This window comes from Wolbachia endosymbiont of Cruorifilaria tuberocauda (assembly GCF_013365475.1).
Taxonomy (GTDB): domain Bacteria; phylum Pseudomonadota; class Alphaproteobacteria; order Rickettsiales; family Anaplasmataceae; genus Wolbachia.
Genome location: NZ_CP046579.1, coordinates 230,686 through 461,371 on the forward strand (window position 1 = coordinate 230,686; position 230,686 = coordinate 461,371).

General features: G+C 32.2%; 173 protein-coding genes, 12 tRNA genes, 1 rRNA gene and 8 pseudogenes (1 of these 194 cut by a window edge). 115 read left to right on the forward strand and 79 right to left on the reverse strand.

Annotated elements, in window-relative coordinates; genetic code table 11:
* From trhO to GOY13_RS00875, 4 genes and pseudogenes are all read right to left on the reverse strand, one after another.
* Positions 1 to 43, reverse strand: the start of a protein-coding gene (trhO, locus tag GOY13_RS00860) for an oxygen-dependent tRNA uridine(34) hydroxylase TrhO (protein ID WP_175813976.1). It extends 794 nt beyond the left edge of the window; the window shows 43 of its 837 coding nt (coding positions 1–43); its start codon is at positions 41 to 43; its stop codon lies off the left edge, out of view.
* A gap of 483 nt (positions 44 to 526) precedes the next feature.
* Positions 527 to 2,873, reverse strand: a pseudogene (topA, locus tag GOY13_RS00865) (type I DNA topoisomerase).
* 907 nt (positions 2,874 to 3,780) lie between these two features.
* On the reverse strand, positions 3,781 to 5,499 hold the full coding sequence (locus GOY13_RS00870; RefSeq protein WP_175813978.1) for a monovalent cation:proton antiporter-2 (CPA2) family protein: 1,719 nt from the start codon (positions 5,497 to 5,499) through the stop codon (positions 3,781 to 3,783).
* 6 nt (positions 5,500 to 5,505) lie between these two features.
* The gene (locus GOY13_RS00875) at positions 5,506 to 6,078 is read right to left on the reverse strand and encodes a thioredoxin family protein (protein ID WP_175813979.1); all 573 of its coding nucleotides are present in this window, start codon (positions 6,076 to 6,078) and stop codon (positions 5,506 to 5,508) included.
* A 112-nt stretch (positions 6,079 to 6,190) separates the two neighbouring features.
* Between GOY13_RS00875 and tmk the strand changes: the two genes are divergently transcribed.
* Positions 6,191 to 6,814 (forward strand): dTMP kinase, encoded by a 624-nt coding sequence (tmk, locus tag GOY13_RS00880; protein ID WP_175814410.1) that lies wholly within the window; start codon positions 6,191 to 6,193, stop codon positions 6,812 to 6,814.
* Positions 6,815 to 6,840: 26 nt separating this feature from the next.
* On the opposite strand, the gene GOY13_RS00885 is transcribed toward tmk, so the two are convergent.
* A tRNA-Ser gene (locus tag GOY13_RS00885) sits at positions 6,841 to 6,930 on the reverse strand.
* Positions 6,931 to 6,977: 47 nt separating this feature from the next.
* A complete protein-coding gene (gene mnmE / locus GOY13_RS00890) occupies positions 6,978 to 8,339 on the reverse strand; it encodes a tRNA uridine-5-carboxymethylaminomethyl(34) synthesis GTPase MnmE (protein WP_175813980.1) in 1,362 nt (453 codons plus the stop codon).
* Positions 8,340 to 8,560: 221 nt separating this feature from the next.
* Between mnmE and GOY13_RS00895 the strand changes: the two genes are divergently transcribed.
* On the forward strand, positions 8,561 to 9,712 hold the full coding sequence (locus GOY13_RS00895) for a SurA N-terminal domain-containing protein (protein ID WP_175813981.1): 1,152 nt from the start codon (positions 8,561 to 8,563) through the stop codon (positions 9,710 to 9,712).
* A gap of 51 nt (positions 9,713 to 9,763) precedes the next feature.
* Here the strand turns inward: GOY13_RS00895 and petA are convergent, their stop codons facing one another.
* Together petA and gyrA are read right to left on the reverse strand one after the other, a co-directional pair.
* A complete protein-coding gene (gene petA, locus GOY13_RS00900; RefSeq protein ID WP_175814411.1) occupies positions 9,764 to 10,363 on the reverse strand; it encodes a ubiquinol-cytochrome c reductase iron-sulfur subunit in 600 nt (199 codons plus the stop codon).
* Between the two features lie 92 nt (positions 10,364 to 10,455).
* On the reverse strand, positions 10,456 to 13,158 hold the full coding sequence (gyrA, locus tag GOY13_RS00905) for a DNA gyrase subunit A (protein WP_175813982.1): 2,703 nt from the start codon (positions 13,156 to 13,158) through the stop codon (positions 10,456 to 10,458).
* A 150-nt stretch (positions 13,159 to 13,308) separates the two neighbouring features.
* Here gyrA and GOY13_RS00910 point away from each other — a divergent pair.
* Positions 13,309 to 13,381: transfer RNA gene (locus tag GOY13_RS00910), tRNA-Val, on the forward strand.
* A gap of 1,559 nt (positions 13,382 to 14,940) precedes the next feature.
* On the opposite strand, the gene thyX is transcribed toward GOY13_RS00910, so the two are convergent.
* The 11 genes and pseudogenes from thyX to GOY13_RS00965 all read right to left on the reverse strand — a co-directional run bounded on the left by thyX (position 14,941) and on the right by GOY13_RS00965 (position 27,078).
* Positions 14,941 to 15,804, reverse strand: a complete 864-nt coding sequence (gene thyX, locus GOY13_RS00915; protein WP_175813983.1) for an FAD-dependent thymidylate synthase — start codon at positions 15,802 to 15,804, stop codon at positions 14,941 to 14,943.
* A complete protein-coding gene (murA, locus tag GOY13_RS00920) occupies positions 15,801 to 17,090 on the reverse strand; it encodes a UDP-N-acetylglucosamine 1-carboxyvinyltransferase (protein ID WP_175813984.1) in 1,290 nt (429 codons plus the stop codon). Before murA ends, thyX begins: the two co-directional genes overlap by 4 nt.
* A 58-nt stretch (positions 17,091 to 17,148) precedes the next feature.
* Positions 17,149 to 17,526, reverse strand: a complete 378-nt coding sequence (locus GOY13_RS00925; protein WP_175813985.1) for a holo-[acyl-carrier-protein] synthase — start codon at positions 17,524 to 17,526, stop codon at positions 17,149 to 17,151.
* Positions 17,523 to 18,800, reverse strand: a complete 1,278-nt coding sequence (gene proS / locus GOY13_RS00930; RefSeq protein ID WP_175813986.1) for a proline--tRNA ligase — start codon at positions 18,798 to 18,800, stop codon at positions 17,523 to 17,525. The genes GOY13_RS00925 and proS overlap by 4 nt, the downstream gene beginning before the upstream one ends.
* A gap of 86 nt (positions 18,801 to 18,886) precedes the next feature.
* Positions 18,887 to 20,086: a hypothetical protein gene (locus GOY13_RS00935; protein ID WP_175813987.1), complete on the reverse strand. Its 1,200-nt coding sequence runs from the start codon at positions 20,084 to 20,086 to the stop codon at positions 18,887 to 18,889.
* An 87-nt stretch (positions 20,087 to 20,173) separates the two neighbouring features.
* Complete coding sequence (locus tag GOY13_RS00940) at positions 20,174 to 21,745, reverse strand: penicillin-binding transpeptidase domain-containing protein (RefSeq protein ID WP_175813988.1); 1,572 nt, start codon at positions 21,743 to 21,745, stop codon at positions 20,174 to 20,176.
* A 1,027-nt stretch (positions 21,746 to 22,772) separates the two neighbouring features.
* Entirely contained in the window at positions 22,773 to 23,669 is an 897-nt protein-coding gene (folD, locus tag GOY13_RS00945) for a bifunctional methylenetetrahydrofolate dehydrogenase/methenyltetrahydrofolate cyclohydrolase FolD (protein ID WP_175813989.1), read from the reverse strand.
* Positions 23,670 to 23,672: 3 nt separating this feature from the next.
* Positions 23,673 to 24,299: a UbiX family flavin prenyltransferase gene (locus GOY13_RS00950; protein WP_175813990.1), complete on the reverse strand. Its 627-nt coding sequence runs from the start codon at positions 24,297 to 24,299 to the stop codon at positions 23,673 to 23,675.
* A gap of 86 nt (positions 24,300 to 24,385) precedes the next feature.
* Positions 24,386 to 24,556, reverse strand: a complete 171-nt coding sequence (locus GOY13_RS00955; RefSeq protein ID WP_246214311.1) for a GapR family DNA-binding domain-containing protein — start codon at positions 24,554 to 24,556, stop codon at positions 24,386 to 24,388.
* 40 nt (positions 24,557 to 24,596) lie between these two features.
* A pseudogene (locus GOY13_RS00960) lies at positions 24,597 to 25,792 on the reverse strand (CNNM domain-containing protein).
* A 107-nt stretch (positions 25,793 to 25,899) separates the two neighbouring features.
* Positions 25,900 to 27,078 (reverse strand): aspartate aminotransferase family protein, encoded by a 1,179-nt coding sequence (locus tag GOY13_RS00965; protein WP_175814412.1) that lies wholly within the window; start codon positions 27,076 to 27,078, stop codon positions 25,900 to 25,902.
* 2,704 nt (positions 27,079 to 29,782) lie between these two features.
* On the opposite strand from GOY13_RS00965, the gene lepB reads away from it, so the two are divergent.
* A complete protein-coding gene (gene lepB, locus GOY13_RS00970) occupies positions 29,783 to 30,562 on the forward strand; it encodes a signal peptidase I (protein WP_175813991.1) in 780 nt (259 codons plus the stop codon).
* A 4-nt stretch (positions 30,563 to 30,566) separates the two neighbouring features.
* On the opposite strand, the pseudogene hscA reads toward lepB, so the two are convergent.
* From hscA to iscU, 4 genes and pseudogenes are all read right to left on the reverse strand, one after another.
* Positions 30,567 to 32,341: pseudogene (gene hscA, locus GOY13_RS00975) on the reverse strand (Fe-S protein assembly chaperone HscA).
* Positions 32,319 to 32,777, reverse strand: coding sequence for an iron-sulfur cluster co-chaperone HscB C-terminal domain-containing protein (locus tag GOY13_RS00980; RefSeq protein ID WP_175813992.1), 459 nt, complete (start codon positions 32,775 to 32,777; stop codon positions 32,319 to 32,321). The pseudogene hscA and the gene GOY13_RS00980 overlap by 23 nt, the downstream one beginning before the upstream one ends.
* On the reverse strand, positions 32,770 to 33,174 hold the full coding sequence (locus tag GOY13_RS00985) for a HesB/IscA family protein (protein WP_175813993.1): 405 nt from the start codon (positions 33,172 to 33,174) through the stop codon (positions 32,770 to 32,772). The genes GOY13_RS00980 and GOY13_RS00985 overlap by 8 nt, the downstream gene beginning before the upstream one ends.
* 6 nt (positions 33,175 to 33,180) lie before the next feature.
* Complete coding sequence (gene iscU / locus GOY13_RS00990; RefSeq protein WP_175813994.1) at positions 33,181 to 33,573, reverse strand: Fe-S cluster assembly scaffold IscU; 393 nt, start codon at positions 33,571 to 33,573, stop codon at positions 33,181 to 33,183.
* A gap of 181 nt (positions 33,574 to 33,754) precedes the next feature.
* Here iscU and ftsY point away from each other — a divergent pair, with 181 nt between their 5' ends.
* The 7 genes from ftsY (at position 33,755) to GOY13_RS01025 (ending at position 41,172) form a co-directional block, all read left to right on the forward strand.
* The gene (gene ftsY, locus GOY13_RS00995; RefSeq protein WP_175813995.1) at positions 33,755 to 34,666 is read left to right on the forward strand and encodes a signal recognition particle-docking protein FtsY; all 912 of its coding nucleotides are present in this window, start codon (positions 33,755 to 33,757) and stop codon (positions 34,664 to 34,666) included.
* 1,294 nt (positions 34,667 to 35,960) lie between these two features.
* Complete coding sequence (rpsP, locus tag GOY13_RS01000) at positions 35,961 to 36,275, forward strand: 30S ribosomal protein S16 (RefSeq protein ID WP_175813996.1); 315 nt, start codon at positions 35,961 to 35,963, stop codon at positions 36,273 to 36,275.
* Entirely contained in the window at positions 36,275 to 37,309 is a 1,035-nt protein-coding gene (locus tag GOY13_RS01005) for a polyprenyl synthetase family protein (RefSeq protein WP_175813997.1), read from the forward strand. Before rpsP ends, GOY13_RS01005 begins: the two co-directional genes overlap by 1 nt.
* Before the next feature lie 10 nt (positions 37,310 to 37,319).
* Positions 37,320 to 37,910, forward strand: a complete 591-nt coding sequence (locus GOY13_RS01010) for a nucleotide exchange factor GrpE (RefSeq protein ID WP_175813998.1) — start codon at positions 37,320 to 37,322, stop codon at positions 37,908 to 37,910.
* Positions 37,903 to 38,901, forward strand: a complete 999-nt coding sequence (gene trpS, locus GOY13_RS01015) for a tryptophan--tRNA ligase (RefSeq protein ID WP_175813999.1) — start codon at positions 37,903 to 37,905, stop codon at positions 38,899 to 38,901. The genes GOY13_RS01010 and trpS overlap by 8 nt, the downstream gene beginning before the upstream one ends.
* A 421-nt stretch (positions 38,902 to 39,322) precedes the next feature.
* On the forward strand, positions 39,323 to 39,916 hold the full coding sequence (gene recR / locus GOY13_RS01020; RefSeq protein ID WP_175814413.1) for a recombination mediator RecR: 594 nt from the start codon (positions 39,323 to 39,325) through the stop codon (positions 39,914 to 39,916).
* A gap of 8 nt (positions 39,917 to 39,924) precedes the next feature.
* Positions 39,925 to 41,172 carry a KAP family P-loop NTPase fold protein gene (locus tag GOY13_RS01025; protein ID WP_175814000.1) on the forward strand — a complete coding sequence of 416 codons (1,248 nt, stop codon included), beginning with the start codon at positions 39,925 to 39,927 and terminating at the stop codon, positions 41,170 to 41,172.
* Positions 41,173 to 41,740: 568 nt separating this feature from the next.
* Here the strand turns inward: GOY13_RS01025 and GOY13_RS01030 are convergent.
* The 7 genes from GOY13_RS01030 to GOY13_RS01060 all read right to left on the reverse strand — a co-directional run bounded on the left by GOY13_RS01030 (position 41,741) and on the right by GOY13_RS01060 (position 53,509).
* Positions 41,741 to 42,982, reverse strand: a complete 1,242-nt coding sequence (locus tag GOY13_RS01030; RefSeq protein ID WP_175814001.1) for a pyruvate dehydrogenase complex dihydrolipoamide acetyltransferase — start codon at positions 42,980 to 42,982, stop codon at positions 41,741 to 41,743.
* 2,520 nt (positions 42,983 to 45,502) lie between these two features.
* Positions 45,503 to 47,863 (reverse strand): VirB4 family type IV secretion/conjugal transfer ATPase, encoded by a 2,361-nt coding sequence (locus GOY13_RS01035; RefSeq protein WP_175814002.1) that lies wholly within the window; start codon positions 47,861 to 47,863, stop codon positions 45,503 to 45,505.
* Between the two features lie 41 nt (positions 47,864 to 47,904).
* Positions 47,905 to 48,279, reverse strand: a complete 375-nt coding sequence (locus GOY13_RS01040; RefSeq protein ID WP_175814003.1) for a hypothetical protein — start codon at positions 48,277 to 48,279, stop codon at positions 47,905 to 47,907.
* A 1,653-nt stretch (positions 48,280 to 49,932) separates the two neighbouring features.
* The gene (locus tag GOY13_RS01045; protein ID WP_175814004.1) at positions 49,933 to 50,949 is read right to left on the reverse strand and encodes an NAD(P)H-dependent flavin oxidoreductase; all 1,017 of its coding nucleotides are present in this window, start codon (positions 50,947 to 50,949) and stop codon (positions 49,933 to 49,935) included.
* Between the two features lie 5 nt (positions 50,950 to 50,954).
* Positions 50,955 to 51,473 (reverse strand): cytochrome b, encoded by a 519-nt coding sequence (locus GOY13_RS01050; RefSeq protein WP_175814005.1) that lies wholly within the window; start codon positions 51,471 to 51,473, stop codon positions 50,955 to 50,957.
* 166 nt (positions 51,474 to 51,639) lie between these two features.
* Positions 51,640 to 52,908 (reverse strand): M16 family metallopeptidase, encoded by a 1,269-nt coding sequence (locus tag GOY13_RS01055; RefSeq protein WP_175814006.1) that lies wholly within the window; start codon positions 52,906 to 52,908, stop codon positions 51,640 to 51,642.
* 1 nt (position 52,909) lies between these two features.
* Positions 52,910 to 53,509: a superoxide dismutase gene (locus GOY13_RS01060; protein ID WP_175814007.1), complete on the reverse strand. Its 600-nt coding sequence runs from the start codon at positions 53,507 to 53,509 to the stop codon at positions 52,910 to 52,912.
* A gap of 3,681 nt (positions 53,510 to 57,190) precedes the next feature.
* Between GOY13_RS01060 and tsaB the strand changes: the two genes are divergently transcribed.
* The 3 genes from tsaB to secA all read left to right on the forward strand — a co-directional run bounded on the left by tsaB (position 57,191) and on the right by secA (position 65,102).
* A complete protein-coding gene (gene tsaB, locus GOY13_RS01065) occupies positions 57,191 to 57,799 on the forward strand; it encodes a tRNA (adenosine(37)-N6)-threonylcarbamoyltransferase complex dimerization subunit type 1 TsaB (RefSeq protein ID WP_175814008.1) in 609 nt (202 codons plus the stop codon).
* Positions 57,800 to 59,259: 1,460 nt separating this feature from the next.
* Complete coding sequence (gene odhB, locus GOY13_RS01070) at positions 59,260 to 60,408, forward strand: 2-oxoglutarate dehydrogenase complex dihydrolipoyllysine-residue succinyltransferase (protein ID WP_175814009.1); 1,149 nt, start codon at positions 59,260 to 59,262, stop codon at positions 60,406 to 60,408.
* 2,123 nt (positions 60,409 to 62,531) lie between these two features.
* Positions 62,532 to 65,102, forward strand: a complete 2,571-nt coding sequence (gene secA / locus GOY13_RS01075; protein WP_369800345.1) for a preprotein translocase subunit SecA — start codon at positions 62,532 to 62,534, stop codon at positions 65,100 to 65,102.
* A gap of 696 nt (positions 65,103 to 65,798) precedes the next feature.
* Here secA and GOY13_RS01080 read toward each other — a convergent pair.
* Positions 65,799 to 66,803: a ribonucleotide-diphosphate reductase subunit beta gene (locus tag GOY13_RS01080; protein ID WP_175814010.1), complete on the reverse strand. Its 1,005-nt coding sequence runs from the start codon at positions 66,801 to 66,803 to the stop codon at positions 65,799 to 65,801.
* Between the two features lie 128 nt (positions 66,804 to 66,931).
* Here GOY13_RS01080 and GOY13_RS01085 point away from each other — a divergent pair, with 128 nt between their 5' ends.
* The gene (locus GOY13_RS01085) at positions 66,932 to 67,270 is read left to right on the forward strand and encodes an outer membrane protein assembly factor BamE (RefSeq protein WP_175814011.1); all 339 of its coding nucleotides are present in this window, start codon (positions 66,932 to 66,934) and stop codon (positions 67,268 to 67,270) included.
* Between the two features lie 372 nt (positions 67,271 to 67,642).
* On the opposite strand, the gene GOY13_RS01090 is transcribed toward GOY13_RS01085, so the two are convergent.
* Positions 67,643 to 67,715: transfer RNA gene (locus GOY13_RS01090), tRNA-Gly, on the reverse strand.
* A 151-nt stretch (positions 67,716 to 67,866) separates the two neighbouring features.
* Between GOY13_RS01090 and GOY13_RS01095 the strand changes: the two genes are divergently transcribed.
* The 4 genes from GOY13_RS01095 to GOY13_RS01110 all read left to right on the forward strand — a co-directional run bounded on the left by GOY13_RS01095 (position 67,867) and on the right by GOY13_RS01110 (position 71,475).
* On the forward strand, positions 67,867 to 68,487 hold the full coding sequence (locus GOY13_RS01095; protein WP_175814012.1) for a ribonuclease D: 621 nt from the start codon (positions 67,867 to 67,869) through the stop codon (positions 68,485 to 68,487).
* Between the two features lie 108 nt (positions 68,488 to 68,595).
* A complete protein-coding gene (gene trxA / locus GOY13_RS01100) occupies positions 68,596 to 68,919 on the forward strand; it encodes a thioredoxin (protein WP_175814013.1) in 324 nt (107 codons plus the stop codon).
* A gap of 36 nt (positions 68,920 to 68,955) precedes the next feature.
* Positions 68,956 to 69,032 (forward strand) — tRNA-Ile (locus GOY13_RS01105).
* 523 nt (positions 69,033 to 69,555) lie between these two features.
* Positions 69,556 to 71,475, forward strand: coding sequence for an ATP-dependent helicase (locus GOY13_RS01110; RefSeq protein ID WP_175814014.1), 1,920 nt, complete (start codon positions 69,556 to 69,558; stop codon positions 71,473 to 71,475).
* Positions 71,476 to 71,494: 19 nt separating this feature from the next.
* Here GOY13_RS01110 and GOY13_RS01115 read toward each other — a convergent pair whose 3' ends face one another.
* Positions 71,495 to 72,472, reverse strand: coding sequence for a quinone oxidoreductase family protein (locus GOY13_RS01115; protein WP_175814015.1), 978 nt, complete (start codon positions 72,470 to 72,472; stop codon positions 71,495 to 71,497).
* A 208-nt stretch (positions 72,473 to 72,680) separates the two neighbouring features.
* Positions 72,681 to 72,754: transfer RNA gene (locus GOY13_RS01120), tRNA-Pro, on the reverse strand.
* A gap of 1,836 nt (positions 72,755 to 74,590) precedes the next feature.
* On the opposite strand from GOY13_RS01120, the pseudogene icd reads away from it, so the two are divergent.
* Positions 74,591 to 75,967 (forward strand): annotated as a pseudogene (gene icd / locus GOY13_RS01125) (isocitrate dehydrogenase).
* Positions 75,968 to 76,851: 884 nt separating this feature from the next.
* Complete coding sequence (nth, locus tag GOY13_RS01130) at positions 76,852 to 77,484, forward strand: endonuclease III (protein WP_175814016.1); 633 nt, start codon at positions 76,852 to 76,854, stop codon at positions 77,482 to 77,484.
* Between the two features lie 429 nt (positions 77,485 to 77,913).
* Here nth and nuoF read toward each other — a convergent pair whose 3' ends face one another.
* Both nuoF and GOY13_RS01140 read right to left on the reverse strand, forming a co-directional pair.
* A complete protein-coding gene (gene nuoF, locus GOY13_RS01135; protein WP_175814415.1) occupies positions 77,914 to 79,233 on the reverse strand; it encodes an NADH-quinone oxidoreductase subunit NuoF in 1,320 nt (439 codons plus the stop codon).
* A 1,686-nt stretch (positions 79,234 to 80,919) separates the two neighbouring features.
* Positions 80,920 to 82,554: a ribonuclease J gene (locus GOY13_RS01140; RefSeq protein ID WP_175814017.1), complete on the reverse strand. Its 1,635-nt coding sequence runs from the start codon at positions 82,552 to 82,554 to the stop codon at positions 80,920 to 80,922.
* Between the two features lie 223 nt (positions 82,555 to 82,777).
* On the opposite strand from GOY13_RS01140, the gene GOY13_RS01145 reads away from it, so the two are divergent.
* From GOY13_RS01145 to infC, 4 genes and pseudogenes are all read left to right on the forward strand, one after another.
* Entirely contained in the window at positions 82,778 to 83,569 is a 792-nt protein-coding gene (locus GOY13_RS01145) for an enoyl-ACP reductase FabI (RefSeq protein WP_175814018.1), read from the forward strand.
* An 81-nt stretch (positions 83,570 to 83,650) separates the two neighbouring features.
* Complete coding sequence (gene nuoI, locus GOY13_RS01150) at positions 83,651 to 84,133, forward strand: NADH-quinone oxidoreductase subunit NuoI (protein WP_175814019.1); 483 nt, start codon at positions 83,651 to 83,653, stop codon at positions 84,131 to 84,133.
* 5 nt (positions 84,134 to 84,138) lie between these two features.
* On the forward strand, positions 84,139 to 86,040 hold the full coding sequence (gene thrS / locus GOY13_RS01155) for a threonine--tRNA ligase (RefSeq protein ID WP_175814020.1): 1,902 nt from the start codon (positions 84,139 to 84,141) through the stop codon (positions 86,038 to 86,040).
* Between the two features lie 12 nt (positions 86,041 to 86,052).
* A pseudogene (infC, locus tag GOY13_RS01160) lies at positions 86,053 to 86,561 on the forward strand (translation initiation factor IF-3).
* A gap of 159 nt (positions 86,562 to 86,720) precedes the next feature.
* Here infC and GOY13_RS01165 read toward each other — a convergent pair.
* Together GOY13_RS01165 and aspS are read right to left on the reverse strand one after the other, a co-directional pair.
* Positions 86,721 to 87,977, reverse strand: coding sequence for an MFS transporter (locus tag GOY13_RS01165; RefSeq protein ID WP_175814021.1), 1,257 nt, complete (start codon positions 87,975 to 87,977; stop codon positions 86,721 to 86,723).
* 32 nt (positions 87,978 to 88,009) lie between these two features.
* Positions 88,010 to 89,812: an aspartate--tRNA ligase gene (aspS, locus tag GOY13_RS01170; protein WP_175814022.1), complete on the reverse strand. Its 1,803-nt coding sequence runs from the start codon at positions 89,810 to 89,812 to the stop codon at positions 88,010 to 88,012.
* 213 nt (positions 89,813 to 90,025) lie between these two features.
* Here aspS and GOY13_RS01175 point away from each other — a divergent pair, with 213 nt between their 5' ends.
* From GOY13_RS01175 to GOY13_RS01185, 3 genes are all read left to right on the forward strand, one after another.
* On the forward strand, positions 90,026 to 90,442 hold the full coding sequence (locus GOY13_RS01175; protein WP_175814023.1) for a hypothetical protein: 417 nt from the start codon (positions 90,026 to 90,028) through the stop codon (positions 90,440 to 90,442).
* A gap of 3 nt (positions 90,443 to 90,445) precedes the next feature.
* Positions 90,446 to 91,060, forward strand: coding sequence for a heme ABC exporter ATP-binding protein CcmA (gene ccmA / locus GOY13_RS01180; RefSeq protein WP_175814024.1), 615 nt, complete (start codon positions 90,446 to 90,448; stop codon positions 91,058 to 91,060).
* 1,237 nt (positions 91,061 to 92,297) lie between these two features.
* Positions 92,298 to 93,824, forward strand: a complete 1,527-nt coding sequence (locus GOY13_RS01185; protein WP_175814025.1) for an acyl-CoA carboxylase subunit beta — start codon at positions 92,298 to 92,300, stop codon at positions 93,822 to 93,824.
* A gap of 54 nt (positions 93,825 to 93,878) precedes the next feature.
* Here the strand turns inward: GOY13_RS01185 and GOY13_RS01190 are convergent.
* A tRNA-Thr gene (locus GOY13_RS01190) sits at positions 93,879 to 93,951 on the reverse strand.
* A 13-nt stretch (positions 93,952 to 93,964) separates the two neighbouring features.
* On the opposite strand from GOY13_RS01190, the gene GOY13_RS03525 reads away from it, so the two are divergent.
* Together GOY13_RS03525 and pdxH are read left to right on the forward strand one after the other, a co-directional pair.
* On the forward strand, positions 93,965 to 94,090 hold the full coding sequence (locus GOY13_RS03525; RefSeq protein WP_256359446.1) for a hypothetical protein: 126 nt from the start codon (positions 93,965 to 93,967) through the stop codon (positions 94,088 to 94,090).
* 667 nt (positions 94,091 to 94,757) lie between these two features.
* Positions 94,758 to 95,351 carry a pyridoxamine 5'-phosphate oxidase gene (gene pdxH / locus GOY13_RS01195; RefSeq protein WP_175814026.1) on the forward strand — a complete coding sequence of 198 codons (594 nt, stop codon included), beginning with the start codon at positions 94,758 to 94,760 and terminating at the stop codon, positions 95,349 to 95,351.
* A 390-nt stretch (positions 95,352 to 95,741) separates the two neighbouring features.
* Here pdxH and GOY13_RS01200 read toward each other — a convergent pair.
* Positions 95,742 to 95,815 (reverse strand) — tRNA-Met (locus tag GOY13_RS01200).
* A 2,430-nt stretch (positions 95,816 to 98,245) separates the two neighbouring features.
* Between GOY13_RS01200 and GOY13_RS01205 the strand changes: the two genes are divergently transcribed.
* The gene (locus GOY13_RS01205) at positions 98,246 to 99,019 is read left to right on the forward strand and encodes a TrbG/VirB9 family P-type conjugative transfer protein (RefSeq protein ID WP_175814416.1); all 774 of its coding nucleotides are present in this window, start codon (positions 98,246 to 98,248) and stop codon (positions 99,017 to 99,019) included.
* Positions 99,020 to 99,170: 151 nt separating this feature from the next.
* Here GOY13_RS01205 and GOY13_RS01210 read toward each other — a convergent pair whose 3' ends face one another.
* The 5 genes from GOY13_RS01210 to GOY13_RS01230 form a co-directional block, all read right to left on the reverse strand.
* Positions 99,171 to 100,343, reverse strand: a complete 1,173-nt coding sequence (locus tag GOY13_RS01210; protein WP_175814027.1) for an NADH-quinone oxidoreductase subunit D — start codon at positions 100,341 to 100,343, stop codon at positions 99,171 to 99,173.
* 726 nt (positions 100,344 to 101,069) lie between these two features.
* Positions 101,070 to 101,855, reverse strand: a complete 786-nt coding sequence (gene lgt, locus GOY13_RS01215; protein WP_175814028.1) for a prolipoprotein diacylglyceryl transferase — start codon at positions 101,853 to 101,855, stop codon at positions 101,070 to 101,072.
* A complete protein-coding gene (gene smpB / locus GOY13_RS01220) occupies positions 101,846 to 102,310 on the reverse strand; it encodes an SsrA-binding protein SmpB (RefSeq protein ID WP_175814029.1) in 465 nt (154 codons plus the stop codon). The genes lgt and smpB overlap by 10 nt, the downstream gene beginning before the upstream one ends.
* A gap of 125 nt (positions 102,311 to 102,435) precedes the next feature.
* Positions 102,436 to 103,026 carry a CvpA family protein gene (locus GOY13_RS01225; RefSeq protein ID WP_175814030.1) on the reverse strand — a complete coding sequence of 197 codons (591 nt, stop codon included), beginning with the start codon at positions 103,024 to 103,026 and terminating at the stop codon, positions 102,436 to 102,438.
* 51 nt (positions 103,027 to 103,077) lie between these two features.
* A complete protein-coding gene (locus GOY13_RS01230) occupies positions 103,078 to 103,674 on the reverse strand; it encodes a riboflavin synthase (RefSeq protein WP_175814031.1) in 597 nt (198 codons plus the stop codon).
* Between the two features lie 1,476 nt (positions 103,675 to 105,150).
* Here GOY13_RS01230 and pheS point away from each other — a divergent pair.
* The 4 genes and pseudogenes from pheS to pth all read left to right on the forward strand — a co-directional run bounded on the left by pheS (position 105,151) and on the right by pth (position 109,390).
* The gene (pheS, locus tag GOY13_RS01235) at positions 105,151 to 106,194 is read left to right on the forward strand and encodes a phenylalanine--tRNA ligase subunit alpha (RefSeq protein ID WP_175814417.1); all 1,044 of its coding nucleotides are present in this window, start codon (positions 105,151 to 105,153) and stop codon (positions 106,192 to 106,194) included.
* Entirely contained in the window at positions 106,195 to 107,457 is a 1,263-nt protein-coding gene (locus GOY13_RS01240) for an NTP transferase domain-containing protein (RefSeq protein WP_175814032.1), read from the forward strand. It begins immediately after the preceding gene.
* Between the two features lie 774 nt (positions 107,458 to 108,231).
* A complete protein-coding gene (locus tag GOY13_RS01245) occupies positions 108,232 to 108,843 on the forward strand; it encodes a 50S ribosomal protein L25/general stress protein Ctc (RefSeq protein ID WP_175814033.1) in 612 nt (203 codons plus the stop codon).
* Positions 108,843 to 109,390: pseudogene (pth, locus tag GOY13_RS01250) on the forward strand (aminoacyl-tRNA hydrolase). Before GOY13_RS01245 ends, pth begins: the two are co-directional and overlap by 1 nt.
* A gap of 114 nt (positions 109,391 to 109,504) precedes the next feature.
* Here pth and GOY13_RS01255 read toward each other — a convergent pair.
* Positions 109,505 to 109,580: transfer RNA gene (locus GOY13_RS01255), tRNA-His, on the reverse strand.
* Positions 109,581 to 111,535: 1,955 nt separating this feature from the next.
* On the opposite strand from GOY13_RS01255, the gene GOY13_RS01260 reads away from it, so the two are divergent.
* The 5 genes from GOY13_RS01260 (at position 111,536) to fmt (ending at position 119,748) form a co-directional block, all read left to right on the forward strand.
* Positions 111,536 to 114,088: an AsmA family protein gene (locus GOY13_RS01260; RefSeq protein WP_175814035.1), complete on the forward strand. Its 2,553-nt coding sequence runs from the start codon at positions 111,536 to 111,538 to the stop codon at positions 114,086 to 114,088.
* Between the two features lie 3,026 nt (positions 114,089 to 117,114).
* Complete coding sequence (locus tag GOY13_RS01265; RefSeq protein ID WP_246214314.1) at positions 117,115 to 117,330, forward strand: HU family DNA-binding protein; 216 nt, start codon at positions 117,115 to 117,117, stop codon at positions 117,328 to 117,330.
* A gap of 896 nt (positions 117,331 to 118,226) precedes the next feature.
* The gene (gene rpmI / locus GOY13_RS01270) at positions 118,227 to 118,436 is read left to right on the forward strand and encodes a 50S ribosomal protein L35 (RefSeq protein ID WP_175814036.1); all 210 of its coding nucleotides are present in this window, start codon (positions 118,227 to 118,229) and stop codon (positions 118,434 to 118,436) included.
* An 18-nt stretch (positions 118,437 to 118,454) separates the two neighbouring features.
* A complete protein-coding gene (gene rplT, locus GOY13_RS01275) occupies positions 118,455 to 118,820 on the forward strand; it encodes a 50S ribosomal protein L20 (protein ID WP_175814037.1) in 366 nt (121 codons plus the stop codon).
* A gap of 19 nt (positions 118,821 to 118,839) precedes the next feature.
* Complete coding sequence (gene fmt, locus GOY13_RS01280) at positions 118,840 to 119,748, forward strand: methionyl-tRNA formyltransferase (protein WP_175814038.1); 909 nt, start codon at positions 118,840 to 118,842, stop codon at positions 119,746 to 119,748.
* Positions 119,749 to 119,842: 94 nt separating this feature from the next.
* Here the strand turns inward: fmt and GOY13_RS01285 are convergent, their stop codons facing one another.
* Entirely contained in the window at positions 119,843 to 120,319 is a 477-nt protein-coding gene (locus GOY13_RS01285) for a hypothetical protein (protein WP_175814039.1), read from the reverse strand.
* Positions 120,320 to 120,534: 215 nt separating this feature from the next.
* Here GOY13_RS01285 and carA point away from each other — a divergent pair, with 215 nt between their 5' ends.
* From carA to GOY13_RS01440, 31 genes are all read left to right on the forward strand, one after another.
* Positions 120,535 to 121,710, forward strand: a complete 1,176-nt coding sequence (carA, locus tag GOY13_RS01290) for a glutamine-hydrolyzing carbamoyl-phosphate synthase small subunit (protein ID WP_175814418.1) — start codon at positions 120,535 to 120,537, stop codon at positions 121,708 to 121,710.
* A 116-nt stretch (positions 121,711 to 121,826) separates the two neighbouring features.
* A tRNA-Tyr gene (locus GOY13_RS01295) sits at positions 121,827 to 121,909 on the forward strand.
* 4 nt (positions 121,910 to 121,913) lie between these two features.
* Positions 121,914 to 121,985: transfer RNA gene (locus tag GOY13_RS01300), tRNA-Gly, on the forward strand.
* A gap of 75 nt (positions 121,986 to 122,060) precedes the next feature.
* Positions 122,061 to 123,233 (forward strand): elongation factor Tu, encoded by a 1,173-nt coding sequence (gene tuf / locus GOY13_RS01305; RefSeq protein ID WP_175814040.1) that lies wholly within the window; start codon positions 122,061 to 122,063, stop codon positions 123,231 to 123,233.
* Between the two features lie 13 nt (positions 123,234 to 123,246).
* On the forward strand, positions 123,247 to 123,606 hold the full coding sequence (rpsJ, locus tag GOY13_RS01310; protein ID WP_175814041.1) for a 30S ribosomal protein S10: 360 nt from the start codon (positions 123,247 to 123,249) through the stop codon (positions 123,604 to 123,606).
* Positions 123,607 to 123,609: 3 nt separating this feature from the next.
* On the forward strand, positions 123,610 to 124,293 hold the full coding sequence (gene rplC / locus GOY13_RS01315) for a 50S ribosomal protein L3 (protein ID WP_175814042.1): 684 nt from the start codon (positions 123,610 to 123,612) through the stop codon (positions 124,291 to 124,293).
* A gap of 50 nt (positions 124,294 to 124,343) precedes the next feature.
* Positions 124,344 to 124,958 (forward strand): 50S ribosomal protein L4, encoded by a 615-nt coding sequence (rplD, locus tag GOY13_RS01320; RefSeq protein WP_175814043.1) that lies wholly within the window; start codon positions 124,344 to 124,346, stop codon positions 124,956 to 124,958.
* Positions 124,955 to 125,242: a 50S ribosomal protein L23 gene (locus tag GOY13_RS01325; RefSeq protein WP_175814044.1), complete on the forward strand. Its 288-nt coding sequence runs from the start codon at positions 124,955 to 124,957 to the stop codon at positions 125,240 to 125,242. Before rplD ends, GOY13_RS01325 begins: the two co-directional genes overlap by 4 nt.
* A 1-nt stretch (position 125,243) precedes the next feature.
* Positions 125,244 to 126,068, forward strand: a complete 825-nt coding sequence (rplB, locus tag GOY13_RS01330) for a 50S ribosomal protein L2 (protein WP_175814045.1) — start codon at positions 125,244 to 125,246, stop codon at positions 126,066 to 126,068.
* A gap of 3 nt (positions 126,069 to 126,071) precedes the next feature.
* The gene (rpsS, locus tag GOY13_RS01335) at positions 126,072 to 126,356 is read left to right on the forward strand and encodes a 30S ribosomal protein S19 (protein ID WP_175814046.1); all 285 of its coding nucleotides are present in this window, start codon (positions 126,072 to 126,074) and stop codon (positions 126,354 to 126,356) included.
* A gap of 5 nt (positions 126,357 to 126,361) precedes the next feature.
* Positions 126,362 to 126,712 carry a 50S ribosomal protein L22 gene (gene rplV, locus GOY13_RS01340; RefSeq protein WP_175814047.1) on the forward strand — a complete coding sequence of 117 codons (351 nt, stop codon included), beginning with the start codon at positions 126,362 to 126,364 and terminating at the stop codon, positions 126,710 to 126,712.
* Positions 126,713 to 126,748: 36 nt separating this feature from the next.
* Complete coding sequence (gene rpsC, locus GOY13_RS01345) at positions 126,749 to 127,366, forward strand: 30S ribosomal protein S3 (RefSeq protein ID WP_175814048.1); 618 nt, start codon at positions 126,749 to 126,751, stop codon at positions 127,364 to 127,366.
* A 15-nt stretch (positions 127,367 to 127,381) separates the two neighbouring features.
* Positions 127,382 to 127,795 (forward strand): 50S ribosomal protein L16, encoded by a 414-nt coding sequence (gene rplP, locus GOY13_RS01350; protein WP_175814049.1) that lies wholly within the window; start codon positions 127,382 to 127,384, stop codon positions 127,793 to 127,795.
* Positions 127,796 to 127,807: 12 nt separating this feature from the next.
* Positions 127,808 to 128,011: a 50S ribosomal protein L29 gene (rpmC, locus tag GOY13_RS01355; protein WP_175814050.1), complete on the forward strand. Its 204-nt coding sequence runs from the start codon at positions 127,808 to 127,810 to the stop codon at positions 128,009 to 128,011.
* Positions 128,004 to 128,237 (forward strand): 30S ribosomal protein S17, encoded by a 234-nt coding sequence (rpsQ, locus tag GOY13_RS01360; RefSeq protein WP_175814051.1) that lies wholly within the window; start codon positions 128,004 to 128,006, stop codon positions 128,235 to 128,237. Before rpmC ends, rpsQ begins: the two co-directional genes overlap by 8 nt.
* Positions 128,238 to 128,247: 10 nt before the next feature.
* Positions 128,248 to 128,607 (forward strand): 50S ribosomal protein L14, encoded by a 360-nt coding sequence (gene rplN, locus GOY13_RS01365; RefSeq protein ID WP_175814052.1) that lies wholly within the window; start codon positions 128,248 to 128,250, stop codon positions 128,605 to 128,607.
* Complete coding sequence (gene rplX / locus GOY13_RS01370; RefSeq protein ID WP_175814053.1) at positions 128,607 to 128,924, forward strand: 50S ribosomal protein L24; 318 nt, start codon at positions 128,607 to 128,609, stop codon at positions 128,922 to 128,924. The genes rplN and rplX overlap by 1 nt, the downstream gene beginning before the upstream one ends.
* Before the next feature lie 6 nt (positions 128,925 to 128,930).
* A complete protein-coding gene (gene rplE / locus GOY13_RS01375; protein ID WP_175814054.1) occupies positions 128,931 to 129,464 on the forward strand; it encodes a 50S ribosomal protein L5 in 534 nt (177 codons plus the stop codon).
* A gap of 14 nt (positions 129,465 to 129,478) precedes the next feature.
* On the forward strand, positions 129,479 to 129,787 hold the full coding sequence (rpsN, locus tag GOY13_RS01380) for a 30S ribosomal protein S14 (protein ID WP_175814055.1): 309 nt from the start codon (positions 129,479 to 129,481) through the stop codon (positions 129,785 to 129,787).
* A gap of 27 nt (positions 129,788 to 129,814) precedes the next feature.
* Positions 129,815 to 130,207, forward strand: a complete 393-nt coding sequence (rpsH, locus tag GOY13_RS01385) for a 30S ribosomal protein S8 (protein ID WP_175814056.1) — start codon at positions 129,815 to 129,817, stop codon at positions 130,205 to 130,207.
* A gap of 17 nt (positions 130,208 to 130,224) precedes the next feature.
* A complete protein-coding gene (gene rplF / locus GOY13_RS01390; protein WP_175814057.1) occupies positions 130,225 to 130,770 on the forward strand; it encodes a 50S ribosomal protein L6 in 546 nt (181 codons plus the stop codon).
* Positions 130,771 to 130,775: 5 nt separating this feature from the next.
* The gene (gene rplR / locus GOY13_RS01395; protein ID WP_175814058.1) at positions 130,776 to 131,150 is read left to right on the forward strand and encodes a 50S ribosomal protein L18; all 375 of its coding nucleotides are present in this window, start codon (positions 130,776 to 130,778) and stop codon (positions 131,148 to 131,150) included.
* A gap of 19 nt (positions 131,151 to 131,169) precedes the next feature.
* On the forward strand, positions 131,170 to 131,676 hold the full coding sequence (rpsE, locus tag GOY13_RS01400; protein WP_175814059.1) for a 30S ribosomal protein S5: 507 nt from the start codon (positions 131,170 to 131,172) through the stop codon (positions 131,674 to 131,676).
* Between the two features lie 3 nt (positions 131,677 to 131,679).
* On the forward strand, positions 131,680 to 132,150 hold the full coding sequence (gene rplO, locus GOY13_RS01405) for a 50S ribosomal protein L15 (RefSeq protein WP_175814060.1): 471 nt from the start codon (positions 131,680 to 131,682) through the stop codon (positions 132,148 to 132,150).
* 3 nt (positions 132,151 to 132,153) lie between these two features.
* Positions 132,154 to 133,482, forward strand: a complete 1,329-nt coding sequence (gene secY, locus GOY13_RS01410; protein WP_175814061.1) for a preprotein translocase subunit SecY — start codon at positions 132,154 to 132,156, stop codon at positions 133,480 to 133,482.
* The gene (locus tag GOY13_RS01415) at positions 133,479 to 134,129 is read left to right on the forward strand and encodes an adenylate kinase family protein (RefSeq protein WP_175814062.1); all 651 of its coding nucleotides are present in this window, start codon (positions 133,479 to 133,481) and stop codon (positions 134,127 to 134,129) included. Before secY ends, GOY13_RS01415 begins: the two co-directional genes overlap by 4 nt.
* 54 nt (positions 134,130 to 134,183) lie before the next feature.
* Positions 134,184 to 134,552, forward strand: coding sequence for a 30S ribosomal protein S13 (rpsM, locus tag GOY13_RS01420; protein WP_175814063.1), 369 nt, complete (start codon positions 134,184 to 134,186; stop codon positions 134,550 to 134,552).
* A gap of 18 nt (positions 134,553 to 134,570) precedes the next feature.
* Positions 134,571 to 134,957 (forward strand): 30S ribosomal protein S11, encoded by a 387-nt coding sequence (gene rpsK / locus GOY13_RS01425; protein ID WP_175814064.1) that lies wholly within the window; start codon positions 134,571 to 134,573, stop codon positions 134,955 to 134,957.
* Between the two features lie 21 nt (positions 134,958 to 134,978).
* Complete coding sequence (locus tag GOY13_RS01430; RefSeq protein WP_175814065.1) at positions 134,979 to 136,046, forward strand: DNA-directed RNA polymerase subunit alpha; 1,068 nt, start codon at positions 134,979 to 134,981, stop codon at positions 136,044 to 136,046.
* Positions 136,047 to 136,052: 6 nt separating this feature from the next.
* Positions 136,053 to 136,487 (forward strand): 50S ribosomal protein L17, encoded by a 435-nt coding sequence (gene rplQ / locus GOY13_RS01435; RefSeq protein WP_175814066.1) that lies wholly within the window; start codon positions 136,053 to 136,055, stop codon positions 136,485 to 136,487.
* Positions 136,488 to 136,584: 97 nt separating this feature from the next.
* Positions 136,585 to 137,616 (forward strand): substrate-binding domain-containing protein, encoded by a 1,032-nt coding sequence (locus GOY13_RS01440; RefSeq protein ID WP_175814067.1) that lies wholly within the window; start codon positions 136,585 to 136,587, stop codon positions 137,614 to 137,616.
* Positions 137,617 to 137,883: 267 nt separating this feature from the next.
* On the opposite strand, the gene GOY13_RS01445 is transcribed toward GOY13_RS01440, so the two are convergent.
* From GOY13_RS01445 to rlmB, 3 genes and pseudogenes are all read right to left on the reverse strand, one after another.
* Positions 137,884 to 138,417 carry a cytochrome c oxidase assembly protein gene (locus GOY13_RS01445; RefSeq protein WP_175814068.1) on the reverse strand — a complete coding sequence of 178 codons (534 nt, stop codon included), beginning with the start codon at positions 138,415 to 138,417 and terminating at the stop codon, positions 137,884 to 137,886.
* Positions 138,418 to 139,139, reverse strand: a pseudogene (locus GOY13_RS01450) (Bax inhibitor-1/YccA family protein).
* A gap of 72 nt (positions 139,140 to 139,211) precedes the next feature.
* Positions 139,212 to 139,976: a 23S rRNA (guanosine(2251)-2'-O)-methyltransferase RlmB gene (rlmB, locus tag GOY13_RS01455; RefSeq protein ID WP_175814069.1), complete on the reverse strand. Its 765-nt coding sequence runs from the start codon at positions 139,974 to 139,976 to the stop codon at positions 139,212 to 139,214.
* An 89-nt stretch (positions 139,977 to 140,065) separates the two neighbouring features.
* Between rlmB and GOY13_RS01460 the strand changes: the two genes are divergently transcribed.
* Positions 140,066 to 140,569 carry a Smr/MutS family protein gene (locus GOY13_RS01460; RefSeq protein WP_175814070.1) on the forward strand — a complete coding sequence of 168 codons (504 nt, stop codon included), beginning with the start codon at positions 140,066 to 140,068 and terminating at the stop codon, positions 140,567 to 140,569.
* A gap of 306 nt (positions 140,570 to 140,875) precedes the next feature.
* Here the strand turns inward: GOY13_RS01460 and GOY13_RS01465 are convergent, their stop codons facing one another.
* Positions 140,876 to 141,451 (reverse strand): hypothetical protein, encoded by a 576-nt coding sequence (locus GOY13_RS01465; RefSeq protein ID WP_175814071.1) that lies wholly within the window; start codon positions 141,449 to 141,451, stop codon positions 140,876 to 140,878.
* Positions 141,452 to 141,670: 219 nt separating this feature from the next.
* Between GOY13_RS01465 and GOY13_RS01470 the strand changes: the two genes are divergently transcribed.
* From GOY13_RS01470 to GOY13_RS01490, 5 genes are all read left to right on the forward strand, one after another.
* Positions 141,671 to 143,175: ribosomal RNA gene (locus GOY13_RS01470) — 16S ribosomal RNA — on the forward strand.
* A gap of 114 nt (positions 143,176 to 143,289) precedes the next feature.
* Positions 143,290 to 143,676, forward strand: a complete 387-nt coding sequence (gene sdhC, locus GOY13_RS01475; protein ID WP_175814072.1) for a succinate dehydrogenase, cytochrome b556 subunit — start codon at positions 143,290 to 143,292, stop codon at positions 143,674 to 143,676.
* Positions 143,663 to 144,028 (forward strand): succinate dehydrogenase, hydrophobic membrane anchor protein, encoded by a 366-nt coding sequence (gene sdhD, locus GOY13_RS01480; protein ID WP_175814073.1) that lies wholly within the window; start codon positions 143,663 to 143,665, stop codon positions 144,026 to 144,028. The genes sdhC and sdhD overlap by 14 nt, the downstream gene beginning before the upstream one ends.
* 89 nt (positions 144,029 to 144,117) lie before the next feature.
* Positions 144,118 to 145,365 carry a hypothetical protein gene (locus GOY13_RS01485; RefSeq protein WP_175814074.1) on the forward strand — a complete coding sequence of 416 codons (1,248 nt, stop codon included), beginning with the start codon at positions 144,118 to 144,120 and terminating at the stop codon, positions 145,363 to 145,365.
* Positions 145,366 to 146,476: 1,111 nt separating this feature from the next.
* Positions 146,477 to 147,706 carry a lipoprotein-releasing ABC transporter permease subunit gene (locus GOY13_RS01490; RefSeq protein WP_175814075.1) on the forward strand — a complete coding sequence of 410 codons (1,230 nt, stop codon included), beginning with the start codon at positions 146,477 to 146,479 and terminating at the stop codon, positions 147,704 to 147,706.
* Positions 147,707 to 149,169: 1,463 nt separating this feature from the next.
* Here GOY13_RS01490 and GOY13_RS01495 read toward each other — a convergent pair.
* Positions 149,170 to 150,537: a phosphomannomutase/phosphoglucomutase gene (locus GOY13_RS01495; protein ID WP_175814076.1), complete on the reverse strand. Its 1,368-nt coding sequence runs from the start codon at positions 150,535 to 150,537 to the stop codon at positions 149,170 to 149,172.
* A gap of 1,900 nt (positions 150,538 to 152,437) precedes the next feature.
* Here GOY13_RS01495 and GOY13_RS01500 point away from each other — a divergent pair.
* The 3 genes from GOY13_RS01500 to carB all read left to right on the forward strand — a co-directional run bounded on the left by GOY13_RS01500 (position 152,438) and on the right by carB (position 157,476).
* Positions 152,438 to 153,262, forward strand: a complete 825-nt coding sequence (locus tag GOY13_RS01500; protein ID WP_175814077.1) for a YihY/virulence factor BrkB family protein — start codon at positions 152,438 to 152,440, stop codon at positions 153,260 to 153,262.
* Positions 153,263 to 153,273: 11 nt separating this feature from the next.
* A complete protein-coding gene (locus GOY13_RS01505) occupies positions 153,274 to 154,023 on the forward strand; it encodes an SDR family oxidoreductase (protein ID WP_175814078.1) in 750 nt (249 codons plus the stop codon).
* 147 nt (positions 154,024 to 154,170) lie between these two features.
* Positions 154,171 to 157,476: a carbamoyl-phosphate synthase large subunit gene (gene carB / locus GOY13_RS01510; RefSeq protein ID WP_175814419.1), complete on the forward strand. Its 3,306-nt coding sequence runs from the start codon at positions 154,171 to 154,173 to the stop codon at positions 157,474 to 157,476.
* Between the two features lie 134 nt (positions 157,477 to 157,610).
* Here carB and GOY13_RS01515 read toward each other — a convergent pair.
* Positions 157,611 to 157,684, reverse strand: a tRNA-Asp gene (locus GOY13_RS01515).
* Positions 157,685 to 157,855: 171 nt separating this feature from the next.
* Here GOY13_RS01515 and rpsB point away from each other — a divergent pair.
* The 6 genes from rpsB to GOY13_RS01545 all read left to right on the forward strand — a co-directional run bounded on the left by rpsB (position 157,856) and on the right by GOY13_RS01545 (position 162,507).
* Positions 157,856 to 158,695 carry a 30S ribosomal protein S2 gene (gene rpsB / locus GOY13_RS01520; protein ID WP_175814079.1) on the forward strand — a complete coding sequence of 280 codons (840 nt, stop codon included), beginning with the start codon at positions 157,856 to 157,858 and terminating at the stop codon, positions 158,693 to 158,695.
* Positions 158,692 to 159,564, forward strand: coding sequence for a translation elongation factor Ts (tsf, locus tag GOY13_RS01525; protein WP_175814080.1), 873 nt, complete (start codon positions 158,692 to 158,694; stop codon positions 159,562 to 159,564). Before rpsB ends, tsf begins: the two co-directional genes overlap by 4 nt.
* Positions 159,565 to 159,586: 22 nt before the next feature.
* Positions 159,587 to 160,315: a UMP kinase gene (pyrH, locus tag GOY13_RS01530; protein ID WP_369800351.1), complete on the forward strand. Its 729-nt coding sequence runs from the start codon at positions 159,587 to 159,589 to the stop codon at positions 160,313 to 160,315.
* Positions 160,316 to 160,325: 10 nt separating this feature from the next.
* Positions 160,326 to 160,883: a ribosome recycling factor gene (gene frr, locus GOY13_RS01535; protein ID WP_175814082.1), complete on the forward strand. Its 558-nt coding sequence runs from the start codon at positions 160,326 to 160,328 to the stop codon at positions 160,881 to 160,883.
* A gap of 312 nt (positions 160,884 to 161,195) precedes the next feature.
* Complete coding sequence (uppS, locus tag GOY13_RS01540; protein WP_175814083.1) at positions 161,196 to 161,891, forward strand: polyprenyl diphosphate synthase; 696 nt, start codon at positions 161,196 to 161,198, stop codon at positions 161,889 to 161,891.
* On the forward strand, positions 161,881 to 162,507 hold the full coding sequence (locus GOY13_RS01545; RefSeq protein WP_175814420.1) for a phosphatidate cytidylyltransferase: 627 nt from the start codon (positions 161,881 to 161,883) through the stop codon (positions 162,505 to 162,507). Before uppS ends, GOY13_RS01545 begins: the two co-directional genes overlap by 11 nt.
* A 21-nt stretch (positions 162,508 to 162,528) precedes the next feature.
* On the opposite strand, the gene GOY13_RS01550 is transcribed toward GOY13_RS01545, so the two are convergent.
* Together GOY13_RS01550 and coaD are read right to left on the reverse strand one after the other, a co-directional pair.
* On the reverse strand, positions 162,529 to 162,747 hold the full coding sequence (locus GOY13_RS01550; protein ID WP_175814084.1) for a zinc-finger domain-containing protein: 219 nt from the start codon (positions 162,745 to 162,747) through the stop codon (positions 162,529 to 162,531).
* A gap of 63 nt (positions 162,748 to 162,810) precedes the next feature.
* On the reverse strand, positions 162,811 to 163,323 hold the full coding sequence (gene coaD / locus GOY13_RS01555) for a pantetheine-phosphate adenylyltransferase (protein WP_175814085.1): 513 nt from the start codon (positions 163,321 to 163,323) through the stop codon (positions 162,811 to 162,813).
* A gap of 77 nt (positions 163,324 to 163,400) precedes the next feature.
* On the opposite strand from coaD, the gene GOY13_RS01560 reads away from it, so the two are divergent.
* The 4 genes from GOY13_RS01560 to glpX all read left to right on the forward strand — a co-directional run bounded on the left by GOY13_RS01560 (position 163,401) and on the right by glpX (position 169,979).
* Positions 163,401 to 163,473: transfer RNA gene (locus GOY13_RS01560), tRNA-Phe, on the forward strand.
* A gap of 109 nt (positions 163,474 to 163,582) precedes the next feature.
* Positions 163,583 to 164,557 (forward strand): glutamine amidotransferase, encoded by a 975-nt coding sequence (locus tag GOY13_RS01565; protein WP_246214317.1) that lies wholly within the window; start codon positions 163,583 to 163,585, stop codon positions 164,555 to 164,557.
* A 918-nt stretch (positions 164,558 to 165,475) separates the two neighbouring features.
* On the forward strand, positions 165,476 to 168,157 hold the full coding sequence (gene ppdK / locus GOY13_RS01570; protein ID WP_175814422.1) for a pyruvate, phosphate dikinase: 2,682 nt from the start codon (positions 165,476 to 165,478) through the stop codon (positions 168,155 to 168,157).
* Between the two features lie 895 nt (positions 168,158 to 169,052).
* Entirely contained in the window at positions 169,053 to 169,979 is a 927-nt protein-coding gene (glpX, locus tag GOY13_RS01575) for a class II fructose-bisphosphatase (protein ID WP_175814086.1), read from the forward strand.
* 327 nt (positions 169,980 to 170,306) lie between these two features.
* Here the strand turns inward: glpX and ychF are convergent, their stop codons facing one another.
* Complete coding sequence (gene ychF / locus GOY13_RS01580) at positions 170,307 to 171,401, reverse strand: redox-regulated ATPase YchF (RefSeq protein WP_175814087.1); 1,095 nt, start codon at positions 171,399 to 171,401, stop codon at positions 170,307 to 170,309.
* Positions 171,402 to 172,100: 699 nt separating this feature from the next.
* On the opposite strand from ychF, the gene GOY13_RS01585 reads away from it, so the two are divergent.
* The 5 genes from GOY13_RS01585 (at position 172,101) to GOY13_RS01605 (ending at position 180,295) form a co-directional block, all read left to right on the forward strand.
* On the forward strand, positions 172,101 to 173,378 hold the full coding sequence (locus tag GOY13_RS01585) for a CCA tRNA nucleotidyltransferase (RefSeq protein WP_175814088.1): 1,278 nt from the start codon (positions 172,101 to 172,103) through the stop codon (positions 173,376 to 173,378).
* 729 nt (positions 173,379 to 174,107) lie between these two features.
* Entirely contained in the window at positions 174,108 to 175,106 is a 999-nt protein-coding gene (locus GOY13_RS01590) for an Mrp/NBP35 family ATP-binding protein (protein ID WP_175814089.1), read from the forward strand.
* A gap of 49 nt (positions 175,107 to 175,155) precedes the next feature.
* Positions 175,156 to 176,313 carry a 2-octaprenyl-6-methoxyphenyl hydroxylase gene (ubiH, locus tag GOY13_RS01595; protein ID WP_175814090.1) on the forward strand — a complete coding sequence of 386 codons (1,158 nt, stop codon included), beginning with the start codon at positions 175,156 to 175,158 and terminating at the stop codon, positions 176,311 to 176,313.
* Between the two features lie 166 nt (positions 176,314 to 176,479).
* Entirely contained in the window at positions 176,480 to 177,676 is a 1,197-nt protein-coding gene (locus tag GOY13_RS01600; RefSeq protein ID WP_458694611.1) for a multidrug effflux MFS transporter, read from the forward strand.
* Between the two features lie 1,314 nt (positions 177,677 to 178,990).
* Positions 178,991 to 180,295 (forward strand): adenylosuccinate synthase, encoded by a 1,305-nt coding sequence (locus GOY13_RS01605; RefSeq protein WP_175814424.1) that lies wholly within the window; start codon positions 178,991 to 178,993, stop codon positions 180,293 to 180,295.
* Positions 180,296 to 180,685: 390 nt separating this feature from the next.
* Here GOY13_RS01605 and GOY13_RS01610 read toward each other — a convergent pair whose 3' ends face one another.
* Positions 180,686 to 181,414, reverse strand: coding sequence for a type I glutamate--ammonia ligase (locus GOY13_RS01610; protein WP_175814091.1), 729 nt, complete (start codon positions 181,412 to 181,414; stop codon positions 180,686 to 180,688).
* A gap of 315 nt (positions 181,415 to 181,729) precedes the next feature.
* On the opposite strand from GOY13_RS01610, the gene dnaA reads away from it, so the two are divergent.
* Entirely contained in the window at positions 181,730 to 183,112 is a 1,383-nt protein-coding gene (dnaA, locus tag GOY13_RS01615) for a chromosomal replication initiator protein DnaA (RefSeq protein ID WP_175814092.1), read from the forward strand.
* A 284-nt stretch (positions 183,113 to 183,396) separates the two neighbouring features.
* On the opposite strand, the gene GOY13_RS01620 is transcribed toward dnaA, so the two are convergent.
* From GOY13_RS01620 to surE, 5 genes are all read right to left on the reverse strand, one after another.
* Positions 183,397 to 183,603, reverse strand: coding sequence for a hypothetical protein (locus tag GOY13_RS01620; RefSeq protein ID WP_175814093.1), 207 nt, complete (start codon positions 183,601 to 183,603; stop codon positions 183,397 to 183,399).
* Entirely contained in the window at positions 183,603 to 184,130 is a 528-nt protein-coding gene (locus GOY13_RS01625) for a phospholipase D family nuclease (RefSeq protein WP_175814094.1), read from the reverse strand. The genes GOY13_RS01620 and GOY13_RS01625 overlap by 1 nt, the downstream gene beginning before the upstream one ends.
* A gap of 27 nt (positions 184,131 to 184,157) precedes the next feature.
* Positions 184,158 to 185,657: a UbiD family decarboxylase gene (locus GOY13_RS01630; protein WP_175814095.1), complete on the reverse strand. Its 1,500-nt coding sequence runs from the start codon at positions 185,655 to 185,657 to the stop codon at positions 184,158 to 184,160.
* 1,568 nt (positions 185,658 to 187,225) lie between these two features.
* Positions 187,226 to 189,886, reverse strand: a complete 2,661-nt coding sequence (locus GOY13_RS01635) for a 2-oxoglutarate dehydrogenase E1 component (protein ID WP_175814096.1) — start codon at positions 189,884 to 189,886, stop codon at positions 187,226 to 187,228.
* 1,481 nt (positions 189,887 to 191,367) lie between these two features.
* Positions 191,368 to 192,111: a 5'/3'-nucleotidase SurE gene (gene surE / locus GOY13_RS01640; protein ID WP_175814097.1), complete on the reverse strand. Its 744-nt coding sequence runs from the start codon at positions 192,109 to 192,111 to the stop codon at positions 191,368 to 191,370.
* 162 nt (positions 192,112 to 192,273) lie between these two features.
* Between surE and ligA the strand changes: the two genes are divergently transcribed.
* The 4 genes from ligA (at position 192,274) to GOY13_RS01660 (ending at position 197,284) form a co-directional block, all read left to right on the forward strand.
* Complete coding sequence (gene ligA, locus GOY13_RS01645) at positions 192,274 to 194,313, forward strand: NAD-dependent DNA ligase LigA (RefSeq protein WP_175814098.1); 2,040 nt, start codon at positions 192,274 to 192,276, stop codon at positions 194,311 to 194,313.
* Positions 194,314 to 195,101: 788 nt separating this feature from the next.
* A complete protein-coding gene (locus GOY13_RS01650) occupies positions 195,102 to 195,506 on the forward strand; it encodes a dihydroneopterin aldolase (RefSeq protein WP_175814099.1) in 405 nt (134 codons plus the stop codon).
* Between the two features lie 3 nt (positions 195,507 to 195,509).
* Entirely contained in the window at positions 195,510 to 196,808 is a 1,299-nt protein-coding gene (folP, locus tag GOY13_RS01655) for a dihydropteroate synthase (RefSeq protein WP_175814100.1), read from the forward strand.
* Positions 196,805 to 197,284: a dihydrofolate reductase gene (locus GOY13_RS01660; protein ID WP_175814101.1), complete on the forward strand. Its 480-nt coding sequence runs from the start codon at positions 196,805 to 196,807 to the stop codon at positions 197,282 to 197,284. Before folP ends, GOY13_RS01660 begins: the two co-directional genes overlap by 4 nt.
* A 689-nt stretch (positions 197,285 to 197,973) precedes the next feature.
* On the opposite strand, the gene GOY13_RS03540 is transcribed toward GOY13_RS01660, so the two are convergent.
* The 9 genes and pseudogenes from GOY13_RS03540 to GOY13_RS01690 all read right to left on the reverse strand — a co-directional run bounded on the left by GOY13_RS03540 (position 197,974) and on the right by GOY13_RS01690 (position 203,431).
* Entirely contained in the window at positions 197,974 to 198,120 is a 147-nt protein-coding gene (locus tag GOY13_RS03540) for a helicase-related protein (protein ID WP_369800346.1), read from the reverse strand.
* A 311-nt stretch (positions 198,121 to 198,431) separates the two neighbouring features.
* Positions 198,432 to 198,800, reverse strand: a complete 369-nt coding sequence (locus GOY13_RS03545; protein WP_369800347.1) for a hypothetical protein — start codon at positions 198,798 to 198,800, stop codon at positions 198,432 to 198,434.
* A gap of 27 nt (positions 198,801 to 198,827) precedes the next feature.
* Positions 198,828 to 198,890, reverse strand: a pseudogene (locus GOY13_RS03550) (hypothetical protein); the annotation flags it as partial.
* The gene (locus GOY13_RS03555; RefSeq protein WP_369800348.1) at positions 198,869 to 199,147 is read right to left on the reverse strand and encodes a hypothetical protein; all 279 of its coding nucleotides are present in this window, start codon (positions 199,145 to 199,147) and stop codon (positions 198,869 to 198,871) included. The pseudogene GOY13_RS03550 and the gene GOY13_RS03555, both read right to left, overlap by 22 nt.
* A gap of 151 nt (positions 199,148 to 199,298) precedes the next feature.
* Positions 199,299 to 200,063, reverse strand: coding sequence for a cytochrome c1 (locus tag GOY13_RS01670; protein WP_369800349.1), 765 nt, complete (start codon positions 200,061 to 200,063; stop codon positions 199,299 to 199,301).
* Positions 200,063 to 201,295 (reverse strand): cytochrome b, encoded by a 1,233-nt coding sequence (locus GOY13_RS01675; RefSeq protein ID WP_175814102.1) that lies wholly within the window; start codon positions 201,293 to 201,295, stop codon positions 200,063 to 200,065. The genes GOY13_RS01670 and GOY13_RS01675 overlap by 1 nt, the downstream gene beginning before the upstream one ends.
* Before the next feature lie 203 nt (positions 201,296 to 201,498).
* On the reverse strand, positions 201,499 to 201,819 hold the full coding sequence (gene grxD / locus GOY13_RS01680; protein ID WP_175814103.1) for a Grx4 family monothiol glutaredoxin: 321 nt from the start codon (positions 201,817 to 201,819) through the stop codon (positions 201,499 to 201,501).
* Between the two features lie 15 nt (positions 201,820 to 201,834).
* Positions 201,835 to 202,053 carry a BolA/IbaG family iron-sulfur metabolism protein gene (locus GOY13_RS01685; protein WP_175814104.1) on the reverse strand — a complete coding sequence of 73 codons (219 nt, stop codon included), beginning with the start codon at positions 202,051 to 202,053 and terminating at the stop codon, positions 201,835 to 201,837.
* A 58-nt stretch (positions 202,054 to 202,111) separates the two neighbouring features.
* Positions 202,112 to 203,431 (reverse strand): malic enzyme-like NAD(P)-binding protein, encoded by a 1,320-nt coding sequence (locus GOY13_RS01690; RefSeq protein WP_175814426.1) that lies wholly within the window; start codon positions 203,429 to 203,431, stop codon positions 202,112 to 202,114.
* Positions 203,432 to 203,573: 142 nt separating this feature from the next.
* Between GOY13_RS01690 and pgsA the strand changes: the two genes are divergently transcribed.
* The 6 genes from pgsA (at position 203,574) to lepA (ending at position 212,139) form a co-directional block, all read left to right on the forward strand.
* Positions 203,574 to 204,116, forward strand: a complete 543-nt coding sequence (gene pgsA / locus GOY13_RS01695; protein WP_175814105.1) for a CDP-diacylglycerol--glycerol-3-phosphate 3-phosphatidyltransferase — start codon at positions 203,574 to 203,576, stop codon at positions 204,114 to 204,116.
* Between the two features lie 1,068 nt (positions 204,117 to 205,184).
* Positions 205,185 to 205,874, forward strand: coding sequence for an outer membrane protein assembly factor BamD (bamD, locus tag GOY13_RS01700; protein ID WP_175814106.1), 690 nt, complete (start codon positions 205,185 to 205,187; stop codon positions 205,872 to 205,874).
* 95 nt (positions 205,875 to 205,969) lie between these two features.
* Positions 205,970 to 206,710 (forward strand): YebC/PmpR family DNA-binding transcriptional regulator, encoded by a 741-nt coding sequence (locus GOY13_RS01705; protein ID WP_175814107.1) that lies wholly within the window; start codon positions 205,970 to 205,972, stop codon positions 206,708 to 206,710.
* Between the two features lie 3 nt (positions 206,711 to 206,713).
* Entirely contained in the window at positions 206,714 to 207,616 is a 903-nt protein-coding gene (locus GOY13_RS01710) for a M23 family metallopeptidase (RefSeq protein ID WP_175814108.1), read from the forward strand.
* 1,275 nt (positions 207,617 to 208,891) lie between these two features.
* A complete protein-coding gene (locus GOY13_RS01715; protein WP_175814109.1) occupies positions 208,892 to 210,286 on the forward strand; it encodes a malonyl-CoA decarboxylase domain-containing protein in 1,395 nt (464 codons plus the stop codon).
* 59 nt (positions 210,287 to 210,345) lie between these two features.
* On the forward strand, positions 210,346 to 212,139 hold the full coding sequence (gene lepA / locus GOY13_RS01720; protein WP_175814110.1) for a translation elongation factor 4: 1,794 nt from the start codon (positions 210,346 to 210,348) through the stop codon (positions 212,137 to 212,139).
* A 24-nt stretch (positions 212,140 to 212,163) separates the two neighbouring features.
* Here the strand turns inward: lepA and ispG are convergent, their stop codons facing one another.
* The 4 genes from ispG to hemC all read right to left on the reverse strand — a co-directional run bounded on the left by ispG (position 212,164) and on the right by hemC (position 216,193).
* On the reverse strand, positions 212,164 to 213,438 hold the full coding sequence (ispG, locus tag GOY13_RS01725) for a flavodoxin-dependent (E)-4-hydroxy-3-methylbut-2-enyl-diphosphate synthase (protein WP_175814111.1): 1,275 nt from the start codon (positions 213,436 to 213,438) through the stop codon (positions 212,164 to 212,166).
* A gap of 10 nt (positions 213,439 to 213,448) precedes the next feature.
* Complete coding sequence (locus tag GOY13_RS01730) at positions 213,449 to 214,087, reverse strand: TRP75-related protein (protein WP_175814112.1); 639 nt, start codon at positions 214,085 to 214,087, stop codon at positions 213,449 to 213,451.
* 352 nt (positions 214,088 to 214,439) lie between these two features.
* The gene (murB, locus tag GOY13_RS01735; protein WP_175814113.1) at positions 214,440 to 215,324 is read right to left on the reverse strand and encodes a UDP-N-acetylmuramate dehydrogenase; all 885 of its coding nucleotides are present in this window, start codon (positions 215,322 to 215,324) and stop codon (positions 214,440 to 214,442) included.
* On the reverse strand, positions 215,315 to 216,193 hold the full coding sequence (hemC, locus tag GOY13_RS01740; protein WP_175814114.1) for a hydroxymethylbilane synthase: 879 nt from the start codon (positions 216,191 to 216,193) through the stop codon (positions 215,315 to 215,317). Before hemC ends, murB begins: the two co-directional genes overlap by 10 nt.
* 66 nt (positions 216,194 to 216,259) lie before the next feature.
* On the opposite strand from hemC, the gene secD reads away from it, so the two are divergent.
* Both secD and pyrE read left to right on the forward strand, forming a co-directional pair.
* Positions 216,260 to 217,774 carry a protein translocase subunit SecD gene (gene secD, locus GOY13_RS01745; protein ID WP_175814115.1) on the forward strand — a complete coding sequence of 505 codons (1,515 nt, stop codon included), beginning with the start codon at positions 216,260 to 216,262 and terminating at the stop codon, positions 217,772 to 217,774.
* A gap of 737 nt (positions 217,775 to 218,511) precedes the next feature.
* A complete protein-coding gene (pyrE, locus tag GOY13_RS01750; RefSeq protein ID WP_175814116.1) occupies positions 218,512 to 219,108 on the forward strand; it encodes an orotate phosphoribosyltransferase in 597 nt (198 codons plus the stop codon).
* Positions 219,109 to 219,583: 475 nt separating this feature from the next.
* On the opposite strand, the gene ubiB is transcribed toward pyrE, so the two are convergent.
* Entirely contained in the window at positions 219,584 to 221,014 is a 1,431-nt protein-coding gene (gene ubiB / locus GOY13_RS01755; protein ID WP_175814117.1) for a 2-polyprenylphenol 6-hydroxylase, read from the reverse strand.
* Positions 221,011 to 221,751, reverse strand: coding sequence for a metal ABC transporter ATP-binding protein (locus GOY13_RS01760; RefSeq protein ID WP_175814118.1), 741 nt, complete (start codon positions 221,749 to 221,751; stop codon positions 221,011 to 221,013). Before GOY13_RS01760 ends, ubiB begins: the two co-directional genes overlap by 4 nt.
* On the opposite strand from GOY13_RS01760, the gene GOY13_RS01765 reads away from it, so the two are divergent.
* Positions 221,743 to 222,627 carry a zinc ABC transporter substrate-binding protein gene (locus tag GOY13_RS01765; RefSeq protein ID WP_175814119.1) on the forward strand — a complete coding sequence of 295 codons (885 nt, stop codon included), beginning with the start codon at positions 221,743 to 221,745 and terminating at the stop codon, positions 222,625 to 222,627. The genes GOY13_RS01760 and GOY13_RS01765 overlap by 9 nt on opposite strands.
* Before the next feature lie 242 nt (positions 222,628 to 222,869).
* On the opposite strand, the gene ndk is transcribed toward GOY13_RS01765, so the two are convergent.
* Positions 222,870 to 223,295 (reverse strand): nucleoside-diphosphate kinase, encoded by a 426-nt coding sequence (gene ndk, locus GOY13_RS01770; protein WP_175814120.1) that lies wholly within the window; start codon positions 223,293 to 223,295, stop codon positions 222,870 to 222,872.
* 120 nt (positions 223,296 to 223,415) lie between these two features.
* Between ndk and GOY13_RS01775 the strand changes: the two genes are divergently transcribed.
* The 3 genes from GOY13_RS01775 to GOY13_RS01785 all read left to right on the forward strand — a co-directional run bounded on the left by GOY13_RS01775 (position 223,416) and on the right by GOY13_RS01785 (position 226,131).
* The gene (locus GOY13_RS01775; protein WP_175814121.1) at positions 223,416 to 224,186 is read left to right on the forward strand and encodes a hypothetical protein; all 771 of its coding nucleotides are present in this window, start codon (positions 223,416 to 223,418) and stop codon (positions 224,184 to 224,186) included.
* Positions 224,187 to 225,206, forward strand: coding sequence for a ferrochelatase (gene hemH, locus GOY13_RS01780; RefSeq protein WP_175814122.1), 1,020 nt, complete (start codon positions 224,187 to 224,189; stop codon positions 225,204 to 225,206).
* Between the two features lie 76 nt (positions 225,207 to 225,282).
* A complete protein-coding gene (locus GOY13_RS01785; RefSeq protein ID WP_175814123.1) occupies positions 225,283 to 226,131 on the forward strand; it encodes a hypothetical protein in 849 nt (282 codons plus the stop codon).
* A gap of 9 nt (positions 226,132 to 226,140) precedes the next feature.
* On the opposite strand, the gene gshA is transcribed toward GOY13_RS01785, so the two are convergent.
* Positions 226,141 to 227,304, reverse strand: coding sequence for a glutamate--cysteine ligase (gene gshA / locus GOY13_RS01790; protein ID WP_175814124.1), 1,164 nt, complete (start codon positions 227,302 to 227,304; stop codon positions 226,141 to 226,143).
* 100 nt (positions 227,305 to 227,404) lie between these two features.
* Between gshA and hslV the strand changes: the two genes are divergently transcribed.
* The 3 genes from hslV to GOY13_RS03530 all read left to right on the forward strand — a co-directional run bounded on the left by hslV (position 227,405) and on the right by GOY13_RS03530 (position 229,721).
* Positions 227,405 to 227,959 (forward strand): ATP-dependent protease subunit HslV, encoded by a 555-nt coding sequence (hslV, locus tag GOY13_RS01795; RefSeq protein WP_175814125.1) that lies wholly within the window; start codon positions 227,405 to 227,407, stop codon positions 227,957 to 227,959.
* 1 nt (position 227,960) lies between these two features.
* A complete protein-coding gene (gene hslU / locus GOY13_RS01800) occupies positions 227,961 to 229,451 on the forward strand; it encodes an ATP-dependent protease ATPase subunit HslU (protein WP_246214276.1) in 1,491 nt (496 codons plus the stop codon).
* A gap of 135 nt (positions 229,452 to 229,586) precedes the next feature.
* The gene (locus GOY13_RS03530) at positions 229,587 to 229,721 is read left to right on the forward strand and encodes a hypothetical protein (RefSeq protein WP_256359445.1); all 135 of its coding nucleotides are present in this window, start codon (positions 229,587 to 229,589) and stop codon (positions 229,719 to 229,721) included.
* The last annotated feature ends 965 nt before the right edge of the window (positions 229,722 to 230,686 follow it).

The following is a 230,686-nucleotide window of genomic DNA, read 5'->3' on the forward strand; positions in this document are numbered from 1 at the left end:
AGAGTTCTACAAATTGATAAAAGGTTGCAATTACAAAACTCATAACTATTAAACTATTAACTTAAAATATAATATACAAGATTACAAAAGTATTCAATAATATGATCCAGATATCTTCACCTTTTCATATAGTATTTTAATATTAAGCGTATACTAAACTCAACATCTCTAATGATGTTTAAAATATATTCTTATTCCTAAATAAGGACATTATTTATATGTCCTATGTTGTCATTAATATCAATTCTGCTTACAGAATCAGCAAATTCTAGTGTAGTAAAACAGTCATAGTCTACTGCCAGTACTGTTATTAAGATATTCTTTTAAGAGTGTATATAGGTTATAATATAACCTCTGATATTATTTAACATAACTTGCCCTAACGTGCTAATAATTAATGATTATTTCTTAATTATAAACCTAGATATATTGATATATTTTATTTATAAAAAACTATGATCTTATATTTTCTAAATATTCATTTTTCATTCCTAATGAAGTCTAAAGCCTTCTTCAGGTCTATATCCTAAATATCTGCATTCTGAATTAGAACTTCTCTCCCTTTTTCATTAAGTCAAAGAAATTTTTGGTTCTTTTTTTGGATTATTTTCGATAATTTGAACAGCTTCATTTAACTTAATTTCTAATACTTCTTTAAGTCTCTTTTTGAGAGGTAAATATTTACTATCATGGAAAATATAGTATCCAAATCTTCCAAGACCTATCTTTACTTTCTTTCCAGTCTTTGGGTGTTCTCCAATTACTTTTGGCAAAGAAAGTAACTGTACAGCAGTAATCAGATCAATATCATTGATATTCATGTCTTTTGGTATAGACCCTGTTTTTTTCTTTTCTGATTCGCTATTAAATTCTAAATAAAACCCAAAAGGACCTTTTTTGATCACTACTTCTTGTCCTGTTACATCATCTATACCCAAGCTTTTTGGATATTCTGATTTATCACTATTGCCAGTAACTCCTTTTGTATAATTGCATGCAGGATAATTAGAACATCCAAGAAATACACTTGCTTTTCCAAAGTTCAGCTTCAATATGCCTCCAGAACAATTAGGACATTTTTTACCTATTTCATTTTTCCTTTTTCCCGAACAAAACCAATCAACTGCAAAATCGTGAATACCATTGAAAATTTCATCATGCGTCATTTGTTTGACAGAGTTTACAAGATTGAAAAACGGCACCCAAAAATAGCTTAGCTCTTTTTTCCAATCTGCATGCCCGTTTGAGATCAGATCAAGCTTCTCTTCCATCTGAGCTGTAAAATCATATTCTATATAACGACGAAAGAAAGTTTCCAAAAATATGGTAACAATCTTACCACGACTGCTTGGAATAAATCTTTTATTGTTCAGTGTGACATACTCACGATTCTGCAATACTGAAATAATTATTGCATAAGTTGATGGACGTCCTATTCCTATTTCTTCCATTTTCTTTACTATACTTGCTTCACTATAACGTAGTGGAGGTTGAGTAAAATGTTGTTTTTGGTCAACAGAAATGATCTTGCATATCTCACCCTCTTTCATGGTAGGAAGAAGGATTTCATCCTTATTACCTGTATTATCTTGATAAACTTTATAGAAACCATCAAAAAATATACTCGAGCCACTTGCTCGTAGAATTATCTTCTGATCAATAGAGCTAATCTCAACTGCTACCTGGTCAAGTATAACTGATTCCATCTGACTTGTGATGGTTCTTTTCCATATTAAATCGTACAATTTAAATTGATCTGGCGTTAGGTAGCTCTTAATGCTATCTGGAGTCCTATTTATATCAGTTGGACGGATTGCTTCATGTGCTTCCTGAGCATTTTTGACTTTTTTTACATATTGACGGGGAAGTTTTGGTAAATATTTATCACCATGCAGTGATTTAATCAGCTTTCTGATTGAATTTATAGCCTCGCTTTCAATATGGAATCCATCCGTACGCATATAAGTTATTAGTCCAACAGTCTCACCACCAATATCAATGCCTTCATATAAGTTTTGCGCTATGCGCATAACATTTTTCACATTAAAATGCAACTTATTTACTGCATCTTGCTGAAGACTTGAAGTAATAAACGGAGGAAGTGGATTTCTCTTAACTTGCTTCCGCTCTACTGTACTTATGACATATTGTCTTGACTCAACCTCCTTCGCTAAGTTTTCTGCTTTTTCTTGATTCTTAATATCAAATTTTTCTAATTTCTTATTGTTATAGTAGCTTAGCACAGCAAAGAACTTCTTATTTTTACTGTTTTGTATTTCTGCTGTTATGTCCCAGTACTCTTGTGATATAAATTTGTTGATTTCATCTTCACGTTCGCATATAAGCTTGAGCGCAACTGATTGTACTCTCCCTGCAGATTTACTTCCAGATAGTTTCTTCCACAGTAGTGGTGATAAATTAAATCCAACCAGATAATCTAAGGCTCTACGTGCCTGCTGTGCACACACTAAGTCCATATTTATTTTACGTGGATTCTTGATTGCCTCTTGTACTGCTTTTTTTGTTATCTCATTGAGGATTAATCTATGAATGTTGCTTTTATCATTAATTGCTTTCCTTTCCTTTAGTACTTCTACCACATTCCAAGCTATTGCTTCTCCTTCTCTATCTGGATCTGTTACAAGGTATATATCAGATGTCTTACTCGCTTTTTTGACTAATTCTTTTACATGTTTTTCTGCTTTTTTAATAATCTCATACTTTATAGTGAAATTGTTATCTGGGTCTACAGAACCGTTCTTCACTGGCAGATCTCTTACATGTCCAAATGATGCAGCTACTTCAAACTCTTTACTCAGGTACTTACCTATCGTTTTTGCTTTTGCAGGTGACTCGACTATTAATAATGCCATACTATTTACATTAGTATCCTTTAGTATTTAAAGATAATATGTTGAGAAATATGTGGTGAAAAGTAAAAAGTATTTAATTTTTATTCTGAATTCACATAGTAAGTTGTTAACTGTTACTAAAATCTTGAATATTTTGGCTTTCAAATATCTTTAAAAGCTCATTGCAATAATGCTTACCTTGAGGCAAGTGAAAAATTTATTTCAACTTTCTGTTATAGCTGCTAACATTTCTAGGAAGCCTTTATGCATATTTATTTAACTAAAAATTGTGTCATTATTATTAATCTAGTCATAGAGAATCTTTTCCCTGACATTTTGCAAGTAAAACCTTCGCTTATAGGAATATAAGCCATTAAGATCTAAAATATCTAAATGAAATCTAGTAACTAGATCACTTAGGTATTTAAGGTTTGCTAATCTGACATAGCTAAAACTTCTAATTTTTATTACTAGCATGCCTTCTGACAAATTGGAAAGGAGATTCGTTTTAGTGTAGTAAAGTTAATTTCTATGCTGATTAGATAATATATTTACTGACAGTCAAGTTTTTAGTACAAGTATTAGCTAATTCATGGTACTACTTTTCACTCAATTTGAAAGTTATTTCAGCAGTTCTTTTAAAGAATTTAATAAATAAAAGTGGAAAAAACACAAATAACGTTTGTTTTCAACCATGGTATCAGGGCTACCTGAAATACTACTCAAGTATATTTAGCTTATAGTTGTGTAAAAAACCTAGAATTCTACGAATGATAAGATGCTAGTTACGTAATACCTTTATCATTATCATTTGACATGCATAATTGAAGCAGACTAAATGCATTACCATTGATGCTTAAATAGCAGTACAGCTAATTCTGAGATTTATCTAATTATAAAATAAAATAATAGAAGAGTTATAGGAACTTCACTCATCCGTGTCACCACTAATATCTTTTATCATACTATAATTACCTTTCCTAAACCTACTTTTTAAAGATGCAACTCCACTTTCACTAATTCCACTTAAGCTCAATGCTGCACCACCTAATTGCAGTCCCATTTCAGATGTTTCAGGGATAATTTTACTAGCTCCTAAGTCTCTATAAACTTCTACATTACTCAAATCTGGTAAGCGTATTATAATACTTACGTGTGAGAAGTTTGTTGCAACTAAAGAGATTATTTTCTTTATGGTTACTTCGTTCTTTATTGAGATTACAAGAGCCTGAGCTCTTTCTATTCCTACTGACTTTAAAATTTCATACCTTGTGGCATCACCAAGGTATATAGGAAAGCTATCGCTTTTTCCTTCTTTAACTATTTTTGATTGAATATCTACAACAACATAGCTTAAGTGTTCTGCAGTAAGCATTTTTGTTACCATGTATCCTACTCTGCCAAATCCGACAACTATTACATGGTTATAAAGGTCTTGTGTATCCGTTTCAACTGCTTCATCATCTAGTATTAATTTTTCAGTGCTAAATAAATTTGCTATCCACTCTCCAAGCCCTGACAAAAGAGGGGTAAAGGCCATAGTTACTGTAGTTACCATCATGAGTACCTGCGCAACTTCACTTGGTAGCACACCTAGCTCATCTGCTAAGCGGAATAAAATAAATGCAAATTCACTTCCTTGTGCAAGCAATAAGCCAGCTTGTATGGCAGGTGCACTCCTGAATCTAAAGAACCGACACAGTACGTATATTATAGATGTTTTTGAAATAATGAGTGTAACTGACAGCAAAGTGATCAGTGGTAATTTGCTAAGTAAAAGATCAATGTTGATAGACATACCGACAGTCATAAAAAATAAGCCAAGAAATAGGTCTTTAAATGGTAGCACTGCATGTTCTACTGAGTGTCTATGTTCTGTTTCTGCAACTAACAACCCAGCAACAAATGCGCCAAGTGCCATTGATAAGTGAAATTGCTCAGTAATAAATGCTGCTCCTAGTATTATTAAGAGTGTTGTCGATATGAAGACTTCGTTGCTTTCCATTTTAGCAATAATTGAAAATAACGGTCTGAGCAATAACCTACCAGTGATAAATATCAGTACTAACGCAATAGCTGCTTGTATTAGTGAATCTACTAGGGAATTTATCAAGCTATTTCCAGAATTATTAGTAAGTAATGGCACTAATACTATCAGTGGCACTACTGCGAAATCTTGCATTAGTAGTACTGCTATTGATAACCTGCCGACTTGGCTTGCTTGAGAACCTTTTTCCTGTAGAACCTGTAACACTATCGCTGTTGAGGATAATGCAAGCCCACCACCAATAACTGCTGCCATGTTTGTATTTACCCCAAAAGCAAGAGCAATGCACCATATTGTTACCATAGTCACTATGACTTGCAGAGATCCAAATCCAAATACATGAATACGCATAGCAATGAGACGTTCGAATGTCAATTCCAGGCCTATGATGAATAGTAAAAAAACTACACCAAATTCTGCAAAATTATCCATTGCCTTAGCTGAATGTATTAGATTGAATCCATGTGAACCAATCAACGCACCTGCAACAAAATAACCAAGTACTGGGCTGATATTCATTTTCCAAAATGCTGTGACTATAAATACAGCAGCAGAAAGTAGAATTATAATATCAAATAAATACTGAGAATTGCCATGCATGGGATTTTAACTAATAGGATTGAACCATTTAATTGAACACCCAATACTTGATTTTTGGTTATCTGGAGATTTGCCAGTTTCTGCAATAAATTTCATAGCTTTGAATAAATCACTACTCCCTATTTTATAGTTTTGAGATTTTTCTTTTTTTACATCGTAAAAACGTCCTCGATAGCAAAGATTTAAATCAGCATTAAAACCAAAGAAATCAGGAGTACAAATAGCTTCATACTCCCTTGCTACTTTTTGTGTACTGTCAATCAAGTATGGAAATGAAAATTTGTTTTTCTTAGCAAAATTAATCATGTTTTTAAAAGAGTCCTCTGGATATTGACTTACATCATTTGGCATCACTGCAACTGTGTTAACTTGGTAATCTTTTTCCAATAAATCAATATCGCTTACTAGGTTGCTAATAATCGATTTAACGTAAGGGCAGTGGTTACATATAAACATTACAATAAGACCATTTTTCCCGCGACAATCATTTAACGTGTAGTATTTGTTATTTACTCCCAAAAGATTAAAATCCTTTGCAGTAAAGCCTAAATTTACCTTAGGGGTATTCAGTGCAATCATGGCCTAAAAAGAGGAATATATCATATATAGTTTATGATTCTGTTGCTTAAATGTCAAATGATTCATATACATGATGACTGCAATATTTTTTATTATTTCAATTTTAGAACTCATGTTTATAACATTTGAAGGAGTGGATGGTTCTGGTAAAACGACTCAGTCTAAGTTGCTTGCAAATCATCTTAAGAAAATTCACGGTGAAAATTATGTTATATTAACAAGAGAGCCAGGTGGGACTGACTGTGCAGAAAAGGTAAGAATGATCCTTTTAAAGGATAACATTGATCCTATCTCTGAACTTCTGCTATTTGTTTCAATGAGGCATGAGCATATGAAAAAAATAATATTGCCAGCTATAAGAGAAGGGAAAATAGTGATTTGTGACCGGTTTATTGACTCAACAGTTGCTTATCAAGGGTATGGACTAGGCATTGACTTAAAACTGATAGAAGATCTTCATGAATTGGCAAAAATTAAATACCCGGATATCACTTTTATTTTAGATATTGATGTAAAAGTAGGATTAGGCAGAGCAAAAGGGAAAAATAAATATGAAGAGATGGGGATCTGTTTCTATAATAAAGTTAGAAAAGGGTTTCAGGAAATAGCATTAAAAAAACTTAGTAGGTGTCATATCATCACTCAAATTGAAGACAAAGATACTTATCAAGTATATAGCGAAGTCTATAATAAAGTCATTATTTCAGGAATTAGCTTTTTTAAAAGCAGAGCCTAATTTTTATAAGTGAGCAAAGCTATATGCGGACGGAATGGGATTTGAACCCATGGTATGCTCTTATTACATACGTCAGTTTTCAAGACTGGTGCCTTAAACCACTCGGCCATCCGTCCACCTTTTTTTTACCACATTGTTCGATTTTAAGCAATCTATAAAAATTTTACTTACCTACGCAAAAGTTATTAAATATATTGCTCAATATTTCTTCAGTATTAATAGTTCCTGTTATTTCGCTAAGTTCTGATGCAGCGAGTCTTAAATCTTCAGATATCATCTCAATTGGGTTATCTATACTGAAGCGTTGCAAATGTTCCATAGCTCTCTGCATGCAATTTCTATGTCTTTGTCTTGTAATTACAGGCATATCTCTATCGTAGCCAAATTTTTTCTCTACTTTTTCTTTAATTACAGAAATAAGCCTCTCTGTACCTGTTCTTTTAAAAATGGAAATAGGTAAAAAATCTATATCGTTGATCCTTATATCAGAATCATCTACAATATTGTCAGCTTTGCTTAGTACATAAATAGTATCTTGACTTTGTTCCATAAGTGAAATTGATTCTGAAATATGTTTTTTAGTTTTAGTTTGTGTAATAGCAGAACTATATGAGAATAGCTCTATTTTTAGATCTGCTTCACAAGACCTTTTTTTTGCTCGAATTATACTTTCCAATTCTATTGGATCTGAACTTTCACGAACTCCAGCAGTATCAGAAAGGATGATCGGGTATCCACCAATGTCAATATGGGCTTCAAGTACATCTCTTGTTGTGCCTGCATATTTAGAAACAATAGCAATGTCGCGTTTGGCAAGGAAGTTAAATAACGTTGATTTTCCAACATTTGGTTTGCCAGTTATTACAATATGTAACCCTTCTCGCAATCTTTCGCCACGCCTGTTATCATTTAAATGCAATTGTATTGACTGCATAAGAGCCTGCACCTCATTATTGACTTTTTCTAGTTCATTACTTTCTATTATAATATCTTCTGGAAAGTTTATATATGCTTCGATTTTGGATTGCATAATTATTAATCTCTGCTTCCAACTATTAGAAAGCTTTTCTAATTCTCCTGAAACCTGCCTAATTGCTTGTCTAGCTTGTGTTTTTGTTTCAGCATTAATTAGATCTGCGATTCCTTCTGTTTTAGTTAAATCAAACTTGTGATTTAGAAAAGCTCTAAGTGAAAACTCTCCAGGTTTCGCCATAACAAAAATTTTTGATAACTCTTCTAAGATGATTTTTATAATTGCTTTGCTTCCATGTACTTGTAACTCTATGATATCCTCACCAGTGAAGCTGCTTGGGGCCGGAAAATGAATGATTATTCCATTGTCAATCAATTGGCCTGAATCATCATATAGATCAACTAAAGTAGCGAATCTTGGCTTGATATTTTTCTTAATATGAAAATGGCTTAAAGCTTTAAGTGCATGGTTACCTGAAATTCTGATTACTGCAATACCTGACTTACCAAACACTGTTGATAAAGCGAAAATGGTTTCGTTTCTGCTTGTCATATATAAGTTAGTTCATTTTTATGAATATTATACATGAGAAATACAAATGCTTAATTTTGGAATACTTGAAATTCTTTGCTTGTTAATTTGTACTAATGTAACTTTGTGAAATTAATAAACTGGAATATTTATGAATTATTATAAAAATTAAGAATTACCACTGGCTGGTAGTAACTCAATATTTATTGTAGAATTTGTTGTTAACTGGATAATATCTCTTAATGCATAAAATATTAATCTTATTATTGATAATATTACCAATTAGTTTGCCTGCAGTTGAGATTGAAATTATTGCAGATGTAAATGGTGAGCCGATTTCAAGCTTGGATATTGAAAAACGTGTTAACTTAATAAATTCATTGTTTGGTGTTATGGATGGGAGAGAGTTAAGGATTCAAATTCTTAGACAGTTAATGGATGAAATTATCATTGTGGATGAGGCGCAAAGGTTAAATATAAAATTGAATAGTGAAGAGTTAAATAACGCTACCATATTGTTTTTAACTCAAAGCTTAAAAATTGAAAATGATGAAGTCGAGCAATACGTAAGGAAATACAATATAGATCTTGTTCTTTTAAAGAGACAGTTAGAGTGTCAACTATTGTGGAACAAAATTATTGAAACAAGAGTCATACCGTTTATCAATATATGCAACAAAGAAGTAAGAGATGTGAAGGAGCAAATGGAAAAACCTAATTATCTTATTATATTCCAAGAATTTACAATCCCTATCCGGAAAGATGAGAATTTTTATGATACTGCTAAAGATTTAGTGGAGAAGTTACGCAACGGTGATGTCAATTTTATTCTAGAGTCTCCGATAAAAATGCGTAAAATGACAGTTAATTTAAATCAGCTAAAAAGCAATCTCAGAAGCATTCTAGAAAGATTAGAAATTAATGATATAACAGGTCCAGTCAATATAAGTGAAGGCTATTATTCTGTTATAAAAGTGATAGATAAAATAAAACTTGATTATGCACTATTGGAAAGTACTTTAGAAGTAAAACATATTATGGTTAGAGATTCAGAAAGTTTGTTGGATAATCTTAAGAAACAAAAGGTAAACTGTTTAAATTTTGATAAATTAGCAGATAGTCTTAATCTGCCAAATTCAAAGCAATTTGAAGTGAAAATGCGTAGTTTAAATCCTGATTTACAGGCTTTATTTAGTAAAACTGATATAGGTAGAATAGTGCGGTTTAGAGAAAACGGTACTACAAGGTTAATGATGTTATGTGGTATTAGAAATAATGTTGTAGATATAGAAAAAGTCAAACAACAGGTATATCAAAAGAAAGTTATGGCACAAGGCAACTTGTTGCTAGAGACTATTCGTAAAAATGCAGCTATCAGTTACAGATATGGATAGTAGAATAGAAATTTCAAAGGTTGAAGTATAAATTTGCTGTTGGCATATGAGCTAAGCCTTCTTACCAATTACTACAACATTTTCACTTGGAAAGAAATAATTTGGTATAGCCATGTTTTTTGGTGCAGGTCCTCCAATCACTCGTCCTGATGTGTCATAGTATGAACCATGGCAAGGACAGAACCAGCCATTGCCATCTTTTGTAGGGTGATTGATTGGTACACATCCAAGATGAGTGCATATCCCTATCATGATTAACCATTCGTTTTTCCCCTTGTGTACCCTTTGCTCATCTGACTCAGGGTCTCTTAGATTTTCTATATCTACGGCTCTTGCAGCTTCAATCTCCTGCTTTGTACGTCTACGAATGAATATTGGTTTACCTTGCCATTTTACTTTCTTTTCTTGACCTTCTTGAATATCAGATAGATTAACTTCAACTGCATAGGTTGCTAAAACTTCAGCGGAAGGGCTCATAGACTTAATAAGTGGCCAAAATCCACTTATAGCTCCTATGCTTGCCATAGCGCATGTGGTTAATGTTATGAAATCTCTTCTGCTCTTATTTTTAGCAGAGTCTTTAACAGAAAGTATTTTTTTGCTTTCCTTACTTACTTGTAATTTTTTACTTTTAGTTAGTTTCTTATCCATCAATCTGTACTTAACTACATGTTTACATTTTAATCTAAATACCATAGATCAATCAATAAAAAGTTGTACTTTTGCTTTTAGCTATACTGTATCTAAGAAAAAATAGAACCTTCAATCTCGGAAATACTATTTTCAGTAGAGCTGTGATCTTCAATTTTTGCTACTGATACTACCTTTTCTTTGTTCTCTGTTTTAAATAGAGTAACTCCCTTGGTGCTACGTCCTGCAACTCTAATTTCATTCACTGAAATACGAATTAATTTCCCTTTGTCTGTGATAAGCATTATATTATCATCATGCTCAACTGGGAAGCTAGCAATAACATTACCGTTTCTGTTAGTAGTAAGAATATCAGTAATACCAAAACCTCCTCTGTTGGTTACTCTATACTCATACGCTGATGTTCTTTTGCCAAAACCATTTTCTGTAATAGTTAGTATGAACTCTTCATTAGTTGCTAACTTTAAGAATAATTCATTGCCTATTTCTAAGTCTTTCAGAGTTTTTTCTAATTTGGAACTAATAGAGTTACTGATCGCAGCTTCTAGCCTTTTTGTGAGTGGAACTTTTAAATAAAGTTCTTTTGTTTCTGTTGCTATTTCTATACCATTTAGTATGGTCATGGATATCACACTGTCATGTTTTGCAAGTTTTATGCCTCTTACACCATCTGAGTTTCTACCTTTAAATTGACGTACATCACTTATAACGAATCTAATACCTTTTCCAAACATTGTTGAAAGTAAAACATGATCAGTTTCATTACATACTTTGACCGATATTAATTTATCTCCTTCATCCAGCTTTATTGCTATTTTCCCATTACTAGGAATGTAGTGAAAATCTGCTAAAGAGTTACGCCTTATATTTCCATGAGCAGTAGCAAAAACTATATTCTGATTTTCATCACTCTCGCCTGGCAGCGGCATTATATTTGTTATTGTTTCACTATTAGTGAGAGGGAATATATTAACAAGTGCCCTTCCACGTGCAGTTGGCTCTGCAAGTGGTAATTTATAAACTTTTAGCCTATAAACCCTACCAATATTAGAAAAAAATAAAAGGCTGGTATGGGTATTTCCAACAAATAATTTTGTAGTTACATCCTCTTCTTTTAATCCTTGTCCTACTTTCCCTTTCCCACCGCGGCGCTGAGTTTTGTAGTGAGAGAGCTTTACACGCTTGATGTAACCATTCATAGTTACAGTTACTACCATGTCCTCTTGTGGAATAAGATCTTCAGCTTCAATATCTGAACCTGATTCTTCTATTGAAGTTTTTCGTGACACTGCAAATCTATTCTTTATCTCTTGTAGATTATCTTTTATCTCTTTCATCAATTTTTCTTCTGATCCAAGGAAAGCAACGTATTCCTTCATCAAATTTACCATTGAATTTAACTCAGTTTTTAATTTATTTCTCTCAAGGCCTGTCAAACGTTGCAATTTCATATCAAGGATAGCTTTTACCTGTAGCAAAGTTAGTCTATATACTCCATTTTTTAAAAATCTTATGCTATCTGAAATTATCTCAATAATTGAGCTTACTTCAGCTGAAGTTTTCCATTCCTTATTCGAAAGCTCTTCACTTGCTTCTTCAGGATTTTTTGTACTGCGAATAATTTTTATTACTTCATCTATGTTCAAGGATGCAATATAGAGTCCTATGTGTATATGAGCTTTTTCTCTAATTTTTCTTAGGCGGAATTCTGTTCTCCTAGTTAATGCTTCTTTTCTAAAATCAATAAAAGCTGCTATGATTTCTTTTAATGACATTAAAGTAGGTCTATTGTTATTGAGGACTAGTGTGTTAACACTAAAGCTGCTTCTTAGAGGAGTAAGACCAAATACTTGATTTAGTACAAAGTCTACTATAGTATTTTTCTTCAGATCAATTACTACTCTTATGCCAGTTTTATCAGACTCATCCCTGATTCCTATTATACCATCGATTTTCTTTTCTTTTACAAGCTCATCTATTTTCTCAATTAGTTTTACTTTATTTACTTGATAAGGTATTTCATCAATAACTATTGCTTGTCTATCTTGCTGTAGATCTTCTATATGTGTTTTGCCTTGTACTGCAATTGATCCACGACCTGTGGCAAATGCTGACCTTATTCCAGATTTTCCAAGAATTGTTCCTCCAGTTGGGAAATCTGGCCCTGGTATTACTTCAAGCAGATCATCTAGAGTGATTTTAGGATTATCTATATATAACATACATGCATCAATTACTTCGCCAAGATTGTGAGAAGGAATGTTAGTTGCCATGCCAACTGCAACTCCACTAGCACCGTTTACCAAAAGGTTGGGAAACTCTGCAGGCAGTACAACAGGCTCTGTTTCACTTCCATCATAATTTAGTCTAAAGTCAACTATATCCTCATCAATATCATTTAATAGGAAATGTGATATTTTATGAAGTCTTACTTCTGTATATCGCATCGAAGCTGGTGGATCCCCGTCCACCGAGCCAAAGTTACCTTGTCCATCAATAAGTGGTAAAAGTAAAGAAAAATCTTGAGCCATTCTGACTAAAGAGTCATAAATAGCCATATCACCATGTGGGTGGTATTTTCCCATTACATCTCCAACTATACGAGCGGCTTTCTTATATGGTTTACCAGAGTCGTATCCAGCTCTTGACATTGCATATAATATGCGCCTATGGACTGGTTTAAAACCATCACGCACGTCAGGTATAGCCCTGCTTATAATCACACTCATTGCATAGGAGAGATAAGAATTTTCTAGCTCTTTTGCTATTGAAACTGGTACTATATTGTTTTGCATTTTTTGTATTTTAATTAGAGTAGTCTTAAATATTAACATCTAGTTAAACAAATGGTCAACTAGATAGGCTATGTTTGATTCTACTTTTTGTTTACAATAGAAGTATTGAGATATAAAATGTTGTTTAAAAGCACTTTAATATTGTTGAAGGGGCAATTAGCTCAGCTGGTAGAGCAGCTCGTTTACACCGAGGAGGTCGGCAGTTCAAGTCTGTCATTGCCCACTAGCACTAACTTTAGTAGCTAAAGTGCCAATACCGAATAATAACTATAGCTAACTGTATACGCTTAACTTTACCAACGTTCTATACTATAATATTAAGTTACCTGTCAGATGAGAGGTATAAATTCTTAGTACTGTAGCATAGTTTATTGTGCAAATTTTGACAAAGTAGCTGTTTACACAGTTGTGTATTTCATACTGAAATGAAAATTATAGCTATAATACCTAAATATAAACTGAGTATACAAAAAACCTTAATTTTGCTATATTTTTATAGTATTCATTATACTTTATGAGTTGTGCAATTTTCAGAGAATACTGATAGTTGAAGGCATTGAAAGTATGCTCGTTTTGAACTTTGAGATAGTAAAAGGTATCATGTAGGTTGATATTGTTTTTCTGCGTATGAAAAACTTGTGAACGAAAGCTCAAATCTTTTTTAATTTGATAAGCCTCTTAGCAAGCAGGTTTAAATTTGATAACTTAGGTGTCTACCTTAATCTTAATTACGAGTTTCTGCATCTGTTATAATGGATATAGTGGATTTTATAGCAGAGTAGCTGATGTTAAATATTGATTTGTAGGTGACTAATTTCTAATCTTCTCACAATAATTACTGATACTTAATGGACTTACCTTTTGATAAAAGAGCTATAAACTATGGATTTTATCATCGATATGAAATCTGTAATCCTTATTTCTAATAAGAAGTAATAGAAAAAGTTTAATAACAGAGGTGAATCATTACTGATTACGATGAATATGTTAAATAATTTTTGAGTAACAAAAACAGATTAACAATACAAAATATATTTTTGCATAGATAAAATTGCTACAATGAGAAGTAAGTTAGTGAAAGAGATAATAGAAAAAAGAGAATTAGACTGGATGAGAAACTATTGCTATGTAATAGACATCTTTCAGCAGTTTTGCAGTTCAATAAGAGGGCAATAAATAGCTCTTTAACAAGTAAACATTATATATTAAAGGATGGAAGCAATGAATATCTATATCGTATTAGCTATAGTTATAAAATACTGCTAGTTAAGTAGATTTATTTTTCTTCTTAATAGAAGACCTTATTATGAACTTGAAAGCTGTTTTTTTAGTATGTGATTCCATCTTAATGGATATGCTAAGTATTAGGAAATGAACTATACTTAGTGATAATAGATTGTTAAGAAATTATCTGACTAGTTCGAAGGAAGGAAAATGTGGAAGAAATTATTGAACAAGTATTATATGTAATGTAAGGATGATATAGAGAAGGAATTAATTTGCTCTTTAAAGATAAAAGTAGCTCTATTAGGATAGAAAGTATGAAGCAATTCTGTAAACTTCAGGCTTGGTAACGGTGATTTTATCAAAACTTAGGTAATAAGTGTATCACTGAAAAATACAATTATGATCAAACATAAGAGTTTATTGTATATTTTAACTTGATGAAGACAATCATTCTTTCTGGAAATATATTGTGAAACAGATTTTTATAAAATCAGTGTGTTGGACGAGCATGAAGAAAAATAGGAATCAGATAATGGAGAAAATTTGTGCATAGATTCAAGAATGTCTGTAAAGTATGTACATTAGCTCATCCCATTCTCTTTTACTAATACCACTTTCTTCTCTAGTGACATTTTTCCCTTTTATTAGTCTTCGAATTACTTCTAAGCTAGCTCTTGAAATGTGGGCTGATTCTAGGCAATACTCAACAAAAGCGCTATGAGCTAGTGGAACCCATCCCTTTATTATATCCAGCATAATTTCTGCATAGACCCTAATTTCATATTGAGCATGTTTATCAATTCTAAGCTTCAAAAAATGAAAAAGGTTATGCAGGTCTGCCTTCCAATAAAACTGTGTATAGTAGTTAAGCATTAGATTAGTTCTAGCAATTTCCCTTGCAAGTCCTTTTTTAATAAATTTCTCATAATGAGAATATGTTAGATTAGAGTCATTTTTTAAAGAATTTATTATTTCTTTTGAGATATTTACATCAAAAGTATTACCTCTTCCTTGTTTGTTTTTATCTGATTGTTTTGCGATCTGTTCTAATTTAGGTATGTAAAATTCATGATCAAGTATTGAATATCTTGCAGAATATTCATTAATATTTGCAGTTCTATGTCTTATCCACTGCCTTGCAACAAAAATAGGAAGTTTTACATGGAACTTAATTTCACACATTTCGAACGGGGTTGTGTGATGTTGCCTCATCAAATACTTTATAAGTGCTTCATCTTGACTTATCTGTTTCGTTCCTTTTCCATAAGAAACACGAGCAGCTTGTAATATAGCACTGTCAGATCCCATATAATCTATTACTCGGATAAATCCGTGATCTAATACTTTATGTTTTTTGTATAGTATTTTATCTATTTCTTTTACTGTAGTTCGCTTAGTTAAGTAGTGTTTCTCACTCATAACGCATTCTCAGATAAGATAGAGATATCGGCCCCACATGAATTTAGTTTTTCGTGCATTACTTCGTATCCCCTCCATAAATGATGCGAATTGCTTATCATAGTCTCTCCACTAGCTACCAAAGAAGCAAGTACCAAAGCTGCTGTTGATCTTAGATCATTGGCATATAGATTAGCTCCGTATAAATTCTTTATGCCACTTATAATGGCTTTGTTTTTATTTATACTTATATTAGCACCTAATTTTCTCAACTCACTTGTATTTGTGAATCTATTCTCAAAGATGTTTTCTTCAATAACCGATATCCCATCAGCGATACACATTGCAGACATAAATTGTGGTTGCATATCACTTGGGAAGTTAGGATATGGATCTGTCGCAATGTTAATAGACTTAATAAAACAATTTTTTCTAGAAACGATAATACCTTGATCTAATGGTTCAACCTTTGCTCCTATGCTCTCTAACTCAGTTGCGATACATCTTATATCAGATAGGTTTATTCCTTCTAACATTAACTCGCCACCAGTTACTACAGCAGCTAGTGCATACGTACCAGCTTCTATGCGATCTGATATTACTTTATGGACACACCCATTCAATGCTTCAACTCCTGTTATTGTAACTTTTTTATTACTAACTTTAATATCTGCTCCCATTTTTTTTAGAAAATCTATTAAATCCAAAACTTCTGGTTCTATTGCAGCATTGTTTATTGTTGTCACTCCTTCTGCAAGTGCTGCTGCCATTATTACATTTTCTGTTGCACCAACACTTACTTGATCAAAAGTAATCTCCTTTCCTTTTAACTTTCCTTTCACTGCTACAATTATGTTATAGCCATCAATTTCAATTTCTGCTCCCATTTCTTCTAATGCTTTGATATGCATATCAACTAGGCGTTTACCAATATTACATCCACCAGGGAAGATAGTTGTAATCTTGCCAAATCTACTGAGAGTAGGACCTAACATTAAAAAAGATGCTCGTAGCTTACTCGCAATTTCACGTGAAACTGCATAATTGTTTATGCTTCTGCAATCAATTTCAAAAATATGATTTGCTTTGTAGGCCTTATTATATATAAAGTTCACTTTCGCTCCAAGATTTTTAAGTAGCCTAGACATCATGTGCACGTCAATTAGGTCTGGTACATTATGTAGAATTACTGAAGAACTGCTCAATAGACTTGCAGCCATTACTGGCAAAATAGCATTCTTTGAACCATTGATCTTGATTTTCCCAACTAATGGCTTGCCGTTACTCTTTACTAGTATTTTATACATTTAGATATGCTAAATCTTGCTGAAATAAGTATAGTAAATTTATAGTAAAAGACAAACCTTAGCTATAGCTACAGATTATAACAAATGCAGTAGCATAGTCTTCATCATCACTTAGAGAAAGATGCAACATGTAGTCTTTGAAAATGAAATCCTTGCTAATAGCAAGGTATGGCTTTCCTCTTATATCACTGTATGTTTCTATATCTTTCATTGTAATGTCATAAATGGACCTATTACCTAGTGCTTTAATAAAAGCCTCCTTTGCTGCAAAGCGCTTAGCAAGATATCTTGCCAGTATTTCTTGATTATTATACTTTCTGCTTACTTCTATCTCCTGTTTAGTGTAAATCTTGTTAAGAAATTTTTCCCCATACTTTTTTAGTGTCTTGAATATTCTTGGTATATATACTATATCAATACCAATACCACGTATCATTTTTTCCTGAAGCGATTTATAGTTTCTTCAACTTGTGTTTCCTCTACATTTCCAGTTACTCTATTTTTTATTTCAATTATGTTTGCATTTGCTGCTTTCTTCCCAATAATTATCTGCCATGGCAAGCCTATCAAATTCATTCTAGCAAGTTTTACCCCTACACTTTCTTCTGTATCATCATAAAGTACTTCGCCGCTTTTCAAAGCTTTATATATTTTATTTGAAACCTCTACACATTTATTATTTTTCATTTGTAAGTTGATTAAACCAATTTTAAAGGGAGCTACTGCTTCTGGCCAGATGATGCCTTTATCATCATGAAAAGCTTCTATTATCGCACCAACAAGCCTTGAAACTCCAATGCCATATGAGCCCATATGTATATGGAAGTTTTCTCCGTTTTGTACAGTAACTTTTGCATTCATTGGCTTCGAGTATTTATCCCCAAAGTAGAAAATATGCCCTATTTCAATGCCATTGCTAATGCTTAGCTGTTCTTGTGGTATAGGACAAGTTTTAGGATGATACATATCATCTGCAACTGCATATATGCTTTTTAGACTCTCAACATCCTTCCCTTCTGATAATTCAGGTGTATTGTTGTTATAATATAAGGTGCTCTCACCTATACTTGCCAATATGTGAAATTCGTGGCTTAAGTTTCCTCCGATTACCCCGGTATCTGCCCGAACTACGGTTGGAGTTAATCCAATGCGCTTAAAGATTTTTATATAGGTTTTATACATTGAATTATATGAATTCAGTGCATTTTTGTGATCTATGTCGAAACTATACGCATCCTTCATCAAAAATTCTCTACCTCTCATAACACCATAACGTGGTCTTATTTCATCGCGAAACTTCCACTGAATTTGGTATAAACAGAGCGGTAAACTCTTGTAACTTTTTACCATGCCCCTAATTAAATCAGTTGCCACTTCCTCATGAGTTGGAGCAAAAAGCATATCACTCTCATACCTATCCTTAATACGTAACATCTCTTTGCCGTAATTGTCATAACGCTTTGACTCTTGCCAAAGATTTGCTGGCTGTACACAAGGCATTAATACTTCAATAGCACCAGACTTGTTCATTTCGTCCCTAATGATGCTTTCAATATTTTTAAGCACTAGAAGACCAAGCGGCAGCCAAGAATAAATGCCAGATGATGTTTGCTTTATTAAGCCTGCACGCAACGAATATTGGTGGGAAATAATTTCAGCACCAGTAGGATTTTCTTTTAAAGTTGGTAGGTAATATTTAGACAAACGCACTTAGTAAACATAATTGTATTAAGTAATCTTAACACAATTAGACATATAAGTAAAATTATTTTAAGGATCGAAAATATGTTATGCTTTTACTTCTGATTTCTAAATCGGCTCATACGTTCCTTAAAAGGAAGGGTAGATGGATCTTGTACCTCACTACTTACTTGGCCTATACTGGTCTTTTCCTTTAGAGGAGAGATTTTAGGTCTCATTTGCAAATTGAATGGCTTTGGTAACACATGAGGCTTATTTGTTTTTAGTGCAAAGTGTAGTAACGGTGCAAGTTCAGGCTTAATGTTATTATCATCAGACCTATAACCGCTTTCAGGTGTTCTATTCCCTTTTTCATTATCTGATGAGAGAATTTGAGATGTAAATTTATCTCTGTATTTTGTTAGCCTCTTTTTTTTTTGTCTTTCTTCATCTGTACTCCAACCTGAGCTATTATCAGAACTAGAGTGCTCACTTTCACTATCCGAAGATTTGATTGCTATTCTTCTCTGTGCGAGTGCAATATTGAGAATCAAAACCATATCTTGATTTTGATCAATATCAGATTCCTTTTGCTGCATATTTGTATTTTTAGTGTGTCTTAACTTAACACCATTCTTTATCTGTTCGAGTAAAATATCCTTACTATTTTTTTGATTAACATCACTACTAACTCTAGCTTCAAGCATGTTAGGACTATTAGCCCTTTTTAAGGATGGAAACCCACTTGGACTTTGGGTAAGAGAAAACGGAAGGCCAGCACTATGTGGTAATTTTTCAGTATTAATTTGCGGGAAGACTTTACCATGTGTTAATAAAGGCTGTGTAGAAGTATGTGTGCTTGGCTTATCCTTTGAATCAATATCGCTATTGATTTCCATCTGTGTTACACTGTCTTGCTTCTTGATTGTCTTATTAAATTTTGCTCTAATTATCCCACTTTCAAATAATGATTTTTTTATCATTTTCTTTGTTTGCTGTTCATTGTTGAGTACCTCTTTACTAAAACCTGTTTCTGTTTTATTACCAATCCCAATGGAAACGCTAAGCTTTAAAAGATATGTTACTAAAACTAGTGCAAAAATTGCAGAAACAGTAAAAATTGCCAAAGGAACTACTGTAGTGATACCGGAGCCAGAAATCGCTGCAGTAACATAAGAAAGGTATTGACCAGCTGTAAAACTCAATATAGCTGATGCTAAAATAGCAATTAACGGTTGAAATATAGCTAACTTAGTTTTGATAAACCTCAAGTTATTTACGCTACCTTCCGAGAGCATAGCAGTGAATATGTACATTTTTTCTTACTATTAATGCAATATCAATAATAGTAAAACTATCAGATGATTGTCAATGATTTTAGATAGTTTTCTCTTTGATGAGAGTCACTTTTCAAACATATATTTCAGTATCATGTTAGCTATTGCAACATCCTGGCGTGGAGCCTTGCCATGCTCTATAAATACAGAGATTGCATAGCGTGGATTATGATAAGGGCCATAAGCAATGAATAACTTGTGGCTTTCGCCCTTGAAGTTTGTCTCTGGTGTACCTGTTTTGCCTGCGATTTGTATACCGCTTGTATATACACCTCTTCTATAGGTTTCAGCTTTAGAATTTATCACATCAAACATAGCCTTTCGAATTGTATCAAGATGTTCATAATCTACGTTAATATTGGGAAAATCTTGTATTGTTTTGCTTGATTGAATATGTGGAATTATTTCTTTCCCTGTTGCAATTCTTGCTGCAAGAACTGTAAGCTGAATTGGTGTTGTTAGCAAATATCCTTGCCCTATGACCAAATTTATAGTATCACCTAAATACCATTTTAAATGTGTCCTCTGTGCACGCCAATCTCTGTCCGGCAATAACCCTGGAGCTTCTTCTTTGAATATTCCAATTAATGGTCCGCTACCAACACCAAATTTTCTTGCCATTTCTACTAAGGAATCCACACTTATTTTTTTTCCTATACTATAAAAATAAGTGTTACATGAAAGAGCCATCGCTTCATTTAAAGACACATGTCCATGAGCTTTGCCTTGTAAGCAACGAAATCTCCTCTCTCCTATTTTCATATAGCCTCTGCATGAAAATTTTTCTTCTGGAGTGATTATTCTGTCCTTTAAACCTGCAAGTGCGACTATTATTTTGAATATTGAACCAGGTGGAATCTGATATGATAATGCACGATTTATAAGTGGTAATGGAGGAGAATTTAAACTTTCCAGAGTTTCTTTTGATAACCTACTAGTAAAAAGATTATTGTCATAAGAAGGTGAGTTGTATAATGCTAAAATTTCTCCGTTATTTACATCTACTACGACTATAGAGCCCTTGTGATTTTTAAACACATCTGCGATTTTCTTTTGCAGATCAATATCAATTGTTAACTGCACATCTTGACCATCTTGCTGTGGTATGCTTAATAACTCTCTTGTAACTCTCTTCTTAGAATTGACTTCCTCTTTAGACTTTCCTGGCTTGCCTTTTAACGTATTATCATGTATGTATTCAATACCACTCACTCCAGTTTCTGCTATTTCTCGCTGTTTCTTTGTATATCCAATTATGTGAGAACATACTGAACCGAATGGGTAGTAACGTTTATAAAGAGCAGTTATTTCTGTTTCTGGTGACCTTGCTATCTTGGATTCAATTTTTGGTAATGTTTGTAGATCAACCTCCTTACCATTGGTCTTTTTTCCATTAAATGAAATAATGTAAGAGATTTTGTTTGCTGCAAGCTCTATGCCATTCCTGTCTAAAATCCTTCCACGCCTAGGTACAATAGTAGCAGTTCTTACCCTATTATTGTTAGATAACGCTTCGTATTTTTTTTTATTCAGTATCTGTAAATTATATAGTCTGCAACTAAAAATCACGGAAATGGTAAATTGAATACCACCTAATATAAATGCCCTGCGGTTAAAGACTTTATTTTTTGTTTGCATAGAATCTCCTTAAGCAGAGCTTCATGGTATGAATATAAAAGGTAGAAAACTTTGATACATAGCTGTATGGATTATAAAGATAGTGCATAAAATGCAATGAGTTGTGATTATTAAACGTTAAAAGTATAAAAGACGCAAATGCTTTAAGTAGATATCAGACATGATATCTTTTGCTTTTAGCTTGTTTTGATAGTCATTTTTAATGCTTGTAGCTAAAACAATTTAAAATTAATGAAGGATGTCATTTCATGAGCATGATCTGGATCTTTTATTTGATTCTTAAAAACCAAATAAAAGAAGAATATTATATTTTATATATTAAATCTGACATTATCATGATATCTCATTTAATGAACCTAAGCATATTTTTAATATACATTTTAGTTTTTACTATACTATAAATCCTTTTTTATCATTATACTTAGGATAGTAGATTTAAAATTAAATTTATCAATGTTTAATTTGAATAACCTAAAGTAAGAGGCACAGTTATTTGATTTATTATTGTGCAATATAGCAATGCTATCCTCATATTATGTAGGTTGTTTGCTGTCCAATAACTGAAATTCATGATTTATTATCCTGTTTAGAAAATTATCTACCAATAATACTAAATAAGTATCAAATTAATTAATCAGTGTTTTTAATTAAATTATTGTTTGTTCCTTATTGGTAGACATTGATATCTTATATTCTTCTTTTTATTCTCTTGCTACTTTAAATGTTTTTATTCATCCTTCCTCAAGGGAAGAAATGTTGTTTCCCTTATAGCTCTTTAATATATTGATAACATCTACTTCTGTTAGACAACCTGTTATCAGGTGTCAGTACAATAAATTTGTCACTGATGATTAGCGGTTTTTTGTTTGCTTATATTGTTATATATTGAACCTAGACTATAACTAAATTCGTAATGCGGTAAATTGAGCTCATAATTGCTATAAGAAATTTTGCTTTAGTGTATGAAAGGAGAATTAGTTGTTAACTATATTTTCAGCTTTATCTTTACTTGATCACACTACTTCAGCTATGAAATTGAGTCTCTGAGATCAGAAGCATCAATTCCCTTCTGTAGGCAAGCAGCGATAACAGTATTTACCATTAAAAATGCAACGGTCATTGGGCCAACTCCTCCTGGTACTGGAGTAATAGCTTTGACTTTTTCTTTTACTCCATCGAAATCAACGTCTCCTATGAGTTTCAGTTTACCTCCTGTGTCTATACTGTTTATACCAACATCAATTACTATTGCGTTTTTTTTTATCCAATCTTTCCGAACAAAGCTTGGCTTTCCAACTGCTGCAACTACTATGTCTGCCTTGGAACAGTACTCAGCTAAATTTCTACTCTGCGAATGTAGGATAGTAACAGTGCAGTTTTCTTGCAGCAATAGGTGAAACATTGGCTTTCCAACGATATTTGATCTCCCAATTACAACTGCATTTTTGCTAGAAAGTTTTTTTTCAATTGATTTAATCAAATATAGAGAACCCTTAGGAGTACAAGGTATAAGGCAATTTTTTTCACCTTTAACTAGCCTTCCTACATTTTCATCATGAAACCCATCTACATCTTTTTTGACACTTACTATATTAATTACCCTTCTTGCATTAAGATGTTTTGGTAAAGGTAATTGTACTAAAATACCATGAACAGACGGATCTTCATTTAATTCGTTAATTTTCATAATTAGTTTATCTTCTGAAATATTATCAGGAAAAACAATAGTTTCAGAGCATATTCCTATTGATTCCGCCTTTTTTTGTTTGTTGTAAACGTAAACTTTACTTTCTGGGTTTTCCCCAACAAGGATTACTTTAAGGCAAGGAAAAATATTGTGCTTTCTTTTTAGAAAGTCAATTTTTTGTGATAACTTCTTGTAAAGATCATTTGCAATTTTTTTTCCATCAATAATAATTGTCACTTGCTATACTCCTTGCCATTCTTTGAAGTCAGGTAATTTAATATTAAATAAATCCAGTACCTTGCTAATAGAGTGATTGATAATATTTTCTAAAGATTTTGGTCTAATGTAAAAAGCTGGCACTGGTGGAGCAATGATTGCTCCCATCTCTGTTAATCTTAGCATATTTTGTAAATGACCGAGGTGCAACGGTGATTCTCTTACCATAAGAACTAGTTTTCTTCTTTCTTTTAATGTTACATCTGCAGCTCTTGTTAACAGATTTGAAGTAACTCCTGATGCAATTTCAGACATTGTCTTTATAGAACATGGAGCGATAACCATTCCTAGAGTTTTAAATGAGCTACTTGCTATCTTTTCTCCTATTTTCTCTTCAGAATAGTAAAAATCTGCAAGTGATATAATATCTTCAAGTCTTTCTGTAATTTCATGGGCTATAGTTATTTTTCCAGAGCGACTTATTACTAAATGAGTTTCATAGCTTGTTTTGACATCATCCCGGCGTGTGGTACTGGAATCTATTGTGGTGAATTCAAAAGATTTGCTAATTTTTCTCAATGTTTCTAGAATACGTACACCATAAATAGAACCAGAAGCTCCGCTTATTCCAATTACAATCCTATTGCTCACTTAGTTTTCTTCGCAACTCATTCCCAATGTACACTTACAGGTGTTTAGCAACACTTCTTGTTCTTCCCTATCATCATTCATTTTTCTTAGCCTAATAACTTTTGTTTCATAACTTCTATATTCCAACCTTCATCTGTAGCTTTTGTATATATATCACGAATGTGATCTTGTATATCCTTCTTTTTTTGTTCAAGCTTTTCAATTCCCTCTATGTAACTTTTTAACTCATCAGCTGTTATTCTTGATTCCACTTCCATAAAACATAACTAGTTAATTGCTTTCAGTATCAGTTCTTACTCATACTTCAATAATAGTAGTATTTTTATCTTTTTTCAAAATCTTGAAGTAAAAACCATATAGAAAGCTTTCACCCTCATCAGCAAGACATTCTATTTCATTGGCAAATCCTGCCTATAAAGGTAATAGACTATCATCAGGAAAGCTTTAGAACATTATAAGGTATTTTTTTTTATGAAATTTTCTGTGATCAGATCATGCTCATCAGAGATTTCTCCAACTATTTCTTCCAGAATGTTCTCAAGAGTTATGATTCCTTGTAATGCTCCATACTTATCAACAACAAATGCAAGGTGCCTCCTATTTTTGCGGAAATTATGTAGTTGTATACTAAGTGGTGTACTGTCTAGTATAAACCAAGGCTTTGATATGACTTGGGCGATGTTAACTTCTTCTGCTCTATTGCCTTTTTCACGTAAGGCACTTATTAGGGTTTTTACATGAACTACTCCTATAATATTATCTTGGCATTTTTGCCACAAAGGTACCTTACTGTAACTGCCGGTTAAAATTTTGCTTACTAATTCCTTTTTATTTTGATCTATGTCAAGAGAAAATAAATCTCTCTTATGGGTCATAATTTCTGATACTTCTGTATCAGCTAAATCAAGTATGCTGCTCAGCATATCTAAATCTTGTTGTAGCATTGTGCCCTCACTACGGTGAAGAACAATCATATTACGCATTGCATCTGCTGCAGATATTACCTCCGTGTTCTTATAAGGGCTATACAACTTGAGAATAAGATTGACAATAAACTGGATTCCTAATGTCAGTGGAGAAAAGATCTTAACAAAAAACAGCACGAGATAAGCAGAGAATGATGTAAATTTTTCAGGATTTTGCATAGCGTAGGTTTTTGGTAATACCTCACAGAATAGTAAAATACAAAATGTCATAATGAGTGTCAGTAAAAAAACACCTTCATTTCCAAAAAAATTTATGACTATTGCTGTAAGTAGGGCAGAACAGGTGATGTTGATAATTGTATTTCCAAGCAATATTGTGCCTATTGTTAATTCCTTTTTGCTCAACAAATGGTCAATCACCTTAGCTCTTTTGTTACCATCTAGCTTTAATTTATTAACTCTAGAACGACTGATTGAAGTTAACCCTATTTCTGCACCTGAAAATAAAAACGATAAAATTAGCAAGATAAAAATTATTGATAATACTGAAACAAGTAACCAATCCATTAAAGGGTAATATTACTGTAACAAAAAGCAAAGTTAATTTTGTATACCATGAGAAGCATTTGTAAATTTAAAGTTATGTTTTGCTGAGTTGCATATACTTGGAGTATTTATATATTTTCAACCTCAAAAAATAAACTGTAGAGTATATCGCATGCTGCATCGATATGTTTATCTTCAGCAATCAGTGGAGGGGTTATTCTTATTACTCTATTATTTAAGACTGTAGTCATTATTAAACCTTTGTCAAGAGATCGACTAATAATTTTATCGGCGAAAGGTATTTTGAGCTCTACTCCTATTAATAAACCTTCTCCACGAATTTCTGAGATTACCTTTGGGAATTCTTTTGCTAAAGGCAATAACTTTTCTTTCAGGTATTTACTAACTTTCCTTACATGATCAAGGAAATTTTCTTTTAGCATTATATCAAGTACTGCATTACCAACAGTCATAGCAAGAGGATTGCCTCCATAAGTTGATCCGTGAGTTCCTGGAGTGATAGCTTCTGCTATGTAATTTTTTACTAAACATGCAGCTAAAGGGAATCCGTTGCCCATTGCCTTTGCACAAGTTAACATGTCAGGCTCAATTTCTATATTCTGGTAATGGAATAAAGAGCCGATACGGCCATATCCACATTGCACTTCATCAAAACACAAAATTATTTCTTGGTCTTTTGTTATCTCTCTCACCTTTTGAAGGTACTTCATGTCTAGTGAATACACTCCCCCCTCACTTTGTATAGGTTCTAGAAACACAGCAGCTGTTTCACTGCTAATCTTTTCTTCTAGTGCTTTGATATCATTTCTTGGTACTTTATCAAACCCAGGAAGAAGAGGAGCAAAACCTTCACGTGATTTCTCACTTCCACCAGCAGAAATTGCAGCAATACTACGTCCATGAAACCCTCCTTCAATTGTAATAATGCGGTAACGTTCTTCTTGACCTTTTAAATAAAAATAGCGACGAATAAATTTGATTGTTGCTTCTGTTGCTTCAAGCCCACTTGAACAAAAAAAAACTCTATCTGCGAAAGTGAGTGCTGTTAGGCGCTCTGCGAGCCTCTCTTGCTCAAGGATAGTGAAAATATTAGAGCAGTGCCATAATAAACCAAGTTGTTCTTTCAATTTACTTATAATGTATGGATGACAGTGCCCTAGAGAAGTTGTAGAAATACCTGCAGCAAAATCTAAATACTTTTTACCATCTTCATCAAAAAGGTATACTCCTTTCCCTCTGACTATAGGGATGTTAAATCTATTATATGCATTAATAGTGCAGCTCATTTTAAATGATGTAATATCACTCACAAACTTGGAACTATACTTGTGTATTATTATCAACTAATAATTGATATTTGTAAATTGATTACATCCAAGATATAGCCCATGAGGAGGTAAAAGTAAGTTTTAATTTAGAGTTAGGAGATATTGCTGTAGGTATGGTGCGTGTAACTAAATTCTATGTTAGTAGAACATCTTTCCACTGATTTCTGTGCTATTAATCTTTCATTATTAGATACCTAAGGTAATGATGGTTCTCTGAATTAGATTCAAGTAAAAAGTAGCACCAAAATGGGCAGTAAAGGATGCTCTATATTATATGTAAAGAGGATGACAAAACTTTCTACTATGTAGATTAAGAAAAATGACAATGTGCGCTTGGCTTGTCTATTAGCTATAGTAGCAAATAAAATAAATTAATAATTTAAAGTTGAAGAAGATATTCTCATAGAACAGGAAGCTATCTGATGTAAACAAGAAGTAATGTTATCAAGACGATTAAACCAGATGGAATAATGCAAACTTTCTCTAATAGACTATCTATGTTCTGTATCAGATACTATTCTGAAGTATTAATTGACGTGTAAGATATACAAAGTAGTAAAATCTATTACATAAAAATCATCACTATTGGTGTTGGAATGATGGAAAATAGAGGTGATTATATTCTATAATAGAAGGTAGTAATAGGTTTTTCTAAGAACACCTAACACATGTTAGGCGAATAGAAGTCCTCTTCCAACAGGATATGCTGACCATTAGCATGCGTGAAATACATGCAAGGTAAAATAATAGTGAGCATTTGGTAAGTCTAGCAATGCAAAACACAAGTTTACTTTCTTAAGACAATTGATCATACGTTATTAATAAAGAGAAGATAATTTTCCAGAGGGTTTACCAAAAATTCATTGAGTTCAATAATAGTTATTGACTAACTTTTTCTAGCCTTGATATGAAAATGTAATATACAATATTCAAATGTTTCGATAAATTGATAAATATAGATTAGTAATTCCAAGTTATAAGTTATGTGCAAATTAAAGAGCAAAATTCGGAATTTCTGTGGTTGCTTACTTGCTAATATCATCTTTATTTAAAACTAGACCTGTCGAGCGTGCTTGCTAGGTAGCTATTAGCATGTTTCGTTTAAATTGGTGAGATATAGAGAAGTAAATCAATTGTTGATTAGAAAGCTTTATTATCTTGATCAGAATGACCTGTTATATATCAGTTGCTATAAAGAGCAAAGTGCAGAGCTTATAATTTTCCAAGATTAAGGGATATATGTGTAGGTGATTAGATCATGTCACCTACAGAATAATACAATATATCTGCTTATGCTAGAATTATTTAGTAATAGTAATGGATGTCCTTTCTTGATAATCTGATATGTTTAACCGTTCGTGAGAACAAAGTATGCATATAATGTAATATGAATATGAAAAAATAAAAGTAGGAACATATGTATAAAACACTACTTTAAGTAAAGTACTGATCCACAAGTTATAAACTCACATAATAACAAGTGTGATTCCCCATACCAGTGCTAGAGTTAGCGGTGTAGGTATGTCTAAATGTATCTGAAGTAATGAACAATTTGAAATGGCTTTTGGTTACAAATTGAAATAAGATGTGATGTCATGTTTGTGCACTTAATTATTAAGGAATAGGAATGTTTTCAAAATTATGATGCTTGCTGAAAAGCTTATTTTTATGACATAGAGCTTCAGCTCATTATGTAGTAAAAACATAATTTTGCTTTTAATGATTAAAAAATCATGACTTTGTAAAGTATGGTGACAGTGCTAATTTTGGCTAGTCAATAACATAAGATTAAAGAATTTAAAGTAAATTAATCTCTGTTACTTATGCACGTGCTATATATGATAAGTTTTAATTTCTTGCTTAGTGTAGAAAACATGTCTATAAGATAAGTTTTAGTAAATCTAATATAAATTAAATTGCTTGGGAAATGACGATATTTTAGTGTTTAATAATCTGCAAAAAGTTTTGTATACATATTTTATTTGGAGCTTGCCTAGTTTTTAGCTTCAGTGGAAGGAAAGAAATAAGTAAAATATTTGTGAGTAGAATATAAATTATCTGTAGCTCAGCCATCTATAGGCATTTTTACATTGTAGTTAAGGTTCTATATGTGTTTTTCGTTTTTTTTGCTAATTTCAGTGAAATTTTTCAATATTGGAATCTACCAGTGTATATCTATTGCAACAGTAGCTAATTCCTACAAAAGGACTACTACGCCTAAACTAGGATAGTTAAGGTATCACAGGCAGTTATAATAAACAACTTGCTCCTTTTTTCTGGATGAAGATTTATATTATTTTAAGCACGCTTAGCATTCGATATGATAATATTATTAAATCTTCTGTAAAGTTGCAATGATATTGTTATTCCACAAAGCTCTGTAGCACATTTGTTTTTAATCTACTAATCCCTTTAATATCCATTTATGACTTCTGGTAATTGAAACTTAGTGTGATCTTTAGCTTACTGAATAAATCAATTGAATTTCTTTATTAAGCAGAATTTATAGACCTTAGTTTTTATTAGTCTCAAATATTTCTATTCAAAAGAGTAATAAAAATTTTACATGTGTAAGTGGCAAGCTAACTCTATAACTAGATTTAGTATATGAAGACAATATATCTACAAGTAAAGTTTTACTTTGTCACCTTTATATGTTATAATGAGCTTAACTAAGAAAACAGAGTTAAGAAAGTTGGAGGAATTAAAGAAAAGCTGGTTAGTGAGAATAGGAAGGTTTTTATCTTCATTATTTTTTTTACTTCTAGTAGCACTATCAATACGTAGTTTTCTATTTGAGCCATTTCATATCCCTTCTGGATCAATGAAAAGTACTTTGCTTGAGGGAGATTATATTTTTACTAGTAAATATTCGTATGGTTACAGCAAATATTCCTTTCCATTTTCTCCAAATGTTTTTGACGGAAGAATCTTTTATACCCCTCCAAAACGTGGTGATATAATAGTTTTTAAGCCTGTAAGGAATAATAGCATCAGGTTCATCAAGCGGGTAATAGGAGTGCCAGGTGATAAAGTTCAAATGATAGAAGGAGAATTATATCTCAATAATCAGAAAGTAGAGCGAAAGCAAATTGTAGATTTCTTTGATTATGAATCAAACCGCAGAATACCAAGGTATATAGAAACTCTCCCAGATAAGAAAGAATACGAGATCCTGTTAGATGACATCTATAACAAACTATCATATAATAGTCCAACTTATTATGTACCTAACAATCAATTTTTTGTTTTGGGAGATAATAGAAACAATTCCTTTGATAGCAGGTTTCCTGAAATTGGTTTTATACCAATGGAAAACATAATTGGACGTGTAAACATAGTTGGTTTATCATTTAAGTTAAAAAGAGTTGATTGGTTACCGTTTAATTTTAGAATACCTGTCGCACTTCGGTTGGATAGAGTATTACACAATGTCATGTAAAATTTTATCTGTTTGTTAGCTTGTATAGCTCTAGAGAGAGGTTTTCTAATTCAGTAATGGCATTATTGATTTTGTTTATGTCATTTCCCTGTAAGGCGTTTTTTGCATTTTGTAACAGATCTTTCAACTTCTTGTCATCAAAAAGGTCATTATTGCTCTCAATCAAGTATATAAACTTGCTCCCATTAATTTTTGCTTCTGCAAGAGAACGAGCTTTCATATCCTTATCGAAGTTATCTATTGATTGGTTTACCATATCTTGGATGTCTACTTCACTTAATCCAAAACTTGAGTTTATTTTAACTGTTTGTTCAATACCAGTGCTTTTTTCTCTTGCAGTAACATCTAGTACACCATCGGCATTTACTGTGAATTCTATTTCAATCTTTGCAGAACCTGCGGGTAGTGGTGGTATACCATTTAACTCAAACTGTGCTAAAGACTTATTATCTTCTATCATTTCACGTTCGCCTTGGCAGACATGAATTTTCATTGCTGTTTGTCCATGAGAATAAGTTGTGAACTCTTTTGTTTCTGAAACTGGTAATGGTGTATTTCTTGGTATGATTTTTTCGACTATTCCTCCCATAGTTTCTACACCAAGTGATAATGGCAGAACATCGAGAAGGATATTCTTTTCTTTCGAACTAGAAGTCAAAAAATGAGCCTGCAAAGCCGCTCCAATAACAACTGCTTTATCTGGATCCACATTGCTTAATATTTTACTTCCAAAGAGTGTAATTAGTGAATTTTGCACTAGTGGTACTCTAGTTGCCCCCCAACTAAAATTACTCCTTCTATATTATCAGTTTTGAGATTTATGTCTCGTATAGTACGAGTAACTATACTGATAGTCTTATTAACTAAAGGAGCAATTGCCTGTTCAAATTCTTCCTTGATAATTTTGCATTTAAATAATTCACCATTGATGTTAAAGCTAAAAATTCCTGATGTGTTTTTACTTAGGTATTCTTTTGCAATGCGTGTGTTGTGAATTCCAATGTTACATATTGGAGTGATATCGTAATGTTCTTTGCTTAAACCTGACCTTTCTCTATACTTAGATAGCACAATTGAACTTAGTGAGTGATCAAAATCATCACCACCAAGTTCAGTATCACCACCAACCGCAAGGACTTGAAATACTCCTTGATGCAATTTTAATATTGAGATATCAAATGTCCCACCCCCGAGATCATAAACTGCATATATTCCACTGTTATTATTCTTTTCAATCGAATAAGAAAGAGCAGCAGCAGTTGGTTCATTAATAAGGCGAAGAACCTCTATGCCAGCAAGTTTTGCTGCATATTTAGTTGCATTACGTGCTGAATCATCAAAGTAAGCTGGCACAGTAATTACTGCTTTCTTTACCTGCATTCCTATAGATTTTTTTGTTCTTTCACATAAAGCTTTTAGTATCTCAGCAGAAATCTCAATAGGAGTAAGGTACTTATCCTCTGCACATTTTACCCTAATAACTTTTTCACTCTCATCATCTATTTCAAAATTGATGTATTCCCTATTCAAGTCTTTAATGCTTTTACCCATTAAACGTTTTATGGAGTATATTGCACCTGAGCCAACATCATAGCCTGTCTTCAATATGTTGTTTTCATATGAAATAACAGAGGGCAGTAGTTCTCTTCCTTGCTCATCTTTAAATATTTCTACATTGCCAGCTTTATTGACTGCTGCGATTAGAGAATTAGTAGTACCAAGGTCTATACCGAAAACTACTTCGCTTAAATTTGGTTCAGAAATTTGAATTGATCTCACTTTCTTTTACCTTCTCAAGTGACTTATGTAAGTACTTCAATCTTAAAACCTGCGTTGCAGCTTCAGCAAAATTTTTTGCAGCAAAAGCATTAGTTAAATTTTTAGTGCAATCTTTTATTCTTTCATCAATCATACTGCTTACAAGTTGCAGATCATTGCAATCTAGTAAATACTCTCTTATTTCCATTGATTCATTTAATATCTCAGGACTTGTGTAATTCTCTTGGCTTTTTATGCCAAAAAGATAAAGCAAGTGCTCAGCCCGTTTTAGCGGGGACTTAAGCACTTGGTAAGCTTTGTTTATGTTTTTCATGTTTTTGGACTCTCTTTCATTTATATCAACCCTGCTTAATTCAATATATTTTTTTTCCAGCTCATCAAAGTTGATATTGAAAGCTTGATCGATTTTAAGTGTTGTAAAATAGTTGCTAAACATAAAAACTCTTTCCACAACCACATTTCCCTTTTTCATTAGGGTTTTTAAAAATAAAACCAGACGAGAATTTCCCCTCTACATAATCCATTTCAGAGCCAAGGATAAACATTACAGATTTCGGATCGATCAGTACCTTGATTTTTTGACCGTTATTGCAGACTTCTTCAATTATTGATTCCAAAGGGCGGACATCATATGCATATTCAATATCATACTTTAAACCAGAACATCCTTTTTGCTTAATTAGTACCCTTATCCCTATCGCTTCCTTTGATTTTTTAAAGTTATCATGTTGTTTTTGATCCAATAAATACCTTATCTTCTCCGTTGCATTTTTAGTGATGGTTATTGCTTTTTTATTTTTTTCTACAGTACTTACTTTTTGATACTCACCCATAACTTCTTAGCTATTATTTTTACTTTGTTTACTTTGATAATCATGGATAGCAGCTTTTATAGCATCTTCAGCAAGTACAGAACAGTGTATCTTTACTGGGGGTAAAGATAATTCTTCTACTATTTTGGTATTCTTTATCTGTGTTACACTTTCAATAGTTTTCCCTTTTATCATCTCTGTAAGTAGAGAGCTTGAAGCAATAGCAGAACCACAACCAAAAGTTTTAAATTTCGCATCTTCAATAACACCTTTGTCATTCACCTTTATTTGTAACTTCATAACATCGCCGCATGATGGTGCCCCTACTAAACCAGTACCAACATTGGGATCATTCTTATCTAGAGAACCAACATTCCTTGGATTTTCATAATGATCTAGAATTTTTTCATTATAACTCATAAGATTACGCATAAACCATTATTTTATAGTCTAACACACTTAATTTAGAAACTAAAGAAAAAACACTCATAAATAGTGCGTTTTACTAAAAAAAATACATATAAGCAAATGCATTGACTTTACAATACATGTAGTACATGTAATCCTTTACATTAAATTTAAATTTTAAGGGGATATTTGCTTGAATTTGTTCAATAATCTTTATAAGGGCTTGTTGAAAACTTCTTCTCACTTTAGCAGTAGAATGAAGAGCATTTTTCCTGGCAAGAAAAAGCTAGACCAGTTGCTTCTAGATGAGCTAGAGGAGCTGTTAATTAGCATGGATATTGGTTATAAAACTTCTAAGCTAATTATTGATAGGCTTGCAAGCATCAAATTTAATAAAGAAGTTGAACATAAAGTTGTGACTCAGCAACTAATGAATGAAATAGAAAATATATTAAATCCTGTTGTGCAACCATTAATTTTGAGCAGGAAACCACATATAATTATGGTGTGTGGAGTGAATGGTAATGGTAAAACCACAACTATAGGCAAACTTGCGCATAAGTATAAAAGAATGGGGAAATCTGTCGTGCTGGTCGCATGTGATACATTTAGAGCTGCTGCTAGTGAACAATTAGGCATTTGGGCTGAACGTTCTGGTTGCTCTATTCTCACTGGAGAATATGGCAGCGATTCTGCAAGCATAGCATATAGAGCTGTGAGTCAAGCTATAGAAAACAAAGCTGATATCGTTCTAATTGACACAGCAGGCAGGTTACAGAATAATGTAAATCTTATGGAAGAATTATCAAAAATACATAGAACAGTAAAAAAATTAGATTATACTGCCCCTCATGATATTATTTTAATTCTTGATGCGACTACTGGCCAAAATGCTTATAGTCAACTGGAGATATTTAATAAGATGATAAATGTGACAGGGATAATCATGACAAAGCTAGATGGTACTGCTAAGGGTGGAGTAGTGATTGGGCTTGCAGAAATTTATAAAGTAAAGTTGCATGCAATAGGGGTTGGCGAAAGTGTAGAAGATTTAAGGGAATTTACTAGTAAGGAATTTGTCAAGGCTTTATTTGATTATAATTGAGATTTTCTCAACTTTTTATAGCATAGCAAAGTGCGATCATTTTGGTGTGTAAAGTGTTTTTTACAGTAGATTCTTGAAAAAGAGGAGACCTCAAAAATCACCTGATGGTTCCTGTATCCTGTTCTATGGAAGGCTCAAGTGTGCTCCTTTTTATGTTTTTGCAAAAAAATATCTTTCAAATGAGTATTTAATAATGTAACGATAATAATCAATATTTATTGAATCACTGCTCTTTTAGTTTTTCTATATTATTTACTTTGACTATCTAACGCTTTGATTTCTATCAGAATCAGTATGTAATTCTCGGTTCCTGACAAATGCAACATCATTATAATGATGACCTTATTATCAAACGTTGATAGAACATTTTAGGCAACATTGAAAAACAGTAACTAGTTCTTATCCAACCCTCAAAAGGTACAGTATTCATCATGTATTCCAAATTTTGGACTTAGCTTAGTTTTTGCACTTTTAGTTGCGTCGTTAACTATTTAAAGAGAAAATATCATGCTATTTTTCAAAAACGACCAATTCATGATTGGAGTCTGCAAGCTTATATTACAACTTAATACCTAAGTAATTTTATTATTGCACATTATTTATTATATGGACTATATATACCAGTGATTAGAGTTTTTATTTTTCTAAATTTTACTACTATATCAAATAAAGATACTCTGTGGATAAAGCTTAATTTAAGTTCTCCTATCTTGGCTTTCCTTTTATGGTTCCTGTACTGACGCATGTAGTCATTAAAAGAAGGATCAACATTGTGATTTTCAGAAAGTGTAGATTATGTAAATTTAAGTTTTTGCAAATTTTAATGATTGTATCTTGAACATATCCAACAAAACTAATCTGATTCTTTCCATTTCCATCGGAAATAATCTACAATTAAAAGTTTCACCACCTAATAATAACTTCATTAGATGAAGTAGAGATTGTTCTGCTTTTCCCTATCTTTACCGATATTTTTTAGTGACTGTGTTGCAATCATTAATATGAACACATCTTTCTGATACCTGGTAGTACTATTACCGGGGAACTAACATGTACAAGTCTTATGGAAATTAGGACTGCTTTTCATTATTATAATGGAAATAGCTGTATTAGGCAAAGTGAGTTTGGATGGCACACTTAAAAACCTTATAACATTTAAGATAATCTTCGTAAATTGAGGCTATGCATTCAGATATTTTATAATGTGCATTTATGGTGTAGAAATTTCATAATCTATTTGACTTAGACTATTTGTTGTATAGAGTTATAAATAATAATATGAGTAAAGGTTAACATGGCAGTCAAGATAAGGTTAGCAAGGATTGGTAAAAAAAAACGTCCTTTTTATAGGATAATTGTAGCTGATTCTCGTGCACCAAGAAATGGACGTTTTATTGAAAGAATAGGGCAGTATGACCCAATGTTAGCAAAAGACGATAGAAATCGTGTTATGATAAAAGCTGATAGATTAGAGTATTGGCTAGATGTAGGTGCACAAGCAACTGAAAGAGTGTTATGGCTTATTAAAAATGGCTTTCTGGATTTAGAAGCAAAAAAAAAGGTAGAGCTAAAGGGAACAGAAAAAAACAAGAGGCATAAATCTCTTTAATGCTATCAGTAAATAATGATGTATTAGATAATATTTTATCTTCTGATTTGTCAGCTATGAAAGATTTTATCTTTAGTAGTGTTGACAATGAAGATATTAAGCTTGCTACCGACATTATATCTCACCTTGTTAAATCAGGTGGAAAGAAAATCAGGCCTAAGCTTGTTTTTGTCATATGCAAAATGCTAGGCTATTCCGGAAAGGATAGGATTAAAATTGCTGCGTCAGTAGAATTTATACATAATGCCACTTTGCTACATGATGATGTACTAGACAGAAGTGAAGTACGACATGGAGTTAGGGCAGCAAATAAGATTTGGGGAGACAAATCAAGCATTTTAGTAGGTGATTTATTATTAACTCTAGCGTTTAGATGGCTCATAGAATGCAGAGATCTAAATATCCTTTCTATTCTCTCTAAAGCGTCACGCTTACTTGTGAGTGGTGAAATAAAGCAGATGACAACGTGCTTTGACCCTTATTCTATTAGAGAAAGTTATTTCGATATTATTGGGAAAAAGACAGCATCTTTGTTTTCCGCGTGTTGTGAAGCCGCATCTGTAATATCTGATGCTACAAATGAGGAAACAGAAAGCCTAAAAAATTTTGGATTTAACTTTGGTATAGCATTTCAAATAATTGATGATATGCTTGATTATACTGCTAATCAAAATACTTCTGGAAAACAAATCGGAAAAGATTTTTTTGAGGGCAAAGTCACTTTGCCTGTTATCATAGCATATGAGAAAAGCAGCCTAGAAGAGCAAAAATTTTGGGAAAAATGTTTTTCTTCATCTAAGCGTGATTTCGATCAAGCATTATACTATATTAATCAACACGATGCCATTGAGCTTTCTATAGAAGAAGCAAAACATTATATCAACATAGCACTTGATAATATCAGTATTTTCCCCGATTCTCCTTGCAAAACTGCTTTAATTAATCTCTTAAATGTTAGTACTAGCATAAAGAGACGGACTAGTCTAGTTCTTGATATTTTTAGATTAGTTGCTATATATTTATTAGGTTCTTGAGAATATTGATATGTCAGATAGTAATAAGGAAAAAAGGAAGAAGTTTACTGATATGGTAAATGAGCAGAAAAGCGAAGATAAGAGAGATGACAATAACCAAGTTGTTAGTCTAGAAGAAAGCTTCCTCGTCTTAAAGGAACGAGCAGCTCAACTTGAGGATCATTTACGCCGTGCTGTTGCGGACAATGAGAACATTAAGCGCATAATGCAAAAGCAAATCAGCGATGCAAGTGATTATGCAGTTACTCAGTTTGCACGTGATATAATAGATTTGTGTGACAATTTAAAAAGAGTAATGGAAAACCTGAAAGGTGGTGATCCTGTTCATGAAGGAATTAAAGTGGCTCATCAAAAAATTATGAGTGATCTTAAAAAACACGGGATAAAGGAAATGGATCCAATTGGAGAACTCTTTGATAGTAATTTACATCAAGCTGTTGTGGAGAGAGAGGATAATGAAAAAGAGGTTGGTACTATTGTTGAGGTTTTACAAACAGGGTTTACTATTAAAACTAGATTGCTTCGTCCTGCAATGGTTGTTATTTCCAAGAAGTCGTCTGCTAGTTGTAAAAAACAATTAGCAAAACAAAACAATGTGTAGTATTGTTTTTTCAGGTGTTCAACCAAGTGGTATACTGCACTTGGGTAATTATCTTGGTGCACTTAAGCAGTGGATAGGTTTGCAGGATAAATATAAATCTCTCTTTTGTATTGTTGATATGCATGCAATCACAGCCAGTAAACTTTCTGCGAATGAATTAAAAAGTAATATTTTAAAAACGGCAGCAGTTTATATCGCGTGTGGAATAGACCCAGAGAAGTCCATTATTTTTAGTCAGTCTACAGTTAGTAGCCATACTAAGCTAGGTTGGTTGCTTGGGTGCTATACACCGGTTAATTGGCTTAATCGTATGACTCAATTCAAAGAGAAAGTTGGTATTGATAAACGAAAAGCCTCTTTGGGATTATATAGTTACCCAGTACTTATGGCTGCAGATATACTACTATATCGAACCAGATATGTTCCTGTTGGTGATGATCAGAAACAACATTTAGAGCTTGCACGTAATATTGCGTTAGCTTTTAATAATCACTATAAGTTCAATTATTTTGTTATGCCGGAAGTCCTAACTTCAAATCAAACATCGAGGATAATGAGCTTAAGAGATGGTACAAATAAGATGAGTAAATCTGACCCTTCGGAATATTCTTGCATTAACCTTGATGATACAGATGATTTAATTATTAAAAAAATAGAAAAAGCAAAAACAGATTCAATACTAGGCTTTGATTTTGCTACTTTAAAATATCGTCCAGAGGTAAACAATTTGTTAAATATTTATTCAACACTCAGCAATTTTGATATAAATGAAGTATGTGAAGAGATGAGTAAGCATGATATGAAGTATTTTAAAAAAGAGTTAGCTGATTTAATCATTAGTGTTGTATCGCCAATGCGTGAGAGAATTGATGATCTTTTAAAAGACCAATCTTATTTGTATGAAGTATTAAAGAGTGGTACAGAAAAAGCAGAAGAGATTGCGAACTATAGCATAAAAGAAATTAAAGATATTATAGGGTTCATTCAATAGGTTATAAATATAAAAAAGGCAAGTACAAACTTATGTGTATTGTTTTTCTTCTGTTTTTTTATATTCATTAATGCTTGAGGTAACTATAAATAAAGTTTAGAGTACTTAGTATGGCATTTCTTTTATCTTAAAATTGAAGTAAAGATTCAGAAGATGTGAAGCACGTATATAATAGCTGTGTATATCTGTATATAAAAATATACTAATATTTTATTAAATTTAGCTGCTTGCTAAAGAGGTATGTAAACAAAAGTAGGTTTTGAGTTCTTCAAATATATCTACTCTCAGCAGAGTGTGATTTTAGTATGATAGAGTAATTTTTCGCTGCTTACTAAAACAAGACTAAGTGGAACTTACTTCTTTCTTTACATAGGTTTTAATGTTACCATTTTATAATCTGTTCTTGATTTATAGGATGAACATTAACATAAGAAATTTAATCTATGCTTTTTCTAAATTGCCGAGTTTGGGGCCTGCATCATCACGCAGGTTAGTTACATATTTACTTCAAAATAGAGAAAATGTTATGCTTCCACTTGCCTCATCAATTAAAGATCTAGCAAATCTTATAGTAAAATGTAAAATCTGTGGAAATTTAGATAGTAAATCACCATGTTCTATTTGTACTGATCCAAAACGTGACAATAAGTTAATGTGTGTAGTGGAGGAGTTAGGTGATCTATGGGCTTTTGAGAAAGGGAATATATATTGTGGTATGTATCATGTTCTAGGTGGTAAATTATCTGCAATAAATGGTATTGGACCAAAAGAACTTAGCCTAAATACTATCCATAAAAGAGTCTTAGAATCCAAGATTGGAGAGGTTATCATTGCAATAAATCCAACATTGGATGGTCAGATTACGGTGCAATATATAATTAAATTATTGAAAAATTTAGATGTGAAAATATCACATCTTGCTTGTGGGATACCAATAGGTGGAGAAATTGACTATCTAGACGAGGGAACACTGAAAGCAGCACTCACTTCAAGAAAAGAATATGAGTTAAATTAAGGGTGAGGATGTGCTTAGGAAAGCTTATATCACTAATAACCTTAAGAAAAAAAGAATTAGTGCAGGTCCAACCACTTAAGGTGGCAGCTTGGGAAAATGACCTCTTAAACTATAGGGAATTTTCAAGCAAATTCAACACTATAATTAAAACAATTAATCAGTCTTTTACAATAATATCTCTAGAAGGGTACAGTGGATGGGGCAAGACATTTTTTTTAAAAGAATGGGTCAAAGAGTTGAAGCAGCAAGATGAAATAGCGGCTTATTATAGTGCATGGGATATCAATGCATTAGACCAACCACTATCTTCTTTTTTAAATTTCTTATTTGAGGATTTGTTTGCATCTTACGAAGTAAAAAGAAGTGTTATACAACGACTCAAGAACATAAATCAAGAGCTATTCTCTTTGAACACACTGGGAAAGTTGATTAATAAGTCTCCGCTTGCTATGCTTTCTATACTGCTTGATGCTACAAAAGAGGCCGATAAAAATGATATTGGCACTGTGCTAAGAGAGTTGAGTATTCTGCAAAAAAGCAAAGAAAATACCAAGGATTTTAAAACACAGTTAATGAAGGTGGTTAGCAGAATCAAAAAAGGTAAAAGCATTTATATAATGGTAGATGACCTTGATATATGTCGTCCTAAGTTTATTGTTGACTTTTTAGAATCTATAAAATATCTTCTTAATATAGAAGGTCTTATTTTTATTATTTCTGTTAGTAGGGATAGGAGTAATGTATATAGAGCTATCAAAGCAGTACTTGGGCAAAATTTTGACCTTAGCTCTTTTGCTGATCTATCCTTTCATTTGTCAAAACAACCGATAAAAAAATTTACACAAGAATTATTTAAAAGTATAAAGTTATCGAAGAAGCTAAAACAGCTTGTCATAAACAGTTTTGTATTTTATGCAGAAAGTTTATCCCTCTCGTTAGGGATGATAGAGCACTGTGTAAAAAAAATGGAACTATGTCTTCTGAACTATACAAAGAAAGAATTGCTTGCGCCTAACTTACTTTCATTTTTACTGATACTACAATCGGTAGATTGTAGCACATATGAGGAGCTAGATTTTTCATATCAGAAAGCATCGGAGAAAATTAGAAATGAATATAAGCCTATATTTTTGAGCCGTATGAATGGTAAAGAAGAGTGGGAAAAACTTGAAATTTTCCTTGAGGCAGCTTCTTTTGCAGAAGAAGGGTCAAAGGCAAGCAAAGCTGTAAGACAGATAAGAGATATATTGTTTTGAAAACACCTTTTGACCTTTTAGGTATCTTGCTTCTTGAGTAAGAATTGATGGGTTTTTCTTGCTTAGTGTTTAAGAAATTTTAGGTCCTAATTCATTTTTTAGAGCTGTTAACACTTCACTTTTTTGTAATTTTATGCATGAATAAGGTTCATCTACCTAATAATATACATTTTGTAATGCGAATTAGTATGTTCTATACACTGATACAGTTTCTATCAGAATCCTAGGAAAGTTTGATTTTTATTTCTCTTCCCTTTTATGATTATAACCTGTACTCAAATTAAAGAGTAAGAGGTGTTCTTTGAAATTATTTAGAATAATATAACACTAATTCGAAAGCAGTTTTTTGCAATATCATGCATAAAATAGAGGTTAGCCTTTTCCTTTATATTTGAATTTCTTGTTAAAAAAGTACTTTTTTGTAACGTAACATAAAAACTTGAGCCTTACGATAGATAGGGCTGTATTTCGCTAGGTTTTTGTATCATCATATTTACCTCTAAGTCTAACGAATATAATCAAGCTAATGAAAATTAATTTCATTACAATACTCTAACAGAGTAAATACCTATGCAGCTTCAATGAGCATTACTAATGGGTTCTCCACATAATCTTTAAAGGTATTTAAAAATTTTGCTCCCATTGCTCCATCGACTATTCTGTGATCAGCAGAAAGTGTCACTGTCATTATTTCTGCAATTTCTATTTTTTCATTTATAATAACAGGTTGCTTTTTAGATGTGCCGAAAGCCATGATGCAAGCCTGAGGTGGATTAATGATAGCACTAAAGGATTTTATATTAAACATACCTAAATTAGAAATAGTGAGTCCTTTACCTTGAAATTCATCAGGCTTTAATTTTCCAGATCTTGCTCTATTTACTAAGTTTTTCACTTCTTTTGATATGGATAGAATACCTTTTTTATCAGCATTTTTTACTATAGGAGTAATGAGCCCATCTTCAAGTGCTACAGCGATTGAGATATCTACATTTGAATATTTTACTATCTTGCTGTCTATCCACGAAGAGTTTATGTTAGGAAATTTTTTTATGCTAAAAGCTGCAGCTTTAATGATTAAATCATTGATTGTTACCTTATTGTTTTTATCTACTGAGTTAATTTCATTTTTGAGTGATATGAGATTATCAACTTGACAGTCTACAGTTAAATAAAAATGTGGAATATTCTGCTTAGATTCAATCATACGTTGTGCTATCACCTTACGTATATTACTTACTTCGATTACAATATCTTCTGGTCTTTTGTATGTTTCAACTTGTGTACTTTTACATAAGAATTCTAGTATATCAGCTTTAATAATCCTTCCATGGGGACCTGTACCTTTTAATTGTGTTATGTCAATACCTTCACTTTGAGCTATTTTTTTAGCCAATGGACTTATTTTTACTCTATCTCCTGATACTACTTTGGTATCTTCTTCTTTTTTAGAGTTAAGTGTTGAGCACTCTGAAATTGAAAGATTGATTTCAATTCCCTTCTTAGCTTTAATATTGTTAGCATAAGCTGAAATATAGTTATCAAGTGCATTCCCATCTTCTCCTTCTTCCAGCATTACAGCTATTGGTTGGTTTACAGGTACGCTACTTACTCCTTCTGACACTAAAATTTTTGCTAAGACTCCCTCATCTGCAGATTCAAGCTCCATTATGGCTTTGTCAGTCTCTATTTCAGCAATTACATCACCTACTTCTATTTTGTCTTGCTCTTTCTTATGCCATTTTACGATTTTTCCTCCAGTTTTACTCATCGTTGGTGAGAGAGCAGGCATTAATATTTCTATGGTCATTAACTTTATATTTAAAAACCTATTTAATATCTAATTTATTCTTCATTTTATGTCAATTTAATCTTGAGTTATTGTAAGTAAAAACCTATTATATGTTATAGTAATGTTGTCCAATTTACAGCGTATCTTAATTCAAAAAGATAGATCTGCTACTAGCATATGGTTTTTATTCTCTATTTCTAGCTTATTTATTAATAATTCTGTTTCAATAAAATTGAACAGAACCAATATGAAAACAAGATCAGGATTTTATTAGCATGTATGAATTTATCTTTTCGAGCACCTAATACTTAAAGTTATAAAATAGTTTAAATTGGGAAAACTCTATGTTATTCATTCAGTGATTAGTTGATCTTAGAAACTAACTCAGAAAAACCGACTGCTTTCTTCATCTTCACTTCCTGTTTTACTTTCTATGCCTCTAATATTACTTTCATTAATTTTCTCTCTTGTTATGTTTAATAAATTCACATGTTTTAGTATTTGATACTCAGTTGCTACTGTAAGTAGCACAAGACCAATTAAAATCAGGTACTTATATGATTGTAAGCCAGTAATTTTAACATTTAGCTACTACTAATTGATTAGTAGTTTTTCTTTTTGAAATATGGAATGCTCTCTTACAAACTACATCTTCTTTAATTGGAAAACAGCAGTTAAACTTAAATGTCATATTTATAAATAATTTATTTTAATTAATTATTGAAACGGTAAATGAAAGCATAAATTTTATTTATGATAATTGATGGTTAAAATTTATGGTCTTATCAGTTCTTTTCTAGCCTTTTCTACATCAATTTTTTTTAACATATTTATGTTAAGCACTCTAACGAAAAATCGTTTGTAACTCTGAAGCTATAGTTGTTTGTTGACTTTCCAAGACACTGTTTGCTTTCTCTTTATCGAATTTTTAATGATGTGGTTAATCTTTATATACTAAAACATTTGTTAAAATCCATTTGATTTTCTCATTGCATCTCGCATGCACTAGCACTGCTTCTAAAGCTAGTAATATAGTTTATCGTTTTGTACTTAATTCTATCATTTTCTATTGTTAGTGTTATTCTTTCTCATAATCTTAAACTCTTTTCATGCATTGTCATTTTCTTTAATTTGTATTTTTAGGACTCATAGGCTATATATTTTATATTTCCTTCTCTTGTGAGGGTAGTTAATTTCTCACATTCTCCGTTTACCTCAGCTACATTTTTACTATGAGAATAATCCCACCACATTTTGATGTGATTTTTGTTATTGCTTCTTCTCTTCAGTTCTGATCTGAACTAGGTGATCATGATCAGCTTTAGTCTCCTTAACGTAATTTCCTAGTACTCTTCCTCACACTTCTTTATTTAAATATTGTATTGAATAACTACAGCTACCGTCTGTAATCTTTTCATCCATACTTTTCACTTACTCATTTATAAGCCACTTTCTAGTCATTTATCAGATAAAGTACCTTTCTATTTCAATTTACACAGTAGCTACATTCTCCCACTTCTTTTTCTGATTTTTACTAAAAAATAAAACATGCAGTTTTCTTTTAAATGTTATTCTATCTAACTTTATCTTAAAGTTCTATAGAAAGTTGAATACTTTTTTTTTGATTAGAAAGTAATAGAGTTGATTTCATTCTTTTGACTTTGAAGGAATAGCATCATATTTAGTATACCTTAACTACAGCTCCATTAGCTTTAATAGTACCATCTTATTTCTTTTCTAAAGAATATACTCGCCTAGCTTTTGCTTCTAGCTGGAAGGGTAGAGGATTTACTTTTTATATTATATATTATTTCTTTATTTTTTATAGGTAGATTATCTAATTTGCAACTTCTTTCTTCTACATCACACCCTTCATGTTTTTTCTAGTATCGAAAACGTGGCCATATTTCCTAAGAACTTTGAATTTTTCAAGATTACTTTCTAATGTACCTCCTACAGTTTATAATAGTTAATACTGATTATTACTACCGATTGTTTTTGTTGCTATTTGCTAGCTTTTGATTCTGTTAAAAGTAAATGGCTCTGTTTGTAGCCAGATTATTATTAGTATCAAGAATACAGAACCATCTCCTTATTTTTATCACTTGCTTCGTGTAATTTTCTTGGCATCTTCAATACCATTCTGTTTTCTTAGTACGTTACTTTATGTGCTATCTCTACTACCTCACGCTCTGTTCTAGTGATGACGTGAACTGATTTGCAAAAATTTTTACCTGCACTAAGCCCATATATCAGTACAGAGATATTGCCTTTTCTCTATGCGTTAAAAGTAGTTTGTGGTCCATTTTTGGATAAAACAGAATACTTCTTGACTACATCTGTAGTAGAAATCTACTAAGCCTTGTAAGTGTAACAGTAACTTTTTTCATCAAAACATATACTCTAATTTCTGGATAGGTAACCATATCTAATCTTTCATTGTTATTACCTAAAATTTCTTTTACTAATTACCAACATATATTACTTCAAACCGAGTGTTCTTCTTTATGAAGGATAAAAAATGGTGTCTATAAGAAGTTAAGTCTTGCACTTTTCATAAAACGCCGGTAGCCATTTGTTGACTTCATCACCTTTTTCACTTATAGCTTCGTACATGTACCTTATAGTTTCTTTATTAGCTGAGAGCACATACGTTTCTTGCATGTTCTTCAAATCTAGATTTAATGTCACTAACCCTTTATGTTGTTTTATTAAGAATAAGCCTTCCTGTGTTGGGGTTTGCAAAATTGTGTTCAATTCTTCTTTTGATAAAGAAAATACTTTCATGTATAGTCTATTTGCATTAACATTTGGCATCAGAATTCTTGTATCGATATGTTTATCCAAATGTTGAGTAAATTTGCTAGCGAATGCTAGATTTATATTTTCAGTACTGAAAATTACTACAACATTTAACTTTGTCATTCTTTGCATCCAGTTATCAAATTCTTCTTCTGTGGAGAAAATGTTGCTTATTTCCCATGCCTCATCCAAAACAAGTATTGTGGGAGAGCCATCACATTTTGTTTCAAAGGAGTATAAAAAATAGTAAAGTATAACTGACATACATTCTTTTCGTTTTGTGAGGTTTATAGTATTAAGAGATATGATTTTTGTTTCCCAATCGATGTTAGATTCGTTACCATCTTGAAATAAGTAAGCAAACTCACCATCGCCACACCATTTGCTTATTTTCCCACCAAGAAGTAAAAGCATCTCAGAAATTTGCGAAATAGAACGTGACTCTTTTGGTATAGAAAATATAGAATATACAATTTTTTTTATCTTTTTTTCTGTATCCACCAAACTTGAGTCATCCACCATTCTCTTGATTAACTCAACCAGCATATTGTAATTGGAGGCACTATTTTCAATATTTAATGGATTAAATTTTAGACTTTTATCTTTATATCTTTTGTCAATTATGTAGTATTTACCGTTCACTGCTTTAGTAAAGATTATTGATTTTCCAGTGTTATCTAATATGACAACCCTTGGATCAAATTTTCTCGACTCTGACAGTAAGAAATTAATTAATGAAGTTCTACCAGAATTTGGTGATCCAAGTATCGTGGTATGGCCATTATTTTTCTTTCCATGGAAATTAAAAAAATAAGGGCTCCCTTTCTCCGAAAAAAAAATCGTTACTGCTTCTTTCCACCTTCCACCTTTTAATGTACCTGATGTAAAGTCATGTAACATAGCAAAGCTGCAAGCATATTTTACTAATATGCTTTTCGGTTGTGTAATAAAAGTGAAATTACTAGGAAGTTGTGCCCAGAAATGATTTTCCATGTGCAAGTCAGTTTTGAACATCATCAAACCAATTGATGACATTACGTAGGATAAGCTTCTAATATTTTCAGATAATTTAGTTCTATTGTCTGCAAAGATTGTGAAGATAATTTTCTGTTGGCAAAAATTGATAGCAGAGGTTTGTTTAAGTTCTATTATTTCTTTTATTCCTGAAATGCGAGTTAAGGTACTATCTTTGCTGATTTGAAGCATATCAATTTGATTTTTAAATTCTTTAATTGCTTTCTCATTACTAGTAAATATTATTATTTCTGTGATGATAAACTCAGAGTCGAGTTGTAAACACCTGTCTATATTCCCCAAAGGGACTTCTCTATATTCCTTGATGCAAAAAATAGAGCCAAATTTTTGTTGATTTTCAAATATTGTTTGAAACATGTTAAAACCAAAAGCGATCCTTAAATCTTTAATGTATTGTGACAGATCTATCTCACATATTGGGTAGTCTTTATGTGTCAACGTAATGATATAGTGAAGGAATTCTATCATTTCAGAATATACTTTGCCTTCGCTAAATCTAAGACCAAGCTTTTTGGCTCCGAAAGATTCTAAGTCACTGTGAATTAGGTTAGTCACCTTTTTTAATTTAAAATAACTTTCCCTCAAAAATGACTTATGTTCATTCTTTATTTTCTTGAGAGAAAATAAATTATTAATATGCTTACCAAAGTCACTGAACACTAGTACAACATATAGCTCGTTTATATATTGCAATTCATTGTCAGTGAGCTTATTAAACCAAGTTGAATGTAGATTATCAGAAAAGTCTCCAGTTTTATTCCATTTCAAGTGGAATTTATTATGTCTTCTAACAGTATGAATCCAAACAGTAAAATATAGACTATTAATATTTTTTGATATGCTTTTTCTAATTTCAGTTCTAAGGTCATTGCGGTTATCAGAAGAGAAATAATCTCCTAATTTAATGATTTTTAATAATTCCCCTTGTTTCGTTAGTATTGTCTCTTCGTCATAATGACAAGAATAGGGAATAAAACCTAAATCAATACTTTTTAGTAGCGCTAAATTCAGCTTACCTTTTTTCTCAAGCTTATGGTTAATTTTGAGTACTTTAGGTTTCATACAGCTGTAAAGATAACTAGAATGGTACGTACAGATAGTAATTAATCCTTTCCATTTTTATTGTTACCTGGTTGTAAGTTTATGCCTTTTGAAAAGTTGAATTTCTCTTTCAAGTAATCAGATGCTTTTTCTGTCCCACTAAGCATCATGGCCAACACACCAAATATTATCATAAAAAAGATTAAACCTCTAAACACTATTGCAAATATCACTGCAGTGATACATAATCCTATAACTGTTGAAGGACTTATATTCTCTACAGCATTCTTGACTGAGAATGAGAAAATAAAGTTTTTGACTGTTTCCTGTATATCCTTTAATTCATTAACTAATAGACTAGCTTTGCCAGGGCATGATACGAAGCTGAAGCTCAATAAAGCTATCAAAAGCAAAACCCTACTCAATTGAATGTGCACTAACTAAATGTCTCTTGAATAATTTCTAACTATAACAACTTCTACATCAACGAGCAAGAGCTGTATTTACTTGCTTACTGTATAGTAATATTTATTTAATATATTCCATTAAATATGAGAATCTAAGTTACTGGATGTTAACTTACTTGATAGATAATTTTGATACAATTTTACTTCTGCTATTACAAATATAGCAGATATTGTAAATAATCTTGTTCTTGCTAGTCCTAATGTTATTGTTCTCGTAATAAAATAATCTATTTTAGCAGAAGAGTATAACCTACTGCTGAGTCAGAACGGTGTTATTATTCAGTTGCTTTTTTGTAATATGCTTTTCATGTTGTTTTTCTTTTACATGAGATTTTTGCTAAGTAGGTACTTTTTTATTTTTCTATGTTGTAATCAATTGCTATAGCTACTAGTTGCTGTTGTTCCAGTGTGGAGTACTTGTGTCTTAATTTCTTCTCTTATGTAGATTGTTGTTTTCTTGAGGGGATTAGCATTGGACTTATGCTGCTTTTAACAAGTACCACCTTATGGTAACACTAGATTTACTTCGTAGAATTTAAGTAACCTACTTATCCTATCTGGACTACTGTTGTTACTTAATTTAAGGATTTCTTGAGTACTGCTTTATCAATTCTAAGTATTGATATAATAAACTTGATTGCTTTCTTTATTGGCAATTTCTAAAATTACTTGCACACTATTTTCTTTGGTTTTTATCAAGTGTTTTCTGTTTCTATATTTCTATTCTTAGCATTCGAAAAAATGTACTAATAATTATCATGTGTTCTTTATTTTTCCAAGCTTTTCTCTGTATATAGTTAATAATCTCTTATGATCAATTACCTTCTTAAGTAATCTTTTGCATTTCCATAGAGATTTTCTGTTCGTAACTTATTTGAATAATTTCAATCTCTTCTTTTTGTTTTCTCATATTATTCCAGAGAACTGGTTAGTTCTGTTTTTAACTGTCCTTGATCCCTTGTAATGATTCTTTACTCTCTGAAATTACAAAAAAGATACAGCACACTTTATATATAATATAGTATTGTAGATCTTCTTAAGTGTTAGTTTTACATAAAAATTGAAAAATACCTGCTCTAACCAAGAATTTATTTCCTAAGAACATAAATATTTTTATATGATAAACTTGTTGTTTTGATAACTTACACTAAAATTCAGTAAAACTGGTTATAAATAGGTGAAACATGTGATGTTTCAGCAAAGTTATTAAAAATTAGGTTCAGTGCATATTGCTATTTCCTTTATGACTATGTTATCTGATTACTTGATAATAAGGCTCAAAAGAGGAATGTGAATTTCACATCACGCATTAGTTGACACATTCTCATATAAGGATTACATATAAATGTTTCAGCATCTAAGAAGGTTGATAAGTAAATAAGATAAAAGGAACATATAGCAAATAATCATTATTTACTTATAAGCCTGGATTAGCGTTCTATACTGCTCTGTATGAGCATATTTTTTATAAAAAATTAAGCATAAAATGATGAAATAATGTTTTTATTGTTTAATTTGCACTGATTGAAAACAGCTAGGTACTCTTGTTTCTATAGATGGAAGAATGTTACAATTTTTCAAATATTTTTACTTTTATCTCTAAGTTAGAAAAAGTTAAATATATTAATTATTTACTTTTAACGATTTGCTTTCGATATAGCTGTCTGCTTGCTGAATTAACATGTTTACTACTTCCTTTACAGACTTTTCTCTATCAACCATGCCAACACTTTGACCTGCCATTAGTGATCCAGTTTCAACATCTCCTTCAATTACTGCTCTCTTTAGAGCTCCATTCCAGAATCTTTCTATCTCAAGCTGCCCGTCTTCTTTTGAAATCTGTCCCTTTTGGTATTTATCAATGATTTCTCTTTGATGCTTTATAAAATCATCACTTGCTTTGTTAGCTATGGCTCTTACTGGAAGTATGGGAAAGTCATCACTTATCTGGACAGAAGATACTGCGTTACGTGCAGCTGACTTTATGAAAACTTCCTTAAAATTTTTATGGGCAATCGATTCATTTGTACAGACAAATAGCGTGCCTATTTGGCATCCACTTGCTCCTGCTTCTAGGTAGTTAACTATCATTTCACCTCTTCCTATCCCACCTGCAACAAATACTGGTGTTTGCTTATTTTTAAAATGAGGCAATATCTCTTGTGCAAGTACTGAAGTGCTTACAGGACCTATATGTCCTCCTGCTTCCATTCCTTCTATTATCAGCGCATCCACTCCCATTTTTACTAACCTCTTTGCAAGGCTTAATGATGAAGCAAAGCATATTACTTTTATTCCAACATTCTTGATTTTTTCTATACTAGCTTTCATTGGTAGTCCCCCAGCAAGGACTATGTGACTTACTCTTGTTTTAATACACATGTCTATTAATTCACTTAAACTCGGATGCATAGTAATTAAGTTCACGCCAAATGGTCTATTAGTTAATTTTTGTGTTTCTATGATTTCTTTTTTTAATAGATCAGGAGACATCGCGCCACATGCAATCACACCAAAACCACCAGCGTTTGAGATTGCTGAAACTAGACTTCTTTCTGAAACCCAGCTCATAGCACCACCCATTATTGCAAAATCACTACCAAGGAAATTTGCTCCTTTTCTCCAGAGGATATTTAACATATAACCTATATCATGCGTTTAATAATGCTTTTTTTATCTAAGAATGCATGCTTTAGAGTCTCGAGTATATGTAATGTTATAAAAAATATCATAAAGTACGTAAATATTGAATGTAGCCTATTAGCTATACTAGCTAGCTCTTTGTTTTTACTGATTAACGAAGGAATATGAAAAAGATATTTGATTTTTATACTAGAAGCTGAGGTTACAATATAACCAGATGCTGGCATCAGTACCATTAGAAAATACAGAATAAAATGTACTGCTTTACTTACATTAGATTCAAATCTAGAAAGACCTGTTAGAGGTCGTAGAACATAAGTAAAGGTGCGAAGTATGCGTATTACAACTAGTCCAACGGTAGTAATTCCGAAAGCTTTATGGAGAGTGTGTGTAATAGATTTGATTTTGTTACTAACTGGTAAGGTTTTCATATAAAATCTAGAATAAAGCATGCTAATAATGAGAACAGCCATTGACCAATGGGTAACTATTGAACTTGAGCTATATTTATTATTTCCCACTTTGATTCTCAACTTAATTGCTTTAAAATAGCATTTATATAATAGAAAACTGTTTTTCAATAAAGATCATTCGGTTTCTACTTTGATCTATGCCTTACACATATGCAAATATTGCATTTTGGTAAAACACCCAATTACAAAGAAAAACAACATCCATACCTAGTACCTAAGCTCTAAGCATAGAAACTACCTCATCGTAATCTGGTAGTAAATTGATTTCTCCAGTTGCAGCTAAAGTGATTTTTCCGTGTTGTAGTAATAACCCCTCTGCTGCCCTTTTTACATCAAAAGTAGTTACTGCACTAATTTTTTCTATTAGTTCACTTTTACTAATATGTCTGTTATAAGTGCCATAATAATGGCCTAATGCCTCAGCACGGGAATTAACACTCTCACGTGACATCAGGATTTGTGATTTTATTCGCTCTTTTGCTCTATTTATTTCTTCTTCCTTCAGATTGCCTGAAGATAACTTTTTTAACTCTGTTGTTATAGATTTTAAAAGTTTACCTAAATTACTGCTATCTGTGCTAGCAAAAATGGAGAATACTCCTGTATCAATATAACTAGAATTAAAAGAATAAATTGAGTAAGCTAATCCCTGTTTTTCTCTTATTTCCTGGAATAGATATGATGACATTCCATTTCCTAGTACAGAATCAAGTACTTGAAATGTATGATACCTATCATCATGATAGGAAACACTAGGGAAACCTATTAGCAAGTACGTCTGATCTAATTTACGGTATTCTAAATATTCACCACCGGTATAGTTTGCATCTTGTTTTTTCTTTAGTCCACTTCGTATTTTTGAAAGTGAATCTTTGATCAAGTGAGTAACTTCTTGATGTTCAATATTTCCTGCAACTGTAAATATCATATTTTCGCCAAAGTAGTGCTCATTTATATAGTTATTTAGGTTTTCTTGGCTGAAAGACTTTACAGTGTTTTGTGTACCTAAGATTGACCTACCGAATGATTGATCCTTATAAGCTGCTTCAAAATACTTATCAAAAATGATGTCGCTTGGTGAATCATTGATCTGAAAAATCTCTTGTATTACAACACCCTTTTCACGTTCTAATTCATCTTCTGGAAACGTGGAATTCATTAATATATCTATTAATATGTTAACACCAACTTCTATATCTCTCTTAAGAATTTTTGCATAATAGATAGTGCTTTCTCTACTAGTACTAGCATTGAGAACTCCACCTATCTCATCAAAAGCTTTTGCAATTTCAAATGCGGTCCTGGCCTTTGTGCCTTTGAAAGCCATATGTTCTAGAAAGTGTGATATACCATTTTGACTTGCGCTTTCAGCTCTACTCCCAACACCAACTCGTATATTTAAAGCTACGGAATCAACATTGAACACATGCTCAGTTATTATACGCAGACCATTATACAGTTTTGTTACCTGTGGTGGATTCATCTTACATGCTCTTTTTCAGATTTTCTTCTGCAAAGTCCCAGTTAATCAAATAATTAAGAAAAACTTTTATGTAGTCAATTCTACGATTCTGACAATCTAAATAATATGCATGTTCCCAGACATCCATAGTAAGTAATGGGACTTGACCATAGACTAGTGGCAGGTCTGAATTTGAAGTTTTAGTAATTTTAAGTTTTCCTTTTTCAAGTACTAACCATACCCATCCACTGCCAAACTGACTTACTCCATAGCTCGAAAATTCTTCGTAGAACTTATCAAAACCACCAATATCCTCTTGAATTTTTTTTGCAAGTAGACTATTATCCTTAGGTTTACTACCACCATTTCTTTTCATTGAGTTCCAATAGAAAGTGTGGTTCCAAACTTGAGCTGCATTATTAAATATGGAAATTTTATTACTGTCACCATAAGTTTTCATTATTAATTCCTCAATCTTTATGCTGGTACTTTTAACCAGCTCGTTGAGCTTGTTTAGATATCCTCTATGGTGTTTGTCATAATGAAAATCCAAAGTCTTTGCAGATATGTAAGGCTCTAAAGCTGTTTTATCATATGGTAAGTCAGGTAAAGTAAAATTCACATCAACCTCTTGATTCTTAACTTACTATGATAGTAGTATAACATGTGCTTTTATGCAACACATAATATACATATTATTAAAATAATTACATAAATAATCTTATGTTTTTGAAAGTGAAGATGTAAGAGACTTATTAAAATTTTGAAGAAAACGCTATGTAAAATAGCTTTATTGTAAGTAAAAATTTTATCGAAGTTTTCCAAAATTTTTTGTGAGTTTATCGGATGTGTTAATAATATCTTGTGTGCATAGATTAGAAATTTGCTCTTTTTACTTTATTACGATTTTAATGATCCTCAATCTAATATTTTAGACTTTTCACACTGATCAGCAAAGAGTTAGCAAGAGTAGAAAACAGATATCATTTAACATGTTGTGCGATTTTGTTAGTACGTCATTGAATGAAGGTGTTATTGAGTAAGCAAAAATCATATCTACAAGATAGCTGAATTTATTAACACTTCTGGATTGTGTTTATGATGCTTTTATCTGTGCTAGCATATTTAGTCATTGCCTCGGTCGCTTTAGCTGTTGATAAAATATTAGTTAATCAAGTAAAGTGGAGAACATAAAAGACCTGCCCTTTTGTGAAAAGATAGTGTGGAAAGGTTATAGTTAGTGTCTGTCACATAATAGTGCTGTAGTTTAACATTTGTCCATAATTCTAATTATAGGTAGATAAGTCCTATCATAATCTCATTTTTATGAATGCTCTGTAAATAAAAATGTTGTAGTTTTTAACTGTGATAAGGGAAAGATGATACTAAGATGCTTTGTTATGGTAGGGAAATTTGTTAATTTTAGGCTCAATTGAGCTATAGAATTTTCGAATATGGGAAGTTTTATTCTTAAATAGGCATTGAATAGTGCGTTTTGGATAAAAGCAGCTTGGCTGTGATAGCTATGGTTGTACTGTAGATAGATGAGTTGCTTATGTTACTTAAAGTGATAGACTTTTGTTTGATTTTCAAAGAAGAAAATAGCCTACACTGATGTTGAAATCTTTGTGCCATTCAATTTGCTATAAGATCAGTTATGAGATTGATTATGATATAGGCTACTCCGTAGATTTGGAGCGTTTAGAATATAAATGCATATTGGTAAAATATAAATCATAACTTATTCATTGTGCAAACGTAGGTTCATCTAATTTAGAACTACGTGTTGTATTAAATTTTATCGCAGAAGTAAGAGTTAATTTTGTTATAAGGTATGTGATAGTTACTTTAATAGAATAGGTGATATGCTTTAGCTAGAGTTTTTTTATATAAAAATTGCCACGTTGATGATTTTTTGAGTTTCCTCATAAGAAGAAGTATTTTTATCTTGTTTGACATTAATATAAAAGGCACCATAAAACGGCAAAATTATATATATTCTTTATCAAGAAACAGTTACAAAAGAAAAGGGTACCTTTCTTTTCCTTGATACATCACACCTATAATTAATTTATAGAAGTTAGCTTATGAACGAATAAGCATATAATTTGCTAGAAAAGTAGCTTTCTTGGAAAGTTGTCTTTTATATATGTTGAGTTTAAATTTAGGTTTCTCATAAAGGCTTGAGTTCTTCAGGAGTCACTTCTGCTAACTGCAATACTTTTGTTATTATTTACACAAGTTATGGTGTAGTACCGAGTAATTCCGGACAAATGAGTATTTTATGTAAGACTAAACAAGAAATATGGTTCAAGTTTGACTGCGCTTTCAATGTTTTCTTAAAGATAAAATTTCAAGTTATTCATATTTACGCTCTTCTATTTACAGTAGTTCTATCCAAACACCTAAATATGCACTAGCATTAAAGTATTAGTCTCTGGCATGCCATGAACTTCAAGATATCAGATATGAAAACTAAAACTGTAGTAATATTATTTTACCATAAATAAGGTCATAGACTTTGTTAGATTGAAGATTATAAAGGAAAGTTTTATTAGCTCTGGTATGTTAATCAACACTTTAAAATTTTATACGGTGCTGGCAATATAAATAGTTACTGGATAAGCTATGCAAATTTACATGATGAAGATGAGTGAGAAAGATGATAATTTAGATATGACAAAAGATGTTCTTTAGTGTTAAATATGCAATATTTATGTATGATGATTATACTGTCTTAAGTAAAGGTTAAAATAACCTGCAACAAGCTAATCTTTACCTGAAATCTTATAACTTCAGTTCTGTTCAATTATAAGCCAGAAAAGTGGCTCAGCGTAACTGTCTAGTTGTTGGTAGCTTTTTTCTATAAAAAGCATCTCAGGTGATATATTATTTTATACTGCTACTTTTATGCAAGTTTATGAAAGAAACTTAACCGTTTATTTGGATGGAATTCACGAAAGTTGTGAATATTGACTGGGATCAAATACTACACTATAGCTTTGGATTAGATTCAAGTTATTTTATCTTACCCCTTTTCATAGGTAAAAGTAGCAAGTTTGGGAAAAGTATAACTTTAGAATAAGTAATAGATAGTTATATATATGCAAATATTATTTACTATTTGATGCTCATAAATTAAGCTTCATATTCCATATATTTTAACAGTAATTAGGCATTTGTGGTAGGAGTATTAATATCCCTTATTCCATAGACCTTGAAAGTTCTCTTTTGACTATATACACCTTGGGTTATTCAATATAATTGAAATTTAATCCTGAAGAGATCGTCAAAAAATCTAGAAACACTTAAATTATGCACTTTTAGCTGAGCTACAGCAGAATTTTCAATGAATAAATATATTGCAGTAATTTAGGTGATTTTCTTTTGCTTGACGTCTAGCTTACCGCATTATATTCTTAAAATATTTTTATATCAAGAATACTCCAGAGCTATAGCTTCGCTTAATTGCTATCCCTTTAGTTGTACTTTGTGTTATCTAGTTCTAGTAAAAGCGTAAACTTTTTGACTTATTAAACTTAAGTGTCAAAGAAATTTTGCTGCTTATGCTTTTGCATTAATTTAGCAGTATTATCTACATTAGATAACTGGTTATTGGTTATGAATTTACTTATTATGAAAATTTTTCAAGCTCATCTTTGAATTTAATGATTTATTCATATTCAGTTAAGCATTTATCTTACGAAATGCTTGTTAGGTATAAGGTATAACACATTAAAGAAACAGTCCCTTCTTCATAATCACTTGAAATACTGCAATACTTCCTGTTTTTCATTCATGTCCTTATGTTTATGGATTTATGTTCGTTATGACTGCATCTTTATTTTTAGAGGAGAGTAAAGAGCTCTTATATGAAACATGAGATTTAATTTCATTTATTTTGCAGGTATTTTTGACCCAGTTATCCTAGTTTCGTGCTTGCTTTTGACTTAAAAACAGTCTGATGTATTTGCATGTTGTATCATAACTACCTGTTTTTTAGCGCGCAATCGTTTCTTATTACAAGATTATCAATGATAATGACTTCTTGCTATACGTTATCTGTGATAGGCTGCATAACTTTTCTTCTCTATTTTTATTATTTCAGTTCTCTATCATTGCGTTCTTAACAAGACTGGTATCGCTATTATCATAAAAATATCTTATTTTCTTCAGAAATGCTCTCATTAATCGCTGAATTACATTATGTAGTATTTAGTCTAGTGATGACTTCGATAAATGCTATGAATCATTGTGCTTTTGCTGTAATGTTTGTGGAGTTTCTATAGCGTGAGTTTTGATAATGTCAATTCTAGCAATTGATACCGTAGGTCCTGGTAGCTCAATAGCGATAATCGATTGTGATGGTAAGTGTTTAGTAGAACATGATTCTAAAAATAATAATCACGCAGAATCATTTTTTCAAATTTTAGATACTCTGTTCAGTAAACATAACTATAACTATAACAAAATAGAGCGTTTGGCAGTAGTAGTTGGACCTGGAAGTTTTACTGGAATTAGAGCTGGCATATCAGCTGCAAAAGGTATAAATCTTGCTACAGGTAAGCCGCTATACGGGGTTAGTGCACTAGAGGTTCAGGCATATGCAATATCTTTGCTTGACACAAAGAGCAAGAAAAATATTAGAGCTATAATAAAAAGTTCTCAAGGGTTTTATACTCAGTTATTTAGTTTTGATTTATTACCACTATCATATCCAACTTTAGTGCGTGAAATTGCTGAGTCCAAGTGTTTAGATATTGAGGTAGTGGGCAACAACTGTACCACATATATGGATTGCAATTTACCTGAATTAAATGCTAGCCATGCAGGATTGTTAGTGCATTCTAGGCTAGAAAATAAACAAGAGTTAGGAGAAGTTAAAGCTCTCTATTTAAATAATAAGTCTTGACATATGGGCTTATTGTAAGGCTAACATTCTGAATACTGAATCAATTTAGTTAAATCTGTATACTGATATGTTATCTTTTCATCTACTTTCCTTACATTTATGTTTGAATTTTCTGCTTCTATAGAACAGAAAGCAATACTTAAGTTTTTTATAACATTACTTATATTAGTTACTTTCTTATTTTTATTTTCCTATGACTTTTCGCGTCATATAGGCTATACTTAAGTACTATATGAAAAATTTTTGTTTATTCACTTTCTTTCACTAGTTCTTTTCTTTGGTAAATATGTAATTTTAATTATTGAATCATCTTTTGTTGTCTGAAGTATAGTTTGTGAAATGTTGTAAATTCTGTTTTCTACCCTCTTAGAGATTTGGTTGTATTCGGAGATATTATACATCTACAATAAACTTGTCTTCTTAAAGAAAAGGCTATTTATAAACAGTGTATCTATCATATTAGGTTATTAGATAATTCTGTACTATAGAGAAAGCCTACACTACTAAAAATCTGGTGATGTATAAACTTCTGTTATTGTCTTTTTGCAATCGTTTAGAAAATTATCTTTAATAGCATAAAATCAAGCTATATGTTGTAGAGGAAAACTGTTTTTGATACCCGGATGCTTGTATAGTTTAGAAAATAAATTCTGTGTAATCTTTTAAACTATATTAATATCTGAGCTGATTTTTGCTGAGAGATAATAGGTCCTTTATTTGGTCTATATTGATTTTGAGCTAGAATCATTGATTTACTATTGCTTGTATTTTCTTCAATAAGCTTTTAAAAGGTCTTAGCCAAAAATTATGTTATTAACAAAAAGATAGTAATTAAATGGAATTGATCCCACACATTGTTGGTTTTTATCTTACCTAAAGTAAGTTGTCATAAGTAATACTTGTTAGTATTGGTGTGTTCTAGAATCAAAGATCTTTACAAGCCATTAGATATACGTTTAGTAGGTGAGTAAAAATTACTAGTATAAGTGTTATTTGATGAGAGTATAGTTAGAGATAAGAGGTATCAAGAAGTAGGATTTGTTGTATAATTATGTGTATCCTTCCTATTGCAGAAGTTTTCCCTAAAGGATAATGCTGCTTTGTATAAGCAAGATATCTTATTCATAGTTAGCACTTTCTAAGTAGAGAACAAAGAAATTTCGTAATATTAGGTCTGAATTGTGGATATGAAGTATGTCAGAATTGAAGGTTAACATGTTATTCTATTTATTATTCAGAAAACACTGCAAAACTTAGTGTTTAATGTTAGTTGTGATGTTTAACAATTCCAAAATAAAGAAGTTTAATTGATCTTTTGCCTTTTAAAGGTAGTTTTGACGAGAGATTGGGACTAGTAAAAAGCAGATGTGATGGGTTTTTTGATCTTAAATAAGTTTATTAGTTTATTGCGCATTTGTTTTTATGTATAAGATTATAGCAAATTGTAAAAAGGTTGTTTTATGGGTAAAATTATAGAAATCAGAGCGCCAGAGACTCTTGGTGGTGAATCGATTATGGAAGGTATAGTTAAAATAAAGAGGGGTATTGGCGAGATAGTAAAGGCAGATGACTTGATTTTTGAAGTTGAGACCGACAAAGCAGTGCTTGAATTAACTGCAGAAGCTTCAGGGGAAATAGCTGAACTTTTTGTAGAAGAAGACGATGTAATAAATCCAGGCCAATTACTAGCTAAGCTTTTAGTAATGGAGTTAAGAGAAGATAAAAGTGAAGTTACCGCTAAAAAAGATGCTCCATCAGCTCGTAAGATTATGGAAGAGAATGCAATTAGTGTAGGAAGTGTCAAAGGAACTGGAATGGGAGGAAGAATAACGAAAGCAGATGTAAAGCATATGAGTAAAATCGAGCGGCCTGCAATATATGAATTGTCAAAAAGTGCAGTGAGTGGAGAGAAAAGAGAAGAACGTGTAAAAATAAGCAAAATAAGGCAAGTGATTGCTGCTCGTTTGAAGGCTTCGCAGAATACTGCTGCAATACTAACAACCTTTAATGAAATTGATATGCAAAATGTAGTTAATCTTAGAATAAAATATAAAGAAGCTTTTGAAAAGAAGCATAGAATAAGACTGGGTTTCATGTCCTTTTTTATAAAAGCAGCAGTACAAGCCCTGAAAGAGATTCCTGAAATTAATGCTGAAATCTCGGGAGACGAAATCATATATAAACATTACTATGACATAGGTGTTGCTGTTGGTACTGACAAGGGTCTTGTTGTGCCAGTTATTCGTAGTGCTGATCAAATGTCATTTGCGGAAATCGAGCTAACTTTGGCTGATCTTAGCAAAAAAGCACATACAGGTAAGTTACAAGTGTCTGAAATGGAAGGTGCAACATTTACTATCTCAAATGGTGGAGTATATGGTTCGCTCTTTTCAACTCCGATAATAAATCCTCCGCAATCTGGAATACTTGGGATGCACTCAATACAGAACAGACCGGTTGCCATAGAGAACTCAATTGAAATTAGACCAACAATGTATATTGCTCTCTCTTATGATCACAGGATAATTGATGGCAGAGGTGCAGTAACTTTCCTTGTAAAAATAAAGAATTACATAGAAGATACAAATAGATTGATTTTAGAAATATGATATCTGAATTATTAGTTCAGCATTGTTAAAAGCCTAGATATCATCTGGTTTTACCGATAGTTCAATGACTTCCAAAGGTTCATGTATGTGTGCTACTTCTGAAAAGTTGTTATGGAGTGTATTAAAATAACACTTTTACTTTTTAGTAATTATCTAAAGTAGCAACTAATATTAAAGTTTTTTAGTGTAATAGAAATTTGGAAATGATTGGTGATATTTATCATCGTTAGGATTACTATATAACTCCTTTTTCTTTCTAGAAACTAGGGTTACTTAAATCATAAATCTATATCACATAATGAACCTTCAAGGTAGTCCTTTTCTATCTTTTTCTTTTGCACTTTTAACTAATCATATATGTGCTATAGAAGTTTTTCTAAATATATAACAATTGTTGTTTTTATCGAAATCTTATATTTTATACTCATGTAATTAAGGATTTCTTTTATCTTGAAAAGGTAGTGTTTATTTCTTCTAATTTCCTACTTACCTTGTTATTTGCTGAAGCAAATTGAGTAATTACATACTATAATCTTTTTAATATTAATTTTTCAGTTTTCTTGATTACTATTAGAGCTTCATAGGTAAGACTACACTTAAATAAGCGAAAACGCTTTATTAGATAACAAAGCTCACTTCCGTTATTAGATAATTTCAAGTAGTTTAGAATACTTACATATTTTCCTTCATTATACACTTCTCTTACTGAAGTTAAGGCAAGTAATATTATGCCTTCGCTAACGCATCAACTTAAATTAGGTCTGTTTTCATATTTAATATCTTGCAGATATGTCTGCTTGATTTCCAGTCCTAGAGTTATGACAATTATAATGTTCTGTTGTATCAGTCAAATTTATAACGAGAGGTTAATAATATTCTTTTTTATAAAAAGTAAGTTTGTTATATCTTTAATAATTGTGCTATTGTCGCATAGCAGTAACTACATCACATTTAGGTTATCTAGCCGCTTAGTATGCTCTTCTTTAAGAGTGTTTCAACTGTATCATAAAATTTGCTTCATATTCTAGTTTTATTAACCTGCTGGACAACATGTTATTATCTTTTGACAAGCCAAATTACTTTTTATATTTTTGCAATTTGCTCTAAACATCATTACCAATCTAACTATATTTAGATGTTTTGCTTAGTCTATAACAAGCAGTAGCTTTGTTATATCAAGTGGTATTCCTTATTTTATCTCTAGCAGAGCTTCTAGCTAAGAATTCTAATTCTTGATAGAGAATTAATAAGATTCATCTAAATTTTCTTTTGCCTATCAGGCTATAAAAATGTTTTACATCATATCTTCCTTAAAATAGTCTCTTTCCTTGTTAGATAAGAAACTTTACTACCTACATTCTTTTCACCACTTTTCTACTTTCAATTAGCAAAACAAAAAACTATGTCAATGCCTTTTTACTATACTCACTGTTTCTTTTTTAGAAATTTGCATTGATGTTAGCATGAATACTAAATATAATAACAATATTTTTATGTTCGTGGTTTTACTTAATTTCTGGTAAATTAAAAGTATCTCTTTATCTAAGAAGCTTCTTTTTGCAGCCTTTTATTACCATCAATAAATAAATCCTTAAATAGTGATATCTTCAGGCGTGATATGTTAAAGTGCTTAGCTTAAAAATTTTTAATTTTTCTTTGACCTTTATGTTCAAAAGAAATATCACCAAAATTCCAAAGGCCTTCTGGGCTTAACACTAACAAAAAGTCAATTTTATCTTAGATTATGAATGGAATGTACAGAGCACTAATAATTTTACTTCTTACCTACGTCTCCATTTAGGTTATATAAAGCCAAGCTTTCAGAATATTTATTTTCTATATCCATGTTGTACTAGAAATTTAGTATCAAGGAGTTGAGGATTAGAAATACCTAGTAATATAACTTTTTATATGCTAATAATCCGCAAGTGGTGAGTTTTTTTACTAATTTAGTATGTAAGTAAAGATTCTCTACGCTAATAGGCCATTGCTGTGATCTGTGTTTGTTAATATAATTTCATATAAAGTATGCGTTATTTAAATTTATGTCAGATTTTACTGTGATTTTGATAGTTATCTCTACATTTTTCATCTTTGTATTGTTGCTCCTTTTTGTAAGGAAGATGACGAATAGAAAGATAGCAAAGTCTTTTAGGAAGATTGTTCAACAAATAAATGCACTGGAACCAGAAATGCGTATCCTATCTGATAGGGAACTTGCTAGTAGAACTGAGAAGTTTAAGCAAGAATTAAAAGATGGGAAGTCATTAAATGACCTTCTCATACCTGCTTTTGCAGTTGTGCGTGAGGCATCTCGCAGATTTCTTAACATGAGACACTTTGATGTTCAGCTAATCGGTGGAATAGTTCTTCATAACGGTATGATATCAGAAATGAAAACAGGAGAAGGAAAGACACTTGTTGCAACTTTAGCTGCGTATCTTAATTCTTTGGAAGGCAAAGGAGTACATGTTGTAACCGTTAACGACTACCTTGCAAAACGTGATGCAGAGTGGATGAGTAAATTATATAATTTTCTTGGGGTCTCTGTTGCATCTATCACGAATGATTTGACAGATGAAGAGAGGAGGAAAGCTTATAGTTCGGATGTTGTGTATTCAACAAACAATGAACTTGCCTTTGATTACCTGCGTGATAACATGAAATTTTCCCAGGAAGATATGGTTCAAAGAGGTTTCAACTATGCAATAGTGGACGAGGTAGACTCCATATTAATCGATGAGGCACGGACTCCTCTTATTATTTCTGGTCCAGTTGAAGAAAATAATCAAATATATAGACGTATAAACAAAATAGTTAATAGATTAGCTAATTCTGATTATGAGGTGGATAAAAAGGGTAGAGCAGTATTTCTTACTGAAGATGGTATTTCACGTGTGGAGAAGCTACTTAGATCATATAATCTCATTCCTGAAAATTCTTCACTATATGATACTAATAATATTATAATGACACACTATGTAGATCAAGCATTACGTGCACATAAGCTATTTGCTGCTGATAGAGATTATATAATAAAGGATGGGAAGGTAGTGATTATTGATGAATTTACAGGGCGTATTATAGAAGGTAGAAGATATTCTGATGGTCTTCATCAAGCACTTGAAGCAAAGGAAAATCTTGAGATTCAGCACGAAAATCAAACTTTAGCATCAATCACGTTTCAGAATTACTTCCGTATGTACAATAAACTTTCTGGTATGACTGGAACGGCAGCAACGGAAGTGGAAGAGTTTCGTGATATATACAGGCTAAATGTAGTGAAGATCCCAACTAATTTACCTGTAAAGAGGATAGATGTTGACGATGAAATTTATGGCACAGAAAAAGAAAAATTTGATGCTGTGTTAAAATTTGTAGAGAAATGCCATAAGCGGCTTCAACCAGTTCTTGTAGGTACAGTAAGTATTGAAAACTCTGAGAAGCTTTCTGCGCTTTTGCGAAGCCACTCTCTTAAACATTCAGTATTGAACGCTCGTTATCATGAGCAAGAAGCATACATAATAGCACAAGCTGGGGCACCAGGTAGTATTACTATAGCAACCAATATGGCAGGACGTGGAACTGACATTCAGCTTGGTAGAAATGCTGAAATGATAGCGAAAATTGAACTAAAAAAGATAAGGAATGCTGATGAGAAAGAAAAAAAATATCAAGAAATAGTTCAAAGAGTAGAGAAAGATAAGGAAATTGCTATAAAGGCTGGTGGTTTATGTGTTATTGGAACCGAGAGACATGAAAGTAGAAGAATAGATGATCAATTGCGTGGACGTTCTGGCCGTCAAGGTGATCCTGGACTTTCTAAGTTCTTTTTGTCGCTTGAAGATGATTTAATGAAAATATTTGGTTCTGATAGAATGAGAAGCTTTTTACAAAGAGTAGGTCTAAAAAATAATGAAGCTATTCATCATCCATGGCTCAATAGGGCACTTGAGAAAGCACAAAAGAAAGTTGAGGCGCGAAATTATGATGTGCGAAGGTCTCTACTTAAGTTTGATGATGTAATTAATAGCCAACGCAAAGTTATTTTTGAGAAGAGGAATCATATTATAGGTAATGATGTTAATGATCTATTTGAAGTGTATAGTGAAGTAAATGAGGAAGTGGTAGAAAGTATAGTACAAAGCGGTTATTATGAAGATTATGTTGAGGATATTATCAAAGAATTCTATACAAGGTATAGGATAACACTTAGTAAAGATACCCTGGAGGAATTTTTGAATAAACAAGAAGCATTGGATTATATAAATGGTAAGATACAGGAGCTCTTTGATGAGAAAGAAAAGTACTTTAATAGTCACAACACTACAGACTTATGGAATAAGGTAGTAAAGCAGGTAATGATTATGACACTTGATCATTTATGGAGGGAACATCTTTCAATTTTAGAGAGCTTAAGGCAAAGTGTAAATTTACGCGCCATGGGGCAAAAGGACCCACTGAATGAATTTAAGCGTGAAGCTTTTTTGATGTTTGAGTCACTGCTTGAGAAGTGGAAAGAGCTTACTATTTACCGCTTAGCGCACTTTAAGTTAGCAAATGACAAAGAGATAGACAACTTACATTCCACTAAAAGAAATACTTTTCCTAAGGTTTCAAGAAATGATAAATGTCCTTGTAGCTCAGGTAAGAAGTATAAACACTGCCACGGTGCAATTACTCTGGTAAATTAACGTTCTGTAGGTTGCTTCTGATATTATCAAATTTACTTTACCTAACTCTTGCCATCCAGTAGAGGTACTCTGTGTTACTTGCCTGAGTCTTAAATTGACCTCCTTTGGTAATTTTCATTAATTCATTAGATATGTTTTCACCTATTAGGTAATATTAGTTGCAGTAAGCTTCTATAATTAGAAGTAATGTACTATAAATTATTGCAAGAAATGGTTCATTGTGATTAATATAGTGGTGAATTCAATTTATTAGTTGACTGAAGTAACATCTACACAGTGAGGTCATCCAATTGCCATACTTAGTGATAATAACTCATGTACATGATGTCTTTTAATCGTACCATGATCTATAATTTAGAGTAGATAAAGGAAGTTGTGATAAGAAATACAAAATTAATGGTATTAAAAATGCAGTAGGTAAGTATACTCTGTTCTCTTAGTAAAGAATTAATTCAAAACCCAAAAATACTTATTGAAATATTTGCTATGGCTCCTTTTATTTATGATTCAAAGAAACACCTGCTCCGATTTATAACTTTTTAGATTTACTTTGTATTCTAAGTTTGCATGAGTGTTTCATATGCTTAGATATATTGTAAATTAATTCGCTTTCATAAAGCTAGTCATTCAAAGTTTGTTTCATCAATTTCAGATATAAACTAGAACCACTTGGATAACAATAGATAATTCAAGAGGCTAATTGGCTTCTTTGTCGTTAGCATTATTTTCAGCTTCAGCAAAAACCTCCTCCCATGTGCCTTTAGTTGCTGCACGGCTATATTCTGTTACTCTGTTTTCAAAGAAGTTTGTATGTTCTACTCCGTTTAGTATTTCATCAAGCCATGGAAGGGGATTGGCATTAATATCGTATATGAGTTTTAGTCCTAATTGTGTTAGTCTCCTGTTTGCTATATAGCGTATATAATTGCTTACTTCTTTTGCAGATAATCCTTCAACATCTCCTAAGTTAAAAGCAAGCTTTATAAATTCGTCTTCAAGTTCAACAATTGTACGACATGCAAGATACAGTTCCTTTCTGAATTCCTCATTCCAAATTTCATTATTCTCTTTAATAAACGTATTAAATAGATTGATTATCGAATTGGTATGCAAAGTTTCATCACGCGCTGACCAAGCAATTATTTGTCCCATGCCTTTCATTTTCCCGAAACGTTGAAAATTGAGCAAAATTGCAAATGATGCAAATAACTGCAATCCTTCGGTAAATGCGCCAAATACTGCTAGAGTTTTAGCCACATGTTTTTTATCGTGTTTTTTGCTCTCTTCAAATTCTAGCATATATTCATATTTCTTCCTTGTGGCTTCATATTTTAGAAATGCTTGGTATTCACTTTCTGGCATACCAATTGTATCTAGGAGATATGAATAAGCTGCAATATGTATAGTCTCCATATTAGAAAAGCTTGCAAGCATCATACATATTTCTGTTGGCTTGAATATATTCGTATAATGCCTCATGTAGCAATTATTTACTTCAATATCTGCTTGAGTAAAGAATCTGAAAATCTGAGTTAACAAGTTTTTTTCTATATTAGAAAGCTTTGTTTTCCAATCCTTTATATCATCAGCAAGTGAAACTTCTTCTGGAAGCCAATGTATTCTTTGTTGCTGTAGCCACGCATCGTACGCCCATGGATAATTAAAAGGCTTATATATTGGGTCTGATTCTAGCAACGACATATGATACCTAGTTATTTCCTAAAGTTAATATTATATTGAGTAATATCAAAATTAGTCAATTTCACTTTTATAAAATTTGACTATAGCTAGTTTACTAGTGTATTATAATTTGCCTGTCTATCAAAGGGATGAGAGTATTAATATACTTGGTTCTGTTATTTTTAATAAGCTGTACACATACTATTCATAATCATGGAGCTTCAGGCGTTAGTCCTGAATTGTGGAGCAAGGTAAAAATAGGTGATAATAAAGAAAAAGTAGTTCATATTTTAGGAGCACCAACATTGACGTCTCAATTTGACGAGAATATTTGGTATTATATCTCATATAAAATTAAACAATCTAATTTTCTTGGGAACAGAAAGTATAGCAGTAAATCTCTGCAGATTTCATTTGGTCAGGATGATAAAGTGACAAATATAGAAAAAATTGACATTTCGGAAAAAGCGTTAGCTGTTATTGATTAATTGAAAGCTTATTCGTGTTATGTGTTAGACTACAGTTTATTATTTGTGCCTTTTAATAGGCAATATAAGACAGAATTTTAGCTGTATATTTTAGAAACTTACTGAAAAGAGAGGTGAGAGACTCTGATAGCTAATGTCCAAATACTTCCTGACCTACTTAACTTTTTTACTGCCTCATGAGTAGGTTTTTGCTTTATAGGTAATAAAATTAATAATCTTTTATGAGTTTAAGGTTATGTAGATAAAAGTCTAAATATAGGATGATAAATGCTATAGCTTTTTTCATTATTAACCTGCATAGATTATGTCCAAGCCTGGGGTGGGAGTGAGAGAAATAAATGAATTTTTGACTAAGAAACTTTAAAAGTGGAGAGCGGGAGAAGGGATTCGAACCCTCGACTTCAACCTTGGCAAGGTTGCGTTCTGCCAACTGAACTACTTCCGCAGGTTAACTAATTCTTAAATTATAGGTATATACAATAATTTGTAAACCATATGCATGTCCAAAATTTAAGGAACTGTATTTATATATTTGTGTACTTAAAAGTAACTTTCAATTATTATTAGTCTTTTGATATTTCGTTTCGCAAAATCTTATGGGTATATTTGTATACGAAGATGATTTACCGGATGGTTTAATACAGGATAATGTAAGATCTATAGCTATTGATACGGAGGCAATGGGTTTGCTTCATAACAGGGATAGATTATGCCTTGTGCAGCTTTCCTTTAATGATGGGAATGCTCACTTAATCCAGTTCAGAAACAGTTATGCTGCTCCAAATTTAAAAAAATTATTGAGTAATGACAATATAACTAAAATATTTCACTTTGCAAGGTTTGATATTAGTATAATACATTATTATTTGAAAACCTGGGCCCTCCCATGCTATTGCACAAAAATAGCTTCGCGTTTAGTTCGTACCTATACAGACAATCATAGTTTAAAGGAGTTATGCCTAGAACTACTTGATATAAAATTGAACAAGCAGTATCAATCTTCTGATTGGGGAAGTAAAAATTTGACAGATAAGCAAAAAAGTTACGCTGCATCTGATGTTTTATACCTTCATAAAATAAAAGAAAAGCTAGATTCGATGCTAGAACGTGAAAATAGGAAAGAATTAGCAAAAAAGTGCTTTGAATTTCTTTCTACTCGTGTCAAACTAGATTTAATGGGTTGGGGAAACGTTGATATTTTTAATCACCAGATGTGATGGAATTTTTGCCTATATGTTTTATAATAATTTTAGCTATTTGGCAGTAATTTAATTGATTATTTACTGATAATTATGCTATACTGTATGAGTTGAGTTAGGTGTTTTATGAGTGAAGATATTACATCAGTAGATGATCAAAGCTTTAATTCTGAAGTTATTAGCTGTAAAGGGTTTGTGTTAGTAGATTTTTGGGCAGAATGGTGTAGACCGTGTAAAAGTTTAATGCCATATATTGAGCAATTAGCTCGAGATAAAAAAGGTAAGGTTAAGGTTTGCAAATTCAATGTAGATGGAGAGACTGATGTGCCAAGTAAGTACGGGATTCAATCTATACCTACTTTAATTATATTTCAGGACGGTAAAGAAATTGCGCGTAAGGTTGGTATAATAAATGATTTATCAAGTTGGGTTAATAACAAGATAAGCTGACAGACAAATTTGTTTTTATGTATATGCAAATAAGTGGGGATTGTAGCTCAATTGGTTAGAGCAGTTCGCTCATAACGAATTGGTCGTAGGTTCGAGCCCTACCAATCCCACCATGCAATGGTGCTATCGTTTAATGTTTTCAGTAGTTTTTATTTTCTAGGCAAGGGCTCCCCATAATAAAATAGTGTCTTAGCTTATTAAGATAATTTAGATTATAAAAAGATATAACATATAAAACTAGCCAAATTTTGGGAACAATGTCATGAATGTGGAAAGCATATGACAGTTTAGTTTAGTAACATATTGGCTAGCTTTGGGTAAAAAAGCTTATTATGATGTTATATTAGCTCCCTTGTCTCAAAACTTTCTGTTGGAGTTAGATTAGAAAACAGAAATGCAAGTGCAAGTGCGATACGCACGAGCTATAAAGAATTCTGCTTTATCTATCAATAAGCATGATTTTGGTCAAATTAAGTTGCTATAGCTCAACAAATGCTCAATACTGCAGAATAGAATCGCTAGGATTTGGTCTTTCATTATGCTTTACTTTAAGTATATATTTTTATCATCATATTTAATATGACCTTTTCAATATTTTAGATATGTTTAACCTTACAAGTGATAATCTATAGCACAATGGATAGTTATTTTTCACTGCTAAATCAAGAGCAGCAATTAGCTGTATCTAATGTAAACGGACCAATTTTAATATTGGCTGGTGCTGGAACTGGGAAAACGAAAACCCTTACTTCAAGGATAGCACATATAGTTAGAAATGGCTATGCTAGTCCTGATGGAATATTAGCAGTTACATTTACTAATAAAGCTGCAAATGAAATGTTATCGAGAGTTTTTGAACTCACAGGTGTAAGCATACCATGGCTTGGTACCTTCCATGCAATTGCAGCGAAAATCTTACGCTGTCATGCTGAAGTCGTAGGTTTCAGTTCCAATTTTACCATCATTAGTATGGATGAACAATTACAGGTAATAAAAAATATTATTAATGAAGTAAACTCTGATTACTCATTAGGAAAGTGTAAGACTGTTATGAGTATTATCCAGAAGTGGAAAGAGAAATGTTTATTCCCACATGAGGTAGAGAGCATTCAATCATTTAGGTCTTTATATGTGACTGCACTTAAAATCTATTACCAGTACCAAGAAAGGTTAAGGTACCTTAATTCTCTTGATTTTGGTGATTTACTATTATATAATATACAGCTTTTTAAGCAAAAGGCTAAAACCTTATCATACTACCAAAACAAGTTCAAGTACATTATGGTAGATGAGTACCAAGACACAAATGCAATACAATATCTTTGGCTAAGGTATTTAGCAAGAGGACATTCAAATATTTGCTGTGTAGGGGATGATGATCAATCAATATACAGTTGGCGCGGTGCAGAAATTGAAAATATTCTGAAATTTTCTGATGATTTTAAAAATACAAAAACCGTTAAGTTGGAGTATAACTATAGATCGACATATCACATACTCGCGACTGCATTATATGTTATTAATCATAATAAAACACGCTTAGAAAAAAAGTTATGGACAACAAATTCTGATGGAGAAAAGGTAAATCTAGTAAAATTATGGGATAGCAAAGCTGAAGCAAAGTTCATAAGTAAATGGATATTAAATCTTGGTAAGTATAGATTTAATGAAGTTGCCGTACTGGTAAGAGCTACTTTTCAAACTAGAATTTTGGAAGAGTATTTTATGAAATATTCAATTCCATATAAGATTATAAGCGGTGTAAAATTCTATGAGCGGAAGGAAGTTAGAGACATAATTGCATATCTAAGGCTTGTTATAAACAACAATGATGACTTAGCTTTTGAAAAGGTTGTGAATCTTCCAAAGAGAAACATAGGGAATATGACTCTAAAAAAGATATATATGATTGCTCAAGATAATAAGACTTCTTTTTTTGAAGCGGCAAAAGCCTTGGTTAAAGACAATCAGATCACTGGGAGAATTAAGCTATCACTCAATGATTTTCTAAATAAGATTGATATTTGGAAAGAGATAGCAAATGTAAAACCATTACATAAATTTGTTGAAATTCTGATAAATCAATCAGGATACATAAAAATGCTTGAAAATGTAGAGGAGATGACAGGTATAGCTCGGATAGAAAACATTAAAGAGCTTATTTCATCTCTGAAAAATTTCGATAATGTTACAGCTTTTTTGGAACATATAAGCTTAGTGATGGATGTGGATAACATGGGTAGTGGAGATAATGTATACATTATGACTCTTCATGCAGCTAAAGGACTTGAATTTCCATGTGTATTTTTACCTGGTTGGGAAGAAGGATTATTCCCACACCAAAAATCTTTTGAAGATAAAAGTGGTAGAGCTTTAGAGGAAGAAAGAAGGCTCGCATATGTTGGAATAACCAGAGCAAAAGAGAGATTAATTATTTCATGTGTAAGCAGAAGAGAAATGAATAATCAATGGCAATCAATGTATACTTCGAGATTCATCAAAGAACTACCGAATGAGAATGTTGAGATAATTAAGAATAGCATTGACTACTGCTAAAATGTAAGCCTTAACTCCCTTAAGGGGCTTTTATGATATTTAACCCAGCTGTTTTTCTATTTTCCATATCAAGGTGAGCTTTTATTATCTCATCGAATTTATACTTTTTATTAATCCTTACATTCAAAGTCTTTTTTTTGATCATCTCAAAGATTTCTACTGCAGTAAGTACTAGTGTGAATCTGTTATGCTTATAATGATATATTGATGTTCCTGTAGCAAATAGTGAACGTGAACTAAGCAAAGAGAAGCTAATAGAAGCACTACCTGATATCTCTCCATAGGAGACATATATGCCAAATTCTCCTAGAGAATTGAAAGAAAGTTTCCTTGTAGTATAGCCTATAGGATCATATACTGCACCTACTCCTTTACTTTGTGTAATCTCCATGACCTTAGGAATAAAGTTATTGTCGTGGTAATTTATTGCGTACCTGCAGCCATTTTGTAAAGCTATCTTTATTTTTTCATCAGAACTTACGGAACCTATCACTACTCCTTTTTTGTTACTTGCCCATTGACATATTATCTGTCCTAATCCTCCACTAGCTCCATGTACAAGAACAACAGCACCAGGCTTTATTTTATAAGATTGGTTGACTAAATAGTGAGCTGCCATGCCTTTGAATAGTACTGCTGCTGCAATTTCATCCGATATTTCGTCTGGAATCTTTACCAAGTATTTCTGGTGTATGATACGCCTCTCACAATATGCCCCAGGTGGAGCTGTGCAATATCCAACCCTATCCCCAATCTTTAGATAGTTGCTTGTTTCATTACCAAGCTTTTCAACAACACCAACTGCCTCTACTCCAAGTACTGAAGGAAAATTTTTAATTTCACGAATGCCTTTTCTATGCTCAAGATCGTAACGATTTAAACCTATAGCTGTATGACGTACCAAAACCTCTTCGCTTTTTGGCTCACTTATATTTTTATTAACAAACTCTAGTACTTCTATTCCTCCGGTTTTTTTAATTTGTACAGCTCTAATCATAGTGAATATTGAGAGAACTTTGATTATATTATATAGTAGCTAGCATCTTGTAAAATTGTTTATAAGAATGTAACTAATAGTCTAGACATTAGCAGTAGGTAATTGTAAGTCATGGATACGATAGATATATTAATGAGAGGCATAAGACTTAATTGATTAAGGTAAGTTGCCAGCAAATTTTTAAAACGCATTAAAATTAATGTAAAAGTCGGGGCAGAGAGATTTGAACTCCCGACCCTTTGGTCCCAAACCAAATGCGCTACCAGGCTGCGCTATGCCCCGCTCCCTTTATTTAGAATACAAATTAGATGTATAAAATGCAAGGTTCATTCACATACTGAGAAGTATTTCATTTGTAAATGTCTTTTGTTCTGTACCACATTATATCTTTTGGATTCCATTTAAATTTCATTTTATAAGAAATTATTTGTCTTATTTTTAATACTCTTGCAAGTTATACAACTAAAATGATACATTAATAATTTCCTACTATTCTATATTTGATAGAAACTAAGTTTACTTTTAAAGTAATGATTTAGTCTCTACTCTCGATTATTCTACCTTATTGTCATGATTACATCCTATTTCGTATTTATGTTTTATCATCTCACACTAATATTTTTTAGTGTTATTCCATAGCTGTTATTACATTAATTTCTGATTTATATTTATTTATTTTTTGCCATCCAATCCTATACCAAGATTAACTTTAGCGTATATAAATTTTTACTTTAATGAATTGATTAGTATTTTTTTATTTTATACTCTACTGTATCCATATAGTAAGTTTTTGTGCTTTCTATTACCACAGTTCCAATATATGTTAGTTCTTGCTATGCTGCACATTTTCTGTATTGTAGTATTATTGTAAAATGAATTCTTTCTTTTCTAGAAAATCTATTTCTCATCAGAAATATGCTTGTCATATCACTTTTTGCCTTTTATTTTAAAGGATACTCTACTTGATCAGGGAATAGAATTTATAATATCTTGAAATCTGAAATCTTATCTAGAGTAACAGTTAGATTACATATATGAAACATTGTGCTGGCTAAGGGAAGTAAATTAGGCCTAAATTCCAGCAGAAGAGTACAGTTTTTGTATGTTATACAACTTTCATATTTCATTTAATGCTAGATCAATGTTATGTTATAATGTATATTATCGCATATCATTAGCAAGTTCTCTAGTATATAAAAGATTTCTATGGTATATTCTTCCAGAAGCTTTAGTAGGTCCTTGTATTCTAGTTGGCTTTCATATACTTATTGATGTTATCAAAAGACTTTACATCTTCATGTCTCCATCAGTAGGTAACGAAAAAGTATCAATAAATCATACATAGACTAATAGATAAATATGGCTATAGAGTTATCAAAATTTGTGCTGTCAAGTACATAACTAGTAGTGAACTTTGCTCTTTTTTGAAATACATGTACTATATACCGTAAGTCCATAAGTACTAATTTAGCTATCTCATCTAGTGAAAAGGATATTATTAGAGTTGCTATTTTTATAGCATATAAAAATATTAATGAATTCACAATCTATTGCTACCATGTTTCAAAATTTGCTATAGAACATTTGTTTGCATTGGTTAATAACGTAAACAAAAGCAAAATGAGCTAGATTATAAAGATATAGAAGTGACTAACCAATAATGGTTTTAGATAAGTCTTGGAACAAATACTTCAATATTTCCCTTATAGAACATCATATAATTGTTTTTGGTGTGTCGTATTACACAATAGTTCGATTTGCTTATCAAGTTTTGTTAATATTAACGTTATATTTTGTATTCACTATGCGAGTTGTAGATAGCATTTTGTTGCTAGTTATTTAGCTTTCTAGTGAAGATCTTTTCACAAATATGCAAGTGGATTTGCCAAGTAAGGAAGAAAAGGAACATAAAAACTAAGTAATCTTACAGTACCTTTGTATACTCTGTATAAATCACTTTGATATCTTCTTTAGTACTATTGATTTACCTTTATAAGCTAGTTATATAGTATATATGTTATTGAATAGGCATAAGTATGTTAGTTTGATGGTATTGATCTCTTGTCTTACTCTGTTATTTGGATTAATATAGACAGTCATTTTCTAATAAGAAAAGTTATGTCAACACCAATCACGGTTGCGTATGGTGATGGTATCGGACCAGAAATTATGGAGATGGTACTATCAGTATTGTGCAAGGGCAGGGGGCAAAAATTTCAGTGGATATTATTGAAATAGGAAAGCTTCTTTACTATAAGAGATGGTCTCACGGGATTTCTCCAAGTGGATGGAAGTCTATTAAAAGGACAAAGATATTGCTTAAGTCTCCGACAACAGCTCCTCAGGGTGAAGGGACATAAAAGTTTAAATGTTACGCTTAGAAAAAATCTTGGACTATATGCAAACATCAGGCCATATATTTCGTATCATCCTATTATAGAAAGTAGGTTCAACAAATTTGATATCATTATAATATGTGAGAATGAGGAAGACATTTACACAGAGATAGAGTATAGGCTTACTGGTGACTCTTACCAATGCGCTAAGATTATTACTAAGTCCAACTTAGAGAAGATATGCAGATATGCTTTTGAATATGCGAAAAAGCATAATAGAAAGAAAGTAACTTGTTTAACTAAAGATGTCATAATGAAAATGACAGATGGTACTTTCCACTCAGTATTTAACAGAATTGCAAAAGATTACAGTCTTATAAAATCAGAACATTATAAGTCGATATTGGAATAGCACGTGTTGCCACAGAGCCTGAAAATTTTGACGTTATAGTAGCCGGAAACTTGTATGGTGATATATTATCAGATATAATGGCACAAATTTCTGGTTCTGTGGGATTAGCTGGAAGTAGTAATGTTGATAGTGAATATGCAATGTTTGAAACAGTTCATGGTTCTGCTCCTGATATTGCAGGAAAGAACATGGCTAATCCTTCCGGTCTTTTAAATGCTGCAGTCCATATGCTGATTTACATAGGTCAAGTAAGTGCTGCAAAGTTAATTTACAATGCGTGGCTAAAAACTCTGGAAGATGGCATACATACTGCTGATTTTTATAAGGAAGGAAAGAGCAAACAGAAAGTTAGTACAAGGGAATTTGCAGAAGCTGTTGTGAATAATTTTGGAAAAAATCCTAAAACTTTGCGTGGATTTCTCATCAATGATTCAGCAAAGATAGTAGTAAAGTGAGTGAGGCGTGTGATGATTATAGAAAGGACTACAAGGTTAGGGAGTTGGTTGGTAGTGATATAACAATTGCCTGGAATAGATCAGAAGGTCTTGATCGTCTGGTGAGGTTATTTGCATTAGGCAATCCGAAAATTATAGCAATATACTCAAAAGGGCTTGCAATTTGGCCAGGAGGCTCAAAATCTTTAAGCGACCAAATAACTTGCTAATCAAACTTGAAGAAAACAGCTTTGATGTAGTAAGAATAGATAAATTATATTTATATGATGGGGAAGAAGGTTTTTTTGTTTAGTTAATTGTCAATCACTTTATGCCTGTATTAGGTACATATTATTTGTATGTAGTGTAGTATATTAGCATTTTCAACAACTAGACAATATTTAGATGGCAGTGTTTTTAATGTATTGAGAATAAAAGTTTGTTAGATATAAGTAAGGTTTACTATTTTTAGTTAATTCTTGAAGAAGTAATATGTGAAATTGTTTTTGTAAATTGTTTTTATGAGTGTAAGCAGGAATATGTTTGACCAAATTTATAAAGCTCACCAAGAGTTAAAGAAAAGGGGCTTTTGTCCCTTTGTTAAGATAAGCATTAATGCTGAAAATGATTGATATTTTGCATCATATTGGTTCTAGTGGGAAATTATTTAAAAATTGAGCATCCCTAAAAGGGAAATAATCAGGAGATTACAATAAATTAATGTCTGTATTTTAAAAAGTGGACTTCTTGCCTGGAAAGGCTCAGAAAAATATTTAGCTATACAGAGAAATTTTACCTGTTTCAGTGCTTTTTCTATTTACTTCTTAGTAAATCTTATTACTGAAAGGCTACTCTAGGTGTAAGTATGTTTTCTCTATTTGTATTAATAATATTAGTTGGAGTTCTAGCTTGTTGTTTCTAAAAAAGTTGAGAAATATATGTTAAAAAATATGAAAAAGTTTTGCTGAAGATTTAGGAAATAGAATCCAAAATGGAGCTAATCTATGAAATTAGTTCAATTCTTAAAGCTGTAATGCCTGTTGTTAGAAAATATTTTGTAGATGCGACTAGTAATCAACTGAAAGTGACTTCTATGAGCAAACTTGTTTATTCAACGATAACACTAAGCAATAGTACAAGCCTCAAGTGATTTGATTTACATGATAAACAGTGTAATATAAGCTTTTAGCTCTATAAATGGACTTAAAGAAAATAGAATTAGTGTTCGAAAAGTTCAGTCAATCGAATCCTACACCAAAAATAGAATTAAACTATACCAATCATTTTACATTGCTAACTGCGCTGATTTTATCAGCTAGAGCAACTGATGTGAGTGTTAATAGAATTACAAAAGAGCTATTTAGTATTGCTGATACACCGGAGAGGATGCTAATCCTCGGGCAAAATGAGCTAAGGAAGCGCATAAATAGCATCGGTTTATGTAATTCTAAAACAAAAAATATAGTTAAGCTCAGCAAAATATTAGTTGAGCAGTACAATAGTAAAGTTCCTACAAATTTTGAAGACTTGCTTTCTTTACCAGGAGTAGGAAGGAAGAGTGCTAATGTATTCTTAAATTCCGTGCTTGGCATTCCAACATTGGCAGTTGACACCCACGTTTTTAGGGTGAGCAATAGAATTGGACTTGTAAAAGAAAAAGATGCGTTCAAAACGGAGCAATCTCTTTTGGATTTAATTCCAAGGAAATATCTATTTTATGCTCATCGCTGGCTAGTTTTGCATGGTAGATATACTTGCAGAGCACAAAAACCATTGTGTAGGGCGTGCATAATTCATGACCTATGTGAGTTTGAGGGAAAAAAGGTGTAATTTTAGTACCTTTCATAGTTTCATAAATATTTGGGTTTTAAGTTTGTCAAAGAAGTATTATCCAAAGCAGTTTAACCTTATGCCTAGAAGGCTTACTTTCAGCCAAGTGAATGTGTAATAAAGGCTCACTCTGCATTAAGTATTATGAATTGATTTTTATTTATGAAACTTATAGATTGAGAAAAGGTGTTAAAATAGCTCTATAGTAGGTAGCTACATGCTCATCAGTTTGCATTTTCTTTTATATTGTCTTCAAATAACCTATAAGTACACTTTCATCATAAAGCTTCTGGACGGAATTTAGTAAAGACATAAGATGTACATAAAAGAGATTGAATATGAGACATTTTCTGTGCACACTTTTGCTATCCAAATTACTAATGGATAGTTGAATGCCTTTGGTTAGAAAAAGTAGTATAGTAAAATTTATCAAGTAATCTTTATACCTAATTTTTCCTTTGGTTTCGATTTTCTCATAAAGTTTCTGCTAGATCGAGACCTTTTTTCAATTAAGTCACGAAAGTGTCTTATTAATCCTTGAACTGGCCAAGCTGCAGCGTCACCAAGTGCACAGATTGTATGTCCTTCTATTTGAGTTGTAAGATTGAGTAACTTATCTATTTCATCGAGATTAATTTGTCCTATTACCATTCTTTTCATGATTCTCCATACCCATCCAGTACCTTCACGACATGGTGTACATTGTCCGCATGATTCATGCATATAGAAGTGTGACAACCTCTCTATTGCAGCTATTATATCAGTTGATTTATTCATTACTATTATAGCTCCAGTACCAAGTCCTGACTGTACAGCTCTTAATGAATCAAAATCCATTTCAATGGTGTCACATATAGATTTTGGAATTAATGGAACTGAAGATCCACCTGGTATTACAGCAAGCAAATTATCCCAGCCCCCTTGCACTCCACCTGCATATCTTTCAATTAATTCACGTAGTGGAATTCCTAGCTCCTCTTCAACGTTACATGGATTATTTACGTGTCCTGAAATGCTAAAAATCTTAGTACCAGTATTGTTTGGTTTCCCAAGAGATGCAAACCACCATCCTCCGCGACGCAAAATATCTGGAACCATAGCTATGGTTTCAACGTTATTTATTGTAGTTGGGCAGCCAAAAAGTCCAACATCTGCAGGAAATGGTGGCTTCATGCGAGGGAAGCCCTTTTTCCCTTCAATTGATTCAAGTTGAGCTGTTTCTTCTCCACATACGTAGGCTCCTGCTCCTCTATGAATAAATATGTCAAGGTTATGACCTGAGTTACAAGCATTTTTCCCAATTAAGCCTTCTTGGTAAGCTTCCTTAAGTGCTTTTTTTAAAATTAGGTACTCGTTGTAAAATTCACCTCTGATATAAATATATGCAGTTGATGCGTTGATTGCTTTGCTAGCTAAGAGAATCCCTTCAAGTAATTTATGTGGCTCATACCTCAATATATCTCTATCTTTGCATGTGCCTGGTTCTGATTCATCTGCGTTGACTACTAAATACACAGGTTGCCCTTTTGAGGGATTTCTAGGCATAAAGCTCCACTTAAGACCTGTTGGAAATCCTGCACCTCCTCTACCTCTTAAGCCAGACTTTTTTACCTCATTGATGATCTTCTCAGACCCTAAATCTAATAACTCTTTTGTTTTTTGCCAACTGCCAAGCTTTTTTGCACTTTCAAGAAGTGGAGTTTCTTTACCATTTAGATTTGTAAATATTTTATTTTGTTCCTTTAACATATCCATTTGGGCTTAAGAAGTTAATAATGCTAAAAACAGAAGCTCCTATGCTACTTTATTTGTTGATAATAAAGCTTAAAGATATATTTTATAGTTAATAGCTTATCTAAGAATATATACCTTATTAAAAACTTACAATGAAAATTAACAAGTGGTTGCTATACAAGAGCTAAGTGTCCCCAAAGGGAAGGGTTTCTAGAAGAGACAGAGACTTTCAGAGAATATATTAATATGAGAATTAAAGTACCAGTAGAACAAAATCAGTGCGATAAAAACATCGATGTCATTTTGTCGAACTGCTACAGAATATTTATCCATCAAGTAGTGTTGCTGAAAGATAAATGAGACTTTTAGGTTATCTTGTTGCTTTTATAGCTATTTAATTCTTATGCTACAGGTCAATACTTTTAATTCATGTGGTTGTGTATAGAAATATTAATGATCAGTATCAGTTTCTTCTGTTTTGTTCTATATATCTCTGCCATAGAATAACTAGCGCTTAGTTGTAGATATTTAAAAACTTCTCGCTAAGTGTTAACTGCAGAAGTTGAATTTATATTTTAAGAATTAAATTACTATATCTACCATGAGTTTATGTACCATTAACATGAAAGTGGTAAGGGAATATAATCATTACACCAACTTTAATTTCTGGTGTAATCACGGACTTTTTAGAAAATCTGAGTAAGCAATCGATAGTTTAAAGTAAGATTAGTTTATTAGTTAAAATATTTGTGTAGAGATGTTTCCGACTTTTTTACTGACTTTACTAAGCATAGACTTGAATTGCTTAAGCGATTCTACCTTTATAAAATAGTACTTCTACAATCTAGCAGATATGACAAAATTAAATTTTGTACTTTTAAAGTAGGTATTCTTTTTTCTACTATCTTGGAATCCATATTGAAATTTTCATATTTGGGTTTTTGTAGATGTTGACGTATCTTCTTTTGGTAACTAAGCAAGGAATGGTGTATGTTTTCTGTTTTAAAGCTAGCTTCCTTTTAGTTCCGCTTTTCTAGTGTAACTTATTATATAGAACTTTTAACTTTACTTATATCAGAATTAATGCCATGTATTTTTGATCTGGATAGTAATGAGGAAAAGTACTTACGACTATCTCATAGTAATTTTTTTGCAAACTTACTGCTAAAACCTAAAAACACTGTATTGATTTTATCATTAGATAAGTGATAGGTTATAACTGTTTTATTAACTATTAGGAAAACCTTAAAGCAAAACTACATCTGAAATGTATTAGGGCGCGTCATATTTTAATCTTGGATAAGGTGGATAGTTTTTCTTATCCTTTTCTAGAAAAACAATTGGCTAAATGAATATCTTCTTTACTGAAGAAATCAACAAATAAATGATGATCCTGATGCTCTATTAATATCCTATTTAGACTCATTATAGCCAATGAACCATTTCTAGGTTTTAAATTTGATTTCAAGAGCTATGAACTAGTGTTCATGAAATAAGCTGAAAATAAGTAAATTTACCTTAACTATTTTGCAATGTTTTTGCTTTATTTTCCAAAGCTATTTAGATATTCATAAGAAAGAGGAGTGCTAATAACATCTAGTCGCATATCTACAAATATATATATAAAATAGCTTTGGAAAATAAAGCAAAAATAATGAAGAGAAGTGAACGGTAGATGAACAGAAGTACACTTTACCAGTTTTACACCTGTTCTATTTGAACTTTAATTATGGGCTTTTTTAGTAGGTATTCATTTAGGATACTAAATATTGAACTCTCAATCTTATTTCTTATTTTCCTTGTTGACCTTGAACTAAACGCTGACTCAACTGCTTTTGTAATCCTCTGTATAATAGCTGCATCCTCTTTTGCTTCAAAAGCACCAGGTGTAAATACCTTTGGCTTAACAAGTAATTTATTTTTTTTATTGACAACTGCTGTCACTACAATAGCTCCTGCATCCCTCATCCTCTTACGCATTTTTATAACGCTACCTTCTGGGTAACGTAGCAATGTACCATCAATACAAAAATAATTAACGTCAATTGCATCAATCTTTTCTCCATTTTCTAAATTTACAATATCCCCTGGTGTAATCATTATTGCTTTTTTCACACCGCACTCCTTCGCGAATTTTACATGTGCATGAGTATGAATATACTCTCCGTGTACTGGAATAGACATTTTTGGTTTTATCAAAGAATACATCTCCCTTAGTTCTGATTTTGTTGGATGTCCAGAAGAATGAATATGCTCTGTCTTTTCAGTAATAACTTCCACTCCCATCTCAACAAAAGCGTTGAGCATATTATGTACACGAGTTTCATTTCCAGGTATGATTCTTGATGAAAGGATTATTGTATCGCCCCGTTGTATTTTAAATGCATAGTGCCTCTTATGAGCAAGTTTTGAGGTCGCTGCCATTGGTTCACCTTGACATCCAGTACAAATTAACAATAGCTTTTCTCTTGGTAGATCTGCTGCATCTTTTGCTTCAAAAAAATGAGCAGAATCGATTAAATATCCGCTATCTTGAGCAACTTTTACTATTCTCCATAAAGACCTGCCAAGTAAAACGACTTTTCTATCTAGTGCCTTTGCAGCCTGGCTTATCGTTTCAATTCGAGCAACATTTGAAGCGAAAAGTGATACAGCTACCAATTTTTTAGATTGCCTAATTATTCGGTAAATATTATCGTAAATTTCACCTTCTGACTTAGGATTACATTTACTTAGTATGTTTGTTGAATCGCAAATTACTGCAAGTAGATCGCCTTTATCACCAATCTCTCTTAGGCGATTTATGTTAGAAGTTAATCCAACAACAGGTTTGTGGTCGAATTTCCAGTCGCCAGTATGAAGCACGCTACCTATATCAGTGCTAATTAATATCGAATGGGCTTCAGGAATTGAATGAGTTACATTTATGAACTCGACAGTAAAGGGACCTAAATTTAGGCTACTGTTTGTATTCACCTCTCTTACAGGTACCATACTTTCCAATTGAAACTCCTTTAACTTCTCCTTGAGGAAATTAGCTGTAAAGTTCGTTGCATATATAGGACATTGCAATTCTTCCCATAGATAGGGAATTGCACCGCAGTGATCTTCGTGTGCGTGTGTGATTATTATTCCAAGTAAGTCCTTTTTTCTTTGAGCAATAAAGCTTACATCAGCGATGAGAAGTTCGATACCAGGCGTAGTTTCGTCAGCAAAGCCAATGCCAAGATCAATCATGATCCACTTGCTTTGACAGTGATATAAACTAACATTCATTCCAATTCTGCCTACTCCTCCAAGTGGGAGGAATAAAAACTCGTTTTTGCTTATGTTCATTAATTTAAAATTATTAAAATTTGAAGATAGCAAAACTTTAGCTCTAAATAAAGGAGTTTATTGTTTTGCAAAAGTTCCAAGCTTAAAAGCTTTAGCTCTATTGATAGACTTATGCTCAGTCAAGTTTACGATATGTTTCATGACTTCAGAAGTTGATTTTTTTAGCAGTAATACCTTGACTTTGCTTAATTAGTATTTCAAATTTTAGGAAATAAATGGTTCTATGACGGCAACTTTATTGAAAAGTAAAAAGGGATTGGTAACTGGAATAACGAATAGGAGATCGATAGCCTATGGTATAGCAAAAATTCTCTCAGAACACGGAGCTGAGCTCGCAATCACCTACCAAAATGAAACAGTAAAAGAGAGATTATTGCCAATAGCAATTGAACTGAATGTGGAATTAGTACTGAGTTGTGATGTTGCGAATGAAGTAACTATAGATGCTGTTTTTAAAGCAGTAGAAAAAAAATGGGGCACTCTCGATTTTTTGGTACATGCGATTGCATTTTCTGATAAAAGTGAATTAAGTAGTAAGTATGTTAATACTTCATTAAACAACTTTCTCAATGCAATGCATATATCTTGCTATTCTTTTACTGCTCTGGCTCAAAGAGCTGAGAAAATGATGCGAAATATTGGTAGTTTGCTTACTTTATCCTATTATGGTGCTGAAAAGGTTATACCGAACTACAATGTTATGGGTTTGTGTAAAGCTGCACTTGAAGCAAGTGTAAAATATCTAGCCTATGACTTAGGCCCTAAGAACATTAGAGTTAACGCTATCTCTGCCGGTCCAGTTAGGACTTTAGCATCTTCTGGAATAAGTGATTTCCACTTCATATCAAAATGGAACAAAAACAATGCTCCACTTAGACGTAACGTTACAATAGAGGATATTGGAAAAGCAGCATTATACTTACTGAGTGACTTAAGTAGTGGTACTACTGGAGAAATTCTGCACGTTGATTCAGGGTATAATATAGTAGGAATGAAGGTAATTGATTCAAATTAGATCCAAAGTTAAGCAAGAAAAAAGGTCTTTTGAAAACTTGTGATATAATTTATAATCATTTGTATAAGTCTTAAGTACTTTATGCTCAGGAAATTGGTTCGTTATTGGTTCTTTGTAGAGTTAATTAAAGGTTTCGCTATTACATTGAAATACATGTTCAAGTCAAAGGTTACTCTGAAGTATCCTATGGAAAAGGGTCATCTAAGCGCAAGATTTCGTGGTGAGCATGCGTTACGTAAGTATCCAAATGGTCAGGAACGATGTATAGCTTGTAAGTTATGCGAGGTTGTCTGTCCTGCTCAAGCAATAGTTATCGAAGCAGAAGAAAAAGAAGATGGAAGTCGTTGTACCACACGTTATGATATTGACATGACAAAGTGTATATACTGTGGACTTTGTCAAGAAGCATGTCCAGTTGATGCAATTGTTGAAGGTCCTAATTTTGAGTTTGCAACAGAAACAAGGAAGGAGCTAATATACAACAAGGAAAAATTATTGCACAATGGTGAAATCTGGGAGAAAGCAATTCAACTTAAGTTGAAAAAGAATAGGCCTTATTTCTAAAACAGATGATAAAAGTTACATTCTCAGCTGGGAAAGAAGTAGGAAAATATAACAGCAAAGTTACTGGTTTTGATATATTACAGCTAGATATTTTGAAGGAAGCTATTGCCTTGAGGGTAAATGGGGAATTGTATGATCTCTCGCGAGAAATCGAATCTAATGCAGAAGTAGAGGTAATACAATTTGGTGATGAAATAGCTTTAGATATAATAAGGCATGATGCTGCACATATAATGGCCCAAGCGGTGAAGGAGCTTTTCTGTAATACTCAAACTGCTGTTGGAATAACAACTAAGGATGGCTTTTACTATGATTTTGCTACAGATTGCACCTTTACTATGGATGATCTCAGTAAAATAGAGAAAAGAATGGAGGAAATCATAAAAGGTGACTGCAGATTTATCCGAGAGGTTTGGACTCACAAAGAAGCGATTGATTTTTTTAGTAGTGTAGGCGAGAGATATAAAGTTGATATTATTTCTTTCATACCAAAAAGTGAAGATATAACTGTTTATAGACAAGGCAATTTCATTGACTTATGTCGCGGTCCACACTCTCCTTCAACTGGTAGAGTTAAAGCATTTAAACTTATGAAAGTTGCAGGAGTACATTGGCGTGGAGATTCTCATGGTCCAATATTACAGAGAATATATGGTACTGCATGGAGAGATAAAGGTGAATTAAATGCTTATCTTAAGCGTCTAGAAGAAGCAGAAAAACGAGACCACCGCAGGATCGCTAAAGATATGGACTTATTCCATATTCAAGAAGAAGCTGCTGGACAGGTTTTTTGGCATGAACAGGGATGTATCTTATACAATCTGCTCGAATCTTATATGAGAAAGAAATTAGTAGATAATGGTTATTTTGAAGTAAAAACTCCAATTTTAATAAGCAAAGAACTGTGGGAAAAGTCTGGACATTGGGATAAGTTTCGCGACAATATGTTTATTGTTGATGAAGTTAAAAATAAAAAGCTAGCAATAAAGCCTATGAATTGTCCTTGTCATGTACAGATTTTTAACTCACGCATCAGAAGTTATCGTGATTTACCAATACGTATGGCAGAATTTGGAGTGTGTCATAGGAATGAAAGTTCAGGTTCATTGCATGGGCTGATGAGGGTACGTGGCTTTACACAAGATGATGCACACATTTTTTGCATGGAAGAACAAATCAATTCTGAAACTGTAATGTTTTGCAACCTTTTGAAAGAAGTATACTCAGAGCTAGGATTTAACGAAATTTCTCTAAAATTCTCAGATCGCCCAAGTATTAGGGCAGGGAATAGTGAGGTATGGAATAAAGCTGAAGAAGCGCTGCTAGAAGCTGTTAAGAAAGCAGGGCTCAGTTATAAGCTAAATCCAGGTGAAGGTGCATTTTATGGTCCAAAGTTGGAGTTTATTTTAAAAGATGCAATAGGCAGAAGCTGGCAGTGTGGGACGTTACAGGTAGATTTTATTTTACCAGAACATCTCGGAGCTTTTTATATAGGAGAGGATGGGCAAAAGCATCACCCTGTTATATTACACAGAGCGATTCTTGGAACATTTGAACGTTTTATTGGCATCCTGATAGAACATCATGCGGGACAGTTTCCATTGTATCTCGCTCCAATACAGCTTGCTATCCTAACCGTTACACATGAAGCTAATAGCTATGCTAAGGAAATTAACAGTATTTTAAAAAGGCATGGTATTAGAGTTAAAATGGATTTAACAAATGAGAAAATTAGTTATAAAATACGCTTGTATAGCTCAAGTAAGGTTCCTATATTATGGATAGTTGGTAAAGATGAAGTTGCAAATAGAACGGTATCGGTAAGGAATTTAGGGTCGGATAGGCAACAGTCCTTTTCTTATAAAGAAGCTACTGAGCTCTTATTAAGAGGTATTAATTTAAGTTAAAGGAGTTAAAACTTGCAAATCAAAAAAAATAGAGTTAATGAACTTATTACTGCTAAAGAGGTACGCTTAATTGATCAGAATGGCAACATGGTTGGTGTGATGGCAATAGGGCAAGCTTTGGAATCTGCACAAAATGTTAATTTAGATTTAGTGGAAATTGTGCCTAATTTGATTCCCCCGATATGTAAAATTTTGAATTATAGCAAGCAAAAATACGATGCAAAAAAAAAGCAAGTGAAGCAAAAAAGAAGCAAAAGATATTAACTGTAAAGGAAATTAAGTTAGGTCCTAATATTGGTGATCATGACTATGAAACAAAATTACGTCAAGTAAGGGATTTTCTTATACATGGGCATAAAATCAAAGTCACAATGAAATTTAGAGGTAGAGAGCTCATAAACACTGAAGTTGGGCTGGATAAATTCAAACGGTTGATTAGGGATACTGAAGATATTGCAAGAGTAGAATTAGCACCTAAACAGGAAGGGAATCAATATTTTCTATCTTTGGCTGCTAAATAGAAGTACTCTACCTATAGTAGAGTAGAACCGTTTTTTAATTTCACTTAGATCACAAAATATTCCAATTTTATCAATTGGACTAGAGATTTGTGTAGAAATATAACCAAATATATTGGAATTAAAATACCCAAGGTACAAAAGATGATAGAAAGGGAAGATTTACCAATCAACTTTTTTATCATTATCTTTAATTTGTAGCACAGATATCAAGCTAATTAGTGCGCAGATGGCAAGGTAGATGCCGGCTGCGAATTTTGTTTCAGCTTTTTCTATAAGCCATATGCATACAGATGGAGAAATACCACCGGAAACTCCTGCAGATATATTATGAGCTAAACTAAAGCCAGTGCACCTAACTTTTGTGGGGAATAACTCACAAACAAGAGAATTGTATATTCCAAAGGATGCACCTATTGGTATACTTATTAATAGAAAAGTGAATGTTACAATGTAATGGTTATTGTGTGACAATAGTGGAAAAACCAATAAACTAGTACAAGCCAAAGTTGTTAACGTAGGAATCATTACATTTTTTCTTCCGATTTTATCAGATAGTGTTGCAAGCAACACTGCAGACACTCCAAATGTAGCTTCAACTATGATTCTTACTGCATTTTTAATATCAATACCTAAAAAAACAAGTCCTTTTACAGATGTGTTATAAAACATAATTGCTGAATAGGCAATTGCATTTTGGGCAATGCCAAGACCAATCGCTATTGCAAGTGTTCTTTTATATTTCTTAAGTAGCTCTATGCATGGTGGATGGAACAGATTTTGACTGTGCATTTTGTATGCTAAGCTCTCCTCTATTATGTACCTTATTAAAAATCCTATTATGCCCATGATAGACGAGAAATAGAAAAGCAACCTCCAACCCCAAACTTCATAATTTTCACCTGTGAATTTTTTGCAAACAGCTATCATTATAAAGCATGTAATAGAGCCAAGCGCGCCACTGAAAGCTTTCATGCTACCTAAAAACCCTAGATTTCTTTTGTTATTTGAATGTTCTATTAAAAAAGCAGAATTGATACTTGTTTCTCCACCTGTTGCCATTCCTTGTATTATTCTGCAAAACAGTAGTAATATGGAGGAAAATATCCCTATCTCTTTTGCACTAGGTATTACTGCAATTGCAGTGGATGATATTGAGGCTAATATTACAGAAGCTAGCAAAATTTTTCTTCTGCCATATTTATCTCCAATGTACCCAAAAACAAATGCACCTAGTGGCCTAAACCAAAACCCAATTGCAAAACTGACAAGAAACTTAATTTTTTTTACATATTCGCTTTCTGATGAAAAAAAAACATTGCTTATTGTATGCATTAAAACTCCAAATAGAGTTAACTCATACCATACAATCATGTTACAGATTATACCAGATAGTATTGCTTTTTGGATATTGTTCACACTTTCTCAGACAATATAATCATAGAATGATATCAATCGATAACCTGCAGGGATAGTTCATTTAAATGTTTACTTTTTATTCTAGAAGGAGCACCCATTAGAACATCTTCACCTTGTTGATTCATAGGGAAACAGATCACTTCACGAATAGTTGGCTCATTAGCAAGCATCATAACTATTCTATCAATTCCTGGTGCTATCCCACCATGAGGTGGTACTCCAAATCTGAATGCACGCACAAGTGCGCTAAATTTTGTATCAACTTCTTCTTTGCTATAGCCTGAAATAGAGAAAGCTTTATACATAACGTCTAGCTTGTTATTGCGAATTGCTCCACTTGACAGTTCTACCCCATTGCAAACAAGATCATATTGATAAGCGAGAATATTGAGTGGATTTTTTTCCTCCAGGTCATGCAAGCCACCATGTGGCATAGAGAATGGATTGTGAAAAAAGTTGATTTTTTTATTTTTACTGTCGTATCCAAAATATGGAAAGTCAATAACCCAACAGAACTTGAAAATATTTTCATCTATGAGACCTAATTCTGATCCTAAAAGGGTACGTACTTTTCCTGCAATTGTTGCTGCCTCATTTTCTTTATCAGAGGCAAAAAATATACTATCTCCAGGCTTTATGTTTGTTACTTCTTGTATATGATCTAGCGTTTTTTTATCAAAGAATTTAGAAATTGATCCTTTTGTTGTGCCATCTTTATTAAACGTTATGTACCCAAGACCTTTAGCACCGAACTCTTTTTGTGCGTGCTTTGTTTTTTTTTCAAAAAAACTACGTGATTCCTCTGCTGTTTTAGGAGCAGGAATAGCTCTAATTACCATGCCTTGCTCGATATTGCTTTTGAAGATACTGAACCCTGAATCACGGAAAACTTCCGTAACATCGCTTATTAATAGTGGGTTACGTAAATCTGGTTTATCAGAGCCATATTTAAGCATTGCCTCTTTGTATGTAATGCGTGGAAAATTCTTATCAACTGACTTGCGAGAAAATTTAGTGAACAATTCATATAAGGTAGCTTCCATAACATAGAATATATCTTCTTGTGTCACGAAAGACATTTCAAGATCTAGTTGATAAAATTCTCCTGGAGAACGGTCAGATCTTGCGTCTTCATCACGGAAGCATGGTGCAATTTGAAAATATTTATCGAACCCTGATACCATGAGCAATTGCTTGAAAATCTGAGGAGCTTGTGGTAATGCATAGAACTTGCCAGGATTTAGTCTGCTTGGTACTAAATAGTCACGTGCTCCTTCAGGTGATGAAGCAGTAAGTATTGGGGTTTGAATCTCTAGAAAACCTTGTTCTATCATGAGTTTACGTAGCTCTGCAATAATTTGCGATCGCAAGATAATGTTATTACGAACTTTTTCTCGTCTCAAATCAAGGAACCGGTATTTATATCTCATATTTTCTGAGTATTCTTGCTTGCCAGAGATGCTTGCTAATAAGCTTTTTTCTTCTTTCGCTATTTCTTCATTATAATGGAACTCTACTTCAGATTCAACGTGCAAGTTACTAACTATAACCTCAACTTCTCCTGTGGGGATAGAGCTGTTTACTTTATCTTTAGTTCTGGCCTTGACTGTTCCTATAACAGTAATTACACTCTCCTGTTTTAAACTTGAAATTCTATCAAAAAATTTCTTGTCATTGTTAAATACTAGCTGAGTAGTTCCATAGAAGTCTCTTAAGTCAACAAAAATTAGGTTACCGTGATTGCGCTTGCGATATAGCCATCCAGAAAGGGTAACTTCCTTTTCTATATCTTCCTTCCTCAATTCATTGCATGTATGAGTTTTATAGCAGTTCATATTTATTGAGCAGTATTTCAAAAAAGTATAAAAGTAAAACTTATCGCATACAAGCTTATTTGCTTAGATGTTTATGTAATTTCATGGTAGAGAAAAAGTTTTAAAATCTGATTACTCAATATTATCTTTTATGCTACTCTGCTTATATAAAAATTGTGATGTTACTATAATTAAGGTATGATTATATGTACTGTTTCAATGAGCTAGATAATAATGTTGTTTGTAAAAATTTTTGTATATAGTATAGTGCTTTTTGCTATAGCTTTGTTGTTTCTCTTTCTTAAAAAAGAATACAGAGATGAAATTAGGAAAATTCTATTTCCTTGGATGGTTTCTAAGTGTGGGTTGATAGAAGAAAATAGGAAACATGATGAGATATATCAAAAGGATAAGCAAAAAAAACTAATAAGGCACCAAGAGATGCTGCGTGGAAGGCAGAAAGAGATTCCAAGAATAGTTGGCATAGTAAAACCAGTAGGTAAATGGACGAGAATGGTTATAATTGGTAGTGGTTTAATGCATCATTTTACACGTTTGATACATAGAAAAGATGAGCAGAAAGGGTTTTGGGGGTTATTTATAGAAGCTCAGACTTTAACTCGTGGTAAGTATAAAGGTAGAGGTAGATGATCTATGCTTGAATGTGAAAATTTATCCTGTACACGAAGTAGCAGAGTTTTATTTAAAAATCTTAGCTTCAAAGCTGAACCTAAGTTAAAAATCTTGATTACTGGTCCAAATGGTAGTGGAAAAACCAGCTTGATAAGAAGCTTATCTAGACTCTTACCACCAGTATCAGGAAGCATAAAGTACTGTGGAAAAGATATATATGACGATCCACATTATGTGTCTTCTATGGTCTACGTTGGACATAAAAATGCATGTAAGGACAACTTAACTGTTATCCAGAATATAGAATTCTGGGCAGGAATAAGAGATACTAGAGAGTTAATTATGGCAGCTGTTTGTTGTTTGCAATTACAACCTGCACTTAATATTAGATACGGTGAACTTTCTGCAGGATGGAAAAGGAGAGTTGCTCTTGCTCGTCTTTTGATTTCTAATGCGAATATTTGGCTGGTAGATGAGCCTTTTTGTAATCTTGATAGTATAACTTGTGAATTAGTACTGGGTTTGATCTTAACACGTTCTGAACAAAATGGTATAGTAATTATCACTGGACATAATCCTATAAAGCAATTATATGATTTTGCAACAATCAATATGTGTAATTTTATAGCTGATTGATCTTGTTGAGAAAGAATAAAACGTTTGAAATACAATAGTAAAATGTCTGTACTTTTCAAAAATTGCTTGACATGTTTTTATACTCTGTCATATTACTAGGTATTTTATAGTTCATTATCTATTTTCGTTTGTAAGTTTTTAACTAAATATAAAATAAGACTGATACGTCTTCTTTGGTGTATATTATATTTTTTGAGCTCTATGGGTTTTTCCATCCCCGATTATAAATTTTTCGTATATCAATATCAAATTAGGTACAGAAAAAATAGTTGGTACCTTGGTTTTTATCTTTAAGTAGCTATGCTTTCATCAGGTTTTTATGCATTTAGTTCATAGTAGTTACAGCATCCTATTCAGGATAATTAAAATTACCTATCAAAGTCACATTTAGTTTTGTCAAAGGGATTTTTGGAACAGAATGTGGCACATTTTTAACACAACCACAACTTTCAGTAAACAAGCTTCTGGGAAGTTTATCTCAAGTTAGGTTACTGTAACATACAACCAATTCAACTATTTTTCCCGTTTATCAAATTAAGGTGAGAGATAGGCTAGCACAAAAGCATAAAACCTTATATGCAACCTGTTTTTAGTAGTTGCAGTAGTGTGTCAATGCATGTAGCTTTGTGACATCATTGCTCTCTGCAGTATTGGAATATATATTTCTTGCTTTTTGTTATTTTAACCGTAAGCATAACACTTTCAAATCAGCTGCTAAGAATACTAAACTATGATACAGGATAAATTGTATTTTTCTCTATTAAAATTAGAATTATTAATGACTTTAGTTGAATTATAAAAGTATATATTTTCATTTTAGATGCAACCTAAGTTCAGCTATTGAATACTTCTAAAATGCATTTTTAATACTACTAATTAAATCATGGATCATATAGTTCTTAGTTATAGTTAACCTTGATTTTCTCTTGCGTATTGAACTATTAAGACTGAAATCACTTTGTTGCATTGTTGCATGTAACTCTTCCAGACTTTTCTATATTATTGAATAATACTTCAAAGTAGTCATTTCAAACAAAAATAAAATTTTTTAAGTTTAATGCTTGTTAAGCACTCTACTAAAAAAGCGAACGAAGCTTCCATATAAAAACTTAAACTTTTTATCATTTGTAGTACAATATAGCTAGGAGTTACATTTATTGTTTTATGTCGGGAGCAGAGTTTTTTACACTTCAAGAAAGTAACATATACTTTAGGCTGAAAGTCACTTTTTTTTGATATGCAAGATTTTAAGATGTTAAAAACCCTAAAAGCAAAAACAATAGAAGCTGAAAAAGGAGGTGGTTTCGATAGAATTAGTAAACAGCATGCAAAAGGTAAATTAACTGCTAGAGAAAGACTAAGTATATTGCTTGATGAAAATTCGTTTGAGGAATATGATAAATTTGTAAAACATCATGCTACTGATTTTGGAATGCAAAATACTAATTTTCTGGGTGATGGTGTCGTAATTGGTTATGGCACTATTTATGGCAGAAAAGTTTTTGTTTATTCTCAGGATTTTACTATTTTTGGAGGATCGCTTGGTGCATCTCACGCGAAAAAAATATGTAAAATTATGGATATGGCAATTAACACTAGAGTTCCTGTTATTGGGATAAATGACTCTGGTGGAGCTAGGATTCAAGAAGGGATTAATTCTCTTGCTGGTTATGGGGAAATTTTTCAAAGAAATGTCAATGCATCAGGAGTTATACCACAAATTTCTCTAATCATGGGTCCATGTGCCGGTGGAGCAGTTTACTCTCCAGCATTAACTGACTTCATTTTTATGGTGAAAAATAGCTCTTACATGTTTATAACTGGTCCAGACGTAGTAAAAAAAGTTACATATGAAGATGTAAGCCATGAAGATCTTGGCGGAGCAAAAATCCATACAAGTAAAACAGGAGTAGCAGATTCTGCATTCAATGATGATGTTGAAATGTTACTAAAAACGCGTGAATTTTTTACATTTTTGCCATCAAATAATCAAGAGCTCCCAAAATCTATGCCAACCTATGACGATATTGATGATATTGATGAGTCATTAAATACTCTAATTCCTTACAATTCTAGTACTCCTTATGATATGTATGAACTAATTGAAAAGATATGTGATGAAAGGAAATTTTTTGAACTAAAACCTGATTTTGCTCGTAATGTTATAATTGGCTTTGGTAGAATCATGGGAAATACAGTTGGCATTGTTGCAAATCAACCTATACATCTTGCAGGATGCTTAGATATTGATTCTTCAAGGAAAGCTGCAAGATTTGTAAGGTTCTGTGATGCATTTAATATCCCTATAATCACACTCATTGATGTTCCAGGGTTTTTACCAGGTAAAAATCAGGAATATAATAATATAATACAGCACGGAGCAAAACTACTTTATGCTTATGCTGAAGCAACTGTGCCAAAGATTAGCCTGGTTACTAGAAGAGCATACGGTGGTGCATACATTGTCATGAATTCCAAACATCTAAAGGGTGATATAAATTACGCTTGGCCAACTGCTGAAATAGCTGTAATGGGACCTGAAAGTGCAGCTAAAATTGTATTTAGACATGAAAAGAATCAGCAGTCCTTAATTAAGGAATATAAAGAAAAATTTTCTAATCCATTTTTTGCTGCATTATATGGTTACATTGATGATATAATAGTGCCTGGTAAAACACGGTATCACTTTTATAAAGCATTAGAGCTGCTGAAAAACAAAAGAGTACAGAAGATACAAAAAAAACATGATAACCTACCTTTGTAGCTTTCTCATAAGTCTTTTCTGATAAGGTATGCAGCACTACAGATATAGTAAGTGTGCCGCTACCAAGACTCGAACTTGGGGCTCCGTCATTACCAATGACGTGCTCTACCATCTGAGCTATAACGGCATAGTTTATATATATGGATAACATAAAGAAGAATAAGGATAAAGAAGAAAGGAAAAGAAGATTAGCGAGAGCTTTAAAGCAGAATATTATGAGAAGAAAAAAGCAAAGACAGGTTAGACAAAGTAGATCCCTTTCATAATTTATTTATGGTAAAAAACTCTGTAGAATTCCTAGGTATGTTTGGTAAGTTTTAACGATGAAGTTACTAATATAAACTCAAGTTTTGATGGAGATGTTATTCTAGCCTTGTAAAGGTAGAAATAGTCTATAACTTTTTGCTTAGTGAGACAAAAAGCAAGCAGATAAACCTGGTTAATAATTGAAGCAGCGTGTATAAAGTCAAAAAAGATGTTGATAATATGCTGGACAGATGCATAAGAAGTATTAAGGTTAGAGGTAAGTATATAATTTGGTATGTTGGAAGTCTCATATATACTGAAGATAGTCAAATGAAGAGCAAACATGATCATGTGGCATTTTTATTTTTCGGAAATACTTCAGTCATTTTTAATAATCTAAGAAGATTCGGGTAGTTATTATATCACAACTTAGGCTAGCAGGGTTAAGTATAAAAAGTATGTGAAAGATTTGCAATAAGTAAAAAGACACAGTAAACAATACAATTACTGCTAAAAATTTAATGTAAGGAATATGTAGCACATTGATCTATATGTTGTTTAGAGTTTCATATATATGATGAGTTTCAAAAATCTTACGAAGAGTATTAACAATATAACACTTATAAGCTAAGATAGCTATAGTTCTTATTTTTGTAAGTATTCCAGGGCTAAGTTTCATTTTTAGATATGACATTCCTACCTGAGAAAGATCCAATTAACTTGTTTACGAAGTGGTATCAAGCAGTACTTAATTCTTCATGTAAAGAGCCAACTGCAATGACTCTCGCAACTTGCAGTAAAGACTGTGTTCCATCTGCAAGAGTGGTATTGCTAAAGGAGTATGGCAAAAAAGGCTTTGTATTCTTTACTAATGTAAATAGCAGAAAGGGAGAAGAATTGACAGAGAATCCTAAGGCTGCATTAGCATTTTACTGGATGGAATTTTCTAGACAGGTCAGGATTGAAGGAGATGCTAAGCTTTTAGATAGCAAGCAATCTGATAAATATTTTTCTTCCAGAGCGCGTGATAGTCAGATTAGTGCATGGTGCTCAAAACAATCGAGTGTTTTGAAAAATTGGCAAGACTTTAAACAAGCTATTGAAGTGAAGGAGAAAGAATTTAATAATGTACAAGTTCCTTGTCCTATTTTTTGGGTAGGGTTCTATGTGACTCCAAAAATAATTGAATTTTGGCAAGAAGGTAAGTATAGGAGGCATACTAGGTTTAGGTATACTCTTATCACAGGCAACAATTGGAAAATAGAACAACTATATCCTTAAACATGGACACATTGTATGAGCGCTGTGATTTAATAATGACTCTCACTAGAAAATGTGAAAGATTAACTATAACGCGCTATTTTTGAAAATCTGTACAGCTTAATAATATAGAGTAATAGAAACATCTTATCTAAAATTGCCTTACCCCTTTTTTTGAGAAGAAGGGTAAAATTGTGAGTATAACATAATTATTTACTTTTTTAGTTATGATTTATTGATATATCTTGTTGAAAAAGATCGTAGTTAGTGCTGACTGTATTACTATATCTTAAAATCACTATGCTATTTCAAATATTATATAAAAATAACAACTGCAGATTTTAATTCTCTATTGCAGAAAAGTTAGATTAATTGAGTAGACACAATGATCTTTATAACATAAATATAAGGTTGCGGAGGTAGGATTTGAACCTACGACCTTCAGGTTATGAGCCTGACGAGCTACCGAGCTGCTCCACCCCGCGTCATTATTTAGTTATTATATGTATAATAACAGAAAGTAAAAGGATAAAATTTTCTATGATGTATGTTTTATACGCTGATTAACTTTTCCTGGCATGGATCATAGCTGTATTTTCAATAAGATACTGATAAAATACAGTTTGATACTAGAATTTTTCTGTGTCATTTCAGGAACCTTAACTTATTTATCCTTATGTTCCTACCGGATTAGCATTTTATTATATCTCTTCTCGTTCTATTCCTACTACTCTAGCTTGGCACAATATTGTACTAGATACAAGATATTGTATGTCACTTTAATTGTATTACTCGTAGGGTATTGTGATAAAGTTAATTGATGATTCAATTAAGAAGATTCACTATCTAGTTTGTAACAGTAGAGCTGTTAAATACGATAACCTAATAATCTATGACGTGTATTTAATTTAAATAATGGTAAATACATAAATAGAGGTTAATGAAGTGTACTCAAGTCTACTTTAATACAAGTCTTGAAAGCTTGGTTTGATAGTGTAAAATAAATGTATAATTAGTAAGTAATAGGTGAGGAAGTCTAACTGAGATACTTTAAAGTACATTTTCAAATTAAGCAGATCCCAATATAACTAAGTGGTAGTATTATTAGTTATCTTCCTAAGACTTAAGTATATACAGAGAAATACTCATAACACTTTTCGGTAGTTATGGTACGCTTAGCTTTAACTTCCAGCTTATATTACTATAGTAATAATAAACTTTAATAGCTTAAGTTATATTGTAGATGTTTTTAATTCAAAATTACGAAAATTTGTCGCTTTTTAAACAATTCTATTAGCCTATCTTGCTATAATAGGTCATATTAACAAGATAAAACCAGAAGTTCAGATTGTTCCAGTAAAATAGGTTTAAGATTATAAATAAGAAAAAAGTGATGGAATGAGTAAGATTGCTCCTAGGTCTGTACTGAGAAATTCTGTTTTGCATATGTTTGAAATTTTAAAAGCAAACCTGCTAGTATTAGCTCTAAAAGCGGTGATAGCATTACTAATCTTCTAGAAGAGTAAAGGAGTATGATTGAAAATGAGGATCCTTAAATAAGATGAAAAGTAAAGTACTTGCAAAAGATGCTTTGTTTTAAAAAGCTATCTGAAAAAATAAGGAGAAGAAAAAATCGATGGTTAAATAAAGTAAGGTTTTTCATTCTTGGTTAGAAGACTATTAAGCTGAAAAGAGAAGGCAACAAAAAATTTAAGAAATATGAAAGACATTGATACTAGATTAGTAACTTATTGAAGAGATACCTAGGTAACCTGTTGTGCTAGAAAATAAGGTAATTTCTCTAATACAAGAATTGATTTAATAGGTCCTAGTATCTACTAGGCTTGCTGTGGTTCATGCAAGTTAATCATCATCAATATGAACTAAATGTTTCAATGATAAGAAAGAGCAAAATTATATATGATATAATCGAAAAATGCTATGTTACGCAATAAAGTTCAGAGACTAATGCCGGGAAGAGCTAAACTCAATGTACCTTTAGTTAACGAACATTACATAGTAAAGCTAGGAGAGATATAGAGTACATCTAGTTCAATTAGCACGTTTATCTTAGTTAAAGTTAACTTAGCGTAAAGCTGAATATTGTTCTATGAGATATATCATATTATTATTCTCAGTATTCAGTAAGTACAGTGGATTAATTTTTTGTCAGTATAATAATCAAGTAAATCATTCTTTTGAATATAATCATTGCATACCTTCGTAATGGTTCTTTACTTATATAAAACAGCTAGCTGGTACACCTAAAATTTGATAGGTACTAATGAAGCTAATAATAGCTGCAAAATAATGAGAAAGTTTATAGTTTTTTTCTAAGGTTGCTTTAATAGTAGATTAAAGTTGTGAAATTTTGCAGTGATTTTATTGGTATTGTCTTCTGATCTATAACTAGAGTAACTAATATTACTTCCATACATGGTAATAATAAAGAAACGGTATTGGTTTAAGAACAACTTGAGAATGATATTACTCTACCAAGAGCAGAGAATTAGGATAAGAAAAACTAGTCAAGTTCATTCTATAGAATAGATAAAATAATATACCAAATCTGAGCACATATGTTCAAGTAAAACACTACATTGTTAGTAATTAAATTTAATGAGGAAAAAATAAAGTAAGAGTGCAAGTATACTAAAAATTCTGATTTTATTCATGCCTTTAGTAGATAAGCATGTATATAAGCTAGTATTATATAATATAATCTAAAAAGCAAAGAATATGCAGAATTTAATCCTGCACTATCAAAATATATAAGACTCTAATCTGCAAGCTTGAAAGAGAGTAGGTTATGCAATTTGATTAGAATGGCATAAAATGCCATGTAAGATAATATACCTTGACAGTGCAGTTAAGTTTACTTAATGAATAAAATAATGGTTGCATGCATAGATATTATGGTTAGTTTATTTTTAACAGTGCTACTACTTTTTTGTAGTGGTGACCTACTTGCAAAGCAGGAACCACGTTCGATAGCTGCAAACAATCACATAAAAGTAATAAATTATAACCCACAGGCTATACATAAATATACAGGTTTCTATGGTTATCAGTCCAGTATATTGTTTGAGCAAGGTGAAGTAATATATAATCTTTCAATGGGAGATCCAACTGGTTGGCAGATTGTTCCTCAGGATAACAGGTTATTCATTAAGCCTATAGATGATATAGCTGATACTAATGCGACCATTATTACTAATAAAAGAGTTTATTACTTTGAATTTCATGCCGAGGAAGCAACTGGGTTGGATGATCCAAGATTAGCGTATGAAGTGAGGTTTCTTTATCCGCTATTTAATAATGATGAAGTCTATGCGACCAATAATGGTGATATCCTTGAGCAAGCTAGTTCTGTTGCTATTCCTGATATGAATGATATTGAAGTTGTAAAAAAAGGCTTAAATTTTGATTATTTTATCTCACATATTAAGGGTAGTGAGTCAATAGTACCAAATAAAGTCTTTGATGATGGGAAATTCACATATCTCCAGTTTAATAAGATAAGTTCTAATTTCCCAGCTATCTTTATAGTTGATTCTGCAGGGTATGAATCTTTGGTGAACTTTCGTACAGTTAATGATTATCTTATAATTGAAAGAGTAGGCTCTGTATTTACTTTAAGAAACGGGTCAAGCACAGTTTGCATATTTAATGAAGGCATACCTTTTTAAGAATTAGAGTAGTTACATAAACTGCAATTCAAAGGCTATAGCACTGATAAAAATCAGTGCAGTTTTCTACCTGTTAGTAAAGTAATACAAAACAACAAAGCTATAAAGTTGATGTAAAAGATCTGCCTATCTTTAGTGACTACAACTAAAACTACCTATCGATTTCACCAAAAACTATATCTAGTGAACCAATGATTGCTGCAACATCAGAAAGCATATGCCCCTTTGCCATAAAGCTTAAGGCTTGTAAATGTGCAAAGCCAGGTGCTCTTATTCGGCACCTATATGGTTTATTGGTACCATTTGAAACTATATATACTCCAAATTCACCTTTTGGTGCTTCAACAGCTGCATAAGCCTCACCTTCTGGTACATGGTAACCCTCTGAATAAAGCTTAAAATGGTGGATGAGAGCTTCCATAGACTTTTTCATCTCTGCTCTTGGTGGTGGAGAAATTTTTCTATCTTCAGTTTTTACTGGACCATTAGGCATTCTTTCTATACACTGCTTTACCAAGCCAATAGACTGCCTAATCTCTTCCATCCTTACTAGATAACGGTCATAACAGTCACCGTTTTGCCCAACAGGTATGTCAAAATCTAATTGATCATATATCTCATATGGCTGGCTTTTTCTCAAATCCCAAGCAAGTCCAGAGGCACGTAACATTGGACCGCTAAAGCCCCAGTCAAGAACCTGTTTGGTTGACATTTCACTGATTCCTACAGTACGTTGTTTCCATATTCTATTTTCTGTTAAGAGCTCATCAACATCATCTATATACTTTGGAAATTGCTCTATGAACTTTGCAATATCCTCAATCAGGCCATCTGGAACGTCTGCTGCAACTCCACCTGGTCTGATATAAGCTGCATGAAATCTTGCACCTGAAGCTCTTTCATAAAATTCAAGTATCTTTTCTCTTTCCTCAAAAAGCCATAAAAGAGGAGTTATTGCACCAACGTCAAGTGCTTGAGAGGAAATATTGAGTAGATGGTTAAGTATTCTTGTCAATTCGCAAAACAGAACACGTAAATATTTTGCTCTGATTGGAATTTTACATTGTAGTAATTTCTCTACGCATAGAGAATATGCATGTTCTTGTGACATTGGTGATACGTAATCAAGACGATCGAAATAAGGCAAGGCTTGAAGGTATGTTTTGTGTTCTATTAATTTTTCAGTACCACGGTGTAAAAGACCAATATGTGGATCAGCTCTTTCGATCACTTCACCATCCATTTCTAAAACAAGACGTAGAACTCCGTGTGCAGCTGGGTGTTGAGGTCCAAAATTTAACATCATTGTCTTTAAATCAGGCATATACAGTAATTTGAGATATTGAAGTTATTAATAAGTGTATTAAAAGTAAATAAATCTCTCACATGATAATTTAACAGCACACTAAATATAATCAGAAATAGGTGAAATCACTTGATAAATTTTGCAAATGACCTTTATTATAACTAATAAGTATTCATTATCTTCAATCTGTGCAAGTGAAATAATAAATTTATTGCGCAATTTGTTTCTTGTGTTTAGTTTTGTGCTATGTATGCTTCATATTTTTATAAATTTTACTTAGAATTCTAGGTTTCATTTTAATAGCTTAACTTTTGTATTAGCCATGTAGCATAAACCATAACATAAATTTCTACTCTCGTACTTTTGTTTTTTACATTTGGACTAACTCTAGTCCTAACTTTTTGATTATTAGTCTACCGCCAATTCATTCTATATTAGAATTTTGTTCGTTTGGCTTCATCGAACCTTACTTTGTTTTGCACTGTCCAATGACAGACATACTAAAAGCAGGCATAGTTTATTTTATGAATATAGTTTGTATAACTGATCAAGCCAAGGCTGATTTCTATAGCTAACTAAAATATTTTCTTATTCCTTTATACATGAAAGTTTTATATGAGTCTCTCAGAAAATTTATTATCTTTATAATTATTAGAGATTATTATTGGTTTAGTAATACTTTTTTTTAAAGCAAGATACAACTTCGTATTAGTAACATTTCTTTTGGATTAAAAATTACCTTTTCTAACTATTTGAATTGAACTTCAGATTTAATGCACTCAAAAATAAAGTTGTCCCTAATAAGATCATGGGTACAGACAGTAACTGTCCCATAGTTAAACCAAACCATAAGTAGCCAATTTGACAATCTGGTTCTCGGAAAAACTCGACTACGAAGCGTGCTATTCCATACCATATAACTGCAATGCTTGTTAACGCACCATGGTATATTTTTATTTTAGTCAAGAAAAATAGTAGGTTTATAGCTGTGAAAAGCAGTAGCCCCTCAAAAAATGCCTCATAAAGTTGACTTGGATGACGAAGCAAATTATCACTATTTTCTGAAAATGCAATTCCCCACGGTATTGTTGTAACTCTGCCAAATAACTCCCCATTTATGAGATTGCCTATGCGACCTAAAAATAAACCTACAGGGACGCCGCAGGAAATTAGATCTAGTGTATAAAATATGGGCATTTTATGCCTTTTACATGAAATTGTTACTGCAATAAGCACTCCTACAGCTCCACCGTGAAATGACATGCCACCTTGCCAGGTTTTTAATATCTCGATGGGGTTGCTTATATGATAAGATAAATCATATATCAACACATAGCCAAGCCTACCTCCAAGCATGAGGCCTACAATAGTAGATGTTAGTAATGAGTCGTAAAAGTTCTTAGTAAATACCTTTTTGTTGTCTAGCTCATGCAAATACCAGTATGTGAATACTATACCTAAAACATATGCTAAAGAATACCAATATATAGAAACAGGGCCTATTTTAAAAATTACTGGACTTAAAGGCATATTTTGCTAAAATTATTTTTAGATAACCTGCTTTTTTCTCGGTTCCATTCTCTCTGTTTTATGGTTAATCTCTTATCATAGAGTTTTTTCCCTTTCACAATAGCAATCCTAGCTTTTGCTAATCCTTCATCATTAAAATAAATTGAAAGTGGCACGACAGTTGTTCCAGAAGTCTTAATCTGGCTGATTAATTTATTTATCTCTTTTTTATGTAGAAGAAGTTTACGTTCTCTTTTTGGCTTATGATTTTTCCGAGTCGCAGATTTATATTCTGCAATATGCATGTTATGCAACCATACTTCACCATTTTTTTCAATAATGTAAGCGTCAGAAACGTTTGCTTTTCTTTCCCTTAAAGATTTAACTTCACTACTTAACAAAACTATGCCTGCTTCAAATTCTTCCAAGATAAAATATTTAAACCTAGCTTTTCTATTCTCTGTAATGACTTCCATATTTGGAAATGTTCTTGCAATCTTTAATATGTTACAAGTTTTTTATCTTTGATCATAATAAAATACTAAACAATATAAGTTATTTATGCCCTAAAAGGATTGCTGCTAAATAAATTGACCAATTGTTACTTTCCTTTTTTATTTTTATTACAACAAGGTTTTTCTTGATCAATCATTTCTTCCCCAACTTCTTTAATTTTTAGTATTAACGACTCTGGTACATATATATTAACTATGTTTTCTATTGTTACAAATAAAACCTGATAAGAGTGTGAGCCTGTTATCCAATCAGGTAATATTTCTTCTATTTTAGATAGTTCCTCTTTTTTGTCATGCGCTACGTAGCAGTATAAGTATAAGATTAGGAATAACATATGAGAAAGTAGTATTCCTTTGAGTATTCCAATACAGACTCCAGTAACTCTATCAACTAACCCTAACCTTATAGGTGATAATATATACATCAGCCAGTTATTCATTAACATGAATATGAAATTAAGCACAACAAACACAGAAATTGTAGAAAATATATTTTGAGTAGCTTCAGAATCAAAATATTTACTGTAATTTATAGTGAAAAAATCGTAATGGTTAACTGTTAGAAAAACAGATGAGCACAAAAACATTAACGCAAATAGCTCTTTTATGAAGCCTCTAGTTACTGAGATTATTGCACATATAACAATAATGAAGATAATGATGCAGTCAAAAAGCATACTATACATCTGTAGTTCCTAAATATAATATTATATAATGAAGTTGTAAAATTAGTTATATTTATGCTGTGTCAGTCTATCTAAATAACGAGCAATTATATCAACTTCTAAATTTAGAAGATCATTTACTTTATTAAACTGAAAAGTTGTGTTTTCCCATGTATAGAGAATGATGTTTACTGTAAACTCTTGATTAGTGATTGAGTTTACTGTTAAGGAAACTCCATCTAGCGTCACAGATCCCTTCTTTGCAACAAATTTGATTAATTCTTTAGGGCAGAATAACTTGATTTCATGGGAACCAAAATTTTGATTAATTGCTAAAATTTGCACTGTTTCATCTACATGACCTTGGACTAAGTGACCATCGATTCTATCACTTAATCTCATTGCTTGCTCTAAGTTTATTTTTTTTCCTATTTTCCATGTGTTTAGATTGGAAATTTTCATAGTTTCTTGAGAGGCTCTAACTATGAATGTATCATTTATTATGTCAACAGCAGTTAAACACACACCAGAACAGGCTATTGAGTCTCCCTCATGTATGGGAAGTAAATTTTGCGCCTTAATATAGAAAATTTGATCAGAATTAGAACAAGTAGTAGAACCAATTATATCTCCGATATCTGTAATGACCCCTGTAAACATATAAAGAAAACAAAGCTATTTTATCATATTAAAATTCTTTAAGGCAACTTGTTTCTGTTCTCCCAAATGGGGAAGGAGGCTTATTTTGATTTCTGTTTAGAAAATTCTTCCTAGTATTTTTGGCACAAAAATAAGCTAAATTCAAGATATATAGATAGAGGACAATATCAAAAATATACGAAGTAAGCTCTTTCCCATGGAATATGACCTTAACACCAGTCTGCAATCAGTGTTGTCTGGTGAGGATTTATTCAGGTTATGGATTATTCGTGACCTTCTTTATGCAGAACTTTCATTTCTAGGTTGTAAAAAGTTATCGTATATGAATACCTAAAACTGGCTTGAGTGATTGCTTTCTTATATACGTTTACTTTTAGATATTCTTTCGTGGGAAAATTTACCGGTTAGCTATAGTATTTCTGATGTTACTTATATTTCATATAATTATTTATTTTAAGAACAAATAGTATAAAAAGCTAAATTAAAATCATTATAAAATATTCCTTAATTTGATACTCACTGCTATTTCAATAAAATAGCTCATCAAAATTTCCCTTATACTCAAATAGAGTAACTATTATAGCTAAGTTAGCATTAATTTAAACTTATTTTATTAGTAGATTATTTTCTTCTTTTGCTAATTCTTCTCTATATCTGACCAGCTTTTTTCTCTATACTTAAAAACATACCCTGTATGGCCTGATATTTGGTTATTTTTTTGCATGTTCTTAGTATTGCGTGATATCCAGTCTTTTTGTTTTTTAGGAAACTTGGTAAGTAAAAAAAGACCTAGAAGGAAGTATTTCACACATTGTTGACAATTGCTATAAAATTGCCATGTGAGTGTAATCTGCTAGGTTATAGCAAAAGGAGGCTTTGACTGATCCGACTTATTTATCTTGCATTATTTTTATTTATTATTTAGGATTCTTAGATTTTCTAATGTTTTTTCCTTAATTTGGAGAAGTTCGATCTTGTAGCTGAGGTTAATTTTTAGTATTTACTTATATGTGATTGCTAATTAATTTTCTGTGATTTGATAGTAATCATTATGTGATTTACTACTTTTTTGATACTCTTAACTAGCTATTAGCATAAAATTTTGCTTAAAATGTTATTATACTTTTGTTTGACACTTCCATCTTCTAGTCCTTAGTGTTTTTTTTTAAGCTTAAAGTAAAACTATTATATTCTTTGTAAGCCTCTGAGTAGAGGATACTGATTTCCATCATTGAAGATATTTTTTATGTCTTTATATTTTCCTTTGTTTCTTAAAGAGCTTGCCAAATCATATATTTTATATTCTTCTTTAGTTTTAATGCTGCTGCATATAGTTAATATGGTGTGTTCTCAGTATAAAATTAGATAAATGAAGTGTAATTAATCAACTAGCTAGTAATTTGGGAAGTAATTTCTTGAGTTGTTGATGCTATGTAAAGTTTTGCTATAATGAAAATTTCAATTAGCATTTCTGGAATGAATGAAGATCTACTAAATGAAATACCCTTGCTTGAGAATAAAGCTATATCTGAAATTGAACATGCTTCTTCCTTGAAAGATTTAGAAAAAGTTAGGCTATTGTATTTAGGGAAAAAAGGTGTGATTAAAGCGTATTTTAGTGATTTAAAAAAAATGCGAAACGCAGGAAAGAAGCGTAATTTGAGCATGGTCATCAATTTATTACGCAATAAGTTAGATCAGCTTATAATTAATAGGAAAAGTGTGCTAAAAGCCAGGGAAGTTGACTTTGAATTGCGAAGTGATACAGTTGATGTCACGTTACCTATTAGGCCAGAAAAAATTGGCAAAGTTCATCCACTTAGTAAAATTATAAATGAAGTAAAGTGCATCTTTGCAGATATAGGATTCAAAGCAGTAGATGGTCCAGAAATTGAGGATGAATTTTATGTATTTGATGCACTGAATACTCCAAATTATCATCCTGCACGTGAAGAACAAGATACTTTCTACTTGAAGAACAAAATAGATAACAAAAGGATGTTACTACGTACCCATACCTCATCTGTGCAGATCAGAATCATGGAGAAGGCAAAGACTTTCCCAATTAAGGTAGTAGCTGCAGGCAGGGTATACAGAAATGACTTTGATGCAACTCACACTCCTATGTTCCATCAAATGGAAGGACTTTATGTAAATGAAAATACCAATATGGGTCAGCTGAAATTTACTATTCACTACTTTCTTAGTAGATTTTTTGGCGATGAAGAACTAAAGATACGTTTTCGTAACAGTTTTTTCCCTTTTACTGAGCCCTCTGTAGAGGTAGATGTAAGTTATAAGAATAGTAGATGGATTGAAGTACTTGGGTGTGGTCTAGTGCATCCAAATGTCTTTCAAAATGTTGGAATAGATTATACTAAATACAATGGTTTCGCATTTGGCGTTGGTATAGAAAGGCTTGCAATGCTAAAATATCAAATAGGTGACTTGAGGCACTTTTATGCTAATAGAATCAGCTGGCTCAACCACTATGGGTTTCATTTTTTATCTTTAATGTAAGTGAAAAATAGAGCTTGTGTATTTATTATACTTGCTGCTGGGTATGGTAAGCGTATGAATTCATGCTTACCTAAAGTACTGCATGAAATAGGTAATTTTTCTATGCTTAGGCATGTCATTTGTAATGCGAAAAAGTTAAGTCCTACAAATATAGCTGTTGTGATTGATTTTCCCTTAGTTGAAAGATTAGGTTATCTTGAGAATATACAGTTAATTATACAAGAATCAACCCTTGGTACAGGAGATGCAGTAAAAACTGCAATGAAAAGCCTAAATGGGCTATCAGATTCAAGTATAGTTGTAATCCAATATGGAGATACTCCGCTTATAAAAAGTAGCACGATAACTAAAATGCTTAGTTTCTTAGAAGGAAAGACTCTTGTTTGTCTTGGTTTTAAAACTAGTGGCAATGGATATGGTAGGTTAGTTATTGAGAATAATCTTCTAAGGGGAATCATAGAAGCCCAAAATAGGGAGGATAGCAATGAAGAATTTCTTGCAAATGCTGGAATAATGGTTGCACAAGCAAAAGATTTGCGTAGCTTGGTGGAAAAAATAGAGTGCAATAAATTAACTCATGAGTATTACTTGACTGACATAGTTTCCATTGCAATAAAGAGCAATTTAGATGTAGGTTATGTTACTACTGAAGAGGAAGAGGCAATTGGTATAAATGATAGGAGTGATCTTATAAAAGCTGAGTTTTACTTTCAGGAGAGTCAAAGAAAAATTTTTACTAATTTAGGTGTAACACTTGTTGCTCCGGAGACTGTTTTTTTTTCTTTTGATACAGAGATTGGTATGGATTCGATTATTTATCCATATGTTTTTTTTGGCCCTGGAGTAAAAATAGGATCAGGTACTAGAATAGGTCCATTTACAAAATGTGCATACACATCAATTGGTGATAATGCAGTTGTTGGAAATTTTGTCGAAGTAAAAGTAAGTGATATAGGTAAAAATACTAAAATAAAACACTTAAGCTATATAGGGAATACTAAAATAGGAACTGGAAGTAATATAGGTGCTGGTGCTGTTATTTGTAATTTTGATGGAAAAAAGAAACATGAAACGAACATTGGAAGTAATTGTCTTATTGGTGCAAATAGTTCGTTGATTGCGCCACTCAGTGTTCATGATGAATCTATAATTGCAGCAGGTAGCATTATAGTTAAGGATGTGCCAAGAAAAAGGCTTGTGATAACGAAAAGAAAACAAATGATTAAGAAAATAAAGAGTAGCCCTATCAAAGACTCTTCTTAAGTTTCAAGGTGTTACATGGCATGTACACCTTACTTAAAAGATGTTACTTGTTTATAATATTAATTCCTGATCTTCTAGTAGTTTTTGTGCTACTGGTATCTATATTAAGCTTTATATTATGTTTGGCTTCATGTAAATTTGCGAATTAATTAATTTTTCATTTGATGAATGAGGTAAGTTCATTTGTTTTTCCTTTCACTCTTTATTACATACTTGATAAGTACATAGACCTATAAAACTAATTAAAAAAACAATAATATTTGCCGTGATGTAACATGTCAATGTTATTTTTTTGTCAGTTTTCCCACTTTTTCTTGCATGTTGTTTAAGGCGTTCTTGTATAAGTTGTAGCTGTTCAGTACCAGCCTTTTCCTAATATACTAGATGCCTTTTTAAACTGCTCAGATCTTTTGAGCTCCTTCTAGCGCTCCTTTTCCGATTCATTGGATACGAGTAATAAATCATGAAGCAGCTTTGTTGACATCTTTAACTACAGGTAATTGGCATTAAAGTTTTATATTCTCAATGGTTTTATTATTAAAGTAGCTTGTCTCGGAAATAAGGACTTTTTACTAAGGAGTATCATTACATACTCTTCTCATACTTCTATTTTTCATCCTGCTACGAAGTTTCTCTTCTTGATGAAGATATCTTAATAGCATAGTGATGTTACCTGTGCTTTGTAGGCATTTTACATGTATTGTCAGCAATGATAGTTGAAATAAATATTTTTATGTTATACTAATATCCAATCACATTAAAGGAATTGGTTAAATGATACACCAAAAAATGGTAGTAATTAATGCAGAGTTACGTAGTGTAATAAAAGCAAAGGCAATGTGTTCTTTAAGAAAGAAAGGTTATGTACCTGCAGTTATATATGGCAAAGGGCATGATAATATAAACTTGACATTGTCTATGAAAGAATTTATGAAGCAGTATAAATTGGGGTTTCTTTCTGCTCATGTGATAGAATTAAACATTTCAGGCAAAAAAGAATATGCTCTTGTTCGCGATATTCAATGGCATGTGGTAAATGATACTGTTCAACATGTTGATTTTCAATTTATTGATAAAGATGGTGAAGTTAAAATAGATATACCTTTATTATTTACTAATGAAACTAAATCTCCAGGAATCAAATTGGGTGGGATACTTAATATTTTATACCGTTCTATTACTGTTAGAAGCTCTCTAGATAAAATACCTAAAGCTATAGAAGTTGATTTATCCGATAAAATGATTGGTCAGTCTGTACACATAAGTGATATAAAATTGCCAGATGGTGTTAAGCTTGCGGCGCATGATGAGGAAAATTTTACTATTGTTACAATTTCTGCTGTTGATAGTGATATTGAAGAATCTAAAGTAGAAACAGAGGAATAGTGCGTTTGTTAATTGGACTTGGCAATCCAGGTATTAAATACAAGTTAACTTACCATAATATTGGCTTTTTTGTTGTTGATAAAATTTGTAAGTACTGGAATTTTCAGGCGTTTTCTAGGAAAGATGACTGTTTAATAACTTCTGGTATAATTAATGAAGATAAAATTATATTGCTAAAGCCATATTCATTTATGAATAACTCAGGTATTCCTGTTGCAAGGATACGAAACTTTTATAAATTTCCATTAGAAAATATTATTGTTATACATGATGATGCTGACCTAGAATTTGGAAGAGTAAAGATAAAGAAGGGTGGAGGTTCTGCTGGACATAATGGGCTTAAATCTATGGATAGCCTTATTAGTAATAATTATTGGCGCCTAAGGTTTGGAATAGGCAGACCAGACGGTCAAAAAGGTCTAGCAGATTATGTATTGTCTGAATTTCAAAGCCTTGAAAAGGCTACCGTCTTAGCAGAGAAAATAGCGAAAGATATAAACTTAATACTGCAAGAGATAAGACTGCTTTCGTTAGCCTAATTATTTAACATAATATAAATCCTCATTAACTTGGAAATTAGGTAAGCATTCAAATGACCTGAATATATATAAAACATATCTAATGCTTTTGTTTCTATTCTATGAAGTAAAAAACATTTTATTGGGGCGAGCGACCAGGATCGAACTGGCGACATTCAGTACCACAAACTGACACTCTACCAACTGAGCTACACCCGCCAAATTTCTTTACTAAGTAAAAATTTTAAAATCCATAACACATCAACAAAAAAAGTCAATCAGATATTTAAGCAAACTCTTTTACTTCAGACTGTGTTTAAATCCTTATTTATGTTGTATATAAGCTTACATTTAAGTTACTTGTTTAATACCTTTCTTAATATTTTATACTTAAATAAAGCTGAATATGTACTTCTTGATAAATGTTTGATTCCTATTAGTATTTTTTACTTCACAGTTTTAGTATTTGACTTTTGTGCTTAATTATATCATTTATTTCTAATATAAACTTTTACTAAAATCTGCAAGGGAAGGAAATATTGAAGTATTCCTTATACTTCTATGTGTTTTTATTCATTTCCTTGCTGCTTTGGAAGCGATCAGAGAATCAGCTCTATGCCTAACTAAGCTTTTTAAGTTTTACATTTAACGTGTTGATATTGATTTTAACAAAAGTGTTAAACTTATCTATCGTGGTATTATTTCTGCACTGTTCTTCTGTTTAGTTTATTGTTACTTATCTTACTAAGAGCAGTACAAAAAGCCATTTTCAAAAATAATTTAAAAGCTAATAGATAAGTTCTTCTCAAGATATTGAGTTCAGTTGCATTAATACTGGATACAATTCAAGTAATGCTAGTAGGAAAGATACCTTTATTTGGCTTTATAGCTATTTTGAGGCTTCAAGATTAGTGATGAATTATTGATTACTCAGACTACTAGTAACATTCTTAGATATGTTTTACTTTATTTCAATAATTATCCTTTATTATATATTATATTGTTGTATCGCTAAATTTAGTGAATTACTATTTTAATAAAAAGTCGGTTACATTTATTATTTTATATTTTTTAACCATATTTTTATTGTAAGTTCCAATATCTACCTTTGCTTCGACTGAAGCAAGCTTACATTATTGAAAATTTTCAGGAATCATGATTACTTGTATAATTTTCATTCCCAATCAAAGCTTCTTATTGAAGTAATATTTCAAGTAAAACAACATTTCACTTCAATGTAGCTATTGTGCTAGTAATTTAGAGTCCATCCAGATTATTTCCGCCTAAGTAAAGCTACTTATAATCCCTACTAGCTAGAGGGCTACAGCTATTATTAATATTATTTTGTGCATATAAGTTAAAATTATCTTTTTTATTGTAAAGTTAGTAATAAATTTGGCTCTCTTAAAGAGAGAGATGCTAGGAGTTGTCAACAATTATGTAGCTTAGCAAGTACGTAGTTACTAGATACACTATCTTAGTGCTAATATGCTAAGTTAGCTACTATTAGGAAATAATTGATATTATAATCGATAAAATATTTCTTCATGATTGATCTCAAAACAAGTAGTCGATACTAAAAACATAATCACAGTACAGAATGGAGCTTTTATGCAGAGTTTAAATGCTAATTGCACTAACAGCTCTGCTGCTTTTTTATCTTCACGTGATTTCACTATGCCTTTTTCCTGCGAGAAGCTTAACAATACACGATATAGCAACTGAATCTATATTGGCAATATTCTCTTTGTTTCATACATGCATTTATTATAAACAAAATAAAGTGTTTCTACTTACTTTTCATTCATGGTAAACTGAAATACCAGCTATATTTTTGCTAATCTGCTTAGAATCAATATAGTACTTAGCTTTTTATTTAATGAGTAAGTATCGACATAAAAAGATTGCTGTTATTACTTCTATTTCTACTTGAATAAAATTTATTGGTTAATCATTTTATGATGAAATATATAGAATTAGTATAGGACTATTATTGATTATAAAAATTGTTATTGCAAATTTACTCATGTTGATAGCTTTTTACATTTTAAGTCTCTTATTGATAGAGGTTGTATCTTGTAAAATATTTGTTTGCATTATTTATTCAGTAACTTTAGACGTTGTTATCTATTTTTGTATTCTGATGTCTATGGGTAATTTGAGCGTGTGAAATTATGAGATTTTTCATGTATATAATACCATCAGTTTCTCTGCTACTAACACTTCTACATTTTGCTGCAACCTTTAAAGATTGGGATAGTTATAAGGGAATTATTATACAAAAGTTCGAGGACAAGTATAATGCTAGAATACATATTAGTGGGAAAATTGAGGTTTCACTGATTACTCCAAAGATTATTATTTATAATATGTACATGCAGTGTAACAGCAATGGAAGGGGAAAATTATCAGATTTGATTAGCATAAATAGGGTTGAAGTAAGACCATCTCTTTTGTGGTTATTTTTGTTTTCATTACAACCAAAATCGATTACTTTATTTGGTCTAAAGGGTAGCAAGAGAAACTTTATTAATATTGTGAGTGAAAGAACAAGTAAGGTTGATATAGTGATAAAGGATAGCCAAGTAAATTTAAACAATGACTTTGGTAATTATAGAAGTAATGTCAATATAAAGGAAATTGCCATTAGAAAAAGCGGTAATTTCTCTGGTGAAGTGGATGTAGGTGATAAAAATTATGGTTTTTCAGGAAAAATGAATATTACAAAAAAGAGTGTACGTATTAACACTAAATCAGATTTTGTAAATTTGTTTTTTTTAGGTAATAGGAATCAAAAAGGTCTACATGGCAGATTATTAGTGTCAATCAATAACAGTTCTAATTCTGTAGATTGGTTAGCTAAGATTATTAACCTTAGTTTTCTTGCTTGTATTGTCCCTAGTGAGAATATTAAAATGTCATCTAATGTTAACCTTAATGAAGATGAGTTTACGTTAACTGGATTGAAAATTGATTCTAAAAACATGCAGGCTAGTGGAGCAGTAAGGAACGACAGAAAGAATAATCATACTAAGGTCGATATTAATTTTCGCAAAATTAACTTGGGTTCTATGCAAAACGGTTCGCAAAGAATAATGGGCATGAAAGAAATTCTAGAATGTTTCAAAAGTGTTGTGCCAAGAAACCTGAGTCTAGATTTTAATATAGGAGCTTCAAGTATTCAATACAGAAACAGAATATTAGATAGATTTCACACTGTACTGAAATTTGCTGATGGAGAAATAAAAGTTAGTATGCTTCTTCAATTTCCAGGAACTGATAATATATCTCGTTTATCAGGAAAAGTTTCAAATAATCTTATTATGTCTGAATTTGATGGTAATTTACTAGTAAAGGGAGAGAATTTTGAATCGTTCATTTCATATTTTTTCCCTTCTATCAAGATAAAAAAAGGTGAGAGAGATCAATTTACAATGAGTTCAAGATTACACTTTACACCTAGAATGTTATCTATTTCAGATATTAGATTAATGAATGATAATGATGAAGGATTTTGGCAAGGATCAATTAAAGTACACTATACTAAAAAACATAATGCAATTGATGGTAGGTTTAGTGCGCGAAATCTCAACGTAGATAAATACGACTATTCATTGCTAAGTAGTTTATTAAGAGTGGAATGGTTGAAAAGCCTGAAGTATGATGCAAATATAAAAACCAATGTTAATAATTTTACGTTGAATAATGCAAAAATTGGGTATTTAGGTTTCTTACTGAAGATAGAAAACAGCAGCCTTATTGCAGATAAGATAAGATTATCTGGAGAGGATTTTAATATTACTGGTAATATAAAAATATTAGTGGACAGAAAATATACTAAACCTTTGTTGGATATAAGCATCACTGGTGATAAATTTAATGCAAGTGTTTTGAAGCTACCAAATTTGGTGAAAGTGAGAAAAGATTCAGGAAACAAGATAAATCAAGTTCAATGGTCAAAGAAAAAGTTTGATTTTTTGAGCGATAAAGATGATTTTGATGCAAATGTGCATATTAATGTTACAAAGCTTAAGATTGGGCAGGATATCCTAAAGGACTTTAACTTGGATGCTGTGATAATAAATAACACTATAACTTTTAGAAAAATAAATTATGTACTGGAACATGGAGAAGTGTCTTTTCAGGGTTATTTGAGGTCAAATTCAATGTACATAAAATTTTTTATTGCAGATCTAGATATTAAGAGAATTGGTCAGGCTATTGAAATTGACAATTTGAATGGCAGAGTAAGCTTAAATGGTGAAGTTAAGGCTCAGGGAAAAAGTTTTTATGACTGGGCTAATACATTATCAGGAAAGATCTATTTATTGCAAGCACATGAGATAGAGTTTACTAATGTAGACTTTAACTCTTTTATCGAAAGCTTATTCAGCAGTAAAAATAAATCTGAAGTTTCTACGCTTACTCATATTGGCATATATAATGGTAGTACATTTTTTAGAAATGTTACTGGACAAGCAAGTATTAAAAGTGGTATATGTTCAATTAGTTTACAGTTTAGAATTGATCAAGCTTCAGGGTCTGTTTCTTCTAATTTAGTCTTATATAATTTTAGTTTGATTTCTTTATCAAGGTTCTTCTTTATCCCACCAGGTTATAGTAGTCCAGTCCATATTGATATGCATTTAAATGGTCCTATTTGGTCTCCTAAGATGAGTTTCGATGAAGATCTAATATTTAATACTCTGATTAGTATTAAAAGATAATAGATTTAACTAGCCAGTGAAATTAAACATGCTTAAATTCATTTAGTGCTGGATCAGCATGAATGAATTGATATTTCAGAAAAAAGAAAAGGATTTCTCCTATTAAATGGATAGAAGATGAATAAGAAATATTAATTATGCCTTATACATTGAATTGTACTTCATAAGTAGTTTTATCCTCTATTGAATACTAAAATGGATCATGGATATTCATCTAATAATCTGCAAGCCTAAAATGCTCTTATAAAGCAAGTACCTAAGTCAGTATAAGTAGATCTGTAAAATTAGATTAAATACAGTAAGCCAACATAAGGAGTTACTTTTACTCCTTTCTTCCTAGTAAGCCTTCACAAATAAGTAATTTATGAACGAATATTTGTTTTAAATACACACAGATGAATATCATTTCAGCATTACATGTCAGAATCTATATCCTAATTTTAGTTTAGGATCAGATAGTATATCACTTGCTACAAGAGCAAATTCTAAAATTTAGGTTTGCCCTATTAGCTTTTGCAGATAACAACTTAGCAGAGCTTTTCTGACCATATATGCATTTAATCTGTCCAAAGAACAGTCATAACTATATCAGCACAAATAGTTGAAGAAATAATGGATTAAAACTAGCTGCTAGTTATCAACAACATAGCAACTTTAATTTTTTATTTTCTAGAGATGCAGATATTTCTCCCTTTTTTGCGAACAAATATTAGGTTGAATAGAAGGACATTTTATTGTCAATTTCTTGCTAGTATCGTTACTGCCTTTTTTTGCTTCATGTATCATTTTAACTATCCTAATTTTCTTTATCAGGCCAAGTAATGCTTCTACTAATTATGCTACTATGATTTACTGTATTATCATGACATGGTAAGCATTTTTATATAGTAGGGTCTAAGTCTGGAAGTAACTAGATCTTTCCTTTAGAAGTAGTTCTGAAATAAGAAATAATCCTAAATATTAAAGCAATCATCAAAAAATCAATTTTGCGCATCCCACATATAAGAGACCATAAATACTATTTATCTACAACATTACTGAAAATCTTGCACATCTCCTTATAACTATGTTGTAATGAAAAGAAATTTCCTTAGCCTTACTGCTTCGTGAATAACATATTATATTAGTTTAGTTAGAACAATATAAATAAAAATTAGAAAACTTAGATATCATAAAATCAAATACATAGCATCAAAAGCTTTAACAAAAATCAGATTTAATTAAGTTCTAAAGCTTTATGAAAATTGTTGCTCTTACATATATCATATGCAAGTACCTAAAAATGCTACCAGTAAAGTTAGTGATTAGAGCACCATTAAGTAAATTACAATTATCAAATTCTGACTATTTTTAATCCTATTAATAATATATTAATTCTAACACTAAAGTATTAGCTAACACAAGCAGTTTTTTGTGACATATAATATTAAGCTTTGCTTCAGGTACCTCCCATACTAGAGCTAGCTTTATTTTCTAATAAAAGTTTAGTTAGTAGTACACATGCAGATTTTTCTCTGCAATCAATTGTGCTATGCAACTACATAATTGCAATAATGTTATTGCAATTAAATTGTAATTTGAACTTAGGCTAAATTAGCTATTCTATATAGTGCTTTTCTTAACTGGTTTTTGTTTTCTCATAACTCAAGCAAGTTAATCTTGCTAAGACAGTTATTGCTCATTCTTACAAAAGCACTCAACTTTTTGAGTCTAGACTATTTTGTTGTATTGCAAGTAGCAAATTGATAGAAATTATTGATTTTCGCTGCAATATTTGTATCTATTACAGGAAATGTACTATATCTGTACTTTCGATAAAGTGCTAGTGTCAAGTTATCGATAGGTTATTTTTAAAACAGGTTTTACGGAGGAGGGCAAACTAAAGCTTGTTTGTTCAGCCTTTCAAATGACTTAATTCCCATGTCTAGAAATATCCAGTAGTCTGTGGTTTTTATAAGCATGAATTCTAAAAAGTACTGAGTCAAACTTGTGCGGGTTGTGTTGGATAATTCAGAATATGTTTTAACTTTGACATCCTAAAATCTTTCAGTGAAGCTGTATCCTTTTTAAATTTTATCTCAAGTATTAATTATGATTAAAGTACTATTCAGTTTTGCTTGAGCCACTCATGTAAGTGGTATTTGTCTCCCAGTTGAATAATTTTGAATAACGTTTTTATTAATCATGCAATTTTATTTTTTATACTACAATCTACTCTAGCTTTCTTATTAATGAATGTGTCATGTAAAAAGACATAGTTCATGGTTATAAAGATAATAATATTGTTATGCTGATTTTGTATCTATGTTTTTATCTAAATATGCTTTTGGAAAGCTATTTTAGAAACACACATAAAAACTATATAAGAACAGTGTATTTATACTTGAGTAATTGAATAACAGTAAGTTAATGCTAATGCTATTGATTTTATAACTCTTCTAGTGCTTAGTTCTGTAATTTTAAAGTTAATGGTCAGCTCAAAATTTGGTGCAATAGAATCAGATGTAGTAACTGTAATTATTATTTAGTTTGTAAATTATAGTCTAGTTCTTCAATTGCAAATTAAGTTCCGGATCTAGTAAAAAGTAGGGATATGTAGCTTCTATTTTGCTTTGTTGCAAAGTGTCTCAATTATTATGTTGCTATGCAGATATTCCAAAGCTTATCCTGTGTACTTTTACATATTAATTTTAAGTTCTTTACAGTAGACGTGTGCTTAGCTTTACTACTGAAAGTAAAATTGCAAAACTAGATACATTTTCGTTGTTATAAAATGGTTTATGTATGCTATTAAAGTATTTTCAAAATGAATTGTTGCATTTCTTACAGATTATCGAATGGCATTTTTGTAACATTTCAATATTGGCAGCATAAGTGTTTTAAATAATGTTTTAAAAAATAAAGTAACTGGATTTTTAGTTGATTGTTTTATTATATTCACATGTTAAAGTGAATTATAAATTTTGTTATGAGAAAAGACATAACAGTAACTAAAGCAACAATAATTGAAAGCATAAATCAAAAAATTGTCAAAAGAAGATTCTGCTTCAGAAATAGACGATATACTGGATGAAATAAAGATAAGCTTAATAAAGGGAGTAGCAGTCAAAATATCTACATTTGGAACTTTTTTAGTCAAAAAAATGGAAAAGAGTAGGAAAGGTGCCGAGTATGTCAAAAAAGGTAGTGATTCAAGCAAGAAATTCGGGGTTTTTATGTCTTCAAAAGTAATAAAAAATTGATTAATAAGCAAAGTGAAATCACTTTATGTGACTAAAGAAGTTGCTGAGGAGCTATACTTAGTTGTCAGACAAAGACTGTAAAATGTGAGGAAAAAGCTATATGACTTAGACATAGAGATAAAGCATATGTTATATAAGTGGCATTCAATGTAGTTGAATTAAAGAGTTGATAATGAAAAAATTGATCAAGTTTGAAAGATTCATTAAAAAGCTTACTCCTTTTAAGATCATTTTCAGCAGAGTAAATGAAGAAAGTGGGCTTTCAGGTAGTGTGTATGTATATATTATATGCACTTGAAGATGGTCAAAAAAGTACAGGATTATGTTAGGGATGCTATAAATTAAGTGATGATATAAGAATTCACGTATCCTTGCTGTAAAGAGAATCTGTGTATTTACAATAGATTTATCTTATACCTATATTTTTACGTGTATTGGAATTTTGGATGGGTATTTAAGAAAGAAGTGCAGCAAATGTAATTACTTGCACTGTGCAAGATAGAAGAACTAGGTAAAAACTGGTCAAGAAAGTGTTGCGGTAAACACTACCAAAAAAGGTGTGGATATCTTGGAACAGCATTATTTACTATAAAAGTTAATGATCTGGTAGTTATATCTATGAAAGTGTGTATTAATAGTGAATATATAATTGATGCATTATCTTGCAACTATTTAGAGAGTTAGTGCATTTTAGAAATAAGAAATAACACACATACTCAATTTAATTATATTTAAGCTTATTCAGTATAAAATTTTATCTTGCACTATAGCCTAGGTTACATACTATAATAATATGGCTTATAAGTTACAATGTTGTTTATTCTTTAGCGAGATTATTTGTATATGCTAGCTATTTACTGCTAAAAAAGTCGGTAATTGTATATTTTTAAATTCATATGAAGAGAATAAAATTAAAGACTAAATCTTCTGTTAAAAAACGTTTTAGTCTTACAGCTAATGGGAAAGTTATTTCTACCCAATCAGGCAAAAGGCATGGTATGGTAAAGAGGAGTAAGTCTAATATTCGTAATCAGCGTGGTACGATAATTCTTGGTAGGTCTGGTTCTCGTATAGTTAAGCTTTATATGCCTTATGGTTTTCAATAGAAATGGAGGTAAAACAGAATGGCTAGAGTAAAACGTGGGGTTACTACTCACGCTCGCCATAAAAAAGTATTAAAGTTAGCAAAGGGTTATAGAGGACGTGCAAAGAATTGTTACAGAATTGCATTACAAAAGGTTGAAAAGGCACTACTATATTCCTATAGGGATAGAAAAACCCGCAAGCGTGATTTCCGCAGTCTTTGGATAATACGCATTAATGCGGCGGTAAGAAAACATGGGATTACTTATGGTAGGTTTATGCATGGGCTCATGCTTGCTCGAATTGAGCTAAATAGAAAAATTCTTGCTGAAATGGCTGTTAGTTATAAAGATGATTTCAAAAAATTAGTAGAGATCGTTAGAACCAAATTAGTAGAAAGCCTTTAATCTTATTAAGTGAAATAGTATGAGAGTTGTTTTCATGGGTTCACCTAAGTTTGCTGTTAATACTTTAAGTTTGTTATTGAAGTCAAGAAATGAGATAATAGCAGTATATACCAAGTCTCCCAAGCCATCAGGACGAGGACAAAGGTTAACAAAGTCTCCTATACATACTATTGCTGAAGAAAATGGCATAGAGGTATGTACTCCTGCCTCTCTGAGCTTTTCAGTAGAGCAAGAAAAATTGAGGAATTTTCAACCAGATGTTGTAGTTGTTGTTTCATATGGATTGATTCTTCCAAAAGAAGCTTTGAATATTCCAAAATACGGTTGTATTAATGTTCATCCTTCATTGCTACCTAGATGGCGAGGCGCGGCTCCTATACAACATACAATTTTAGCTGGAGATAGAGAAACTGGAGTTAGTGTTATTCAATTGAATGAAAAATTAGATTCTGGTCCTATTTTGAAGCAAAAAAAACTTTTAATTGGGAAAAATGATAATTATAAGACATTACATGATAGGTTATCTGTGTTAGGCAGTAACTTGCTAGTAGAGGTATTGAGTAAAATTGAAAAACAAGTCCCTTTAGAGCAGGGGAGCGATAGTGTATGCTATGCTAGTAAAGTAAAAGATCATAAAATATATGCAGGTGATACTTGTGAAGTTGCTTATAGAAAAGTCAAAGCCTTTTACCCAAAGGCATTTGTCATGGTAGAGAACAAACGTCTTAGGATACTCGACGCTGATTTTAAAATAGGTCAGTATTTAACTTCAACACAAGGAGAAATTGTTAATGACAATGTGTACATAAGTTTAAAAGGTGGCGTTTTAATTCCTAAAGTAGTTCAGGTAGAAGGAAGAAACCCTTGCAATGTTCCTGACTTTATACGTGGGTTAAAATCAAGAATAGTAAAAAAGCTGATAGAGTAAGTAAAGTAAATGTGTAATTGATTTACATCATTGGAAAGAATGCAAACGAATATTACATCCTCTTGATTGGTACACTAAGTAATATTAAAATAAGCTAAGTCTTGTGTATTTGTGGTGAAATAAGTTTTTCAGCACTACTAATAATGAAATTAGTAATAATATCAGCTACATCATCTACTTTCTTATCTATTCTTTTGCTTATTTCTTTATCTTTAAGACACTCATGTAGAGCTAAAACAGCTATAACTGCACATGTTGAAGCTAACCCAGTTTGTACGACAGTGAGTAGTGATATTCCACCTGTAAGCATGAACATTAGACCAATAGCTAGATTTGTGATTTTGCTTTGTACAGTTTCTTGTCCTACCTGATTTTGATCTACCTGTTTACCCTTTAAGATATTGGATACTGCTTTAGAGGTAGTTTTTACTGCTATTGCTATAGTTAATCCTATGATTATTTTCACTAAAAGAAAAATCGAAGACAGTGTTAGCAAAAACAGTAATGAGGTAATTATGATATACCACTTTTTATTTATTCTCTTAGGTTGACTTTCATTATTGAATGTCATAAATTCTCTGCTTTATAATGACTTATTTAGTTCACATAAAATATGGTAGTAGTCAAGACTTGTCTTTTGTGTATGTGAGAATTTGTTAAGGAATCCTTGTTCATGTTGCACTTCTCTCATTTGTGATTAAATTAAATCTTAAATTTTGATAGAATTCTTTCTGTTGAATTGTTTAAAACTTTTTATATACTATACATAACATGAGAGAAAATCAAGTGCAGGATGCGATTTTAGTTTTACAAAGTGGTAAATACTTTTTAGGAAAGTCAGTAGGTAAAAAGGGTAAATGTGTAGGTGAGATCTGTTTTACCACTAGTTCCACTGGTTACCAACATACTATAAGTGATCCTTCCTTTGCTGATCAAATTATAATGTTCACTTTTCCTCATATCGGTAACATTGGAATAAATAATAAAGATAATGAAGGAAAGAAAATTTTTGCAACTGGTGTAATTATGCGCGAACTTTCCCCTGCGTCTCATCCTTCTTCATATATTAGCTTAAATGATTGGTTAAAAGAAAATAGTGTAGTTGGGATATCTGGAGTTGACACTAGAGCCTTAACAAGACATTTAAGAAAGCTTGGATATCAGAACGGAATAGTATGTTCATTAACACGCCCATTACCTGGTAATTCTAAAACCTATAGTAATCAGATTATTCAGATAGTAAAAGATCTATCAAATGAGTTAGGTGAATATAAACCTATAAATGGAATGAAGGTAATTGATACAGTTAGCTCAAATAATGGCATTGATTTCCCTTCTACTACACAAGCAGTTGATGTTAAAGTCCAAGGTATTGAAAAGTATAGAGTTATAGTAGTTGATTTTGGTGTAAAGTCTAGTATAGTTTCACGCTTAATAGAACTTGGATGTACAGTTAAGCTAGTTAAGCCTGATAATGGCTTTTCTCAAAAAATATTAAATATGTATCCGGATGGTATAGTACTTTCAAATGGGCCAGGTGATCCGCAAAAAATAGAAAAAAGTGTGATATCGGAAATAAGTGCTATTATAAAGTCCAAAATACCAATTTTTGGAATATGCATGGGACATCAATTACTTGCAATTACATTAGGAGCAAAAACTGCTAAAATGAACGTTGGCCATCGAGGAAGTAATCATCCAGTATACAATATAAATAGCAAGAAAGTTGAAATCACTAGTCAAAATCATGGCTTTGTTGTAGATCCGTTTTCTTTGCCTAAAAACTTAGAGATTACTCATATCTCTCTATTTGATAACAGCATAGAAGGAATAATGATGAAAAATCATCCAGTTTTTTCTGTACAATATCACCCAGAAGAGGCTCCAGGTACGCATGATTCGCATTATTTGTTTAAGTGCTTTATTAATAACATCAAGTTACACAAGGTGAAGTCTGCATAATAAAAATTATCCTAGGTTTTATTGCTTGATCTTTCAGTTTAGCTATTTATTATTAATGGATGTAGCAAAAAACTTAGTTAAGTTACTGGATAATGTTTTCTTAACAAATTTTGTGTGGAGGGGTGACCGAGTGGTTAAAGGTAACAGACTGTAAATCTGTCCGTGAGAACGTACGTAGGTTCGAATCCTACCTCCTCCATTATGCGGGTATAGCTTAATTGGTAGAGTTCTAGCCTTCCAAGCTAGTAGAGTGGGTTCAAATCCCACTATCCGCTCTTTTTTGTTGTATTTTTATGAAATCAATATATTACTATTGATGTATTCGTATTTTAGGTAGAATAATTTAGATTATGACACAGATAGTAGAAGCATTTGGCAAGCCGCATGTAAATGTGGGAACAATAGGGCACGTAGATCACGGGAAAACAACGTTAACGGCAGCGATAACGAAGTATTATGGGCATTTCATAGCGTATGATCAAATAGATAAGGCACCTGAAGAGAGAAAGAGGGGAATAACGATAGCAACAGCACATGTTGAGTATGAGACAGATAAGAGGCACTATGCACATGTTGATTGTCCTGGACACGCTGACTATGTGAAGAATATGATAGTAGGTGCAGCACAGATGGATGCAGCGATATTAGTAGTATCTGGAGTTGACGGGCCAATGCCACAAACAAGAGAACATATATTACTTGCAAAGCAAGTTGGTGTTAAGTATATCGTTGTGTACATAAACAAAGCTGATGTAGCTGATCATGATATGATTGGTTTAGTAGAAATGGAAGTTAGAGAATTGCTGAGTAAGTATGAATTTCCCGGTGATGATGTTCCTGTAGTGATTGGGTCTGCATTAAAAGCATTAGAAGATGAAGGTAATGAGTATGGGAAGAAATCAATAGGAAAGTTGATGGAAAAGTTGGATGAATATGTAGCAGTTCCTCCAAGGCCTGTAGATTTGCCGTTTCTAATGCCAATTGAAGATGTATTTTCAATACCTGGGCGTGGAACGGTAGTGACAGGAAGAATAGAGAAGGGAGAAATAAAGACAGGCGAAGAGATCGAGATAGTAGGGTTGAAAGCAACGCGGAAGACAATATGTACAGGGGTAGAAATGTTCAAGAAGTGCCTAGATAAGGGGTCTGCTGGACTGAATGTTGGGATCCTCTTAAGAGGAATAAAAAGAGAAGAAGTAGAGAGGGGTCAAGTATTATCAAAGCCAAGTACAATAACACCACATCAGAAGTTTAAAGCAGAAGTATATGTATTGAAGAAAGAGGAAGGAGGAAGGCATACTCCATTTTTTGAAAATTACCAACCACAGTTTTATATAAGAACTACAGATGTAACAGGAAGTATAAAATTGTTAGGAGGCAAAGAAATGGTGATGCCAGGTGATAATGTAAGTATAGAGGTAGAATTACAAGCACCAGTAGCGCTGGATAAGGGATTACGTTTTGCAGTAAGAGAAGGCGGTAGAACTGTTGGTTCCGGTGTTGTTTCTGAAATTCTTGAGTAAAAAGTGGGGTGTGATGACTAAGACTGAGCAAGAGATACATATTAAAATAGAAGCTTTTGATTGCTCTAGGTTAGAGGAGTATATTAGGAAGTTTGTACGTGAATTTAAAGATAAGTTAAAACATTCTGGCACAAGACTATCAGGTCCGGTTGCTTTACCTAGGAAGAATCTTAAGTTTAACGTTAATAGATCTCCTCATGTTGATAAAAAATCTCGTGAACAGCTTGAGCAGAGAACTTCTAAGCGTTTAATTGTTTTATATAATCCTACTCCTACTATAGTACAAATGCTTGGAGATTCATCTTTTCCTTCTCCTCTTCCTGGAGTAGAAGTTGATTCAAAAATTAAAAAGGTTGTAAAGTCTAAAAAGTAAAGAATGAAGAGAATAGGTTTGTTAAAAAGAATTGGTTTATTAATGGAAAATGTTGGGCATACTACTATATACTCTAGTAGTAGTTCTGTAGCTGTGACTTTATTATATCTTAGGGAGACTTATATTATTGATATAAAAGAGCAAGATAAGTGTGGATACAATTCAGTTATTTTAGGTGTTGGAGATTTTAAAAATATTTCAAAGCCTCAGCTAGAGTACTTAAAAAAAAAGGGAATAAAAAGTAGATGTAAATTGTATGAAAGCAGATTAAATAACCTCTCAGGAATAGAATGTGGTAAAAGGGTAGGTATTGATCATTTTGTAATTGGTCAATATCTTGATATTACAGGTTACTCAGTAGGTAAGGGATTTTCTGGCGTAATAAAAAGACATAATTTTAGTGGTCTTAGGGCATCCCATGGTGTTTCTATTGCTCACAGGTCACAAGGTTCTACAGGTCAATGTCAGGACCCTGGTAAAGTATTTAAAGGGAAAAAAATGGCTGGTCATTTAGGTAACAGTAGAGTAACTGTACAAAATATGAAGGTATTATTTATTGATCATGAAAATAGTTTAATTGCTATAAAAGGCAATAATGTTCCAGGGTTTAGAAGTTCTTATGTCTTTGTAAGAGATGCAGTAAAAAAGCCTTTACATAAGAATGTACCTTTTCCTGTTTTTTGTTAGTTTGCTGTTGGATGAAAATGATGTTGATATGGTGATTTAAAAAATTAGTTATGGAATGTAAGTTAGTTAATTTATCTAGTGGTGATATAGGTGTTGTCCATCTTAATCCTTCAATATTTTCCGTCAAACAAAAATTAAGTGTTTTGCATGATATAGTTAAGTGGCAATTAGCAAGAAGGAGAGCCGGTACTCACAAAACAAAAGGTATCAGTGATATTTCTGGTACAACAGCTAAGCCTTATAGTCAAAAGCGTACTGGTAGAGCAAGGCAGGGTAGCTTACGATCTCCTCAATTTAGAGGTGGTGAAATCATTTTTGGTCCTGTTGTGAGAAGTCATGCTTATTCTCTTAATAAAAAAGTACGTGAACTTGGGTTAAAAATTGCTTTATCTCTAAAATATTTTAATAATCAGGTGATTATTCTTGATAATTTAGATATTAATGTGAAGAGGACATCTGAGATATGTAAGTATATTAAAAATTTTAAGTTTTCTTCTTTTTTGATAGTTGGTGATTATGGAGACAATTTATTAAGAGCTACTAGGAATTTATACTATATAAATTTAATTAAACCTACCGGATTGAATGTACTCGATATATTAAATCATGAGTGTATAATGCTAACAAATGATGCTTTGAGTAAGCTTGAAGACAGATTATTATGATAAAATATAATAATATAATAAAATGTCCTGTAATTACAGAAAAAGCTTCGCTTCTAAGGGAGAAGTTTAACAAATATTCTTTATATGTTTTTATAAATGTAAATAAGCATAAAGTAAAGTTGGCAATAGAATCGCTATTTAGAGTTAAAGTTTCTTCTATAAATGTTGTTACTGTTAAATCTAAACGTAGGAGCTTTAGAGGTATAGCTGGTTATGAAAAGCAGAGAAAGAAAGTTTATTTTTCTTTAATGCATGATCAAAAATTGGATATAATGAGTGTTTGATATGAGAATGAAGTTTCTTAACCCTGTTACTCCATCTTCCCGTGGGACTGTACTAGTGAGTAAGGTTGGTCTATCAAAAGATAAACCAGAAAAATCTCTCACATTTGGGAAGAAGTCTAGTGGTGGAAGAAATAATTACGGTAGGATCACAGTTCGTCACAAGGGAGGTGGTCACAAAAGAAAGTATAGAGTTGTAGATTTTAAACGTAATAGAGCTGACCAGGGTATAGTTGAAAAAATAGAGTATGACCCGAATAGAAGCGGGTTTTTGGCATTAATATTATATAAAAGTGATAATACTAGATCTTATATATTAGCTCCACAGAATGTGAAGCCTGGTGATCTTGTAATATCGGGTGATACTGCTGATATATTAGCAGGTAATTGTTTGCCATTGAAATATATACCTGTCGGTTCTTTTGTGCATGGTGTTGAGTTGAAGCCAGGTGGTGGTGCCATAATTGCTCGAGCTGCTGGTTGTTATGCACAGATTATCGGTCATGATAATAACTATGTTTTGTTACGGTTAAGGTCTGGTCAAGTTAGGTTGATCTTATCTTCTTGTAGAGCTACTATTGGTGTAGTATCTAACCTTGATCGTAAGAATAGAAAATTGGGCAAAGCAGGAAGAAATAGGTGGCTAGGAGTTAGACCAACTGTTCGTGGGGTTGCTATGAATCCAGTTGATCATCCTCACGGAGGTGGAGAAGGAAAAACTTCTGGTGGACGTCATCCCGTTACCCCTTGGGGCATTGCAACAAAAGGGAAGAAAACTAGAAAAAAAGGTAAGCTTAGTGATAGATATATAGAACATTTGAGAGGTTAGTCTATGAGTAGATCTGTATGGAAACCACCTTTTTGTCATCCTTCTGTATTAAAATTGGTGAATAGGGCTTTAAAGGAAGGGACTATTAATAAAGTAATAAAGATTCATTCTAGAGCTTCTGTAATTCTTCCTAATTGTTTAGGTTTAAAGTTTGCTGTTTATAATGGTAAGGATTATATTCCTGTTAATGTTAATGATCAAAATATGATAGGTCGTAAGTTTGGTGAGTTTTCACCTACACGTAAATTTAATGGGCACAGTGCTGACAAAAAAGCAGTTAGAAGGTAATTGGTATGAAGAGTAGTTTTATGGTAGTTAAAGCTAGTTCTAGGGTTTTGAAATCAACCCCTCGTAAGTTGAGCTTAGTTGCTGATTTAGTACGTAACAAAAAGGTTTCTTTCGCTACTGTACAATTAAAGTTTTGTGAGAAGAAAGCTGCTGGTCTTATAGCAAGAGTATTGAATTCTGCGGTTGCTAATGCCCAACATAATTATGGGTTAGATGTAGATAATCTATATATAAAGGAAATTTTAGTAGGGAAGTCTTTTACTTTGCGTAGGATAAATCCAAAAGCTATGGGTAGAGCAAGCAGAATTGATAGATGTTACAGTAATATAACTATAAGTTTAAGAGAAATTGAATGATTTGTGAGATGCGAAGTTAATGAACAAAGGTGAAATATGGGACAAAAGGTCAACCCTATAGGGTTAAGGTTAAAAATAAATACTAATACCTGGGATTCTGTTTGGTATGCTAATAAAGACTATAAAGAGAAATTACACCATGATTTGTCTATTCGAAGTTATATAAATGAATCTTTTAAACATGCTGGCCTTTCTAAAATAATTATAGAACGTAAAGGTGATTTGATGTCTGTAACAATACATTCTTCTAGGCCTGGGCTGATAATAGGTAAAAAGGGCTTAGATATTGAGAAGATAAAGCAAAAAATAGTTAAAAAGGTAAAAGATAATGTAGAAGTAAATGTAGTAGGAATAAAGAGACCTGAAATAGATGCAACCTTAATATCAAATAGCATAGCACAACAGTTAGAAAAACGAATCTCATTTAGGAGAGCGATGAAAAAGGCTATTCAAAGTTGTTTAAGAATGGGAGGAGGAGGTATTAAGATAAGTTGTTCTGGACGTCTTGGTGGAGCTGAGATAGCTCGCACTGAATGGTATAAGGAAGGTCGGTTACCTTTACATACTTTACGTGCTAATATAGATTATGCTTTGTGTGAAGCAAAGACTATATATGGTATTATAGGAGTTAGAGTTTGGGTATATAATTGTTAATTAAGGTATATTTAAATGTTTATTCCTAAGAAGAGCAAGTACAAAAAGGTATTCAAAGGGAGAATTAAAGGTAATACAAAAGCTGGTGATATGTTAGCTTTTGGAGATTATGGTTTAAAGGCTATAGAGGCTGGTAGAATTCAATCTAAACATATTGAAGCTGTAAGGCGTGTAATATCTAGAACGTTAAGACGTTCTGGTAAAGTGTGGATAAGAATTTTCCCTAATATCCCTGTAAGTAAGAAGCCTGCTGATGTGCGTATGGGTAAGGGAAAAGGCAGTATTGAATTTTGGGTATTTAAAGCTAAGCCTGGCAGGGTATTATTTGAAATTAGCGGTGGTGTTCCTTTACATTTAGCGAAACTAGCCTTTGGGAAAGCGATTGCTAAACTTCCTGTGAGGTGTAAATTTGTATCAAATCATAGTTGAGTTGGAGATAAGGTGGGTATAATTGAGATTAGGTCAAAATCTTCGCAAGAGTTATATGAAATACTTACAAGCTTGAGAAAAGAATTTGTCAATTTAGTTTTTCAAAAAAAAATGGGACAATGTAACAATATTGCACGTTTTAGTTTGATAAGGAAAAGTATAGCTCGTATTTTAACTGTATTAAATGAAAGAGGGATAAACGAAAAAAATGCCTAAAAAGATTTTATCTGGTGTTATAATTAGAGCTAAGTGTAATAAAACTTTAAAGGTATTGGTATTACGAATATGTAAAGATAAATTATATAAAAAAATTGTGAAAAGGTACAAAAAGTATACTGTTCATGATGAAAATAATATCTGCAGACTAGGAGATAGAGTTTTTATACAAGAGCATAGGCCTATTTCTAATACCAAAAAATGGGTTATTGTTCAAGTCAAGTAAGGTTCTAGGTATGATACAAAAAAATACATTATTAGAAGTAGCTGATAATTCTGGTGCGCGTAAAGTACTTTGTATTGGATTATTAGGTGGCAGGAAATTCGCATCCGTAGGTGATATAGTTGTTGTATCTGCTAGATCTATTAACCCGAAAGGGAAAGTTGAAAAGGGGAAAGTATATAGGGCTGTTGTTGTTAGAATAAAGAATCCTATTAGGAAATCTGATGGTTCTATAATTCGTTTTTCTAGCAATGCTGTAGTTTTAATTAATAATCAAGGTGAACCACTTGGTACTCGAGTATTTGGTCCAGTAAAGAAGTTGCTATCTGGTTCTTTTATGAAGATAATGTCATTAGCTTTTGAGGTTTTATAATGAGTGTAAAAATAAAAAGTGGAGATGATATTATAGTTTTATCTGGTAGAGACAGGGGAAAAACTGGTAAAATAATTAAGGTTGTGATGCATAATGCTAAAAAAAAGGCAATAGTTTCTGGGATAAATGTATATAAGAAACATGTCAAACCTAAAGCTGGTGATAGCGGTGGCATATTAGATAAAGAATTAGCTATTGATATATCTAACATTGCAATCTTAGATCCTAAATATAAAGCTCCAACTAGAGTGGGATTTAGGATCATAGATGGTAGGAAAGTACGTTTTGCAAAAATTTCTGGAGAAGTGATAGATTAGGTGAACATGTTCGAAGAATTATATAAAGATAGCATAATAAAGTCCTTGAGAGATAAATTCAATTACAGTAATATAATGTTAGTGCCTAAACTTGTTAAGGTATGTGTTAATATGGGTATTGGAAGTGCTTCTGCAGATAGTAAAATAATAAGTGAGCCATTTAATTGTTTGTATTTAATTACAGGGCAAAAGCCTGTTTTAACTTATGCAAAAAAATCTATTTCTGGATTCAAGATAAGAAAAGGTACTACAGTAGGTTGTAAAGTAACTTTACGTAGGAATAAAATGTATGAATTCTTGGAAAGAATAATATATGTTACTTTGCCACGTGAAAAAGATTTCAGGGGATTTAGCATAAAACAATTTGATGGTCATGGTAATTTTTCTTTTGGTATTAAGGAACATATCTCATTTTTAGAAATAGATTATGATAAAGTAAGTAAAATTAGGGGTATGGATATAAATATTATAACAACTGCAACTAGTGATGAGGAGGCAAAACAGTTATTACTAGCTTTCAGATTCCCTTTTTTTGATTAGTTGAAAGGATATATATGGCGAAAAAATCTATAATACAGAGAAACCTTCGTAGGATAAAATTATATAATCAGTATAGTGAAAAAAGAAATAAGCTAAAATCTATAATAAATAATAAGAATATACCTATTAGTGAGAGGTTTGCTGCTCAAAATAAGCTGATTAAGGAGTTGCCTAGAGATTCTTCTAAGGTCAGGATTAGAAATAGGTGCGTTTTAACTGGTAGGCCAAGGGGAGTGTACAGGAAATTTGGTTTGTGTAGGATTGTTTTGCGTAATTTATGTGCTTTTGGGAAAATTCCTGGGGTTACAAAGTCTAGTTGGTGAGTATAATAAAGTAGGAGGTGTCTTCAGATGTTATCTGACAGTATTGGCGATTTTTTAACAAGAATACGTAATGCTCAATTAGCAATGCATAGGGTAACAAGAGTTTTGTTCTCTAAAGTCAATTCTTCTATGCTAAAGATCTTGAAAGACGAAGGATATATTTTTGATTACCAGAAAGAAGTAATGGGTAATGTGCCGTTTTTCGTTATAAGGTTAAAATATCATGAAAAGTTGCCTGTAATTAATGATATAGTTAGAGTATCAAAGCCTGGTTGTCGTCGTTATCTTAAGTGCAAGGATATTACTAAAGCTTATAATGGGCTTGGTATTTTTATTGTATCTACGTCTAAAGGGATAATGACAGACTACAATGCACGTAAATTAAAGGTTGGCGGAGAAATTTTGTGCTGTGTATTTTAAAATAATGGGAAAAGGTTATGTCTCGTATAGGTGCTGCACCTATCGATATTCCTGCTGGTATCTCAGTTGAGTGTAGTAATGGCAAGATATTGATAAAAAGTGCTAAAGCAGAAAAAGAACTTATGTTAGATAGAAATATTATATGTTGTGTTGTTGATAATCGGTTGCTGCTTTCTATTGATAAGTGTAAAAGCAATTTGAGCAAAATGAAGCCTTTGTGGGGCACTTACAGAAGCAATATTAGCAATATTATCAGTGGTATGATTAACGATTTTTCTGTTGATCTTGAGGTTAATGGTGTAGGATATAAAGCAGAGTGTGATGGTGAATATTTGACTTTATATCTTGGTTATAGCCATAATATTAAATATAAGGTGCCTAAGGGCGTTAAAATTAAGTGTATCAAACCAATTCACTTAATAGTTAGTGGTATGGATAAGCAGAAAGTTTATATGACAGCATCTGATATATGCAAAATTAGAAAGTATGACCCTTATAAAGGTAAGGGTATCATGATAAGAGGAAGATTTGTGTTACGTAAAGTTATAAGTAAAAAGAATTAATTAAAATGAGGAGATTGTATAATTTTTTGAATAATCTTGAAAAGAGGAAGTTGCGTAATAGAAAGAAACTCAGTAATGGTGATAGGAAATATTTACGTATATCTGTATTTAAGTCTAATAAACATTTTTATGCTCAACTAATCAATGATGAAAAAGGAATAACTCTTATTTCTGCTTCTACTTTAGATGCTAAAATTAGGGATTCATGTAAGTGTAGGGTCAACGCTGAGGCTATAAAAAAAGTTTCTTCTTTAATGATTGAGCGTCTATCTAATATGAAGTTAGAACAAAAATTAGTATTTGACCGGGGAGCATATAAGTATACAGGATTAATTTCTCAATTTGCTGAAGCTTTGAGAAGTTCTGGGTTTAAGTTTTGAAAATTTTGGGGCGCCTGTTATGAAGAATTCACAAGATAGTAGTGATTTATCAGAACTTTTAGTTTCAGTGCGAAGGGTATCTACAGTCACAAAAGGTGGTAGGAGGTTTTCATTTTCAATTCTTGTTGTTGTTGGAGATGAGAAGGGTAGAGTAGGATGTGGCATGGGCAAACATGCAGAAGTTGCTGAAGCAAGAGTAAAAGCTGTAAATGCTGCTAAAAAATCAATGACTAGAGTATACTTACGTGAAGGTAGAACTTTACATCATGATATTAAAGCTAAGTTTTGCTCTGGTGAGATAGTTTTAAGAGCTGCTAGAGCTGGCACTGGCATTATTGCTGGTGGAGCAATTAGATCAGTTTTTGAAGTACTAGGCATAAAAGACGTAGTAGCTAAGTCTACGAGATCAAACAATCCTCATAATGTTATATGCGCAGTATTTGAGGCTTTTGATAATATGTTATCTCCTCGTCAAGTTGCTAATAAAAGAGGTAAAAAGATTAGCGAGATAATTGGAAATAGGTAAAATATGAATAGTACTATAAAGTTAAACTCTGTATTTGATAAGTTATCAAAAAAGAAAAAATCTAAGTTGCTAGGTAGAGGTATTGGTTGTGGCAAAGGGAAAACATCTGGTAGGGGACATAAAGGCCAGAAGGCTAGAAGCGGTGTTTCTATAAATGGGTTTGAAGGAGGGCAACAATCTATATATACTCGTTTACCTAAAAGAGGTTTTAATCCTATATATAAGAACATATGTTCAGTAATTAATGTTGGAGATGTGCAACGTCTAATAGAAGCTAAAAAAATAGTAAAAGGGTCCATTATAGATAAAAAAATGCTATGTAAATTAGGTTTTATAAAGTCTGTTAATGGCAAAATCAAGCTTCTTAATAAAGGTGAATTGAGTGAGAAATGTATATTTTATGTTGATTTTGTATCAAAAGCTGCAAAAAAATCTGTAGTCTTAGTTGGTGGTAGTGTAGAAGTACTATCATAAACAATGAGTAACAAACCTACATTTAATAATTTGGATCCTTCCTTATTGTATAAAGGTGATTTATTTAAGCGTATACTTTTTACTCTAATTGCTTTAATTTGTTATCGTTTAGGTACTTATGTTCCTATTCCTGGAATAAATCTTGATATAATTAGTGATATATTTCCTAAAGGAGGCTCTGGTGTTTTCGGGATCTTTAATTTGTTTTCTGGTGGTGCATTAGCTAGAATGACAATCTTAGCACTAAGTGTTATGCCATATATAGTTGCATCTATAGTCATGCAATTACTATCTTCTGCTATTAAAGGAATTAGTGAAGTTAAAAATGATGGGGAATTGGGACGTCGGAAGATGAGCTCTTACACGTATTATATGACTGTAGTATTTTGTGTGTTTCAATCAGTTACTATTTTAATAGGATTAGAAAGGATGAATAGAGGAGGAACACTGGTTGTGATTGAACCTGGTTTTATGTTTCGTATAGTAGGAGCTTTTAGCCTTTTAGGTGGGACAATATTTTTAATATGGCTTGGCGAGCAAATAAGTGCTAATGGTGTAGGTAATGGTATTTCATTGATTATTTTTACAGGTATAATATCAGAATTGCATAGTGCTTTTTCATCATTGTTAACGTTGAGTAAAGATGGGAGCATATCACCACTTGTTATCTTTTTTATTTTAATAGTCTTTTTCCTGCTATTGCTTTTGGTTATTTTTATAGAATCATCTTATAGAAAAGTTGTTGTTCAATATCCTAGAAAGCAGTTTAAAAAATTACATAATGACGATTTTACTTATATACCACTAAAGATTAACTTATCTGGTGTAATACCAACTATTTTTGCAAATGCAATTTTATTGACTCCTATTTCGATTGCGAATTTCTATAAAGGATATGTTTTTTCTGATTTCATTTTAAGCCACTTCATAGCAAATAAAGTGGTCTATATTATAGCTTACTTAATACTTATAGTATTTTTCAATTTTTTCTATACTAGTTTCATATTTAATCCAGAAGAAAATGCTGATTTCCTTAAAAGGAATGGAGGATTTATACCTGGTAGGAGGCCTGGAAAGCATACTTCTGATTATCTTCAAGAAATAGTTTTAAAGTTAACGTTTGTTGGTTCTGTATACTTGATGGTTATATGTGCTGTACCTGAGATTATAAGGTACTATTATAATGTGCCATTTATTTTTGGTGGAACAAGCTTATTGATTATAGTTAATGTTGTTACTGATACTATTATACAAATACAATCTTATATTTTTTCGAATAGGTATGATAGCTGGATAAAGAAATATGAGTCTAGGACGAGAAAATTGAGATGATTATTACAATTTTTGGTCTTCCTGGTTCTGGTAAAGGTACTCAGTCAAACCTTTTAACAGAAAAATACAGTCTAAAGTTAGTTTCAGTAGGAGATTTATTGAGGAATATTATATCTAGTAACAGCAAGTTAGCTAGAGAAGTAAAAAGTGCTATAGAGTCTGGTAATTTGATTCGCGATGAAATTGTATGTAAATTACTATATGAACAACTTAAATCAGTGGATAATAATTTTTTATTAGATGGTTTTCCAAGAAATCTAAATCAAGCTCATTTCTTAACTCAAATTTTACAAGAGAAATATAATAGAGACGTGAGTATTGCTATTGAATTGGAAATTAATCATAGAGTTGCAGTTGATAGATTAAAAAATCGTCTTGTATGTTTAGATTGTAAGAGCATATATAGTGTATCCTCTTTTAAGAAAAGAGATAATCTTGTTTGTGCAAAATGTAATAGCACAAGCTTAAAAAGAAGAATTGATGATTCTAGCTCATCTGTAATTAATAAAAGAATAAGTGAATATTATGTGCAAATGAAAAGTTTACGTGAGTATTATAAAGATAGGTTATTAATGGTTAATGCTAATCTTGATATTACTCAAGTAAAACAAGACATAGAAAACAAAATTTCTTGCAATTTAGTTTGATTAAAGATTATTATATAGTACAATTAAAAATTATTATTTGAAGTATAGAGTTGAGTGGCACGCATTGCAGGTGTAAATATTCCAGTCAGGAAATGTGTTCCTTTTGCGCTAACTTATATATATGGTATAGGTATTGCTACTGCGGATGCAATTTGCTATGCTTGTAAAATTGATAAGGGTAAACGTATTTCAGAGTTACAAGCCAGAGAAGTAGAAAGGATCAGTAATTTTATTAGACAAAATTATACTATAGAAGGTGAACTTAGGAAAGAATTAGCTATGAGTATAAAGTCTTTAATAGAAATAGGGTGCTACAAAGGTGTAAGGCACAGAAAGGGATTACCTGTAAGAGGGCAAAGAACTCATACCAATGCTAAAACCTGTAAAAGTAAGTCTCGCTTGTCTATTGCTGAGAAAAGGTAAGTTTGTTGCTATCGATTTATGAAAAAAACTGGAACAATTGCTAAAAACGCAAAGAGGGTTATTACTGGAGTCATTTATATTCGTGCAACTTTTAATAATACTTTTATAAATGTAACTGATGTTCAAGGTAATACTCTATATCAAACTTCTGTTGGTGCACATGGTTTTTCGGGTTCAAGGAAATCTACACCTTATGCTGCAGGTAAGACTTCAGAGTTTGCTGCAAAGATTGCAGTAGAAAAGTTTGGTATGAAAGTTGTTTCTGTGGTAATACGTGGTCCTGGCTTCGGAGCTGAAGCTGCAGTTAAGGCACTCCAAAGCTATGGATTAACAGTAACTTCAATTGCAGATAAAACTGCAGTTCCTCATAATGGATGTAGGTTAAGGAAAAAAAGAAGAGTCTAGAGTATTTTAAAAGGTTATTTTATGTATCACAATGATAATGTTGCTGCTTTTGGTAATTTAGGTAAATTAACCAGGCCTAATTCTATTAAAGTGTTACCAGGTGATTCAAATAAAAAAGGTGATATAATATTAGAACCATTAGAGAGTGGTTTTGCTTTAACGCTTGGTAATGCATTAAGGCGTGTAATGCTATCTTCTCTTGTAGGTAACGCTGTTTATGGGATAAAAATTGAAGGTGTAACTCATGAATTTACTTCAATTTATGGAGTAAGAGAAGATGTAACTGATATAGTATTGAATGTGAGTATGTTGAGGTGTAAATTGAATGGTACCTCCAATAAATGCTTGTATTTAAATGCTAAGGGGCCTTGTCAGGTAATGGCTGGGATGGTGGAAACTGATGATCAGTGTTCTATTATTAATGAGGATCTGCTAATATGTACACTTGGGCAGAATGTAGAGCTCAATATGACTATATATGTAGCTAGTGGCAAGGGTTACCTTCCTGTTACTAAATATAAAGAAAACGAGCTTTTGAAGTTTATTAGCGAACGTGATCTGAAGGGATTCATTCCAGTTAATGCTTTATATAGCCCTATTAGCAGGGTTTCGTATAAAGCAGAGAATAGTCGTGTTGGTCAGGTTACTGATAAGGACAAGCTAATATTATCAATTGAAACTGACGGTACAATTTCTCCAAGTCAAGCTGTCGATTATGCTGCAAGGATACTACAAGAACAACTACAGCCTTTTATTAACTCTGATGTAAGTCATAAAAAGCTGCAGGTTTCTTCATCTAGCAGTTATAAGGATTTGGGTTATGATCCTATTCTATTACGTAAAGTAGATGAAATGGAGTTGTCTGTGAGGTCACACAATTGCTTAAAAAATGAAAATGTCACTTATATAGGGGACCTTGTTCAGAGAACAGAGAGTGAAATGTTAAGAACTGCTAACTTTGGGAGGAAGTCTTTAAATGAGATTAAGGCTGTTTTAAATAATTTTGGTTTATCTTTAGGTATGGATATTCCAAACTGGCCTCCTAAAAATATAGATGAATTAGCTAAACAACATACTGATGAAGATTAGGGATATATGAAACATAGAGTAAAAAAGCGTAAACTATCTCGTAGAAGCAAGCATAGGTTATCAATGTTGAAGAACATGTCTATTTCTCTAATTAACCACGAGCAAATCATAACTACTTTATCAAAAGCTAAAGAACTTCGTTCATATGTAGAAAAGTTTATTACAATTGCTAAAAATAAAAATACTTTGCATGGCAGAAGACTCTTACTTTCACGTCTTTATAATAATAAGTTAGCAGTTAATAAGTTGTTAGCTATTTTAGCTATCCGTTATCAAAATCGTGCAGGTGGATATTCTAGGATAATAAAATTCAACATTCGGAAGGGTGATTGTTCTGCAATGGCAGTAATAGAATTAGTCGATAGGGATATTACAGTAAAAGATCACGTTAATGATGCAAGCAAAAAAGAAAATAAAGTAGCTGCAAAAGTTGATTACTGAGTTATCCTTTTTAATTCTTAATTGTTCAAGTAAGTACGATATAGTTGGTTTTTATTTAATCTTTTATTATGAATTATAATAGTTATAGATTTCGCTAATGAAAAATAATGTTTTGTGGAACTTTTTTTTGATTTTTATATTTGCAGTATTATTCATACCATCATCAAGTGTTAATGCAAGGAAATATATTAGAATTGTTGGATCTTCAACTGTTTTTCCTTTTATTTCATTCATAGCTGAAGATTTTAGTCGTGTATTCTCTTTTAAAACTCCTGTTGTCGAGTCGATAGGAAGTGGACCTGGCTTTAAAATGTTTTGTTCAGGAATAGGGGAGAATACACCAGATATTACAGCTTCATCTCGTCCTATAAAAGATGTTGAGATGGAGTTATGCAAAAGAAATAAGGTTAATGGAGTAGTAGAGATTATTATTGGGTATGATGGAGTTGTAATTGCAAATTCAAATCAAAGTTATAAGTTTGATTTCACAAAAAAAGATTTGTTTGAAACTTTATCTTCATATTCTCTGAAAGATGGTAAGCTAGTTAGGAATGATAAGAAGTCTTGGTTTGATATAAATCAGGCTTTACCAAAAATGGAAATTGAAATTTATGGTCCACATCAAAATACAGGTACATATAATACTCTAGTTAATTTTATCATGCTTGATCAATACTCATGTATGAATTCAAGAATTTTTAGAGAGAATTATAAGGATCCAGAAGAAAGGAAGAAGGCATGTAGTAGTATAAGAGAAGATGGAAGATATATAGAAGTTGGAAGTAATGAGAATATAATAATACAAAAATTAAAAAGTAATAGAAATGCTTTAGGAATATTTAGTTTTAGCTTTTTAGTGAGGAACCAGGATAAAATACAAGGGAGCACAATTGCAGGAATTGAACCAACTTATGAAAATATATCTTCTGGAAAATATATATTAGCAAGACCTCTATACATTTATATAAAAAAAGAGCACTTAAATACCACTGATGGATTAAGGGAATTCATTAAAGAAGTGATAAATTCAATTAGTACTGAAGATATGTATTTGTCTAAACTTGGTCTGATTCCTCTTTCAAATGAGGATATAGAGAAAGCTTTAGCGAAAGTTCACGATATAGTGTAAATATCTTTTATTTTAGTAGTAGATTAGAAAGTAACCAACGTGGGAGTGAGTTGTTTTACATTTAATTATGTGTGTCGTCTATTCTTAGAATATTTTTCTACCTTGTTGTTATCTTAAGAAGAGTTACACCTTCTGTTGCACTTGTAAATATCAAGCTATATGGCTCGTAAGAGAAATTTCTAGCTATTACCCTGTACAACTCTATACAATTTCCCTATTGAGTAAATTATATGGAATATTAGTAATTTTTGCGATTACAATTATACTTTATTTTAGCTTAAAAAATGTGTATGATAATGTTATTTCACTTAAGTCTTTTGTACTGTTATTATGGACTATCTCAGGATCTATATAGAAGGCTACTGGCATAGCTGTCTTTTGTCCTGGTAATAGGACTTGCTCTTCAAAGCAAAAACATGCAACTTTATTGAAGTATTTACCTGCTTTAAAAGGTGTAACATTGTATACTGCCATTCCAAACGAAGGCTGGTCGGATAAATTTTTTGCGTAATAAAAAGCTAGACTTTGTTCTCCTATATTTACATCAATATAGTTAGTTTCTGGTTTAAATTCCCATAATAAGTCTGGCATTATGTCAGCGTTAAGATGGACTCTGATTTTCTGGTTAGTTGTTTTTACTGTTGTGTTTATTGCTTTTTTTGTTGTTCCCCCGTATCCTGTAACTTTGCAGAAAGTGCTGTAAAGTGGTACTGATGCATACGTAACACAAAACATCAACACCACTAAAGATATTAGAAAGAAAACTATAGAACTTTTACTATTCTTCTTTAAGAAGAGCACCTAGTCTCTATTATTAAATAAGTTAAATAACCTAAGTAAATTAAGGAAGATATTAATAAAGTCAAAATAAAGATTAGTCGCACCAAGTATAGCTAACTTGGTAGCTGCAACTTCTGAACCGTCATTATACCTATAATATACATCTTTAATTCTCTGAGCATCATATGCAGTTATTAATGTAAAAACTATCACTGATGTGAATGATATTGCAAAATGAAGAGGACTACTTTCAAGAAGTAAATTAACTATAGAAGCAATGATTATCCCCAGATTCCCATAGTTAGGAAAGAACCAATGCTAGTTAGGTCTTTTTTTGTAGTATTGCCGTATAAAGCCATAGAACCAAACATGACAGATGTAATAAAAAACGCCCTTGCTATGTTTTTTGCAGTGTAAATTATAAAAATATGGGACAAGGAAAGCCCCATTAAAACTGAGAATAGGAAAAATATGGTAATTGTAGACTCAGCACTCAGATGCTGGAGTCTGAAAGACATATAAAACACTAATACAACTGGAGAAAGCATTACTACAAGTGACAAAATTGGGTTAGAATAAATTAGCTTAAAAAGGCTAAAAAATACAGTCAAAAATGCGGTAAGACCAGTAATACCTAAAGCTAAAGCCATATAATTATATACTTTAGTTAAGTATCCCCTAAGGCCAGCGCTATAATAAATACCCTGAGAGCAAACATCACGCTCATTTCTCATATAAGACATAAATACGACTCCTTTTTATTCCTAATTATTACTATAATGTAAAACTACATCTTTATCAAGTAAAAAATCACTTTAATTATTTGTGTACTTTGTTTTGATATAAACGGAGTACAATCCTATCGCTGCTGCATTTGAAACATTCAAGCTGCCAATTGAACTGGAAATTGGAATTTTTAAAAGATGATCACAATTTTTCTTAACTAGCCTTCGCATTCCTTTCTCTTCAGAGCCAAAAACAATTACTCTTTTGCCACAAAAGCTTTTTATTTTATCTATGTGTTCTTTAGCATTATTATCAAATCCATAACACCAGTAGCCAACCTTTTTTAAAAACTCCATAGTTTTTACTATATTTGTAACATATATTAATGGAATAATATCTAAAGCTCCACTTGCTGTTTTTGCAATAGATGCATTCTCGCTTGGTGAATGGTTATGTGGTAAAACCAATGCATCAACATTAAAACAAGCTGATGTTCTTGAAATAGATCCTATATTATGTGTACAAGTAACTTGATCCAAAATAACTATGGTAGAAATGTTATTTGAGTTTTTAGCTATTTTTTCGATGTTTGTGCTGTGGAGAGGGGCAACTTTCAAAGCAATTCCTTGGTGATTAGCACCTTTTGGGAAAATATTGCCAAATATTTTATTTTCTACTAATTGGGTTTTGATGTCCTTATCACATATATATTGTCCGATTTCTTTTTTATGTTTTTTATAGAAGTGCTCTGTCATTAACAGTTCTGTACATTGCCTACTTTTATTTTTTAGTGCTGACATACAGGTGTACTTTCCATATAGCCAAAAATCTTTATTACATTTTAATGATTTCATTGTGTCAGAAGGTCCTATTTTATAAAATAAATAACATTTTAGTATGCTTAGATATTTTTGTAAAATCAGGAGGTTCAATTAGTGGGTTTATGTCAAATGATGAGTTAAACTGGCAAAGAAATGTTAAACCAATAAAGTCTGAGAAAGTTGCTCTAAGAGCTGACTACAAAATAAATATAAAATCTTTAGTCAATAGAGCTACATTCTGCTTACAAGAAAATCTTTTTGGTGTAGGTAATGGTAACTTACCATTTTGTCTTGACTACAATACAAAGTCAAAAGTTGATAGAGGAAAATGTTTCATAAGCAATAAACTTGACTTGCATGGCTATAGTATGAACGATGCTTACTATAAATTAGTGGATTTCATTATTAAGAATTACCGAGTGGGAAATAGGTGCTTGTTAATAATTACAGGACATGGCAATACAGTAGGAAAAGCAGATATCATAAAAAATAGTTTGAGTAACTGGTTGAATGATATTAAAATTCAGCACGTAGTTCTATACTATCAACAGGCTATAAAAAAACATGGTGGTAAAGGGGCTTTTTATGTTTTATTAAGAAGAAACAAGAATATTAGGGTCTCTTAGACTTGCTTTTATAACTAAAATTCTAGTTTGACTAGTAAAAATATATTCTTGCTAGTGCAAGTTTTAATAGGTTATCAGCTTTCAATTAAGATTTAGTAATTATAGTATAATTCCTTTCCGATGTGGCTGGCTTTTAGCTATAAATATTTTTAGGATTTTTTTTAATGAGAAAATATGAAATATGTTAATACAATATAAAAAATTAAGCACTAAGAAACTTACTGCATAATTTTTTTTATTTGGTTATATAGATCTAATATAAATTAATATCCTTAGTATTCTAATAGAAAAGCTTGTAAGTTTTAGTTAAGTATCTTCTTCTTTTTTTGTATAAAAATCCTTTATTTCATATATTGATAATAATTCTTGCGCGTTAGCCCTTATTAGGGTAGGACACTTTTTATCATTTAACAGCAAGTGTAATATTTTAACTGCGCCTTCAATGTCATTATTATTTATTTTTATTAAAGCAATGGCTTCTTGGCTTGAGTAAGGGTACACTATGCTTGATGCTAGATTATTAATTTTATTTTCATTTATTTGCTCGCTACTGTGGAACAAGTTCATTATTTCTAAGTATTGCGCTAATTCACTAAGGATACTAGGGACACCTTTATTATTTACCATACTATTATAAATAAACGCTGCATCTGTTGGTGCTGAATTTGAAATATGATTGAATGCATTTTCAAAGTCTGCTAAATACTTCCAGTTTGAGTCTGTTTCTTCTAATAACTTTGTTTCTTTTTTAGAGAAAAATACTTTATAAAATTTATTGCCTGCAGCTATAGATTGCTTTGTGCTATTAATGTTATTGAATAAGTATAATATGCTACTAATTAGTACTAATATCATTGCAAGCAAAAAGATGTACTTTTTCATAGTAATATCTTGTTTAGAAATGGGTATATATTTTTAATAGTTTTGATTTATAAAAATATGTTGACACTATTATTATATCACTTGATAATATTTTTCAAGGTTGTTTGAATAGTTGAAGGTTAAAATATTTCTAAAGTAGAAATGAAGACAGCAGTATAAAGCTAAATTATTTTTATCGTATTTATCGATATATCTTTAATCTTTTACAGGTTAAAGTTTAAATTTGAGAGTTTGATCCTGGCTCAGAATGAACGCTGGCGGCAGGCTTAACACATGCAAGTCGAACGGAGTTATACTGTAGCTATTGCTATATATAACTTAGTGGCAGACGGGTGAGTAATGTATAGGAATCTACCTAGTAGTACGGAACAATTGTTGGAAACGACAGCTAATACCGTATACGCCCTATGTGGGGAAAGATTTATTGCTATTAGATGAGCCTATATTAGATTAGCTAGTTGGTGGGGTAATAGCCTACCAAGGCTATGATCTATAGCTGATCTGAGAGGATGGTCAGCCACACTGGAACTGAGATACGGTCCAGACTCCTACGGGAGGCAGCAGTGGGGAATATTGGACAATGAGCGAAAGCTTGATCCAGCCATGCCGCATGAGTGAAGAAGGCCTTTGGGTTGTAAAGCTCTTTCAGTGAGGAAGATAATGACGGTACTCACAGAAGAAGTCCTGGCTAACTCCGTGCCAGCAGCCGCGGTAATACGGAGAGGGCTAGCGTTATTCGGAATTATTGGGCGTAAAGAGCACGTAGGCTGGTTAGTAAGTTAAAAGTGAAATTCCAAAGCTCAACTTTGGAATTGCTTTTAAAACTGTTAATCTAGAGGTTGAAAGAGGATAGAGGAATTCCTAGTGTAGAGGTGAAATTCGTAAATATTAGGAAGAACACCAGTGGCGAAGGCGTCTGTCTGGTTCAAATCTGACGCTGAGGTGCGAAGGCGTGGGGAGCAAACAGGATTAGATACCCTGGTAGTCCACGCTGTAAACGATGAATGTTAAATATGGGAAGTTACTTTCTGTATTACAGCTAACGCGTTAAACATTCCGCCTGGGGACTACGGTCGCAAGATTAAAACTCAAAGGAATTGACGGGGACCTGCACAAGCGGTGGAGCATGTGGTTTAATTCGATGCAACGCGAAAAACCTTACCACTCCTTGACATGGAAATTATACCTATTCGAAGGAATAGGGTCGGTTTTACCGGATTTCACACAGGTGTTGCATGGCTGTCGTCAGCTCGTGTCGTGAGATGTTAGGTTAAGTCCCGCAACGAGCGTAACCCTTATCCTTAGTTGCCATCAGGTAATGCTGGGAACTTTAAGGAAACTGCCAGTGATAAACTGGAGGAAGGTGGGGATGACGTCAAGTCATCATGGCCCTTATGGAGTGGGCTACACACGTGCTACAATGGTGGCCACAATGGGCTGCAAAGTCGTGAGGCTAAGCTAATCTCTTAAAAGCCATCTCAGTTCGGATTGCACTCTGCAACTCGAGTGCATGAAGTTGGAATCGCTAGTAATCGTGGATCAGCATGCCACGGTGAATACGTTCTCGGGTCTTGTACACACTGCCCGTCACGCCATGGGAATTGGTTTCACTCGAAGCTAATGACCTGACCGTAAGGAGGGAGTTATTTAAAGTGGGATCAGTGACTGGGGTGAAGTCGTAACAAGGTAGCAGTAGGGGAATCTGCAGCTGGATTACCTCCTTAGGCTTTGTGTATAATTCACTTCTTTTAATGGTAGTGCTCATTATGCACACTATACTGCTGTCTTTACTTCTTCTTTTTTTGACCTTCTTATTTAGTTTTTTTGGTATGAATTTTATGGGTGATAGGCCTATCTCTCCACATTTACGAATATATAAAATACAGGTTACTAACTTTTTCTCTATTATGCATAGGCTAACTGGTATCCTGCTATTTTTTCTACTAATGACGCTTTCTTGGCATTTCATATTGTATGTTTACTTTCCTAAGCTGTTTATAGTAAAGTATATGAATATACTATTATGTACTCCTATTGCTAAGTTATTTTACATTTTATGTTTTATAGGTTTTTTGTATCACTTTTTCGATGGTATTCGCTACTTATTATGGGATACTGGACTTAACTTAGAAAGTACTGATGTTTTCAAAAGTGCTATGCTACTGACAGTAATGTTACTTCTCTCTACTGTAGTTTTCTTATTTATTATATATGATTCAATCTAGAAATGTAATACACCGTTGGTGGCTACAGCGTGTTTCTGCAGTAATTTTGCTTCTTTTATTCCCTTGGTTTATCTATTCTGGTTTTTGTACATTTTATATAAATAGTATTTTACCTTTTAGTGAGAAATTACTTCATGCCATTGATCATCCCCTAGAACTTTTATTTTTTATTATATTACTGTTTTGTGTTTTTTTGCATGCAGTTCTTGGAATACAAGTAGTGTGTGAAGATTATATATATAATGTGCCTATAAAGATTTTTGTAATGACTTTCATAAAGTACTTATCAGGTATCACTTATATAGTTCTTGCTTTTACAATTTTTTTCTTTTATAGACATATTTTTTTATGAAATTGCAGTTCTAATTCTATATTAATATATTATTAGCGTGTTATTTTCATTATTGAGCTATAGTGCTTAAGTGACCTTAGTTTGATAATATGCTAGAAGTATTGAAGAGAGTAGGAACAAATCTTGTATTGAAGATAAAGGGCATTTTCACTTCATTTGAATCTAAAATTTACGTTAGGGACTTAAGAAGAGTAGTAGTATATAGGGATGGACGGAAGTGTAAGTACCCAGAGAACTATGATCATATTGTTAAGCTTGGTAAAATCAAAAAGAATGAGTATGGCAATAACCTAGGTGGATATGAGCTTTGTTACGGTGGATATAAATATAATTTAATTTCTATCTTTTCAAATGAAAAAGGAGAATTCTTAAAAAGAAAGTATGCTAAAAGCTATTTTACTATTAAATTTTTAGCTGATAAGGGTAAAGTCAATAAAAATCAGCATGATGATGTTGACAATTATTGTGGATTCTATAGGCCATTTAAGTTTAAGAAACTTGATCTTGAAAAATATTTGCCAATTTTTGAGGTTGACACTAATTCACTTAAGTTAATTAACTCTTCTATACTAACTAAGAAGAAAAAAAATAAGGAAGGTAAGGTTCATAAAATAATCAATGAAAAAGGAAGAAATGGGGAATTATTGTACACTAGCAATTATAAAAAGCTAAGCAGTAGTTTTTTCGAAATCAGAGATCAAGGCAATAACCTTGAATTAGATAAGAGTCTTATATCTGTTTCTATTATTTTTGCTGCAGGATTAGTTAAAATTTGTGCTAAGTTGCTAACTTTCATTCCTATAGGATTAGGTGGGTACTTAATAAGTGTGGAAAATCTACTTGCAAAGTCTTGTGGTTACCTTTTATTCACTCCTGCAATAATAGTAAAGAATTTAGTAAATATTGGATCTACTATATTTAAAGCTCTAATTTTATTGCTTGTAGTGGATAAGGAAAAGTATGGTGATGCTTACCTAACTATGTGGAATTGTCAATTATGTGAGTACTGTAAAGAGTTTATAAAAGACCTTAATATTATTGGCAGGGTTGGAAAAAGTGAAGAGCTAAGTGATATAGATTATGAGGAGGAGATTATAGGTACATGGAAAGAGCTTAATATTAGGAGATTATCTATTAATAAAGGCTTGGAAATTGCAATAAATGGAAGTGGTGGAAGCATAAATGAATCTATGAAGCATAGTTTAAAGAAAGAAAAGTTGCAAAACGGAATGAATGAAAAAATATCTGAGTTTACGAATCATAGAAGCAGCAATCTTTGTATTAGGAGAGAACAAGATAGGAGTGATTTGCAGCGAGGTACTCCACCACGTACCTAGTTAGTAGTATACTTTTAAGTTAACATACACTCGTTATTGATTATTTAGCTTAATATCTTAGTCCTATAATACTTATAGTGGTAGACTTTAATCCTTTACTAAGCATACTAAGCAAAGCCTCTTCATGAAGAGGTGTTTGGGTTGATGTTTTATTGAAACTAGAAAGTCGCTATATGCTTCTTATGATTACTGTAGACATATATAATAAATTGTTAACATAATATAAGACTTATATGTACTGCTATAGTATAAAATATAATTTTTAAACAAGTAGGTAGGGAATATTGACTTCCTTTAGACTATCTCATAAGTGATTTAGGTAAATTTTTATACTCCCACTCAAAAATACCGATATGGCCTTTAAAACTGATTTTGTAATTCATTTAGAGAAAGCGTCATTGATTAGTTATATAGTACCTGTATCAACGTAGTTTTCCATTTAACTGGAGAAGTGACATAGTGAATGAAGTCTTGCTGTGTATGTGAGCTGGCCTGAATTTTTTATTAGAATTTTAACATATTTATATTTAGAACAAAGATCTGCTATAGACGAGGTCAAATTTGTTTTGTATGTTTTTATAATTTATATTATATAAGTATGAAACATTGCTTACCATGGCAGATGTTTTTTTGCTTAAGGAAGCGAGATTTTGTAAGATGTTGAGAGAACGTTTATTGATTATTTAGTTGTAGTAAGAGCGGTGGTGTTGTAATACTAAGGGTAGTTTCAGTAGATGGTAGGTCATTATTTTGGATTTATCTTTTGTTAAGTACAAGATTTAATAAAGATTTTCTCATGTAAGTTCATTAGCTGTCTTCTAATCGATTTCTATTACTTTAGAAGCAAAATACTATCTGATAATATAAGGAATTAGATCTGTTAATTTAGAAATAATCAGTGGATCTGCTGTAACAAAATTATGTATAAAAATGTCAGAGAGAGTCTCTATGTAGGTCAAAATAGAGTATAAGCTTTTCATTTGAAGTAATTACATTTTAAATGTAGAGCTTTTTAAATTTATGAAAGTAAAACCTCTAGCTTCTGATTAAAGAAAAGCTTATGATGTATGATATTCTTGAAATATAATGCTTAACTCCGGAATATTTCATAATGTCTATTGCCTTTGAGATTTCTATGGCTGTTCGCTATTTGCGAGCGAGGAATGCTAAATTTTGTTCTATAATGACTTTTTTTTCTATCATTAGTATAGCTCTTGGAGTTGCCACACTAATAGTGGTAATGTCTGTAATGAATGGATTCAGGATAAAGTTGCTTGAATCAATACTTGGCATTGATGGTCATATTAGCGTTTATTTTGATAAAGACATAAATTCAGATTACCATAAAGTATCAGAATCCATTGAGAAGATTCCAGGTGTATTAAAAGCAATTCCTATAATCAATGATCAAGTTATTATTGCAGCAAATGGCAAGATTGCAGCTGTTATAGTGCGAAGTATGTCAGATAAGGATTTGTTTTATAATACTGCTATTACAGATAATATAATTGTGGGTAATTTGAGAAAATTTGATGAAGGGATAATAATGGGGGCTCGATTGGCAGAGGCTTTAAACATTAACTATGGCGATAAAGTTGTGCTTATATCTCCTGAAGGATTCGATACACTATTTAATGTAATACCAAAAATGAAGGAATATGAGGTTACAGCAATATTTGATATTGGTATGTTTGAATATGACAGTACTTTAATATACATGCCAATAAAAGCAGCGCAGACTTTTCTTAATTATAAAGATAGTATAAAAAATATAGAAGTACTTGTAGACGACATTACTAAGGCTAACAAGCTAGCAAGTGTTATAGAAAGAGAAATAGGAATGAAAGCTGAGAGTTGGCAATCACAACACAATCATTATTTTCAAGCTTTGAAAACTGAAAGAAATGTAATGTTTTTGATTCTTACTTTGATTATAATTGTAGCAGCATTCAATATTGTTTCAAATTTAATGATGATAGTGCAAGAAAAGAAATTTGCGATTGCAATTATGCGTACATTTGGTACAACAAGTGGGAGTATTATGCGCATATTTTGTGCCTGTGGTTTATTTATTGGTTTTATAGGAACATGCCTTGGTTGTATTATTGGTATTATTTTTTCTTTTAATGTTGAGAATATTAGAGTTTTTTTAGAAAATATCACTAATACAAAGCTCTTTGATCCTGTGATATACTTTTTTTCAAATTTACCAGTGATGTTGGTTCCCCAGGATGTAGTAAGTGTTTCTGTGCTTGCATTGTTCTTATCATTTTTAGCAACAATTGTTCCTGCGTTACAGGCAGCTGCACAAGATCCTGCAGAGATACTACGCTATGAGTAAAATTTAACGATGGATTGATATTATCTAATTACATAATAAAAGTATACTGTTCAGAGCAGGAATTTTAATTCCTGTAAAAGCAAGAGCTAAAATGATTAACTAAAGTTTATAAAAATAAAGTAGTCAAAGTGATAATTCTTGCAAAGCATAACTTTATTCATCATATCTCATGGTTTATCTTATAATTCCTGCTCTCTTTTTTGTTTGCATATGATCAAGGTAAATGGTAAAATAATAAGATAGGTATAGAATCAGGTAGTCAAATCCCTAAGTATTAGTTTGTATTCCACTTTCCAAGTGGAGCAGTGCACTCTACCTAGAGATTAGGTAACACGCTTTTGAAGTTAAGAGAAGCTCCAGTATGAATGGAAATAATAATGAAGAATTATAGAGACTTTAAAGCTTTTATAAAAAGCACAAAAATTGTTTTGCAGCTTTTCAGTCTATTAATTGTTTGAGAGTAGAGTTCTATTAGACTTAGAGAAATCAAAGAATCTTCTGCAGCAATAAGGGAGGAGTATGCAATAAATCCTGCCCGACTAGGAAACTCCCATTAGTTTAAGTAATAAGATGCTAAAAAGTTACATAATCGTGAATTGTTTACTTGCTTTATCTTCAATTAAGTTTCATTAGATATGACCTTGCAACTAGTACTGACATGAAAAGGTGATTCATATTGACATATGACATCATAGCAGGACTTACAATTGCATTATAAGAATATAAACAAGTAATTTATCGCGTATTTTCAAAAGAATGGAATCAGAAGCTGTATATCACTATCATGCTGGAAAATGTATGAATTCTAATCAAAAAAACTAAAGTAATGTGTTATTTATAATGAATGTTTAAGCTGTAATAAATTTAGTTATGTACATAATGTTCAACAACATAGGTTATTTAACTGATAAGTTAAAGACCTTATTTTATATAGAAAACCTAGTAATGTGATAAATATTCCTTACATGCCTTTTCACATTGTGGTTATATTTTCAACTATAACATGCACGAGCACTCCTGACCTAACTACTTCCATAGTGATCTTTTTTACTTTTTCATGTATTTATTTGCATTGCAAGCATCTTCCGATGTAGTTTTTTAGTTTTTACTTATAGCTCACTCTCTGCTATTTCTTTTGTGAAACTATCTTATATCAAGATAGCATTTTTTAGTATCTCCTATACATTTTTTTAGACTCTCTTATTAAAAATTTTAATTTCTTATTATAATATAAACTTGCTTTTCCTAATGCTCTCCTGTACAGGAGATATTTTAATAAATTTCCTTTATCAAGCTAAACTTGTCAAAGATTTTTTCTTCGTGTTAGAAAAATTTAGCTAGCACTTTTTGACTAGAATATCGCTAAGCAATTCTTTAAGAATTTGTAGATTTTTCTTGATATATATCTTAAGGCATCCCTTGATTAAGGGAAAAAGTAGGAAAGTAAGATTAGATTAATTTTGTTAACTGCTCTTATTTAAACAATTACAATTTAGAGACCTTACTTCATCAATATAATTGAATAGAACCTTTTTAGTAAGCTCAAAGTCCTCTAGAGAGTTCCCTTCACATCTCCCTGTAATACAATTTTGTGTATTTGATACTCTAAGAAGCCACCAGCCTTTATTATCATTGTTTGTTACCTTAATCCCGTCAAGATCAGAGAATGCAATATTTTGTTGTTCTAGTGTTTTTTTTATTAGTTCAATTATCTGAAATTTTTTTTCTTCTTTAACTGTGATCTTTACTTCATGAGTGATATATAATTTTGGCAAGTCCTCGATCATCTGAGATAGACTTTGGTCTTTCTTAAGCATAATATCTATGGCTTTGAGGGCAGAATATACCCCATCATCAAAACCTAGCTCAGAGAAGAAAAAATGTCCGCTTAATTCACCAGCAAACTTTGCTCCTTCCTCTAGCATTTTTTTCCTAATTATCGAATGTCCAGCAGCACAAGTAATTATTTCCCCTCCTAACTTGTTGACAAAGTCATGCGCTTTCATGCTTATTTTTATGTTAGAGATGACCTTGCTTTGTGGGTGTTCTTCTAATACTTCACGTGCAAAAATCATAAACAGATAGTCATTAGAAATAACATTACCTTTGTTGTCAATTAAGCGTACCCTGTCACTATCACCGTCAAGTGCAATTCCAAGATCACATTTATCTTTTCTTACTATGTCAATTAATTGGGTGAGGTTTTTTTCATCTATTGGATCTGGGTCATGTAGTGGAAATGTTCCATCTATAGAGTCATTAATTACAATGTGAGTATGACCAAATAAAACTGTTTCAATATACCTTAAAATTCCACTTGCTGGGCTATTCCCGCAATCCCAGGCAATTTTTATCTTTTTCATAGTATTATTCTTTAACGCATTTTTCAATATTCTAATGTATTCACTATATATATTTATGTTAATTAGGTTTCCGATTTTTGTGCTATTTTTAATTGGTTCATTTATAACCTTCCTTATTTCTTGATCTGAGTAGGTTTTTTTGTTGCTAAAAAATTTAAAGCCATTATACCTACTTGGGTTGTGTGAAGCCGTGATCATAATACCAAGGTCTGCCTGTATAATTTGTGTTGCAGCGTAGAGCATGGGTGAAGAGCATAATCCAACACGTATAACATTCGTCCCTGATATGGTTAAACCTCTGATCAGTTCTCTTTCTATGCTTGGCGAAGTTACCCTGCTGTCATAGCCTATACAAACACTAGATACTGTCTGACCAAATTTTCTACCCACTTCATACCCATCATTAATCTGCAAATCTTTGCCTACTACTCCCCTAATATCGTATTTTCTTATAATGGTGTTATCCATACTGTGCTATCTAGAGTTACAGTTATATAACATTGCAGGTAAATACTCAAGATTCTTCCTTGCTTTATTTGTGTAGTTTTTACTTAAGTCCATTTTTTAGAAAAATAAAAATCATTTGTATAGAATGGGGACGAAAATATGTTTGTTAATGGCTAGAGTTTAGATACTAGTGTTATAGACAATGGTAATATCTTAGATTTTATTGAGTATTGTACCGATTTTAGAATTTTACAGAGGTATACAAAAATAAAAGAGACAAGCAAAGGCTAGTAATATTTTATGGAATAACACTAAAATTATGTTCAAGGTGATCTTTTAGTAAATGTGTGTAGAGGAAGTTTATGTGAAGAATTGTAGTTTTCTTGCCTCTAGTTTATATCAAAAGCAAATAGTTCTCAGAAATAAGTAAGATATTTTGATATTGCTGTCATCATAGCTGATAGTGTGAGTAATGTCAATTAGATCAGAATTTTGTGCTTTTTAGATCTATTTTTATAGTAAAAGAAGTAAAATGTTGAGATTAATTGATAGAATAAAAAAGTTCTTACTAAAGAATTCTGTATCACGTTTTGCATGATGTAGTATGAAATGAAAATATTAACAAATACAGATTCGCAATATTGACATGAAATTTACTTGTATTGTAAATTCGTCTACACTAAGGCAGTAGCTAGGTACTCTTCTATTGAATAGGATACATGCTTTTTTATAAGAAAGTTTTTTTAGCTTTAAGCTAATTAGGTGAGAAAGCAAGCTTTGAGGAAAGAGTTGGAAAGCTTAGAGAGCTCTAAGTTAAAAAGAAGGATATGGGAATTAGATAAATAGGATTAAGATATTGAAAAACCAGAACAAAGAAAGCTGAACTGAAACAAGAGTTTTAAAAGTAATGATAGGCTAAAGCAGCGTTAGAACTCTTTAATAGAATAAGTAAAATCTAATCAAGAGATTGAATAAGTATCAGATAATGCAATAGGTCAGTTGAATTAAGTATAGTTAAAAGCTTAAACAAGCTGTAAAATGGCAATGAGGATTCAGGAACGTTAAATTAATAGTCCAGTAATATAGTAGAGTAAGTAGACTTATAAAACATTTATACGGACTTAATCCTATTTCAAGATAGTAATTTTATGGCCAGAAAATGGTGTATGTGATCTTGCTTATCTAAAAAAAACAGGAATTTCGACTTAGAACACTTTATCAACAAAAACAGTTTTGTTTCTGTGATATGTAAGACTTTTTGATGAAAATCAAAGTATTCATAATATGAAATTAGAAGTCTTACCAGAAAACAAAGTTGTAAATGGAACTTACTCCCATCAATCGAGAAAATTATGACATAAAATTTTACCTACTGTATGGTTTTATCAATTTTGAAACTTTCGATGTAGAATCTTGTGATAAATGCAGCGTGATTTTAGCAAGCTTCAACTAACTTAACTATAAATAATTAAGGAGTTTATTAAGAGAAGAAAGATAAAGGTCACATATTGCTAATTCCATCTCCATAATTTCCTAAATTAGCACTGATGACACTTGGTTAATTTGAGGACTTGGCTCTACTTAATTATATAGAAAAGTTTAAAAGGTATATAACTACTACAGCCTTATGCAACCTCAATGGAAAATGCTTAAGTTCTTACCAAACTTTATCATTAAGCCTGTAGATCAGAAACACTTTAAAAGTGGAAATACTCTTAACTTTTAGTGATGAAACTATTAAAATTTTTGAGTGATTTTCGTCTCACATGTCTTAAAACCATATCAGTGTTGAGGGCAACAAGAAGAAAAATTTATTGGGGAAATAGTAACACAGTTGTTTTCAGTGTTCTTCAAAGAAGAGATTACTTAAAAATGCATTTTATTTCATTTAAAATATCTCATTTAGTTTATTTATATAATAGTGAATAAGTTACTGCACAAATTTTACAGCATTGTTTATTGCCTTTATCATGCTTTGATTGATACAATTTGTAATGATGGAATGGAGCATGCAGGATATTTATCATTTTTAATCATATTATCAATATTTCCTTTTCTCATTGTCTTAATGGCTTTATCGTCAACTTTTGCAAACTTTTTAGATCAATATAATATAGGCTGGACATATATAATTGATAATATGCCACAAGACATTTTAGCACCTTTAATGCCACGAATTGAGGAGATAATATCAGGACCACCACATAGTTTATTGACTTTAGCAATTGTAGGAGCTGTTTGGACTGCTTCGTCAACAATTGAAGGACTCAGAACAATATTGAATAAAGCATACAAAGTTCCTGTTTCGCCTCCTTATTTATTAAGAAGAGTACTGAGTATATTGCAATTTTTAGCAATTACTTTTATCATAACTTTAACTATAATATTCTCTGCGTTAGTGCCAATGCTAATAGGTTTTTCTTATTGTAGGATAAGTTATACAAAATATCTTCTTGTTGAGTTTGTGCTTTTCGTAGTGGTCTCTTGGCTGTATTTTATGTTACCAAATATAAAGCAGAACTTGTCAGATGTGTTTCCTGGATCTTGTGTAGCTGTTGCGCTTTGGATAATTTCTGCTTCAATTTTTAAGCAATACTTAAAAGCTTCCTTTGGTCAGCTAGATTTGATATATGGAAGTTTAGGTGGTGTAGTAGTTTCGTTACTGTTTTTTTATATAGTGAGCTTAATTTTTATATATGGAGCAAAGTTTAATTTTCAGCTAAAATGTTTTAATGGGTTTCACTGAGGAGGAAATAAATGGGTAAATTAGAAGGTAAAATAGCTTTAATTACTGGTGCTTCAAGTGAAATAGGATCTGCTGTTGCAAAAAGGTTTGTTAATGAAGGTGCATATGTAATTTTAGTTTCAAGGTCTGTTGATAATCTCAGACCACTTTATAGTGAAATTGAAAAACTTGAAAAGTTCAAGGAAGGCTATGTAAAGCTAATCCAGCTTGATCTTTTAGATTTTGAGAATGTAAAGGTACTAGCAAATATGATGGAAAGCTTGAAGTTATCAGAATCTGGGATACTTGATATATTAGTTGCATGTATTGGGGTTTTCGGTAAGTTAAGTTCTGTTCATGACTGTGAACTTGAAGAATTACAGAATGTAATGAATACAAATTTTACTGCCAATTGGTACTTGCTAAAAAATTTAGATCCTGTGCTAAGAAAATCTAGTTCTGGAAGAGTAATATTCATGACCTCAGAAGTGACTCTTTCTCCATCTTCTTATCCATATTTGGTACCTTATGCTGCGAGTAAAGCTGCGCTAGAAATTATGGTGAAGATATATGCATCTGAAACAAAATATACAAAACTATGTGTAAATGCTGTGTATCAGGAAGGATATGTTGACAGTGAAATGTATAAGCAAGCCCTTCCTGAGAAGGATATTCCTAAATTAGTATTACCTAATAAACTAACAGATAAGTTTGTAGAATTGGCTTCTGAGGATTGCAACATATCTGGAGCAATCTTACCACTGAGTAACCCCGTTGAATGAGTTATGTAAATATCTTCTCTATCTAAAAGACTGCACTAAATTTAAATTACTTGGTTTTTACCTGCTTATATAGTTATAGATTTAATAAAATTTCTCTTTATGGGAAAGATTAGTAACATTCTCAAGTTAAGGGTTATTATTGCAGTTATGCCAAAATATACAGATATAGAATCTATATTAATAATAGGAGCAGGTCCAATAGTTATAGGGCAGGCATGTGAATTTGACTATTCGGGGACTCAAAGTTGCAAGGTATTAAAGAGTGAAGGTTATAAAGTTATCCTGGTGAATTCTAACCCTGCAACTATAATGACAGATCCTGAATTTTCTGATGCAACGTATATTGAACCTATACTGCCTGAGATCGTAGAAAAAATCATAATTAAGGAAAAACCGGATGCGGTATTGCCAACGATGGGTGGTCAAACTGCCTTGAATTGTGCAATGAGGCTTGCAGATGATGGGGTATTGGATACATATAATGTGAAATTAATCGGTGTAAGTAGAGAGGCAATAAAAAAAGCAGAGGATAGAGACCTATTTCGCAAATCCATGGATAAGATAGGTCTGAAGTATCCTAAAAGTATGATCGTAAAAAATCAAAGGCAAATAAAGGAAGCTCTGGATTATATTGGGTTACCTGCAATCATACGTTCATCATTTACTCTTGGTGGTGCAGGTAGTGGTATAGCATACAATAAAGAGGAATTTTTTAGTATCGCCGGAAATGCCATGAAAATTTCACCAATAAATGAAGCTCAGGTGGATGAATCTATTATTGGGTGGAAAGAATATGAGATGGAAGTTATTCGAGATTATAAGGACAACTGTATAGTGGTCTGCTCGATAGAGAATGTTGATCCTATGGGAGTTCACACAGGTGATAGCATTGCAGTTGCTCCTGCTTTAACTTTACGCGATGCGGAATACCAGCAAATGAGAAATGCATCTATAGCAGTACTGAGAGAAATTGATATCAGTACAGGTGGTGCAAATGTGCAGTTTGCAGTCAATCCTAAACAAGATGGGAGTCTTATTGTGATAGAAATGAATCCAAGAGTTTCTCGTTCTTCTGCACTTGCTTCAAAAGCGACAGGATATCCCATAGCAAAAATTGCAACTAAACTTGCTATTGGCTATTCACTTGATGAAATACGTAACGACTGTACACCATCTATACCTGCTGCATTTGAGCCAGCAATTGATTATGTTGTTACTAAAGTCCCTCGTTTTGAGTTTGAAAAATTTAAGGGAACAGATTGTGAGTTATCAACTTCTATGAAATCAGTAGGAGAAGTGATGTCTATAGGACGTACTTTCAACGAATCAATACAGAAAGCTTTCCGTTCACTTGAAACTGGGCTTACAGGATTTGATGAAGTGTTCTCGAAGGATACAGACATTGATCATATAAAATCTCAGTTAGCAAAATTCCTACCAAATAGATTGCTAGCTGCTGCTGACGCGATGCGTCATGGAATAAGCATAGAAGAAATAAATTCAATTACAAAATATGATCTATGGTTTCTTCAGAATATACAACAAATTATATTGGCTGAACAGAAAATTAAAGAAACTGGTTTGCCTGAAGCTGCACATGAAATATTAGAACTAAAAAAGATGGGGTTTTCAGATGCAAGACTTGCAAATTTGAGCAATAAACTTCCTATTATTGAAGAATCTAATGCTGAAGTTCAGGTGCAAATTTCCAATTCAAATGCAACGATACTGGATCGTATTGAGCAAATTGAAGCCATGAGAAAGAAATTTAACATTAACCAAGTTTATAAACGTGTAGATACTTGTGCAGCTGAATTTGAATCTAGTACTGCTTATATGTATGGCTGCTATGAGGGAGAGATTATGAATAAGGCAGAATGCGAAGCAAACGTTTCTGACAGAGAAAAGGTTGTTATTTTAGGTAGTGGACCAAACCGTATTGGTCAAGGTATTGAATTTGATTATGCATGTGTGCATGCAGTTTCTGCTGCTAAAGAAATGGGATATGAAACAATAATGGTTAATTGTAATCCTGAAACTGTTTCAACTGATTACGATACTGCTGATCGCTTGTATTTTGCCTCATTGACTGAAGAAGACGTACTTGATGTGTTAAGTAAAGAGCAAGAGAACGGCACGTTGATGGGTGTCATAGTTCAAATAGGTGGCCAAACACCTTTAAAATTAGCTAAAACACTAAGTGAAAGGGGTTTTAATATTTTAGGCACATCTTTTGATTCTATAGATCTTGCTGAAGACCGGATGAGATTTAGAAACCTTGCTTTACAACTTAATTTAAAACAACCTGAAAATTCTATCTGTTATTCAGTAGAAGAGGCGTTAACTAATGCAAAAGAAATTGGGTTCCCATTAGTAGTTAGACCATCCTACGTTTTAGGTGGCCAATCAATGTCAATTAAGCACGATATTCATAGCTTTAAGGAATATGTTCTTAGTCAGACTAAAATTTTTAGACATGGGTCGTTGTTGCTTGATAAATTCTTAGCAAATGCAGTTGAGATCGATGTTGATGCTGTATGTGATGGAGAAAAAGTTTTCATTGCAGCAATTATGGAGCATATTGAAGAAGCTGGAATTCATTCTGGTGATTCAACTTGTTCAATACCAACGAATACATTAAATAATGAAACTATAAAAGAGATCATACTTCAAACTGAAAAAGTAGCTCTTGAATTAAAGGTGAAAGGTCTTATAAATATTCAGTTTGCTATTCAGGAAAGTGATGTGTATATACTTGAAGTGAACTTGAGAGCTAGTCGCACAGTTCCTTTTATTTCTAAGGTAATTAATGTTCCTGTTGCAAAGCTTGCTACTCAAGTTATTCTAGGTAGGAAACTAAAGCAAGAAAAAAAATCTATTAGTCATTTCGCAGTCAAGGCTGCTGTTTTCCCGTTTTCTCATTTTTCTGGAGTTGATGTTTTGCTTGGTCCTGAAATGAAATCAACAGGAGAGGTCATGGGGATTGACTCATCCTTTGAAGCTGCGCTTGCAAAAGCGTACATGGCCGCAGGATATAAGTTGCCAACAGAAGGAAAAGCTTTGATTTCAGTGAAAGATGATGATAAAGAGCAAATATTATTAGTTGCACGAATGTTGAAAGAATTAGGTTTTGAAGTATATGCTACAAGCGGTACAGCTTTGTATTTAAACAATAATGGTATATCTGCAAAAGCTGTAAATAAGGTGAGAGAAGGAAGACCTCATATAGTTGATATGCTCAAAGATGGGAAAATAAGTCTAGTAATTAATACTTCGAAAGGTGTAAAATCAATCTCGGATAGCAAGGATATTCGTAGAATTGCTATTTCGCAAAATATAGCTTACAGCACTACTGCTTCTGGAAGTAGAGCGCTAGTTCTTGCCATTCAACATTTAAAAAATAGTAAACTAGAAGTGAAGTCATTGCAACAAATACAGAATGTTAAGTATTGAGACTAAAATGGTTTTATATGTAATTTTAACATTTTTGGTGGAATAGCTTTCTTAGCTAATGAAATTAAAGTTTGCTGAGATCATGATAAAAAGCTAATATAGTGATCTTAAATTACATAAAAGTTTAACATATGCGGGAGTGATGAGACTTGAACCCACGACCTCATGCGTGACAGGCATGCGCTCTAACCAACTGAGCTACACCCCCATTTTTTTACTTTAATTTTTAAGCTAATGAGTATGCTATATTTTGTCAATATTTTATTTGCGCTTTGGTGCCTTTTATATTACCATAAAAATAGTTTAATTTTACATATGACTTATACAGATAATCTTATTAAGGTTATTTGATAAAAGATGAACTGTTTTGGGGATTAATATGGTGAATTTACCTGAAATCACTATGCGTGATTTAGCTAGTTCTGGTGTGCATTTTGGTCATAAAATTAATCGATGGAATGCGAAAATGGCTCCATACATATATGGGATACATCAAGAAAACCGTATACATATAATTGATTTGCGGAAAACATTACCTCTGCTACAGGTAGCAATGAAAGCTTTATACGATATTGCATCTCAAGGCGGTCGCATTTTATTTGTTGGTACGAAATTTCAGGCTTTAGATATTATTGCAAATGAAGCAATCCGTTGTGGTCAATACTATGTGAATTATCGTTGGTTAGGTGGTATGCTTACTAACTGGGGAACTGTTTCTTCCTCGATAAGAACTCTAGTTCAATATGAGAAAATTTTGAATGATGAAAATAGTGTTTTAACCAAGAAAGAATTAGGAAATCTTGAAAAAAAAAGGCAAAAACTTGACAAGGCATTAGGCGGTATTAGAGAGATGGGAGCAATTCCAGATATTCTATTTATTATTGATACCAATAAAGAGCATATTGCTGTTAAAGAGGCTGTAAAATTAGGAATTCCGATAGTTGCGGTGCTTGATACTAACTCTAATCCAGATGATATTACTTATCCTATACCAGGAAATGATGACTCAAGGAAATCAGTAGAACTTTATTGCAGGTTAGCTGCTGATTGTATATTAGCTGGGATAGAATCTAGTTTGACAAAATCTGGAGTTAAGGTTGGTGATATAAATATAAAGGGTGATGAGTTTACTAAAGAGGAAGAAAATAGTATTGTGCAAACTAAAAAGAGGCATAGTAAGATTTACAAGGGAGAGGAAAAGGATGGTAGTAGCAGATGAAAATCAGTACAAGTAGTATAAAGGAGCTGCGTGATAGAACAGGTATTGGTATAGGTGACTGTAAGAAAGCGTTAGAAGAGTGTAATGGTGATATTAAAAAGGCTATTGATAAATTACGTGTAATAGGACTTGCTAAAGCTGACAAGAAAGTTGATAGGGTAACTTCAGATGGGCTAGTTGCTATGCATTTAAATAGAAATCGTGGTGTATTGATTGAGCTCAATTGTGAAACTGATTTTGTTGCAAGAAATGAAAAGTTTATAAAATTGATTTTAAACTTAGTATCAATTGCTTATCGAAAGCGCTGTACTAATATTGATGATTTAAAAAATGCTGAATATGAAGATATTGGTACTGTGCAAGAAGTTATTATAAATAATACATCTATTTTCGGGGAAAAGGTGGAGTTGAGTAAGCTTTGTTACCTAGAAAACGATGAAGATGGTGTTATTGCTGGCTATGTGCATGGTGATATATGTAATCTTGGTAAAATTGGAGCTTTAGTTGCGTTGCAGTCATCAGGTGATCAATCAAAGTTACAGGAGATTGGAAAGCAAATAGCAATGCATGTAGTTGCTATGAAACCAGAAGCTCTTTCTATAGATAATTTGTGTTGTACAAAATTAAGTAATGAGCGTTCTATAGTTGAAAAACAAGTAAATAGCTTAAATAAGCCTGAAGAAATAACAAAAAAAATAGTAGATGGACAAATAGCCAAGTATTATGAGAAAGTTGTTCTATTGGAGCAGAAGTTTATAAAAGATGATAAGATAAAAGTTTCTGATTTTATAAAGTTAAATGAATCAAGTGTAAATTCTCCTATTAAGTTATCTGATTATAAGTTACTTATTTTGGGCAATAGAAGTTAAGTAATTAGAGGTGGACAATGCAATAAACAAAGGAAATAAGGTAAAATACTCTAGAGTCTTATTCAAGATTTCTGGTGAAGCTTTGATGGGCTCACGTGCTTTTGGCCACGATATGGAAGTTATAGATAAGTTATGTAAAGGTATAGCTGATATTTATAGCCTTGGAGTTCAGGTCTGTGTTGTTGTTGGTGGTGGTAATATCTTTCGTGGTGCATCTGCATCCTTAAATGGTTGTGAGAGAGCAAGCAGTGACTATATTGGAATGCTTGCAACTGTAATTAATGCTTTAATTTTACAAAACTTCCTAGAGAAAAATTCAGTAGGGTCTAGGGTATTGTCTGCAATACCTATGACTTCTATATGTGAGCCTTATATAAGGAGAAAAGCTATTCGTCATTTGGAAAAAGGTAGAGTAGTGATCTTTGCAGCAGGCACTGGTAATCCATTTTTTACTACAGATACAGCTGCAGTTCTACGTGCTATTGAAACAAATTGTGATGTTATCATAAAAGGCACACAAGTAAATGGTATATATTCTGCTGATCCTGGAGAGCATGAGGATGCTATAATGTATGATAGGCTTTCTTATATGGATTTGTTAACACGTGATTTAAGGGTTATGGATGCTTCAGCTATCTCTCTTGCACGTGAGCATTCTATTCCAATTATAGTTTTCTCTTTGAAAGGAGAAAAAATAGCTAATATTATTAAGGGGTTTGGCACTTATACTATAGTTTCAGGTTGCAAGTGATAAAAAGCTTATGTTAAGTGAAGTAAAAACTAAAATGAAAGAAAGGATGCTAAAAACTGTTCAATCTTTTTGCAATAATATTAAAGGTATACGTACTGGTAGAGCTAGCGTATCATTACTAGATGGTATAGTTGTAAATGCCTATAGTGGGCATCAAAAGCTAAGTCAGGTTGCAGATATCTCAGTTACAGATAATAAGACCTTATCAATTAAAGTTTGGGATGTTAGTATTATAGGTGAGATAAAAAATGCTATATTGAATACTAACTTAAATTTCAACTATGTTATTGAAAATAACACTATACGTATAACTCTTCCAGATCTAACACAAGAAGCTCGTAGAAGGTTAGTAAAGTTGCTACACCAGTTTGCTGAGAGTGCACGAGTTGCTATTAGAAATATACGTAGAGATGTCATGGAGGAGATAGAAAAAATGCAGGAAAGTAAAGAAATCTCAGAAGATGATTTCCATGATGCTAAAAAACAGGTACAAAATATTACTGATAATAATATTAAAAAGATTGATGGTGAATTTTCCATTAAAGAAAGGGAAATATTATATCGTTAGGTTATGATATAAATAAGAGTGAATACTTTCAGCTCTATTGTAATGTATAATGATAGTTGGTATGTAACTATATAAACATTATGACTTTAGAATAGTTTCTATCAAAAAGAATACCTTTTTAGTAACCAGCGTTTTAATAAAGCTTTTCATATGCCTTCATTAAGGATATTGTATTTTTAACATAATCATGACTTCTTTTGAACTTATCAGCTTAGTGTACTTTCTGTATCATGGAACTGGAATAACACATTTTCAGATGCCTTCTGAGATTGAAAAAATTTCACTTAAGTTGCAAAATCTGATTAAATTAAGATGTTGAATCTAGAATCTCTGCCAAAACATTTAGCCATCATAATGGATGGTAATAGTAGATGGGCAAGCAAGCAGGGTAGGATAAAGATTGATGGTTATAGGAAAGGTAGTGAAGTTGCGTATGATATTGCTAAGTATTGTATAACTTTAACCATACCATGTTTAACTTTATATGCATTTTCTATGGAGAACTGGCTTAGACCTAAAGAAGAAATCGATTGTATATTTGATTTATTTTACTTTACTCTAACTGATGAAGATAAAGTTAATTTCATTTGTAGCTATAACATTAAATTGAACTTTGTTGGAAATTTAAATTTGTTGCCCTGCAAAGTATTTGATCAAATAAAGAAAGTTGAAGAAATGACACGTAAAAATGATGGGTTGTTGCTTACTGTAGCGGTCAGCTATGGCGCAAAGCAAGAAATTATACATGCTATAAGTAGGATTATAAAAGAAAATATTAATTCTGTTTCAGAAGATAGATTTGAAAAATTTTTATACACTAAAGATTTACCAAAGTTGGATCTATTGATTCGCACTGGTGGAGAAAAAAGATTAAGTAACTTTTTGTTATGGCAAGCAGCTTATGCTGAGTTATATTTCTGTGATACTTTGTGGCCTGATTTTTCTTGTCAAGATTTGAGTAAAGCATTAGAAGATTATGCAAAAAGGGAGAAAAGATATGGAAGATAACAATTTTGTAGTTAGAATACTATCATCAATGATGATATTGCTTGTATTCTCTTTTGCTATATATTTCAACGATTTATCGTTTTATCTACTGGTTTTTTCGATAGCAGTTCTATCTTCTTTTGAATGGTATAATTTGACTCGTGGGAATAGAGTCTTGTATGTTTTCGCATTGTTGTTGATTGCACTACCAAATGCTTCATTGATATGTCTGTATAATCTCCAACAAGGAAAGCATACATTAGTATGGCTTATCTTAACTATTTGGAATATAGATATTGCTGCATATCTGTTTGGGCAAAACTTTGGTGGAGCTAGAATTTGTCCAATTATTAGTCCTGGCAAAACTTGGGCAGGGTTTTTTGGTGCAACCTTAGCTGGAATAGTATGCACAATTTTTGGATCAGTATTTTTAGGCCTATTTTCTGTTTTTTATTCTCCAATGATTGGACTTGTAATTGCTATTTTAGCGCAACTTGGTGATTTTACTGAATCACTTGTGAAAAGGGTTTATAACGTTAAAGATAGTGGAAGTATAATACCTGGACATGGAGGTATGCTTGACCGCATGGATGGCTTTATTTTTACTGCACCTCTTATTGCTATGTATACAAAGTAGCTGTTTTATAAAGATGAAATATTATCCATGAATTCTTTCTCTTTTATTAGCTGCTGCCACGATGCACTTATTGACAGATTTAGATCCTTTAGATTTGAGCTCTTCATCCATTTGCTTATTACAGTAAGGGCAAAATGTTTCACTTCCTTCTTTATACAGGTATATTAATGGATGACCAAAACTACTGTCATTCTCATCTCCACGGCAACAAACTATTATGCTATCCCTCACTTTTATCATGCTTCTCCTCTAGTTATAATATTTTATGTGCTAAATATACATATTTAGTGTGAAAAATAAATATCATTCTTTACTTCTTGCTCTTGTTTGCATTAGATTAATCAATTCTTCCTGGACACTCTCTGGAGCAAACTTACTGACACTTTCTCCTAGCCTTGCTATTTCTTTCACAAAACTTGATGAAATAAATTGTGTCTCTTTAGAGGCAAGAAGAAATATAGTCTCAATTTCAGGAAGAAGTTTATAGTTAACCCAGCTCATTTGAAACTCATAATCAAAATCAGATACTGCTCTGAGCCCTCTAATAATAACAGAGGCATTTTGTTCTTTTGCAAATTTTATTAACAGCCCATTAAAAGATACAACATTTGCACTAATTCCTAACCTTTTGATTTCATTTTTCGTCATACTTGTACGTAGTTTTGCATCAAAAGTAGTATACTTATTAGTACTTTCTGCAATACCAATTATTAGCTTATCAACTAATTTACATGCTCTTTTTATTATATCAATATGTCCAAAGGTTATAGGGTCAAATGTACCAGGGTAAATTCCTATTTTATTATCAACGGCCACTCTTTAGTCTTATGAGAAGTATAAAAACTTTTAATAGACATAATAACATTTTTGTCTAAGAATGAAAGCACGCGATTGGCCTGATAGCTCAGTTGGTAGAGCAAAGGACTGAAAATCCTTGTGTCGCTGGTTCAATTCCTGCTCAGGCCACTTTCTCCCTTTTATTAAGATTTCTCTTTTAATGGAAATATTCTTATGCATTATGTCAATAATATTGATATAAGTTAGATAACCTGTAAAGTGTAAATATTATAATGAAGTGCTTAATGTCTTATTAGGTGTAATTTTACTATTCAGCAACATCTCTCATGCAAACTCTAGCAAGAGCTTGCCACCAGTAAATAGAGGTATAGTTGTTGGTTTGTTAGAAATAGATGAAAAAACACATTTACGTGAAGTTGATTTATCAAAACATATCTATAAAGTATTTAATGATTGGGGTATTAAAACTGTACTGATAGATTACGGTAAGATAATAACCCATAAGAAAATCCAAGAAGAGCTATTTAGTCCTGCAAAGCAAGGTCAAGATGAAGTATCAGCAGGAAATCATCTTGTGTTGGATGAAGTGAAAGTTAAAGTTGAAGAGTTTATTGAGGAACAGAAAATAAATAGGATACTTATTTCAGGAAATTATTGCAATTTATGCTCAAAATTTTTTTCTCATACTTCTTGCAGTCAGGTTGTTACTGAAGCTATCATGAGAATAGTAGATAACAATCCTGCAATTCACTTACTTGGTATATGTGGTAGTTTGCGAAACATTGTAAATACAAAGGGAGTTGAAGTAGTGAATGTAGATAGCCTTGCAGTTAAGGAGGGAAAAGTCTCTCGCTCAAAGTCAGTGCCTAATCTACAGCAAAAAAATATTCCTCTCAAGCAGATAAAGATAATCCCAAATAGCCGCTTAGCAAAAGTTGTAGCTAAATTTTTACCACCTGATGAGAATGGATGGTTTTCAATATATCTTCCAGATACCGATTCAGGAGAAGTAAGCAATACATCAGAAAATAGAAGAAAGTTAGAGTTACTTGGATATAAAGTTGCAGCATTTTCTAGTAATGGAGTAATAGAGGCTATTGAAGATAAGTATAGTAATATTTTCTTTCGGAGTCACCCAGAAGCTCTTATTGTAGAGTCAGGTAAAAGCTTCTATTTACTAAATCATAAGGCATATCAGGTTTCAACACTTGTTGCAATGGCAATTATAAATGATTTTCTTTATCGTGCTTAATAGAAGATTTTTGGAAAATTGATACCATGACACTAGTAAATAATGCTAGAATCTAGCAATTTGCTTTTTTAACCTAGATTTGATCTATCATGTCTTCTCTCCTTGACAGAGGGGTAGCAATTTTGCTTCTAATATCTAGAAGTGTAGGTATTAAGTGCATTTTTAATTGCTTGTTTAACCTTTTCTTTTCCTGCCCTTTGGCATTTCAGTAGATTTTAAACAGAAACAGATATCTTATTCATTGGATGTTTTTTCTTTGTTCATGTACTACTTAGGTTTTTTCTTTTGCTGAATACTGAAAAATAATGCCACTCTTTTCGTATTTTTCAACATTCTCATTATTTTGGAAAGATAATGCACCCAGGAATAACTATAAGGGTAATTTTTGGGATTTGAAAATCATTTCCCTTTCTCCTTGATTTAGTTCGAATAAGTTTTAACAGTATAGTATTGAGTATGCTTTCAAACAGAATCGTTTGATATTAAACTACATCTCTGTAATACACCTAGTTTTGTGGAGTTCTTGCAGGAAATACCAACAATACTCTATTTCTTGCAGAAATTTTTAGAACCTAAATAGCTAGAAAATTGAAGTGCTGAGTTTCATATTAAGATATTCTAGCCTAGAAACACAATTAGAGAAATGAATGAGAAGGTTTTTATCACTTTTAGTGCATAATGTTTTTTGCATATAAGTAATTGTATATATCAATTGACTTTGAAAAAGTCAAAAAAGTCTTTAAAATGTTTTATATCATATATTTCTATTGATAGTTGTTCAATATTTTATGCTTTACTTTGCTGGTTTTATTGTAGGGAACACTGTTGCTAGATTTTGTAAAATTTATTACATATGATTTTAAGTTCAGGAAAACTTATTGGAGTCATGTATATAATGTATTTGTCAATAAAGGCAAGATGAAAGAAAAGTTGATATATTACTTTAGTAGGAATAAATGTGAAGGCAGTGCAGAAATGAGAAATCTTCTAGGAGGGAAAGGTGCAAATTTAGCTGAGATGTGTAACATTGATATTCCTGTTCCTCCTGGTTTTACAATCCCTATTTTCGCTTGTAAACATGGAATATCTGACAACCTGCGTAACGAAATCAAAAGATATGTTGTAATGCTTGAAAGTGATGTTGGTTGTGGTTTCGGAAACTCAGACAATCCTTTACTGGTTTCTATAAGATCTGGTAGTGTAAATTCCATGCCAGGTATGCTTGATACAATTCTAAATGTTGGTTTGAATGACACAACTGTTGTAGGGCTTGCAAGGAAAAATGGAGAACATTTCGCCTATGACAGCTATTGCCGTTTTATCATGATGTATTCTAGTATTGTAATGCAGCTTGATTATCACTTATTTCAAAGTGTCATTGATAATGAGGGACAAAAAAGAGGAGCAAAAAGTTTAGCCGATTTTAGTACTGACATTTTAAAGAAGTTTATTGATCTTTTTAAAAAGATAATATATGAAAAAACTGAGAAACATTTCCCACAGAATGTTGAGGAGCAATTGCTTAACTCAGTAAATGCAGTATTTTCTTCTTGGAAGAATGATAGGGCTGTCTCCTATAGGAGAATAAATAACATTTCTGAAACCATTGGAACCGCAGTCAATGTGCAAGCAATGGTTTTTGGTAATTTAAATAATAATTCTGCAACTGGTGTGATATTTACTCGTAATCCCTTGACTGGAACGAAGGAATTTTTTGGTGAATTTTTGATCAATGCACAGGGTGAAGATGTTGTTTCTGGTGTTTATACACCTATGCCTATTAATGGGGAGAAGAAAGATACTATGGAAAAGTTAATGCCAAGTGTATACCAAGAATTGTGTGATATATGTAAAAAGCTTGAAGTGCACTATAAGGATATGCAGGATATCGAGTTTACTGTTCAAGACGGTAAATTGTGGATTTTACAGACTAGGTCTGGCAAACGCACACCTGAAGCTACTGTCCGTATAATAGTAGATATGGTAAATGAGGGAGTGATTACAAAAGGAGAAGGGATATTGAAAATTAATCCAAAAATTTTTGATAGTTTATTGCACCCGGTTCTTGATGTTAAATGTGATCACAAAACAATAGGGAAAGGATTACCAGCCTCTCCAGGTGTTGCTTCAGGTTATATAGTATTTAGTGCAAGTGACGCAGAGAAGGCTGTGGAGCAAGGTAAAAAAGTAATTTTGGTAAGGTCAGAGACAAGCTCTGAAGATATTCATGGAATGAATGCTGCAAGCGGTATAATAACGGCGCGAGGAGGGATGACTTCACACGCTGCTGTTGTTACAAGGGGAATGGGCAAGCCGTGTATTTGTAGCGTAAATGGATTATATCTCGATAAAGGGGGGAATTTCTTTTCTGTAGGAAATATAAAAGTAAATAAAGGTGAACCAATTACTATTAACGGTGGAACAGGTGAAGTGATGCTTGGCATTCTCCCTACAGTTTTACCTAGATTATCCCAAGAATTAAGAACAATAATTGATTGGTTAGATGAAATCAAAACAATCAAAATAAGGGCGAATGCTGACACCCCAAAGGATGCGAGGGTTGCTAAAGAATTTGGAGCAGAAGGCATAGGTTTATGTCGTACAGAGCATATGTTTTTTGTCCGTGATAGGATCGAATCTATTCAAAAACTGATAATAGCTGATGATGAAAATGAAAGAGCTAATGCATTAAGCAGACTAGAAGAAATGCAAAAATCCGATTTCAAGGAAATATTTTCTATTATGGGTGGCAGTGAAATCACTATACGCCTGCTTGATCCACCTCTACATGAGTTTTTGCCTAATGATCAATCTGTTATAGAGAGGATTGCTGAATCACTAAGCAAGCCTGTTGAGGCAATAAGGAATAAAATAGCTCAGCTATCAGAAAAGAATCCAATGCTTGGTCACCGAGGTTGTAGACTTGCTATTTCCTATCCAGAAATATATACCATGCAAGTTAGGGCAATACTTAATGCTGCAAATGAGATAAAAGACGAGAAAAAGATAGAAGTTATACCTGAGATTATGATTCCTTTCGTCATGGATGAAAGAGAGTTTATTTTAATATGTGAGTTAGTAAAGAAAGAATCTTCTAGCATTCTAGCTAAGATTCAAACACAGACTCCTACATCATGCGATGAAAGGTCACCACTAGGTAAGACTTATTCAATTGGAACAATGATAGAACTGCCACGAGCAGCATTAATTGGTGATAAATTGGCACAACATGCAGAATTTTTTAGTTTTGGTACTAACGATTTAACACAAACAACTATGGGACTTTCAAGAGATGATTCAGTAAATTTTCTTGACTCATATAAGAAAAGTAGTATCCTTGAGGAAGATCCATTTGAAGTTCTTGATGTTGAAGGAGTAGGCAAACTAATAAAAATAGCTATCGAAAGAGGCAAAAAAATGCGTAAGGAAATTAAGCTTGGTGTGTGTGGAGAGCATGGTGCAGATCCACGGTCTATAGAATTTTTTATAAAATCAGGTATGGATTATGTTTCATGTTCACCTTATAGAGTACCAGTTGCAAAATTAGTAGCAGCACAGTTTAGTGTTAAATCTAAATGCATTTCACATTCTACAGCTTAGCAATGTAGTATTTTTATGTATAATCTAATGTTGGAGTTAAAGTAGTAACAATCTAGTTCCAGATTACTTGTATATTCTACCATTTTTGTTGCTGATTCGCATATTAAGTCTTTTTTGGTCATTATGATGTATTGAAGTTATCATGCTGTAGAATTGCTTTGGCAAGAGTAGCTTATAGTATGTCAATCCTTTATTACCTGATAGAATCTATACAATTCTCCATAGGTTTAGCTTTGATCTTCTTTATCTATGTTTATAGTAGTGTGCTTAGTATTAGTATATTAATGATACTGCCATTAGTAATAAACAAAGAATATAATATAGATTTATTCTCTTCAGCTTCTCTAGTACATTTCTTTTTGCTTTAGTTATGTTAGTAATAGTTGCTCCTCTTTTTAGGATTATGAGAAACTTTAAAGTATTAGTTTTGAATGACAATCACAAATTAATTTATGCTATATGCTACTCTAAACTCTTTCTCAAATAGGAATTTAACTCTATTCTTAAAAGATCTCACATAGAGTTATTTTTAATGTCAACTATATTTCTTTCGTTAAATCGAACTTATAATTTTAGCTTGTTTTCTTTATAGAATATCACCTAATTGCTTATTATGATAGCCCTGCTTGGGCTCCCTTTTGTAACTCACGTGTTCAGAGCATTAATTTCTAAAACATCATCTCCTTTGATTATTTTCATAAAACTCATGAATTGCTAATTCTTAGCTTCAATCTATAATTTCCTTTATTTTTTTTTTGAATAAAACTGTCAGTCATATCAAACCTTGCCACATATTGCTATGTCTATTGACTCAGATCATATAGTAAGTCAGATAATCTTGAAATTTCAGATGGTATAATATATATTTTGAATGCTTTTGATTCATAAATAAATTATGAAGGACTTAGCTTACAAATTAGTTAAGGCAACCGAAACTGCAGCACTTGCTGCATATAAATTAGCAGGGTCAGGTAATGAGAAAGAAGCTGATCAAGTTGCAGTTGATGCAATGCGGACAGTGCTGAATTCGATAGAAATAAGCGGTAAAATTATTGTTGGTGAGGGTGAGAGAGATAAAGCGCCGATGTTATATTCTGGTGAGGTGGTTGGTACAGGTAATGGTCCTGAGATTGACATTGCAGTTGATCCACTTGAGGGTACTACAATCTGTGCTCATCACAAACAAGGAGCAATGTCAGTTCTTGCTGCAACAGAAAAGGGTAATTTTTTACACACACCTGACGTTTATATGGAAAAAGTAGCAGTAGGGAAAAATCTGCCAGAAGGTGTAGTTTCATTAAGAAATAGTGTTGAAAAAAACTTAGTCAACCTAGCTAGAGCAAAAGGGTGTGAAATAAGTGATCTTGTAGTAACTGTACTTAAACGTGAAAGGCATAATGAATTAATAGCAAGAATTAGGAAATTAAAAGCAAAAGTTAAGCTAATAGATGATGGTGATATTGCTGCTGTAGTTTCATTGGTGAACGGCGGACATGACATGTATATTGGAACAGGAGGGGCGCCAGAAGGGATATTAACAGCTGCAGCACTCAATTCAGTCGGAGGACAAATAGAGGGAAGGTTAGTATTTGATACAGATGAATTAAAAGAAAGAGCAAAAAGTTTGAATATTGATGATTTAGAAAAAATCTACACCATAAGAGATATGGTAGGAGGTGAATCTGTATTTATTGCAACTGGAGTGACAAATGGAGAACTTATAGATGGAATTAAGTTTAGTTATGATACATGTTCAATTAGTTCTTTGATAGTTGTACGTAATGCCTTTATAAGGCTAGAAACAATACAAAATTTATACTAATAGTATTGCAATAGAACTTATAGTCTATAATTGATGTTCAGTGTATTACTTATTATCTGATGGTTAACAGTGATATAGCGTAGAAACCCACGAGTGACGAGGTGTTTCTCAAGAAGTAATAGTGCTAGAAAATTTTTAAATGAGTACAAATTTGATGATAGTTTTGAGGAGTAAAGTCTCGTTGAGATAATAAAATGTTTTCCCTCTAAAGTTATTGTGATGGTCAGGTAAGACGATAATACGATTAGATAAGCATATAAGTAAGGAGGAAAGTGTATATTCACACAAGAATGCTGTTATTACCTATCTTCTTATAGCATTAGCATTTTACACATTGAACCTAAAGTACATTATATCTCCGTCTTGCACGATGTAGTCTCTACCTTCAAGTCGGGTTTTACCTGCGCTTTTGCAAGCTGATTTACTTCTATATTTTATATAGTCTGCAAAGCTTATAGTTTCTGCTTTTATAAAACCTTTCTTAAAATCAGTGTGAATCACACCTGCTGCTCTATCAGCTGTTGATCCTGCCTTTATTGGCCAAGCTCGTGCTTCTTTTGGTCCAACAGTAAAAAAAGTTATCATATCTAGAACCTCGTATATAATACGAACTATTTGATCAAGCCCTGGCTCTTGTAATCCAAGTTCTGATAAAAAACTCCGTTTTTCTTTTTCGTCTTTGAGATTTGCAATATCTACTTCAAGTTTTGCTGAAATACAATAGAATTTACTCTTGTTCTCTTTTGCTATTTTTTCTATCTTTCTAGATAGTTCATTGCCAGTTATGATATTTGTATCTTCAACGTTGCAGACGTATATAACAGGTTTTGTTGTAAGCAATTGAAGCAGTTTCATTTCAGCTTCATCCATATTCCTTAGGATTCTTGCAGGTTTACCGAGTTTTAAGGTTGATAAAACTTCCTCCATCAAATCAAGTTGTTTCTTTAGTTCTTTACCACCTTGTTTAGTTTCCTTCTTTAATTGAGATAATCTCCTCTCTATGCTATTAATGTCTGCTAAGATTAACTCCATCTCCACTACTTCAGCATCTAATATTGGATCTACTCTGTTATATACGTGGTTAATATTGTCATCCATAAAACACCTAAGTAGGTGAACAATGACATCAACTTCTCTAATATAACTAAGAAATTTATTGCCAAGTCCTTCGCCTTTACTTGCTCCTCTGACTAAGCCTGCAATATCTATGACTTCTAACTGATTGTAGATTATCTTTTCTGAGCCAGCTATTGCTGCAATTTGATTTAAACGCTGATCTTTTATTGGGACTTTGCCGGCGTTAGGCCTAATGGTACAGAAAGGATAATTTGCAGCTTCCGCTACGCTCGATTGTGTGAGTGCATTAAATAAAGTAGATTTTCCTATATTCGGCAATCCTATTATACCACAGTTAAAGCTCATATTTGATCATATTCGTATAAAGCTATAATTTTATATGATTGGAAAGTTTTCACTATTGCTAATTATCTATTAACCCTATTAATACAGTAACCTATAGCTTATATTAAAAAACAATATATAATTATAAGCTAATGAGAAAAATTATTAAGTGATTTTGTGATATAGGAAGACAGAAACACTGAGGATCTTGGTAAGGCATAAATACTTATCTAGTGTAGTTTCCCGTAGAGAAGAAGTAATTTTGATAAAAATTGCTTTATGAACTACTAAATTTATACCTAGAAATAGAGGATGTTATGAGATCTCATAAGATGAGAGAGGCGATATAAATACAATTGCAAATTACTTTTCTTAGTTAATAGTTAAACTTGAAAATCTCAGAATTACATAAGATCAATGTATTATAATGATAGTCACTTCTTTATATAAGAAACAAAGGTAGTGCTTGTTTAGGACTATCGATTAGCAAATAACAAAAAAAGACTTCTTATTAGTAAGTAAAACTCCAGTTAGTTGTTGTCTTAGAGTATTATAAGTTTTATATAGTATTGAGTAAGGAGTAGTTAAAAAGATATTTTGGGATTTTGGAAGATGCTAATAAATGAATCATGTTATAAAATGAAGGTGAAACAGTGTATAAAATGCTCTATAATCTAGTGTATTTTGTAGTGTAAGCTGCAGTATCGTTTACTAACATAAATGCAAGTTGACTATGAAACTAGCATAATCATTAATGCTATAGAAGAGTTTGGTGGTGAAGTAAGGCTTGTTGGCGGGTGTGTAAGAGATTCCATTCTGCAGCGTGACGTGCATGATATTGACTTAGCTACTAATTTATTTCCTGATCAAGTAATTGAAGCACTAAAGTTGCATAATATAAAAGCTATTTTAACTGGTCTGAAACATGGAACTATCACTGCAATCTTAAATAAAAGATCCTTTGAAATCACAACATTAAGGCATGACATTGAATGTGACGGTAGGTATGCAAAAGTAAAATTTACTAATAGTTGGGAAATTGATGCTTCAAGGCGTGACTTTACATTTAATGCTCTATATGCAGATAAGAGAGGTCGTATATACGACTACTTTGGTGGAGTTGAGGACTTAAAAGCACAGAGGTTAAATTTTATAGGAAACGCTGAGTGTAGGATTAAGGAAGATTACCTGCGTATTTTGAGAGCGTTTCGTTTTCATGCTAAGATATGTGTTGGAGATTTGAGTAATGAAATACTGGATATATGCAAAAAGCATTCACATATGATTCAAAACCTTTCTGGGGAAAGAATAAGAGAGGAGATATTTAAGTTACTGGAGTGTAATGATCCTGCTCCTACTCTTAAGAGTATGCAGGAGTCTGATATTTTACAAAAAATTATTCCGAAGGAAGTGAGATGTGAAATTCTGTCTTCGCCATTCCTTACTAAGACTCAATCTTTTATAAAACAACCTGTTATTTTAGCACGTGGTGCTATAATTCATGCATCTCTCTTAGATCAAAATGTCAGCTACTTGGATGATACTCAACAAGTTGATGCACTAACAAAGTTAGCATTGCTTCTTAGGACTACTGGGAGGGATGATAAGGTGAATCTTGGAGAATACGTGAGCAAATTTTTACGCCTTTCGAACAAGCAAAAAAAAAAGCTGTTATTTTTATTAACTAACAATATTAAAATAGAACTCTCGGAAAGAAAACAAGAGAAATACATATCTCTTTTTGGTAAAGAATTATACTGTGATTTAGTAAAAATTCACGGCATTGAGTATGGGAAGAATGTTGATAAATACATTAAATATGCTAAGGTATTTGATATTCCAAGATTTCCTTTATCTGGTAATGATTTGATAAACATAGGTCAGAAGCCAGGAAAAGATTTAGGCAAAAACTTGGATTTGTTAAGGCAATATTGGGAAAGCAGCTCTTATACTTTAACAAAAGAGGAGTTATTATTTTATGCTAGGAGTTTGCTCTAACTATTTTCTAAATTTTAATAAATTAATATTTATAGTGCTACTAGCATGACCAGCAAGAGAGCTATGTTTTTACACATGTTTAGCAGCTCTTTGTTTTTTCTGGGGCTCTTCTCCAATCTCTCCTTCAATTTTTCTATCTTATATTAAGAAAATTCGTTTTCATTACCTACTGCTTTAATGCTAGAAAAGTTTTTATCAATGGATCTACTACTTTTTATTCTTGAAATAGATTCTTTCTTAGTTTGCTATTTCGCATCTCATGCTAATAACTCAAGTTTTTGAGCGAATTTAAGCCAGATTGAATACTTTTACTCACTGTTCTAATGTTGTATCTTATCTGAGTAAAGTTCTTTCATACAGCAAAGTGTACATATTTGTAATGTATTAGTTAACTTTTTGATCTTTTGTTGATGCCTTTATTCATTGTCTTGACTTTTGTATTAGATACCTAAAAAGATAAGTGTGTGCATTTATCACAGGTCAACATCATTTCTACTAATAACTAGTGGTAAGGAGCTTTGTTTGAAGTGTGTGTTGCAACACTAACCTCACTATAGTTACATAAGAAAGAAGCGATCATTTTTTATAGTTTATAGCAATAAAGTTTGCTGGCAGTTGAACTTATTTATGTTTGTTCTTTTATTATTTTACAAAGATCACATTAGAGTAACAGTGGGAATGACTTTAAGCTATACTGTCCTTACAGTATGTTAGGTAATATTAAGTATAATGATAAATGAAAAAGCTATCAAAGAGAGTTTAAGAAAAGTTACAGAACAAAAAGGTGCTGGCATAGTATCCTCAATTCTCATCAATGGTAAGGATGTCAGTTTTGTACTTGAAGTTTCTGGTAACACACAGGCGAATGAAGAGTTGAGAAAAGATTGTGAACATGCTATCAAATCTATACCAGGAATAGGAAAGGTGACTGTAGTTGCTACAAATCAAAAACAAGCTACAGAACAGAGAGCGAAACTGTGCATTGATGGAGTAAAGAATATAATCGTTGTAGCTTCTGGCAAGGGAGGAGTAGGCAAGTCGACAGTTGCACTGACTCTTGCTCTTTCGTTAATGAAATTAAAACACAGAGTCGCCCTAGCTGATACAGATATATATGGCCCTTCAATTCCCAGAATGCTTGGTGCTGAAAGATCAAAGCCAAAAATCCAAGGTGGCAAAGCGGTACCTATAGAAAAGTATGGGTTATATACTATTTCAATTGGATATTTTCTTGATAAAGCTCGTGCAGTAATATGGCGTGGTCCTATGATTACAAAAATGCTTTATAATTTACTTATGGGAACAAAATGGACAGATATAGAATATCTGATAATTGATACGCCACCTGGAACTGGTGATGTACACCTAAGCCTAATGGAGAATTTTGACTTAACTGGAGCGATAATAGTTTCAACTCCGCAGGAACTAGCTTTGATTGATGCTCGCAAAATTTATGATATGTTTACAAAACTTAGTGTACCAATTATTGGTATTGTAGAAAATATGAGTTATTTTATTCAAGGTAACTTAAAAATATACATCTTTGGAAAAGATGGTGCAAAAAAGGTATCTGAGGAGTTAGGAATTAAATTCTTGGGAAAAATTCCATTAGACCCACAGGTATGTAGTGCTTGTGATTGCGGAAATCCTATGGTGCTGAATAATAGTTTGATAGAAATTTATGAAGGCATTATTAAAGGTATAGAGTCTTTTATATATAGCTTATAAAAGTTATTTAAGTTTTTTTAATAGATAGATGTAGTTTTGTGGTTAGTAAATGAATTATGATGTAATCATTTCAGGTGGAGGTTTAATTGGTTTTATTACTGCTATTGGTCTTAGCAATAACTCCGTATCTGTAGCTGTGATTGAAAAAAGTAATCTAAAATATGTAGTTAATGATAATAGGGCATTAGCTATTTCTCAGGGCTCGAGAAGAATATTAGAAAAATTAGGTATTTGGCAGCTCATAGAGAGCGAAGCTGAACCAATACTTGATATATGCATACTAGATGAAAATAGTTCGGCTACTGTGCATTACGATCATAAAATGATTAGTGAAGAACCAATGGGATATGTTGTCAGCAATGCTGCTATATGGAATGTGATCAACAATAATTTTTTAGAAAAACTAAATATATATTCTCCACTTTCCTATAAGGCAGTTACTTGTGATGAAGGGTATGTAGAAGTTACCTTGGATAATGATCGAAAATTAATATCGTCGTTGCTTATTTGTGCTGAAGGTAAAAACTCTAAATTATTGAGGTTATTTTCTATTCCTGTAATTAAATTTAGCTATAGGCAAAGTAGCATAGTATTTAATGCAAGGCATGAATTGCATCACCAAAATTTAGCTGTAGAGCGGTTTTTCCCTGGTGGACCATTTGCAATTCTACCGATGAAAGGTGGACATACCTCTTCAATAATTTGGACAGAAAAATTTGAAACTTCTAAAATGTTAATGAATCTAACTGAGGAAGAATTTACAGCAGAGCTCAAGGAGAGGGTTGGCTCTTATTTAGGAGAAATTAAACTGAGTAGTGGAAGGAAATCTTATTCCTTAAGTTTTTCTTTTGCAAAAAGTCTATATAAAAGCAGAGTTTTACTTATCGGTGATGCAGCACATTCTATTCATCCTGTTGCAGGTCAAGGTCTTAATCTTGGAATTATGGATGTAGAGAGTGTTGTAAGGCAAATAACTGCTGCAAAAGAATATGGTATTGACATTGGCAGTAGCTATTTGCTGAAAAAAATTTCACGTGATAGGTACTGCGACAATTTTGCTATGTCACTTATTACTGATGGAATAAATAGGATATTTTCAAACAGAATATTTTGTGTTAAGGTATTGAGGAATCTTAGCTTAATGGTAGTCGAAAACTCAAATTTTCTAAAGAAATACTTTATTCATTATGCTATGGGGTTTAGGTAAGTTTATAGCGAAAGTTTTAAGATATTATCTTAGTGACTTCTTTTTCTTCACTTCTTTTTGGCTAGACCAACCTCCTGATTAGATATTTTTCCAGTAGAAATAAACTAATGTACTAACTATGGAAAATTTATTATAATAAGGCTTCTATAAATCAGCAAATCATTAAGTGGCAATACAAAATATCATTTCTCTTATCATGATACTATCTGTAGCAATTGCTGATATGGCAACTGATCTGTATTCAGTTGCACTTCCTAGTATTGCTAATCATTTTAAGGTAGATGGCAGTGTAGTGCAACTTACAATTAGCTTGAATTTAGTTGGATTTGCAGTATCTGGATTAGTTTACGGACCACTATCTGACTACTATGGCAGGCGTCCAATCATGCTGATTGGTATGGCAGTTTTTGCTTTGGCAAGTGTTATGTGTTGTATGGCTAATAATATTATCCTCTTAATACTGGTTCGCTTTATACAAGGAATAGGAGCTGGTGTTGCGGGTGTTGTTGGATATGCAGCGATAAGGGATATGTATTCAGGTAGTGAGTATTCGAGAGTAATTTCAAAGTTAAATATGGTAGTAGCACTTTCACCTGGGATAGCACCAGTAGTAGGTAGTTATATAATTTCACACGGTTATAGCTGGAAATTTTTGTTTTTTATTATGTCACTAGCAGCAGTTGTTATGTTTATTTTCATCTACCTTAAGTTGCAAGAAACACTTTCTGTAAATAGAAGTGGAACTAGTGTGGCTAATTTAATTAGCAATATTCTCAAGCAATATATATTAATATTCAGAAATTATCGTTTTCTTGGATTTTCAACTATTCATGGATTGACTTTTATGTGGCTTTGGGCATATGTTGCTAATTATCCTTTCATATTTGAAGCTATGGGTGTTGAAGTCCAGTATTTCGGTTATTTTATATCAATCATAGTTATATTTTTCATGATTGGGACTTTGATTAATAGAAAGTGTGTACCGAAAATGGGTGTTAGCAGAATGCTGATAGTAGGGCTAGCATTACCAATAATACCTGAGAGTCTACTAGCATATTTTTATTCTATAAATAAGTTAAGTATATTTATACTTCAAATTATTTGGATCCCAAGCAATATGGGTCTTGCACTTGTGATAAGCAATAACGTGACTTTTGCATTAGAAACAATTAAAGGTATAGGACTTGGTAGTGGAGTCCTTTCATTCTGTAATATGATGTTTGGAGCTGTAGGAATATATGTAATAGGGCAGTTTTTTTCTTATGGAGTTTTGTCAAATGCACTATTAACCGTTGTATGTTCTATAATTGCAGTTCTTATATACTACTTACTTGAATGTACTAAAAAGTGTCATAAACTCTGATGCTGAAAAGATGTTAAAAAGTATAATCAATACATGAATATCAAGGATTAAGGCCAAGATATCAATAATAGAGAATGTATGCTGAAAGCAGATAATGATAAAAAGTAAGAAGGATAAAAATAAGGACTAACATTGGTAAGACTTCTAAAAAATAATTTACTGAAGTTATTTTTATCAATTCAGATGTAACTGAATACTGACAGTGTCAATGTTTGTTTTTTGCTATTTATGATGATGGAGATTCTTATGAAAGAGTTAATTGCGTAAAAAACAAGGGAATAAACCTTGTATTCTATATGGTATTGCTAATTCCTGAGCTACAGCACTAAGTATGCATGAGATAAAAAGCTAGTGTTAAATGATATAGATTAGCTAAGGTAGTTAACTTTGTTTGATGTCTATTTATGACATTTTCTAGGAAAATAAAGGAAAAATTTTGAGTATTTTTGGTGATAAGAGAGTTTATTCAATAAAATATACTATGCTATACTAAAGTCAAAGAAGGGTTGAATGCTAGGTTGTTATCTTTTATTTTTTGGACTTAGTATCTAAATTTATGACACTTTACAATAAAAATTTTGCTTATTTTCGCATAGCTTCTATTACTACATGTGTTTCATGGGAGTGTAAATACGTACTGTATTTACAGCTTAAACTATAATTCGTTGATATATTATTTTTGATTGTTTATACAGATATAGTTTTGTATTATCAGAATCTGTTACATAATTCTATTTCAGAGAAGATGGTAATCAAGAAAATTTGACTTTTTTTTTATTAATTTCTCTCAGCAAAATTTTGCTGTACAGTCATTTCTACCAGGAGGAATATTTCCTTGTTCTTTATGCTTCAGCTTTCTCTAATGGATCCTTGACAGTCTTAGGTACTTCCATATTAATCACATAATGTTTTTCCTTATCTTTCTAGAGGTGATCATTTTGCATTAAGGGTCATTAGTCAAGTTAAAGTACTTGTAATGCAAAGATAACTTAGTTGTTTTCTATATAAACTTAATGTCTTGCTTAGCCAAGTACCTTAATGTTCGAAATGTTTCTATTTATAGGATTTAATTTAATAAACATTGTTAATGTTAATAATTTGCTTTTTTACAACTAGGAACTGACCTCTCTGGGGTATTCTATTTAACTGATTTGATATTAATGTTTATCGTTTTGCCTGTACAAATCGAGGAGTGAGCCTAATTACTTAGGAGGGTTTCGAGCAAACTACTAAAATTCTATATGATAGATATATTTACTTCTTGTCATTTGTAGTGTGCTAAATTAATATTTATCTGTTGATCCAAAATATATGGTGAATAATATTGTAGTTATTGGTTTACAATGGGGTGATGAGGGAAAAGGTAAAATAGTAGATTACCTTTCTGAGAACGCAGGTGTGGTTGTAAGGTTTCAAGGAGGGAATAATGCAGGTCATACCATAGTGGTAGGTGGTAAGATTTATAAATTAAATTTACTGCCTTCTGCTGTTTTAAGGACAGGCAAAATATCTATTATAGGGAATGGTGTTGCCCTTGATTCATATGCTCTAATTTCAGAAATAGAGCTATTAAGAACTAGAGGCATAGATATTAATCCTAGTAACTTAATGGTATCTGAAAGTTGCCCATTAATACTTAGTGTACATAAGGAAAAAGAAAAGTTATTTGAAGATTTAAATGGGGATCATAAAATTGATACAACAAACAAGGGAATAGGTCCTTGTTATGAAGACAAAATTGGAAGAAGAGCTATACGCCTTTGTGATTTAGAGAATATGGATGAGCTTAATGGAAAGGTGGATGCTCTTCTGAATTACCATAATGCTATCAGGAAGGGCCTAAGCTTCCATATAGCAAAAAAAGAAGAAATATTGAAGGAAATTAGAAGGATTTCAATGAAAATCCTTCCATATAAGAGGCCAGTATGGAAAGTATTGAATGAGCTTACAAAAGAGGGTAAGGAAATAATATTCGAAGGTGCACAAGGTACGTTTTTAGATATTGACCATGGGACATACCCTTTTGTTACTTCAAGTAATACTTTGGCATCGCAAGCAATAACAGGTTCAGGATTCTCTTCCAAAGTTTATGTCGTCGGTGTAGCAAAAGCTTATACTACAAGAGTAGGAAATGGCCCATTCCCTACTGAACAAAAAAATGAGATTGGAGATAGCTTATTTTCTATAGGTAAGGAACTTGGAACTGTAAGTAATAGAAAAAGACGCTGTGGTTGGTTTGATGCGGTTTTAGTACGTCAAGCAGTACAGATCTCTGGTGTTTCAAGTGTGGTGTTAACTAAGTTAGATGTTCTTGACTCTTTTGACAGAATTAAAGTATGTACTAGTTATGAGTACGAAAAAAAAATATACGATTATCTACCTGCATCACATGTAATGCAAGGGAGATTAGAACCAATATATGAAGAATTTCCTGGTTGGAAGGAGAGTATTCAAGGCAAAAGGCTGGTTAAAGAGCTGCCTACGAATTTAATAAGGTATATAAGGAGGGTTGAGGAATTAATAGGTGTGCCTATTCACCTAATTTCAACTAGTCCAAGGAGGGAAGATGTCATTAAGCTTAGAGATTTTGAACTCTCTAAGAGAGTTCTTATATCTTAATTGACTATTACAAAGTAGATGTACCTATTTAATACAAGAATATTTGATCGCTTTTAATACTAATTTACTAAGTAAGATAGCTCTATATTAGATTCATGATGAAGCCTGATTTTGCATATAAGAAGAAGTAAAAAAGTCAAATTAAGTTTAGTGCTTGTAGTTATTTTCAATTTAGTTAAACTTAAAATTTAAATTAGCTTAAAAAAATGTTGTTTGCTTTAAAAAGATATATTTATAGGGTGGTAACTATGAAGAGAAGAAGAAAGTGGCAAATAGCATGGTAGACTGTGTGCATATAATCAATTTAAGGAATGTGATTTAATCAGCTACTTTACTGAGCAATACTGAATGATAGTGAATATGATTAGCAAAAAAGCTAATATTAAGAGTTTATATTAGATTCTCCATTTTGTATTGAGGGTCGGATGCAACTCCATACACCCTATTTGGTGGTATAGTTTTGTTCTCTATACCGGAAGTGATGCCTTCGATTATGGCTATGAGCACTTTTTCAAGGTTACAATCTGCTCCAGGTACTCTGTGTTCTAGACGGCATTTGCTGCTTCTACTTAAAATCCTGATTGCAGCAGTTCTATTATTCACACCCCAACTAACTGTAGTTGGGGTGTGAATATCTGGGTATTGGAACCTAAGATATGAATCCTCGTTAGGAGCAAAGAATAACATATCTTTCTTCATCGTAGCGCACAATCCACCAATACTATGAATCAGGAAATCACTGTACTTTTGTCCGCTACAATAAAACAAATTACTGTTGTATAAATCAAATAAATTAACATGCACATTTAATGCACTTCCTGCTCTCTCTAAGTATGGTTTTGCTTTAAAGGAAGCATTACCACCGAGTTTCTGTGCTGTTTCAGATATAAGTATTTTTGCCAACTTGAAATGTTCAACCAAGATATAAAAATTTTTGTAACAACTACTTTTTATTTCATATTGGTGTATAGCGCTCTCTTTTTCACAGAAAAATCCAAGTGGAGCTATTTCAGCTTTAGCGTTACTAAAGAATAAACATTCTTTTTCTATCCCTTCGATATAAAACTCTAACTCAATACCAAACTGGATATAATAATTTAAATTGCTTGGTATATTCATAAATTTGTTCCAGTAAATTTATATTAAATTAATTATATTAATATGATTAATTTAATTTCTTGCTAACAAATTTGATATTTTATTTATACGTAGTCATTACTATTTCTTTATATCACTACTTTTAAAGTAAATCAAGGTTCATTTGTTGGAAGGAAAATGATCAGTTTTAGTGATTTTATGCCCTTTACAACTCATCAAAAATCACCATAATTTTTAGTATGTATTGAATGGTTTAGCTTTTTACTTTGCAGCAAGCTATTGATTAGCTTTTGTTCTTTCTAATTATTGCTTTTTTCTTATTTCTTAGTGTAGTGTATGAGCTTAATTAAGCCTAAAATTTCTGCTATGTTTTTTGACCAAATTATTACTGTGATGGATCACAACGTTGCTTGGGAGAAAATTCAGAGTTATCTCCATGATCTTTATGGAGAGGCAATATATAATAGTTGGCTAAGTTCACTTAGATTTATTAGTAGCAACAATAAAGAAGTTTTGTTGTCTGCACCAACAAGATTCATAAAAGAATGGGTCACAGTTCATTACATGGAGAAGATATTATCGTTATGGCAAAGTGAGGACAAAAATATACGTTCTATTGATATTCAAGTAACAAAGGAAAAGAATTTAACTCTTAATACTCTAGCGAAGAGCAAAGAGGAAAATAGTCACAGTCTTGGTTCACCGCTGGATCCGAGATTCACTTTTGATAATTTTGTAATAGGAAAGCCAAATGAACTAGCATTTACAGCTGCAAAACGTGTTGCAGAATCTGTTGATCCAATATCTGGTAGTAACCCTCTTTTTCTATATGGTGGAGTAGGTCTTGGTAAAACACACCTGATGCATGCTATAGCTTGGCATATAGCTAATTCTCCTCTAACAAAAAGAAAAGTAGCATATTTATCGGCAGAAAAATTTATGTATCAATATGTTACGGCACTAAGAAGTAAAGATATCATGCTATTTAAAGAGCAATTTAGATCAGTAGATGTATTAATGATAGATGATGTGCAATTTATTAGTGGTAAAGATAGTACACAAGAAGAGTTTTTTCATACTTTTAATGCATTGATAGACCAAAATAAGCAATTAGTTATATCTGCTGATAGGTCTCCTAGTGATCTTGATGGAGTAGAAGAAAGAATAAAATCCAGACTTGGGTGGGGACTAGTAGCAGATATTAATGAAACGACTTTTGAGCTGAGACTTGGTATATTACATGCTAAAGTAGAACAAATGAATATGTATATTCCTGATGATGTTCTAGAATTTTTGGCGAGAAACATAAAATCTAATATAAGAGAATTAGAGGGAGCCTTAAATAAAGTTGCTCATACTTCATTAATTGGAAGAAGTATGACAGTAGAATCAGCAAGCGAAACTCTAGCAGATCTTCTTAGATCAAATCATAAGCCAATTACAATAGCAGAAATACAGAGAAAAATAGCAGAATTTTTTAATATAAGGATTGCAGATATGCATTCCAATAGAAGACTTCGAGGCCTTGTAAGGCCAAGGCAAGTGGCTATGTATTTTGCTAAAAAGTTTACACAAAAAAGCCTTCTGGATATCGGAAGAAGCTTTGGTGGCAGAGATCATGCTACTGTTATACATGCAGTAAAACAGATAGAAAATTTCATAAAAACAGACTCAAATTTTGCAGATGAGATTAATCAGTTAAAAAAGATGTTTAAGTAGTTTTTTTAATTATATTATATATAGACTTAGTATCATGCTAATAAAATTGGAAAAGTATACTGGTAAGAGAAGGAAATAGTTTTTATTAAGAACCTAAAGTTTTAGTGAAAAATAGATAAAACTTTGAGCCTTCTCACCCATGAGATAGAAAGAGAAAAATCTATAAATTAATGTATCAATTATTATATAAGATTGCATAAGTAGATATGATGCTAGTGATAGTTAATTGTATAGAACTAAAAAAGCAAATTATGGGTGTTGCTCTTAGCTACATAGTTCTTCTACTAGTTTTGAAGACTTAATTTTCTAGCATTCCTTTGTTTTATAGGATTCTTGCCTGTTGAAATAAATATATCCTTGTCCAGTATTACTATGAGAATGAATCTTTGTCTCCTTGCTAGGGCTACTGCAGTTCTATATCTCATTCCTAACTTATTTTGCCATACAGTAACCGAATCAGCTTGAAAAGCTCTGCTTTTTAGCAAGAACATTAAGAAACGTATTTATAAGACTGCAACTTACGTATTTCCCAGTTCTTCACATATTGCTGAACTAATTCAGGATAGTCTCTGATAATTAATAAGTTTTCGGCATTGCCTTTCTTAGCAGTACTAGTAAGGTTGAATGACCCTGTAATGACTATTTCATTATCAATGATAATTACTTTATTATGGGCAATTTTAGGCTTATTATCAATCCAAACTGGTATCTCATTTGCAAATAATTTATTTATTACACTATATTTTAAGTGGAGCTGCGATTTATCTAGGATGACTTTAACATTAACTCCACGCTTTTTAGCCTTAATCAAGGCATCTGCAACTGTTTCAAGAGTAAATGTATATTCTTGAACTGAAATAGATTCTTTAGATTTATTTATTTCGCTGATTACTGGTACAGTACAGTCTTCTTCAGGTGAGAAGCAAACCGTAGCCCTTGGGCAAGGAGAAAATATATAACCTACATAGTAATATAGAGAAAAACATACTAATAAAAATAAAAGATATAAAAATTTCACAAATTATATCTAAAATACAGAACTATATCATGTTTTAATAAAATTATCTGTTAATCCGTATTCCTTCCACTGCTCCGTAACTTTTCTTACTATTTTCTCACTCATTTCAATTTTCCTTCCCCACTCTCGTTTGGTTTCTGGTGGGATCTTGTTTGTTGCATCAAACCCTATTTTGCTTCCTAATCCACTTTCAGGAGAGGCGAAATCTAAATAATCAATTGGTGTGTTCTTTATCATGATAGTATCCCGTGCAGGATCCATCCTTGTTGATATTGCCCATGTTACCTCTTTCCAATCACGTATATTTATATCATCGTCAACAACTATAATAAATTTTGTATATAGAAACTGTTTCAGAAATGAAAGTATACCCATGACAATTCTTTTTGCATGACCAGGATAAGATTTTTTAATTGATACTACTGCTATTCTGTAGGAACACCCCTCTGGGGGCAAATAAAAGTCTGCTATTTCCGGGAATCGACTAATAAGAATTGGCACGAATATTTCGTTCAGTGCCTCACCAAGAATTGATGGTTCATCTGGTGGCTTACCAGTAAAGGTACTGAAGTAGATTGGATTTTTGCGCATTGTAATTGCAGTAACATTAAATTCAGGAAATTGCTCGACAGAATTATAGTAACCTGTGTGGTCTCCGTATGGTCCTTCATCTTGATATTTATCCAAACTCACATAGCCTTCTAAAACAATTTCTGCATGGGCTGGTACTTGAAGTGGTATTGTTTTACAGTTTACAAGCTCTAGCGGCTTTTTCCTTAGCAGCCCAGCAAATTGGTATTCTGATAAAGCCTCTGGCACTGAAACTACAGCAGCAATAAGTGTTGCAGGATCATTGCCTATCACAGCAGCAGCAGGAAATTTCATATTTTGTCTCTCTTCTTTCCATCGTTTATAGTGCATTGCTCCTCCACGGTGGGCAAGCCAGCGCATCAAAGTTGTTTTTTTATCTATGACTTGCATACGATATATGCCAAGGTTGAAATTATCCTGTCTATTTCCTGTAGGTCCTTTTGTTACCACAATTGGCCAAGTAATAAGCGGGGCAGGTTCATTTGGCCAACATGTCTGGATAGGTAACAGCCTAAGGTCTACTTCATCTTCAGTCAGTACTACTTCTTGGCATGGAGCTTTACCTATAATTTTACTTCGCATTGATAATACAGCTCTTAACAAAGGGAACATTTTTATAGCATCAGTGAAGTTTTTTGGTGGCTCAGGAGATTGTAAAAGTGCTAAAAATTTGCCAAGGTCTCTTAGCTTATCAGGGTTTATATTCAGCCCTAAAGCTATCCTATCGATGGTACCAAACAAGTTCACTAGAACAGGAATTGTATTTTTACCATTTTCTGTAATGACATTTTCAAAAATAATAGCTGGTCCTTTATTTAATAAAACTCTACGGTGAATTTCTGTCATTTCGAGAACTGTTGAAACCTCTTTCTTGACTCTAATTAGATCCCTTTTCCTTTCTAAGACTTTAATGAAGTCACGTAGGTTGTTGTACATAGTTTAAAGTAAATCTTCTAGTGTAATTACACAATCTATTATGCCTTTACAAAAATTAATTTTAAAATTAAACTTATATGATTAATACAAAGAATAACTTTCTTCTTTAATTTCATTCTTATCTACATACTACTTCCCTTCTTAAAAGGCTCAACAAATTTCTTTATTACTATAAGGTTTTGTCTAGACCGATGTCTCAGGGAATCCTTGCATATATCTTTTTTGGTCAAGGGCAAGGTTATGCTGGACACTAGACCTCTTGCTGAGCTTTTATACTACATGATGTTGGCAACTCTATATGTAACTCCATTTAATTTTCTCTAACTGCATTTGAACGTTAAAACGTGCTTTTTAAAATGTCTATCACCTTCATCTACTACCTTAGCTTTACTTAAGTGCTTCTTTCTATATAAACGAAAGGTATACTAAAAATCTTATATTGCGAATCCTTTAAAGTAGGATATATATGAAATGTAGTTTTTGTTAGTTTTTATATCTCAAGTAACAAGTTGATAAATAATAAGCAGTTTGCTCACAACATCGCAACCAAATCATGAACAATGATTCCAAAGAAGATAGATAACTAAACAGTTAAAGATTTTTTAATCTATAAAAATCTCCAAGAAGAATCAACTCTACTGCTTGGTAATTTAACTAAAGTTGAACTTTTATACATAATATAAATAAAGCAATAAATGACAATATCAAAAACAGTTTATTAATGACGAGATTAATATATCTTCAGAATACTTGATACTTAGAATAATTTCTTAAAAAGAACACAAGTGCTTTAGCCGTCTATTTTTTGTAAGTAAAGGGGGAATATCTTAATTTTGCTATGTAAGCTTATTTAGTAAGAATGGAAAATAGTGGTACGCCTTTTTATAATTGATGATAATCCTGTTTTAGGAGCAATTGACTTATTGCACTTAAGAAAGCAGACGAGTTGAGTTATGGCTAAGCTAGCTACTATTTTCTATAGAAATTTTCTCATGTTTGAAAAATAAATAAATGTAAGTTTAGTAAAAAATGCACAGAAGTAGTTTTAATACTATCTAGGGTAGTGCAATGAACCTTAATCACTATAGTATTTACAAGTATGTTTGAAGCCTTCTTAAGCAAATACTTTAACTTTGCTGTACAAGAACATACATTTACAGAAGGAATAAAATTTCTGGAAAATATAAGTTATATCTTTACTAAAAAAAGAATTCCTTTTTAAAGTTGCTCATGACTTATGATGGTACAGATTGGCATAAGTAAGCAAATATTAGTTAGCTTCATATATACAAAATATAACTTGCTTATAAACCGTGTTTCATTTTTTTTAAATGAGAAGTTAGGAAACATTAAGTGGAGATAGTTTCCCACCCCTCATTGAAACTTATATAAGTAGAAAAAAGTGGTCACTGCAAGCTTTTGGTTTTTGATGTATAAGTGTAGCTTAGTATAGATTGTTTGAATGTTTCTATTACTAATTACGGTAGTAGTATGAAAAGCATTTCTTCTATGTTATGGAATTGAAATTTAATTCAATTTCTTAACTTAGAGCTTTTTAAGTAGAAAAACTACTTCATGGTTTGCTTTAAAAGCTCCTTTTGTTGCTGTGCGTGTATACTAGCATAACCGCATGCTGAAGATGCAGCAGCAGGTCTTGCGATACACTTAGGCCTTTTTGCTTGAATATTAAGATTAAGCAATACTTCCTCTATCAATGGGTTAACGAAAAACCATCCTCCCATATTTTTTGGCTCTTCTTGACACCATACAATTTCAGCATTTTTGTATTTCTCAAGTTCTTTACTCAATTTGTTAAAAGGGAATGGATAAAATTGCTCTAACCGTATTATTGCTATATCGTTTACTTTTTGTACTTCACATACTTCAATTATGTCATAATAAATCTTACCGCTGCATATTATAACTTTGCGTATTTTATTATCTGAAACTAAGCCTGCTCTGCATTCTGGAGTTACCATAAGGAACTTCCCTTCAAAATCTGGTAGATTAGAAACTGCTCTTTTGTGACGTAATAGCGATTTGTGTGTGAACACTACTAAAGGCTTACGGAAGTTTCGATGGATTTGCCTACGAAGAACATGAAAGTAATTTGCAGGAGTAGAGCAATTAACTACTTGCATATTATCCTCTGCACAAAGTTGTAAAAATCTTTCTATACGTGCTGAGCTATGCTCAGGTCCTTGTCCTTCATAACCATGAGGTAAAAGTAAAACTATACCACTAGATCTCAACCACTTTGTTTCTGCTGATGCAATGAACTGATCGATTATAATTTGTGCGCCATTTGCAAAATCACCAAACTGCCCTTCCCAAAGCACAAGTGAATATGGAGAATCAAGGCTATACCCATATTCGAAGCCCATTACAGCATACTCTGATAGGGCACTATCTATAACTTCAAAGTAGGCTTGTTCTTCATTTATATTATTCAGTGGAGTAAACACTTCTTCTGTTACTTGGTCAATAAGCTTTGAATGACGGTGAGAGAAAGTTCCTCGGCCAGAATCTTGACCTGACAAGCGCACTTCTATTCCTTCTGTAAGTAGTGACGCAAATGCAAGGCTTTCAGCCATTGCCCAGTCTATATTACTGCCAGAATTTATATTGTCTATTCTGATATCTAGTATTTTTCTGACTTTATTATTAATGTTGAAGCTATTTGGTATATTACTATTTATGTGAATACCTAATTTTTTTAGCTTATCTGATGATACTCCAGAATCTGTGTAGTATTCATTCAAATCATTCAGTTTTGCTCTCCTAAGTTTTGACCATTCTCCACAGAACCAGTCAGCTTTTTTTGAAATGTATCTTGCTGATTCAGTGAGACTTTTATCTAACTTTGCTCTAAATTCACTGCGTAGTTTGTTTACCTCATTACTGCTTAGCACCTCTTCTTTAATTAACTTTTCTTCATATAGAATTCCAGGGGTTTTATGCTTTGATATTATCTTGTACATAAGCGGTTGAGTAAAATTTGGTTCATCACCTTCATTGTGGCCATGTCTTCGGTAGCATATTATATCAATCACTACATCTCTTTTAAACTTCTGTCTATATTCTACTGCTAAACTTGCAACAAAATTTACAGCTTCTGGGTTATCTCCATTCACGTGAAATACTGGAGCTTCTATTGATTTTATTATGTCAGTGCAATAAAAAGATGAACGTGTGCAACATGGGTTGGCAGTAAAGCCAACTTGGTTATTAATGATAATATGTATGATACCATCTACTTTATAGCCTTTAATATTGCTTAAGGTTAAAGTTTCAGCAACTACTCCTTGACCTACGAAGGCTGAATCACCATGAACTAATACTCCAAGTGCAGACCTTGTTTTCTGTTTAGCTTTCACTCTCCCAGCTAAAACTGGATTTATTGCTTCAAGATGAGATGGATTATAGCATAAACTTAAATGTATTCTTTTTCCATTAGTAAGTGTTCGATCAGATGAATAACCAAGATGGTATTTGACGTCGCCAGATACCTCAAGATTATTTGGATATGCAAGGTTTCCTTGAAATTCAGATAATATTGCTGTATACTCTTTCCCCATAACTTTAGTTAGAACATTAAGCCTCCCGCGATGTGCCATACCCAAAACTACTTCTTTGATCCCAAGATCTACAGAACTACCAATGATTTTTTCAATTGCGACAATAGCTGATTCTCCCCCTTCAATAGAGAAACGCTTATATCCAGGAAACTTAGTATGGAGAAACTGCTCAAACATCTCAGATTCAATCAAGTGTTTCAGTATTTCCTTTTTATCCTGTGAGCTCAGCACATAAACCTGATTTTCAATCTTCTCCTGTAACCACATTCTCTCATTGTAAGAGGAAATATGCATAAATTCAAAGCCCATATTCTTACAGTAAATATTTTTATATAATTCAGTATCATGTATTGGGAAGAAATTTGAATATTTTTGATAATCTATTTCCTTATTCACGTTTGGTGATAGCGGATTGAGATCAGAAAAAAAATGACCGTAAGACCTAAAAAAATTTAATAAGCTAAAAATTGAGTCATTTGTCTTAGTTGTGTTCTGAGCACTCCAGACTTTATTAACTTCTAAATTGATTGAGAAAATTCTGTGCCAATCTTCTCCGATTGATTTATCCCCTTGCAAGTAACGTCTATACATTTCCTCCAAGAATTCTACATTATCACCATAAAGGTAGGAGTTATTTTCAAAATTTGGCATAGCTATACAAAAGATATCAAGTACTTATAAGTATAACTTAAGTTTCCTGAAAAAGAACTTTTTTGACATCTTGAATTAAGTCAGTGCATTATTGATTTCTTGAGAGTTATCTTCAATATTTAGTTAGACAGTTTTTTCCAAGAAAAACTCTGACAAACTCAAGAGAAGGTTCTTTTTTCTATGTGAAATATGTCTTTGTTGCTACGGTGATTGGAAGATATGTGAAAACTATATAAGTTACTTGTTGCTATAAAATGTCAAGAAGGGTACATACACAGGTAATGACATGGTACAAAATAGCAATAAGCTATATCTCCTATTGCTCAACTGTTTGAATAGTTTCTGGACAACACCTATGATAGTATACTTTAACTTTGCTGTTCTTCAAAAAGGAAAGATTCTATTAAATTACCATTATCATTCATAAATCTTCATTCTAGCAGCTAGCACTAAATTTTAAAGAAAGACAGTTACAGATTAATACTATATCTCTGCAGGACATAATTAACGTTAACCTTGATTGGTATCGAAGTGATAGCTTTATTACCCTCTTAAGTGAAGTAACCTAGAAATAGATTTTTGATCTCCTACCATCTTTACTGTAGAGCAAATAATCATAATGTGAGTAGAGAATCATGCTATGTTATAGCTCATTCTATATATAGGATAAACGATTGTTGTTAGATATGTATCTTATTTCTGCTCTTAAATCTGAAAAATCCTTTTTAGAAATATTAAATTTCCCTTTGTGGGTATGTAAGTAAAACTTTGAATCTCGATATAATCTGATTTATCTGAATTTTCATTAGCTAGTTTTGTGACTTCTTAAATACCTCTTTATTGTGAAGAACTAAGAATAACCTTATTCTTATGTTTCTGAGACTATTTGCAATAAATGTAATGTTAACAATATGCAAATAAACTTGCAGATCTCTTCAGAGAGTTACTTGTGATGATTTCATGTAAACACCAGAATGATATTTATAGAGTTTCCAAGACAGTATCTTATTAGTTTAGTAATGTTCAATCTTGTAATTACAACATGACGTGATATTGAATTTTAAAATATAAAGTAAGGCAAAAGAAAACCTGTAATAACTGGTGTATGCTTTTTAAGCATGTAAACTGGCATTTTACTCTCTCTCAAAGCACTTCAGGTGTGCCCCCTATTCATATAGGAAAATCTTAGATTTTAACAAGAATATAGTGTTAATGTCATGTGCTTTTATTATTCATGCAACCTTAGCATGTAAAAAATAAATACTTTTATTTTCGTGATAGGAGAACCAGTGAAACTTACTAATGTTTTAATCTTGTTTTTGTAATAGGAAATTAGCAGTTTTCCAAGTTGCACATCTAACCAATACTAGAGAGTATAACTTTACTTGCAGCTAAAGAGATAAAAAGTAAGAAGCTATTATAACTAATATCCATACACTATATCTAGTGCTTAAAGATTAGCAAATGTTTTCTTTAATTAACTATGGGAAAAACTTACTTGCATAAGAATTTTTCATAACATTTAATGTATCATAATCTGTAAAATCCAATTTTATTGGTGTTATAGTAATAAACCCATCCCTGGTTTTGCCTACACTACCACTACCTGAATGCTTTCTAGACCATCCTAAACTTAAAGAGCCATCTAAATTTTCAGTAAAAGTTAAATCTCTATCAAGATTATATTCACCTTGTTCAGTAAATTCTACACCTTTCACTTTTTTTGTAGCAGGAAAATTTACACTCATTGCTATATTTTTAGGCCAACCAACCTCAACTAATTTGGCAGTAATTTTTGGCGCAAAGACCTTTGTGTTGTGCCAGTTTATTTCATTATGATATACTTGACTTAATGCGATAGAAGGTATAAATCTTGCAGCACTTTCCATTACTGCACCGATTGTTCCTGAATAACAAACGTCATCTCCAACATTTGATCCAATATTTACTCCTGATAATACTAAATTTGGCTTTTTATTCATGATCTTATTTAGTGCGATGATAATACAATCTGCAGGCGTACCAGATACACTGAACTCCCTTTTACCATGTTGATTTATTTTAATAGATTGCCTGATTCGATAATCAAGTGACCTTGCTGCTCCACTCCTATCAGTATCTGGAGCTACTACCCATATTTCTGACGCAAAGTTTTGTGCAATTTCTTTGAGTAATTTTATTCCTTCGCTTTCAAAGCCATCATCATTTGTTATTAATATAATCATATAAAATTTTATATAACCCAAAAGCTATGATAAGTGATTCTAATCACTTGTTGCAAATAAATCTAACTATCTGGCCTGCTTTTAACTGTCTGTAGTTTCTCTTGATTTTTTAGTACTTTATCTCTATTGTGTATTGATTTGATAATTAAGAGTGGTTTGAACATGGCTAGTTTGGAAAATTTGGTGCAAGAACTTACCAAATTGCAAACGCAATTGAGTTATCATGATGTTTTATATCATCAAAAAAATATGCCAGAAATCACTGATGCTGAATATGATGAGCTAAAGCGAAAGGTAGCTGAAATAGAAATACTTCTTCCAGAAGTTTATGCAATACATAACGGTGTTGGTGCTGCACCTGATGAAAGGTTTTCTAAGATAGAGCATATAGAACCTATGCTTTCTCTAGAAAATGTTTATGATAAACAAGGTGTAGAAAAATTCTTATCTAAAATAAAGAAGTTTTTAATTGAGAATGAAGTAAAAATATTATGTGAACCAAAGATCGATGGGCTATCATTTTCTGCAGTATATGAAGATGGAGAGTTTGTTAGAGCTGCAACTCGAGGTAACGGCTTTGTAGGAGAAGATGTTACTCACAATGTTGCAACAATAAAAAGCATCCCCAAATTTTTACAAGGAGTGGAAGGCAGGTTAGAAGTAAGGGGTGAAATATACATTAGTAACAGTGATTTTTTGAAGCTAAATGAAAATGACAAGTTTTCCAATCCTCGTAATGCAGCTGCTGGTTCTCTGAAGCAGTTAGATGTAAGGGTTACAGCAAGTAGACCGCTTAAATATTTTGCTTACTCCTTGATTGGTGGAGCAGAAAAAAGCCAAAGTGAAGTACTGGAAAAGCTTGAGGTACTTGGTTTTTGTGTAAATAAACATCGATTTCTAACAAGCAGTTTAGATGAAATGCTGAAGTTTTATAACAACGTTTATGATTTTCGCTATAACTTAGATTACGGTATTGATGGAATAGTGTATAAAGTTAATGATTTGCTACTACAGAATCGACTAGGGAATACTCACAAAGCCCCGCGTTCTGCGATTGCATATAAATTTTCTGCAGTTTATGCAAAGACAAAATTAAATAAAATATTTATACAAGTAGGTAGAACAGGAATTTTAACTCCAGTTGCAAGTTTAGTACCAGTCAATATTGGTGGAGTGCTAGTTGGCAAGGCAAGCCTGCATAACCAAAATGAGATAAAGCGCAAAGACATAAGAGAAGGAGATATTGTCATAGTCAAAAGGGCAGGAGACGTAATTCCTCAAATTTCTAGAGTAGATAAAGATTCCCGTCATGGTGATGCACCTAAATTTATGTTTCCTAGAGCATGCCCTGAATGTGGTAGTGAGGTACAGGTTGAAGGGGCATCAGTAAAATGTACTGAAGAGTTTACATGTAAAGCTCAAGTAATAGAAAAACTAAAACATTTTGTATCAAAAGATGCTCTTAATATCACTGGTTTTGGTGAAAAGCAGATAATTTTTTTTTATGAACTTGGCCTAATAAAGCAAATTCCAGATATTTTTGCATTGGAGGAAAGATTAAATGAATTTAATCTAGAAAATCAGTCTGGTTGGGGTAAAAAATCACTAATTAATTTATTAAATGCTATAAGTACCAAAAAGGTGATACCTCTAGATAGGTTTATATTTTCTTTAGGTATCAGGTTTATTGGTCAAGTTACAGCAGGGTTGCTCGCAAATTATTATGTCTCCTATGATAACTGGTACAGATCAATGATGAGACTATTGTCGAATGATACTAAAGTAGATTTAAGTGATACACAGAAAGAAATAGATAAATCTTCTAATAGTGAGCTGATAGGTATAGATGGCATAGGAAAAAAAGCAGAAGAGTCTTTAAAATCTTTTTTTTCAAAGGAACGTAACATTAATATGCTAAATAATTTGACTTTCTATCTTCAAATTCTTCCTATAAGCTCTAGTTCTAGCGATTCTGTTTTAAATAATAAAATTGTAGTATTTACTGGTAAGTTGCTTTCTATGAGTAGAAAAGAAGCAAAAGTAAGAGCAAAGGCTCTAGGAGCAAAAATAAGCTCGAGACTTTCTAATAGAACTGACTATCTAGTTGCAGGTGGAGATCCAGGATTCAAATACAAAAAAGCAGTCGAGTTAGATATAGAGATTTTAAACGAAGATCAGTGGTACAGAATGATAAATTTTTGAGTGTTTAAGTAGCAATTGTCTGTGTTTCCTATGTAAATTAGATGTACTTGTAATTCTTGGCATCTAATAAGTCTTTAAAATAAACTAAAGTGATTCTATATGGATTACAGAAGTTATTGTAGTGTTTGTGCAATCGCTTAATAAAGAATCGGGTAGATTTTGCCTTTGCTAAGGTACATGTTTTGTAATTTATGGAATGAAGAGAAGTCAAATCTTAAAGCTCTACAAACTTACACTAAGGAGTACTATCACAATGTTGATCCATTTCTTCGTTATATCAAGTGGTATACACTCTTTATGTCAATACCTAAAAACGTGAGAGGTTTCACTATCTAACTTGATAGGAGAACAAGGTTACAAGAGCCGTTTACAACTATAGCAACTTTTTGGTGTTCTATACTTTGACCTTTGTATGGTTGCTTTAATATTCTATAATTAGATTTTACAATAAGGCTAACCCTTTATGCTTATGAGCATCAAGCTCCAGAGGTTTTTAAATCTGAAATTTAAAGTCTAGAAAAGTACTATGTCAATAAATGCCGATAAACAGCACACTAGGAAGTGTGCAAATTTTATTTTAGATTTTAATTAAGTAAAGAAGAGCAAGAAAAATTGTAGTGTCTCATAAAAAGGGAACTACAACTTCAATTGTTGGTTTTCTTTATGGAAAGATAAACACAATATATGTTGTTAGGTAATTTTCAGAAAAAGAGAAAATTTTTCTTAAGTAGCTTAGTAAATTTTAGTAATGTATAGAAAGGCAAGAAAGTATCAAAGGTATATTAAGTATGAAGTCTTTATGTAACCTTTTTATCCAAGACTTGCGTCTTTGGGTCCATTTAGGATGTAGTCTGGAAGAAAAGCTTCACTCTCAGTTAGTGAGCATTAATGTCGATTTTGCTTTTAAATCCCCTCCTTTAGGGCTTATTACTGATCGTCTTGAAGACACTATCTGCTATTTAGAAGTAGTGCAAAGTATCAAATCTCTTGCTCAAAGTAAGCAATTTAATTTGATTGAACATTTTACTTATGATATATATGTAGCTATTAGTAACCTTGTAACACAGAAAATGCACATTATTTCTTCTATAAGAGTGGTTACTCATAAGGTTGCACCACCTGTACCAGATTTACATGGAGGAGTTACCTTTACTTATTGCAATTTGCTTCAAAGAGCAGAGAAGTTAATGTAACTGATGGTTTATATTTCTATTGGCTCGAATTTAGGAGATCGTCTTTCTAATTTACAAAAGGCTGTTCAGTTATTAAAAGAATATTATTTAGAAGATCTAAAATCTTCAATTATTCTAGAAACTCAGGCTATTTTACCAAATGGTGCTCCATCTGAGTGGGAGAAGCCATTCCTCAATATGGTTGTGTATGGAAATTGTAATATTTCTCCTGAGAAGTTATTAAAATGCCTTAAACAGATCGAATGCAATATTGGTCGTCCACAAGTTCATGAAAAGTGGGCACCACGCATTATTGATTTGGATATTTTATTATGGGATAATCTAGTGCTAGATGCACCATATCTTACAATTCCTCATCCAGAATTGATGAATAGACCATTTTTGCTTCATTTGATGGCAATGTTTAGTCCTATGGCTAATGTTCCGGGAATTGATAAGACGTTTGATGCTATTGCTTATAGTAAGCCTAACATTAGGAATTGCTTTTTAAAGAGCTTTATACTTTCACCAAAGTTTGTAGGAATTGTTAACATTACTCCTGATTCATTTTCAGATGGTGGACTTTATTATAATTCAGATCAAGCAACTAAGCATGCACTAAGGTTAATATCAGACGGTGCAAGCATAGTTGATCTTGGTGCTCAATCAACAAGGCCTGGATCTCTTATACAACCTTCCAAGGCAGAATATGAGCTCTTAAAACCAGTGCTTGATAATCTCAGTCATTATATGAAAGATGGTGATATTAAAATCGGCATTGATAGTTTTTACCCTGATGTTATTTTGAACGTTCTGGATCACTATAATATTTCTTATGTAAATGATGTAAAAGGAAATCTAGATGATAATACCTTAAAAGTAATTGCAAGTAGCGGATGTAGCATCATTATTATGCATTCACTCTCTGTGCCACCACACATGGATAATATTATTCCAAGAAACACTGACCCAGTCCATACCATAAATTGGTGGACAGAAAAAAGTATTAACAAGTTACTTGCTCTTGGTTTCAATCAAAACTCAATAATTATTGATCCTGGTATTGGTTTTGGAAAATCTCTTTATCAGAATATCTGGATTTTACGTAATATAGAAAAGTTGCAGAATTTTGGTTGCAAGGTTCTAGTGGGTCATTCTAGAAAGTCATTTATTTCCTCTTTTTCTAAGGAGCTTGTCTTTAATCGAGATTTAGATACGATCTCTGTATCGTCTGTGTTATATAACAAAGTTGATTTCCTTAGGGTACATAATGTACGTGATCATGTAAAGTTCTTTGTAGCTCAGGCTGTTCTACAAAAATGATAATTATTGGAATTATGGCTATTGATCCGAATGGAGTGATTGGAGTGAGTAATGGATTGCCTTGGCACTATCCAAGTGAGTTATCACATTTTCACCAAACAACCTATAAGAAAACAATTGTTATGGGAAGAAAAACATTTGGAACAATGCCACAAAGTGTATTAAAAAATCGTACTCCTATTATTTTTTCTCGGAATAAGTTAAATCCTTACTTTAGTGGAGGTATAAAATATACATTTGTTTCTTCTATGCAAGAATTTTTTTCAATTAAAAATAATTCTGAAATTTACATGATTGGCGGAGCACAGATAGCACATCTTTTTTTAAGGCATGGCCTAATCTCAACTTTTATCATAACAGAAATTCACAATCCCTGTAAAGGTGATGTATATTTTAACTTGATGCTTCTTAATGGATGGAGCAAAACCATTCTTACAAAAACTCAAGATTATACTATATGTAGGTTAACACGCTAAATATGCACGTTTGAAGCAATTTATAACCACCACATTCGAATGTGGTGAGGTATTAAAGGGAATCTTGATAGATATACTTCAAAGGTATTAGGGAAAGGTGTTATCCTTTCCATTTGACAAAGACAAGTAATTTACAAAACTGATTGCTATAAAGAGAAGCTAATCAAAGAAGAAGCTGAAGTAATTGCTGATATAGCTTAGCAGCTATGGCATTTACTTGACAATCAAAGATAATATCTTAATTCCATCTTGCTGGTATTGATGAGTCAAAAGCTAAGTGTATACTGGCTTTTTCTCTTGTATTATGTATTGATCTCTTGATAATATTTCTTTATTTTTTGCTACTTCTTCAAACTTCAGGTTATCAGTATGCTTTAACATCGGCTTCTTCAAGTTTTCTAGATCAGAATTACTAATATTGATGCTTTCTCAACCACTGCTTTCTCTTGTAGGCTATTAGATACAGTTTTTATTATAGTTTTGTGTAATATTGTGTAGTATATTGTATTCCTGTTGTCTTTCCTTCTTCTTTCAATTTCCTTTAATGAATAGCTCAAAGAATTAGTTATTATCTGCATATAAAATTACTCTACCTTCAGCATTGCGTGCGGCACACCCTATTGTTTGAATGAAGGTCCCTGATCGAAAAATCATTCTTTATCAGCATCAAAAATTGCAACTAGACCACACTATGGAATATCAAGAACTTCACGTAGTAAGTTAATTCCAACTAGTACATCTATTTCTTTTGATCTTAATTTGCATGTAACGTTAATTCTTTCTGAAGCGCGAATATCTGAATGTAAATAACTTACCCTCATATTTAACTCACTCATATGTTCAGTGAGCCTTTCAGCCATTTTTTATCAATGTTGTTGATTGGAACATAAAATCCATTTTTATTGTTAGTTATGCTTCGTAGATTATATCGCCAACCTGATTTTCTGTTGACTTTATGCTACAAATTGTCTCGCAAGTCCTGTTGGCGAATAAACTTCTATGAAATACATTATTAGTCTTTCTCAGCTCATATTTTCCAGGAATGGCTGAAGTGAAACAGTCTGTGGACGTGCTGCTTCCCATTCTTCGAGAGTTAATGGACGATTATTAAAGGAAAAGGAAGCAGTAAGCCTAAAGCCATAATCAGCTAATTTTTACGTGGTCTTATCGCTACTATACATTGCGCTGATTTGAGGAAAGTAACATAGTTTTCATTGACAAATAGAATTGCATCTTCAGGTAAATATTCAAATAGAGTAGGTGGAAAACATCCAGCTTCTACTCCGTGAAAATAACATGAATAGTTTTCAATTCCTTTACATGTTCCGGTTGTTACCATCATTTCAGTATCGAAATTAGTACGCTGCTCAAGACGCTTTGTTTCAATAAGTTTATTTTGTGAATAGTAATAATCTAAGCATTCATGCAGTTCCTTTTTTATCAACTGGATAGAACGTAATAAAGTCTTGTGTGATGTAGTGTGATCACTGTTTGGGAAAATGTTGATAGTATCCATATGTACTCTAAAATATCCTCGTTCAAATCTAACATCGGAACGTTTGTATTGGAGGTTGGTTAAATTACTTAGGAAATCATTGACATAAATTTTATCCCAACTACTTGATAGTTTTTAGGTGAACCAAGACCGTATATATAAGAAACACTAGCAACTATAATTGTATCCCTGCTCTCTAAAAGATAGATGTCAATTCTTTCGTTGATTATAGATTCTTTTTCAATATAGGTGTCAGTTTGCGGCAAGTAAGCTTCAGGCTGATAACAATCATAATAAGAAATAAAGTATCCAAAGAATTGTGTGCTATACCTAATGAGGTCTGTTTGTCTAATACTATTGTCCTGCAACTAAACTATCAATTGCCTGTGACTGATCACTGTCTGGTTTAAAGTGCGTAACAATTTGAAACTTCATAATTCCTATATTTTCATAACATTTCATTATTAATATATACTGCTAACATGATAAGGTATGAATATGAAAGTGAGTATTTAAAAACTATTTTTTATTTTTATAAAGTTTACTCCAAACCTTATTACTGGTTAGTATAAAAAATACTGTTAAGATTATGAAATATGCTACTACTTTAAATCCAAGCTTGTGTCTGTGCTCTAGTTCTGGCTCTGCTGCCCACTGCAAAAAATTTACTACATCATATGCCATGTTTTCAACTGTAGCTTGCCTTGCACTATCATACTCTACTATTCCATCAGAAAGTGGTGGTGCCATAGCTAACTTACCTACTGGAAAGTATGGATTAAAATATAGACCACTCTCATCTTGTTCAGAATTCTGATATCCAGTTAGGAGTGAATAGATATAGTTTGCACCACCGTGCCTTGCTTTTATAATCAACGATAAATCTGGTGGAACTACACCATTATTGCTTGCTGCAGCTTCTTGCTTTGTTTCAAAAGGTGCAACAAAATAATCTGAAGGTACGCAAGGTCTATCGAACATTTTACCTAGATTATTTGAACCATCTTTAACTTTATAAGAAGCTGCAATCCGTTTTACATCCTCTTCAGAAAAACCTATATCTTGCAAATTACGAAATGCTATCCTATTCATTGAATGACAAGCAGAACAAACTTCTTTATATACTTTATAGCCACGCTGGATTGACTCTCTATTAAAGGATCCAGTAATTCCACTAAAACTCCAGTTCATTTTTTTGTTAGGCAATGGTTTAAATTCTTCTGCATATACAAAATGAACAAAAAAAAGTATATAAAGTGCAGAAAGTACATTTTTTACTAGCACTATTTTATCCCCAGTACAGAGTCACTTATAGTTTTTGGCAATTTTTGTGGCTTTTCGTACCTACTAAGTATTGGTAAGACTACTACAAAGTATGAAAAGTAGTAAAGACTAGAAAGTCTACTGAGAGCAATATAAGGCTCTTTCATTTCTTGCCCTCCAAGCCAGCCAAGAAATGTAAAATTTACTATAAAGGCCCAGAAAAAAACCTTAAATGATGGGCGATAGGCACCACTTTTAACTTTTGTTTTATCAAGCCATGGTAATAGAAACCATACTAAAATGGATCCAAACATGGTAAGAACTCCAACAAGTTTATTTGGAATTGAACGTAACATTGCATAAAAAGGTAGAAAATACCATTCAGGTACTATATGTACTGGAGTAACCATGGAATCAGCTTCTATATAATTATCAGGATGCCCAAGGTAATTTGGAGCATAAAAAACAAACATAAATAAAACTATAAAAAATAGACCAAAGGTTATACAATCTTTAACTATGTAATAAGGGTAAAAAGGGATTGTATCTTTATCCGATTTTACTTCTACCCCACTTGGGTTACCAGAACCAAACCTATGTAGAGCAGTGATATGTAGAATAGCTAGGGCTATAGTAATAAAAGGCAGAAGGTAATGAAGAGCAAAAAAGCGATTAAGTGTTTGATTGTTAACAGAAAAGCCGCCACAAAGCCATGCAACTACTTTATCACCAACTAAGGGTATGGCTGAAAATAGATTAGTTATAACTGTTGCCCCCCAGAAGCTCATTTGTCCCCATGGAAGAACATAGCCCATGAAGGCTGTTGCCATCATCACAAAGAATATAAATATACCAATAAACCATACTAACTCTCGTGGTTTTTTATAAGACCCATAATATAACCCACGCATTATATGAATATATACTACTATGAAAAAGAGTGAAGCTCCAACAGCGTGAGTATAACGTATTAGCCATCCATAGTTTACATCACGCATTATTCGTTCTACACTATTAAATGCATGATCAATATGAGGAGTATAGTGCATAGCAAGAAATATACCTGTTATTATTTGCAAAATTAATGCTATACCAGCTAAAGAGCCGAAGTTCCAGGCATAATTTAGATTTTTTGGTACTTGATAAGAAGCAATATGTTTTAGAAAAGAGAATATAGGTAGCCTATATTCTACCCAACCTAGTATGCCTTTTTCTTTTTCTATTGTTGTACTTTCTTTAGAATCATCCTGCATGGCTTGAAGCTTTGTATATCTTTAATTTACATATTGTTATCTTATCTACTTGTCTACTTAAAAACAATAAAAACTTTAAATCAAAGGTCAAATCTCACTGAGAGGGTATAGACAATTTTATTTTTCATGGACATATGTACTACTAAGTGGCCCCATGAATGGGATCAACTATTTATGTGATAATTTCTCAATGAAAAACATTATCATGTAATGATTTCTTTTTCTTTCAGTAAGCTTTGTAGCTCACCTTTTTCGTACATCTCGCGAGTGATGTCAGAACCACCAATAAATTCTCCCTTTATATATAATTGCGGAATTGTTGGCCAATCAGAAAACTCTTTTATAGACTGACGTATTTCGTTATCTTCTAACACATTGATATATTTAAATTTAACATTTAACTTTTTAAGGATAGATACAACAAGCCCAGAAAATCCACATTGAGGAAAATCAGAAGTGCCTTTCATATATAAGAGCACATCGTTTTCTATTATATCTTTTCTTATTTGTTCAAAATTTTTCATAAAAGTTTACCTTAACTAAGTGCTAGTTTCTAATTGCAACGCATGTATTGACTGGTTCTCTAGAGCTTTATACACCATTTTATGTTGTTCTACTCTTGTCTTTCCAAGGAAACATTTAGAAATTATTTTTAAGTGATAATGATTATTGTCCCCAGTAAGATCATTAATCTCTATGTTAGCATCTGGAAATGATTGTTTAACAACCTTTTCTAATTCATGAACTGTTATAACCATTAGTTTGTTTTTGATTGTAATATTTTGATTATAAACCTAAAATGATCATATGCAATAGTTATTGTGAGGACAATAAATTTAGTGTACTGAGAACAGTCAAAAGGCGAGATTTTAATTGGCTCTCATATTCATTCCAGTCTTGTATTGCTTTTCTTGCAACATCTGAGCGTATTGCAGCTTTTGCAACAGCAGGAGAGACTATCGAAATTAATCTTGGGTCAAATGGAGTAGGTACTATATATTCACGTCCATAGCTCATTCTACGATTACCGTAAGCTGCAGGTATTTCATCAGGTACTGGCTCACGCGCTAGCTTTGCTATTGCACCTGCAGCTGCAATCTTCATTTCGTTGTTTATTGCTGTTGCATGTACATCAAGCGCACCCCTAAATATGTAAGGGAACCCCATTACATTGTTGACTTGGTTATTATAATCTGACCTACCAGTTGCAATTATTGCATCCGGCCTTATGGATTTTGCAAGTTCAGGCTTTACTTCTGGGTTAGGGTTAGCAAGAGCAAAAATGATTGGATCTTTACTCATGCTTTTTAGCATTTCTTCGTTTAGTACATCCTTTGCAGACAATCCGATAAATACGTCAGCACCTTTTATTGCATCAGGTAAGGAACGTTCTTTAGTATCAGTTGCGTATTTTTCCTTCCACTCATTCATGTCCTCTTTTCTACTTTTATAGATTACCCCTTTCTTATCGCATAGTACTATACTCTTAGCACCCATTGATCTCAGTATTTCCAAACATGCAATACCTGCTGCTCCAGCACCGTTTATAATAATCTTAACATCCTTTAATTTCTTTCTTACAATATCAAGAGCATTTTCTATGCCTGCTGCAACAACTACTGCAGTTCCATGCTGATCATCGTGAAATACTGGGATATCCATCAGTTCATTTAGACGCCTTTCTATTATAAAACAATCAGGAGATCTTATGTCTTCCAAATTTATTCCTCCCCAACTTGGTCCAAGGTACCTTACTGCATTGATAAAATCTTCTATATTCTCTGTATCAACTTCTATATCGACTGCATCAATGTCGGCGAAGCGCTTGAATAAGACAGCTTTACCTTCCATAACAGGCTTTGAGGCAAGAGGACCAATGTTGCCAAGTCCGAGTACTGCAGTGCCATTTGAAATGACAGCAACACAGTTACTTTTTGTTGTATAATCATAGACAACTTCAGAATTTTTAGCTATTTCAAGACATGGAGCAGCAACTCCAGGAGAATAGGCAAGTGATAAGTCATACTGATTAAACAAGGACTTTGTTGGCAAAATAGATATTTTGCCAGGATTGTTCCCTTTACTGTGATATCTGAGTGCTTCCTGTTTTGTAGTATTATCTAAATCGTTATTTATCATGACGCTCTTATTTTAAATTCATAGTTAGCAAATTTTTAAGTATATGGAGTTTTTATAAATGTTCAATCGTAAACTATTAACTTGTGAACTGAATCCAAATTCTGTATAAATTTACTGTACTGCATTAAAATTACATTGCATGCTTAAGAAAAACTTGCCTAATTTATTGACAATTTCTCGTGCGCTTGCAATACCAGCAATAATATTAAGTTTTTATATAGAAAACAAATATGCAAACTTGATAACAATATCAATCTTTATGTTTGCGTGTGTTACAGATTTTTTTGATGGTTATCTGGCACGTGCATGGAAAGTTCAATCCAAGTTTGGCAAATTATTCGATCCAATTGCTGATAAATTAATAGTAATTTCAACAATAATTATGCTAATTTATAGACACAAGATAAATGATTTCACTATAATACCATCGGTTATAATTATTTGTAGAGAGGTATTGGTTTCTGGTTTACGAGAATTTTTGATAGCCACAAATACTAGCTTACCTGTAAGCAAAGTTGGGAAAATCAAAACATTCTTACAGATGGTTGCTGTTGTAGCACTAATAGTAAATGATTATGAAGCAGCTCAATGTATAGGTACAGTTTGCCTGTGGATCGCAGCTATCATAACTGTATGGTCTGGTTATAACTATGTTTTAACTGGAATCAAACAGGTTAGCTAGTTTCTTAAGAAAGATCTAAGTAGCTAAAAGATTCAGATAAATCTGATTAAATGATTTGAATGATATATAATATATTAATATATAATCAAATATAGTTGATATGATTAATAACTAATGATGTGTTTTTACTAAAAGATTCTTGAATATATTCTGATATTTGATGAAGAAGTTTAAAGTAAAGTTCTTAAGATAGTCCTTCCAACTCTGAAAAGAAGGTAGATTATAAAAATTAATATATACCAGTTCTGTTTGCATTACTAATAAGCTATTGAGCTAGAAGATCTAGTATTAAGTATTTTGTTGTTAAACAATGGTGTATAAGCTAACTTTATAGTTCTATCATATATTCGTATATTGTGTTTATCTTGTTTTGTCTTGTGATTAATAGTGAAAAAGATGACAGCGAAAGAATAGACTGTAAGGGATTGAGAACGGGGAAATAGAAAAAAGAGCATGACCTTTTTTAGTATAAGCGACTGTTTAATTTGTGCTAAGGCTGCAGTAGCTGTGTTGGTTATTATAGTGTAATAATGGAGTAATCTTTGCCCGAATGAGAAGTATACATAGTTTTACCTACTTATTAATATAATTGCTTTCTTTAATCATTTGTTGTTACGTTTATTGATATAGAAGAAGTGAGATAAAAAATTTAAGGAGATAGGGAAGCTTGATCTTGACTTGATAATTTGAAATCCGAAGTAGTTATATATATTTTTACTTTCTACAGGTCAATGCTGCTACCTATATCTTAGGTAAGACAAGTAGCATAGGAGCATATATCAATAGCGTTAATATCTTCATTAAGTTCGATGTTTGTCTTTGAATTTTTTGGTACTGCATTTAAAACTATGATTATACAAGTATCGATTATTCACTTTTGCAAAAAAATACTAAATAACCTAACTAAAATAAAAAAGGTTGGTTTAGAAGTTAAGGCACTGTTTTAGATTTGATAATTATTGTGAGCAAGAAATAACTATGTAGGTTCTCTATCTAGCTATTTTTAGAGTGAGAAGTCTATTTATTCTGTAATATTTAGTCTATACTGTACTTCAGTTTAAAAATCTTATGTGTAAGACTTTGATTCTATGCCTTATTCTTCTGATTTGCCCATTTGCTCAGTCTCATGGGAGTAATTTAGAAATAACTGAATCTGAGCTGTATAAAAGAGCAGTTAAGCTTTTTGATAGGAAAAAGTACAGGCAGGCTATCGTAGTATTTCAAAAAGTAGAAGACTTGTACCCTTTTTCCTATAGAGCGATGAAAGCTAAATTATTATCTGGTATTTCTCACTATAATATGGGAAACTATAGCAGTGCTATAAGTGATACAGATGATTATATACAGATTTATTCACATGGCGAAGATTTATCTTATGCATATTATTTAAGAGTACTGTCTTACTATATGCAAATTCATAAAGTGCAGCTTGGGCAGCAAGTTGCATATAGAACTTTAGACCTAGCCACTGAGTATATTAATCTCTTTCCGGAAAGTAAATATACAAAGGAAATAGAAGGGAAAATGAAGATAGTTACAGAACATATACTTGCGAAAGAATATTATACTGGTATGTTCTATTTAAGGCGTGGTGAGTACTTAGCAGCGATTAAACGGTTTCGGAATGTAATGAGTAATAGAAATACTAAATATTTTCTTGAATCTGTTGGCTATCTAATTATAGCCCATTCGGCTTTTGGCCTTGACCTAGAAGTTCAACAATATAAAAATCTATTGGTGCGAAATCTAGAAAATTAAGGAAAGATGAAGCTCTCTATGAGAGAAGCAGATCTAAAAATTTTCTTTAGTTTTCCCCATACCTGATATATAATCAGGTTTTTAGTTATTTGAATATGGCTGGTCACTCACAATTTTCAAATATAAGGCATCGGAAAGGCGCTAGAGATGCAATGCGCTCTCAGAAATTTGCAAAGCTCATTAGAGGGATAACGGTTGTTGCAAGGCAAGGATTACCTGATCCTGAGCTTAATTCACGTCTTCGCTCTGCTCTGTTTACTGCACGCAAAAAGAATTTACCGAAAGGTAAAATAGAAACAGCAATAAGAAATGCAACTGGCAATGCTCCAGGGGAAAATTATGAAAAAATACAGTATGGAGGCTATGGACCATCTGGTACTGCGCTTGTTGTTCACGCTCTAACTAATAACCGCAATAGAACTATCTCTGAGGTACGTTATATTTTTTCTCGTAAAGGTGGAAGTTTAAGAGAAACAGGAAATGTTAGTTACCTTTTTAATCAGGTAGGTTTGATCACCTATAAAGCAGAAGATGTAAACTTTGGAGATCTGTTTAATCATGGAGTCAAATTAGAAGTATTAGATATTGAGGAAAATAGTAAAGAGGGGTTATATTTTATAACTTGTAAAGTAAAAGACTTCGGCAGGATACGTGATGCTTTTTATGCAGAATTTGGAGAGCCGGAGCTTGCTCGCCTTTCATGGCAACCAAAGAACCCAATTAAAATTAGTGACAAGGAATTAATCGATAAACTATCTATGTTAGTTAAAGAGCTAGAAGATAATAATGATGTTCAGTATGTTGAAGGTAATTTTAGTTTTGTTGATTCTACTTAGACTATGAAGTTGAGAGTGTTTGTATTGCTTTACACATTACTAATGTCCAATTTACATGCTTCTGAAATACCAGAGAGCAATAAAGAGATCTTGTTAGTATCAAGTGACATAAAATCTTCTTTTTTTACTACGGCAATTAAACAGGGGTTAGCTTTAAATACAGTAATGAAGTTAATCAATATATATGAGAATTTCGGTATAAATTTTAAAAAAGATATTGTACCAGAGAGTAACTTGAAAGTTCTTTTTGAAAGATCACTTAGTAATCAGAGGACAAAAGAGAAAATTTTATATACTTCCCTTGTAACAGATAAAAAAACTACTTGTTTATATCATTATAAAATAAGAAATGGCAAAGAAAGTTATTTTAATAAAGATGGGGTAAGTCTAAGAGATAGTAAAACTTTTATTAGTCCTTTAAATGGTGATTTTTCTATATCTTCAAAGTTTGGCAACAGAAAGCACCCTATTCACGGTAAGATTGTTTTTCATAAAGGAATAGATTATGTAGCTAAGTTTGGTGACAATATATATGCAGTTGCAGAAGGTGTGATAGCATATATAGGAAATAATGGAGGGTATGGTAAATATATTAAAATAAAACATAAAAATGGATATTCAACTTGTTATGCTCATATAAGTAAGTTTAGTGATGGTATAAAGTTAGGCTCAGAAGTAAAGCAAGGCCAGGTTATTGCTTATGTTGGTAGTACTGGTGTTGTAACAGGTCCACATTTGCATTACGAGGTCATATATAACGGTAAATATATTGATCCGCTTACAATAGTACATGGAAAAGAAGTAAGGCTGATTGGTCATGAATTAAATGAATTTAAGCTTTTTGTAAATAAGGTAAACAAAGCAATCGGTAAAAAAGAGATTAAAGTAAAAGAGGTTTTTATGTAACAAGTACAAGAGTTCGATGATGGAATTTAATAATTCTTTTTTTGTACTAGTAACATTGATATTCTATTGATAGTTTAGGTAGTAAAATTGTACTTGAAGTTGTATTTCAGTGCTAACTCTTTCTCATGCTTTTTAATGACCTTAACAAAGCAAGAATAATGGAATTTTTGGCATTACGTTTCAACTTGTTTCAAGCGTGAAGTACCTGCCACAAATTTTACTTACTAGTAAGTATATTATATATCTTAAACTTCAGGATATCAATGCAAAAAAATAAAGTGGAGAGATATGAAAGTGATAAAATATAGATTTTAGTAGTAATTACTTAAGAAGTAAGTTATATACAGGCATATTGAACGTTAGTAACTATTAATTTATTCTTACAAGACAACTTAGTGATTAAGAGAAATGACAAGTAACTACTTATATAAAGGTGGAGATAATAAGAAGTCTTTGTGTAAAACACTAGTATGGCTTTAAATAGATTGTAGTCAAGTTAAAAAAGTTACTGAATTATATTCAGTACATTGAAGCTTTAGAAGTGTAAATATTATATTTGTCTGGAATTGCCAAGTGACACTAGATATTAACAAGTACATATTACTATCTTTACAAGAAAATGCATAGGAAAAACTCAGGATTATTGAGTAGTAATATAATAATGCTGAATGATGCTGAGTATAACGAATTGAAAAGCAGAACAATGGTTTACTAAGTTTAGTAAAGGAATGAGAAACACGCTGGGATAAATCTTAAAATTTTACTGTTAATATTAAAAATTAGTTATATCTTCTGTTTTTTTACGTGCGTTAATACTTAAGCCTGTTAAATGATAAATATAATCTAGAATATTAAGCATAATGATTAGATTAATGGATCAAAATAAGCTGTAGTTACACAGAATTTCACTTACAAAAGTGTACTACATTTTTTATTAAATCTTGTTATTTCTAAATATGGATCTGCAAACATGGATGAATTTCTGATCCTGAAGTCACCTAGTTTAGTGAGGTAGGTTCTAAATATGCTGAGGTAATTTTTCTATAGCAGATAAAAACTGAACCATTTTTGTTATGAGCTCCTGAATTCAAGTATCTCCAAGCCGGATAGCTTATTATATAAATTACACTTCCTAACCTCTTGTGAAAGGCTTATTTTAGTGAATTAAAGAATTTGCTTTAGTTAAGTCATAAAATTGCTAATGATCTAATTAATGTGTCTGCTTTAGCTAAAGTTTTTCTTTAGTTTAGTAAAGATGTGTGGTAGAAGAAGTCTATGATAAAAGAATCACTAGTGAAAACTGATGTAGAACAAATTGAAAACAAAAAAGCAACAAAAGGGGTTTTTAAAATATTAGGTGAAGTAGCAGATGCTGTAAGGTCATGGATTGGTAATATTGGTCCTGATTTAGATAATAGTCGTGATATCAGTAGCTTAGTTTTAAAGATGAATGAATGCTTAAATCCAAAGGGGGGAGAAGTCTCAGCACGTAAAAATACTGTATCTCTTGGTAACTTGTATTTAAGTTTGTCAGAAAAAGGTAAAATAAGGTTTTTGCAGACTCTGGCAGAAAAGTTCAACACGATTAAAGCAGAAATAGATGAGAAAATAATGGAATACAAGGAAAATAAGAATCCTGAGTTAGACTATAAATTCGAGCAAGACTTGGTGAAAGTTCTTGAGCCACCATGTTCTAAAATATTAAAACAATTTATTTCACTACCAGAAGGTCTTAAGTTCATTGTTGATATGCGTTCTGATGTACTCAAGTTAAAAAACCAATATAGAGAGCTTGATCGATTGGAAAGTGAGCTAAAAAATATACTTCTCTCATGGGTTGATGTTGATCTACTTGATCTTTGTCAAATTACTTGGGGCTCACCTGCATCATTGTTAGAAAAACTTATAAAGTATGAAGCTGTGCACAAAATTTCTTCTTGGGGTGATCTAAAAAATAGACTAGATTCTGATCGCCTTTGTTTTACTTTTTTTCATTATAAAATACCAGACGAACCTCTAATTTTCGTAGAAGTTGCGCTAATGAATAAGATCGCCGATAACATTCAACATCTCCTAGATGAATCAATGCCATCAAGTGATCCGAATAATGTAAATACTGCTATATTCTATTCAATATCAAATACTCAAGCAGGGTTGTCTGGAATTAGTTTAGGTAATTTCTTAATTAAGAGAGTTGTGGAAAAGCTGTCACGAGAGTTTAAAAGTATAAAAACTTATGCGACTCTCTCTCCAATACCTGGTTTTATGAAATGGCTAAAAGAAAATCTAAGTCAGGATATTACTTTGCTAAGTAAATTGGATATAAAGCAATCTAGTATAGAGATCTTAGAAAGCATAGAGCAATTAAAAACTAATATTAAATACAAAAAACAATGCTTGTTGAAGCTTTGTGCATATTACTTGCTAAAGGTCAAAAATGATGATAGTAGTGCCTATGACCAGGTAGCACATTTTCATTTAAGTAATGGTGCATCAATAAAGCAACTAAACTGGATGGCAGATACTTCAGAAAAGGGTATTCACCAATCAGCAGGAATAATGGTGAATTATCTATATGAATTATCTGAGATAGATAACAACCATGAAAATTATATGGTTAATAGGATGATTTCTTGTGCGAAGCAAGTATCATCTATATTAAAAGGGTGATAAGTGGTTGTTCTAATGATACTTAAGATATAAAATAGTTACTTAAAATAAGTATACTCATGAATAATATAAGAAATTTTGCAATAATAGCGCATATAGATCATGGAAAATCAACACTTGCTGATCGTTTGATAGAAAGGTGTAATGGTCTTGAGATGAGAGAAATGACTGATCAAGTGCTTGATTCAATGGAGATAGAACGTGAGCGTGGAATCACAATCAAAGCGCAGACCGTAAAACTTGACTATACTACAAGTAATGGCAATCAATATTGCTTAAATCTGATGGACACTCCAGGTCATGTTGATTTTTCATATGAAGTAAGTCGAAGCTTGGCTGCATGTGAAGGTTCTCTTTTAGTAGTGGATAGCAGCCAGGGAGTTGAAGTTCAGACTATTTCGAATGTGCATAAGGCAATTGATAATAATCATGAGATAATAGTTGTACTCAACAAAGTTGATCTCCCTGCTGCAGACCCAGAGAGGGTAAAGCTTCAGATTGAAGAAGTCATTGGTATTGATACAAGCAAGTCAATTTTAATATCTGCAAAAACTGGATTTGGGATAAAGGACGTATTAGAAGCGATAGTAACGAGACTTCCAGCACCACATGGTGACATGAATGCTCCTCTACAAGCAATTTTGATTGATAGTTGGTATGATGCTTACCTTGGAGTAGTAATTTTAGTGCGTGTTAAAAATGGAATACTAAAAAAAGGCATGAGAATTGTTATGATGTCTAGTAAAGCTGTATATCAGGTAGATAATATTGGTATTTTTACTCCCAAAAAATTTATGACTGGTAAACTTTCAACAGGTGAAGTTGGGTTTATAACTGCTTCGATAAAAGAAATGACGGATTGTAAAGTAGGAGATACTCTTACCGAAGAGAAAAGACCATGCAGTGAGGCATTCCCTGGGTTTAAAGAAGTACACCCTGTAGTATTTTGTAGTATTTTCCCTAACAAAACTGATAATTTTAAGTATTTAAGAGAAGCGTTAGAGAAGTTACACTTAAATGACGCAAGTTTTACTTTTGAAACTGAGACTTCAAATGCACTCGGTTATGGGTTTCGTTGTGGGTTTTTAGGAATGTTGCATCTTGAAGTTATTCAAGAAAGGCTTCAGAGAGAATTTGATTTAGGTCTGATATCAACTGCTCCAAGTGTTATATACAGGGTCATAACACAAAGCAATGAAATTATCAATATCCGTAACTCTAGCGATATGCCAGATCCAATAAAAATTAAGATAGTAGAGGAACCATGGATTTCTGCAACTATAATGGTACCAGACCAACATTTAGGAAGGATTCTATCTTTATGTAAAGAAAGAAGGGGAGAACAGAAAAGCTTATCTTATACTGCTAAAACAACAGTCTTATTAAGGTATAAATTGCCACTGTCTGAGGTTGTTTTTGATTTTTACGATAGGCTGAAATCCATTTCTAATGGATATGCAAGTTTGGACTGGGAAATTTCTGATTATCAGGAAAGTCAAATAGATAGGTTAAGTTTTTTAGTTAATGGGAAACAAGTTGATGCATTGGCTTGTATTGTCCACAAAAGCAAAATAGAAAAAAGAGGGCGGGAAATATGCTCTCGTTTGAAGGACTTGATACCTAGACAGCAATATAAAATTACAATTCAGGCAGTGGTAGGCAGTAAAATTGTTGCCAGAGAAGTAATTAACCCATACAGGAAAGATGTTACAGCTAAACTCTATGGTGGTGATGTAACCCGAAGGATGAAACTTTTAGAGAAACAAAATAAAGGCAAGAAAAAGCTTCATTCTATAGGTAGTGTAAATATTCCACATAGTGCTTTTATCCAGGCTCTAAAAATGAATAATTAGTACATGAAAGTACAGCTGAAGATACTAGGATTTATTAATAAAGTGTTCATCTACGTAATTATCAATAATTACCTTAAATTCTTCAAATATGTTGCTGCCTTGTAAAGTTTTAAAATACTTGCCATCTTTATAAACTGCTGAAACTGGCTTTTCTTCACGCCCAGGTAAACTAATTCCTAAATTAGCATGTTTACTTTCTCCTGGTCCATTTACAATACAACCCATAACGGCGATGTTCATATGTTCTACACCTGGATTTTTTTTCTTCCAGGTTGGCATGCGAGCTTTGATATAGTCATTTACTGCTCCAGTTAATGCACGAAAACGATCACTGCTTGTACGCCCACATCCTGGGCAGGAGATAACTTGAGGATGAAAGTAACGCAATCCTATGGACTGCAATATTTCTTGGCATAACATCACCTCATTAGTTCGTGATTCACCTGGACGTTGAGTTAAAGAAGCACGTATCGTATCTCCAATTCCATTTTGTAGTAAGTAAGTAAGCCCTGCCGTAGTGCTTACTATGCCCTTATTGCCCATGCCAGCTTCCGTTAAGCCTAAGTGTAAAGCATAATTAGAAGACCGTGCAAGGGCTGTATAAATTAAAATTAGATCTTGTACTTTGCTTACTTTGCAAGAGATAATTATTTTATCTGAGTTGAGTCCAATTTCTTCAGCCTTTTCTGCACTATTAAGGGCCGACATTGTAAGTGCATTACGTAATATAATATCAGGTGATTTTGGGTTAATAGATAAAAAGTTTTCATCCATCAGTTTTTGTATAAGATATCTATCAAGGCTGCCCCAATTTACTCCGATCCTGACAGGAAGATCATACTTAACTGCATATTCTATAACTCTCTCAAATTTCTTATCACGTTTATTACCAAAACCTATATTACCTGGGTTTATCCTGATTTTGCCTAGCATTTTGATGTTGCTTGGATAATTTTGAATTAACTTGTCTAGCTCATATTGCCCGCAACCTACTAGTATTTTACCATCAAAACCTTCCTTATTTATCTCTTCTACTATATAAGGTATCGCTCTTGCTACTTCCTCCGAATTTAAGGAGATTCGTACCAGCTCTGAACCAGCACATGCTAGTTCTATTATTTCTTTTGCGTATTGCTTAGCACTTTTTTTTATATTGTTAGGGTCTATATATACACCAAGTGCCATAGATTGCACAGCTATAGGATTATTCCCACCTATTTTTACTTGTCCAACTTTTACAACATGAGTCTTGTGCCGAGAAGATTTATATAATTCATCCAATGGACCTGTATTCAGCATATCTTTAAATCTATTCTGACATATCACATATGTCCTCAGAAGAATTTAAGCTACTTGGTTTATGTTGTATCCCATTATAGGGATGAGTAATAGACTTATGTAAACAAGTTTTCTTTACTGGTATGTTTTTTTTAGTGACATTTATGGATGATGTTTTTTCTTGTACTTCCTTAACCTTCTCCTTCTCTTGATGTTTATTCTCTTGCTGCTCACTTACATGTCTGTAAACCTCCTCTTGGTCTATAAATATGGCCCCTTTTAGACGTGCAATATTAATACCATATTGGTTTACCATAGCATCCTTTCCATCGTCACATATACAGGTTTCTAAATTGCTTACCTCCCTATTAAGATTAAGGAGGTTAACTTTTTTTTTCTCTAATTTTTTAGCTAAATTCTCCTTACTTGTATTGGTATTAATCATACTTTGCAATTTTTTCTTCTTCAGAATTTCTCTACGCTTCTTATATAACTTATAAGACTCAGCAAAATCTTCATCTTCATAAAAGTTCACACCACCAGGATTACCTGGAGGTTTGTATTTCTCACTAAGTTTTAACTTAGATTTAGTTTCAGCACTGTATCCAATAAGAAAGGTAGAAATTAAAAACATCAGTGCAAACTGAACCTTAAAAAAAGCCTTAGGCATATGGTTTCATAATAAGTATTATTTTCCTTAAAATAACAACTAACGGCCTTTAAGTAAACCTGAATCTTTACCAATTTTGTAATGAATAATAGCTTATAAATGATTTGGAATAATTTTGTCACGCTTCTAGCCTTCGAAAGGCATAGCTATACTTGTATACCTATCTAAGTAAGAAAATTAATGAGCCAATCAAATCATGTAGTTAGGAAGTAGAGCTATTATAAAGATATTGACTCTTAGATACATACACAATTTTTTATGAAGATAGATTAATCTAATAAATTCAGAAGTGATACCATGAAATTATAATAACAATCCTTAGTACTTAAGAAGTATGGTAACTAAAAACCGTCTAATAACTGCCTAAAACTCTTATTTCCCATTCAAGCTCGACGTTAAACTTATCTTTTACTTTGTCTTTTACTATGTTGCCAAGGGTTTCTAGTTCAAACGAAGTTGCATTATTACAATTGATCAGAAAATTGCAGTGCTTCTTAGAGATTTTAGCTCCTCCATTATTTAATCCTCGGCAACCAGACTCATCAATCAATTTCCATGCTTGGAAGTTTTTTGGATTTTTAAACAAGCATCCAGCAGTTTTTCCTGTTGGCTGGCTTTTATTTTTTTCATAGATAATTTTCTTTAGTTTTTTGAGTATGATCTTGCGCTCTGAACCTATACCTTTAAACTCAGCCTCGACAAAAATCCATCGTCCATTCAAGCTATGTCCGCGGTAAATATAACCCATCTTTTCGCTTGAGAATTCATACAAGTCTCCATCTTCTAAATTTACTGCTTTTATGGACTGTATGATGCTTGCAATATCTCTGCCATAAGCACCTGCGTTCATTTCTATTCCACCACCAACTGTTCCTGGAATTCCAACTAAAAACTCTAGTCCGCTGATTTGTCGCTCACTAGCAAAGTAAGCTAGATCTTTGAGTAATACAGCACCACCAGCAACGATAGAATTATTTCCTATGAACCTAATATATCTGAATCCCTTACCCAATTTTACTGTTATCCCTCGAATACCATTATCCCGTACTATTATATTTGATGTTGCACCGATAACATTAATTAGCGATTCAGTCTTCTTAATCAAGCATGTTAAATCTTCAATATCATTTGGTTTGAATAATACATCAGCTTGCCCGCCAACGTTTAACCATGTTATTTTAGACATTGAAGCGTTATATCGATAAATCCCACGTATTTTGGGTAAGCTCATAAGCATCTTGATTTTAACTCAAACCCTGCATCTACACCGATTTTTTCTGCATCTTCTGCGAACGAAGTACGCTCAGTAAAGTATATATCTTTTTCATCTGCTAGCATACAATAAAGATGTAGCAAGTTTTCGCTTGTATATTCTGCTAAAGCTGCGAGTGGTGTAAAGCATGAGCCATTTACTGTCTTCATAAAACTGCGTTCTGACTTTATTCTTATATAAGATCTACTGTCATTAATTTTTTCTAAAAGGTTAATGATTTTTACATCATTTTTCCGACATTGTATGCAAATTGCTCCTTGTCCTACTGCACTTAACATAGTTTTTGGTAGCAATACCTCTGTAACTAAGAAACGTTTTTTTAATCTTATCAAACCAGCTTCAGCTAGAATCATTCCATCAAAACTATGGTTTTGCAGCCTAGTTATTACATTTCCACGTAACGGTACTATATTTAAATCTGGTCTGAAATTTAGCAATTGGACTTTTCTTCTTATTGAAGAAGTCGCAATCGTAGCCTGCTGCGGCAAAGCTTCAAGGCTGCTATGTTTATTAGAAATAAATGCATCGTATGAACTTAGTCTCTCTAAGGTGCAAGGAATTACTAAGTCTTTCGAGAAAAATGCTGGAACATCTTTTACTGAATGCACTGCCATATCTATATTCTTCTTAAGGAGTTCAATTTCAATTTCCTTGAGGAATAATCCTTTACCTCCTATTTTTGCAAGGTTTACATCAGTATATTTGTCACCTGAAGTCCTTATCTTAACTATTTTGATAGATAAATCAGAAAAAGAGCTGATCAATTTCTGTTTTACTTCTAAAGCCTGAATGATGGCAAGTTTGCTTTCTCTGGTACCTATTTTAACTAACATATATTAAGTTTTAACTTAAATAGTTTACACAATTAGTCTATAATCAATGTTTTATACTTACAACTTATGTGTAATTGGCTTATAATTAAGTCTTTCTTAGTGCTGTCTGTTTTCTTGTTTGCTTTATATGTAATATTACCAAATTCATTTGATAATAGGGTTTTTATTTCGAAAAAGAAAATCAACTTGGGACTTGATTTGAAGGGTGGATCGTCTCTACTTTTTGATGTAGACTTGAATTCCTACTTCAAAGAAAGATTGAGTACACTAGCAGATGAGATAAAAGAAAGTCTGCTAACAAGAGACATTGAATCCAGTGTACAAAGTGATAAGCAAGTAGTTATAACTTTGGCTAATGCTGATGACTATAAAAGAACTTCTATATTAATTCACAAGATGAACTCAAACTTAGACTTAAATAAAAAAGATACCTTAATTTTCATCTCATATAAACCTTATTACAAAAATTATCTAACCAATAAAGTAATTTCGGAATCAATGAATAATCTACAGAGACGCTTAGATAAACTTGGTACTAAAGAAGTAAGGATCCAAAAACAAGGACGAAACAAGATATTAGTTCAAGTGCCTGGTATAGAAGACATTGAGCAAATAAAATCTTTACTTGGTAAAACTGCTAAGCTATCCTTCCATTTGGCAAACACTAACGTAGCTAAGATGAGAGATATAGATCATGAAACTACAGTGATACTTAAAGACCATTGGGGTAGCTCTTATCCCGTATTTCGAAAAACTGAAATGAGTGGTACTTCGTTGGTGAATTCGTCAGTTAGATTTAACCACTTGGGTAAACCAACAGTACACTTTAAATTTGATAGTATAGCAAGTAAAAGATTTGCAAAAACTACTAAAGAAAATGTAGGAAAGCCCTTTGCAATCATTTTAGATAACACGGTCTTAGCTATGCCAATAATACGTGAACCCATCCTAAATGGCGAAGGAGAAATTAGTGGTAATTTCACTGAGAAGCAAGCAAGTGAGCTTGCAATACTTTTAAAATCTGGAGCACTACCAGCACCACTTAAAATAATAGAGGAGAAAAACATTGGTCCAATTCTTGGAGAAGAGTCAATAAAAGCAGGGAAAATAGCAGCAGTAATCTCTGTTATAGCGGTTGCCGTCTTTATAATTATAGTTTACGGTAAATTAGGCTTATTAGCATCTATTGCACTGCTTTTTAATGTGATTTCTATACTATTAATTCTTACTTTACTTGAAGCAACTCTAACTCTACCAGGAATTGCTGGGATTGCACTAACTGTTGGCATGTCAGTAGACGCAAATGTTTTGATATTCGAGCGCATTCGTGAGGAAATAAGGTCAGGAAAAAGAACAATTCGTGCCATTGAAGAAGGCTTCAAAGGTGCAATAAAAACAATTCTTGATTCAAATATAACAACACTAATTGCTGCTGGAATAATGTTTATTATTGGTAGAGGAGCGATTAGAGGCTTTTCTGTTACCCTATCAATAGGAGTTTTATGCTCGATGTTTTCTGCAATCATAGTTACAAAACTGCTAATAGAATTGTGTGTAAATCCAGAAAAATTAGTCCTTTAGTTTAGTGTATTGCTACAAAAATAGTAAAATCGCATGTAAGTCATCTTGAAGCCTGCTTTATGTATAAATTTGTAGTGCTTTTCTATATCTCTTGTGGAGACTACTTTTTGTTTACATTAAAATAATTAAGTTATACTTAGGCGACAAAGATACTTGAGTGACATATTTATCAACTTACTCAGCTTGACAAAGCTTAACTGTAATTTTTCTACCTTATATGCTTAAAGTCAGTTATCTCTTCAAATTTTGAGAGTCTCTTTATAAAAGGAGAAGTTAATAATATAATAATAAAGTATAATTACTTTTTTATTAGTGAGCTTATAAAAAGATAGGTAGAGCTACATCAAATGTTCTCTGCATGAACTAGAAAGATGACGGTTGATTCTTATACTTCTTATAGTATTTACTTGCATCCATATTTATGTATTTCATATCCAAACATTTTCGATTTTCCTGCTGATCATGCAATATAAAGGGTATATTATCTAATTCAGTGATAAAAGTGATTGTGCCAGATCAGTATTGCATTTTTCTAAGTTACCTAGTAATGTTAAAGCTATCAGCAACTATAAGCTATATGCAAAAAAAAATTGGCATAGCTTTATTTTACCAATTGTATCGCAATTGATATATATGCATGTTTCATTTTGATTACTGAATGTTTATCTCTAAGTTAAATGTTATTTAGGATTTTATGAACATATGATTATCCAAAAAAATACAGGTGGAATTTAAAAATGACATTAGATAGAGATAATCCATTAATAAGAGAATTTGAAGAAGCTGGGGCAATTCTACAAGGGCATTTTATCCTATCCTCTGGGCTGCATAGTGGTATATATATACAATGTGCTAAAATTTTTGAAAATCCAAATATGGCAATGAAAATTTGTGGGTTACTAGCAAGTAAAATAAAAAAAGAATTAAATAGTTCCATGGACTTGGTGCTGTCTCCGGCTATTGGTGGGATCATCGTTGGTTATGAGATTGGTAAGCATCTTGGAATCAAGACAATATTTTGTGAACGTGTTAATGGCAAGTTTGAATTACGCCGTGGATTTGAAATTAAACGAGGTGAAAAACTATTATTAGTTGAAGATGTGGTAACTACTGGTAAGTCTTCGCTTGAAGCTGTAGAATGTGCAAAAAATATGGGAGGTGAAGTTGTTGCTGAAGCTTCTATAATCAAGAGAAATATTGAAGTGCAATTACCATTTCCTATTATATCCTTGCTAGAATTAAATATCAGGAACTATAGTGAACTGGAGGTTCCTGAAGAATTAAAGCAACTACCAATAACTAAGCCAGGAAGCAGAGAGTATCTAACAAAATAATCTTGTTTGATGTCATTTAACATGACGAAAAGCACTTGATAAACCTTGCTAATTTTCTTTGAGAACATTTAACTTTATTTACCTAATTTGAATCTATGTAGATAGAATAATAGAGATGCTATATAGTTGATCCTTCATGTTTGTCAAACTATGTTACCTCGTACTTTTCTTACTACTTAATAGTTCTTGATTAATGCGCTACAAATTTCTTAAAATAGTGTGTGATGTTGATTTGCAAGGGTATCAGATAAAACATATCTGCAAGGTTTTTACCTTTTTATTTAGTAAGTTTTTTGATCTCTATAGTTAGATTAATTCAAGAACTGTCCAACAAACAAACTCAGCGTATGGAATAACAGACTTACATTTCTTTTTAGTGAATTGTGTTCTTGATCTATTTGTATGGTAAAAAGAGAAAATGCAATGCTAGGATAGTTAATATCTCTTTGTAAAGAGGTAGATGAGAAACTTATTATCAAAAGATTAAAATCTTGATCATTAATACTATAATTATAGACCATAACAAAAAGTAAGTCTTTGCACTTGATTTAAGTTTAACTTGAATATTCTCTAATTTTTGATCAGCTATTAAATTTAATTTTTCTATAAGGTTGAATACTTCTTGAATTGCTTTTACAGGGTAAGAAGTTCTTATTTTTTCTCTATAATCTGTTTTATTTTTATGTTGATTCTTTATGCATGATTCAACTACCTTCCAAATATTGATTTCTGGGCAGGTTTTTCTGCAGATTCCTTCTAGCAAAATCATAGTTTTCTGCAAAAGTAACAATTGTGTTTGAACCTTCATATTAAAATCACTAGTTATTTTGAATAACTGGGCAAGTAAATTAGCAAAAGAGATTTTCTGTATAGGTTGCCCTATAATAGGTTCACCTATTGCCCTACATGCTGCAACAAAATTTTTGTGTTGTGGGGAAACATAGCCAGCTCTAAAATGTATCTTTGCAACATGGTCATAATTCCGATTTAAAAATCCTCTTAGTATCTCTACCACACAGTAACACGTTTCGCGATCTATTCGACCCATGATTCCAAAATCTAGAGCAATAATATTGTTGTTAATATCGACCATTAGATTCCCAGGATGCATGTCTGCATGGAAGAAGCAGTCTCTATATACTTGATTACAAAATGATTCTATAAGATTGACAGCTACCTGTTTACGATTATTTAGTTTCTCAACTTCGTATATTGGTGTTGCTTCTACCCATTCTGATGTTAAAACCTTCTTCGAAGTCCTGTGCCAATCTACTTCCGGTACATAGAAGCCTCTATCATCTCTTGTATTTTCTCTCAATTCTGAAGAATGAGCAGCTTCAAAACGTAGATCAAGCTCTAATCGACAGATCTCAGCGAAAGTTTTAACTAACTCAATCGGTTTTAATCTCTTTGATTTTTTGCTAAACCTCTCTATAATTCCTGCAAGCCAAAAAAGCATTTTTATATCTTTCGAGAATATTTCTTCAATATTTGGCCTTAAGATCTTTACTGCAACTTTTTTACCTTCAGTTGTAGTCGCTCTATGTACTTGAGAAATTGAGGCAGCTGCAATTGGATCCTCAGAAAAATTTAAAAAAATATCGCTTAGTTTGCAATTAAATTCGCTCTCTATAGTTCTAATTGCTATCTTGTGTGAAAATGGTGGTAATCTATCACATATCAGCAGCAAGTTATCCGTTATATCTTCGCTTAAAATATCTGTGCGTGATGAAATAGATTGTCCAAATTTAATAAAAACTGGACCTAACTTTTCAAAAGCACACTTTAATTTATAGCCACGTATTTTATTTATTGACCTCTGCGAGGTAGAAAATAAACTGCATGATATCCTATAACGGATTAATATCCAAGTTATATATATAAGGCGCAAAATGTTACAAATCATTTTGCTATATAGCTACTAAATATTTCGCTTAAAGTCTTATTCTTCATAATTTCACCAGGTTTCCCTTGGTAATATATAATATGGTTTATACAAACTATGTAATCTGAACATGGCACTATGGATCCTAAATCATGAGATGTCATGAGGATTGAAATCGATCTTTTTTTTGCTATTTTATCTATGATATCGTAGAACTTGGCTCGAGCATTAATGTCCATTGCACTAACTGGTTCATCTAAGATAATCAAATCTGGTTCTGCGATTAAGCATCGTGCAAGTAATAATAGTTGTGTCTGCCCTGCAGAAATTTCCAATACCTGACTTTTTAAAATATTTCTAATACCAACTAATCCTACTACTTCTGTGAGAAGTGATTGATTTTTCTCCAATTTTTTGGAAAAACTGTTTAAAAGGAGGTATTCAACTGTTATTGGCATCAAATTGCTAATGCTAAAATTTTGTGGCATATAACTAATTTTTATGTCATCAGCAAACACAACATTACCAGTAGAGTTCTTATTTATACCAGCAACTACCTTAAGTAGTGATGTTTTACCTCCACCATTTGGACCAAGTATAGTAACTACATCTCCTTTTTTTATTGATAAGTTGATACCATCAAGAACTTTCTTATTATCATATACAAGAGCAAGGTTTTCTATTTTTAGAATACTACTATTGACAGTGTTTAACTTTTTGACGAAACTTAACTCTTTTCCGATATTTTCATGAGACATTTACTGGCTTCTTTTCTATTGCTTTTGGTTACACTATACCATAGTAGTGCTTTCTCATCCAATCTAAAAGTTGTAGCTACAATAAAGCCTATACATTCACTTGTAGCTTCTGTTACAGATAAAATCTTAGAGCCAGTTTTATTAGATTATACAATGTCTGCACACGATTACATATTAAAACCCTCTGACGCGAGTAGTTTGGAATCAGGTGATATCATATTTTATGTTGATGATAACCTAGAAACCTTTGTTAAAGCCTTTGCTAAGAATAATAAAAAACTTGTGCAGTTATCGAAAATAGTTAATCTACTTCCTGCTCGTCCACATTCATTTTCAAAGCATATTCTTCATATTCAAGAAGGAAAAGATCTGCATATTTGGCTTAGCCTTGAAAATGCAAAAAACATGATACACTTTATCAGTGCAACACTATCTGATGTAGATAAGAAGAATGCGCATTGGTACCATTATAATGGAGAAAAGGCTATAAAGAGAATAGATCAAGAGATAGAAAAGGTTGCAAATGAATTAAGTGACTTTAAAAATAGAAAATACATAGTTACTCACGATGCTTACCAATACTTTGAAAAGTATTTTGGCTTAAATTATCCAAGTGTAATCTTATCTATAGAAGAAGATACTTATATAGGAATGAAAAGTTTAATGAAATTAAAAAAAATAATGGAAAAAGAAAATATTAAATGTATAATTTCCCCTTCACGAGAAGATAGTATACAGCCTAGGTCTTTTTTAAATGATATAAGAACTGTAATTCTTGACCCTATTGGATCAGATATAGAACCTGGAAAGGACGCGTATCTAGCTATAATAAATAGCATCACACAAAGCTTCAAGTCTTGTTTTATCGAGAAATAAACCTTAGTTAGCAAAGATTGTGAATACCTGTTAAAAACGAGGTCATAATGTACAAGCATTAAAGAATTGAGTGACACTTATAAAGTGAAGAATATCACCTAATAGAGCTTGCTGAGCTGGAATCAATTCATTGCTATACCTAATCTGCTTCATGAATATCTTACATACTACCTTATTTGTTTTACTTCAATGTTTTCCTAAAAAGACAAGATTATATGATGGAGCAGCTTTGTTCAGTCGACTTAAGGCCACATTAGTTCATATTTAGCGAAAAAGAAAGGTATTTCTCTGTAAGCATCTTCTAGACTACCTGAGCCATGAACTCTGTTTTCACTAATATTGCCAGCAAAATCACCTCTAATTGTACCTTTATCTGCTTGTTTTGGATCTGTGGCTCCCATAATTTGCCTGTACTTATTTACTGCACTTTCACCGGCTAAAACTTGGACTATTATAGGATCAGAAACCATAAATTCTACTAGCTCCTCAAAAAAAGGCCTATCTTTATGAGCTTCATAAAGAAATTCTGCCTGTCTTTTTGTTAGTAACATCATTTTTTGCCCTATAATTTTTAGCCCAGATTTTTCGATATAGGAATTTATATTACCTGTAATACTGTTTCTTACTGCATCAGGTTTTAATATCGAAAGCGTTTTCTCGATTGCCATGTTATTTTTTCATATAGATAGGATTAGGATATTTATGGACTTATTTTATTACTAATTTTTATTTTATCAAGACTGTTTTTCATTTATAGTAAAAAATAAACTATTAATAGAGTATACTGCATGAGCAAGTGTTGTTGTAATGATAAGCAAGGTAAGTCCATTAATAGGCAGCAATCTAAAATTGGCATTACCGCTGAAAAAATTGTCAATGACTTGAAGTCATCAATTTTTTGTGGGATAAAAGGCTTCTTAACTTTTAACTTGGCTTTTTTGAGCTATTTAGAATGTAGTTTGCGTCACAATGCAAAATTGCAGGGTAGTGCTGCTTTCGCAATGAAAAGTAATGCTATTCCATTCCTTGAGATGCTAATTATAACTCCGCTTGTTTGTTTCGTACTACCAGCTATGATAGGTAATATAAGTATTATGAAGCGTATACTTATATGTGCTATATCAATGATAGTACCATGTTTCCTTGTAAGGAATTTTTATGTGCGTGAGAAGTTACTAGAGAAAATTACTGATTATAGTAAAAAAACAGTAGAGACAGAATTTAAGGAAAGCACTATAAAATTTCCTATCTTCTATCAAAAAAGAGAGTACAACGAGCCAAGCAATACTTCCTTTTTTGTTGAGTCCTTAATTTTCCCTCTCAAATTCTCTCAAAGTTGCTTCATGCTATCCTTAGCTACTGTTGAGCTTCTTGAGGTAATACCAATTTTTTTTGTTGATTTGTGTTTTGATAGAGATTCTTTTATATCTACAAGTAATAACCTTCATAGGTCTAGTAATTTATTATATGCTAGTGTAGAAAATCTAGTGCCTGTCTCTATATTTGATGGACTTGTAGCTGAGTGTGTAAGTACCTTAGCAACTTGTTGTAGTATATAGGTGAGAAGGGCAATTATCTTATTTAACTTTGGTGGACCTGATTCACTGAGTGATGTTCGTCCCTTTTTATTCAATCTTTTTTATGATAGAAGAATAATAAATTTACCAAATCCTTTTAGGTTCATTTTAGCAAAATTTATATCTGCAAAACGCGAAAATACTACACAAAAAATATATAAGCAAATTGGAGGGAGATCACCGATTCTAGAGAACACAAAAATGCAGGCTAAAGCGCTTGAGTATGAACTCAATAAAGCTGTATTTTATAGTTCTAGTAGTACAGTTTCAGAATCTAAAAAAGAGAATTTGGTTCCAGCATCATGTACTGAAATGCCAAAGCTAGCTAAGGTATTCATATGTGTGCGTTATTGGCATCCATTTGCTGATGAAGTTATTAAAGATGTAAAGCGATTTGATCCAGATGAGGTAATTTTGCTACCTCTATATCCTCAATATTCAACTACTACAACTTTGTCATCTATCGATGATTGGCAGAAGAGTGCTAAAAAACATGGCTTTGAATGCAGAACAAAGATAATTCATCATTATTATGATAATAAAGACTTTATTGAAGCTCACGCCCGCTTGGTAGCAAAGTACTATAAGCTGGCTAGTAGAATTGATAAGCCAAGAATACTATTTTCAGCACATAGTTTGCCACTAAGCATTATTGAGAAAGGTGATCCTTATGCTTTGCAAATAGAAAAAACAGTGAGATTAATAGTAAAAAAATTAAATATTAAAGCCCTTGATTGGGCAATATGTTATCAGAGCAAGATTGGACTTGTAAAATGGCTAGAACCTAGCATAAAGAGTGAACTATTGCGTGCAAAAGCTGATGGGGTACCTGTAGTTTTATCACCTGTATCTTTCGTTTCTGAGCATTCAGAAACACTTGTTGAACTTGACATAGAGTATAAAGCACTAATCAATAGTGGATGTTACTTTCGTGTGCCAACTCTCAGTACCGATTCTTTATTTATTAAATGTTTAGCTGATTTGTGCAGAAATAGCTTTTAAAATTGTGATTTATAGGACTTTCCTTTTAGGATTTTTTGTGATAGAATAATAAAAAATTATTATTTCATTAGCAACTATGCTAAATGAGCTAAAAAAGAAACAAAACACTTTTGAACAAAAGGTACATGATGCCTATAACCATGACATCAAAAAGATAATTTGTATCACAGCTGGCTTAACAGCCTTACTATGTAAGGTTTCACTACAATTTTGTTGTGAATTTATTAATAATAATAGATCTAACATTCACCTTATACATGAGATTGCTCAATGGGCAAAGTTTCCGACATTCGTTCTATTAATTGCTCATTCTGGATTCACTTTACGTGACCTAATTGAAGATTATATGGAGCCTGATGGTAAAAAAGAACTATTGAAAATAGTTGGTAAGTTAGCTGGCCTTTTAAGCAATGCTATAGAAGTGTCAATTATGTTACAAATTTTTCATCTCTTAACTGAAGGTAATGCAAACATAATAAATTATGTCCACTTAACATCAACAATTCTATTCTTATTCATTTCAGAACCGATAAGCTGTTATTATACATGTAAAAGGCATCAAGAAGTATATAGAAAATGCCATGATAAAAGTGATACTAACAAATTTGTTGAATCTAAGAAAGAACTTTCTGAGTGTAAGAAAGATCTTATCGTTAGCATATTAACTTTGTCATTGGGTTTATTAAACTTCATATTTAAAAGGATTGATATTGCAGCTACACCTATAAACCTGGGTAATGGTATAGTTTATAGTTTCAATTTAAGTGTGACAGTCAGTATAATATGTAGTGCAGTATTGCTGTTAGTCTGGCTTGATAAATTATTCAATCAACCTACAAGTGATGATCTTTCTACTGGACTTAATAGAGCTCATCATACACAGCTTAGTAGTAATTTGCCAAATGGGCATACTCTATCTATATAGAGTGAGAAATTAAATGTGAAAAGACCTCATTTCTACTGCCAATGCTAGCACCGCTAGTTTACTAACTATATTCCACAGTGGTAGGTTTTTGTTTTCTTCTACAATTTGGCTAATATCGTAAAATTCACAATCAGAAGAATTTAAGCTGGAATATATACTTCTTTTACTATTGCATCGGTACAGATAGCATGTTGGTGTATTTCCTATATAGTATATTAAAGGTTCTGCAGGTCTGTGATCAAGTGCATCTATAGTTGGTACACCTTCTTGTATGATAACGCTATTGATTTCTATTCCATCCTTTATCTTTTTCATTCTATGACGCTTTTTTTTATTGAGGGTTAATATTTCTTCTCCACTTATTGCTGTTATAATGCCCATTCCATATGTTCCGTTATTTGCCTTGATAAAAACATAAGGCTGAGTTTTTATTTTATATTCCTCATATTTTTTCTGTACTAGAGACAACACTTGGTCAACTTTAGTTGCAACTGTTTCTAGCGATGAAGCATCATCAAAATAGACTTCCTTACAGCTTTTTGTAAATGTAGAGATAAGCCATGGGTCTATTTTAAATTCGCTACAAAATTCAGATACTAACTCTTGATAAATTTCAAAGTATCGAAATTTTTTTCTACTATGCCAGCCGTATAGTGGGCTCGGTACTGTTTCTTGTTTTACATTTTCTAATACTTCTGGAATGTGGCTTGTCATATCACGATTTAGTACAACAACATCTGGCACAAATCCTGAAGTTGTCTTTAATAAAAAGTTGTCCCTTACAATAATTTCGTATGTCTCTATTAGATTAGATGCTTCGCTGTGAAAGAGTCCAATTTTTGTTTCAAAACCTGCTAGTCGTAGTATCTTTTCTATGGCAAATACATTTTCTATATACATTTTATTCCTTGTATAGTTTTCTGGTATTACAAGAGTTTTTTTATATCGTTTTTTTTTAAAGTAGCTTTTTATCAATCTTGCAGCTGTTGTTTTTGAATGCTCACTTAAATTATTAAACCCTGCAGGGAATAAATTGGCATCTATTGGAGCAATTTTGTAACCAGAGTTTCTAAGGTCTAAAGAGCTATAAAATGGTAATGCAAAGTCATTAAATTTTGTTTCAAACCAATCATTTACATTTTTTTCTAAACTTAGATGAATTATGTTTTGCATCTACACTTTAAATGTTATAAGGAAAGTACTATATTATACTCTATAGCTAAACATATTTAACTGATTATTGCAGTAGGGTTACTATTTAGAGTTACAAAAAATGATTCAATATGACAGCAATAAAATGCTTGGGACTACTATACTGTCAATTAGAAGGAATAAAAGTGTAGTAATAATAGGTGATGGTCAGGTTTCACTAGGGCACACCATTATAAAGTCACGAGCGAAGAAAGTCAGGTGTCTTTCTGGTGATTCTGTGATTGCTGGATTTGCTGGAGCAACAGCTGATGCATTTACTCTCTTTGAGAGACTAGAATCAAAACTTGACAAGCATCCAGGACAGCTAATGAGAGCATGTGTTGAGCTTGCAAAAGATTGGAGGATGGATAAATACTTAAGAAAATTAGAAGCTATGATGATAGTTGCAGATAAATCCATTTCATTAGTAATTACAGGAATGGGTGATGTACTTGAGCCTGAGGATGGAATCGCAGCTATTGGTTCTGGAGGGAATTTCGCTCTGTCTGCAGCAAGAGCGTTAGTTGAAGTTAAAGATATGTCAATAGAGGAGGTTGCGAAAAGGGCTATGAAAATAGCAGCTGATATATGTGTTTATACAAATCATAATATAGTTATTGAAAAAATAGAGGGGTAATATGTCTTCTAAACAAAAATTTTTATGCACTAATTTCTCCAATCAATCAGCAACTTTTTCAGAAGGACAGCATTATAATAGTGATACATACAACGAGAAAAGCGGCTCTTGTAAAGATGTCAAAAATAGCTGTGATTTGAATGATAGCAGTGCTCAAGTCAATAATGGTAAACAAATTTTGTTAGATGATCTACCACCACAAAAGATAGTTAAAGAGCTGAATAGATTTATAATTGGACAAAATGATGCAAAACGTGCTGTTGCTATTGCACTCAGGAACCGTTGGCGTCGTAACAAAGTTCCTGTCCCTTTGCGTGATGAAATCATACCTAAAAATATACTGATGATTGGTCATACAGGTGTTGGTAAAACTGAAATGGCTCGTCGCCTAGCGAAGCTTGCTGGTGCACCGTTTATAAAAGTTGAAGCGACGAAATTTACTGAAATAGGGTATGTTGGGCGTGATGTTGACTCAATAATACGTGATTTAGTTGATGCAGCAATAGTTTTAGTCAAAGAAAAGGCACGTAAAGCTTTGGCTAAAAAAGCTTTAGATTTAGCTGAGAAGATAATAGTTAATTCCATGGTTGGTGAAGATGCAACTGAAGAAAATAAAGAGATTTTTAGAAAAAGATTGAGAAATAAAGAACTTGAAGATGGAGAAGTTTCCATAGATGTAAAAGAAAGTAAGAGCGTATTACCAGCTTTTGATATACCAGGTGTACCAGGTGGGCAAGTTGGTATAGTAAATATAACAGAATTAATGGGTAAAATGTTTAATGGTGGTAAAAAAACAAAAACTATTACAGTTAAAGTGAAAGAGGCACGTAAAATATTGATCAATGAAGAAAGTGAAAGGTTAATAGATGAAGATAAGATAATCAAAGAGGCTCTTGATCTTGTTAGTAATGAAGGTATAGTGTTTTTAGATGAAATAGACAAGATAGCAGCATGTACAGAAGTAAAAGGTGAAGTCAATAGAGAAGGGGTACAACGTGATTTATTACCACTACTTGAAGGGACAACCGTTTCAACTAAATATGGGCATGTAAAAACAGATTACATATTATTTATTGCATCTGGTGCTTTTCATCAATCTAAACCATCTGATCTCTTACCGGAATTACAGGGCAGATTGCCAATTAGAGTGGAACTTAAGGCACTAACTCAGAAGGATCTAATAAGAATACTAAAGGAACCAGAATCTAGCTTGTTGAAACAATATATAGCTCTGATGAAGACGGAGAACGTAACGCTTGAGTTTACTGATGATGGCATTGAGACTATAGCTGAAATAGCGTTTACAGTTAATAGGCAAGTAGAAAATATAGGTGCAAGAAGGCTACATACTGTCATGGAGAAGCTTTTGGATGAGATAAGTTTTACCTCCTCTGAAAAAAGTGGTGAAAAATTTGTCATAAACAGCGAGTATGTGAAAGATAGGCTTGGATCAATTTCAAAGCAACTTGATTTATCTAAGTTTATACTTTAGTAGAATATAATTATATATTAATATGTGATATAAGTATTTTAGATGATAGAAATTTTTCAAGATGTCTAATATAAAAGAAAAAGCTAAAGCAAAATTTTCTGAGTGTATTAAAGATAATACATAAAAGTTGCTGTAATGACAGTAATCACTTCAGTGAAAATTATGCTGGATGATATCATAGGTAAAAATAACAAAACTAAAAATTTTTTAATGTCAGTTAATGATAGTAGAGAAGTTATAACTAGTTATACTACAATAATATGGGAATAGTAAAAAAGTTAGGTGTTATAGCTAAGTTAATTCTTCTTCACAAACACATAAATATGTGTGATAGAAAATGATACAGCGTTAACCCAAGCGCTGTAGCGATTACGCTACTTGAATAATAAAGTAATAAATTAAGTAGTAAAGATTTAGGAGAAAACGCAAATATGAAATAAAATATAGCGAGAGATTAAGTTTTATCAATACTATCAAAGTACAAGAACAGCAGAGAGAACTAATGACTGAGAAATTAGCTTCACCTAATTACAGTTAAATACTGTAATCAAACTATAAAATAACGAGAATAGTTTATATTACCTGTATAGGTGCTTTGTATTCTTAAGTAAAATTTTAGACTTTTTCTCATTCTTATAATCCTAAAGCTTGTTACAATAGTTGACCTGCTTGCCCAAATTTCATAATTAAATCTAATAGTTCGTTTATATTTCTTAGTTGAGTTATGTCCCTCATGCTTTTATGAGCCTGTACATCTCTTTTGAGACTTTTTATCTACTTTTTCTTTAATATTACTGCTCCTTGCAATATAGCACTAGCTTTATATGTATTGTAAATCTGTGTATTTTCATACCATTCATATCAGATGACTAGATCTCTAACACTTTTTAGTTGTATATAATACTTGTGCTGCAAGATCTATAAAATATAAAGCTATTAAACTTTTGCATTTTAATATTTTCTATCAGACTTAATTCCCCATTTTGATTCCTTGCTTTGGTTCTATTTTTTTGATTATAAGGGTAAATGATTTACTCTATCAGTTAGTCTTGATAAGCTTTTATTACATGTTATTCTACTTATTCTTTATTTGAAGTGATTTTTTCATTAGTGAAATAAAGTTTTTTAACACTATTATAGGACGTGCTGAAACTTTTAAATTTTCCCTTAATAGGTAATTTCTGCTACTTGAAAGGGTTTAATAGAGGGAGGGTCTTTTGTTATTGTTAGTCTCC

Excerpts from the sequence above, each read along its gene's own strand:
- GOY13_RS00870 (WP_175813978.1), bottom strand. The coding sequence starts at position 5,499 with ATGCATGGCAATTCTCAGTATTTATTTGATATTATAATTCTACTTTCT.
- GOY13_RS00875 (WP_175813979.1), bottom strand. The coding sequence starts at position 6,078 with ATGATTGCACTGAATACCCCTAAGGTAAATTTAGGCTTTACTGCAAAG.
- tmk (WP_175814410.1), top strand. The coding sequence starts at position 6,191 with ATGTTTATAACATTTGAAGGAGTGGATGGTTCTGGTAAAACGACTCAG.
- mnmE (WP_175813980.1), bottom strand. The coding sequence starts at position 8,339 with ATGACAAGCAGAAACGAAACCATTTTCGCTTTATCAACAGTGTTTGGT.
- GOY13_RS00895 (WP_175813981.1), top strand. The coding sequence starts at position 8,561 with ATGCATAAAATATTAATCTTATTATTGATAATATTACCAATTAGTTTG.
- petA (WP_175814411.1), bottom strand. The coding sequence starts at position 10,363 with ATGGATAAGAAACTAACTAAAAGTAAAAAATTACAAGTAAGTAAGGAA.
- gyrA (WP_175813982.1), bottom strand. The coding sequence starts at position 13,158 with ATGCAAAACAATATAGTACCAGTTTCAATAGCAAAAGAGCTAGAAAAT.
- thyX (WP_175813983.1), bottom strand. The coding sequence starts at position 15,804 with ATGAGTGAGAAACACTACTTAACTAAGCGAACTACAGTAAAAGAAATA.
- murA (WP_175813984.1), bottom strand. The coding sequence starts at position 17,090 with ATGTATAAAATACTAGTAAAGAGTAACGGCAAGCCATTAGTTGGGAAA.
- GOY13_RS00925 (WP_175813985.1), bottom strand. The coding sequence starts at position 17,526 with ATGATACGTGGTATTGGTATTGATATAGTATATATACCAAGAATATTC.
- GOY13_RS00935 (WP_175813987.1), bottom strand. The coding sequence starts at position 20,086 with ATGTACATATTCACTGCTATGCTCTCGGAAGGTAGCGTAAATAACTTG.
- GOY13_RS00940 (WP_175813988.1), bottom strand. The coding sequence starts at position 21,745 with ATGCAAACAAAAAATAAAGTCTTTAACCGCAGGGCATTTATATTAGGT.
- GOY13_RS00955 (WP_246214311.1), bottom strand. The coding sequence starts at position 24,556 with ATGGAAGTGGAATCAAGAATAACAGCTGATGAGTTAAAAAGTTACATA.
- GOY13_RS00965 (WP_175814412.1), bottom strand. The coding sequence starts at position 27,078 with ATGAGCTGCACTATTAATGCATATAATAGATTTAACATCCCTATAGTC.
- lepB (WP_175813991.1), top strand. The coding sequence starts at position 29,783 with ATGAGCTTAACTAAGAAAACAGAGTTAAGAAAGTTGGAGGAATTAAAG.
- GOY13_RS00980 (WP_175813992.1), bottom strand. The coding sequence starts at position 32,777 with ATGTTTAGCAACTATTTTACAACACTTAAAATCGATCAAGCTTTCAAT.
- GOY13_RS00985 (WP_175813993.1), bottom strand. The coding sequence starts at position 33,174 with ATGGGTGAGTATCAAAAAGTAAGTACTGTAGAAAAAAATAAAAAAGCA.
- iscU (WP_175813994.1), bottom strand. The coding sequence starts at position 33,573 with ATGAGTTATAATGAAAAAATTCTAGATCATTATGAAAATCCAAGGAAT.
- rpsP (WP_175813996.1), top strand. The coding sequence starts at position 35,961 with ATGGCAGTCAAGATAAGGTTAGCAAGGATTGGTAAAAAAAAACGTCCT.
- GOY13_RS01005 (WP_175813997.1), top strand. The coding sequence starts at position 36,275 with ATGCTATCAGTAAATAATGATGTATTAGATAATATTTTATCTTCTGAT.
- GOY13_RS01010 (WP_175813998.1), top strand. The coding sequence starts at position 37,320 with ATGTCAGATAGTAATAAGGAAAAAAGGAAGAAGTTTACTGATATGGTA.
- trpS (WP_175813999.1), top strand. The coding sequence starts at position 37,903 with ATGTGTAGTATTGTTTTTTCAGGTGTTCAACCAAGTGGTATACTGCAC.
- GOY13_RS01025 (WP_175814000.1), top strand. The coding sequence starts at position 39,925 with ATGTGCTTAGGAAAGCTTATATCACTAATAACCTTAAGAAAAAAAGAA.
- GOY13_RS01030 (WP_175814001.1), bottom strand. The coding sequence starts at position 42,982 with ATGACCATAGAAATATTAATGCCTGCTCTCTCACCAACGATGAGTAAA.
- GOY13_RS01035 (WP_175814002.1), bottom strand. The coding sequence starts at position 47,863 with ATGAAACCTAAAGTACTCAAAATTAACCATAAGCTTGAGAAAAAAGGT.
- GOY13_RS01045 (WP_175814004.1), bottom strand. The coding sequence starts at position 50,949 with ATGTTAAATATCCTCTGGAGAAAAGGAGCAAATTTCCTTGGTAGTGAT.
- GOY13_RS01055 (WP_175814006.1), bottom strand. The coding sequence starts at position 52,908 with ATGAATCCACCACAGGTAACAAAACTGTATAATGGTCTGCGTATAATA.
- tsaB (WP_175814008.1), top strand. The coding sequence starts at position 57,191 with ATGTCAATTCTAGCAATTGATACCGTAGGTCCTGGTAGCTCAATAGCG.
- odhB (WP_175814009.1), top strand. The coding sequence starts at position 59,260 with ATGGGTAAAATTATAGAAATCAGAGCGCCAGAGACTCTTGGTGGTGAA.
- secA (WP_369800345.1), top strand. The coding sequence starts at position 62,532 with ATGACGAATAGAAAGATAGCAAAGTCTTTTAGGAAGATTGTTCAACAA.
- GOY13_RS01080 (WP_175814010.1), bottom strand. The coding sequence starts at position 66,803 with ATGTCGTTGCTAGAATCAGACCCAATATATAAGCCTTTTAATTATCCA.
- GOY13_RS01085 (WP_175814011.1), top strand. The coding sequence starts at position 66,932 with ATGAGAGTATTAATATACTTGGTTCTGTTATTTTTAATAAGCTGTACA.
- GOY13_RS01095 (WP_175814012.1), top strand. The coding sequence starts at position 67,867 with ATGGGTATATTTGTATACGAAGATGATTTACCGGATGGTTTAATACAG.
- trxA (WP_175814013.1), top strand. The coding sequence starts at position 68,596 with ATGAGTGAAGATATTACATCAGTAGATGATCAAAGCTTTAATTCTGAA.
- GOY13_RS01110 (WP_175814014.1), top strand. The coding sequence starts at position 69,556 with ATGGATAGTTATTTTTCACTGCTAAATCAAGAGCAGCAATTAGCTGTA.
- GOY13_RS01115 (WP_175814015.1), bottom strand. The coding sequence starts at position 72,472 with ATGATTAGAGCTGTACAAATTAAAAAAACCGGAGGAATAGAAGTACTA.
- nth (WP_175814016.1), top strand. The coding sequence starts at position 76,852 with ATGGACTTAAAGAAAATAGAATTAGTGTTCGAAAAGTTCAGTCAATCG.
- nuoF (WP_175814415.1), bottom strand. The coding sequence starts at position 79,233 with ATGTTAAAGGAACAAAATAAAATATTTACAAATCTAAATGGTAAAGAA.
- GOY13_RS01140 (WP_175814017.1), bottom strand. The coding sequence starts at position 82,554 with ATGAACATAAGCAAAAACGAGTTTTTATTCCTCCCACTTGGAGGAGTA.
- GOY13_RS01145 (WP_175814018.1), top strand. The coding sequence starts at position 82,778 with ATGACGGCAACTTTATTGAAAAGTAAAAAGGGATTGGTAACTGGAATA.
- nuoI (WP_175814019.1), top strand. The coding sequence starts at position 83,651 with ATGCTCAGGAAATTGGTTCGTTATTGGTTCTTTGTAGAGTTAATTAAA.
- thrS (WP_175814020.1), top strand. The coding sequence starts at position 84,139 with ATGATAAAAGTTACATTCTCAGCTGGGAAAGAAGTAGGAAAATATAAC.
- aspS (WP_175814022.1), bottom strand. The coding sequence starts at position 89,812 with ATGAACTGCTATAAAACTCATACATGCAATGAATTGAGGAAGGAAGAT.
- GOY13_RS01175 (WP_175814023.1), top strand. The coding sequence starts at position 90,026 with ATGTTGTTTGTAAAAATTTTTGTATATAGTATAGTGCTTTTTGCTATA.
- ccmA (WP_175814024.1), top strand. The coding sequence starts at position 90,446 with ATGCTTGAATGTGAAAATTTATCCTGTACACGAAGTAGCAGAGTTTTA.
- GOY13_RS01185 (WP_175814025.1), top strand. The coding sequence starts at position 92,298 with ATGCAAGATTTTAAGATGTTAAAAACCCTAAAAGCAAAAACAATAGAA.
- GOY13_RS03525 (WP_256359446.1), top strand. The coding sequence starts at position 93,965 with ATGGATAACATAAAGAAGAATAAGGATAAAGAAGAAAGGAAAAGAAGA.
- pdxH (WP_175814026.1), top strand. The coding sequence starts at position 94,758 with ATGACATTCCTACCTGAGAAAGATCCAATTAACTTGTTTACGAAGTGG.
- GOY13_RS01205 (WP_175814416.1), top strand. The coding sequence starts at position 98,246 with ATGGTTAGTTTATTTTTAACAGTGCTACTACTTTTTTGTAGTGGTGAC.
- GOY13_RS01210 (WP_175814027.1), bottom strand. The coding sequence starts at position 100,343 with ATGCCTGATTTAAAGACAATGATGTTAAATTTTGGACCTCAACACCCA.
- lgt (WP_175814028.1), bottom strand. The coding sequence starts at position 101,855 with ATGCCTTTAAGTCCAGTAATTTTTAAAATAGGCCCTGTTTCTATATAT.
- smpB (WP_175814029.1), bottom strand. The coding sequence starts at position 102,310 with ATGGAAGTCATTACAGAGAATAGAAAAGCTAGGTTTAAATATTTTATC.
- GOY13_RS01225 (WP_175814030.1), bottom strand. The coding sequence starts at position 103,026 with ATGCTTTTTGACTGCATCATTATCTTCATTATTGTTATATGTGCAATA.
- GOY13_RS01230 (WP_175814031.1), bottom strand. The coding sequence starts at position 103,674 with ATGTTTACAGGGGTCATTACAGATATCGGAGATATAATTGGTTCTACT.
- pheS (WP_175814417.1), top strand. The coding sequence starts at position 105,151 with ATGAATGAAGATCTACTAAATGAAATACCCTTGCTTGAGAATAAAGCT.
- GOY13_RS01245 (WP_175814033.1), top strand. The coding sequence starts at position 108,232 with ATGATACACCAAAAAATGGTAGTAATTAATGCAGAGTTACGTAGTGTA.
- GOY13_RS01260 (WP_175814035.1), top strand. The coding sequence starts at position 111,536 with ATGAGATTTTTCATGTATATAATACCATCAGTTTCTCTGCTACTAACA.
- rpmI (WP_175814036.1), top strand. The coding sequence starts at position 118,227 with ATGAAGAGAATAAAATTAAAGACTAAATCTTCTGTTAAAAAACGTTTT.
- rplT (WP_175814037.1), top strand. The coding sequence starts at position 118,455 with ATGGCTAGAGTAAAACGTGGGGTTACTACTCACGCTCGCCATAAAAAA.
- fmt (WP_175814038.1), top strand. The coding sequence starts at position 118,840 with ATGAGAGTTGTTTTCATGGGTTCACCTAAGTTTGCTGTTAATACTTTA.
- GOY13_RS01285 (WP_175814039.1), bottom strand. The coding sequence starts at position 120,319 with ATGACATTCAATAATGAAAGTCAACCTAAGAGAATAAATAAAAAGTGG.
- tuf (WP_175814040.1), top strand. The coding sequence starts at position 122,061 with ATGACACAGATAGTAGAAGCATTTGGCAAGCCGCATGTAAATGTGGGA.
- rpsJ (WP_175814041.1), top strand. The coding sequence starts at position 123,247 with ATGACTAAGACTGAGCAAGAGATACATATTAAAATAGAAGCTTTTGAT.
- rplC (WP_175814042.1), top strand. The coding sequence starts at position 123,610 with ATGAAGAGAATAGGTTTGTTAAAAAGAATTGGTTTATTAATGGAAAAT.
- rplD (WP_175814043.1), top strand. The coding sequence starts at position 124,344 with ATGGAATGTAAGTTAGTTAATTTATCTAGTGGTGATATAGGTGTTGTC.
- GOY13_RS01325 (WP_175814044.1), top strand. The coding sequence starts at position 124,955 with ATGATAAAATATAATAATATAATAAAATGTCCTGTAATTACAGAAAAA.
- rplB (WP_175814045.1), top strand. The coding sequence starts at position 125,244 with ATGAGAATGAAGTTTCTTAACCCTGTTACTCCATCTTCCCGTGGGACT.
- rpsS (WP_175814046.1), top strand. The coding sequence starts at position 126,072 with ATGAGTAGATCTGTATGGAAACCACCTTTTTGTCATCCTTCTGTATTA.
- rplV (WP_175814047.1), top strand. The coding sequence starts at position 126,362 with ATGAAGAGTAGTTTTATGGTAGTTAAAGCTAGTTCTAGGGTTTTGAAA.
- rpsC (WP_175814048.1), top strand. The coding sequence starts at position 126,749 with ATGGGACAAAAGGTCAACCCTATAGGGTTAAGGTTAAAAATAAATACT.
- rplP (WP_175814049.1), top strand. The coding sequence starts at position 127,382 with ATGTTTATTCCTAAGAAGAGCAAGTACAAAAAGGTATTCAAAGGGAGA.
- rpsQ (WP_175814051.1), top strand. The coding sequence starts at position 128,004 with ATGCCTAAAAAGATTTTATCTGGTGTTATAATTAGAGCTAAGTGTAAT.
- rplN (WP_175814052.1), top strand. The coding sequence starts at position 128,248 with ATGATACAAAAAAATACATTATTAGAAGTAGCTGATAATTCTGGTGCG.
- rplX (WP_175814053.1), top strand. The coding sequence starts at position 128,607 with ATGAGTGTAAAAATAAAAAGTGGAGATGATATTATAGTTTTATCTGGT.
- rplE (WP_175814054.1), top strand. The coding sequence starts at position 128,931 with ATGTTCGAAGAATTATATAAAGATAGCATAATAAAGTCCTTGAGAGAT.
- rpsN (WP_175814055.1), top strand. The coding sequence starts at position 129,479 with ATGGCGAAAAAATCTATAATACAGAGAAACCTTCGTAGGATAAAATTA.
- rpsH (WP_175814056.1), top strand. The coding sequence starts at position 129,815 with ATGTTATCTGACAGTATTGGCGATTTTTTAACAAGAATACGTAATGCT.
- rplF (WP_175814057.1), top strand. The coding sequence starts at position 130,225 with ATGTCTCGTATAGGTGCTGCACCTATCGATATTCCTGCTGGTATCTCA.
- rplR (WP_175814058.1), top strand. The coding sequence starts at position 130,776 with ATGAGGAGATTGTATAATTTTTTGAATAATCTTGAAAAGAGGAAGTTG.
- rpsE (WP_175814059.1), top strand. The coding sequence starts at position 131,170 with ATGAAGAATTCACAAGATAGTAGTGATTTATCAGAACTTTTAGTTTCA.
- rplO (WP_175814060.1), top strand. The coding sequence starts at position 131,680 with ATGAATAGTACTATAAAGTTAAACTCTGTATTTGATAAGTTATCAAAA.
- secY (WP_175814061.1), top strand. The coding sequence starts at position 132,154 with ATGAGTAACAAACCTACATTTAATAATTTGGATCCTTCCTTATTGTAT.
- GOY13_RS01415 (WP_175814062.1), top strand. The coding sequence starts at position 133,479 with ATGATTATTACAATTTTTGGTCTTCCTGGTTCTGGTAAAGGTACTCAG.
- rpsK (WP_175814064.1), top strand. The coding sequence starts at position 134,571 with ATGAAAAAAACTGGAACAATTGCTAAAAACGCAAAGAGGGTTATTACT.
- GOY13_RS01430 (WP_175814065.1), top strand. The coding sequence starts at position 134,979 with ATGTATCACAATGATAATGTTGCTGCTTTTGGTAATTTAGGTAAATTA.
- rplQ (WP_175814066.1), top strand. The coding sequence starts at position 136,053 with ATGAAACATAGAGTAAAAAAGCGTAAACTATCTCGTAGAAGCAAGCAT.
- GOY13_RS01440 (WP_175814067.1), top strand. The coding sequence starts at position 136,585 with ATGAAAAATAATGTTTTGTGGAACTTTTTTTTGATTTTTATATTTGCA.
- rlmB (WP_175814069.1), bottom strand. The coding sequence starts at position 139,976 with ATGAAATCATTAAAATGTAATAAAGATTTTTGGCTATATGGAAAGTAC.
- GOY13_RS01460 (WP_175814070.1), top strand. The coding sequence starts at position 140,066 with ATGTCAAATGATGAGTTAAACTGGCAAAGAAATGTTAAACCAATAAAG.
- GOY13_RS01465 (WP_175814071.1), bottom strand. The coding sequence starts at position 141,451 with ATGAAAAAGTACATCTTTTTGCTTGCAATGATATTAGTACTAATTAGT.
- sdhC (WP_175814072.1), top strand. The coding sequence starts at position 143,290 with ATGGGTGATAGGCCTATCTCTCCACATTTACGAATATATAAAATACAG.
- sdhD (WP_175814073.1), top strand. The coding sequence starts at position 143,663 with ATGATTCAATCTAGAAATGTAATACACCGTTGGTGGCTACAGCGTGTT.
- GOY13_RS01485 (WP_175814074.1), top strand. The coding sequence starts at position 144,118 with ATGCTAGAAGTATTGAAGAGAGTAGGAACAAATCTTGTATTGAAGATA.
- GOY13_RS01490 (WP_175814075.1), top strand. The coding sequence starts at position 146,477 with ATGTCTATTGCCTTTGAGATTTCTATGGCTGTTCGCTATTTGCGAGCG.
- GOY13_RS01495 (WP_175814076.1), bottom strand. The coding sequence starts at position 150,537 with ATGGATAACACCATTATAAGAAAATACGATATTAGGGGAGTAGTAGGC.
- GOY13_RS01505 (WP_175814078.1), top strand. The coding sequence starts at position 153,274 with ATGGGTAAATTAGAAGGTAAAATAGCTTTAATTACTGGTGCTTCAAGT.
- carB (WP_175814419.1), top strand. The coding sequence starts at position 154,171 with ATGCCAAAATATACAGATATAGAATCTATATTAATAATAGGAGCAGGT.
- rpsB (WP_175814079.1), top strand. The coding sequence starts at position 157,856 with ATGGTGAATTTACCTGAAATCACTATGCGTGATTTAGCTAGTTCTGGT.
- tsf (WP_175814080.1), top strand. The coding sequence starts at position 158,692 with ATGAAAATCAGTACAAGTAGTATAAAGGAGCTGCGTGATAGAACAGGT.
- frr (WP_175814082.1), top strand. The coding sequence starts at position 160,326 with ATGTTAAGTGAAGTAAAAACTAAAATGAAAGAAAGGATGCTAAAAACT.
- uppS (WP_175814083.1), top strand. The coding sequence starts at position 161,196 with ATGTTGAATCTAGAATCTCTGCCAAAACATTTAGCCATCATAATGGAT.
- GOY13_RS01545 (WP_175814420.1), top strand. The coding sequence starts at position 161,881 with ATGGAAGATAACAATTTTGTAGTTAGAATACTATCATCAATGATGATA.
- GOY13_RS01550 (WP_175814084.1), bottom strand. The coding sequence starts at position 162,747 with ATGATAAAAGTGAGGGATAGCATAATAGTTTGTTGCCGTGGAGATGAG.
- ppdK (WP_175814422.1), top strand. The coding sequence starts at position 165,476 with ATGAAAGAAAAGTTGATATATTACTTTAGTAGGAATAAATGTGAAGGC.
- glpX (WP_175814086.1), top strand. The coding sequence starts at position 169,053 with ATGAAGGACTTAGCTTACAAATTAGTTAAGGCAACCGAAACTGCAGCA.
- ychF (WP_175814087.1), bottom strand. The coding sequence starts at position 171,401 with ATGAGCTTTAACTGTGGTATAATAGGATTGCCGAATATAGGAAAATCT.
- GOY13_RS01585 (WP_175814088.1), top strand. The coding sequence starts at position 172,101 with ATGCAAGTTGACTATGAAACTAGCATAATCATTAATGCTATAGAAGAG.
- GOY13_RS01590 (WP_175814089.1), top strand. The coding sequence starts at position 174,108 with ATGATAAATGAAAAAGCTATCAAAGAGAGTTTAAGAAAAGTTACAGAA.
- ubiH (WP_175814090.1), top strand. The coding sequence starts at position 175,156 with ATGAATTATGATGTAATCATTTCAGGTGGAGGTTTAATTGGTTTTATT.
- GOY13_RS01610 (WP_175814091.1), bottom strand. The coding sequence starts at position 181,414 with ATGAATATACCAAGCAATTTAAATTATTATATCCAGTTTGGTATTGAG.
- dnaA (WP_175814092.1), top strand. The coding sequence starts at position 181,730 with ATGAGCTTAATTAAGCCTAAAATTTCTGCTATGTTTTTTGACCAAATT.
- GOY13_RS01620 (WP_175814093.1), bottom strand. The coding sequence starts at position 183,603 with ATGTTCTTGCTAAAAAGCAGAGCTTTTCAAGCTGATTCGGTTACTGTA.
- GOY13_RS01630 (WP_175814095.1), bottom strand. The coding sequence starts at position 185,657 with ATGTACAACAACCTACGTGACTTCATTAAAGTCTTAGAAAGGAAAAGG.
- GOY13_RS01635 (WP_175814096.1), bottom strand. The coding sequence starts at position 189,886 with ATGCCAAATTTTGAAAATAACTCCTACCTTTATGGTGATAATGTAGAA.
- surE (WP_175814097.1), bottom strand. The coding sequence starts at position 192,111 with ATGATTATATTAATAACAAATGATGATGGCTTTGAAAGCGAAGGAATA.
- ligA (WP_175814098.1), top strand. The coding sequence starts at position 192,274 with ATGGCTAGTTTGGAAAATTTGGTGCAAGAACTTACCAAATTGCAAACG.
- GOY13_RS01650 (WP_175814099.1), top strand. The coding sequence starts at position 195,102 with ATGAAGTCTTTATGTAACCTTTTTATCCAAGACTTGCGTCTTTGGGTC.
- folP (WP_175814100.1), top strand. The coding sequence starts at position 195,510 with ATGGTTTATATTTCTATTGGCTCGAATTTAGGAGATCGTCTTTCTAAT.
- GOY13_RS01660 (WP_175814101.1), top strand. The coding sequence starts at position 196,805 with ATGATAATTATTGGAATTATGGCTATTGATCCGAATGGAGTGATTGGA.
- GOY13_RS03540 (WP_369800346.1), bottom strand. The coding sequence starts at position 198,120 with ATGAGTGAGTTAAATATGAGGGTAAGTTATTTACATTCAGATATTCGC.
- GOY13_RS03545 (WP_369800347.1), bottom strand. The coding sequence starts at position 198,800 with ATGGATACTATCAACATTTTCCCAAACAGTGATCACACTACATCACAC.
- GOY13_RS01675 (WP_175814102.1), bottom strand. The coding sequence starts at position 201,295 with ATGCAGGATGATTCTAAAGAAAGTACAACAATAGAAAAAGAAAAAGGC.
- grxD (WP_175814103.1), bottom strand. The coding sequence starts at position 201,819 with ATGAAAAATTTTGAACAAATAAGAAAAGATATAATAGAAAACGATGTG.
- GOY13_RS01685 (WP_175814104.1), bottom strand. The coding sequence starts at position 202,053 with ATGGTTATAACAGTTCATGAATTAGAAAAGGTTGTTAAACAATCATTT.
- pgsA (WP_175814105.1), top strand. The coding sequence starts at position 203,574 with ATGCTTAAGAAAAACTTGCCTAATTTATTGACAATTTCTCGTGCGCTT.
- bamD (WP_175814106.1), top strand. The coding sequence starts at position 205,185 with ATGTGTAAGACTTTGATTCTATGCCTTATTCTTCTGATTTGCCCATTT.
- GOY13_RS01705 (WP_175814107.1), top strand. The coding sequence starts at position 205,970 with ATGGCTGGTCACTCACAATTTTCAAATATAAGGCATCGGAAAGGCGCT.
- GOY13_RS01710 (WP_175814108.1), top strand. The coding sequence starts at position 206,714 with ATGAAGTTGAGAGTGTTTGTATTGCTTTACACATTACTAATGTCCAAT.
- GOY13_RS01715 (WP_175814109.1), top strand. The coding sequence starts at position 208,892 with ATGATAAAAGAATCACTAGTGAAAACTGATGTAGAACAAATTGAAAAC.
- lepA (WP_175814110.1), top strand. The coding sequence starts at position 210,346 with ATGAATAATATAAGAAATTTTGCAATAATAGCGCATATAGATCATGGA.
- ispG (WP_175814111.1), bottom strand. The coding sequence starts at position 213,438 with ATGCTGAATACAGGTCCATTGGATGAATTATATAAATCTTCTCGGCAC.
- GOY13_RS01730 (WP_175814112.1), bottom strand. The coding sequence starts at position 214,087 with ATGCCTAAGGCTTTTTTTAAGGTTCAGTTTGCACTGATGTTTTTAATT.
- murB (WP_175814113.1), bottom strand. The coding sequence starts at position 215,324 with ATGCTTATGAGCTTACCCAAAATACGTGGGATTTATCGATATAACGCT.
- hemC (WP_175814114.1), bottom strand. The coding sequence starts at position 216,193 with ATGTTAGTTAAAATAGGTACCAGAGAAAGCAAACTTGCCATCATTCAG.
- secD (WP_175814115.1), top strand. The coding sequence starts at position 216,260 with ATGTGTAATTGGCTTATAATTAAGTCTTTCTTAGTGCTGTCTGTTTTC.
- pyrE (WP_175814116.1), top strand. The coding sequence starts at position 218,512 with ATGACATTAGATAGAGATAATCCATTAATAAGAGAATTTGAAGAAGCT.
- ubiB (WP_175814117.1), bottom strand. The coding sequence starts at position 221,014 with ATGATTTGTAACATTTTGCGCCTTATATATATAACTTGGATATTAATC.
- GOY13_RS01765 (WP_175814119.1), top strand. The coding sequence starts at position 221,743 with ATGAGACATTTACTGGCTTCTTTTCTATTGCTTTTGGTTACACTATAC.
- GOY13_RS01760 (WP_175814118.1), bottom strand. The coding sequence starts at position 221,751 with ATGTCTCATGAAAATATCGGAAAAGAGTTAAGTTTCGTCAAAAAGTTA.
- ndk (WP_175814120.1), bottom strand. The coding sequence starts at position 223,295 with ATGGCAATCGAGAAAACGCTTTCGATATTAAAACCTGATGCAGTAAGA.
- GOY13_RS01775 (WP_175814121.1), top strand. The coding sequence starts at position 223,416 with ATGAGCAAGTGTTGTTGTAATGATAAGCAAGGTAAGTCCATTAATAGG.
- GOY13_RS01785 (WP_175814123.1), top strand. The coding sequence starts at position 225,283 with ATGCTAAATGAGCTAAAAAAGAAACAAAACACTTTTGAACAAAAGGTA.
- gshA (WP_175814124.1), bottom strand. The coding sequence starts at position 227,304 with ATGCAAAACATAATTCATCTAAGTTTAGAAAAAAATGTAAATGATTGG.
- hslV (WP_175814125.1), top strand. The coding sequence starts at position 227,405 with ATGATTCAATATGACAGCAATAAAATGCTTGGGACTACTATACTGTCA.
- hslU (WP_246214276.1), top strand. The coding sequence starts at position 227,961 with ATGTCTTCTAAACAAAAATTTTTATGCACTAATTTCTCCAATCAATCA.
- GOY13_RS03530 (WP_256359445.1), top strand. The coding sequence starts at position 229,587 with ATGACAGTAATCACTTCAGTGAAAATTATGCTGGATGATATCATAGGT.